This window comes from Ancylobacter sp. FA202 (assembly GCF_000380205.1).
Classification (GTDB): domain Bacteria; phylum Pseudomonadota; class Alphaproteobacteria; order Rhizobiales; family Xanthobacteraceae; genus Ancylobacter.
The window spans coordinates 567,410-791,833 of record NZ_KB904818.1 but is presented as its reverse complement, the minus strand read 5'-3'; the positions used below and the strand labels follow the sequence as shown (position 1 = coordinate 791,833).

General features: G+C 67.3%; 203 protein-coding genes, 3 pseudogenes and 1 other annotated feature (2 of these 207 only partly in view). Of the genes and pseudogenes, 106 read left to right on the top strand and 100 right to left on the bottom strand.

Annotation, left to right across the window (positions count from 1 at the left end; translation table 11 throughout):
• Nucleotides 1-6,861, bottom strand: part of the annotated coding region (locus A3M1_RS26360; protein ID WP_018387585.1) for an autotransporter-associated beta strand repeat-containing protein (this coding region is incomplete at its 3' end). 5,191 nt of the annotated region lie to the left of the window's left edge; 6,861 of its 12,052 annotated nt are in view.
• A gap of 1,062 nt (nt 6,862-7,923) precedes the next feature.
• Here A3M1_RS26360 and A3M1_RS0103565 point away from each other — a divergent pair.
• Nucleotides 7,924-9,309, top strand: coding sequence for an IS1182 family transposase (locus A3M1_RS0103565; RefSeq protein WP_026221117.1), 1,386 nt, complete (start codon nt 7,924-7,926; stop codon nt 9,307-9,309).
• A 520-nt stretch (nt 9,310-9,829) separates the two neighbouring features.
• Here A3M1_RS0103565 and A3M1_RS0103560 read toward each other — a convergent pair.
• Both A3M1_RS0103560 and A3M1_RS0103555 read right to left on the bottom strand, forming a co-directional pair.
• Nucleotides 9,830-10,963 carry an acyl-CoA dehydrogenase family protein gene (locus tag A3M1_RS0103560; protein WP_018387583.1) on the bottom strand — a complete coding sequence of 378 codons (1,134 nt, stop codon included), beginning with the start codon at nt 10,961-10,963 and terminating at the stop codon, nt 9,830-9,832.
• Between the two features lie 90 nt (nt 10,964-11,053).
• Nucleotides 11,054-11,746 (bottom strand): TetR family transcriptional regulator, encoded by a 693-nt coding sequence (locus A3M1_RS0103555; RefSeq protein WP_018963896.1) that lies wholly within the window; start codon nt 11,744-11,746, stop codon nt 11,054-11,056.
• Between the two features lie 167 nt (nt 11,747-11,913).
• On the opposite strand from A3M1_RS0103555, the gene A3M1_RS0103550 reads away from it, so the two are divergent.
• Entirely contained in the window at nt 11,914-12,660 is a 747-nt protein-coding gene (locus A3M1_RS0103550; protein WP_018387581.1) for an electron transfer flavoprotein subunit beta/FixA family protein, read from the top strand.
• Between the two features lie 3 nt (nt 12,661-12,663).
• On the top strand, nt 12,664-13,620 hold the full coding sequence (locus A3M1_RS0103545; RefSeq protein WP_018387580.1) for an electron transfer flavoprotein subunit alpha/FixB family protein: 957 nt from the start codon (nt 12,664-12,666) through the stop codon (nt 13,618-13,620).
• A gap of 52 nt (nt 13,621-13,672) precedes the next feature.
• Here the strand turns inward: A3M1_RS0103545 and A3M1_RS0103540 are convergent, their stop codons facing one another.
• Both A3M1_RS0103540 and A3M1_RS0103535 read right to left on the bottom strand, forming a co-directional pair.
• A complete protein-coding gene (locus A3M1_RS0103540; RefSeq protein WP_245261560.1) occupies nt 13,673-14,431 on the bottom strand; it encodes a shikimate dehydrogenase in 759 nt (252 codons plus the stop codon).
• A gap of 92 nt (nt 14,432-14,523) precedes the next feature.
• Nucleotides 14,524-15,312, bottom strand: coding sequence for a 3-ketoacyl-ACP reductase (locus A3M1_RS0103535; RefSeq protein WP_018387578.1), 789 nt, complete (start codon nt 15,310-15,312; stop codon nt 14,524-14,526).
• 630 nt (nt 15,313-15,942) lie between these two features.
• On the opposite strand from A3M1_RS0103535, the gene A3M1_RS0103530 reads away from it, so the two are divergent.
• Genes A3M1_RS0103530 through A3M1_RS0103520 form a run of 3 tightly spaced genes read left to right on the top strand, consistent with a single transcriptional unit; the run spans nt 15,943 to nt 18,801 of the window.
• Entirely contained in the window at nt 15,943-16,938 is a 996-nt protein-coding gene (locus tag A3M1_RS0103530; protein ID WP_018387577.1) for a TRAP transporter substrate-binding protein, read from the top strand.
• A 53-nt stretch (nt 16,939-16,991) separates the two neighbouring features.
• Nucleotides 16,992-17,510, top strand: a complete 519-nt coding sequence (locus A3M1_RS0103525) for a TRAP transporter small permease (RefSeq protein WP_018387576.1) — start codon at nt 16,992-16,994, stop codon at nt 17,508-17,510.
• Complete coding sequence (locus A3M1_RS0103520) at nt 17,497-18,801, top strand: TRAP transporter large permease (protein WP_018387575.1); 1,305 nt, start codon at nt 17,497-17,499, stop codon at nt 18,799-18,801. The genes A3M1_RS0103525 and A3M1_RS0103520 overlap by 14 nt, the downstream gene beginning before the upstream one ends.
• A gap of 126 nt (nt 18,802-18,927) precedes the next feature.
• On the opposite strand, the gene A3M1_RS25645 is transcribed toward A3M1_RS0103520, so the two are convergent.
• The 3 genes from A3M1_RS25645 to A3M1_RS0103500 form a co-directional block, all read right to left on the bottom strand.
• A protein-coding gene (locus A3M1_RS25645; RefSeq protein WP_085930261.1) for an IS630 family transposase occupies nt 18,928-19,874 on the bottom strand; the annotation gives its coding sequence in 2 pieces (ribosomal slippage) (nt 18,928-19,535 and nt 19,535-19,874; 948 coding nt in all).
• A 91-nt stretch (nt 19,875-19,965) separates the two neighbouring features.
• Nucleotides 19,966-20,991 carry a LacI family DNA-binding transcriptional regulator gene (locus A3M1_RS0103505; protein WP_018387572.1) on the bottom strand — a complete coding sequence of 342 codons (1,026 nt, stop codon included), beginning with the start codon at nt 20,989-20,991 and terminating at the stop codon, nt 19,966-19,968.
• 8 nt (nt 20,992-20,999) lie between these two features.
• Entirely contained in the window at nt 21,000-21,770 is a 771-nt protein-coding gene (locus A3M1_RS0103500) for an enoyl-CoA hydratase/isomerase family protein (protein WP_018387571.1), read from the bottom strand.
• Nucleotides 21,771-21,913: 143 nt separating this feature from the next.
• Here A3M1_RS0103500 and A3M1_RS0103495 point away from each other — a divergent pair, with 143 nt between their 5' ends.
• From A3M1_RS0103495 to A3M1_RS0103480, 4 genes are all read left to right on the top strand, one after another.
• Nucleotides 21,914-23,464 (top strand): acyl CoA:acetate/3-ketoacid CoA transferase, encoded by a 1,551-nt coding sequence (locus A3M1_RS0103495; RefSeq protein WP_018387570.1) that lies wholly within the window; start codon nt 21,914-21,916, stop codon nt 23,462-23,464.
• A gap of 16 nt (nt 23,465-23,480) precedes the next feature.
• A complete protein-coding gene (locus tag A3M1_RS0103490; protein ID WP_018387569.1) occupies nt 23,481-24,677 on the top strand; it encodes a dihydrodipicolinate synthase family protein in 1,197 nt (398 codons plus the stop codon).
• 13 nt (nt 24,678-24,690) lie between these two features.
• Complete coding sequence (locus A3M1_RS0103485; RefSeq protein WP_018387568.1) at nt 24,691-25,128, top strand: MaoC/PaaZ C-terminal domain-containing protein; 438 nt, start codon at nt 24,691-24,693, stop codon at nt 25,126-25,128.
• Between the two features lie 903 nt (nt 25,129-26,031).
• Nucleotides 26,032-27,048, top strand: coding sequence for a GlxA family transcriptional regulator (locus A3M1_RS0103480; RefSeq protein ID WP_245261559.1), 1,017 nt, complete (start codon nt 26,032-26,034; stop codon nt 27,046-27,048).
• Nucleotides 27,049-27,066: 18 nt separating this feature from the next.
• Here A3M1_RS0103480 and A3M1_RS0103475 read toward each other — a convergent pair whose 3' ends face one another.
• Both A3M1_RS0103475 and A3M1_RS0103470 read right to left on the bottom strand, forming a co-directional pair.
• Nucleotides 27,067-28,422 (bottom strand): MmgE/PrpD family protein, encoded by a 1,356-nt coding sequence (locus A3M1_RS0103475; RefSeq protein WP_245261558.1) that lies wholly within the window; start codon nt 28,420-28,422, stop codon nt 27,067-27,069.
• A 13-nt stretch (nt 28,423-28,435) separates the two neighbouring features.
• On the bottom strand, nt 28,436-29,317 hold the full coding sequence (locus A3M1_RS0103470; RefSeq protein WP_245261557.1) for a glycine betaine ABC transporter substrate-binding protein: 882 nt from the start codon (nt 29,315-29,317) through the stop codon (nt 28,436-28,438).
• Between the two features lie 373 nt (nt 29,318-29,690).
• Here A3M1_RS0103470 and A3M1_RS0103460 point away from each other — a divergent pair.
• The 8 genes from A3M1_RS0103460 to A3M1_RS0103425 all read left to right on the top strand — a co-directional run bounded on the left by A3M1_RS0103460 (nt 29,691) and on the right by A3M1_RS0103425 (nt 37,758).
• Nucleotides 29,691-30,922, top strand: a protein-coding gene (locus A3M1_RS0103460) for an IS3 family transposase (protein ID WP_085930247.1) whose coding sequence is annotated in 2 segments (ribosomal slippage) — nt 29,691-29,988 and nt 29,988-30,922 — 1,233 coding nt in all. Because the reading frame shifts where the segments join, the coding sequence is not laid out codon by codon here.
• Nucleotides 29,975-30,091: a sequence feature (AL1L pseudoknot), on the top strand. Its footprint overlaps the gene before it by 117 nt.
• 273 nt (nt 30,923-31,195) lie before the next feature.
• A complete protein-coding gene (locus tag A3M1_RS0103455) occupies nt 31,196-31,879 on the top strand; it encodes a GntR family transcriptional regulator (protein WP_026221112.1) in 684 nt (227 codons plus the stop codon).
• An 8-nt stretch (nt 31,880-31,887) separates the two neighbouring features.
• The gene (locus A3M1_RS0103450; protein WP_018387561.1) at nt 31,888-33,009 is read left to right on the top strand and encodes an ATP-binding cassette domain-containing protein; all 1,122 of its coding nucleotides are present in this window, start codon (nt 31,888-31,890) and stop codon (nt 33,007-33,009) included.
• Between the two features lie 31 nt (nt 33,010-33,040).
• Entirely contained in the window at nt 33,041-34,114 is a 1,074-nt protein-coding gene (locus A3M1_RS0103445; protein WP_018387560.1) for an ABC transporter substrate-binding protein, read from the top strand.
• Nucleotides 34,111-35,283 carry an ABC transporter permease gene (locus tag A3M1_RS0103440; RefSeq protein ID WP_018387559.1) on the top strand — a complete coding sequence of 391 codons (1,173 nt, stop codon included), beginning with the start codon at nt 34,111-34,113 and terminating at the stop codon, nt 35,281-35,283. Before A3M1_RS0103445 ends, A3M1_RS0103440 begins: the two co-directional genes overlap by 4 nt.
• The gene (locus A3M1_RS0103435; RefSeq protein ID WP_018387558.1) at nt 35,280-36,098 is read left to right on the top strand and encodes an ABC transporter permease; all 819 of its coding nucleotides are present in this window, start codon (nt 35,280-35,282) and stop codon (nt 36,096-36,098) included. The genes A3M1_RS0103440 and A3M1_RS0103435 overlap by 4 nt, the downstream gene beginning before the upstream one ends.
• Nucleotides 36,095-36,319, top strand: a complete 225-nt coding sequence (locus tag A3M1_RS0103430; RefSeq protein ID WP_018387557.1) for a hypothetical protein — start codon at nt 36,095-36,097, stop codon at nt 36,317-36,319. The genes A3M1_RS0103435 and A3M1_RS0103430 overlap by 4 nt, the downstream gene beginning before the upstream one ends.
• Nucleotides 36,316-37,758 (top strand): amidase, encoded by a 1,443-nt coding sequence (locus A3M1_RS0103425; protein ID WP_018387556.1) that lies wholly within the window; start codon nt 36,316-36,318, stop codon nt 37,756-37,758. The genes A3M1_RS0103430 and A3M1_RS0103425 overlap by 4 nt, the downstream gene beginning before the upstream one ends.
• Before the next feature lie 209 nt (nt 37,759-37,967).
• Here A3M1_RS0103425 and A3M1_RS25640 read toward each other — a convergent pair whose 3' ends face one another.
• Together A3M1_RS25640 and A3M1_RS0103415 are read right to left on the bottom strand one after the other, a co-directional pair.
• Complete coding sequence (locus A3M1_RS25640) at nt 37,968-38,684, bottom strand: GntR family transcriptional regulator (protein ID WP_081620308.1); 717 nt, start codon at nt 38,682-38,684, stop codon at nt 37,968-37,970.
• 23 nt (nt 38,685-38,707) lie between these two features.
• A complete protein-coding gene (locus A3M1_RS0103415; protein ID WP_018387553.1) occupies nt 38,708-39,859 on the bottom strand; it encodes a Xaa-Pro peptidase family protein in 1,152 nt (383 codons plus the stop codon).
• 127 nt (nt 39,860-39,986) lie between these two features.
• Here A3M1_RS0103415 and A3M1_RS0103410 point away from each other — a divergent pair, with 127 nt between their 5' ends.
• The 3 genes from A3M1_RS0103410 to A3M1_RS0103400 all read left to right on the top strand — a co-directional run bounded on the left by A3M1_RS0103410 (nt 39,987) and on the right by A3M1_RS0103400 (nt 41,733).
• Nucleotides 39,987-40,724 (top strand): arylmalonate decarboxylase, encoded by a 738-nt coding sequence (locus tag A3M1_RS0103410; RefSeq protein WP_018387552.1) that lies wholly within the window; start codon nt 39,987-39,989, stop codon nt 40,722-40,724.
• Nucleotides 40,725-41,411: a GntR family transcriptional regulator gene (locus tag A3M1_RS0103405; protein WP_026221110.1), complete on the top strand. Its 687-nt coding sequence runs from the start codon at nt 40,725-40,727 to the stop codon at nt 41,409-41,411. It begins immediately after the preceding gene.
• Nucleotides 41,412-41,514: 103 nt separating this feature from the next.
• Nucleotides 41,515-41,733 (top strand): helix-turn-helix domain-containing protein, encoded by a 219-nt coding sequence (locus tag A3M1_RS0103400; RefSeq protein WP_013167646.1) that lies wholly within the window; start codon nt 41,515-41,517, stop codon nt 41,731-41,733.
• Between the two features lie 54 nt (nt 41,734-41,787).
• On the opposite strand, the gene A3M1_RS0103395 is transcribed toward A3M1_RS0103400, so the two are convergent.
• From A3M1_RS0103395 to A3M1_RS0103360, 9 genes and pseudogenes are all read right to left on the bottom strand, one after another.
• Nucleotides 41,788-42,114, bottom strand: a complete 327-nt coding sequence (locus A3M1_RS0103395) for a DUF736 domain-containing protein (RefSeq protein WP_018387550.1) — start codon at nt 42,112-42,114, stop codon at nt 41,788-41,790.
• A gap of 638 nt (nt 42,115-42,752) precedes the next feature.
• Nucleotides 42,753-43,187: pseudogene (locus A3M1_RS24880) on the bottom strand (hypothetical protein); the annotation flags it as partial.
• 123 nt (nt 43,188-43,310) lie between these two features.
• The gene (locus A3M1_RS26635) at nt 43,311-43,478 is read right to left on the bottom strand and encodes a hypothetical protein (RefSeq protein WP_018387548.1); all 168 of its coding nucleotides are present in this window, start codon (nt 43,476-43,478) and stop codon (nt 43,311-43,313) included.
• Nucleotides 43,479-43,760: 282 nt separating this feature from the next.
• On the bottom strand, nt 43,761-44,183 hold the full coding sequence (locus tag A3M1_RS0103385) for a type II toxin-antitoxin system VapC family toxin (RefSeq protein WP_018387547.1): 423 nt from the start codon (nt 44,181-44,183) through the stop codon (nt 43,761-43,763).
• Entirely contained in the window at nt 44,180-44,434 is a 255-nt protein-coding gene (locus A3M1_RS0103380; RefSeq protein WP_018387546.1) for a plasmid stabilization protein, read from the bottom strand. The genes A3M1_RS0103385 and A3M1_RS0103380 overlap by 4 nt, the downstream gene beginning before the upstream one ends.
• An 84-nt stretch (nt 44,435-44,518) precedes the next feature.
• Nucleotides 44,519-45,445 carry a DUF2493 domain-containing protein gene (locus A3M1_RS0103375; protein WP_018387545.1) on the bottom strand — a complete coding sequence of 309 codons (927 nt, stop codon included), beginning with the start codon at nt 45,443-45,445 and terminating at the stop codon, nt 44,519-44,521.
• A 369-nt stretch (nt 45,446-45,814) separates the two neighbouring features.
• Nucleotides 45,815-46,849 (bottom strand): toprim domain-containing protein, encoded by a 1,035-nt coding sequence (locus tag A3M1_RS0103370; protein WP_018387544.1) that lies wholly within the window; start codon nt 46,847-46,849, stop codon nt 45,815-45,817.
• Nucleotides 46,850-46,918: 69 nt separating this feature from the next.
• Complete coding sequence (locus tag A3M1_RS0103365) at nt 46,919-48,976, bottom strand: ParB/Srx family N-terminal domain-containing protein (protein WP_018387543.1); 2,058 nt, start codon at nt 48,974-48,976, stop codon at nt 46,919-46,921.
• A 158-nt stretch (nt 48,977-49,134) separates the two neighbouring features.
• Nucleotides 49,135-50,328, bottom strand: a complete 1,194-nt coding sequence (locus A3M1_RS0103360) for a hypothetical protein (RefSeq protein WP_018387542.1) — start codon at nt 50,326-50,328, stop codon at nt 49,135-49,137.
• Between the two features lie 204 nt (nt 50,329-50,532).
• Here A3M1_RS0103360 and A3M1_RS27155 point away from each other — a divergent pair.
• Nucleotides 50,533-50,683, top strand: a pseudogene (locus A3M1_RS27155) (IS21 family transposase); the annotation flags it as partial.
• A gap of 246 nt (nt 50,684-50,929) precedes the next feature.
• On the opposite strand, the gene A3M1_RS0103355 reads toward A3M1_RS27155, so the two are convergent.
• From A3M1_RS0103355 to A3M1_RS0103350, 3 genes are all read right to left on the bottom strand, one after another.
• Nucleotides 50,930-51,175 carry a cell division topological specificity factor MinE gene (locus tag A3M1_RS0103355; RefSeq protein ID WP_081620309.1) on the bottom strand — a complete coding sequence of 82 codons (246 nt, stop codon included), beginning with the start codon at nt 51,173-51,175 and terminating at the stop codon, nt 50,930-50,932.
• On the bottom strand, nt 51,123-51,383 hold the full coding sequence (locus A3M1_RS27150) for an acyltransferase family protein (RefSeq protein ID WP_371258775.1): 261 nt from the start codon (nt 51,381-51,383) through the stop codon (nt 51,123-51,125). Before A3M1_RS27150 ends, A3M1_RS0103355 begins: the two co-directional genes overlap by 53 nt.
• A 504-nt stretch (nt 51,384-51,887) precedes the next feature.
• On the bottom strand, nt 51,888-53,195 hold the full coding sequence (locus A3M1_RS0103350) for a hypothetical protein (protein ID WP_245261556.1): 1,308 nt from the start codon (nt 53,193-53,195) through the stop codon (nt 51,888-51,890).
• Between the two features lie 650 nt (nt 53,196-53,845).
• Here A3M1_RS0103350 and A3M1_RS0103345 point away from each other — a divergent pair.
• The 4 genes from A3M1_RS0103345 to A3M1_RS0103330 are packed head-to-tail and all read left to right on the top strand — an operon-like array spanning nt 53,846 to nt 60,088.
• Nucleotides 53,846-54,736 carry a glycosyltransferase gene (locus A3M1_RS0103345; RefSeq protein ID WP_245261555.1) on the top strand — a complete coding sequence of 297 codons (891 nt, stop codon included), beginning with the start codon at nt 53,846-53,848 and terminating at the stop codon, nt 54,734-54,736.
• A complete protein-coding gene (locus A3M1_RS0103340; RefSeq protein WP_018387538.1) occupies nt 54,733-55,914 on the top strand; it encodes a glycosyltransferase family 4 protein in 1,182 nt (393 codons plus the stop codon). Before A3M1_RS0103345 ends, A3M1_RS0103340 begins: the two co-directional genes overlap by 4 nt.
• Nucleotides 55,915-55,928: 14 nt before the next feature.
• A complete protein-coding gene (locus A3M1_RS0103335; protein ID WP_018387537.1) occupies nt 55,929-58,415 on the top strand; it encodes a glycosyltransferase in 2,487 nt (828 codons plus the stop codon).
• Nucleotides 58,416-58,471: 56 nt separating this feature from the next.
• Nucleotides 58,472-60,088, top strand: a complete 1,617-nt coding sequence (locus tag A3M1_RS0103330) for a hypothetical protein (protein ID WP_018387536.1) — start codon at nt 58,472-58,474, stop codon at nt 60,086-60,088.
• A 97-nt stretch (nt 60,089-60,185) separates the two neighbouring features.
• Here the strand turns inward: A3M1_RS0103330 and A3M1_RS0103325 are convergent, their stop codons facing one another.
• The 5 genes from A3M1_RS0103325 to A3M1_RS0103305 all read right to left on the bottom strand — a co-directional run bounded on the left by A3M1_RS0103325 (nt 60,186) and on the right by A3M1_RS0103305 (nt 64,664).
• Nucleotides 60,186-60,938 (bottom strand): SDR family NAD(P)-dependent oxidoreductase, encoded by a 753-nt coding sequence (locus A3M1_RS0103325; protein WP_018963897.1) that lies wholly within the window; start codon nt 60,936-60,938, stop codon nt 60,186-60,188.
• Between the two features lie 14 nt (nt 60,939-60,952).
• Nucleotides 60,953-61,798: a fumarylacetoacetate hydrolase family protein gene (locus A3M1_RS0103320; RefSeq protein WP_018387534.1), complete on the bottom strand. Its 846-nt coding sequence runs from the start codon at nt 61,796-61,798 to the stop codon at nt 60,953-60,955.
• Between the two features lie 67 nt (nt 61,799-61,865).
• The gene (locus A3M1_RS0103315) at nt 61,866-63,035 is read right to left on the bottom strand and encodes a mandelate racemase/muconate lactonizing enzyme family protein (protein WP_018387533.1); all 1,170 of its coding nucleotides are present in this window, start codon (nt 63,033-63,035) and stop codon (nt 61,866-61,868) included.
• Between the two features lie 9 nt (nt 63,036-63,044).
• Nucleotides 63,045-63,725 (bottom strand): amino acid ABC transporter permease, encoded by a 681-nt coding sequence (locus A3M1_RS0103310; RefSeq protein ID WP_018387532.1) that lies wholly within the window; start codon nt 63,723-63,725, stop codon nt 63,045-63,047.
• A 78-nt stretch (nt 63,726-63,803) separates the two neighbouring features.
• The gene (locus tag A3M1_RS0103305) at nt 63,804-64,664 is read right to left on the bottom strand and encodes an ABC transporter substrate-binding protein (RefSeq protein WP_018387531.1); all 861 of its coding nucleotides are present in this window, start codon (nt 64,662-64,664) and stop codon (nt 63,804-63,806) included.
• A gap of 268 nt (nt 64,665-64,932) precedes the next feature.
• Here A3M1_RS0103305 and A3M1_RS0103300 point away from each other — a divergent pair, with 268 nt between their 5' ends.
• Nucleotides 64,933-65,748, top strand: a complete 816-nt coding sequence (locus tag A3M1_RS0103300; RefSeq protein ID WP_018387530.1) for a FadR/GntR family transcriptional regulator — start codon at nt 64,933-64,935, stop codon at nt 65,746-65,748.
• Nucleotides 65,745-66,818 (top strand): hypothetical protein, encoded by a 1,074-nt coding sequence (locus tag A3M1_RS0103295; RefSeq protein WP_018387529.1) that lies wholly within the window; start codon nt 65,745-65,747, stop codon nt 66,816-66,818. Before A3M1_RS0103300 ends, A3M1_RS0103295 begins: the two co-directional genes overlap by 4 nt.
• Here A3M1_RS0103295 and A3M1_RS0103290 read toward each other — a convergent pair.
• Entirely contained in the window at nt 66,764-67,570 is an 807-nt protein-coding gene (locus tag A3M1_RS0103290; RefSeq protein ID WP_018387528.1) for an SDR family NAD(P)-dependent oxidoreductase, read from the bottom strand. The two genes, A3M1_RS0103295 and A3M1_RS0103290, sit on opposite strands and share 55 nt — an antisense overlap.
• Nucleotides 67,571-67,788: 218 nt before the next feature.
• Here A3M1_RS0103290 and A3M1_RS0103285 point away from each other — a divergent pair, with 218 nt between their 5' ends.
• The 6 genes from A3M1_RS0103285 to A3M1_RS0103260 all read left to right on the top strand — a co-directional run bounded on the left by A3M1_RS0103285 (nt 67,789) and on the right by A3M1_RS0103260 (nt 73,857).
• On the top strand, nt 67,789-68,796 hold the full coding sequence (locus A3M1_RS0103285; RefSeq protein ID WP_245261554.1) for a PotD/PotF family extracellular solute-binding protein: 1,008 nt from the start codon (nt 67,789-67,791) through the stop codon (nt 68,794-68,796).
• A 95-nt stretch (nt 68,797-68,891) separates the two neighbouring features.
• Nucleotides 68,892-69,992, top strand: a complete 1,101-nt coding sequence (locus tag A3M1_RS0103280) for an ABC transporter ATP-binding protein (protein WP_018387526.1) — start codon at nt 68,892-68,894, stop codon at nt 69,990-69,992.
• Between the two features lie 11 nt (nt 69,993-70,003).
• Nucleotides 70,004-70,873, top strand: a complete 870-nt coding sequence (locus A3M1_RS0103275) for an ABC transporter permease (protein WP_018387525.1) — start codon at nt 70,004-70,006, stop codon at nt 70,871-70,873.
• A complete protein-coding gene (locus tag A3M1_RS0103270) occupies nt 70,870-71,667 on the top strand; it encodes an ABC transporter permease (protein ID WP_018387524.1) in 798 nt (265 codons plus the stop codon). Before A3M1_RS0103275 ends, A3M1_RS0103270 begins: the two co-directional genes overlap by 4 nt.
• 44 nt (nt 71,668-71,711) lie before the next feature.
• Complete coding sequence (locus A3M1_RS0103265; protein WP_018387523.1) at nt 71,712-72,929, top strand: mandelate racemase/muconate lactonizing enzyme family protein; 1,218 nt, start codon at nt 71,712-71,714, stop codon at nt 72,927-72,929.
• Nucleotides 72,930-72,951: 22 nt separating this feature from the next.
• Nucleotides 72,952-73,857: an SMP-30/gluconolactonase/LRE family protein gene (locus A3M1_RS0103260; RefSeq protein ID WP_018387522.1), complete on the top strand. Its 906-nt coding sequence runs from the start codon at nt 72,952-72,954 to the stop codon at nt 73,855-73,857.
• Between the two features lie 97 nt (nt 73,858-73,954).
• Here the strand turns inward: A3M1_RS0103260 and A3M1_RS0103255 are convergent, their stop codons facing one another.
• The 9 genes from A3M1_RS0103255 to A3M1_RS0103215 all read right to left on the bottom strand — a co-directional run bounded on the left by A3M1_RS0103255 (nt 73,955) and on the right by A3M1_RS0103215 (nt 84,604).
• Nucleotides 73,955-74,722 (bottom strand): SDR family oxidoreductase, encoded by a 768-nt coding sequence (locus A3M1_RS0103255; protein ID WP_018387521.1) that lies wholly within the window; start codon nt 74,720-74,722, stop codon nt 73,955-73,957.
• Between the two features lie 38 nt (nt 74,723-74,760).
• Nucleotides 74,761-76,455, bottom strand: coding sequence for a dihydroxyacetone kinase family protein (locus A3M1_RS0103250; protein WP_018387520.1), 1,695 nt, complete (start codon nt 76,453-76,455; stop codon nt 74,761-74,763).
• A complete protein-coding gene (locus A3M1_RS0103245) occupies nt 76,452-77,804 on the bottom strand; it encodes an L-fuculokinase (protein ID WP_018387519.1) in 1,353 nt (450 codons plus the stop codon). The genes A3M1_RS0103250 and A3M1_RS0103245 overlap by 4 nt, the downstream gene beginning before the upstream one ends.
• Nucleotides 77,805-77,841: 37 nt before the next feature.
• Nucleotides 77,842-78,636: a class I fructose-bisphosphate aldolase gene (locus A3M1_RS0103240; protein ID WP_018963898.1), complete on the bottom strand. Its 795-nt coding sequence runs from the start codon at nt 78,634-78,636 to the stop codon at nt 77,842-77,844.
• Between the two features lie 20 nt (nt 78,637-78,656).
• Entirely contained in the window at nt 78,657-79,688 is a 1,032-nt protein-coding gene (locus A3M1_RS0103235) for an alcohol dehydrogenase catalytic domain-containing protein (RefSeq protein ID WP_018387517.1), read from the bottom strand.
• A 61-nt stretch (nt 79,689-79,749) separates the two neighbouring features.
• Nucleotides 79,750-80,709: an ABC transporter permease gene (locus tag A3M1_RS0103230; protein WP_018387516.1), complete on the bottom strand. Its 960-nt coding sequence runs from the start codon at nt 80,707-80,709 to the stop codon at nt 79,750-79,752.
• A 114-nt stretch (nt 80,710-80,823) separates the two neighbouring features.
• Nucleotides 80,824-82,311 carry a sugar ABC transporter ATP-binding protein gene (locus tag A3M1_RS0103225; protein WP_018387515.1) on the bottom strand — a complete coding sequence of 496 codons (1,488 nt, stop codon included), beginning with the start codon at nt 82,309-82,311 and terminating at the stop codon, nt 80,824-80,826.
• 128 nt (nt 82,312-82,439) lie between these two features.
• Nucleotides 82,440-83,438, bottom strand: a complete 999-nt coding sequence (locus A3M1_RS0103220; RefSeq protein WP_245261553.1) for a substrate-binding domain-containing protein — start codon at nt 83,436-83,438, stop codon at nt 82,440-82,442.
• Between the two features lie 416 nt (nt 83,439-83,854).
• Nucleotides 83,855-84,604: a GntR family transcriptional regulator gene (locus tag A3M1_RS0103215; protein ID WP_018387513.1), complete on the bottom strand. Its 750-nt coding sequence runs from the start codon at nt 84,602-84,604 to the stop codon at nt 83,855-83,857.
• Nucleotides 84,605-84,961: 357 nt separating this feature from the next.
• Here A3M1_RS0103215 and A3M1_RS25630 point away from each other — a divergent pair.
• Nucleotides 84,962-85,126 (top strand): annotated as a pseudogene (locus A3M1_RS25630) (JAB domain-containing protein); the annotation flags it as partial.
• 2 nt (nt 85,127-85,128) lie between these two features.
• Here the strand turns inward: A3M1_RS25630 and A3M1_RS0103205 are convergent.
• The 12 genes from A3M1_RS0103205 to A3M1_RS0103160 all read right to left on the bottom strand — a co-directional run bounded on the left by A3M1_RS0103205 (nt 85,129) and on the right by A3M1_RS0103160 (nt 97,369).
• Nucleotides 85,129-86,604, bottom strand: a complete 1,476-nt coding sequence (locus A3M1_RS0103205; protein ID WP_018387511.1) for an NAD(P)/FAD-dependent oxidoreductase — start codon at nt 86,602-86,604, stop codon at nt 85,129-85,131.
• A gap of 295 nt (nt 86,605-86,899) precedes the next feature.
• Nucleotides 86,900-87,922 (bottom strand): glycosyltransferase family 2 protein, encoded by a 1,023-nt coding sequence (locus tag A3M1_RS25625; protein ID WP_081620311.1) that lies wholly within the window; start codon nt 87,920-87,922, stop codon nt 86,900-86,902.
• Nucleotides 87,923-87,952: 30 nt separating this feature from the next.
• A complete protein-coding gene (locus tag A3M1_RS26355; protein WP_156029553.1) occupies nt 87,953-88,807 on the bottom strand; it encodes a hypothetical protein in 855 nt (284 codons plus the stop codon).
• 120 nt (nt 88,808-88,927) lie between these two features.
• On the bottom strand, nt 88,928-89,674 hold the full coding sequence (locus A3M1_RS0103200; RefSeq protein WP_018387510.1) for an AprI/Inh family metalloprotease inhibitor: 747 nt from the start codon (nt 89,672-89,674) through the stop codon (nt 88,928-88,930).
• 12 nt (nt 89,675-89,686) lie between these two features.
• Nucleotides 89,687-90,670, bottom strand: a complete 984-nt coding sequence (locus A3M1_RS0103195) for a 2-hydroxyacid dehydrogenase (protein WP_018387509.1) — start codon at nt 90,668-90,670, stop codon at nt 89,687-89,689.
• Nucleotides 90,671-90,758: 88 nt separating this feature from the next.
• Nucleotides 90,759-91,253, bottom strand: coding sequence for a MarR family winged helix-turn-helix transcriptional regulator (locus A3M1_RS0103190; protein ID WP_018387508.1), 495 nt, complete (start codon nt 91,251-91,253; stop codon nt 90,759-90,761).
• 125 nt (nt 91,254-91,378) lie between these two features.
• Nucleotides 91,379-91,966 carry an NAD(P)H-dependent oxidoreductase gene (locus A3M1_RS0103185; RefSeq protein WP_018387507.1) on the bottom strand — a complete coding sequence of 196 codons (588 nt, stop codon included), beginning with the start codon at nt 91,964-91,966 and terminating at the stop codon, nt 91,379-91,381.
• Complete coding sequence (locus A3M1_RS0103180; RefSeq protein WP_018387506.1) at nt 91,966-93,387, bottom strand: FAD-binding oxidoreductase; 1,422 nt, start codon at nt 93,385-93,387, stop codon at nt 91,966-91,968. Before A3M1_RS0103180 ends, A3M1_RS0103185 begins: the two co-directional genes overlap by 1 nt.
• A complete protein-coding gene (locus A3M1_RS0103175; RefSeq protein ID WP_018387505.1) occupies nt 93,384-94,691 on the bottom strand; it encodes a cytosine deaminase in 1,308 nt (435 codons plus the stop codon). The genes A3M1_RS0103180 and A3M1_RS0103175 overlap by 4 nt, the downstream gene beginning before the upstream one ends.
• Before the next feature lie 2 nt (nt 94,692-94,693).
• Complete coding sequence (locus A3M1_RS0103170; protein WP_018387504.1) at nt 94,694-95,476, bottom strand: ABC transporter permease; 783 nt, start codon at nt 95,474-95,476, stop codon at nt 94,694-94,696.
• An 11-nt stretch (nt 95,477-95,487) separates the two neighbouring features.
• On the bottom strand, nt 95,488-96,303 hold the full coding sequence (locus tag A3M1_RS0103165; RefSeq protein ID WP_018387503.1) for an ABC transporter ATP-binding protein: 816 nt from the start codon (nt 96,301-96,303) through the stop codon (nt 95,488-95,490).
• Between the two features lie 49 nt (nt 96,304-96,352).
• The gene (locus tag A3M1_RS0103160) at nt 96,353-97,369 is read right to left on the bottom strand and encodes an ABC transporter substrate-binding protein (protein ID WP_018387502.1); all 1,017 of its coding nucleotides are present in this window, start codon (nt 97,367-97,369) and stop codon (nt 96,353-96,355) included.
• 159 nt (nt 97,370-97,528) lie between these two features.
• Between A3M1_RS0103160 and A3M1_RS0103155 the strand changes: the two genes are divergently transcribed.
• Genes A3M1_RS0103155 through A3M1_RS0103145 form a run of 3 tightly spaced genes read left to right on the top strand, consistent with a single transcriptional unit; the run spans nt 97,529 to nt 99,840 of the window.
• Nucleotides 97,529-97,918, top strand: a complete 390-nt coding sequence (locus A3M1_RS0103155) for a RidA family protein (protein ID WP_018387501.1) — start codon at nt 97,529-97,531, stop codon at nt 97,916-97,918.
• A gap of 39 nt (nt 97,919-97,957) precedes the next feature.
• Nucleotides 97,958-98,776, top strand: a complete 819-nt coding sequence (locus A3M1_RS0103150; protein WP_018387500.1) for a creatininase family protein — start codon at nt 97,958-97,960, stop codon at nt 98,774-98,776.
• The gene (locus A3M1_RS0103145; RefSeq protein ID WP_018387499.1) at nt 98,776-99,840 is read left to right on the top strand and encodes an Ldh family oxidoreductase; all 1,065 of its coding nucleotides are present in this window, start codon (nt 98,776-98,778) and stop codon (nt 99,838-99,840) included. Before A3M1_RS0103150 ends, A3M1_RS0103145 begins: the two co-directional genes overlap by 1 nt.
• Nucleotides 99,841-99,903: 63 nt before the next feature.
• On the opposite strand, the gene ppa is transcribed toward A3M1_RS0103145, so the two are convergent.
• On the bottom strand, nt 99,904-100,428 hold the full coding sequence (gene ppa / locus A3M1_RS0103140; RefSeq protein ID WP_018387498.1) for an inorganic diphosphatase: 525 nt from the start codon (nt 100,426-100,428) through the stop codon (nt 99,904-99,906).
• A gap of 242 nt (nt 100,429-100,670) precedes the next feature.
• On the opposite strand from ppa, the gene A3M1_RS0103135 reads away from it, so the two are divergent.
• The 8 genes from A3M1_RS0103135 (at nt 100,671) to A3M1_RS0103100 (ending at nt 110,289) form a co-directional block, all read left to right on the top strand.
• Nucleotides 100,671-100,991, top strand: coding sequence for a hypothetical protein (locus A3M1_RS0103135; protein WP_018387497.1), 321 nt, complete (start codon nt 100,671-100,673; stop codon nt 100,989-100,991).
• Entirely contained in the window at nt 100,991-101,752 is a 762-nt protein-coding gene (gene aztA, locus A3M1_RS0103130) for a zinc ABC transporter ATP-binding protein AztA (RefSeq protein ID WP_018387496.1), read from the top strand. Before A3M1_RS0103135 ends, aztA begins: the two co-directional genes overlap by 1 nt.
• Nucleotides 101,749-102,618, top strand: a complete 870-nt coding sequence (locus A3M1_RS0103125) for a metal ABC transporter permease (protein WP_026221109.1) — start codon at nt 101,749-101,751, stop codon at nt 102,616-102,618. Before aztA ends, A3M1_RS0103125 begins: the two co-directional genes overlap by 4 nt.
• A 10-nt stretch (nt 102,619-102,628) precedes the next feature.
• Nucleotides 102,629-103,648: a metal ABC transporter substrate-binding protein gene (locus A3M1_RS0103120; RefSeq protein WP_018387494.1), complete on the top strand. Its 1,020-nt coding sequence runs from the start codon at nt 102,629-102,631 to the stop codon at nt 103,646-103,648.
• A 121-nt stretch (nt 103,649-103,769) separates the two neighbouring features.
• Nucleotides 103,770-104,744 (top strand): GTP-binding protein, encoded by a 975-nt coding sequence (locus A3M1_RS0103115; RefSeq protein ID WP_018387493.1) that lies wholly within the window; start codon nt 103,770-103,772, stop codon nt 104,742-104,744.
• Between the two features lie 108 nt (nt 104,745-104,852).
• Entirely contained in the window at nt 104,853-105,845 is a 993-nt protein-coding gene (locus A3M1_RS0103110; RefSeq protein ID WP_018387492.1) for a WD40 repeat domain-containing protein, read from the top strand.
• A gap of 180 nt (nt 105,846-106,025) precedes the next feature.
• Complete coding sequence (locus A3M1_RS0103105) at nt 106,026-109,451, top strand: autotransporter domain-containing protein (RefSeq protein ID WP_018387491.1); 3,426 nt, start codon at nt 106,026-106,028, stop codon at nt 109,449-109,451.
• A gap of 97 nt (nt 109,452-109,548) precedes the next feature.
• Nucleotides 109,549-110,289 (top strand): acetoacetate decarboxylase, encoded by a 741-nt coding sequence (locus A3M1_RS0103100; protein ID WP_018387490.1) that lies wholly within the window; start codon nt 109,549-109,551, stop codon nt 110,287-110,289.
• A gap of 15 nt (nt 110,290-110,304) precedes the next feature.
• Here A3M1_RS0103100 and A3M1_RS0103095 read toward each other — a convergent pair whose 3' ends face one another.
• The 7 genes from A3M1_RS0103095 to A3M1_RS0103065 form a co-directional block, all read right to left on the bottom strand.
• On the bottom strand, nt 110,305-111,264 hold the full coding sequence (locus tag A3M1_RS0103095; protein ID WP_039783383.1) for a nickel/cobalt transporter: 960 nt from the start codon (nt 111,262-111,264) through the stop codon (nt 110,305-110,307).
• Nucleotides 111,255-111,908 (bottom strand): DUF1007 family protein, encoded by a 654-nt coding sequence (locus A3M1_RS0103090; protein WP_018387488.1) that lies wholly within the window; start codon nt 111,906-111,908, stop codon nt 111,255-111,257. The genes A3M1_RS0103095 and A3M1_RS0103090 overlap by 10 nt, the downstream gene beginning before the upstream one ends.
• 165 nt (nt 111,909-112,073) lie before the next feature.
• The gene (locus A3M1_RS0103085) at nt 112,074-113,111 is read right to left on the bottom strand and encodes an aspartate-semialdehyde dehydrogenase (RefSeq protein ID WP_018387487.1); all 1,038 of its coding nucleotides are present in this window, start codon (nt 113,109-113,111) and stop codon (nt 112,074-112,076) included.
• A 333-nt stretch (nt 113,112-113,444) separates the two neighbouring features.
• Nucleotides 113,445-113,738 carry a GIY-YIG nuclease family protein gene (locus tag A3M1_RS0103080; protein ID WP_018387486.1) on the bottom strand — a complete coding sequence of 98 codons (294 nt, stop codon included), beginning with the start codon at nt 113,736-113,738 and terminating at the stop codon, nt 113,445-113,447.
• A gap of 243 nt (nt 113,739-113,981) precedes the next feature.
• Nucleotides 113,982-114,377 carry a rhodanese-like domain-containing protein gene (locus A3M1_RS0103075; protein ID WP_018387485.1) on the bottom strand — a complete coding sequence of 132 codons (396 nt, stop codon included), beginning with the start codon at nt 114,375-114,377 and terminating at the stop codon, nt 113,982-113,984.
• A 22-nt stretch (nt 114,378-114,399) separates the two neighbouring features.
• Nucleotides 114,400-115,704: a flavodoxin-dependent (E)-4-hydroxy-3-methylbut-2-enyl-diphosphate synthase gene (ispG, locus tag A3M1_RS0103070; RefSeq protein WP_018387484.1), complete on the bottom strand. Its 1,305-nt coding sequence runs from the start codon at nt 115,702-115,704 to the stop codon at nt 114,400-114,402.
• A gap of 94 nt (nt 115,705-115,798) precedes the next feature.
• Complete coding sequence (locus A3M1_RS0103065; RefSeq protein WP_018387483.1) at nt 115,799-116,395, bottom strand: Fur family transcriptional regulator; 597 nt, start codon at nt 116,393-116,395, stop codon at nt 115,799-115,801.
• 217 nt (nt 116,396-116,612) lie between these two features.
• Here A3M1_RS0103065 and A3M1_RS24875 point away from each other — a divergent pair, with 217 nt between their 5' ends.
• The 4 genes from A3M1_RS24875 to A3M1_RS0103040 all read left to right on the top strand — a co-directional run bounded on the left by A3M1_RS24875 (nt 116,613) and on the right by A3M1_RS0103040 (nt 119,320).
• A complete protein-coding gene (locus tag A3M1_RS24875; protein WP_018387482.1) occupies nt 116,613-117,071 on the top strand; it encodes a hypothetical protein in 459 nt (152 codons plus the stop codon).
• Nucleotides 117,072-117,192: 121 nt separating this feature from the next.
• Nucleotides 117,193-117,975, top strand: coding sequence for a 3-hydroxybutyrate dehydrogenase (locus tag A3M1_RS0103050; RefSeq protein ID WP_018387481.1), 783 nt, complete (start codon nt 117,193-117,195; stop codon nt 117,973-117,975).
• Between the two features lie 42 nt (nt 117,976-118,017).
• Complete coding sequence (locus A3M1_RS0103045) at nt 118,018-118,797, top strand: RluA family pseudouridine synthase (RefSeq protein ID WP_018387480.1); 780 nt, start codon at nt 118,018-118,020, stop codon at nt 118,795-118,797.
• A gap of 106 nt (nt 118,798-118,903) precedes the next feature.
• A complete protein-coding gene (locus A3M1_RS0103040; protein ID WP_018387479.1) occupies nt 118,904-119,320 on the top strand; it encodes a hypothetical protein in 417 nt (138 codons plus the stop codon).
• A 76-nt stretch (nt 119,321-119,396) separates the two neighbouring features.
• On the opposite strand, the gene A3M1_RS0103035 is transcribed toward A3M1_RS0103040, so the two are convergent.
• Nucleotides 119,397-120,368, bottom strand: coding sequence for a glucokinase (locus A3M1_RS0103035; RefSeq protein WP_018387478.1), 972 nt, complete (start codon nt 120,366-120,368; stop codon nt 119,397-119,399).
• A 183-nt stretch (nt 120,369-120,551) separates the two neighbouring features.
• Between A3M1_RS0103035 and rsmB the strand changes: the two genes are divergently transcribed.
• From rsmB to purH, 3 genes are all read left to right on the top strand, one after another.
• Complete coding sequence (rsmB, locus tag A3M1_RS0103030) at nt 120,552-121,874, top strand: 16S rRNA (cytosine(967)-C(5))-methyltransferase RsmB (protein ID WP_018387477.1); 1,323 nt, start codon at nt 120,552-120,554, stop codon at nt 121,872-121,874.
• A gap of 122 nt (nt 121,875-121,996) precedes the next feature.
• On the top strand, nt 121,997-123,715 hold the full coding sequence (locus A3M1_RS0103025) for a heparinase II/III family protein (protein ID WP_018387476.1): 1,719 nt from the start codon (nt 121,997-121,999) through the stop codon (nt 123,713-123,715).
• Nucleotides 123,716-123,910: 195 nt separating this feature from the next.
• Nucleotides 123,911-125,512, top strand: coding sequence for a bifunctional phosphoribosylaminoimidazolecarboxamide formyltransferase/IMP cyclohydrolase (gene purH / locus A3M1_RS0103020; RefSeq protein WP_018387475.1), 1,602 nt, complete (start codon nt 123,911-123,913; stop codon nt 125,510-125,512).
• A 66-nt stretch (nt 125,513-125,578) separates the two neighbouring features.
• Here purH and A3M1_RS0103015 read toward each other — a convergent pair whose 3' ends face one another.
• Nucleotides 125,579-126,289, bottom strand: coding sequence for an OmpW family protein (locus A3M1_RS0103015; protein ID WP_305803837.1), 711 nt, complete (start codon nt 126,287-126,289; stop codon nt 125,579-125,581).
• Nucleotides 126,290-126,540: 251 nt separating this feature from the next.
• Between A3M1_RS0103015 and A3M1_RS0103010 the strand changes: the two genes are divergently transcribed.
• From A3M1_RS0103010 to A3M1_RS0102990, 5 genes are read left to right on the top strand one after another with little or no spacing between them, the layout of a single operon-like run.
• Nucleotides 126,541-131,394 (top strand): NAD-glutamate dehydrogenase, encoded by a 4,854-nt coding sequence (locus A3M1_RS0103010; RefSeq protein ID WP_018387473.1) that lies wholly within the window; start codon nt 126,541-126,543, stop codon nt 131,392-131,394.
• Nucleotides 131,395-131,422: 28 nt separating this feature from the next.
• Complete coding sequence (locus A3M1_RS0103005; RefSeq protein WP_018387472.1) at nt 131,423-132,142, top strand: NTP transferase domain-containing protein; 720 nt, start codon at nt 131,423-131,425, stop codon at nt 132,140-132,142.
• A 30-nt stretch (nt 132,143-132,172) separates the two neighbouring features.
• Nucleotides 132,173-133,372 carry a phosphotransferase gene (locus A3M1_RS0103000; protein ID WP_018387471.1) on the top strand — a complete coding sequence of 400 codons (1,200 nt, stop codon included), beginning with the start codon at nt 132,173-132,175 and terminating at the stop codon, nt 133,370-133,372.
• Nucleotides 133,369-134,367, top strand: a complete 999-nt coding sequence (locus tag A3M1_RS0102995) for a hypothetical protein (protein WP_018387470.1) — start codon at nt 133,369-133,371, stop codon at nt 134,365-134,367. Before A3M1_RS0103000 ends, A3M1_RS0102995 begins: the two co-directional genes overlap by 4 nt.
• Nucleotides 134,360-135,151: a phosphorylcholine transferase LicD gene (locus A3M1_RS0102990; protein ID WP_018387469.1), complete on the top strand. Its 792-nt coding sequence runs from the start codon at nt 134,360-134,362 to the stop codon at nt 135,149-135,151. Before A3M1_RS0102995 ends, A3M1_RS0102990 begins: the two co-directional genes overlap by 8 nt.
• Before the next feature lie 40 nt (nt 135,152-135,191).
• Here the strand turns inward: A3M1_RS0102990 and acs are convergent, their stop codons facing one another.
• From acs to tsaD, 5 genes are all read right to left on the bottom strand, one after another.
• Nucleotides 135,192-137,150 (bottom strand): acetate--CoA ligase, encoded by a 1,959-nt coding sequence (gene acs / locus A3M1_RS0102985; protein WP_018387468.1) that lies wholly within the window; start codon nt 137,148-137,150, stop codon nt 135,192-135,194.
• Between the two features lie 176 nt (nt 137,151-137,326).
• Nucleotides 137,327-137,989, bottom strand: coding sequence for a methyltransferase (locus tag A3M1_RS0102980; RefSeq protein ID WP_018387467.1), 663 nt, complete (start codon nt 137,987-137,989; stop codon nt 137,327-137,329).
• Nucleotides 137,986-138,405 (bottom strand): EVE domain-containing protein, encoded by a 420-nt coding sequence (locus A3M1_RS0102975; protein WP_018387466.1) that lies wholly within the window; start codon nt 138,403-138,405, stop codon nt 137,986-137,988. Before A3M1_RS0102975 ends, A3M1_RS0102980 begins: the two co-directional genes overlap by 4 nt.
• 179 nt (nt 138,406-138,584) lie before the next feature.
• The gene (locus A3M1_RS0102970; protein ID WP_018387465.1) at nt 138,585-139,574 is read right to left on the bottom strand and encodes an NAD(P)H-dependent glycerol-3-phosphate dehydrogenase; all 990 of its coding nucleotides are present in this window, start codon (nt 139,572-139,574) and stop codon (nt 138,585-138,587) included.
• Nucleotides 139,574-140,743, bottom strand: a complete 1,170-nt coding sequence (gene tsaD, locus A3M1_RS0102965; RefSeq protein ID WP_018387464.1) for a tRNA (adenosine(37)-N6)-threonylcarbamoyltransferase complex transferase subunit TsaD — start codon at nt 140,741-140,743, stop codon at nt 139,574-139,576. The genes A3M1_RS0102970 and tsaD overlap by 1 nt, the downstream gene beginning before the upstream one ends.
• A gap of 178 nt (nt 140,744-140,921) precedes the next feature.
• Here tsaD and hemC point away from each other — a divergent pair, with 178 nt between their 5' ends.
• The 4 genes from hemC (at nt 140,922) to A3M1_RS0102945 (ending at nt 145,711) form a co-directional block, all read left to right on the top strand.
• The gene (gene hemC, locus A3M1_RS0102960; protein WP_018387463.1) at nt 140,922-141,851 is read left to right on the top strand and encodes a hydroxymethylbilane synthase; all 930 of its coding nucleotides are present in this window, start codon (nt 140,922-140,924) and stop codon (nt 141,849-141,851) included.
• An 11-nt stretch (nt 141,852-141,862) separates the two neighbouring features.
• Entirely contained in the window at nt 141,863-142,564 is a 702-nt protein-coding gene (locus A3M1_RS0102955; RefSeq protein ID WP_018387462.1) for a uroporphyrinogen-III synthase, read from the top strand.
• A gap of 94 nt (nt 142,565-142,658) precedes the next feature.
• Nucleotides 142,659-144,122, top strand: a complete 1,464-nt coding sequence (locus tag A3M1_RS0102950; RefSeq protein WP_018387461.1) for a COG4223 family protein — start codon at nt 142,659-142,661, stop codon at nt 144,120-144,122.
• Entirely contained in the window at nt 144,119-145,711 is a 1,593-nt protein-coding gene (locus tag A3M1_RS0102945; RefSeq protein WP_018387460.1) for a heme biosynthesis protein HemY, read from the top strand. Before A3M1_RS0102950 ends, A3M1_RS0102945 begins: the two co-directional genes overlap by 4 nt.
• A 582-nt stretch (nt 145,712-146,293) precedes the next feature.
• On the opposite strand, the gene cobT is transcribed toward A3M1_RS0102945, so the two are convergent.
• From cobT to A3M1_RS0102930, 3 genes are all read right to left on the bottom strand, one after another.
• Nucleotides 146,294-148,282 carry a cobaltochelatase subunit CobT gene (gene cobT, locus A3M1_RS0102940; protein ID WP_018387459.1) on the bottom strand — a complete coding sequence of 663 codons (1,989 nt, stop codon included), beginning with the start codon at nt 148,280-148,282 and terminating at the stop codon, nt 146,294-146,296.
• 77 nt (nt 148,283-148,359) lie between these two features.
• Nucleotides 148,360-149,346, bottom strand: coding sequence for a cobaltochelatase subunit CobS (cobS, locus tag A3M1_RS0102935; RefSeq protein ID WP_018387458.1), 987 nt, complete (start codon nt 149,344-149,346; stop codon nt 148,360-148,362).
• Nucleotides 149,347-149,399: 53 nt separating this feature from the next.
• Entirely contained in the window at nt 149,400-150,020 is a 621-nt protein-coding gene (locus A3M1_RS0102930; protein ID WP_018387457.1) for a J domain-containing protein, read from the bottom strand.
• 264 nt (nt 150,021-150,284) lie between these two features.
• On the opposite strand from A3M1_RS0102930, the gene A3M1_RS0102925 reads away from it, so the two are divergent.
• Both A3M1_RS0102925 and A3M1_RS0102920 read left to right on the top strand, forming a co-directional pair.
• Nucleotides 150,285-150,569 carry a BolA family transcriptional regulator gene (locus tag A3M1_RS0102925; protein ID WP_018387456.1) on the top strand — a complete coding sequence of 95 codons (285 nt, stop codon included), beginning with the start codon at nt 150,285-150,287 and terminating at the stop codon, nt 150,567-150,569.
• Between the two features lie 291 nt (nt 150,570-150,860).
• The gene (locus A3M1_RS0102920) at nt 150,861-151,382 is read left to right on the top strand and encodes a hypothetical protein (RefSeq protein WP_018387455.1); all 522 of its coding nucleotides are present in this window, start codon (nt 150,861-150,863) and stop codon (nt 151,380-151,382) included.
• A gap of 182 nt (nt 151,383-151,564) precedes the next feature.
• Here the strand turns inward: A3M1_RS0102920 and A3M1_RS0102915 are convergent, their stop codons facing one another.
• From A3M1_RS0102915 to A3M1_RS0102905, 3 genes are read right to left on the bottom strand one after another with little or no spacing between them, the layout of a single operon-like run.
• Nucleotides 151,565-152,875: an HlyC/CorC family transporter gene (locus tag A3M1_RS0102915; protein WP_018387454.1), complete on the bottom strand. Its 1,311-nt coding sequence runs from the start codon at nt 152,873-152,875 to the stop codon at nt 151,565-151,567.
• A 9-nt stretch (nt 152,876-152,884) separates the two neighbouring features.
• Nucleotides 152,885-154,036 (bottom strand): 3-dehydroquinate synthase, encoded by a 1,152-nt coding sequence (gene aroB, locus A3M1_RS0102910; protein WP_018387453.1) that lies wholly within the window; start codon nt 154,034-154,036, stop codon nt 152,885-152,887.
• Complete coding sequence (locus A3M1_RS0102905; RefSeq protein WP_018387452.1) at nt 154,033-154,623, bottom strand: shikimate kinase; 591 nt, start codon at nt 154,621-154,623, stop codon at nt 154,033-154,035. The genes aroB and A3M1_RS0102905 overlap by 4 nt, the downstream gene beginning before the upstream one ends.
• A 232-nt stretch (nt 154,624-154,855) precedes the next feature.
• Here A3M1_RS0102905 and A3M1_RS26630 point away from each other — a divergent pair, with 232 nt between their 5' ends.
• The 4 genes from A3M1_RS26630 to A3M1_RS0102885 all read left to right on the top strand — a co-directional run bounded on the left by A3M1_RS26630 (nt 154,856) and on the right by A3M1_RS0102885 (nt 158,951).
• Nucleotides 154,856-154,999 carry a hypothetical protein gene (locus tag A3M1_RS26630; protein WP_018387451.1) on the top strand — a complete coding sequence of 48 codons (144 nt, stop codon included), beginning with the start codon at nt 154,856-154,858 and terminating at the stop codon, nt 154,997-154,999.
• Complete coding sequence (locus A3M1_RS0102895; protein WP_018387450.1) at nt 154,996-155,976, top strand: site-specific tyrosine recombinase XerD; 981 nt, start codon at nt 154,996-154,998, stop codon at nt 155,974-155,976. Before A3M1_RS26630 ends, A3M1_RS0102895 begins: the two co-directional genes overlap by 4 nt.
• Nucleotides 155,977-156,093: 117 nt before the next feature.
• Entirely contained in the window at nt 156,094-157,047 is a 954-nt protein-coding gene (locus tag A3M1_RS0102890; RefSeq protein WP_018387449.1) for an acetyl-CoA carboxylase carboxyltransferase subunit alpha, read from the top strand.
• Nucleotides 157,048-157,322: 275 nt separating this feature from the next.
• Entirely contained in the window at nt 157,323-158,951 is a 1,629-nt protein-coding gene (locus tag A3M1_RS0102885; RefSeq protein WP_245261552.1) for a murein L,D-transpeptidase family protein, read from the top strand.
• A gap of 17 nt (nt 158,952-158,968) precedes the next feature.
• Here A3M1_RS0102885 and A3M1_RS0102880 read toward each other — a convergent pair whose 3' ends face one another.
• Together A3M1_RS0102880 and secA are read right to left on the bottom strand one after the other, a co-directional pair.
• Nucleotides 158,969-159,373 (bottom strand): nuclear transport factor 2 family protein, encoded by a 405-nt coding sequence (locus A3M1_RS0102880; RefSeq protein WP_018387447.1) that lies wholly within the window; start codon nt 159,371-159,373, stop codon nt 158,969-158,971.
• 9 nt (nt 159,374-159,382) lie between these two features.
• Entirely contained in the window at nt 159,383-162,178 is a 2,796-nt protein-coding gene (gene secA / locus A3M1_RS0102875; protein WP_018387446.1) for a preprotein translocase subunit SecA, read from the bottom strand.
• Nucleotides 162,179-162,603: 425 nt separating this feature from the next.
• Between secA and A3M1_RS0102870 the strand changes: the two genes are divergently transcribed.
• Nucleotides 162,604-163,632, top strand: a complete 1,029-nt coding sequence (locus A3M1_RS0102870) for a peptidylprolyl isomerase (protein WP_018387445.1) — start codon at nt 162,604-162,606, stop codon at nt 163,630-163,632.
• 1,311 nt (nt 163,633-164,943) lie between these two features.
• On the opposite strand, the gene A3M1_RS0102865 is transcribed toward A3M1_RS0102870, so the two are convergent.
• Nucleotides 164,944-165,573, bottom strand: coding sequence for a TetR/AcrR family transcriptional regulator (locus A3M1_RS0102865; protein WP_256379648.1), 630 nt, complete (start codon nt 165,571-165,573; stop codon nt 164,944-164,946).
• A gap of 2,012 nt (nt 165,574-167,585) precedes the next feature.
• Here A3M1_RS0102865 and argJ point away from each other — a divergent pair.
• Both argJ and mutT read left to right on the top strand, forming a co-directional pair.
• Complete coding sequence (argJ, locus tag A3M1_RS0102860) at nt 167,586-168,824, top strand: bifunctional glutamate N-acetyltransferase/amino-acid acetyltransferase ArgJ (protein ID WP_018387443.1); 1,239 nt, start codon at nt 167,586-167,588, stop codon at nt 168,822-168,824.
• 19 nt (nt 168,825-168,843) lie between these two features.
• Nucleotides 168,844-169,254, top strand: a complete 411-nt coding sequence (gene mutT / locus A3M1_RS0102855) for an 8-oxo-dGTP diphosphatase MutT (protein WP_018387442.1) — start codon at nt 168,844-168,846, stop codon at nt 169,252-169,254.
• Between the two features lie 14 nt (nt 169,255-169,268).
• Here the strand turns inward: mutT and A3M1_RS0102850 are convergent, their stop codons facing one another.
• The gene (locus tag A3M1_RS0102850) at nt 169,269-170,177 is read right to left on the bottom strand and encodes a methyltransferase domain-containing protein (RefSeq protein WP_018387441.1); all 909 of its coding nucleotides are present in this window, start codon (nt 170,175-170,177) and stop codon (nt 169,269-169,271) included.
• A gap of 133 nt (nt 170,178-170,310) precedes the next feature.
• On the opposite strand from A3M1_RS0102850, the gene A3M1_RS0102845 reads away from it, so the two are divergent.
• Genes A3M1_RS0102845 through A3M1_RS0102830 form a run of 4 tightly spaced genes read left to right on the top strand, consistent with a single transcriptional unit; the run spans nt 170,311 to nt 172,846 of the window.
• A complete protein-coding gene (locus tag A3M1_RS0102845) occupies nt 170,311-171,123 on the top strand; it encodes a ComF family protein (RefSeq protein WP_018387440.1) in 813 nt (270 codons plus the stop codon).
• Between the two features lie 48 nt (nt 171,124-171,171).
• On the top strand, nt 171,172-171,429 hold the full coding sequence (grxC, locus tag A3M1_RS0102840) for a glutaredoxin 3 (RefSeq protein ID WP_018387439.1): 258 nt from the start codon (nt 171,172-171,174) through the stop codon (nt 171,427-171,429).
• Nucleotides 171,430-171,443: 14 nt separating this feature from the next.
• A complete protein-coding gene (locus tag A3M1_RS0102835; protein WP_018387438.1) occupies nt 171,444-172,358 on the top strand; it encodes a carbon-nitrogen hydrolase family protein in 915 nt (304 codons plus the stop codon).
• A complete protein-coding gene (locus tag A3M1_RS0102830; RefSeq protein WP_018387437.1) occupies nt 172,355-172,846 on the top strand; it encodes a DUF1178 family protein in 492 nt (163 codons plus the stop codon). The genes A3M1_RS0102835 and A3M1_RS0102830 overlap by 4 nt, the downstream gene beginning before the upstream one ends.
• Nucleotides 172,847-173,035: 189 nt before the next feature.
• On the opposite strand, the gene A3M1_RS0102825 is transcribed toward A3M1_RS0102830, so the two are convergent.
• The 3 genes from A3M1_RS0102825 to A3M1_RS0102815 are packed head-to-tail and all read right to left on the bottom strand — an operon-like array spanning nt 173,036 to nt 174,565.
• Nucleotides 173,036-173,653: a DsbE family thiol:disulfide interchange protein gene (locus tag A3M1_RS0102825; RefSeq protein WP_018387436.1), complete on the bottom strand. Its 618-nt coding sequence runs from the start codon at nt 173,651-173,653 to the stop codon at nt 173,036-173,038.
• Entirely contained in the window at nt 173,650-173,820 is a 171-nt protein-coding gene (ccmD, locus tag A3M1_RS0102820; RefSeq protein WP_018387435.1) for a heme exporter protein CcmD, read from the bottom strand. Before ccmD ends, A3M1_RS0102825 begins: the two co-directional genes overlap by 4 nt.
• 10 nt (nt 173,821-173,830) lie before the next feature.
• Nucleotides 173,831-174,565: a heme ABC transporter permease gene (locus A3M1_RS0102815; protein WP_018387434.1), complete on the bottom strand. Its 735-nt coding sequence runs from the start codon at nt 174,563-174,565 to the stop codon at nt 173,831-173,833.
• Nucleotides 174,566-174,700: 135 nt separating this feature from the next.
• On the opposite strand from A3M1_RS0102815, the gene A3M1_RS0102810 reads away from it, so the two are divergent.
• A complete protein-coding gene (locus A3M1_RS0102810) occupies nt 174,701-175,108 on the top strand; it encodes a DUF930 domain-containing protein (protein WP_018387433.1) in 408 nt (135 codons plus the stop codon).
• 135 nt (nt 175,109-175,243) lie between these two features.
• On the opposite strand, the gene A3M1_RS0102805 is transcribed toward A3M1_RS0102810, so the two are convergent.
• Entirely contained in the window at nt 175,244-176,761 is a 1,518-nt protein-coding gene (locus tag A3M1_RS0102805) for a pyruvate kinase (protein WP_018387432.1), read from the bottom strand.
• Between the two features lie 259 nt (nt 176,762-177,020).
• Between A3M1_RS0102805 and ffh the strand changes: the two genes are divergently transcribed.
• The 4 genes from ffh to trmD all read left to right on the top strand — a co-directional run bounded on the left by ffh (nt 177,021) and on the right by trmD (nt 180,721).
• Entirely contained in the window at nt 177,021-178,553 is a 1,533-nt protein-coding gene (gene ffh, locus A3M1_RS0102800; protein ID WP_018387431.1) for a signal recognition particle protein, read from the top strand.
• A gap of 176 nt (nt 178,554-178,729) precedes the next feature.
• Nucleotides 178,730-179,104 carry a 30S ribosomal protein S16 gene (gene rpsP / locus A3M1_RS0102795; RefSeq protein ID WP_018387430.1) on the top strand — a complete coding sequence of 125 codons (375 nt, stop codon included), beginning with the start codon at nt 178,730-178,732 and terminating at the stop codon, nt 179,102-179,104.
• Between the two features lie 212 nt (nt 179,105-179,316).
• Entirely contained in the window at nt 179,317-179,859 is a 543-nt protein-coding gene (gene rimM, locus A3M1_RS0102790; protein WP_018387429.1) for a ribosome maturation factor RimM, read from the top strand.
• 160 nt (nt 179,860-180,019) lie between these two features.
• Complete coding sequence (gene trmD / locus A3M1_RS0102785; RefSeq protein WP_018387428.1) at nt 180,020-180,721, top strand: tRNA (guanosine(37)-N1)-methyltransferase TrmD; 702 nt, start codon at nt 180,020-180,022, stop codon at nt 180,719-180,721.
• 19 nt (nt 180,722-180,740) lie between these two features.
• On the opposite strand, the gene A3M1_RS0102780 is transcribed toward trmD, so the two are convergent.
• Nucleotides 180,741-181,184 carry a DUF1036 domain-containing protein gene (locus A3M1_RS0102780; RefSeq protein WP_018387427.1) on the bottom strand — a complete coding sequence of 148 codons (444 nt, stop codon included), beginning with the start codon at nt 181,182-181,184 and terminating at the stop codon, nt 180,741-180,743.
• A 180-nt stretch (nt 181,185-181,364) separates the two neighbouring features.
• Here A3M1_RS0102780 and rplS point away from each other — a divergent pair, with 180 nt between their 5' ends.
• On the top strand, nt 181,365-181,784 hold the full coding sequence (gene rplS / locus A3M1_RS0102775; protein ID WP_018387426.1) for a 50S ribosomal protein L19: 420 nt from the start codon (nt 181,365-181,367) through the stop codon (nt 181,782-181,784).
• Nucleotides 181,785-181,863: 79 nt separating this feature from the next.
• Here rplS and A3M1_RS0102770 read toward each other — a convergent pair whose 3' ends face one another.
• Together A3M1_RS0102770 and A3M1_RS0102765 are read right to left on the bottom strand one after the other, a co-directional pair.
• Nucleotides 181,864-182,619 carry a M15 family metallopeptidase gene (locus tag A3M1_RS0102770; RefSeq protein ID WP_018387425.1) on the bottom strand — a complete coding sequence of 252 codons (756 nt, stop codon included), beginning with the start codon at nt 182,617-182,619 and terminating at the stop codon, nt 181,864-181,866.
• 133 nt (nt 182,620-182,752) lie between these two features.
• Nucleotides 182,753-182,995, bottom strand: a complete 243-nt coding sequence (locus A3M1_RS0102765) for a hypothetical protein (RefSeq protein WP_018387424.1) — start codon at nt 182,993-182,995, stop codon at nt 182,753-182,755.
• A gap of 246 nt (nt 182,996-183,241) precedes the next feature.
• Between A3M1_RS0102765 and A3M1_RS0102760 the strand changes: the two genes are divergently transcribed.
• The 12 genes from A3M1_RS0102760 to leuB all read left to right on the top strand — a co-directional run bounded on the left by A3M1_RS0102760 (nt 183,242) and on the right by leuB (nt 191,903).
• Nucleotides 183,242-183,433 (top strand): hypothetical protein, encoded by a 192-nt coding sequence (locus A3M1_RS0102760; protein WP_018387423.1) that lies wholly within the window; start codon nt 183,242-183,244, stop codon nt 183,431-183,433.
• 89 nt (nt 183,434-183,522) lie between these two features.
• Complete coding sequence (gene leuC, locus A3M1_RS0102755) at nt 183,523-184,944, top strand: 3-isopropylmalate dehydratase large subunit (RefSeq protein ID WP_018387422.1); 1,422 nt, start codon at nt 183,523-183,525, stop codon at nt 184,942-184,944.
• A gap of 22 nt (nt 184,945-184,966) precedes the next feature.
• Nucleotides 184,967-185,101, top strand: coding sequence for a hypothetical protein (locus tag A3M1_RS27060; RefSeq protein ID WP_018387421.1), 135 nt, complete (start codon nt 184,967-184,969; stop codon nt 185,099-185,101).
• A 4-nt stretch (nt 185,102-185,105) separates the two neighbouring features.
• The gene (locus A3M1_RS0102745; RefSeq protein WP_018387420.1) at nt 185,106-185,519 is read left to right on the top strand and encodes a metallopeptidase family protein; all 414 of its coding nucleotides are present in this window, start codon (nt 185,106-185,108) and stop codon (nt 185,517-185,519) included.
• Nucleotides 185,520-185,584: 65 nt separating this feature from the next.
• Complete coding sequence (locus A3M1_RS0102740; RefSeq protein ID WP_018963903.1) at nt 185,585-186,145, top strand: cytochrome b; 561 nt, start codon at nt 185,585-185,587, stop codon at nt 186,143-186,145.
• A 117-nt stretch (nt 186,146-186,262) separates the two neighbouring features.
• Nucleotides 186,263-186,868 carry a 3-isopropylmalate dehydratase small subunit gene (gene leuD, locus A3M1_RS0102735; RefSeq protein WP_018387418.1) on the top strand — a complete coding sequence of 202 codons (606 nt, stop codon included), beginning with the start codon at nt 186,263-186,265 and terminating at the stop codon, nt 186,866-186,868.
• A gap of 46 nt (nt 186,869-186,914) precedes the next feature.
• A complete protein-coding gene (locus tag A3M1_RS0102730; RefSeq protein ID WP_018387417.1) occupies nt 186,915-187,316 on the top strand; it encodes a RidA family protein in 402 nt (133 codons plus the stop codon).
• Nucleotides 187,317-187,401: 85 nt separating this feature from the next.
• Nucleotides 187,402-187,743: a ribbon-helix-helix domain-containing protein gene (locus A3M1_RS0102725; protein ID WP_018387416.1), complete on the top strand. Its 342-nt coding sequence runs from the start codon at nt 187,402-187,404 to the stop codon at nt 187,741-187,743.
• A gap of 136 nt (nt 187,744-187,879) precedes the next feature.
• A complete protein-coding gene (locus A3M1_RS0102720) occupies nt 187,880-188,275 on the top strand; it encodes a VOC family protein (RefSeq protein ID WP_018387415.1) in 396 nt (131 codons plus the stop codon).
• A 68-nt stretch (nt 188,276-188,343) separates the two neighbouring features.
• Nucleotides 188,344-188,880: a hypothetical protein gene (locus tag A3M1_RS0102715; RefSeq protein ID WP_018387414.1), complete on the top strand. Its 537-nt coding sequence runs from the start codon at nt 188,344-188,346 to the stop codon at nt 188,878-188,880.
• A 15-nt stretch (nt 188,881-188,895) separates the two neighbouring features.
• Nucleotides 188,896-190,467: a GMC family oxidoreductase gene (locus A3M1_RS0102710; protein WP_018387413.1), complete on the top strand. Its 1,572-nt coding sequence runs from the start codon at nt 188,896-188,898 to the stop codon at nt 190,465-190,467.
• A gap of 326 nt (nt 190,468-190,793) precedes the next feature.
• Nucleotides 190,794-191,903: a 3-isopropylmalate dehydrogenase gene (leuB, locus tag A3M1_RS0102705; RefSeq protein ID WP_018387412.1), complete on the top strand. Its 1,110-nt coding sequence runs from the start codon at nt 190,794-190,796 to the stop codon at nt 191,901-191,903.
• Between the two features lie 137 nt (nt 191,904-192,040).
• Here leuB and A3M1_RS0102700 read toward each other — a convergent pair whose 3' ends face one another.
• On the bottom strand, nt 192,041-192,316 hold the full coding sequence (locus A3M1_RS0102700) for a hypothetical protein (RefSeq protein WP_018387411.1): 276 nt from the start codon (nt 192,314-192,316) through the stop codon (nt 192,041-192,043).
• A 97-nt stretch (nt 192,317-192,413) separates the two neighbouring features.
• Complete coding sequence (locus A3M1_RS0102695) at nt 192,414-193,352, bottom strand: polyprenyl synthetase family protein (RefSeq protein ID WP_018387410.1); 939 nt, start codon at nt 193,350-193,352, stop codon at nt 192,414-192,416.
• Nucleotides 193,353-193,497: 145 nt separating this feature from the next.
• Here A3M1_RS0102695 and A3M1_RS0102685 point away from each other — a divergent pair, with 145 nt between their 5' ends.
• The 3 genes from A3M1_RS0102685 (at nt 193,498) to A3M1_RS0102675 (ending at nt 195,963) form a co-directional block, all read left to right on the top strand.
• A complete protein-coding gene (locus A3M1_RS0102685; protein WP_018387409.1) occupies nt 193,498-194,166 on the top strand; it encodes a transglycosylase domain-containing protein in 669 nt (222 codons plus the stop codon).
• 155 nt (nt 194,167-194,321) lie between these two features.
• Nucleotides 194,322-194,507, top strand: a complete 186-nt coding sequence (gene rpmF, locus A3M1_RS0102680; protein WP_018387408.1) for a 50S ribosomal protein L32 — start codon at nt 194,322-194,324, stop codon at nt 194,505-194,507.
• A 238-nt stretch (nt 194,508-194,745) separates the two neighbouring features.
• Entirely contained in the window at nt 194,746-195,963 is a 1,218-nt protein-coding gene (locus A3M1_RS0102675; RefSeq protein WP_018387407.1) for an alpha/beta hydrolase, read from the top strand.
• A gap of 248 nt (nt 195,964-196,211) precedes the next feature.
• Here the strand turns inward: A3M1_RS0102675 and phaR are convergent, their stop codons facing one another.
• A complete protein-coding gene (gene phaR, locus A3M1_RS0102670) occupies nt 196,212-196,796 on the bottom strand; it encodes a polyhydroxyalkanoate synthesis repressor PhaR (protein ID WP_018387406.1) in 585 nt (194 codons plus the stop codon).
• 267 nt (nt 196,797-197,063) lie between these two features.
• Between phaR and A3M1_RS0102665 the strand changes: the two genes are divergently transcribed.
• Nucleotides 197,064-198,242, top strand: coding sequence for an acetyl-CoA C-acetyltransferase (locus A3M1_RS0102665; RefSeq protein WP_018387405.1), 1,179 nt, complete (start codon nt 197,064-197,066; stop codon nt 198,240-198,242).
• 134 nt (nt 198,243-198,376) lie between these two features.
• The gene (gene phbB, locus A3M1_RS0102660; RefSeq protein ID WP_026221105.1) at nt 198,377-199,102 is read left to right on the top strand and encodes an acetoacetyl-CoA reductase; all 726 of its coding nucleotides are present in this window, start codon (nt 198,377-198,379) and stop codon (nt 199,100-199,102) included.
• Between the two features lie 46 nt (nt 199,103-199,148).
• Here the strand turns inward: phbB and A3M1_RS0102655 are convergent, their stop codons facing one another.
• Nucleotides 199,149-199,406, bottom strand: a complete 258-nt coding sequence (locus A3M1_RS0102655; RefSeq protein WP_018387403.1) for a PepSY domain-containing protein — start codon at nt 199,404-199,406, stop codon at nt 199,149-199,151.
• Between the two features lie 157 nt (nt 199,407-199,563).
• On the opposite strand from A3M1_RS0102655, the gene A3M1_RS0102650 reads away from it, so the two are divergent.
• Nucleotides 199,564-200,454 (top strand): DMT family transporter, encoded by an 891-nt coding sequence (locus A3M1_RS0102650; protein WP_018387402.1) that lies wholly within the window; start codon nt 199,564-199,566, stop codon nt 200,452-200,454.
• Between the two features lie 13 nt (nt 200,455-200,467).
• Here A3M1_RS0102650 and A3M1_RS0102645 read toward each other — a convergent pair whose 3' ends face one another.
• From A3M1_RS0102645 to thpR, 5 genes are all read right to left on the bottom strand, one after another.
• Nucleotides 200,468-200,902: a cupin domain-containing protein gene (locus tag A3M1_RS0102645; RefSeq protein WP_018387401.1), complete on the bottom strand. Its 435-nt coding sequence runs from the start codon at nt 200,900-200,902 to the stop codon at nt 200,468-200,470.
• Between the two features lie 3 nt (nt 200,903-200,905).
• Nucleotides 200,906-201,679 carry a hydroxyacylglutathione hydrolase gene (gene gloB, locus A3M1_RS0102640; protein ID WP_018387400.1) on the bottom strand — a complete coding sequence of 258 codons (774 nt, stop codon included), beginning with the start codon at nt 201,677-201,679 and terminating at the stop codon, nt 200,906-200,908.
• 116 nt (nt 201,680-201,795) lie between these two features.
• A complete protein-coding gene (locus A3M1_RS0102635; protein WP_245261551.1) occupies nt 201,796-202,314 on the bottom strand; it encodes an invasion associated locus B family protein in 519 nt (172 codons plus the stop codon).
• 217 nt (nt 202,315-202,531) lie between these two features.
• Nucleotides 202,532-202,945, bottom strand: a complete 414-nt coding sequence (locus tag A3M1_RS0102630; protein ID WP_018387398.1) for a YkvA family protein — start codon at nt 202,943-202,945, stop codon at nt 202,532-202,534.
• 79 nt (nt 202,946-203,024) lie between these two features.
• Entirely contained in the window at nt 203,025-203,558 is a 534-nt protein-coding gene (gene thpR / locus A3M1_RS0102625; RefSeq protein ID WP_018387397.1) for an RNA 2',3'-cyclic phosphodiesterase, read from the bottom strand.
• A 169-nt stretch (nt 203,559-203,727) separates the two neighbouring features.
• On the opposite strand from thpR, the gene A3M1_RS0102620 reads away from it, so the two are divergent.
• Complete coding sequence (locus A3M1_RS0102620; protein WP_018387396.1) at nt 203,728-204,561, top strand: MOSC domain-containing protein; 834 nt, start codon at nt 203,728-203,730, stop codon at nt 204,559-204,561.
• Nucleotides 204,562-204,658: 97 nt separating this feature from the next.
• On the opposite strand, the gene A3M1_RS0102615 is transcribed toward A3M1_RS0102620, so the two are convergent.
• From A3M1_RS0102615 to A3M1_RS0102595, 5 genes are all read right to left on the bottom strand, one after another.
• The gene (locus A3M1_RS0102615) at nt 204,659-205,888 is read right to left on the bottom strand and encodes a DUF4167 domain-containing protein (protein ID WP_018387395.1); all 1,230 of its coding nucleotides are present in this window, start codon (nt 205,886-205,888) and stop codon (nt 204,659-204,661) included.
• A 588-nt stretch (nt 205,889-206,476) separates the two neighbouring features.
• A complete protein-coding gene (prmC, locus tag A3M1_RS0102610) occupies nt 206,477-207,328 on the bottom strand; it encodes a peptide chain release factor N(5)-glutamine methyltransferase (RefSeq protein WP_018387394.1) in 852 nt (283 codons plus the stop codon).
• On the bottom strand, nt 207,325-208,422 hold the full coding sequence (gene prfA / locus A3M1_RS0102605) for a peptide chain release factor 1 (RefSeq protein WP_018387393.1): 1,098 nt from the start codon (nt 208,420-208,422) through the stop codon (nt 207,325-207,327). Before prfA ends, prmC begins: the two co-directional genes overlap by 4 nt.
• A gap of 10 nt (nt 208,423-208,432) precedes the next feature.
• The gene (gene ptsP / locus A3M1_RS0102600; RefSeq protein WP_018387392.1) at nt 208,433-210,700 is read right to left on the bottom strand and encodes a phosphoenolpyruvate--protein phosphotransferase; all 2,268 of its coding nucleotides are present in this window, start codon (nt 210,698-210,700) and stop codon (nt 208,433-208,435) included.
• A gap of 79 nt (nt 210,701-210,779) precedes the next feature.
• A complete protein-coding gene (locus A3M1_RS0102595; RefSeq protein ID WP_018387391.1) occupies nt 210,780-212,030 on the bottom strand; it encodes an aspartate kinase in 1,251 nt (416 codons plus the stop codon).
• A gap of 159 nt (nt 212,031-212,189) precedes the next feature.
• Here A3M1_RS0102595 and ubiG point away from each other — a divergent pair, with 159 nt between their 5' ends.
• The 4 genes from ubiG to A3M1_RS0102575 all read left to right on the top strand — a co-directional run bounded on the left by ubiG (nt 212,190) and on the right by A3M1_RS0102575 (nt 217,595).
• Entirely contained in the window at nt 212,190-212,939 is a 750-nt protein-coding gene (gene ubiG, locus A3M1_RS0102590) for a bifunctional 2-polyprenyl-6-hydroxyphenol methylase/3-demethylubiquinol 3-O-methyltransferase UbiG (RefSeq protein ID WP_018387390.1), read from the top strand.
• A gap of 89 nt (nt 212,940-213,028) precedes the next feature.
• Nucleotides 213,029-214,300: an MFS transporter gene (locus A3M1_RS0102585; RefSeq protein WP_018387389.1), complete on the top strand. Its 1,272-nt coding sequence runs from the start codon at nt 213,029-213,031 to the stop codon at nt 214,298-214,300.
• Nucleotides 214,301-214,474: 174 nt separating this feature from the next.
• Nucleotides 214,475-217,093 (top strand): ATP-dependent chaperone ClpB, encoded by a 2,619-nt coding sequence (gene clpB / locus A3M1_RS0102580; RefSeq protein ID WP_018387388.1) that lies wholly within the window; start codon nt 214,475-214,477, stop codon nt 217,091-217,093.
• Nucleotides 217,094-217,175: 82 nt separating this feature from the next.
• Nucleotides 217,176-217,595, top strand: a complete 420-nt coding sequence (locus A3M1_RS0102575) for a DUF2267 domain-containing protein (protein WP_018387387.1) — start codon at nt 217,176-217,178, stop codon at nt 217,593-217,595.
• Nucleotides 217,596-217,657: 62 nt separating this feature from the next.
• On the opposite strand, the gene A3M1_RS0102570 is transcribed toward A3M1_RS0102575, so the two are convergent.
• Nucleotides 217,658-218,548, bottom strand: coding sequence for a UTP--glucose-1-phosphate uridylyltransferase (locus tag A3M1_RS0102570; protein ID WP_018387386.1), 891 nt, complete (start codon nt 218,546-218,548; stop codon nt 217,658-217,660).
• 247 nt (nt 218,549-218,795) lie between these two features.
• On the opposite strand from A3M1_RS0102570, the gene A3M1_RS0102565 reads away from it, so the two are divergent.
• A complete protein-coding gene (locus A3M1_RS0102565) occupies nt 218,796-220,178 on the top strand; it encodes a lytic murein transglycosylase (RefSeq protein ID WP_018387385.1) in 1,383 nt (460 codons plus the stop codon).
• A gap of 103 nt (nt 220,179-220,281) precedes the next feature.
• Nucleotides 220,282-221,652: a DUF459 domain-containing protein gene (locus tag A3M1_RS0102560; RefSeq protein ID WP_018387384.1), complete on the top strand. Its 1,371-nt coding sequence runs from the start codon at nt 220,282-220,284 to the stop codon at nt 221,650-221,652.
• Nucleotides 221,653-221,731: 79 nt separating this feature from the next.
• Here A3M1_RS0102560 and A3M1_RS0102555 read toward each other — a convergent pair whose 3' ends face one another.
• Nucleotides 221,732-223,156: a glutamate synthase subunit beta gene (locus tag A3M1_RS0102555; RefSeq protein WP_018387383.1), complete on the bottom strand. Its 1,425-nt coding sequence runs from the start codon at nt 223,154-223,156 to the stop codon at nt 221,732-221,734.
• 249 nt (nt 223,157-223,405) lie between these two features.
• Nucleotides 223,406-224,424, bottom strand: the 3' end of a protein-coding gene (gene gltB, locus A3M1_RS0102550) for a glutamate synthase large subunit (protein WP_371258731.1). It continues 3,718 nt past the right edge of the window; the window shows 1,019 of its 4,737 coding nt (coding positions 3,719-4,737); the start codon falls outside the window, past its right edge; its stop codon occupies nt 223,406-223,408.

Here is a 224,424-nt window from a genome sequence, read left to right as displayed (position 1 = left end):
CGTGACCGTGACCATCCCGCCCACGCTTATGTCGCCCACAAGCGTCAGTGTACCGGTACCGCGCTTTTCCACCGAACCGATGCCGGAAATATCCCCGCTCTGCGTCGTGCTCCCGACGAGATTGAACACCAGCGCCGCATTGTTCAAGACGTCCCCGGCAATGCCGGCATTGGTGGACACGCCGTCACCAATCTGCAGCGTACCGCCGGACACTTTGGTGCCACCCGTATAGGTGCTGGCATTGGTCAGAGTTAGAGTGCCCGCGCCGGTCTTGGTCAGGCTTCCCCCACCGCTGACGATTCCGGTCAGGGTGAAAGCGTCGGGTTGATTGAAGATCAGCGCACCGTCATTCGTGACGTTGCCCATCACACCCGCCGTGTCGACAACACCGTTAAGGATGCCGTCGCCGACCTGAAGGATCGAATACTGGTCGATGATGGTGCTGCCCGACCATGTATTGGCGCCGGTGAGGGTCACCTTCACTTCCGCACCCGAAGCTCCACCCATCTGATGCAGGAAACCGGTGCCCGAAACGACGTTCGCGAAGACTTCGTTTGCATTGTGATTAATGGCGAGGCGGCCAGCCATGCCGAGATAGCTGGTGCTCACATTGCCGACGATGCGTCCTGCCATCGAGGTGCCGTCACCCAGTTGCAGCGTCGCGTTGGATATATATGAGCCAAGGCCGGGGTCGATCGTGCCGAGCACGGTCGTCACGCTAGCCGCGATGGATGCGCCGCCGACGCCGAACTGGCCGCCCGCGCCGTTATGCGTAACGTTTCCAGAGTAGGTGTAGGCGTTCAAGCGGTTGAACGCGAAGTCACCGCCGTTGATAAGGACGTCTCCGGTCAGCGAGGCGGTAGTATTGAAGCCGACGATGAGGAGGCCGGCATTGATCTCGATGCCGCCGGACTGGTCGATGGCGCCGTACAGCGCGACATAGCGCCCGGTGCCGTTCTTGACGATCTTTCCGTTGCCCGAGACGTCGCTAGAGAGTTCGTAGGCGATCCCCGGCTCGGCACCGATATCGAACTCAAGTGTCCCGGAATTCACGATGTTGACCCCGGCAACGCCGGAGGCGTGAAGCGAACCGCCGGTGACTTCCAGCGTGCTGCCCGCCGCGATCGAGATGGCCGCCGCGTTGGCCGACAGCGTGGAGTTGCCGCTCAAAGACAGCGTGCCCCCACCCTCCACGGTAAGCCGCCCGCCGGAAATAGCGCCGCCATAGGCGAGTGTTCCGGTCCGGTTGAAGGCGAGCACGCCACCAGTGTTTGCGACGTCTCCCGTGCCGAAGGCGCCAGTGCTTCCACCGCTGCCGACCTGGAGAACGCCGTTCGTGTTGGTCGTTCCGCCGGAATATGTGTTGTCCGCGGTCAGAACCAGCGTCCCCGTTCCGGCGTGCCTCACGGCCCCGTCGCCGGAGATCAGACCCGTGAAGGTGTAGCTTCCCGGCAGGTTGAAGGTGAGGACGGTGTTCAGCCCGGTCGTGACGGTCGAGGCGGAGAGGGATCCGGTGGTGCCGTTGCCGATCTGGAGGCTGGCGCCATCCAGCACCACTTGGCCGACAGCTATGGCGCCAGTGAGAGTCGTGGTGACGGCGGAGGCGGTGGTCTTGGTGAGGCTGAGGGTTCCGGCACCGGAGATGGCGTTCGAGAAGGTGGTTGAGGCGTTCGCCGAAAGGTCGAGCGTCCCGCTCGAATAGACGGTGACCGCGCCGGTATAGCTGGCATTGGAGATCGACAGCGTTCCGGCGAACACAGAGGTGGCGCCGCCATAGGTGTTGGCGCCGGTGAGGCTCAAGGTGCCGGCGCCGTACTTGGCCAAGGTGCCGGTACCCGAGATCACGTCGCCGAAGGTGATCTGAGTCGCGTCCACGATGTTGAACGCCACGGCCGCATTGTTGACGATGCCGCCGCCGCCGGGCGCTCCGTTGCTGATTCCGTTGCCGAACTGCAGTATGCCGGCCGAGATCGTGGTTCCGCCGGCATAGCCGTTCTGACCGCTGAGAATGAGCGTTCCGTCACCGGTTTTCTGGAGTCCGGTCGCGCCGATCAGCGCAGCGCCGATGGTGGCGGTCATGCCGGCGTTGACGCCGATGCGGGTCTGGCCGCTGAGCGCTGCGAGGGTGATGGCGTCGCCCGAGACCATATAGCCGGTGGAGCGGAACAGCATTCCCTGGGTGGCGATCGCGCCGGCCGTGCCGTCGACCACCACTTCGTCATTGCCGGTGCCCCCGGCGAAAATGGCCAGGCCGCCTTTCCACGGGTCGGCGGACGTGCCGCTGCTTTCGGTCCAGTTGGTGGCGGTCGGGCGCGCGGTCCACACGCCGGTCCCCCCGATGATCCCGCCGCCCGCCGAAGTCCCATTCCAGAACTGTCCGGCGACTACCAAGAGGTTCACCTGACCGGCGGTCGAGGTGTCGATGGTGAAGAGGGAATCCTCCGGCGCGGTTCCGATCGTCATGCCCGGCGTGCCGGAAAGCACCGCATACTCGATGAGCAGATAGGTGCCGGACGTGAAGCCCGCCGCCGTGGTGATGTCGAGTGTCCCGTTGAGGGTCAGCGTTCCGGCGGTTATCGCCGCTGTCAGCGTCGGGGCGCCCAAGGTCATGTCGAGCGTCGCGCCCGCCTGGAAATCCAGGCTCCCGGATGCGGTCAGCAGGCTGACGCCTGACAGCGCCTGGACCGTACCGCCGGCCTCAACCGTTACCGCGCCGGAGACCGTCGAGGTGCTGGCGCCGGTCATGTCCACGGCGAAGGTGCCGCCGGAAGCAACCGAGAGGTCGCCTGCCAGGCTGCCGTTCACGCCGGCATCGCCAAGACGCAGCGTGCCCGACGACACTGTTGTCGTCCCCGTATAGGCTTGGGCGCCGGTGAGGATGAGGATGCCGCTGCCGGCCTGTTCCACGGTGCCTGAGCCGGAAATCGCGCCGTCATAGGAAATGGTGTTCGAGCGGTTGAATATGAGCGCCGCATTGTTCTGGATCGCAGCGCTGTCAACCGAGCCTGTATTCCCGCCCGCGCCTATGCGCAGCGTTCCAGCGGCGATGATCGTGTCGCCGGTATAGCTGTTACCGGCGGAGAGAATCCAGGTGCCGGCACCCTGCTTCGTCACCGTTCCGGTGCCCGTCGCGATGTCGGCGGAAATGGTACCGGTGCCGGAGCCGAGCAGGGTGAGGTTCTTACCCGAGCCGGTAATGCCGCCGGAAAGCGTCAGAGCAGCGGTGGCCGACACGGGGCCGACACCGATCGTGGCGTTTTCCGTCAGCGTGATCGCACCCGCATAGCTCGTGTTCGCGCCGTCGGCGCGCAACGCGCCTGCGTCGCCGATCCCCGCTAGCGACAGAGCCTCGGCGCCGACAGCGACGTTCGGGCCGAGGATCAGCGCGCCGCCCGAATTGACGATCGTCCCGCTGGACGTCGACCCGAGAGCGCCGGAATGGGCGACGTAGAGCATTCCGGAATTGATCGTCGTCAGTCCCGAATAGTCGTTCGCCGCGTCAAACTCCCATTGCAGCCCGCTCACCGTCACCGATCCGGTGCCAAGAGACAGCGATCGCGTGAAGATGCCGGCCCCGCCCCCGCTGCCCCCGAGCGAGAGATCGACGTTCGTCCCGCTGACCGCTCCGGTGAGGACAAGGCTTGTGCCGGCCTGGATGCTGATCAGGGTATTCCCGGCGAGTGTGATCGCCCCGCCGAAGCGGCTGACGCCCGTTCCGCTGGTGGTCAGGGCCCCACTATTGCCCATGCCTGTCCCCGCCAACGTCAGCGCTTCCGCGCCGATGGTCACGCCACCGGCCACCGCCAAGGTCGCGCCGCTCTCGACCACCGTTCCCGCCGCTGTGCTGCCAAGCGCGGAATTGTGGGAGGCGGTCAGTGTGCCGGCCGAGACGCGCGTCTCACCGGCATAGGTGTTCGCGCCCGAGAACGCCGCTGTTCCCGTTCCGATCTTGGTGATCGAAAGGCTTCCGCCCTCGGAATTCTGCAGCACGCCGGAGAAGCTGCTGTTGCGATCATCGGTTCCCAGCGTCAGGGTCGCGGTGTCGGCGGAGACGGTGCCGCCCCCCGACAGCGCGCCGATCGTCTGCGAGTTGGAGCCGAGGAAAAACTCACCCGCGCTTATGAACACAATGACGGAATCCGCCAGATCCGCGCTCGCTCCGAGCGTCAGCTTTCCGGCGCTGAGGCTGATCTGGCCCGTGAACGTATTGACGCCCTCGAGGATTTGCTCGCCCGTCCCGAGTTTCCCGAAGCCGCCCGTGCCCGATATCGTGCCCGAAAAGGTGCTGACGCGGCCGCTCGCCACGGTCACCGTCAAGGCGTTGGCGCCACTCTCGACAGTGCCGCTGCCCGAAAGCCCGCCGATCACCTCGGTACTGTTGAGCTGTAGGCTAGCGCCTGAGGCGACAGTGACATTACTGGAATTACCGATCGCACTCCCCCCGGCCACGATCAGCCTGCCGGTCTCGATCTCGGTTGCGCCGGAATAGTTGCTGCCGGCATTGCTCAGGGTAAGCGTGCCCGTGCCGATCTTCTTCAGTCCACCAACCCCGGAAATGGCGCCGGAATAGCTTGTATTCGCGTTATTAGCGCCAATGGAGAGCGCCCCGGTGGTCTGATTCAGCATCACCGCCCCGGCGCCCGCCAGCCCGCCGATCGTTTCCGCCGCCGCGATCTGCAGCGTCGCGCCCGGGACGCCCGTGATGGTGTTGGAATCCTCGATCGCCGCGCCGCCGTCGAGGATCAGCCGACCCGCGGTGAGAGTGAGGCCGCCAGTGAAGGTGTTGATACCCGAGAGCGTGAGCGTGCCGGCGCCGATCTTTTCCATGGCTCCGCCAGCGAGCGGAGCGGAAACGGTCGCCGAGACCGAGGCGCCGACAGCGTCGAGCTTGGCAGCGCCCAGGGTGGACGTCAGGGTCAGCGTATCGCCCGTGACGGTGTAGCCGGTGGTGAGGAACTGGAGACCCTTTGCCCCCACCGCGCCGTCCGTTGCATCGACCGTGACGGTGCCGGCGGTGCCGGAGAAGATTGCGGTATTGGCCGCAGTAGTCCAAGCTTCGCGGGCGGTGCCGGCGGCGTTGGTCCAGTTGAGATGCGTAACATCGGCATCCCAGACGCCGTTTCCGCCTGCGACAGGCCCGGTGGAACCAGTCTCGCGCGCGCCGTTCCAGTACAGTTCCGGCGATACGATCAGAAGGCGGACGACGCCTGCGGTGGAGGTGTCGAGCGTGTAGCTGTAGTCGAAGCCGGTTGGCGTCGTGCCGATGGAGAGGCCGGCGCCCGACAGAGTGCCGGAATAGGTAATGAGATTATAGGTGCCGGCAACCATGCCGCCGCCATTGGTTATGTTCAGTGTACCGTCGAGCGATACATCTGAGGCGATGCGGATGATGCCACCCGCTCGCGGTGCGCGCAGGGAGAGATCGACCACCGCACCGGCACTGATGACCAGACCACCCGTCGTGGTGGCCAGGGCCGCATTGTTGTTGTTAAGCGCATATACGGCCAGCGTTGCGCCGCTCGCGATGGTCAGCGTCTGCGTCACCGTCGCCGTGCCGGACCCATCGGTGGGATTGGTAAATGTGGTACCTGCGCCGACCGAAACCGTGCCGGCAATGGCTCCACTCACCATCAGGACGCCTGAGGATAGGGTCCAGGGAATATTCGGCGTGGTTTGGGAGCGGGTGCCGTTCAGCGCCCAGGTGCCTGTAGAGTTCACCTCCACGGCCTTGAAACCGTTATAGGTGCCGCCGATCTGCGTATTGTCGAAGACGCCGCCGGCGCCCGTTAACTTCAAGGTCGAGGACACCACGTCGGGTAATGAACCGACATACGCGATGTCTGCATGGGTGACGCCGGAAGTGCCGCCGTTTCCGACCAGTTCCAGGCTGTTCGTGCCGCCGATGAAATAGATGCCGGGCTGCACTCCGCCCAGATTGTTGGGACCGCCCCGCGCGACTGCCCCCGGCATCGCGACGATATTCAGGTTGCTTCCACTGATGCCGTAGGAGGGGCCGGTGCCGCCGATGACCTGCGCCGTGCTGGCAAGCGTCAGAAGGGTTGTCGAACCGTTGCTGTTATCAACGAAAATTCCTACGCCGCCCCGATTGCTACTTGATCCGCCGCGGACGGTGCTTGCAATAGTGAGGGTGCGATCGGTCGAGGGCGTCAAATACAGCCCCGCGCCGCCTTGCCCGGCAAAGCCACCGCCATAAGACCCCGTCGAGGACCCTCCGCTTCCGCCCTGGCCGCCGGAGACATTGAATGACAACGTTCCAAGATTGCCGCCGCCGGTGATGATGGCGCCATAGCCACCACCTCCGCCGCCGCCGGTTCCATATCCGAGACCGCCATTGCCGCCGCGCCCGCCCGTGACCGCGGTCGTGGGCAGCGCCGCGCCGACATAGCCGTGCTGCCCGCCGCCGCCGCCACCGCCGCCATAGCCGGCGGATGTGTTCGAACCGCCATTCGCGCCCGCCGCGCCCGGAGTCGCGCCGCCGGCGCCGCCGCCAATGCCGGCCGAGGCGGACCCGCCCGCGCCACCGGCGCCGCTTGTGCCGCCGCCAGTGCCGCCATTGCCGCCGCCATTCGCACCGCCGGCTGAGCCCGGCCGCGAGGTTCCATTATAACCGGCCGCACCGCCGGACCCGGCTGGCCGCGGGCTCTGGGGGCCCGCATTCGCCCCACCGCCGCCGCCGCCGCCGCCCGCGCCGCCACCGCCACCGCCACCCGGCGCGCCCTGGCCGCCCTGGCCGCCGGCATATTCGTAGAGGAGCGTCGGGGCCTGGGCGAAGGCGGGAAGCATCTGCCCGACAGCAAAGACCGGGACCAGCGCCGTCGAAAGGAGCAGGCCGCGCGTCATGGCCGGGCGCGCGCCACGGGCAGGCGGGAGACCCCGCGTATTGCGGTCCGTAACATTGCAGATGACCTTGGAGGCTTTGACGGCTTCTACGACGGGGCCTGAAACGCGATCACCAGTCATGCCTGATCCCACAATTTACTCGGCGGCTCGACAAAGCTGATCCGCGTGCCGTGAAACGAAATAAATCCGCGCGGGAAACCCGGCCGGGCAGCCCCAACGTCACTCAATTGCGAAGCTCAAGAAGGCGTAGAAAATTCCGGCGACGGAGTTCGATCACCAGTGGCAGCTCCCGTTGAAACAGGAGGGTGGTTAGACGATCGCTTCGCACTTTGCCGAGTAACACACGGCAAACGCCGGCTATTACATAACCTTACGCAGTAAACTCTTGACCTGATGCCGGTTCTATGGAGGGGCAGTTGTCCGCCTCATCTCCCGCCGAGGAACCTCTGGACTAGCGCCAGCCAGCAGCCTGTCCTTACCGAGGAGACCGGCATCGCCGATGCGCTTCCATTTCCGGCAGGTCGCACAGGGTGTCAACGCCGACGTGACTGACGAAGCTCCATGCGCGAGCGTGTCAGCCGTGTCCCTCGCTCCACACGGCAGGGATGTCGCACCACCTTTTGTGCGGATGTTGAGCGCGCTGTCGCTGCGAGAGGCTCCGCGCCTCGGCGCGCCGCTGATCGCGGCGCGCGCTTGCGCGAGATGTCGATGATGGGCGCGCTGATGGGAATGCTGACCCTCAAGGGGAGGGTAGGGCCGTGGCGGCTGGTGGGATGCGGCGTGCTTATCCCAAGCGTCATTGTGCTTGCGGCAGCATGAATTCGGGCGCGAGCCAAGGCAGGCGGCACGAGAAGGCGAACCGCTAGCATCCAAGCTTGCGGGCAGCGGGATGTGCGCGGCCGAAGAGGGAGCTGGGCGCGCCAAAGTCTGAAGATGTTGACCCGTTGCTGCCCTCTCAGCGTGCCCCTACTAACGTCCGCTTTGCGCCGATGTCGTTGAAAAAGTCGGCATTGCTGGGGGTATGAAGTCCTGATTCAGTCTCCTCAGATGGAGGACGGCGCGATGATGGGCGAGCGGCTGGCAGTGCAGGAGGTGCTGTTCTACGAGTTCAGCCTGGAGCGCCACGTCCCGGCCGATCATTGGGTGCGCGGCATCGATCGGTTCGTTGATCTTTCCGAGATTCGCACACATCTGCGGCCGTTCTACAGCGAGATGGGACGGCCCTCCATCGATCCGGAGTTGATGATCCGGATGCTCCTCATTGGCTACTGCTTCGGGATCCGCTCCGAGCGCCGCCTATGCGAGGAGGTCCATCTGAACCTCGCCTATCGCTGGTTCTGCCGGCTCGGGTTGGAGGGCAGCGTGCCCGACCATTCCACCTTTTCGAAGAACCGCCATGGCCGTTTCCGCGAGAGCGATCTCCTGCGCGAGCTGTTCGAGGCGACCGTCCGGCGTTGCATAGCGGAGGAGCTGGTCGGCGGCGAAGGCTTCGCGGTCGATGCCAGCCTGATCAAGGCCGATGCCAACAAGCAGCGCTCGGCTGATGGCTCCGAGCCGGTCGATTGGGACGATCTCGCCCGGACGCATCGACCGGTGCGCGAGTATCTCGACACGCTGGATGAAGCCGCCTGGGGCGCGGCCAGCGAAACGAAGCCGAAGTTCGTCTCGCGCTCCGATCCGGCGGCGCAATGGCCCGGCGCTTTGAAGGGCCATGCCTTCTTCGCCTACGCCACCAACTATCTCATCGACCTCGACCACGCCGTCATCGTCGATGTCGAGGCCAGCCGCGCGATCCGGCAGGCCGAGCTCGGCTCGGCCCGCACCATGCTCGACCGAACGCGGGAGCGCTTTGGCCTCTGGCCGGCGAAGCTCGCCGCCGACAGCGCCTATGGCTCGGCCGAGAACCTCGCCTGGCTGGTGCATGAGCGCGGGATCGAGCCGCACATCCCGGTCTTCGACAAATCCCAGCGCAGCGACGGCACCTACAGCCGTTCCGACTTCGCCTACGACCACGACCGCGACCTATATATCTGCCCGGCCGGGAAGGAGTTGAGGCAGCGCCAGAAGGTCTATCGAACCGAGCGCCCGTTCGTCGATGAGAACGGCATGATGCGCTACCACGCCAGCAAACTTGCCTGTGACGCCTGCTCGCTGAAGCCGCAGTGCTGCCCCAACACCCCGGCCCGCAAGATCTTGCGCTCGATCCACGAAGGTGCCCGCGACATGGCCAGGGACATCGCTCAGACCGACGCCTATGCCGTCTCACGGCGCGAGCGGAAGAAGGTCGAGATGCTCTTCGCCCACCTCAAGCGCATCCTGAAGCTCGACCGGCTGCGCCTGCGGGGACCAAACGGCGCAAGAGACGAGTTCCACCTCGCCGCGGCAGCCCAGAACCTCAGGAAACTCGCCAAGCTCCTGCCGAACGGACCGCAGATCAGACCAGCATGAGACGCCGAGGCCCAATTGGCCAAATCCGACACCGGCCAGCGGCGCTCTCCAAGGCGACTTTTTCAACGACATCCGCCAGAAGCGGAAGGTCGCTGCTATGATGACGAATCGCCGGTTTGAGGCCGACTTCAGACCGTCTGCTAATAGGCGCGTACCGCGACTGGCGGACGTTTGTCTGCCGACCCAAATGTCGACACACGGCAACTTAGCGATCGGCAAGGCCGCCCCCCCCAATGCGGGCGTCCGATCGATGTCGGATTTAAGTTCGCTCGGCGAAGGGCAAAGCACTACAAATCGCCTTTTGGATACTGCACTGGGTTCGCGATCTTGGAGCGAACAGCTTCCTGCACTGAGCAGCCAGCCGGCTAGTCTCACGATTAGACGGCGCGCACACGGTAGTGCGGCACGTTGCGCGCCGTCCGCTGCAACTTTCAGATAGCGTGATACTTAAGAGAGGAGTTGAGTTCTCTGCGGACAACCGGTAGACGACGCGGCTCATTTTCACTCTCAGACTGCGTCATCAAGATTTAAGTATCTCTCGCGCGATGATGGTCCGCTGGATCTGGTTCGTGCCCTCGTAGATCTGCGTGATCTTCGCGTCGCGATAGAGCCGCTCGACTTCGAAGCCCCGAATGTAACCGCTGCCGCCAAAGATCTGCACCGCGTTGGCGGTCTGTGCGACGGCGATGTCGGAGGCGAAGCACTTCGCCATCGAGCAGGCCATGGTGGCGGGCTCGCCGGCATCGAATTTCTGCGCGGCGTCGTGGATCAGGAGGCGCGCGGCGGCGATGTCCTTGGCCATGTCGGCCAGCATCCACTGGATGCCCTGGAACTCGGCGATGGTCTGGCCGAACTGTTTGCGGGTCTTGGCGTAATCGACCGCCGCCTCAAGGCCGGCCTGCGCGATGCCGAGCGCGAGCGCCGCGATGCCGATGCGGCCCTTGTCGAGCACGCTCATCATGATGTGGAAGCCGCGACCCTCGACTCCGAGCACAGAATCGCCGGGCAGAACGACATTGTCGAAGGTGAGCCCGCCGACCTGCGAGGCGCGCTGGCCCATCTTGTGTTCCTTTGGCCCGCGGGTCACGCCCGGCAAATTGAGGTCCACGACGAAGATGCTCATGCCGCGCTTGCCGGCCGCCTTGTCGGTGCGCGCCAGCACGAAGCCGACATCGGCGAGCGGCGCGTTCTGGATCCACAGCTTGCCGCCGTTCAGCACCCAGCCATCCGCCGTGCGCTCGGCGACGGTGCGGATGCCGGATACGTCGGTGCCGGCTTCGGCTTCCGTGATACAGTAGGCGACGCGCTTGCGACCGGCCATGACCTCACTGAGCCATGTCTCGCGCTGCGCCGGCGTGCCGTGGGCGGAGAGCAGCGTGCAGCCGAGTTCGACGAGGCCGCACTGATCGGCCACCGACGAATAGCCCTTGGAGAGTTCCTCCATTACCAGTGCATAGCCGAGTGCGTCGAAGCCGGCACCATCATGCTCGGGCGGCACGGTGATGCCGAACAGGCCGAGGCGGCCCATTTCCTTGTAGATCTCGGCGGGGAAGCGCTCGTCGCGGTCGAGTTCCTCGGCGAGCGGGCGGACGACCTCCTGCGCGAAGCGGCGGGCCATGTCGCGGATCTGCACATGGGTTTCGGACAAGGACATGAGGCGCTCCCGGAGACGGTCTATATAACTATCTAGTTACTTACTTCTGTCGACGCGCCGACGCAAGTGGCGAGGGCGGCGTGGCCCGCGTCAGTCGCGGCAGATCAGCCGCAGGATCGTCTCGATGTTGAAGGCGAGGCGCTCGTCCAGGGCCTCGCGCGCATTGAGGTCGCGGTCATAGATGATCGAGCCGGTGAAGCGGTTGTTGAGGTAGTGGTAGCCCACCGCCGCGATGGTGAGGTTGACCTGCACCGGATCGAGACCAGGGCGGAACGTGCCCGCCGCAACGCCGCGCTCGAGGATGGATCGGACCATCTCGATCAGCGGGGTGTGAAGCTCGCGGATCACGGTGGATTTCTTCAGGTAGCGTGCGCGGTAGAGGTTCTCGGTGTTCACCAGCGTCAGGAATTCCGGGTTCCGGATGAAGTAGTTCCAGGTGAAGGTGACGAGCTTCCGAATGGCATCCTCCGGGGCGAGGTCGTCGAGCTTGAGCTGCTGTTCGGCGGCGCGGATCGCGCCATAGGCATCGTCGAGAATGGCGACGTAGAGGCCCTCCTTGCTGCCGAAATAGTGGTAGATCATGCGTTTATTGGCCTTGGCCCGCAGCGCGATGGCGTCGACACGCGCGCCGGCGAGACCGAGGCGAGCGAACTCCGCCTTGGCGGCGTCGAGGATCCGGCGGCGGGTGGCATCCGCCTCGCGCGGACGGGGCGCCGGGGCGGCGCTCTTGGCGGGCACGGCCTTGCCCGAAGTCTTGACGCCCGCGTCGTCCGTCACCCGCATGTTCCCCGCAGTTGCGACGGCGAAAGCACCGCTCCGCCGTGTTCTAGACCAATGCCTCGCCGCGCGCGACTACGTCGCGCGATCGCGGGCGGTTGCCAAACGCATACTAAGTAACTAACTAGTTATTTATTGGAAGATCAAATCCCACCCCCGAGTAGGAGAGCCGCGTGAAGGCGCTGGTTGCGGTGAAGCGGGTCGTCGACCCCAATGTGAAGATTCGGCTGAAGGCCGACGGTTCGGGCGTCGAGCTCGCCGGCACCAGGATGGCAATGAACCCGTTCGACGAGATCGCGCTGGAAGAGGCGATCCGGCAGCGGGAAGCGGGGAAGGTCAGTGAGATCGTCGCGGTTTCCATCGGCAACTCCTTTGCCAGCGAAACGCTGCGCCATGCGCTCGCCATGGGCGCGGACCGCGCGATCCACCTGACCACCGAAGCCGCGCCCGAGTCGCTCGGCGTGGCGCGGCTGCTGGCAGAGATCGTGCGCCGCGAGGAGGCGCGCCTCGTGCTGCTCGGCAAGCAGGCGATCGACGACGACACCAACGCCACCGGCCAGATGCTGGCGGGGCTGCTCGGCTGGCCGCAGGCGACCTTCGCCTCCTCGCTGAATATCGAGGCCGATACCGCCCGCGTGATGCGCGAGATCGATGGCGGGCTGGAGACGTGGGAACTGCCGCTGCCACTGGTCGTTACGGCGGATCTGCGCCTCAACGAGCCGCGCTACGCCTCGCTGCCCAGCATCATGAAGGCGAAGAAGAAGCTGATCGAGGCCATCGACGCGGGAAGCCTCGGCATCGACCTGTCGCCACGTCTGGAGCGGCTGTCGCTCACTGAACCGGCGGGCCGCACGGCCGGTGTCCGCGTGGGTTCGGTGACCGAACTCGCCGCCCATATCCGCACTCTCGCCAAGGGCTGAACGATGACCACTTTGCTTATTGCCGATCACGACGGAGCGGCGCTTTCACCCGCCACGCTGCGTGCCGTCTCCGCCGCGCGCGCTCTCGGTACGCCGATCGACCTCGTGGTGCTTGGCGGCGCGCCTGAACTGGCCGCCAAGGGGGCAGAGTTCGCTGGCATTGACCGCGTGCTGCGCGTGGATGCGCCGGCAGACCTGTCCACCGAGGCGGTTGCGGCACTGCTGAAGTCGCTGGTAGCCGCGCGCGGAGCGGGCGCGGTCGTCGCCGCGGCGACCAGCACCGGCAAGGATGTGTTGCCGCGCCTCGCCAGCCTGCTGGATGTGATGATCGTCGCTGATGTCGTCGCCATCGAGGGGCCGAACGTGTTCACGCGGCCGATCTATGCCGGCAACGCGCTGGAACGCCTGCGTTCCCTCGATGGCGTGAAGGTGGTGACGGTGCGGGCCTCCGCCTTCCAGCCGGCGGCGCAGGGCGGGGCTGCCGCTCCGGTCGAGGAGATGTCGCGCGCGGAATGCGAGGCGATCATCGGCTCGGCGGTCCCGGCCAGGCTGGTGTCGCGCGAGGTCAGCGAGACTGAGCGGCCCGATCTCGGCTCGGCGCGGATCGTCGTGTCGGGCGGTCGCGCGCTGGGTTCGGCGGAGCGCTTCGACGAGGTGATCGCCCCGCTCGCGGACGTACTCGGCGCGGCCATCGGGGCGACGCGCGCGGCGGTGGATGCGGGCTATGCGCCGAACGACCTACAGGTCGGCCAGACCGGCAAGATCGTCGCGCCCGATCTCTACATCGCTGCGGGCGTGTCGGGCGCGATCCAGCATCTCGCCGGCATGAAGGATTCGCGCGTGATCGTCGCGATCAACACCGATCCGGAAGCGCCGATCTTCGCGGTGGCGGATTATGTGCTGGTCGGCGACGTGTTCAGCGTCGTGCCGGAGCTGACCAAGGCGCTGTCGGCATCTTGATGCAAAAAGGCCGCCCGGACGAAGATCCGGGCGGCCATTTTATCGCAGCGGATCAGACGAGGCCGAAGAAGGCCAAGTTTGCCTCGGCCTGGCCGACGAGGGCCTGATAGCCGACCTGAATAGGGCAACCCTTCTTCTCGGCGGCCTGAAGCAGCGGGGTGACTGGCGGTTTCATGATCATGTCGGTTACCAACTGGCCGGGGACGAGCGTCTCGGGATCAATCGGGTATGGGTCGTTCGAGGACATGCCGAGCGGCGTGGCGTTGGCGACGATGTCGAACTCGGCCGGGACCGGCGCGCCGGTGTCCACGGCGAGGCCGGGATAGGCGCCCCTCACGGCGGCGACGACACGCTCGGCCTTGGCGGTGTCGACATCGACGACGCGCAGGCGCGACACGCCCGCATCCGCCAGCGCGACGGCAATCGCCGCACCCGCGCCACCCGCGCCGATCAGCAGTACCGAGCGGCCCTTGGGATCGCGATTGTTCGAAACGAGGCCGTTGACGTAGCCGACGCCATCAAAGGTGTCGCCGACCCAAGTGCCGTCCGCCTCGACGCGGATCGAGTTGACCGCGCCGACCAGCTTGGCGCGCGGCTCGACGCGGTCCACCACTTTCATCATGCGTGGCTTGTGCGGGATGGTCGGGATGATGCCCGCCAGATTCTTGAAGCTGCGCAGTCCGGCGACCGCGGCGTCGAAATCGGCGGCGGCGAATTGCAGCGGCGCGAACACGACGTCGATGCCCTTTTCGGCGGTGATCTTGTTGTAGAGCTGGGTCGAGCGGACCTGCCGGATCGGGTCGCCGATCACGAAATAGAGGCGGGTCTCTCCAGTGACGCTGAGGAGCGCGGGGCCGGCATCGGACATGGTGACCTCCTGTTGTTATGGATCGTCGGCGCGCGTCAGAGGCGCGGCAGCAGCATCGCGCCGTCGACGCGGATGACCTGACCGGAGACATAGGGCAGGCCGCCGGCGGCGATGGACGCGGCGACCGTGCCGACATCCTGCGGCTGGCCGAGGCGCGGGATGAGGGTCAGGCCTTCCTCGTCGATCCGGCGCTGGTAGTCGGCGAGCGCGGGACGCGACATGTCGGTCTCGATGACGCCGGGCTGGATGTCGAAGACATAGACCCCTTCGCGCGCGAGGCGGGCGGCGAAGACCTGGGCGATCATCGCGGTCGCCGCCTTCGACACGCAATACTCGCCGCGATTGATGGAGGCGGCGGTCGCGCTCACCGAGGAGACGAGCAGGATCGAGTAGTAGCCGGCGGGATCGCGCGGGCGCGTGACCATGCGGCGGGCGACCGCTTGGGTGAGGAAGAAGGCGGCCTTCGCGTTGTATAGCATGCAGTGGTCGTAGCTTTCGACCGAGGCCTCCAGCACGTCACCGCGCTTGAGCGCGCCAACGCCCGCATTGTTCACGAAAGTGGTGAGCGGGCCTAGCGCGGCCTCGGCCTCCTCGATCATCGCCTCATGGCGCGCCAGATCGCCGATTTCTCCGAGGACGACGGTGGCGCGGCGCCCGAGGGCGACGATCTCGTCGGCGGTGCGCTGCGCCTCAACCGCGTTCGAGCGGCCATGCACCGCCACGTCGAAGCCCTTGGCTGCAAGAGCGAGGGCGATGCCACGGCCGATGCCGCGGCTGGAGCCGGTGACGAAAGCAACGGGCCAGAAGGGGAAGGATTCGCTCATGAAGGCACCTGCCGAGGGAAAGAGGGTCGTTTCGTTGGTGTATCGTTTGACCACACCAATCGGTTGCGTCAAGGCGAAAATGGCTGTGCGACGTGGCGGTAAGGGCGTCCAGAGCAGGCGCGAGGAAGGCCGGAGTCTACGTTAAAATCTTCTAAGTTACGCACATACATCATGAAAATCACATTGTTCCGTGATCCGTCTCGTCGGGTGCAGCCGATTATAGTGCATGCGGGGACACCAGATACCGGCGAAAAGCCGGCCATCCAGCGAGATCGTTGAAAATGAATTTAAGTTCAGAAACTTAGCCGTTACGGCAATCATATTTGTGTGCCTCTAGCACGCCGGAACGCTTGATAAATCGTTGTACTAACGTTCGGTCTGCGCTAATACCGCCTCAAGAAGGCGAAAAGCCTATGGGAGGATGCCATGCCGCAGGCGCAGTTGCTGCCAAAGGCCGAGCCGGATCTCGGGTCGTCACCACGACCCTCCACGCGCATCGCGGCTGTCTTTCCCCATCGCTGAGACTTTCGTCGCTCTCGCCGTCATGGCGCGGGTTGCTCAACGTCTGCCCGCTTGCCTCGCCCGTCGCCGGGTGCGGCTCTGCACCGAGAAAAGCCAGGAGGAACCTCAATGAAGCCAATCAAGCTCGCCGCCGCCGCCTTTTCCGCCTGTCTCCTGCTCGCCGGTACGATGAGCGTGCAGGCGCAGGAGAAAATCGTTCTGCACGGCGCCAGCGCCTACAACAAGGACCACATCTTCAACCGCTCGATGACGAAATTCACCGATCTCGTGGCCAAGTACTACGGCAAGCCAGTCGAATTCGTGATGCACGAGAATGGCGAGCTCGGTAACGAGGCTGGCTATTTCGGCCTGATGACGCGTGGCACCTCGGTCGACTTCGCTGTCGTTGCCCCCGCCCACATGACGCCGATCGCGCGCGGCGCCGGCATCCTCGACACGCCGTTCCTGTTCAAGGACGTCGACCAGTGGAAGAAGGCGACGGCGGGCGATGCCTTCAAGCCGATCGTCGACGACATCGAGAAGCGAGGCAACGTCAAGATCCTCGGCCTCGGCGGCGGGGCGGAGCGCAACATCCTCTCCAAGAAGCCGGCCAGCGACCTCGCCGGCCTGCACGGCCTGAAGATGCGCGTGCAGGGCACGCCTATCCACGCCCGCGCCTTCCAGGCGGTGGGTATCGTGCCGAGCACTGTCGCCTATAACGAGATCTACAACGCCATCCAGAGTGGCGTGATCGAGGCGCTCGAGAACGAGGCGTCCACCAACGCGCAGATGCGCTTCTACGAGGTCGCGCCGGAAGTCATCCGCACGCGCCACATCATCACCGTCCGCCCGCTGGTGTTCAGTGGCGCGACTTTCGAGCGCCTTCCCCCGGACCTGCAGGCCGCCGTGCTGAAGGCGGGCGAGGAAGCCGCGGCCTGGTGGCGCGAGACCGAGGCGGCCGAGGACGCGGCTATGCTCGAGAAGATGGCGGCTGAGGGCAAGGTGAAGCTCATTGAGTTTAAGGACGTCGAGGCGATGCACAAGAAGGTGCAGCCGGTGATCGACACCTATGCCAAGGAGCTCGGCGCCGAAGACGTTCTCAAGAACGTTCGCGCCATCAACTGATCCCATCGCACAAGGGCCGCGGTTCCGCCGCGGCCCCATCTGAGGGCATCTCCATGCGACGCCTGTTGCGGCTCTATCATCTGTTCCTTGTCGGAGTGCTCGGCCTGCTGACCGTGTTTCTGGTCATCCCCGTCGGGATGCAGGTTCTGGCCCGCTATGGCGAGATCGTCCCTAACTATCTCTGGACCGAGGAGCTTTCGCGCTTCGCTCTGATCTGGCTGGTCATGATCGGATCGGCGGTCGCCGTGCGCGAGAATACCAATTTCGACATCGACCTGCTGCCGACGCCCGCAACGCCGCTCGGCACGCTGATCGCACGCATGATCGTGCGGATCTGCGTGCTGGTGTTCGGCCTCGTCTTCCTATGGGGCAGCCTCGAATATACGCAGTTCGGGCTGCGCATGACGTCGGACATGTCGGACATCAATATGGGTTACGTCTACGGCGCCTTCCCGTTCGCCGCGATCGGCTGGATCGTCTTCACCCTTGAGGGGATCTACGACGCCATCGCCGTCTACGGCCGCTCCGAGACCGCGCTCTCCCTGACGGAGGTCGAAAATGGGACCCGGTGAGGTTGCCGTCATCCTGCTCGGGACCTTCATGGTCCTGCTGATCTTGCGCGTGCCGGTGGCGTTCGCGCTCGGCATCGCCTGCCTGCCGCCGCTGCTGTTCGACCCGCGCGTGTCGCTCTACGTGCTGATCGACCAGATGTACACGTCGTACAATTCGTTCCTGCTGCTCGCTGTGCCGTTCTTCCTGCTCGCGGCGAACGTGATGAACGCGGGTGGCATCACCGACCGCATGCTGAACCTGTCGCGCACTATGGTGGGCCATTTCCCCGGTGCGCTGGCTCAGATGAACGTGGTGCTCTCCGTGCTGTTCGCCGGCGTCTCCGGATCGGCCACGGCCGATGCGGCGAGCCAGAGCAAGATCTTCATCCCCGCCATGGTGAAGGAGGGCTACGACCGCAGCTTCTCCGTCGCCAATACGGCGGTGTCCTCGGTGCTTTCGGTGGTCATTCCGCCGAGCATCCTGATGGTGATCTGGGCGGGCACGCTTTCCATCTCGGTCGGCTCGCTCTACATCGGCGGTATCCTGCCTGGCCTGATGCTGTGTCTCGCCATGATGGTGACGGTCCACGTCTATGCGAAGGTGCGCCACTATCCGCGCTTCGCCCGGTCGAGCTTCGTCGACTTCCTCAAGGCCACTGTGATCGCGGTGCCGGCGCTGTTCCTGCCGTTCATCATCGCGGGCGGAAAGATCTTCGGCTGGTTCACCGCGACCGAGTCGGCCGCTATCGCGGGCGTCTACGCGATCTTCCTCGCGGTGTTCGTGTTCCGCGAGATGGACCTGAAGCAACTGTTCGCGACCTTCATCGATACCGGGCGGTTCTCGGCGGTGTCACTGTTCTGCCTCGGCACCGCGTCGGTGTTCGGCTGGCTGCTCGCCTATTACAAGGTTCCAAACGCCCTGCTCGCCAGTGCGGTCGAATGGGACATGGGCATCACCGCGACGGGCTTCTTCATTGCGGCGGTGTTCCTGGTCGTCGGCTGCTTCCTCGATGCGATCCCCGCCATCGTCATCGTCGGTGCGATCCTGCAGCCGCTCACGGCCCATGCCGGCATGGATCCGCTGCACTACGCGCTGATCGGCATTGTCTCGCTCGCCTTCGGCCTCGTGACGCCGCCCTATGGACTGTGCCTGCTGATCGCGGCGGCGTCAGCCGCAGCGCCGCTCAGATCGGTCATCAAGGATACGCTGATCCAGATCCTGCCGCTACTGCTGGTGCTGGTGACGGTGATCATGCTGCCGCAGCTCTATCTCTACCTTCCGCACCTTGTCGGGCCCGATCTCGGTCCCTGATACGGCGCAGCCCACGAAAAGAAAGGGCGGCCCGCAGATGCGAGGCCGCCCTTTCTTTTCGCGGCTGGCTGGAGGACCGTAGATGTTGCGATCGACGACAGGACGCCGCGCTAGAGCAGATTCGACTTAATCCGGGTCATATCCGGCAGCGTCGAAATAGTGCCGACATTCCTCTGGCGTGAAAGCGGAGAGGCAATCGGCGACGACGGACCATAGTTCGTCGATGGTTCGGGCTGCGGCCTTTCTGAGCAGGGCCTTGAGCTTCGAGAAGGCCATCTCGATGGGGTTGAAGTCTGGCGAGTAGGGCGGCAGGAACAGGAGCCGCGCGCCGACCTTCTCGATGGCCTCGCGCACGCCGCTGATCCTGTGAGCGGGCAGATTGTCCATGACCACGATGTCGCCGGGGCGAAGCTCGGGCGCGAGCACTTGCTCTGCATAGGCCAGGAAGGCCGGACCGTTCATCGGTCCGTCGAGCAGCATCGGCGCCGTCATGCCGTCCAGTCGCAGGCCGGCGGTAAAGGTGGTCGTCTTCCAATGGCCGTGTGGAACGGCCGCCCGGCATCGCTCGCCGCATGGCGCCCTGCCGCGCAAGCGGGCCATCTTCGTGGATGCCGCGGTCTCATCGATGAAGATCAGCCTCGCGGGGTCGAGGTCAAGTTGGCCGTCAAACCAGGCTATGCGGCGGCGCAGGACATCGGGGCGCTGCTGCTCGGCGGCGTGCGCCGTCTTTTTTTGAACGTGATGTCGCGCCGGTCGAGGAACAGCCACACCGTCGAGGGGGCGGCCCGCACGCCGCGCTCGGCTGCAAGGCGCTCCCCGATCTCGGCCAGCGTGATGTCCGGCACCTCCTCGATGAGGCCGAGAATGAAGGCCTCATGTGCATCGAGCTTCGAGCGCGACGGCTGGCCCTGCTTGCGCGCTTCCATCTCGCCGGTCTCGCGATAGCGGCGATACCAAGCCCCGGCCGTCGAGATCCCGATCGAGAAGCGACGCGCTGCCTCCCGCGTTGAAGCCCCGTCTTCGATCGCCGCAATCAACCGACCGCGAAGGTCGCCACTCAGGCTCCTCGTCATCATCACCTCCTGGCAAATCACCAGCAGCAATGAATCAGACAGCGAACGACCCGGGAATCCTCAAACCGACTCTGCGTTCATCGAAGATGCTCTAGCGTGTGCCGCAGGAGGCGCGCACGATCAGGTTCGGGCGCAGGATAACGTTCTCATGCGTCTTGCCTGGCGCCTTGATTCGCTCCAACACCAGTTCGGCGGCGCGGCGACCCGTCTCATGGGCGTGCAGCGCCACCGTCGTCAGGGCCGGATAGGCGAGTTCCGCCTCCGAGGTTCCGTCGATGCCGACGATGGCGAACTGCCTGCCGGGCTCCAGACCACGCCGGCGCAAGCCGTGCATGAGCGCGATGGCGACATTGTCGTTGTAGCCGATCGCGGCGGTCGGCGGCTCGGGTAGGTCGAGCACCTTGTTGAGGTCGGAGATGGCGTTGGCGCGCGTCGGCCGGCTTTCGACGCATAGGGCGGGATCGAAAGCGTTGCCGGCGCGCTGCAGCGCTTCCTGATAACCGGCGACGCGATCGATCCGGGAGGGGCTTTTCGCCTCGCCGCCGAGAAAGGCGATCCGACGATGGCCGAGTTCGATGAGATGGCGCGTCGCGATGCGTCCGGCGAGGCGGTTGTCGGGGCCGACATAATCGACATCGGCATCCGGAGGCCGGCGAATGGCGACGCAGATCGGGGTGCCGCCCGCTGCGATGCGCTCAAGGAATTCCGGCTTCGTCTGCGAGGCCGGGAAGATGATAAGCCCGCCGATGCCGTGCTCTTCCAGCGACTGGTAAACGCGTGACTGGCGCTCGATCTCGTCACCGGTCTCGACGAGGAAGACGAGAAATTCCGTGCCTTCCAGCCCCTTCTGCACGCCCGCCGTCATTTCCGCGAAGAACGGGTTGCAGATGTCGTTGATGATGAGGCCGATGGCCTGCGAAGTCTGGCGGCGAAGGTTTGCGGCGCTACGATTGTACTTGTAGCCGAGCTTCCTTATTGCCTCTTCGACGCGGTTTCGCGTCTCGGCGGAGATGCGCTCGTTTTTCTGCAGGACGAGCGACACCGTCGAGGGCGACACGCCGGCCGCCTTCGCGATGTCAATGATGGTGACCCGCCGCAGCGGCGCGATCTCATTCATTGCCGGTGTCAGCGCCCATTGAACTGCGGTGCCCGCTTCTCCTTGAGGGCGCGGATGCCCTCGCGGCCGTCCTCGGTGCCAGCCGCGGCCATGCCCGCCAGGAGTTCGAACGTTGCATCGCTGCCAATGCCGACACCTCCGTTGAGAATCGATTTAGCGATCTGCGTCGACACGGGTGCCATGCTGGCGATCTCGCGGGCAACGTCCTTTGCCTTGGCGAGCGCCTGTCCGGGCTTGGCGATATCGGTCGCCAAGCCCCACGACGTAGCGGTTGCAGCATCGATCCGCCGCCCCGTCAAGGCCATGAGTTTGGCGCGGGGCAGGCCTATGAGCCGGCTAAGTCTCTGTGTTCCGCCCCAGCCGGGAACGGTGCCGATGGAGGTTTCCGGCAGCGCGACCAGCGCCTCGGCATCGATGACGCGAATGTCGGCGGACAAAGCTAGCTCCAGCCCGCCACCGAACGCCATGCCGTGAATGGCTGCGACCACCGGCAGGCGGCAGGTCTCGATGCGGTCGAAGACGCGGTGTCCATGGAGAATCCAGCTGCGGCGGACGTCTTCCGGGCTCAGGCTTCCCCAGATGTTCACGTCGGCGCCGACGCAAAAGGCGCGCCCCTCGCCGGAGAGGACGATCACACGGATGTCCGGAATGTCCTCGATTCGGCTAATGGCCGCGCCGATTTCGGCGATCATCTGCGGCGTTAGTGCGTTCAATTTGGCGCTGCGGGTTAGGAGGAGGGTGGCGACGGTGCCATCCACGTCGATCTTCACGAATTCCATTTCCATCCCCTCGATGTGTGGCCCAGCTGCGGACTCAGATTGATTTCACGCGTGCGCCTTGACGACAAACCAACCAGATGAGTAGAACGTTCTACTAATGATGCCAAGGGCGGCGTTCAACCCCGCACAGGCGAGGAAGCAAAATGAAAATCGTCACCAAGGAGGAGCTTCAGTCCATCCTGGCTGGGCTGAAGGAGGGTGCGACCGTCGCTACCAGCGGTGCGGGCGGTGGCCTGATGGAGCCGGACGAGGCGCTGAGCTGCTTCGAGGCGGCGTATCTGGAGCAGGGCGCACCGCGCAACATCACGCTCGTCCATGCGCTCGGCCTTGGTGATCGCCGCCGTCGCGGCATCAACCGTTTCGCCCATGAGGGTATGGTAAAGCGCGTCATCGGCGGCCACTGGGTCTGGTCGCCCACCATGCTGCGCATGGCGCAGGAGAACAAGATCGAGGCCTACTGCCTGCCGGGCGGCGCGATCATGCACCTGTTCCGCGAAATCGGGGCGGGCCGTCCGGGCCTGTTCACCCATGTCGGCCTCGGCACTTTTGTGGATCCGCGTCAGCAGGGCGGGCGCTGCAATTCGATCTCGACCGAGGACATCGTCGAGCTGATGCAAATCGATGGCAAAGACGTGCTGCGCTACAAGCCGTTCCCGGTCGATGTCGGCGTCATTCGCGGCACCTACGTCGACGATGTCGGCAATATCAGCGCCAGCGAGGAGCCTGCCGACCTCGACGCCTATTCGCTCGCCCTCGCGGCGCGCAATTCCGGTGGCGTCGTCATCGCGCAGGTGCGCGAGAAGGTCGCGCGCGGCACGTTTCGTCCGCGCGAGGTGACCGTTCCCGGCAATCTCGTCGATTACGTCGTTGTCTGCCCCGAGCAGCAGCAGACCTATCAGGGCGGCTACCACCTCTCGCTTGCCGGTCTCGAGCACGGCGATGTCGTGCGCAATTCCGGCAAGGACGACGTCGCGCGCCATATCGTTGCCGCCCGCGCGGCCGAAGAGCTGATCACCGGCTCGACGCTGAATTTCGGCTTTGGCATGTCCGCCGATGTCGCGGAGATCATCTTCAAGACCGGGCGTCAGGACGAGTTCTGGTTCACCATTGAACAGGGCATCCATGGCGGCGACCTGCTGACCGGCGACATGTTCGGCATCGCGGCGAACCCGATGGGCATCCTGTCCTCGCCCGAGCAGTTCGACCTCTATAGTGGCGGCGGCCTCGACATGACCTTCCTCGGTCTCGCCGAGATGGACGGGTTCGGCAACGTGAACGTGTCGCATTTCGCAGGCCAGATCAGCGGGCCCGGCGGCTTCATCGATATCACCCAAAAGGCGAAGGCGGTCGTGTTCTGCGGCAGCTTCGACACCAAGGGCGCGCGCTCGCGCGTCGTCGACGGCAAGCTTGTGATTGAGCGTCAGGGCGATGTGCGCAAGCTCGTGGACCGCGTCGCGGGCATCACATTCAGCGGCGAGCAGGCTATCGCGGAAGGCAAGAAGGTCGTCTACGTGACCGAGCGCGCCGTGTTCCAGTTGACCCCGGAAGGCGTCGAACTGATCGAGGTGGCTCCGGGCATCGACATCCAGACCGACATTCTCGACCGCATCGGCTTCACCCCGATAACCCGCGAGCCGAAGATCATGTCCGCCCGCTTCTTCGAGGGCGCCGCGCCCGTCGACAGCGCCGCCTGAGAGAAGGACACTTTCCATGGATATCATTCTTCCCGTCTCGAGCGGTGCTCTCGAGCGCTACACGCTGAAGGCCGGCGAGCCGCTTCCCCGTCGCGCCGCCGGGCCGTTCAACCGCATCGCCTATTCGGCTGCCCATGTGACGGTGAACCCGTTTGCGGACATCGATCCGTGGCTGAAGACGGCGGTCGACTGGGACGCGACGCTCTCCTATCGCCGCTATCTGTGGGATCTCGGCCTCGGCGTCGCCGAAGCCATGGACACTGCGCAGCGCGGCATGGGCGTCGACTGGCCGACCTCGCTCGAACTCATCACCCGCACCGCTGCGGAAGCCCGTGCCTATGGCGCGAACGCGCTGCTCGCGAGCGGCGTGGGCACCGACCAACTCGCCAATGGCCGTGACTACACGATCGACGAGATCATCAAAGCGTACGAGGAGCAGTGCACAGCGATCCACAAGGCCGGCAGCCGCTTTATCCTGATGGCGAGCCGTGCGCTAGCGCGCGCTGCGGCGCGTCCGGAAGACTACGCCCGCGTCTACGACCGGATCCTCTCGCAGAGCCCGGAGCCCGTGATCCTGCACTGGCTGGGCGAGATGTTCGATCCCGCGCTCGCCGGCTATTGGGGCCATGACGACCACTGGAAGGCGATGGACGTCTGCCTTGAGATCATCAAGGCCAACGCCTCGAAGGTCGCCGGCATCAAGGTGTCGCTGCTCTCCGAAGAGAAGGAAGTATCGATGCGCGCCCGGCTGCCAGCGGGCGTCGAGATGTATACCGGCGACGACTTCAACTACCCGACCCTGATCGCAGGTGACGGCACGCACCATTCGCAGGCGCTGCTGGGCATTTTCGACGCCATCGCGCCGGCCGCCAGCGCCGCGCTCACCGCGCTCGCGAAGGGCGACCGTGCCGCCTATGACCGGCTGATGGATCCTACCGTGCCGCTGTCGCGCCACATCTTCAAAGCGCCGACGCAGTTCTACAAGACCGGCGTCGTGTTCCTCGCGTGGCTGAACGGCTTTCAGAGCCATTTCACCCTCGCGAACGGGCAGGAGAGTGCGCGCGCGACGGTGCATCTCGCCGAACTGTTCCGCCTAGCCGATCAGGCCGGGGTCCTTTTGGAGTCGGAACTCGCCTGCACGCGGATGTGCAATCTGATGGCGGTGCGCGGCGTCGAGCCGGGCGTTGCCAGTGCCCGCGCGGCAGCTGAGTGACGGGAGCTACCTGATGAGCGTGTTCCACGTTGAGGTCGATCAGAGCTGGCGCTTCCGCAAGACGGTGTCGGAAGCCGATGTCTACGGCTTCGCCGGTATCACCGGCGACCTGTCGCCCAACCATGTCGACGAGGCCGCGATGCGCGAGACGCCCTATGGCGGGCGCATTGCCCATGGCGCGCTGCTCGTCGGCTACATGTCGGCCTGCTCGACCATGGCCTGCGCGGACGCTCGCGACGGCGGCGAGACGCCGGTGTCGCTCGGCTATGACCGCGTGCGCTTTCTCGAAGGCGTGCGCATCGGCGAGACGATCGCGGTGACCTACAAGATCGCCCGCGTCGATACCGAGGCGCGCCGATCCTATGCCGAGGTTGAAGTCCATGTCGTCGACAGCGGCAAGCTCGCGGCCGTGGCGACCCACATCCTAAAATGGGTGCCGAACGCGGCCTGAGTACAACGGCTTCAGCGACGAACCACCTAAATCGTCTTCCAAGATATTAGCGAGAACTTACTCATGTTTTAAGCGTTTGAGTGTATGCGAGCAGGTTGCTAGCGCGATGGCCGCTTGTTGCCAGCCGTGGACATTCCAGGCGCTCTTTTAACGTCTGTTTTGGGGTCGGTGGCAGACTGTCCGCTATTGGGACTTTAAACGAGAAGTTAACATATCGCCGTTGAATGACTGAGGCTGACACTGGCCCATCTACAAGCTTCAGAAGGTCCGCTTTCGGCAGCCCCTCCGAGACTTGGGCTCTTGGCCGCGCGTGGGCCGAGGATTACGACGAAGACCGCGACAAAGACGATCGTGGCGACGCCGAAGCGGAACCTTCGCTGGAGACGGACTAGTTATCTGATTGAATTAACAAATATCGGCGATCACTGAGTCTCTACTGGCGCAGATCGCAACTCCAGTCGAAATGAACTCCTGAAGCCATTCCAATGCGTTGAAGCCATCTGTGGCGGGGCTCGTGTTGGCGCTTATTCACCGCGGAACACCAGCGGTAGCACGAAGAACGGCAATACTCGTGCCATCTGGCTCTTGCTAAGCACAAACAATTCACCCGTCCCGGCATTCTCCCGGATACGGTGAATCACATCTGGATCGAAATTAATAGGCCCTGAGCCTTGGCGTGCCACACGGTCTGTGCCGCGCCAAAGCAACTCAAGGCGCCTCGCCTCAGCCCCTCAGTCGAGTCGCTCAATCACATCGACGCCCAAGGTGGAACTGTTGCGTCCTCGCTCTCCGTACCCTCGGAGGCCGCTCATCAAAGCATGATTTGGTATGGTCTCCCTAATCGTAGCATTTGTTTTGGTGCGCCGCTAACGTTGCCGCTGGACTGGCCGGTATCGGCTGTGCGTGACCGCGCCGATCGGCCTTGTCGCGCTGCGGGAGAGTGCTTTGCTGCTTGACAAGGATCACGAACCCTTGCGCTTCGGCTTCCTCCTGGCGCCGCGCTTCTCGATGATGAGCCTGAGCTCCGCAATCGAACCGATCCGCGTTGCCAACCGGCTTCTTGGCCGCAAAGCCTTTGATTGGTACACATGCAGCACGGACGGCCAGCCCGTGATGGCGTCGAATGATCTGGTTCTTGAGGCCGGGGCGGTTGATGCGGCGACTGACCGGATAGATGCACTTGTCCTGTGCGGCGGCACGCGCCTTACCGCAGCGCAGGAGCGGCCGATCATTCGCGCCCTGCGCAATGCGAACCGGCGCAAGCGCGCCATCGGCGCACTGTCGACGGCCACACATCTGGTTGCGCGGGCGGGCCTTCTCGAAGGATACCGCTGCACAATCCACTGGGAAAATCTCCCGGCGCTGCGCGAGGAATTTCCAGGCCTGATTGTGACCGAGGCGGTCTACGAGATCGACCGCGATCGGCTGACATCTTCGGGTGGCACCACCGCGATGGACATGATGCTGCACATCATCCTGCTGCGGTATGGCCCGGACATCGCCAACGAGGTTGCCGCGCAGTTCCAGCATGCGAAGATCAGGGCGCACAACGAGCCGCAATCAGGTTGGCGGCAGCGCAATCTGACCTACCAGCCTCCGGTGATCCGGCGGGCCACCACCATCATGCGGGAACACATCGAAGATCCCCTGGCCATCCGCGAGATCGCCGATCAGGCGGGCATCAGTGAACGACAAATGGAACGGCTTTTCACGACCCATCTCTCGTTGCGGCCGATGCACTACTACCTGATGCTGCGCACCGAGCGCGCCCGCGAATTGCTCAGCTATACCGAGAAGCCGTTGCTCGAGATCGCTATCGCCACCGGATTCGGATCGGTCGCGCATTTCTCCAGATGGTTCCTGCACTTCCACGACCAGATGCCGTCTCAGTACCGCAAGATCAGCAGCACAGGTGCGTGAGAGGCGGTGCGATCGCTATCAATTGCGGATCGCATGCAAAAGGTCGCGCACCGTGGTTCCCGGCCGGCCGAACTGGCTGAGGTAACACAGGCAGTTGCGGCTCTGCTCTTCGCCCCATGCCGGTGTCGTATAGAGCAGGAACTTGCGCTCCAGTTCAGCGACGGACAGCGGAGCATCCGGATCACCACGCGGCTCGCGCGGCGCTGACGAATGGATTGAGCCGTCCTTCAGCCGGATCTCGACGCGAGCGAAGCGCCGAGCGGGAAACAACCGCGAATATTCGCCATCCTCGACATAACGGATCCGCTCCGTGAGCCTGCACACTTGCGGATCGCCGAGCGCGTCATCCACGACATGCTGGGGCAGCACGTTGCCATGGATGAGCGCAACAGCCGTCGGGAACGACGTGCCGTACTGCGCCTGGTCAGTCGTCTGGGGTATGCCTTGAAATAGACGTGTGGCCTCATGGAAGGTGTGAACGATCACCTCGTCGACATCGTCAGGTTTAATCGCATGAGCGGCCTTGAGCTCACGAACACCGTCAATGCCGGCATGCGCCCAGCGGCAGACGGGATAGAGCTTAGTGTATTGCTCCTGGATACGCCAGCGCTCGCCCAGATCATTCCAAACCTCATCTAGATCCTCGTCGACGACAGACACGGCCGGCGCGCCGGTGAAACCTCCCGAGGCGAGATAGGCGGCCGATACGCCAGCCATCGCTCCCCAGCCCGAACCGTCCTTGACCATCGTCGGATAGTCGACGTCGCGCATCAGCTGGCTGCGCGGACCGTGATACTCCGCAATGCCGAGGGCGTGCTGGAAGCGCGTTTCGTCCAGTTCCAGCAGATGCCCCGCGAGAGCGGCACAGCAGACGGCATTCCAGGCCCCTGACGAGTGATACTCCGGGACGCTGTTATGCAGGGCGATGCCCGCCCGCGTACCGATTTCGTAGCCCGCGATCAGCAGGCGCAGGAAAGTGCCCCCTTCGAGATCAGGTCTGGCGGCTTCGGCGACTGCCAGCAGCGACGGCAGTGCCGCGCAGCCGACATGTCCCTTGGTGAGCGAGTGTCCGTCATGCGCGTCCATGGAGTCGATCACCATTCCGCCCAGCAGCGCAGCGCCCACCGGGTTGGTAAGCGGGCCACCGATCATCGGCCGGCAGCTTGGCCCGCCATTGAGGCCGACGCCGTGAAAATCACCGACATAGCGGACGAGTATGCCTGCCAGCGGCGTGGCGGAACCGGCGACGGCGGTGGCGATCAGATCGACAAGGCACCAGCGCGCCTTGTCGACGATCTCCTCGGACAGATCCGTCGTCTCGATCGTCGAAAGGAACGAGCGAAGGTCGCCGTCCCGAAGCGAAAGCTTGCGCATGATGGCCACGTGCTCAGTTGACAAGGCCGGAGGACTTCAGGAACCCGTTCGCAACCTCGGAAATTGTCTTCTTTTCAACATCGACCTGAGCGTTGAGCCTGGCCATAACCTCTTCGTTGAGTCGGCTGGAAATGTCCTTCAGCAGCGGCTTGAGCTGGGGGTGGGCTTCCAGCGCCGCTTTGGTGGCTACCGGGGTCATCACCTGCGCAATGTGGTACTGCCGGTCGTCTTCCAGAAGGACGAAGTCGAAGGCTGGGATGCGGCCGTCGGTCGAGAACACGAGACCGACATCGACCTGGCCGTCGCGCAGCGCCTGATAGACGAGGCCGGAATCCATGCGAACGATGTCCGCGCGCGGGAAGGAGAAGCCATAGGCTTCTTGCATAGGCATGAGCCCGTCCTTGCGGCCGTAGAATTCTGCGTTGCAGCCGAACGTGATCTTCTCTCCGCGGTTGACCGCCGCAGCCAGATCGCTGGTCGTGCGCAACCCCCTTGCCTTGGCGGTTTCACGGCGTACCGCGAGGGCATAGGTGTCATTCACGTCCGAGCTGTCGAGCCATTCGAGCCCGTTGGTCGCGTCCAGCTCGTTCAATTTGGCAAGCATCTGTGCTCGCGGGATTCCGGGCATCTTGTGGTAGTTCACAAGTGCAGGACCAGTATACTCCCAATAGAGGTCGATCTGACCCGAAACGAGACCTTGGCGGACGACGTTGCTCCCGAGCCCTGACGTCAACGTTGCGCCGATACCCTTAGAGGCGAGATACTGCTGAGTAATCTCGCCGGCCAATATATTCTCCGTAAATCCCTTGGCACCAAGCTTGACATCCGCGGCGCTCGCGAAAAGCGGCATAGCCGCTACGCACAGTCCAACGAAACAGGCAATCATCTTATCCATGGGACCCCCGATTGGAATGGCTTGAGTTTACTTCTTTTTGTCAATGGCTTGGCCATTTGCGTCTAGGAAAGCCGGACGAATTCAATTGTGCACGTATCGTAGATCGAGCCGCACACTGGCGAGCATCAGTTATCGACACCAATTTTGCAGAAATCGACATTGCCGCGTCAGCCCGCCGCGACAGCTCCACAGTTGGCCGCGAGACTACCGGCGAACCGCGCCGGCGCGCGCTTAAGCAGCCGCCGCGTTCGTCGCACCTGACTGTCCCAATGCGGCGCTGCCCATCGGCGCCCTTACATTGGGCGCCGGAAAATTCCGCATATTGAACCGCCCCGGCTTTGCCGGAGACCCCAACTCCTGAGAGGATGGGGCTATGACGAGCAAGACGACGAACAAGTTCTCGCCTGAGGTGCGCGCTCGCGCGGTGCGGATGGTGCTGGATCATGAGGCTGAGCATCCGTCGCGCTGGCAGGCGATTGTGTCGATAGCGGCGAAGATTGGCTGCTCGGCACACTCACTGAACGAGTGGCTGAAGAAGGCTGAGGTCGACGCCGGTAAGCGGGCCGGGGTGACGACGGATATGTCTGCGAAGCTGAAGGCCCTTGAGCGCGAGAACCGCGAGCTGCGGCAGGCGAACGAGATCCTGCGCAAGGCATCTGCATATTTCGCCATGGCGGAGCTCGACCGCCGGTCGAAGACATGATCGCGTTCATCGATGATCATCGCGGTGCGTATGGGGTCGAGCCGATCTGCAAGGTCCTGCCGATCGCCCCATCGACCTATCATGCGCATGTCGCCCGGCGGCTTGATCCGTCGAAGTGCTCGGCACGGGCGCTACGGGACGCGGCCTTGCGGCCCGAGATCGAGCGCGTGTTCGCCGAGAACTTCGAGGTCTATGGAGCGCGCAAGGTCTGGCGACAGATGATGCGCGAAGGGTTTGACGTTGCCCGTTGCACCGTCGAACGGCTGATGCAGGGCATGGGCCTCGCTGGTGTGATCCGCGGCAAGCCGGTCCGCACGACCATCTCGGACAAGTCGGCACCGTGCCCGCTCGACCGTGTGAACCGGGTGTTCCATGCGCCGGCGCCTAACCGGCTCTGGCTCTCGGACTTCACCTATGTCAGCACCTGGGCGGGCTTCGTCTACGTCGCCTTTGTGATCGACGCCTATGCTCGCCGCATCGTCGGCTGGAGGGTGAGCCGGACCGCGCATGCCAGCTTCGTGCTTGATGCCCTGGAGCAGGCCCTTCACGAGCGACGGCCCGCCCATCGCGGCGGCCTGGTGCACCATAGCGACCGCGGTTCGCAATATGTGAGCATTCGCTACACCGAACGGCTGGCTGAGGCCGGCATCGAGCCCTCCGTCGGCAGCGTCGGTGACAGCTATGACAACGCACTCGCCGAGACGATCAACGGCCTCTACAAGGCCGATGTCATCCATCGTCGGGGGCCTTGGCGATCCTTCGAGGCCGTCGAGTTCGCCACGCTGACCTGGGTCGACTGGTTCAACCATCGCCGGCTCCTGGAGCCTATCGGCAACATCCCGCCGGCCGAAGCCGAGGAGCGCTACTACGTCATGCTCGGTGAGCAGCAAATGGCGGCGTGACTTAAACCAAATGGCCTCCGGTGAAACCGGGGCGGTTCAGCATCCCCGATTCAGATCCGCTCATCGACATCATCCGCCTTCGCATTTTCTCGCGTGATAGCGAGGAATTTTCGCGGCGGGAGCTGCCGATAGCAAACTACTTTCAGGAATGTACTAGACATTTCATAAACTTACTCCTCACGGCGCAAGCCGGTATACCGGTTATCGAATCCGGGACTCTGCCGTTGACGATACATATTTTAAGATGTACCACTTGAACAACAGGAGGCCGCCATGACCGTGACTGTTGAGAGCCGACCCACGCCGAGGGAGCGGTTTTCCGCTATCCACCGCGCTTTGCGCGACCGCATCTGTCTTCTGATTTACCCGCCTGGGACGGCACTCAGCGAAGCCGAGCTCGCGCGCGAATTCGGTGTCAGCCGCACCCCCATGCGGCGGGTAATGCAGGCGCTGGAGAATGAAGGGCTGATCGAGACCACACCCAATGTCGGCTCGATGGTAACGTCGGTGGAACTCAAATCCCTGCGCGACGCCTATGCGCTGCGCATGAAGCTTGCTGAATTGCTCGGCGACCTCAACCCGGCGTCCATGCTCGACGCCATTACCGCGACGCTCCGCGAGCTTCTGGCCGAATGCCAGCCGCTGAGCGGTCAGGTCGATGTGCGCGCTCTGGCCCAGATCAGCCACCGGCTTCAGGACGAAATCCTGCACCTTTCCGGCAATGCCGAATACCGGCAGGTTTCCGAGGTTCTTTACTACAAGACGATCCGCGCCTATCTCGAGATCCTGCCCGAACTCAACTGGGCGGCTGAGGTCGCGGCACAAGCCGACGAAATCACCGAAATCCTGGCTTCGCTCGCCGCTGGCGATATCCGCGCGGTGGGCTTCATCCGGCGCAACCACATTGCCCGCACTCTCAACCGCATCACCAGCTTCATGCTGGGTGATCACGATTGAGGGTGCTCATGCTGATGAAGGTGACGAGCGCGCTGGCGCCATCAGGCAACGGGACCCAGGCGGAAGCTCTGGTGCTGCGCCGCGTAGACAAGACTTATGACGGTATCGCCAAGGTGGTGGACGCGCTTGATCTCGACGTTCACCCGGGCGAGTTTCTGACTATTCTCGGTCCCTCGGGTTCCGGCAAGACCAGCCTACTGATGATGCTCGCTGGCTTTGAGCCGCCGAGCGCCGGGACAATCGAGATCGGCGGGCGCGACGTGTCCAGGCTGCCGCCCTATAAGCGTAATATCGGCATGGTGTTCCAGCATTATGCGCTGTTCCCGCACCTGACCGTCGGCGAGAACCTGGCCTATCCACTCCAGGCGCGCGGCTGGCGCAAATCCGAGATCACCGAGCGTGTCGCCTGGGCGCTGCAGCTCATCCGCCTGGATGGCATGCGGGATCGGCGCCCGGCGCAGCTGTCCGGCGGGCAGCAGCAGCGCATCGCCGTGGCTCGGGCGCTGATCTACAAGCCGCAGCTCGTGCTGATGGACGAGCCGCTAGGCGCGCTCGACAAGCAGCTGCGCGAACAGATGCAGGATGAGATCCTTCGACTACATCGCGAGCTGCGGCCGACCATCGTCTATGTCACCCACGACCAGAGCGAAGCTCTGTCGCTCTCGGACCGCGTCGCGGTGTTCGAAGCGGGGCGGATTGCCCAGATCGGCACGCCCTCTGAGCTCTATGAGGCACCGCGCACCGCCTTCGTGGCCGGCTTCATCGGCGAGAACAACCGCATCACCGGCATGGTGATCGCCGCCAATACCGAGTTCTGCCATGTCCGCTGCGCCGATGGCGCCGTCCTTGAAGCGCGAAACATCGCCGACGCGCGCATCGGCGACCGCGTGAACCTTGCGGTCCGGCCCGAGCGTCTTCGACCGGCTCAGGCTGGGGAGGGATCATCGGTCGAGGTGGAGGTCGCCGACATCACCTATCTCGGGGAGGTTTCCCGCGTGCGCGGCCGGATGCGCGACGGCACCGAGATCATCTGGAAACTGCCCAATTGCGGCCAGAGCGCGCGCCCTGAGCGCGGCGCGACCATCGCTCTCGGCTTCTGCCGAGAGGACGCCCGGGCCTTCGCCGCCTGAGCGCACCCTTCCCATCTCAAGGAGGTTCACCATGGTTATCGCGTGCCCGAAAGTGTCGTCCGCAGCCGTTCTCTGCCTTCTGATTGCTTCTGGCCCCGCGAGCGCGGCGGACGCTCTGACCATCGCTTCCTTCGGCGGCCAATACACGGCAAGCCAGAGCAAGTCGCAGTACGATCCGTTCACCGCCAGAACCGGCGTGACGATCAAGTCGGTCGATTACAACGGGGGACTTGCCGAGCTCACCGCCCAGGTCCGTTCGGGCACGGTGAACTGGGACATCGTTGATGTCGAGTTGCAGGATCTTGATCGTGGCTGCGCCGACGGACTGTTCGAGAAGGTCGATCCGGCGCAACTGCCGGCAGGCTCCGATGGGGTTCCGGCCATCAAGGACTTCGTTGCTGGGTCCCTGCATGAGTGCGGTGTCGGTACGGTCATCTGGTCCAATGTGCTGGCCTTCAGCGATCCGGCCTTTCCCGACGCCAAGCCGAGTCGGATTGAGGACTTCTTCGATCTGGAGAGGTTTCCAGGCCGGCGCGGGCTGCCCAAGCGTCCTCACGCCATACTGGAATGGGCGTTGATGGCCGATGGCGTCGCCCCCTCTGAGGTCTACGGGGTGCTGGCAACGCCCGAAGGTCTCGACCGTGCCTTCGCCCAGCTGGACACGATCAAGGATCAATCCGTCTTCTGGGAGACCGGGGCGCAGATGATCCAGCTTCTCGCCGATGGCGAGGTCGCGCTGTCCGCCGCCTATAATGGCCGGGTGCAATCGGCGATTTCGGACGACGCCAAGCCGCTGAAGATCATCTGGGATCGGCAGATCTGGAACGCGGATTACTATGCCGTTGTCGCCGGCACCCACGCCAAGAACACCGCATTTGATTTCGTGCGCTTTGCCACTGGAACCGTTCCGCTGGCCGAGCAGACCAAATACATCGCCTATGGTCCTGTGCGTCGATCCTCCCAGCCGCTGATAGCGCCGGCGATCGCCGCCACGCTTCCAACGGCACCGGGCAATTTCAACAACGCCCTAGCCTTCGACGCCGCCTGGTGGACCGCTCATGGCGACGCGATCAATGAACGCTATGCGGCGTGGCTGGTCCAATGAACGCAGCCTCGCCCTCCCGCGCCGGCTGGGCGCTCGTGCTTCCCCTGGTCGCCTTCATCGTGATCGCCTTCCTGGCGCCCATCGCGACCATGTTCCTGCGCAGCGTCCATGACCCGGAAATCGCCGATCTCATGCCGCGTACGCGACAGGCCCTCGCTCAATGGGACGGAGCCGGTGTTCGGCAGGTGGCCTTTGACGCGGTCTCGGCGGATTTGCAGGAGGCGAACGCGACCAACCAGATCGGCCGGCTCGCCCAACGCCTCAACCGCGAACAGAACGGACTTCGCAGGCTGATCGACGTCACCGCGCGACAGCTGCAACAGAATCCAGACACACAGCTTGCGCGGATCGATCCAGGCTGGAGCGATCCCGACCTCTGGCGGATTCTGGCGCGCGTAACCTCGCCCTGGACGGGGCGGCATCTGCTCAACGCGCTTGATGTGACCGTGACGGCCGATGGTGCGCTGGTTCGGCAGGAGGAGGCGCGGCGGCTTTATGTCGATCTCTTCCTACGGACCGCCTGGGTCGCCGCCTTGGTGACCCTCATCTGTGCGCTGCTCGGCTATCCCTATGCCTATGCCATGGCAGCGTCCGGCCCCTCCTTACGTACGCTGCTGCTGTTCCTGGTGCTGCTGCCGTTCTGGACCTCATTGCTGGTGCGCGCCACGGCCTGGATCGTGCTGCTGCAGCGGCGCGGTGTCATTAATGAAGGGCTCCTCGCGATGGGCCTCATTAGCGAGACCGGTCGTCTCGACCTGATCTACAACATGACGGGGACAATCATCGTCATGGTTCACGTGCTGCTGCCCTTCTTCGTACTTCCGCTCTATTCGGTGATGGCGGGACTGCCGACGTCCTACGTGCGCGCCTCTGCAAGCCTGGGAGCGCATCCACTGCGGACCTTCGCCCGCGTCTATCTTCCGCTGACCTATCCCGGCGTCGCTGCGGGTGGCCTGCTCGTCTTCATCCTATCGCTTGGCTATTACGTCACCCCGGCCCTGGTGGGAGGACGAACCGGCCAGCTCATCAGCAATCAGATCGCTTTCCACATGCAGAGGAGCCTGAACTGGGGCTTGGCGGCCGCTCTTGGGACGTTGCTCCTGCTTGCGGTTCTGCTCCTCGCTTTGACGCTGCCGCGCCTCGCCGAACGCGGAGGGCTGCGCGCATGAACCGGCTCGCCCGTTTCGGGTTCTATCTTCTCTGCGGCCTGATCGCGGCCTTCCTTGTCCTGCCACTCCTCGTGATCGTGCCGCTGTCCTTCAATCCGGAGCCGTATTTCTCCTTCACGCCGGCCATGCTCCAGCTTGATCCTGCTGGATGGTCGCTGCGCTGGTACCGGGAAATCACGGAAAGCGCGCAGTGGCGGCTGGCGCTGCGCAACAGCCTGAGCATCGCGGCTGTCGTCACCCCGCTGGCAACCCTTCTTGGCACGATGGCGGCGCTTGGATTGCGGCGGCTACCGACACGAGCGCGCAAGATGTCGGCTGTCATCATCGCGTCGCCGCTGGTTGTGCCGGTCATCCTGTTCGCCACGGGGATCTATTTCTTCCTGGCGCCGCTGGGGCTCACTCAGTCCTTCACCGGTATCATCCTGGCCCATACCGCGTTGGTGGCGCCCTATGTGGTGGTGACGGTCGGCAGCACGCTCACCACCTTTGACGAGCGCCTGCTGCGCGCGGCGTCCATTCTGGGCTCGCCGCCTTTATCCGCCTTCTTCAAGGTGACCTTGCCGCTGATCGCGCCCGGCATCGCCTCAGGTGCTCTGTTCGCCTTTGTCACGTCCTTCGATGAAGCGGTCATCGCCCTGTTCCTGGCTGGCTATGACCAGCGCACCATTCCCTTGCAGATGTGGTCGGGTGTGCGGGATCAGTTGAGTCCCGCCGTACTCGCCGCAGCGACGCTCATGGTGCTTCTCGTCACCATCATCATGCTCGCAGCGATGCTGATCGCTCGCTCGGCGCGATCGGCAGGGGCACGCAGATGAGCCGTCAGGACTGGCTCGACGCCGACTTCCTGGCCAACGTCGCTGCGCGGCTTGCCGGGCGTGACTGGCCCTCAGCGACGTTGGCGCCGCTGGTACATGGGGCGGGGCATGGCCTCGTCAGTAGCCTGGGCGATCTGCTGGCAGGCCTGCAGAGGCTCGCCGATGAGGATCTTGCCGACATCGGACCGGCAATCCCCCCTTTCCAGGAAACAGGCCAATGAGCGACCTCACGCGTCTGTCCTTGCGCAAGCTCCGGCGGCTGATGGTCTCCGGGGAGGTCCGGCCGGAAGAGGTGACCGCGGCGTTTCTGGCGCGAGCCGAAGCCCGCAATAGTCGCGATCTCAGCTATGTCTCGATCGGAGCGGAAGAGGCTCTGGCGTGCGCTAGCCGGGTGGAACGGGCTGGCGCATCGGGGCGCCTCGCCGGCATACCCTTCTCCTGCAAGGATGTGTTCGACACAGTGACGTTGCCGACCACGGCCGGCTCGCGCGCCCTGCATGATTACCGGCCGATCAGAGACGCGCAGGCGCTCGAACGCCTCAAGGCGTCTGGTGCCATCCTTTTGGGAAAGAACAATCTGCACGAGTTCTGCTACGGCATCACCGGCGCCAACCCTATCTTCGGCACGCCGGCCAACCCGCATGATCGAGGCCGCCTGGCGGGCGGATCTTCCAGCGGCTCCGCCGTTGCCGTCACCAACCGGACAGCAATGTTTGCCCTCGGCACCGATACGGGCGGCTCGGTGCGCGTTCCCGCTAGCCTGTGTGGCCTTGTCGGCTTCAAGCCGACCTACGGACAGATCAGCCTGAAGGGTGTGGTGCCATTCTGCTGGTCGCTGGATCATGCCGGGATTCTTGCCCGAAGCTGTGTGGACGCGGCCGAAGTGTTCCTCGCCATTCGCGAGGCGGGTGAGGCCGTCTCGGCAGCGAACGCCGATCATTCCGAGCGTAGCAACTCGCTGCATGGCCTGCGCATCGGAGTACCCAGGGGAGCCTATCTTGAGGATGTGACGTCCGACATTGCCCTGCGCGCGCATCAGCTGATCACGGAATGCCGCCGGCTCGGGGCCCACATCATCGACGTGGTAATGCCGGACGCCACCCATGTGCGCACGGCCTCGCTGGCCGTCCAGCTCGTCGAGGCTTTTGCCTGGCACCGGACAAACCTCCAGCGCCGGTTCGATCTGTATGGCGAGGATGTGCGTGAGGGGCTACTTCAGGGGCAGTTCATCCTGGCCGAGCATTATGTGCAGGCGCTCCGGCTGTTCGCCGCGAAGAAGGCCGAGATAAGTGAGCGGCTCAAGGATATCGATGTGCTGATGACGCCGACGACGCCGATCGTCGCGCCGGCTCTGGATCAGAAGCAGGTGACGCTAGCGGGCGTTGCGGAGCCTGTCGGCAATGCACTGTCTCACTTCACCTGTCTTTTCAACCTGACCGGTCACCCCGCGCTATCCGTTCCCATCGGTCGGGACGGTGATGGCCTGCCGATCGGGGTGCAACTGATCGGTGCGCATCATCGGGACATGAAGCTCCTGGCGATCGGCGCCGCACTGGAACGGGTCGGTCTGGCCGGCTGGATCGAGCCGAATGACGAGATGGATGATGGCACCGCCATGCCGTCTCCGCTGGCGGAGCGGCGAGAGCTCTATGCGCATTAGGGATACGGGCGCTACGGATACCATCCAACTCCGAGTGGCGCCGCCTGTGGAGATGGCGTTCCCAGACATCACCAAGTAAGATTTACTGCGGGGGATGGTGCGGGTACCATCAAGTTCATTTCTGAAGGCGGACCGATGGGTGGTGACAATTGAGATCCACAGTGTCCGCCTCTCCGGACATTACGCGAGCGAGGTGATTTTTCTCTCGATCACACGTGTTGTTCCTGCATCAAGGATGTCGCGAGTGCGCGCATGACCAGATCCGGCAGCGCCACCTCAAGAACCCGGAAATGATCATTCAGAGCGCCCTGGGCCGCCTCCATTCTTCCGTCGGCCAGCGCGGAGGCGAGGGCGGTGAGTGAGGCATGCAGAGGCCGCGGCAGATCGGATGATCGATAGGCGCAGCGGCGAACATGATGGGTCCGCTCGCACAGATCGATCACGTTGCGCTCGATCACATCGCTGCCCGTACATCGGCTCATGGCGATGAACAAGGCTTCGGTTCGGCGTGCCAGCGCAACGGCCGTCCTTGGATCGCACGGCGTCAAGGGGGGAGGGCCCAGGTCGGGCAAAGGGCGAAATGATGCCTTAGATGCTCCCACTTCAAGGCTGTGTCGGAGGAGAAGCTGCAGGAGGTCATGGATTTCCTGCATCTCGCGTAGGCGCAGTTCGCGAGCGAAGAAACCTCGCGCTGGAACGGCAGCAATATGACCTTCGGCATGTAGGCGGATGAGCGCTTCGCGAACGGGCGTGTTACTGACCTTCAGCTGGTCCGACAATTCGACGACGGCCAGATGCTGGCCAGGACGGAACCCGTAGAGGAGCGCCCGTGTCTTCAAGGCACGGTAGACCTGATGGCGCCTATCCCCGCCGAGACATCCTGATGGCCGCAATCCCGGGTGAAAGCGGTCCCCGTCACGTTTCATCCTCGCGTCTACGGCTCCCTGCCTCAAAGAACTTTCAGGTCGCGAGGATAAGGCGTGAGATAGTCAAAACCGTCCTCGGTCACGACGATGGAGTCGCCGATGCGTCCGCCGCCCTTGCCGGGCACGGTAATGCCGCCATCAACAGCAAAGGTCATGCCGGCTCGTAGCTCGCGTATCTCGCCGCGCTTGAGTTCCGGCGCCTCCAGCAGCGACATGCCGACCGAGCGGCCGGTACGATAGCCGGGGGAGAAGCCGGCCGCCGCATAGGCCTCTTCCGCAGCGGCGTTGACCGCCTCGCAGCGTATACCGGGACGGATCGCGGCCAGCGCGGCGCGCTGGGCAGCCACGGAGGCCTCCTGGATGCGCGCCTGTTCGTCAGTCACAGTCCCCACAAAGAACTGGCGGTCAAAGCCGAGCTTGTAGTTGCGGAAGTTGACCATGCCGCAGAAGCACAGATAGACCGGATCGCCCGGCTCCAGCGGGCGGACGGCGGCGCGGCGATGGACCATGCATGTGTCTGTGCCTGACTGCAGGATCTGCAGATTGTGGATCAGCGGCGAGACATAGCGGTCCTGCGGATCGCGCAGCAGTGAGGCGGCCCGGCGCGTGCCGGCCTGCATGGCGGCAAGCGCGATCTCAAATTCGGGCACACCGGGACCGATCGCGTCCGCAGCGGCATCCATCATGGAAACGGCAACTTCGCCGGCCTGGCGCAAGATAGCAATCTCGTCTGGCGACTTGATCATGCGCTGCTCTGCGATCAGCGGAACAATATCCGTCAGGATGCGAGCGGGAAGTTGGTCCCTGATCTCGGCGGCGATCACATTCGGCATTCTGGCCGCTTCGATCCCGATCGGCGTGGTCGTTGCGGGGCTGCCCAACAGGCCAATCAGCAGGTCCCGCCATTCCCGACCGCCGTCGGTCCAGGGTCGGATGTCCCCGACCCAGCTCATGGCGGCGCACATGTCCGATTCCATCAGCGGAGTGAGGATCACCGGAGCCTGACCGGGGCGCACGATCATCAGTGTCGGCCGCCCGAATTCCATGCCGAGATAATTCCAGTAGCCGCCGTAATAGGCGATCGAGTCCGGATCGCTGAGCAGGGCCAGTCCGAGGCCGGCGCTCTCGAGAGACCGGGCGAGAAGATGCGTGCGCATCTCAAAGGGGCTTGTCATCTGCCAACCTGTATGCAGCTATAGTGTGCCTCACGATAGAGAGGCGTGAATAGCGTTGTCAATACAGGAATTACGGCAGTGTTGGCGGGGGGTTTTTCCCATGCTGCATACACCAAGGGGGCAGGGCATGCGTGAGATCAAGAGCGATGCGGGTCGCCATCACCGGGCAAAGATCGGATTTGTGCTGTTGGCGATGGAACAGACCATCGAGGACGACATGTTCACGCTCCGCCCAGGGGGCGTGGGCATTCACTTTACGCGCGCACCCATGGCGAACCGGGTCAGCGTCGATACACTGGCGGCCATGGCCTCAGGCATTGGCGATGCCGCCAGTCTGCTCCTGCCGGAGGAGCCGCTCGATGTCGTCTGTTATGCCTGCACCTCGGGCAGCGTCGTCATCGGAGAGGATCGGGTGTTTGCTGAACTGAACCGGGGCAAGCCCAAAGCCCGGGCCACTTCGTTGATCACCTCGGTCATGCGCGCATTGCACGCACTAAAGGCGAGCCGCATTGCCATTGCCACGCCCTATCTTGCCGAGGTTGATGCCATCGAGCGGAGCTATATGGCGGCGCGCGGCTTCGAGATCGTTCACATGCAGGGATTGGGCATCGAGAAGGATGCCGATATGGTGAGGGTGGCCCCGGAAGCCATTCTGGATTTTGCGCTCAGCGTCGATCGCACCGACGCCGAGGCGCTGTTCATCAGCTGTGGCGCTCTACGCTCTCTCGATATCATCGAGGAACTCGAGCGCCGGCTCGGCAAGCCGGTTGTGACCAGTAATCAGGCGATGATGTGGGACTGCTTGCGTCTTGCCGGGATCGCCGACCAGCGGGATGATTATGGCATTCTGCTTCGGGAGCATTAAGTGAGCGAAAGCGCGACGAGCGAGACGTCAAGGACACGAGCCCCGCGGGGCCAGGTCACGGACATCTACCGGGCCTTGCGCGACCGTATCTGTCTCCTGCGTTATCCTCCGGGCATGCTGCTCGGCGAGCACGAGCTTGCCGAGGAGTTCACGGTCAGTCGCACGCCGGTGCGCCAGGCGCTGCAGCGGCTGGAATATGATGGTCTCACCGAGACCCGCAACGGCGTAGGAACCATGGTGACGGGCGTCGACCCGAACGCCTTCCGCGATATTTATGCGTTTCGGCTGCGCCTGAGCGAAATGATGGGCGAGTTCCCCGCGGAAGAAGAGGTGCCTCACGCCCTCTCCACGATCCTGGCGCTTCAGGTTCGACTGGAGGCCCTGAAAGGCCAACGGGACATGGAGGCGTTCTGGCAGCTCAATCACGAGCTCCATCACGCCACCAACCGCCTGATCGCCAATCTCGCTTTGCGTGAGACTCATGAGCGCTATTACTTCCAAGCCTCACGCATCTGGTACAGCGTGATCGAAGCCTTCTTCGAAGAACAACTCGCCGATCTCGCCGGCGAACTCAACGAGATCGCGGGCGCGCTGCGGGCCGGCGACATCAGGGCTGTCGGCTATATCCAGCGCAACCACATCGCCTTTGGCCTCCATCGTGTCGCGAGCGCTCACACCGCCGTCTGACGCTGCCACGTCTGGCCGAACGCGGGCCACGTCCCATGCGGCTAGAGCGTTTACATATTATAGTTGATAAACTTGGTGCGACGGAATTGCGATCGGTCTGCGCATGGATATGCGCAAGCTGGTCGGACGAAATTTCGCCCGCCTGCGTCAGGCCAAGGACCTGACGCAGGAACAGGTTGCCGAGCGCTCGGGGCTGAGCCAGCAGTATCTCAGTGGTCTCGAACGCGGCCGACGCAATCCGACGATCATCACGCTCTATGAGCTGGCACGTGCTCTCGATGTCAGCCATGTCGAGCTGGTTCTTCCGCCGGATGAGAAGTGAGGGGTGCCGGTGTGACCCCGACCGTGAGGCCGGGGCCCTGATCCAGGCGACGTCTTAGTCGCTGCGGCGCCCGTTGGGGCGAGACCAGATGAGGGAGAAGGTCTCTCCGTCCTCGTCATCGAAGAGGTTGGCGTAGATGGGGGCGTTGAAACTCGGATCGTCGAGCTTGAGGCCCAGATAGTCGCGCCCCTCGGTAGAGCGCTTGGACCAGGCGGCGCCGATCTCGGCGCGGCCGACCAGGACCCGATGGCTGGGGGCGTTATCGCCGGTGGCGCGGGTGTCGGGGACGATGCGCACGCCCCGGGCCTGCACGCCGAGGGTCACGATGTCGCCGGTGAACTCGTTGGTGCCGGTATTCTTGAAGGTGCCGATGGTGGCCATGTTCCGTCTCCGTCCTGTCTTCTGAGCCCGCACCATTGCGGCCTCGATGGCGATCGGGAGGCCGAAGGCGATCGACGCCACATCGCCTCGGGGTCCCCGTCGCGCTCGCGCGATGGGGTGAGGATTGCGACCGCAGCGCAGCGGAGGACGGCGCAGGCGCGACTTTGTTGCTTCGCGAGGAATGACGGCGATCCGGGGTCCCCGCGCAGCGCGCGGGGTGGGCGCCGGCAGGGGAAGAAAGTCGTGACCAGCCGTTGTGGCATAGGCGCTCGAGGCGCAGCCGTCCTTCGGCCAGATCAGGCCATTGAAGAGGCCGTATGGAGCGGGCACCGGCGGATGGATGAGGGAGATGGTTTGGCCTCGCGCCGGATACATAGAACCGACCGACCCACACCGCCAGACGATGCCGTGAGCCGGGCCAACCTGCGCATTCCCCCGTCCCTCCAACGTCGCGAATGCTCTGCCCCAAGAGGTCTTTCGGCTGCGACGCGGCCGCCGTCCTCCACGCGCACCAATCTTGCCGCATCAGAGGGCGAAGCCGGCGCGCCCGATCTCCGCTCCCTCCCGGCCCAGCCAGGTGACGCGGACGATATGCCGTTCGCTGTCTGGTGCGCCGAGCGGATATCGCGGTGTCGGGGACGGGAGCTGTGCCCGTCAGAAGGGCCGAACGCTTTCGTCTCGGTGATGCGCACGAAGGCTACAATGCCGACCACGCCTGCTCCGATGATCGAAAACACCATCTGCCACGGCTGGGAGGGTACGGTGTGATTCAGGATGCCATGGGTGGCGTGGAAGCCTGCCGCCACGGCCGGGATGACGAACACGGCAGCGATGAGCAGACGCGCCCAGATCGGGCGGACGGTGGCGAGCAGGAACCGGCCCAGACCGAAGGTTAGGGCTGCGGCAGCAAAGCCGACAAGGATAGCGCCGGGCCATCCGACGCCGGTACCATAGGCCCATGTGCCAGCCGTGATGCCCGCAAACAGCGGCAACGCGAATACAGCCAGCGTGAAGAGCAGCCAGCAGAGGAATGCGATCGTCGCCATGCTGAGAAGAATGCCGATGAAGATTATGGGGGCGGCTCCATTAAATCAGACCGATGCGCCTCCGCCACCACGATGCACCGGCGGGATTGGCGGTGGCGGCAGAGCACGAGCGCACGCCGGCTCCGCCGATCATGGCCGCCTGTTCGCCTCTCAAGAGGCGAAGGGGTCGATTTCGCGGACGATCGCGGCTTCGTCGCCGTCATATTCGGCAGCCGGGGTGACGGAGAGCGTGCCGTCGCCGGCGCGGAAGATGACGACGGTGGCCATCAGGGTGGTGGCGAGGCTGAAGGCGAAGGCGTGAGCGATCTGGGCGGACATCGACCTGGCTCCTGCTCGAGCGGAGGTCCATCCCCCGCTGACAGGCGCCCGAAAGGGCCGGCCGTTGGCCGCATTCACCGCGTGAGGCGCAGCCGGAGCGGCGGCACGCGTAGCGTAGTCCGACCCTTCATGGGTTGATGGCGTCAGGCCATCGGCTGGACCCAAGGATCAGCGTCGTGAAGCGGAGATGGTCCTCCAGTCAGGAGACCTGGATGTCAGGTGTTCGCGAATGCCAATCCCAGCGGGTTGCCCAGTCCTACACCTGCTGTCCGTGGCAGGTCGTCAGCGGTCCACGTTCCACGGATTGATGACCGCCACACCGGCGGCATGGAAGGCGCTGGTATCGCGCGTGGCCACAGTGAAGCCTCGAGAGGCTGCGATTGCGGCGATGTAGCCGTCGGGCGTCGGAAAGCCCTTCCCGGCCGTGCGTGCTTTCACGGCGAGGTCGGCATAGTGTCGTGCAGCAGTGACATCGAACGGCAGAACGCGGTCGGCGAACATCTCCATCACCCCGTCCAGGGCCTCTGTGAGCCGGTCTTTGCGCTTGCCGGCGGACAGCGCACCGATGCCGTACAACAGTTCGGCGATGGTGACGCTGGAGAGATAGAGCGTCTCGGCCGCCTGCTCGTCGAGCCACGCCCGGACGGTGTCATCGGGCGCGGGCTTCATCGCCTCCGAGATGACATTGGTGTCGAGAAGGATCATTCGAAGCTCAAGGGCTCGGCAGGGGTCCTGTCGCGTGCCGGGCTGAGGGCGTCAACGTCTTCATTGGTCAGGCCGAGCCGGCGGCTGCGCTCCGCGAGCGCCGCTCCGAGCCTAAGACGCGTGTCAGGGCGGACGGCGCTTTCAAGGATGTCGCGCATCTCCGCTTCGGTGCTGCGGCCGTGCTGTGCCGCGCGCACCTTGAGGGCACGATGCGTCGCCTCGGAGAGATTCCGGATTGTCACTGCGGGCATGATGGCGCCTCCAGTAAGGCTGATAGCGTTGATAGCAAAATAGAGGAATTGCCATCACATTCAAGATGACGCGTGTGGCGGCGCCTATGCGCCGCCGGAGCCGAACCGATAGACCGGGATGCCCATCTTGCGGGCCTTGTCGGCGAGATTGTCCTGAATGCCGGTACCGGGAAAAATCACGACCCCGATCGGCACCACGTTCAGCATCTGGTCGTTGCGCTTGAAGGGCGCGGCCTTGGCGTGCTTCGTCCAGTCGGGTTTGAAGGCCACCTGCGGCACCTTGCGGCTGTCGGCCCAGAGGGACGCGATCTTTTCGGCGCCTTTGGGCGAGCCACCATGCAGCAGCACCATGTCCGGGTGCTTGGCGTGGATCTGATCGAGCTTGGCCCAGATTTGCCGGTGATCAGCGGTGTCTCCGCCCGAGAAGGCGATCTTCGGGCCCGCGGGCACGAGCACCTCGTTATCCGCGCGCCTCCTGGCGGCGAGGAAATCCCGGCTGTCGATCAGTGACGCGGTGAGGTGGCGATGGTTGGTCCGTGATCCAGCGCGTGGCGTCCAGGGCGAGCCTATGGCGATGAGGTAGCGGTCGGCGGCGGCCTCGCGGAAGGTTTCCATTCCGTCGCGGCGGCCGATCAGGTTCATGCCGATGTCGATCAGGCGCTCGAGCTCGAGGGACTTCACCTCGGACCCATCCTGCTCGCGCTGAAGCTGCTTCTGGGCCTGCTCATTATCGTCAAGCTTCTGCTCGATCCGGTCCACGGCGCGGTGGAACATGTTGACGGTCGACCAGAGGAGATCAGGGAGGTCGGTATCGAGGCTGGTGTCGGTGATCGTGGCGACCAGGGCATCGAAGATGTCGGCAATGGCGCCTTCGATGAGGCGGTCCTGAGGTGGCGGGCGCTGGTCGCGTTCGTCCTCGGAAGGACGGTAACCGTGGAGCTGCAATTCCTGGATCAGATGGTCGGTCGGGGATGAGACGTGGTGCGGCTCGTGGTCGTCATGCGCGCTCATGGGATGCTCCGTCGGCTTGGACCGCCTGCCGTGGCGGCCTTCATGGCGACGAAGCCGTCGGGCGGGACGGACCTGCACCCGGAGCGCGGGCATGGTCCCCGAAAGTGGGAACCGGTTTCGGGACAAGACCATGCCGGAAAAGCGCACAGGGCCGCAGCGCCAGCGGAGGATGGCGACAAGCCGGCGATTTTGCTTCGCGATGGAAAGCGGCCTGAAGGCCGCGCCGGAAAATCGTCGGCGGCAGCCATTGCCGATCCGGCCCGGCTGATGGCCGATCGCCCTCTCGAAGGCGTAAGGCGCGGTCGTTTCCGTGGGCTGACGCATTCTTGCGGGTATGGCAGCCACGTCTCGTGGTTCAGACCGTTCCGGCTATGAGGCCAGGCTCATGAAGCGCAAGACGTCTTCCGGGGCGAGTTGCAACCGAACGCACGCCCGGAGCGCATCCATACCCAGCCGCTGGAGATCCTCGTTGAAGTCCCCGAGGGCGGGCGATAGGCAAATAGCCTCGATCCCCTCGGCGTTCGCCCGTTTGATCAGCGTGTCCCGCGCGGCGTCACCGGCCGGATCCCTATCGCGGACGATGTAGAGCCGCCTCAAGGAAGGCCGGAATAGGATGGCGGCCAGATGTGCTGCCGAGAGCGCCGGTGCCATCGCCATGTTGGGCAGGACCTGCCGGAGAGAAAGCACTGTCTCGATGCCTTCGCCCGCCGCCATCACGGTGTCGGGCACACCGATGCGGACGGTGCACCCGAGGAGGTCCCCCATCGCCTTACGGGGCGTGTCGACCGGAGCCATGTCCGAGCCGTCGGGCGCGAGCCAGGTTCGGTGCACGCCGGTGATCCTGCCGGTGAGATCGGTGACGGCGGCGATCATGGCGGGCCAGGTCTCGGTCGGGCCGTCGTCAGGCTTGTAGTAGCAGCGCGGATGGAAACGCAGGTTTCCGGTTTCGTGCAAAAGCGTAATGCCGCGTTGGCGCAAATACGTCTCTGCGATGGTCCCGGCGATGGGCCGCGACATGGCGAACAGACGCCGTGCCGCTTCGACGGATCCTGACGGGGCCGACGCGATACCGCGACAAGGTGATGCCGGCTTCGGTTCGGGAGGCGGCAGGTTGAGAAAGGCGCGCGCCTCGTCGGCAACTTCAGCAAAGTCGAGGAGTCCCAGCGATCCGCGGATGACGTCGAGGAGATCGCCGTGCTCGCCGGTGGCGGCATCGGTCCATTTGCCCGCCGGCCCCTTCGCGGATGCCTGGAGCCGCACAAAGAGCGAGCGGCCGGGCGTGTTTCTGATATCGCCGACCAGCCAGTAACGGCCCTCCCGGCGCCCATTGGAGAGATAGTGACGGCACACGGCTTCGGCCCGATCGGCGAGCCGGCGCGACAGATCGTGAGCAATCCCGGACATGGCGAGCTTTTCAAAAGCAAAGGCCCGCCGACAGAGCCGGCGGGCCGAGGTTCAGGATCGTGTTGAGGGTTACTCCGCCGCCACGGCAGGGGGGATGTCCGTGGTGTCTCCAGTATCCCCAAGGCTTTCGTCTTCGCCCATGGCCGTTGTGCCGTCCTGCGCCGCCGTTTCTTCGCCTGCCGCCGGTTCGGCTGCGCGCAGCGGTTCCGGCAGCCAGCCGGTATCAGCCAGCAGCGCTTCGGCCTCGTGGGCCATGTCGCCCTTCTTCAAGTGCGCGATACGCTCCGCAGCACGCGGCCCCTTTGCCTCGCCCACCGCCTGCAGAATGCGGGCCTTGGTCACCCGGCCGAGGAAATTGTCCACGGTGGGCTTCCACCCGGCTGCCGCCATATCGAGGTCAACGGCACATGCGAGCTGATCGGCATGGTTGAGCGCGCGCGGGCGTCGGTTCCAGGCCTCGTGAACGGCGTTCACCGACAGGCTCACCACATGGGCGAACAGGCCGGAGCGGCTATCGCTGCCCCATTCCCGCAGAGCCTCCCAGAGATCGGCCGAGTCCTTCGGCAGGACCTTGGCCCAGCCCTCATGCCGGGCATGGATCGCCGCGGCCGAGGCGCTGTCGTTCAGGCCCGGCGCCTGCGCGCTGAACGCCACGCTCTTCAGGTCGAGTTCGAGGCAGCTATCCGAGCCGTAGCGATAGAAGCTCTTCAGCGTCAGGGCATGCAGGGCGGCGAGGAAGGCGACGTCCGGCCGTTCGCCCAACGCCTGGCGCAGCCCGAGCGTGCGATGCGAGGTCAGCTCGGTCATCAGCCGGTCCGAGAGTGCAGACAGCCCTTCGTCCTCTTCGGGCTCGGGCGCGTCTGCCGCGACGGCCTCGCCGGTACGCATAACCGCCGCAGCGATGTGGTGCGGGCCGGAGTCTTCTACAGCGACTTTGGACTCCACCGGCAGTTCGTCCTCCGGGCGCACATAGCCGCGCTCAATGCGCAATGCGCCATCATGGCCAATGCTGACGAAGGCGCCGGCGCGCGCCACCTCCTGCGCATCGAAGGTGATCGGACGCCCCTCGAAGACTTCGATCGCCGTCTCAATCTCGCCGAGCCGCGTGTCGACCTCGTCCGGCAACTCGTCCGCCTCGGCGTGTTCCGCAGACAGGCGATCATATTCCGCCTGCAGGGCGTCGCGGCTTGCTTCTTCCTCCGTGGTGAGCGGGACCGTCTCACCACGCAGCTGCCGTAGGCCGTAGGTGTGGCCATAGGCGAAGTCAGGGGCCATCTCGACCCACTTCCAGCCTTCGCCGGCGACAGCGTCTGCCTCGGCCTTGAGCTTGTCAGCAACCAGTCGGTCGACGAGCGCGACATCCTGCAGCCAGCCGCCATCATCACCCTGGAACAGGTCGCGCAGGATGATGCCGCCGGCCTCGACATAGGCCTCGAGGCCGATGAACTGGGCGCGCTTGTCGCACGCGCGGACCGCGCCTTCGGTCAGCATGCGGCGGATGGCATAGGGCTGCTTGTCATAGGAGGTCTTCAGCCGGTCAAAGACCTGCTCCTGGCGCACATGGTCGCCGGAGACGGTGAAGGCCATGAGCTGGTCGAGCGTCATGCCGTCCTCGGCATAGACCTCCAGCAGCGCCGGCGACACCGAGGCGAGCTTGAGGCGCTGCTTGACCACGCCGACGGAGACGAAGAAGGCGGCGGCAATCTCCTCCTCGGACTGGCCCTTCTCGCGCAGAGCCAGAAAGGCGCGGAACTGGTCGAGCGGGTGCAGCGGCGCCCGCTGGACGTTCTCGGCGAGCGAATCCTCCTCGGCGATACCGCCCTCCCGGATGACACAGGGCACCGGCGCGGTCCTGGCGAGGCGCTTCTGCTTCACCAGCAGCTCCAGCGCCCGATAGCGCCGCCCGCCGGCCGGGATCTCGAACATGCCGGTCTCGACGCCGGTGTCGTCAACCACAGGCCGGACACTGAGGCCCTGCAGCAGGCCACGGCGGGCGATGTCCTCGGCCAGTTCCTCGATCGAGACCCCGGCCTTGATGCGCCGGACGTTCGATTGGCTGAGCAGGAGCTTGTTGAAGGGGATGTCACGCGAGGGCGAGAGCGTGATCTTCTGAACATTGGTCGCCATGGAGGGCACCTCCGCGACGGGCGACCAAGAGCCTCTCTCTCGGCCTCCAACCCGTCACGAAGCGCAGCGCCGCCCTCTCACTCTGGAGGGCGACGCCGCAGAACCGCAGATCTGCAAAAGCGTAAAGCAGGAGACACGGATCTCCGGCTTTGGGGAAATCAGGCGGCCCGATCGAGCAGCTTCTTGGCTCGGCCCTCAAGGTCGAGCCGGGCATCCTGGTGGGGCTTGTCGCGCGCGAGCGCGGTGATGCCCTGCACGAAATCAAAAATGCTCTCGGGCTTGCGCCCTTCCTCGGCCAGCACCGTGTCGATGATCCTGGCGGTCTCGGCCTTGGAGAAGCCCCGGTTGCGCAGGAAGTCGCTGCGGTCCTCGTCGGTGCGCGCCACGATCTTCGCCCGCGCCGCCTTGATGCCGTTGATGAAGGGCATGGGCGAGGAATTGGCGAAGCGGGTCAGGGCCGAGGCCGCCTCGTGCGCGAAGCGGGAGGCAGCGTATTTGGAATGACGGATGGTGATCTCCTGGAAATCCTCGACGCCCCAGAGATTGCGGTTCTGGCACACGGCACGCAGATAGAAACTCGCGATGCCGAGCGTCTTGGCCCCCACCTCCGAGTTCCAGCAATAGAAGCCTCGGAAATAGAGGTCCGGCGTGCCATCCGGCAGCCGCCCGACCTCGATCGGGTTCAGGTCATCGACGAGGAAGAGGAACACGTCACGGTCGGAGGCGTAGAGCGTCGTCGTATCCTTGGTGATGTCGACACGCGGATTGTAGACGCCCCTCGACCAGTCGAGCACGCCCGGCACCTTCCAGCGCGTATCGCCGGTGCCGTTGCCGGCAATGCGCTGCACCGCCTCGACCAGCTCGTGATCATAGATCCGGCCATAGTCCGGCCCGGTCACGGCGCGCAGCTCGACGCGGCCATCGTCGGTCTCAAACGTCTTGATCTGCTCGGCGCGGTGGGAGGTCAGGCCATATTGCAGATTGATGCCGGCAAGTGCCGCAGGCAACTGACGCAGATACGCGGCCGGCGCCCCGATCTGGGCCGCCAGCTGGCCGAAGGACCAATGGTTGGGCTCGACGGGTGCATCCGCCCCGGGCAGCACCAGTGCCAGCCGCTCGGCATTGGAACGGCTTGCCTCCACATGGATGCGGGACGTCTCCACCAGGCGCGACCGGCTGTGATCGGCCCGGCCCCGCACCATCGCGGCCAGTTCGCCGAGCGACAGGAAGCGCTCGTCATCCGGCCGGGAGAACCACTCCGACGACACGCGGCCGACCCGCTCGCCGCGCGTGACATCCACCTTGTAGCCGCCGCTGGCATCACGACGGGCATCGAGAACCTGCATGTTCATGGGGATCAACCTCCATGACGGGCGCCGGAAGACCCTCTCCCGACCTTCAACCCGTCACGGAAATCTGATCTGGCCTCTCACTCGTGAACTCGACGGTCATCGCTTCCCGCTGAGCGCCCAGCGAGTTCACGACGGCACCAGCCCTCGCCGAGCAGCGCTGACATTGATGCAATTGAGAACTATGTCTTCGCTGGGGCTCTGCAGGGTGTGCTTGCCATGCGTCGCTACGCCAAGAGGTGGCAACGGGAGCAGTCCGCCATCACCGCCGATGCTTTCGTTCCGCTGAGCTGCCCGTTCGACTGGAGCCACGCGATCGTGCTGATCAAACCGCATGACGGTGACGGTGAAGGTCGCCCAGGGCACCTGCGATCGGCAGGGGCTCTATTGACGCGGCGCTGGTCAAGATCCGGCAGCTCCGCTCCAAAATGGACGCGGTCAATTTCACCACCGTCGCGCTGCGAGTGGAACGCGGTGGTTGAGCGGCTCGACGGGCAGGAATGACAATTTCAGCAGCTCGCAAACGCAAAGCCCGGAACCGTCGCCGGTCCCGGACCCGCTTTCATTTCATTGTTGCGGCTCCGTCCCAACGGCCGGGGCGGCGTCAGGCTGCGCGGCCGAGCGCCAGATCGAGATCGCCGCGCACTTCCACCTCAATCTCAAGGATCGACATCGGCGTCCCCCGCTCCAGACGCGCCTTCACATTGTCGTGTTCGCAAGGAACATGCTTGGCGACAACTACCAGAATGTCCTCGCGCACACGTGAGAGAAGGTCGTCGCCGCCCAGCACCTGGCGCTCATGCGAGAGTAGAAAAGGACATCTCGAAATAAAGAGTCCAATACGGAACATTAGCCCATGGGGGCATTCCGAAAGGGATGATAAGCGCCAGTTGCCACGTCGTACCGTGCACCCCTATCAGATAGAGCGAGACGAGGGACGACACGGCGAGGGCGATCCAGAAGCATGGATAGACGCGGCGCACGCGATCCAAGGCGAATTTCAGCGGCGGATCACTCGCTTTGTTTGTCATCAGATAAGCGGATAGGGCGAAGAAAATATAGACGCCGAGCGCGCCGAAATGAAATCTGTAGAGAAGCTCTGCGAGGAATATTGGGCCGGTAGATCGATGTTCCGTGACGTACTCGCCCTTTTCCTGTCGGTCGATGATTAGGCTTGGTCGGGTTTAGAGTGCTCTCCGAATTTGGGGCAGCGGGAGCTGAAAATTCGAACTGCGATGCCATTGCCGTGGCGGCACATCCCCCTAACGTTCCGGTTGTCCGACCGCAGCACTAGCTTGGCGTTCGGAAGCCGCCGAGGTGACAGGTAATATCCGAAAAACTGACCAATCGACGTGCACGGGTGACGAGCCGGAAGCCGACGACATCGACGATATGTCCGCTTTTCGTTCGAAGTCCCCACAGCGGACAGTCCGCTCTCGGCCCCCGACCGGCCATTGTCGTAGCCTTGATGAAACCTCGGGCCTGCCCCTAGCGGCGGCGTTCGATAGCCGCGCCGAGAGGCTCTTGCCTGCGGCGCCTCATGCGGCCGGCGTCCCGCGCCTTCACCTGGCGGCGAATACGCCCCTTAGCGCGGCACGGGCGCGGCGCAGCGCCCGGCCTAGCAGGCTGGCACGAGGTTTCGCAGGCGGCAGACCCGATACCAGGGTGGCGAGGCGCTCCAGCACATCATCGGCCACCGCCGCCGGAACGATGGAGTGCCGGATGTGCCGCGCGGCCAGCGCACCGCGCCGCGCCGCCTCGACAGGATCGGCCGCGACAGCGCGCAGCGCCGCCACGGCCGAGCTCATGTCAGGCTCGGCCCAGTGCTGGTCCGGCGTGTAGCTGCCATTGGCCTCGCCGGGGCGCACCGGCGCCATGGACCAGTCCACGAAATAAGCCGCATCGGACCGTAGGAAAGCCGTGGGCCCGCCCCAGCCCGTGATCACGACCGGGCGAGCGACACAAGCGGCCTCGAAGGCGCCGAGACCCCAGCCTTCGGCACGGCACAGCGACACGAAGCAGTCACCCAGCGCATGCAGGGCGTGCAACTCGCAATCCGGCAGATCGTCGGTGAGCAAGCAGATGGGGGGCGGCAGGCGGCCATGGCGCAGCACGGCGCGGCCGATCATTGTCTCGAACTGCGGCAGCACCGGTACGCTTTCGCCCTCATGCCCGGGATCGCGTCGCACGCGCTCAAGATCGTGAGCACTGGTCTTGATCACAAGCGCCACGGGATCGTCGTGGCTGAAGGCCTCGGTGAAGGCCGCCACCAGCGGGCCGATGGACTTGCGCTCCAGCCATGTCGAGACGGTGTAGAAAATGCGTCGGCCCTGCAGCGGCGGCAGGCGTCGCAGCAGCCGCTCCCGATCCTCGACAGTGGCGGCACGCTCGGGCCGGGGCAAATGCGGCACGACCCAGATCGGGATCACCACGCCACTGTCGCGCAAGACCTGCCCGTTCCATTCGCTAGGCACGATCACGGCATCGAGCCGATTAATCAGCGCCGGCCAGTGGCCCGGCAACCGGTCGGTCTCCCACACGGTATGGCCGACCACGCAGCGTGTGCCCCGGCGGCGCTCGCGCCCGATGAAGTGAGGGTAATATTCGGGCACGAAGTGGATGATGGCCACGTCGCACTTCCGCGCATCGTCACGCAAGGACCGGAGATCTTCTGGGCCGGCCTCGGGCGATACGGCAGGCGCATATCCCAAGCCCAGATCCCCGCCGGGAAGCAGGGGCTCCCAGGCCAGCTGGACGCCTGCATCCCGCAAGGCACGTACCAATGCAGCCGCCGCCACCGCATAGCCGCTCCTGTCGCCCAAACCGATATAGCGCAGCACCGGACGGGCGGCGGACAAACGGGCACTCATGCCAAACAACCGTCCTGGCGAAGTGGTGAACCATAACACATCGTTCAGCGGCTCCTCGAAGGGCGGAGGTGGCGGCAACCGAGCGCACAGCGCTTGGCAGGCGGCCGGCGTTGGTTACACCCCACGAGCCGGAGGGCTTCAAGAGCAAAGAGGGGGTGCCGCTTTCATTCCCCCTCTTTGTCAGCAAGACGAAGCTCAGGCGGGTGCAATCATGAATGGTGAAAATTAATGCGATGAACTTAAAGAACTTCGATTTTAAGTTTCATTTTCGATGCATATCGATCGTCACCCGGCGGGCTGGATCAAGGCATATGCCAGTAAGAATGTGAAATGTTTCAAGAGAGAACCTTGGAGAGAAGCCGTGAACGGCACTTTTTCCGGTGAGAAGGGGGTTAAACGTCTGTCTTCAGCACGCGCGATCTTGACGGACGGAGGGGGTCCCACCTAGGACGGGGCCAGAACCTGGGACGCTTCAGGTGACGTCTGGGAAACGCCAAGGGGCCGACAAGAGCGCCCAGGCAGACCGAAATCAGCGGCACATCATTGATGTTTTCAAACGCCGAACATCGACTCATCGCCTTACGCCATGCGGGGGGCTCTGCAGAGCTTTTCCGATCAACGTGACAGCCAGCTCCTCGCTTTCCGGGGCCGTGCAGGGCTCGCAGCGCATCCCCAACATCTACCACTTCGTGTTTGGTCTGCGGCCGCAGACGGAGCCCTTTCACCTGATGCATTACCTCTGCCTGGCCTCCTGCCTCGAGGTCAATCGGCCCGATCGCGTGGTCGTGCATCTGCACAACCAGCCCTATGGACCGCTATGGGACCGGATCTATCCGCGCATCGAGGTGCAAACGATCCCCGCGGATGAACGGCGTGTCGAGCTGAACTACCAGGACGATTCCATCAGGCGTTTCGCCTACGCCCATCTGTCCGACTTCATCCGCCTGCGCGTTCTGCATGAGCAGGGCGGCGTCTATGCGGATATGGACACGCTGTTCGTGGCGCCGCCGCCCGCTGCCCTGTTCGGCGAATCCTGCGTCATGGGCCATGAGCGTGTAGACGTCGGGGCTACCTCCTCACCCCAGGGCTCGCTTTGCAATGCGCTGATCATGGCCGAGCCCGGCGCGCCCTTTATCCGAACCTGGATCGAGCGCATGCCCGGCGCCTTCGATGGCAGCTGGAGCAACCATTCCACCTTCCTGCCCTATCGGCTCAGCCGCGAATTTCCGCACTGGATCCGCGTGGAGCCCGAGAATCGCTTCTTCGCGCTCGACTGGACGCGGGAGGGCATTGCCGGCCTTTTCGAGCAGGACCGCGTGCTGCCACAGGAGGCCACGAGCCTGCACCTCTGGGCCCATCTCTGGTGGGACGTGGAGCGGCGCGACCTGTCCGATTTCAACCATCGCCGTCTGACACCCGCCTATGTGGCGCATGCGCGTACCACCTATGCCCGCCAGGCACGCCCGCACCTGCCGGCCGGGCTGGCCCCTTCAGCCCTGGCCCACTGGCTGCGCAGGCCATTCCGGCGGAGGGCCTCGTGAGTGGGACGCACAAATCGCGCAGCCGGGCTGTCCTGCTGACCCATGTGCTGCCCTCCCCCGATGGCGTGGGTCTGATGCGGCGGGGCTGGCGCTGGGCTTGCGAACTGGCGGCGACGCATGACCTCGACATCGTGCTGGTGACGCGCGGCGCCGAAGCGCCTGTCGCTCGGACCCCGCTGCCGGGCGCGCTGCATGTGGTGCACAGCACCGGCCCCGCCCTGAAGCGCCGTCGCCTGGCGGACTGGTTCGAGCCGGATGCGGCGGCGGCCGCGGCGCTGGGCGCCTTGTCCGGTTCGGTGCCGGCGCGCGTCCTCGTGTTTCGCTTCTATCTGCACGACTTTGCTTCGCATCTGCCGCCCGCATGGCGAGCTGTGGCCGAGATGGACTGCGATGACTGGGAATCGGCCACGCGGCGCAGTCTGGCCGGCCTGGCGCTGCGTCGCGGGCGCTGGCGCACGGCGGCGGCGCGCCTCGTGCAATCGCGGCGCTACGCCCGGCTCGAGCGGCTGTTACTGCCAAGCTACCGCACCATTCACCTCTCCGCCGCGCAGGATGCCACCCGTCTCGCCCGCCTCCCGGGCATGGGCGAGGTGCGCACCAGCCCCAACCTTGTCGTTGCCGACGCGATGCCCGCCCTGCCACCGCCCCCGGCAGGCGGGCGCACCCTGCTCTTCGTGGGCGCGCTGTTCTATCCGCCCAATGAGGATGCCGTGCTCTGGTTCACCCGTTCCGTGCTGCCGCTCCTTCGCCGGCTGGTGCCGGACGTGCAGGTCATCGTCGCAGGCCGGGCGGATGCCTCGCTAAGGCGGCGCTTGGCCGCCCATGGCATCACCTATGCGCACGAGCCCGCCGACCTGCGTCCCCTTTACGCCCAGGCCACGGCGGTCATTGCGCCGGTGCGCGGCGGCGGTGGCACCAAGCTGAAGGTGCTAGAAGCCTGGCACTATGCACGCCCATTGGTGGGCACCTCGCATGCTGTCCGAGGGCTGCAGGTCGAGCCCGGGCGGCATGTGCTCGTGGCCGATCGCGCCGGGCTCTTCGCGCTCCATTGCGCGGCGCTGCTGACGGATGCGGCGCTGGCCGCCCGCATCGCCGATGAGGGTGAACGCCTGCTGCGGGCGCAATACTGCCTCGCCCCGGCTGACGACACGCCCTCACCCAACCTCGCTCCTGGATGAAGCAGGAAAACCCCTTGCACGATTCCGCCACCCCTGCGGCCCGCCCGCCGCTGCTGATCCTCTCAGTCGCCACCGGCTATGGCGGCGCCGAGCGCAATGTCGAAATCCTGCTGCCCCTGCTGCTCGCCGAACGGCGGGTCACGGTCTTCGCCTGCAACGCGCTGCACCTGGAGCGGCTTCGGCAGATGGCGCACCCCCGGCTGGACATCCAGACGGTGGATGCCACACGCGCGAACTTCGTCGCGCGCGCGGCGCGGCTGCTTGTACGGCGCGTCCTGGCGCTTCGGCCTTCGTCCATCCTGACCAATACGCAGGATTCCCTGCGCATCCTGGCGCGGGCGGCGGGCTGGCTGCCGGGGCTGGACGCGATCGCCTGCGTGGCCGCGCACGACTTCCAGTGGTTCGACCACAAGCAGTTGCTGCCGCAGGTGCCCCGGGCCATGCTACTGGTGCCCGACCGGTCGGTGCTGGAGAAGCCGGACTACCTCGCCGAGCACGTCTGGCCGCACGGCCCGATGCGGGCACTGGTGATCCCCAACCCGGTCGACGTTCCGGCGGCGCCCTCCCGGGACCTGGCCGACGAGGCGCCCTTCCTGCACCTCGCCACGGTGAACCGATTCAAGGGCCATGCGTCGCTGGTGCAGGCCGCAGCCCTGCTGAGGGCGCGCTGCGCTGGCCTGCGCATCGCGTCCGTGGGCCATCGGCCCATCCCCGAATTACATGCCGAGCTGCAGGCCCAGATGGCGGCGGCAGGCACCGGGGGCACGCTGAGCCTGCACCACCACGTGCCCGACCCCTCGGCGCTGCTGCGACAGGCGCGGGCCGTGCTCGTTACCTCCATCTCCGCTGAAGGGGGGCCGGAGACCTTCGGCCGCACGATCATCGAGGCCTGGGCTCATCAGCGGCCGGTCATCGCCTTTGCCTGCGGAGCGCCGGCGCAATTGATCCGGCACGAGGTCGACGGCCTGCTGGTCGACGAGGGCGACGTGCAGGGACTGGCCGATGCCATTGAGCGGCTGCACCGCGATCCCGCCCTGGCCGACCGGCTCGGGCGCAGCGGCCGCGAACGGGCCGAGCGCGAATTCGCCGCGCCTCGCATAGTGGCCCAGTTGGCGGCCGTGCTGGACGGCCGCTGGTGCCCGCGCCTCCTTGCCCCGCCAGCCGGTGCGGGCCAGCCCGGTCCGGCCGTCCTGTTCGACGTGTCGCTTGCGCTGGAAAAGGGATGGCATTCGCCGGTGGGCATGTCGCGGGTGGAACAGCAGACCGCCGAACGGCTCGCGGCGCAGCCCACACCTTTTCAGCTGGTTCGGCGCAGTCCGGAAGAGGGGGGCTATCGCCGCCTCACCGGGCAGGAGCTGGAATTCCTGGCCAACGCGCCTGACGGCATGGGCAGGATGGCCGATGCCGAACTGGCGAACAGCCCGCGGCCGCCGCCGCGCCTGCCGCAGCCTATAGGGAACACGGCGCGCGCGCTCGGCGCCCTGCAATGTGTTGGCTCCAGTCTGCGCCGTCTGGTTCCGCGCGGCGTGGTCCGTCGGGTGCAGCGCCGTGCGAAGGCCCGCATGCAGGTGCTGTCGATGGAAGCCCCGCCGTTGGCGCCAAATCCGGGCGACGTTCTGCTGAGCGTCTCCAACCCGTGGGACTATCTGAAGCCGCCTGTCTTCAAGGCACTTCGCGCCCAAGGGGTGCGCGTGGTTTTGGCTGTGCACGACCTGATGGTCTGGGAGAGCCCCCAGTGGACCGCTGGCCGCGATCCGCGCAGCTATACGGCCGACATGCGCGGCGTCATCGCCGAGGCGGACCAACTGGTGGCTGTCTCGCGGCACACGGCGCGGCAGGTGCAGCGGGCGCTGGCCGAAGAGGGCCACGCCGTGCCACCCCTGCGCGTGGCGTCGCCGGCGGGCCTCGACACGGCGCGCGCACTGCCGGGCAGTCCACCCACGGGCTTGCCGCCGGACCGGCCCTTTGTCGTCTATTGCTCGACGATCGAAATCCGCAAGAACCACATCCTTCTGCTGAACCTGTGGGAGCAGTTGCGGCAGCAGCTTCCGGCGGAACGCCTGCCGGTGCTGGTGCTGGCCGGCCGCTGGGGCTGGGGCGTCGACGCCGTGCGGCTGGCGGTGGAGAGAAACTGGCGGCTGGCGCCGCACGTGCAGGTGGCCGCCGCCCTGCGCGACGAGCAGCTCCACTGGCTGTACCGCCATGCGCGCTTCTCGGTCTTCCCCTCGTTCAACGAGGGCTTCGGACTGCCAGTGGCGGAGAGCCTGGCCGCCGGCACACCCGTGGTTGTCTCGGACCACCCGGCCCTTGTCGAAGCCTCGGCCGGGCTGATGCCCGCGCTCGATCCGGGCGATCTGCCCGCCTGGCGCAACGAGATCAGCCGTCTGTGCCTGGACGACACCTATCTCGTGCAGCTGCGCGCCAAAGCCCGGACATACCGGCCGGTCCCGTCCGACGGTCTGCCGCAGGCGCTGCTGGAAGCCGCCAGCGTGGCGCCATGAAAGGTACATCGCCGCCCTCCGCCCCCCCAACAGACACCTTCGATCGTGGGAACGTGATGGCGACCCATGCGCTGCGGGCCGCCCTGCGCCACTTCCAGGAGCGCCTTCAGTCCCAGGAGGCGCAGCTCGGCCGGCTGCGGAACGACATCGACAGGCAGGCCGCCGAACTAGCCCGGTGCCGCACGGCACTGCAGCAGCGGATGGAGGTATCCCGTCTTCAGGACGAGCCGGCACGGCGCGATGCGGAACGCACTGGTCTGGCAGGCAATGGCCTCTGGGCTAGCCGGCTCGGGGGTGGCGGGCTCGGGGGTAGCGGCCTGGGAAGTGCCGCTAAAGTGGGGGCCGCGCCGGAGAAGCAAAGCCGGCGGATGCTGCGCCGGCTGGCACGCGACCTCCGCCGCCTGTTGCCGCACGCCTGGGGTGGGTCACCGTCCGTCGCGCCACAGACAACCGAACCGTTCGATGCGCAGGATTATCGCGTGCGCATGCGGGCGCTGCGCGCATCCGGCCAGCTGGCGCGCGTGCGGACGGTGGCGCTGATTGCCCCGGACCGCCTCCGCCACGCGGCACACGCGGTGGCGCACCTCATCGACGGTATGTCCTTGCGATGCACAGTGCTCACGGCCATACCCACGGCGTTCACCGAGGACCTCTATGTGGTCCTCAGCCCGTGCGCCTTCGAGGTGCTGCCGCCACCCGAACGGCGCATTCTCTGGCTGGTCGAGCCCGGCGAACTTGCCGATGGCGGGACAACCGCGCTGCATACGCACCTGGATGACTCGCTGGCCGTTTTCGAGGCGATGCTGCCGCGCATAGCCGAGCTTCAGGTGAGAAGGCTCGCGCAGGACCAGATCTTCCATGTGCCATTGACGCCGCGAACCGCCACTAAGCCAACCCTGGCCGACCGCTCGCCGCTGGGCCTGCCGCACATGTTGGCCCGCGCGCTTCATGGCGTCGGCGTGCTGGATGACGCGGCCTTCGAGGCCGCCACGGCCCAGACCCGCCTCGATGCGCCAGCCACCGTGCTGTGCCTGCCCGAAGCCCCGGAACGATTCGCTCATGCACGCGAGAGCCAGCGCCATGGCGCGATCCTCTTCCCTGGCCTGCGCCATTTGGATGGCTGGAAGGGCACGGCCCTCAGCTACCGCTATTTGGCTCGCCGCGCCCTGCAGGCCCAACGCAAGCGGCTGATCGTGTGGGAAGACGACGCACGGCTGCCCACTGATTTCGACGTCCGGCTCTCGGCTCTTCTGGCGCTCCTGGATACCAACGCCCGCCAGTGGGACCTGTTTTCGGGCCTGATAACCGACCTCTCCCCGCATGGACGGATAAAGGCTGTGCAGACTCACGGCGATGGCCTGCTCATCGAGATCGACACGGTCATTGGCATGGTGTTCGGCATCTACGGCCCAAAGGCACTGCAGGCTCTGGCCGACTATCAGCTTGCGGGAGAGGACGTGGGGAGGAACACCATCGACCGCTACCTTGAAACGCTGGGCCTGCACTGCTGCACTGTGTTTCCGCCGCTGGTTGGCCACTCCGAGCACCTGTCCTCCACGCTCTGGTCATGGACGGGGCGTCGCTTCCTAAGCAACGACCTGTTGAATCCCATGATTGATCTTAGCCAGCTGCGGCTGCTGTCAAAGGTCGCAGACACCTTGGACTGCACATAGAGCACGCCCAGTCAAAGCCTGTTCACCCAACGTGCTCCCGTTTTGCCTTTGCGCATTTTCTTCACGCGAACCGGAATCCACTTCGCTCTGTCCGTCGTCAGTAGACGGCGCGGCCGCCGGAAATGTCGAACACGGCGCCGGTGGTGAAGGCGCAATCCTCCGAGCTGAGCCAGCCGATCAGCGCCGCCACCTCCTCGACCTGAAGAAACCGGTTCATCGGGATCTTCGACAGCATGAAGTCGATATGTTCCTGCTTCATCTGGCTGAAGATCTCGGTCTTCGCCGCCGCGGGGGTAATGGCGTTGACGAGGATATTGCTCGTCGCCAGCTCCTTGCCGAGCGACTTGGTCAGCCCGATCAGCCCCGCCTTGGACGCGGAATAGTGCGAGGCGTTGGCGTTGCCCTCCTTGCCGGCGATGGAGGCGACATTGACGATCCGCCCCCAGCCATTCCTCAACAGATGCGGCACCACCGCCTTGCAGGCGAGAAACGGCCCGACAAGATTGACGTCGACGACGCGCCGCCAGGTCGCGGTGTCGAGTTCCCACAGTCTGCCATTGCCGCCGGTAATGCCGGCATTGTTGACGAGAATGTCGATCTTGCCATGCGCCTGCGCGGTGGCCTGGGTGGTGGCGGTGACGCAGGCCTCGTCGGTGAGTTCCACCACATGGGTGGAGACGGTGCCGGAGGCCGCCAGCGCGCCGGCGGCCTCGTCCAGACGCGCCGCGTCGATGTCCCACAGCGCGACGGTGGCGCCGGAGGCCAGCATGCGCGCGGCGGTGGCATAGCCGATACCGCGCGCGCCCCCGGTGACGATGGCGACGCGGCCGTTGAGATCGAGCTTGTTCATGATGGCGTCTCCCTTCATTGCGCCGCGACTGTGGTCTGCTGCTGCTCGCCGAGGCCGGAAATGGCGAGGCGCATCGTCTGGCCGGCCTTGAGATAGACTGGCGGCTTCTGGCCAAGGCCCACGCCCGGCGGCGTGCCGGTGGAGATGAGGTCGCCCGGCTGCAGGCTCATGAAATGGCTGACATAGGAAACGAGGGTCGGCACGTTGAAGATCATCGTGCGCGTCGAGCCGTTCTGGTAGCGCGTGCCATCGACCTCCAGCCACATGTCCAGCGCATGCGGGTCGGGGATCTCGTCGGCGGTCACCAGCCACGGGCCGATGGGCCCGAAGGTGTCGCACCCCTTGCCCTTGTCCCACTGGCCGCCACGCTCAAGCTGGAAATGGCGCTCGGAGACGTCGTTGATGATGCAATAGCCCGCGACATGCTCCAGCGCCTGCTCGACCGAGACGTATTTCGCCGTCCGGCCAATGACGATGCCAAGTTCCACCTCCCAGTCGGTCTTCTGCGCGCCGCGGGGGATCTCGACCGGGTCATAGGCACCGACAATGCAGCTTGTCGGCTTCATGAACAGCACCGGCTCCTCGGGAATCGGCATCCCGGCTTCGGCGGCGTGGTCGCTGTAGTTCAGGCCGACGCAGATGAACTTGCCAACGCCACCCACGCAGGCGCCAAGGCGCGGGGCGCCTTCCACGGCGGGAAGTGTCGCTGGGTCCAGCGCGCGAAGGCGCGCGAGACCTTCCGGGGTCAACGTCTCGCCGGCGATGTCGGAGGCGAACGCGGACAGGTCGCGCAGCGCGCCCGACGCGTCCACCAGGCCGGGCTTCTCCCGGCCGCATTCTCCATAGCGAACGAGCTTCATTGGCGTTTTCTCCTGATTTCTTTCGCGGGTCGCGGCGCGGCCGGCCCGTGGGTTTTCGCGGCGCCTCTCACGCGGGCGCAAATAGGGACTGCGGCGCGTGGGTGACGCGCGCCAGCGGCTCGGGATCGAGGCGGATGCCGAGCCCCGGACGATCGGGGATGCGCAACTGGCCCTCGGCGTCCAGCCGGAAGGGCTCGGCGACGATGCCGTCGACATAGGCGCTGCCGCCGATGAACTCGACCAGGTCGCACTGCGGCAGCGCGGCGGCGAGCTGGAGGTCGGCGGCAAGGCCCAGCGCGGTATTCCAGCCATGGCCGACATAACGCACGCCGAACTCGTCGGCGAGCCAGGCGATGCGCCGTTGCTCGCTGATGCCGCCGACCTTGGTGACGTCAGGCTGCACGATGTCGAGCGCGCCGCCGGCGAGCCAGGGCAGGAAGCTCTGCCGGCGCGTGAGCACCTCGCCACCGGCGATCGGCACCGGGCTCGCCCGGCGCAGCGTGCGGAAATCCTCCAGCGCGTCGGGGCGCAGCGCTTCCTCGAACCAGCCGACGTCGTAATCCTTCAGCATCTGTGCGGTGGTGAGCGCCCATTTCAGCCCCTGCGGCCAATGGGCGTCGCTCGCACCGGCATCGACGAAGAGCTGGGCGTCGGGCCCCGCCGCCTCCCGCGCCGCCCGTATGATCGCCTCGTCGAGCCGGGCACTGCCGCGCCGGCCGAAGGGCCCCCAGCCGATCTTGAAAGCCTTGAAGCCGCGCGCGCGGTGCGGGCCGATGACGTCCGCCATGCGCTCGGGCTCTTCCATCAGCAGCGAGCAGTAGGGCGTGACCCGGTCGCGATAGATGCCGCCGAGCAGACGCCCGACCGGCTGGCCGAGTGCCTTGCCCAGAAGATCCCACAGCGCGATGTCGATGCCGCTGATCGCGTGGGTGAGGCTGCCGCCGCGTCCCATCCAGAAGGTGTTCTGATGGAGCTTCTCGGTAACACGCTCGGGCTCCAGCGCGTTCTCGCCGCGCCAGAGTGGTTCAAGCACGTCGACGGCGGCCTGCACCAGCCGCCCGTCGGCGAACACGCTGCCATGGCCGGTCAGCCCCTCTTCGGTGTGCACGGCGATCAGTGCGTGCACCGAATCCTCCGGCTTGATTTCGGCGGACCAGCCGCCCTTCGGGCTTTCGCCAAACAGCGGCGCGACGGCGATGGAGCGGATGGTGAGCCGGGGTAGTGCGATGTCGGTCATGTCAGCAACTCAGTTCCTGCGCCCGTGCGCCGCCCAGCCCCGCTGCGACCAGCGCTCCAGCCGCCGGACCAGAAGGGCGGCGGGAAAGCCGACGGAGAAGTAAAGGATGGCGGTAACGGTGTAGACGGTGAAATACTGGTAGTTACGCGCCGCGATGATCTGGCCGGAGAACATCAGCTCCTGCACGGTCACCACGGAGGCGAGGGCGGTATCCTTGAACAGCGCGATGAGATAGTTGCCGAGCGCCGGCAGCACCACGCGGAACGCCTGCGGGAAGACGATCTTCACAAACACGACGACCGGCTTCAGCCCCAGGCTCTGCGCCGCCTCATACTGGCTCCTCGGCACCGCCTGGATGCCCGAGCGATAGACCTCGCTCATGAAGGCGGAGTAGTTGACCGTGAGGCCGATAATCGCCGCCGTCATCGGCTCCAGCCGGATTCCCGCGCTGGGCAGCACGTAATAGATGTAGATCAGCTGCAGGATCAGCGGCGTCGCGCGGATGAACTCGACATAGAAATCCGCCGGCCAGCGGATCCAGCGCGTGGTCGACAGCCGGGCCAGCGCCAGCGGTATGGCGAGCACGCCCGCCAGCAGGATGACGACGACGGTCAGGAACGTCGTCATGGCGAGGCCCTGCAGGAACACAGAGCCGTACTCGGTGACGACCGAGACATCGAAGAGATTCATGGCGCACTCCGCCGCTGAAGCCGGAGGGGGCGTGCGGGGGCCGGCCCCGCGCGCCTGAAGCTCCGTGCGTCGCGGCCGTCAGAGCGGGAAGAAGAACAGGTTGCGGTTCGTCAGCCCATATGTCTTCAGAATGGCGGTGGCCTGTCCGTTGCCGCGCACCTCGGCGAGGCCCTGGGTGAAGGCGGCGCGCAGCGAGCAATCGTCCTTTCGCAGCGCGTAGCGTGCATAGCCATAGCCATATTTGAAGATCAGCTCATCCGGGATCGCGACATTGGCGACGATCTCGATCGGCGCGGCGCCGTTGGCCTTCATGAACTCGATGATCTTCACGTCGTCGTCGAGAATGGCGTCGACGCGGCCGGTGGAGATCGCCGCGAACTCTTCGGCGTCGGTCTGGAACGCGGTGATGGCGACGCCGATCTTGCGCAGATATTCATCCGCCGCGGATCCGGCGATGGCGCCCACCTTCTTGCCCTTCAGCCCGTCGAACGCGGTGATGCCGGCCGGGTTGCCCTTGGCGACGACGATCGCCGGGCCGTACCACCAGGCCGGGCCGGAGAAGGACACCGCCTTCAGCCGGTCGGGGGTGACGTGGATGTTGGCGGCGACGATGTCGATGCGCTTGGCGAGCAGCGCCGGGATGAGCTGGCCGAACGGCATCACCTCATATTTGAACGTGGTGACGCCGGCCCATTTCAGCGCCGCTTCAACCAGTTCGATATCGAGCCCGCCCGCCTTCTTCGTCGCCGGATCGAGCGAGGAATAGGGCGGCGAGGGCGAGAAGCCCAGGGTGACGCCGTCCTTCTTCGCCAGCGCAAGCGAAGGATCGCCGCAATTGTCGAAAAGCGGCGGCGCTTCGAACTGGAATCCCTGCGCGCTTGCGCTCGCGCTGATGCTGACGACGGCCGCGAACAGGGCCGCCACGATTGTCTTGAGCATGCCATTCTCCTGTCTGGAAGGGCCGGTCTGCGCCGACGTGACCGAAAAATATTACTTCTTCGCTGCCTGATGTCCAGATTGATTCGCTGGAGGTGCGGTTGTTCGGCTTAAAAATATGATTTAATTGGTTCGCTGTGGTTGTCGCGGCCGCTGCTGCAACGCGCTTGCCCCGCACGGTGCGGCTGTCGCGGCGCGCAAAGGGTGCGATGATGAGGCAAGGCCGATGCGCGCCGCCATCGGCCGGCACGAGAGAACACGGAGAGCGCCAGTGACGGAACGCCCATCGACGCCTCGCCCGCGCGCCGAGGCTGCGGAAGCCAGCGGCGGGACAGAGGAGCGCGCGCGTCGTCCCGCGCGGCCGTCGGGCTACCGCATCAGCGGCGTGCAGGGGCATGTCATCACCGAGCTTGGCCGCGCCATCGTCTCCGGCCGCTTCGCGCCGGGCGAATTGCTGCCGCGCGAACCGGACCTGATGGCCGAATTCGCGGCGAGCCGCCCCTCGCTGCGCGAGGCGCTGAAGGTGCTGGCGGCCAAGGGGTTGATCGAGATGCGCCAGAAGGTCGGCACGCGGGTGCGCCCGCGCGATCTCTGGAATACGTTCGACAGCGATGTGCTGGCCTGGCATTTCGGCGAGGGCGACGGCACCGCTGCGCTGCGCGACACCATGATGCGCGACCTGATCGAACTACGGTTGATGATCGAACCGGCGGCGGCGCAGCTGGCCACCGGCCGGGCGACGATCGAGGATTTGCGCCGCATCCGCGCCGCTCTCCACGCCATGGAGGCGGCCAGCGGCGACCTCACCGTCTATGCCCATGCCGACGTCGCCTTCCACATGGCGGTGTTCGCCGCGAGCCACAACGTACTGCTCGGCAGCTTCGCCCATCTGGTCGCTGACTTCCTGCATCTGAGCTTTTCCATCCAGCAGCAGGCGCTGAAGGCGGATAAGAGCATCGAGGACGATATCGGCCAGCACCGGACGGTGTTCGAGGCGATCACCGGCGGCGAGGGGGAAGCGGCGGCGCGGGCGATGCGCGACGTGATCCTCGACGGCAAGGATTCGCTGCTCGCGGCGTTGAAGTGAGGGGCAATGTCGGCGAACCGCTCGCGCTCGACTGGGCGCGGGGCGCCCTGCGCGTGCTGCCGGTGGGCGCGATGCTCGCCGAGCTTGTCTTCGACCTACCGGACGGGCCGTTCGCGCCGTTCGCCCGGCCGCACTGGTCGCCCGACGCCCCTTCGCTGAGCGCGCTGCCGGCGCATCTGCGCCATCTCGGCGCGGAGTTCGTGTGCCTGCCCTTTGGTGTCGGCGGGCCGCTCGACGCCATCGCCCCGGCATGGCGTCCTCTCGCTCTCGAACGTCGGAACGACCCCGCGCACGGCCTCGCCGCCAATGCCGTCTGGACGGTAGAGGAGCATCGCGCCGATCGGCTCCGCCTGACCCTGGACTACCCGGCGGCCCACGCCGTGCGGCGGCTTACCCGTGTGCTGACGGTGTCGCCGGAGGCGCCCGCGCTCGACCTTGAGCTGATCGTCGACGTGCGCCGCCCGACCCGCCTGCCGCTTGGCCTGCACCCCATCCTGTCGCTGGATGTGCCGGAGGCGAGCCTGCACCTCAAGGCGCGGTTCCGCCGGGGCTTCACCTATCCCGCAGCGGTGCCGGGCGGGGCGATGCGCGCCGCCATCGGCCGCGATTTCTCCTGCCTTTCCGCGGTGCCGGCAGGCGCGGGCGGGATCATCGATCTTTCCTGCCTGCCCAAGGCGGCGCCGATGGAGGATGTCGTGCAGCTCTGCGGGGTGGAGGGACCGGTGGAGGCGGTCTTCGCGGCCCGCGGCGCCGTGCTGAGCCTCGACTGGGACCGCGCGCTTCTGCCCTCGTGCCAGCTGTGGATCAGCGATCGGGCCCTCACGGATGCCCCCTGGAGCGGGCGCTATCGCGGGCTCGGCATTGAGCCGATCGCCGCCTGCTTCGATTTCGCCGAGCCGGTGTCGCTGGCGGACAACCCGATCGCCGCCGCCGGCACGATGACCAGTCTCGCCGTCACGCCGGAGCAGCCGGTCGTGATCCGCTACCGTCTCGCGGCGCGGTCGCTGCAAGGCGTTCAGAACGTCGCGGAGACGCCGCCGTCGACAAGCAGGACCTGCCCGGTCACATAGCGCGCATCATCCGAGCACAGGAAGAAGGCCGGCCCGGCAATGTCATCCGGCGCGCCGGGACGCCGCAGCGGGATGCGGCCGTGGCGGATATAGATGTCGCGGAACCACTCGGTCTCGTGCTCATGGCCGCCGCCATCGGGCAATTGCGCCATCTGCGTGTCGATGAAGCCGGGGGCGAGGGCGTTGACGGCAATGGCTTCCGCACCGAGATCGCAGGCGAGGGCGCGGGTGAAATTGACCAACGCGCCCTTCGCGGTGGCATAGGCCAGCGAATCGCGGGTGCCGCGCACGCCCTGGATCGAGACGATGTTGAGGATGCGCCGGCTTTCCCGCGCCCGGCGGATCAGGGGAAGCATGGCCAGCGTCACCCGGACGGCACCGTCCTGGTTGATGTCGAGCACCGAGCGGTAATGCGCGAAGCTCATCGCGTCGATGCCGGCGGAATCGAGGATCGCGGCATTGTTGACCAGGATCTCGCAGCGACCAAAGCGCGCGTCGACAGCCTCGGCCAGCGCCGCCACCGAGCTGGGATCGGCGATGTCGACCCGCACGGCCAGCGCCGGCTCGCCCAGTCCGGCCGCGACGCGTCGGGCGCCGGCTTCATCAATGTCGGCCACCACCACCTGCGCGCCCTCGACGGCGAAGCGCTCGGCAATACCACGACCGATGCCGTTCGCCGCGCCGGTAATGACGGCGACGCGGCCTTCCAGGCGGCGGGCGGCGGAAGGGGCGGCCGCTGTCTCGTTGGGCATGTGGGTTTCCTGAGCATCGGTGCGAGGCGGAGGCGCAATATAAAATATGACGTTTGGCAGCGTCAAATGCGACCCACCCACCTCATGACGGCCCCCGCTTCGGCGCGAACCGCAGAGTCCGGCCATTTCCGCCGCCGGGATAATTGACCCTGTAAATAAAATATGATTTTTTATCTCAAGCCCGAAAGGCGCCAGATGGAGAATGGACGATGGATTTGATGTCGAGGGCCTTGGTCGCGTCGCTCACGGCGCTCACTCTTCTCAGTCCGGCGGCCATCGCCGGCCCGAAGGGCGAGGTGCGCCTGCTCGCCTATGAGGGCTATGCCGACCCGTCCTGGGTGGAGGAGTTCGAGAAGCAGACCGGCATCACCGTGAAGGTGACCTATGTCGGCGGCGTCGACGAGCAGATCGCCAAGATGAAGGCGTCGAACGGCAAGGATTACGACGTCGTCACCATCGATACGGCCAGCCTGAAGGCCTATGCCGACCAGAAGCTCATCGCCCCGATCGATACCGCCAAGCTCACCAGCGCCGGCAATCTCCTTCCCGAATTCAAGGACATGTCGAATGCCACTCTCGACGGCGCCATCTATGGGGTGCCGTGGGCGTGGGGATCGCTCGGCATGGTCTATGACAAGAAGACCTTCCCCACCACGCCCGAGAGCTGGGAGGTGCTGTGGGATCCCACCTATAAGGGCAAGGTCATCTCGCTCGACGACGCCAACAACGCCATCAATTTCGGCGCCATCGTGCTGGGCATAAAGGACCCTTTCCATCTCACCGACGCGCAGTTCGCCCAGGTGAAGGACAAGCTGATCGCCCTGAAGCGCAACCTGCTCACCTATTTCGCCGGCTTCGACGAGGGCACCACCATCTGGTCCGAGAACGACGTGGTGCTGATGTTCTCCATGGGCGAACTCGCCGCCGTCAACCTGCAGAAGAAGGGCTTCGATGTCGGCTACACCATCCCGAAGGAGGGCGCGGTCGGCTGGCTCGACAACCTGTCCGTCAGCGCCGGCACGCCCAACCCCGATGCCGCCTATGCCTGGATGAACTTCGTGCTGCAGAAGAAGATCGGCGCCGACATGGCCAAGAAGTTCGGCTACGGCTCCACCACCGATGTGGCCCAGGGCATGGACTATGCCGGCCGGCTGATCTGGGCGCAGAACCCGGAGGACTACACCCGTCGCCAGGCGATCTGGAACGAGGTCAAGGCGGCGGAGTAGCCGCATCTTCGCTACGCCGGCCCCGCGTGGGCCGGCGGCTACCCCGGGCGGCGGCCTCGCGCCGCTTCCCCCGGCCGGATTGCGGGACCACGCGCGTGCAGCCTCTCCTCCATCTCGAAAACATCTCGAAGCGCTACGGTGCGGTGCGGGTGCTCGAAGGCATCGACATCACCGTCGCCGGCAATGAGTTCCTCACCATTCTCGGCCCTTCCGGCTCGGGCAAGACCACGATCCTGCGCATCATCGGTGGTTTTGAGAGCATTGACGGCGGACGGCTGATGTTCGAGGGGCGCGACCTCGCCGCCGTGCCGATCAACCGCCGCCCCTTCAACACCGTCTTCCAGGACTACGCGCTGTTCCATCACATGACGGTGGCGGAGAATGTCGGCTACGGGCTGAAAGTGCGCGGCCGCCCCCGGGCGGAGATCGCGACCCGCGTCGCCGAGGTGATGGAGACGGTGGGGCTCGCCGCCTTTGGCGGGCGCTACCCCGCCCAGCTCTCCGGCGGCCAGCGCCAGCGCGTGGCGCTCGCCCGCGCCATCATCTGCGAGCCGCGCCTCATCCTGCTCGACGAACCGCTGTCGGCGCTCGATGTCGAGCTGCGCGCGCAGATGCAGCGCTTTCTCAAATCGCTGCAGCGCCGGCTCGGCATCGCCTTCGTCTTCATTACCCACGACCAGGAGGAGGCGATCGCGCTGTCCGACCGCATCATCGTGGTCAATGGCGGCCGTATCGAGCAGGAAGGCGCGCCCGAGCAGCTCTATCGCCGGCCGCACACACCTTTCACCGCGGCCTTCCTCGGCGAGAACAACCTGATCGCCGGCACGCTCGCCGCCGTCGACGGCCCGCTCTGCGCCGTCGACACCCCGGCCGGACGCCTCGCCGCGACGGTGGACGGGCCGGCGCCGCCCACCGGCAGCGCCGTGCTGGTGGCGGTGCGGCCCGAGCATGTCCGGCTCGACGCCGCGCCCATGCCCGGTGAGGGCCTGACGGCGGACGTGGCGGATGTGCGCTTCCTCGGCGCCAATGTGATGATCGAGCTGCGGCATGCCGCGCTGCCGGGAGCCCTGCTCAAGGTGCGCCGCCTCGCGGACGGCTCGGCAGCTGGCCTCGTTGCGGGCCAGCGCGTGGGGCTCAGCTGGTCGGCCGGTGATGCCGCGCTGCTGCGGGCCGGTCCCGCACCGGCCGCATTGTGAGGGAGGGCGCGATGGAAACCGCCACTGCCCGCCCGTGGCCGGACCTGCTGCGGGCCGGCCTCGTTCATGCGCTCAATCTGGGCCTGCCGCTGCTCTTCGTGGTGGTGCCGATCCTGTCCTTCGTGGCGGTCAGCTTCTGGACGCTGGAGGAGGGGCAGATCCTGCTCATTCCGACGCTGGCGAACTACCGCGCCTTCTTCACCGAAGGTAGCTACCTCGCGGTCTATCTCCAGACCATCGCCCTCTCCTTGCAGGTGACGGCGGTCAATCTGGCGCTCGCCACCGCGATCGCCCTGTTCATCTTCCGCCGCACCCCGCGCGTGCGGTTCCTGATCCTGATGAGCTTCATGCTGCCGCTGTTCATGAGCTACATCATCAAGATCTATTCGATCCGCTCCATCCTCGGCCAGCGCGGGCTGCTGAACGAGGCGATGATGGCGCTCGGGCTGATCGACCAGCCGATCGAGGCGCTGCTGTTTTCCCGCACCGCCATCTTCATCGCGCTGGCGGTGCTGTACCTGCCCTATGCGATCCTGCCGATCTATCTGGCGCTGGACCGCATCCCGGCGAATTATCTGGCGGCTGCCGCCGATCTCGGCGCCACGCCGGGGCAGATGTTGCGCGACGTGGTGCTGCCGCTCGGCCGGCCGGGCATGGCGGCGGGAGCGGTGTTCACCTTCATCCTCACCTTCGGCGATTTCGTGACGCCGCAAATGGTGGGCGGCATCCAGGGCTTCACCTTCGGGCGCATCGTGTTCAGCCAGTTCGGCCTCGCGCTCAACTGGCCGCTCGGCTCGGCGCTGGCCGTCATCCTGCTGGCGACGACCCTGCTGGCGGTGGCGCTGGCCGGCCTCCTTCTCCGGCGGGAGCATGTGCGATGAGGCACAAGGCACCGCTGATCGACGCGCTTCTCGGCCTCATTGCCGGGGTCGGCCTCGTCGCGCTCTATGCGCCGCTGCTGGCGACCGCGGCGATCTCCTTCTTCCAGGTCGTGCGGGTGCGCGGCGCGCTGGGCTTCGCGCCGTTCTCGCTCGATCCCTATGCCGCGCTGCTCGCCAATGGCGAGATTCTCGCCGCGCTCGCCACCTCGCTAGTCGTGGCGGCGGTGGCAAGCATCGCCGCGCTGGGTTTGGCGCTGATGTTCGCCTTCTACTTCGTCTCGGCGCGGCGCGGCCTCGGGCTCGCCATGCAGACCATGGTGTTCCTGCCCTTCCTGCTGCCGCCGATCATCACCGGCCTGTCGCTGCTGATCGCCTTTCGCGAGATCGATCTCGGCCGGGGGCTGGTCACCATCATCATCGCCCACATCGTCTTCATCGTGCCGGTGGTGTACCGCACGGTGTTGGTGCGCCTGCAATTGCTGGGGAGCAGCCTGACCGAGGCCTCGCTCGATCTCGGCGCCTCGCGGGTGCAGACGCTGCGCTACGTGATCCTGCCGCAGATGCGCCCGGCGCTGATTTCCGGTGTGCTTCTGGCCTTTGCCATCTCCTTCGACGAGACGCTGATCACTCTCTTCGTCGCGGGCTCGCAGACCACGCTGCCCATCCGCCTGTGGGCGATGATGCGCGTCGGCTTCGTGCCCGAGATCAACGCCCTGGCGACGCTGATCCTCCTGTTCACCGCCGTCATCACCTTCGCCATCGGCATGCTGCAACGCGCCGGCGAGCGCGCCTGACGCGCCCGCCGGACCCTCCCGCTTTCAAGAGAAGACGCTTCCCCATGAAGATCGAGACGGTCGATTTCTTCTATCTGGCGATGCCCGAGATCACCACGGCGGCCGATGGCAGCCAGGATGCGCTTGTCGTGCGCGTCACCGCCGGCGGTCATGTCGGCTGGGGCGAGTGCGAGGCGGCGCCGCTGCCGTCCATCGCCGCCTTCGTCTGCCCGATGTCGCACGGCGCCTGCCAGCCGGTAGGGAGCGCGGTGCTCGGCCAGCGGCTCGACGGGCCGCAGGACATCGCGCGCATCGCCGCGCAGGTCGACTATGACAGCATGGACCTGCTGCAGGCCGCCCATACCTGGTCCGGCATCGAAATGGCGCTGTGGGACCTGCTCGGCAAGGTGTGGGGCGAGCCGGTGTGGAAGCTGCTCGGCTATGAGCGCTCATATTCCAAGACGCCCTATGCCTCCCAACTGTTCGGCGACACGCCGCAGGAGACGCTGGAGCGCGGCCGGCGGTCCCGCACTGAGGGCTTCCGCGCGGTGAAATTCGGCTGGGGGCCGATCGGGCGCGGCGCGCTCGGCGTGGATGTGGATCATTTCGTCGCCGCCCGCGAGGGGCTCGGCCCGGACGGCCTTCTCCTCGTCGATGTCGGCCAGGTTTTTGGCGAGGATGTCGAACGGGCGGCGGCACGGATTCCGGCACTGGAAGCCGCCCGCGCCACCTGGCTGGAGGAGCCCTTCGCCGCCAGCGCCTATGCCGAATACGCCGCGCTGGCCGCGCGCAGCACGGTGAAGATGGCGGGCGGGGAGGGGGCCCACAATTTCCACATGGCCCGCAACCTCATCGATTACGGCAATGTCGGCTTCGTGCAGATCGATTGCGGGCGCATCGGCGGCATCGGCCCGGCCAAGCGCGTGGCCGACCATGCGCGCGCCCGGGGCGTCACCTATGTCAACCACACCTTCACCTCCAACCTCGCGCTGAGCGCCTCGCTGCAGCCCTTCGCCGGCGTGGAGGAGGCCACCATCTGCGAGTTTCCGGTTGCGCTGCAGCCGCTCGCGGTGGAGTTGACCGCCAACCACATCAAGCGCGACGGCAATGGCGAGATCGCGGCGCCCGAGGCGCCGGGTCTGGGGATCGAGATCGCCCCCGCTGCCCTGGATCGCTACCGGGTCGACGTGGAAATTTCTGTCCGCGGCCGGACGCTGTTTCGCTCACGCGCGGGACATAATCCCGGCCCTGACGGTGTGCCGGCGATGGATGCGGCATGCTGAGGCAAAAGGGGAGGGGCGGGCGATGACCAGCGGATCGATCTCATCGCGCCCGACCTTTCGCGTCGCCGCTCAAACCGGGGACATGCTGGGCGAATCTCCGCTCTGGCATCCCGTGGATGGCCACCTCTACTGGCTCGACCTGGCCGCCGCCGGCCTGCACCGCATGGACGGCGAGGGCAGGGTCGACACCCGTCGGCTCGATCGTCCGCCGCCGCTGGGCGCCATCATTGCCGGGCAAGGTTCCGGCCGCCTCGTCCTCAGCGCGTCGGACGGCCTGTGGCTGTACGACTGGGAGGGCGACAGGATGGAACCGCTCTGCCATCCCGAAGCGCGTCGCGGCGGCATCGGCTACAACGATGCCAAGGTCGACCGGTGGGGACGCCTGTGGATCGGCACGAGCGATCTCGCCGAGCGCGATCCGAGAGGGGCGCTGTGGTGTTGGGCGCCGGGATCGCCTCCCGTGCTGGCGGATACCGGCTTCACGGTGGTGAATGGACCGGCCTTCTCGCCGGACGGAAAGGTGCTCTATCTCAGCGACAGTCTTGGACGGCGGATCCTCGCCTATGACCTGGCTCCCGATGTCATGGCTGTCTGCAACCGTCGCGTTTTCGCGGAGATGGCGATCGACGAGGGATATCCCGACGGCCTGACTGTCGACGCCGACGGAGGAGTCTGGGTCGCGCACTGGGATGGTTGGCGAGTGACCCGCTTTTCGTCGGAGGGTGAACGGGTGCTCGTGATGCCGTTGCCGGTGCCGCGTGTCACCAGCGTGGCCTTTGGCGGGCAAGATCTGGCCGTTCTCTTCGCGACCAGCGCGCGGCTGGATCTTACAGGCCCCCAATTGGACGCAGCATCGCTTTCCGGCTCGCTCTTCGCCGTGCAAACGGGTTTCGTAGGGATCGCCGAGAGCACATTCAGGGTCAGCTGAAAGTCCAGCCTTGCTGCCGGTGATCCTCACCGACGACAAAAACAGCCCCGGGATGTCGCACGGGGTCGGGTGACCAACCGGTGCCACTGGCCAGACACTACCAGCAGACGAAGCCGCCATCGACGATGAGATCAATCCCGGTGACGAAGGACGACGCCTTCGACGCGAGGAACACGGCCGGCCCGATCATCTCGTCCGAACTGGCGATGCGCTGCATCGGCGTGTCGCGGCGGAAGACTTCCAGATGGTCGGCAACCTCGCTGCGGTCGTTCATGGGTGTGAAGGTGTAGCCAGGACTGATGACGTTGACCCGGATCCCCCTGTCCGACCACTCCATGGCGAGGCTCTTGGACAGCTGGATCACCGCGGCTTTTGACGAATTATAGTGCACCTGGGTGATGCCGCGATTGACGATGGTGCCGGAAATCGACGCGATGTTGATGATCGTGCCGCGCCGCCGTGGCAGCATCACCGCCCCCTCCGCCTGGCAGGACAGGAAGACGCCTGTGGCGTTGACCGCGTAAAGCGCATTCCATTGGTCCAGCGACAGCGTCTCGGCCGGTTCGGCATTGGCGACGCCGGCATTGTTGACGGCAATGTCGAGCGGGCCGAGCTCGCGCTCCACCCGGGCGATGGCGGCGTCCAGCTCGGCCTTGCCGGTCACGTCGCCTTCCGTCACCAGGGCCCGCCGCCCCTTCGCCACGATGGCATGGGCCGTCTCCTCCAGGGCCGCCCGCTTGTGCCGGCGGCCAAAGCAGGCGACATCCGCCCCCGCCTCGGCAAGGCCAATGGCAATCGAGCGGCCAATGCCGCTGCCCGCGCCGGTGACAAAGGCAATCTGCCCGGTAAGGTCGAAAAGGGTCATGAGATTTCTCCTGTCGATGCTCTGCCGCGCGAGCGGTCCTATTCAGCGGTGACGTCTGCCAGGGCGCGCAGCCAGAGCGCGACCGCGACCGCGCCGCCATCCTCAATGCCGAGGGCCCGCTGTCCGAGATAGCTGGCCCGTCCGAGCTTCGGCGTCATCTGCGCTGTGGCGGCGGCTCCCTGCTCGGCGGCACGGGCGGCGGCGGCGAGAGCCTCGGCGAAGGAGCCCCCCGCCGCAGCGCCATCCGTGAGAGCACGGGCGGCGGGAAACAACGCGTCGAGCATGGTGCGGTCGCCTTCGCTGCCGCCACCAAGCTCGGCGACCGCCGCCACGCCGGCGGCAAAGGCTTCCGCCGCGTCGATCGGGCCGGCCGTGCCGGCGCCCAGCCGACGGGCGGCACGCAGCAGCCCGGTTGCGTAGAATGGGCCGGAACTGCCCCCGATCGCCTTGCGGAAGGCATTGCCGATGGCGGCGAGTGCCTCCGCCGGGCCATGCCAGGCGGCATCGGGCAATGCACGAACGGCGGCGGCACCACGGGCAAGGCTGGCACCGAGATCGCCATCACCCGCGCGGGCGTCGAGCTCGGTCAACTGTTGTTCGGCCGCCTCCAGCGCGGCAGCCGCAGCGAGCACCGCCGAGCGGAATGCGCGCATTTGCCCCGTCAACGGCCCGCCGGGCATTTCCATCCGGGGCGCCGGGGCGGCCGGCACCGCCGGGAGAGAGTTGAGCAGGCCGCAGCCCGGCCAGGCGGGAGCGGCGGTCGGGGCGTCGAGCAGGGCCAGCCGCGCATCGTCCACCTTCATCAGCGAGAGCGAGCAGCCGCGCATGTCGAGCGCGGAGAGGAGCGTGCCCCGCCAGGCTCGCTCGACCTCCAGCCCGCGCGCGCGAAGCTGTGCCAGCGCGGCGCCGGCCACGATGTCCAGCTCCATCGGTGGGGTCCCGCCGAGGCCATTGACCAGCAGCACGCAGCGCTCCCCGCCGGCAAGGCCGAGATCGTCGATAATGGCGGAGAGCATGGTGCTCACCAAAGCGTCCACCGGCTGCATCGGGCCGCGACGCACCCCGGCCTCCCCATGAATGCCGAGCCCCAGCTCGATCTCGTCGGCGCCCAGCGCGAAGCCCGCCTTGCCGGCTGCCGGCACGATGCAGGGTTCGAGGGCAATGCCCATGGAGCCGAGTTCATCCGACGCGGCGCGGGCAAGGCTGGCGACGGCCGCCAGCGGCAGTCCGCGCTGCGCGGCCGCGCCGGCAATCTTGTGAACCAGCACGGTGCCGGCAATGCCACGCCGGCGGGCCTTGGCAACGGTGTCGCGCAGCGCGACGTCGTCCGCCACCACCACGACCTCCATAGGCGTGCCCGCGCTACGCGCCATCTCGGCCGCGAGGCCGAAATTCAGCCGATCGCCCGTATAGTTCTTTACGATGAGCAGGGCGCCGGCGGGGCCGACGACCGCCTCGATCGCGGCCAGCACGGCGTCCGTGCTGGGGGACGTGAAGACATCCCCGGCCACGGCGGCGGTGAGCATGCCATCACCGACATAGCCGGCATGGGCGGGCTCGTGTCCACTGCCGCCTCCCGACAGCACGGCCACTGGGCGGGCGGGCGGCGCCGGCAGCGGATGGCGAACCACCACGTTCTCCGTGGCGAGCAGCGCCTGGTTGGGGGACAGGGCAACCGCGCCCCTCAGCATTTCGGGAACGACGGTGCGGGAATCGTTGATCAGCTTTTTCATGAAGGTATCGTCACTTGGCGTGAAAAGGCGGGGGCACGGGTCGGCATGGCCTGCGACCAGGCCTCATAGGCATCGGCCCAATCGGGAAGCGGATCGACGGTGGTGAGGCGGGTGCGCGCGTCGAAATCGACCGGCAGCCCGGCGCCGTCGGCGGCCAGCAGCGCGGCACCGATGGCGGTCAGTTCAGGCTCATCGACCACGTGAAGACGGCAGCCGAGCACGCTGGCCCGCAGTTCCATGAACGCCCGGGAGCGCGACCAGCCGCCCGTGGCGTAGATCGGCCCAGCCGGGACGCCGAGTGCCTCCATCGCACGGAACATCTGCCGCGCGGCAAGGCTCGCCTCCTCCAGCCGGTGGCGCACCCGGTCGCCGGTCCGTGGCGGCCCCGGCAGGCGGGCCGCCGCGAGGGCGGATGTCAGCGCGGCACGCGAAAGCGCGTCTGGCGCCAGATGGGCGGCCAGCTCGAACACGCCCAGGCAGGCGAGGCCGGCCCCCGCCGCCACGGGTACGGAGAGGGCGAGAGGCGGATGCAGCCCCGGTGCCGGCATCCGTTCCGTCTCGCCATAGACCACATTGGCCGTGCCCAGTGAGTCGATCCGGGCGCTGGGAACACCGCGCCGAATGGCAGCGGCGGCCACCGGGTGATCGTGGCCGCCCGCCACGACCAGCGTTTGTGCATTGGCCGCGCCACTGCTGCGCAGAGCGCCGCCCGTCACGGTGCCGATGACGGTGCCAGCGTCGCGCAGCGGCGGCAGCGGCGGGGCGCCGGCTGCCGCCAGCAACTCCTCGATCCATGCGCGGGCAAACACGTCATAGGCGGCAGTGCGCGCCGCCAGCGTGCTGCTCATGAACGGCACCCCGCACCAGCTTATGGCGGGATAGTCGGTCAGGGCCGCCCAGCTTGTGGCCCGGCTCAGCATTTCCGGTGCGTTCCGGCGCAGCCAGAGCCATTTCGCCAGTGTCCGGTCCGGGCCGATGGCAAGACCGATCCGGCCATCGGCGGCGGGATGGCGCGCCAGTTCCGCAGCCTCCCGGCTGGCCCGGGCGTCGAACCAGGGCAGCGCCGGGCCGGTGGGGCGCAGATGCGCGTCCAGCCCGATGCCGTCCTCGCCAATGCCGGTGGCGGCGAGGGCGCGCAGCGCCTGCCCGCCGCCCGCGGCCCGCCAGCCCTCGATAACCAGCGCCTCCACCGCGTCGAGCAGAAGCTCGGCATCGGTGGCGGGCCCGCCGCGAAAATCGAGGCGCGGCGTCGGGATCGCACGGCTCCACAGGCAGGCGCCGTTCTGGTCCATCAGCACCACCTTGAGATTGGTGGTGCCGATATCGATGCCGCACACATGTCCCGTCATGGCGGGTCTCCTCGACCGGCGGCCGGCATCGCCTGGTTCACCAGCGCCGGGAGAAGCTGGTGCGGGTGATGCGCGCCATCTCGGCGATCACCTGCGCGGCCTCTTCGGGGGGACGCTGCCACACCTTGCGGCCGACCACCACGCCCTGCGCGCCGGCCTCGATGGCGTCCTTCACGTCGCGCAGCGTCGAGGCACTGTCGCCGGAAAGCGGGCCACCGGCCACAACCACGGGAATGTCCAGCTCGGCGCACAGCTTCGCGGTGGCGTCCGGGCCGGGGAAGGTGATCTTGATGATGTCGGCGCCCAGATCATAGCCGACGCGCGCCACTTCCAGCTCCTTCTCGATGATTTCGGGCGAGCGCGGCGTGTTGAGGAACACCGGTTCCACCATGACCGGCATGTGCCATTTGGCGGCCTCGGAGACCACGGTACCAATGCGCTGGCAGTAGCGGACCTTCTCCTCGTCGACGACATTCCACGGCAGAAGTAGCTTCACGCAGTCGACGCCCATACGCACCGCGTCCTCGACGCTGGCGACGAGGCAGCCCGTGCCGGTTTCCGGCGCCGAGGTCGGCCAGAAGGCGTCGATGGCAAGGATCCGCGACAGGGCGGGCGCGCGGGCGAGATCGACCTCGCTGGCCTTGACGATGCCGGTGCTGACCATGAAGCCGGTGATGTCCTCCGGGAGGAAGCGACGCATCACCTCCACCGGCGCTTCCAGTGCCGGCACCCGGCCCCAGACCAGGCCATGGTCGATCGGCACCACCAAAGCGGCGCGGTCCTCGCGGAAGATGCGGTTCATCCGGTAGCTGGTTGAATAGCGGTTAGCCACGGTCGTCTCCTGTTTAAAGATCAGAGGAAATTGAGCTGAGTCTTGATGCCGCGCCCGGCGGCCATCGCCTCGGCGGCTTGCGCGAACTGCCAGACGGGGAAGGTCTCGCCGATCATCACGGCGGCGCGGGCGCTGATGTCGCTCATCACGTCCACGGCAGCAGGGAACTTGTCGGCGAGCGAGTTGGAGCCAATGAGGCGGATCTCGCGCTCATAGACCTGGAAGGGGTTGATGCCGACCACCGCCTCGGCATCGTGGACGCCGACCTGCACCAGCACGCCGGTCTTCTCCACCCGCTTCAGGGCGTGTTCGAGCGCGCGGCGCACGCCGGCCGCCTCGAACACCACGTCGAAATACGCCTCGCCGAGATCGGCGGGATCGACCGCGCGGGCGATGCCGGCGCGCCCGGCAATCTCCCGCTTGATCGGGGAAGGGTCGGCAATGGTGACGCGCGCGGCGCCGAAACTCTCGCAGACAATGCCGATCAGCAGGCCCATCGTGCCGCCGCCGATCACCAGCACGTCGCGGTCCTTGACACCCTGCGAGGATTCGACCGCGTGCAGCACGCAGGCCAGCGGCTCGATCATCGCCGCAAGATCAGCGCCGAGGCTCTCGCGCACCTTGAACGTGTTGCGCGCCGGGGCGGTGACGAATTCCGCCGCCGCGCCCGGCCGGGCGACGCCGATCGGCGCGAGATGCGGGCACAGATTGGGGCGGCCGGCCCGGCACCAGCGGCAGGTGCCGCAGGTGACATTGGGATCGACGGCGACGAAATCGCCTTCGCGTAAACCGCGCACCGCGCCGCCGACAGCGACGACATGGCCGGAAAACTCGTGGCAGGGCGTCACCGGGTAGACCGAGCCGGGAAAGCCGTGGTGGAGAATGTGCAGATCGGTGCCGCACAGGCCGCAGATGGCGGGGCGTATCAGCACCTCGTCCTCCACCGGCACCGGCACCGGCACCTCGGCGACGAAGACGCGGTGGTCCTGTGTGATGCACACCGCGTTCATGTGCCCCTTGGCGGCACCATCGAATAGCGCATTGAGACTCATGACTCTCTCATGGGTTGTAGGGCGGGGGTGTGCGGGACAGCCGCAGGGGCGGAAGCCTGTGTCAGCGGCGGCGGCGGATGAGATCGATGAGAATGGCCAGCAGCACCACGGCGCCGACAATGACGCGCTGCCAGTAGCTGGAGATGTCGAGCAGCACGATGCCGTTGGCGAGCACCGCCATCAGCAGCGCCCCGGTAACGGTGCCGGTGACCGTGCCCTGTCCGCCGCGCAGCGAGACGCCGCCAATGATCGCGGCCGTGATCGATGGCATCAGCCAGCCTTCGCCCACAGAGGGCTGTGCCGAGTCCATCCGGCTCGCATAGAGGATGCCGGCCAGCGCCGCGAGGCTGCCCGACAGGCCGAAGACCAGCATTTCCACCCGCTTGACCGGAATGCCCACCAGCACCGCCGCCTGCCGGTTGCCGCCGATGGCGTAGATGTTGCGCCCGAAGGTGGTGCGGTTCAGCACGAAGGCGAGGACGAGGGCGATGACCGCGAAAACGAGCACCGGCACCGGAATGCCGAAGGGCGTGCCGAGGCCGAACTGCTGGAATTCCGTCCCCAGCGGGCGGATCGGCGAACCGCCTGTTATGACCAGCGTGGTGCCGGCGAACATCTCCCATGCCGCTAGCGTCACGATGAACGGGTTCAGCCGCGCATAGGCCACCAGTACCCCGTTAATGGTGCCGAGAGCGAAGCCGAACAGGCAGGTGAGCGGGATCACCAGCCAGGGATCGACGCCCAGATGCACCAGCAGCATGCCGCCAATAATTGCCGACAGGCCCGCCGCCGCCCCAACCGAGAGGTCGATGCCCCCGATCAGCAGCACCAGGGTCTGGCCGAGCGCGATGATGCCCACGAAGGAAGCCTGCCGCAGCACCACCGCCAGATTGTAACTGGAGGCGAAGTTCTCGCTGGCCAGCGCCAGCACCGTGCACATGACGGCCAGGGCGGCGATGATGCCGATGGCTTCGAAGCGGCCGATGCGGCTTCTGAATTTCTGAACCTTGGTTTCGGACATGGCGGCAAGGAATCCTTGTCGGGAGGTCAGAGCGATGGCGGGGGAGAGGGCGGCCGGGGCGCGAGGCCGGGCAAGGATCCGGAGCGACTGCCGGCGATGCCGGGTCGGTGCGCTCTAGTTCATGGCAAGACCCAGCAGGCTTTCCTGAGTGGCCCCTTCGGTGGGAACGATGGCGCGCACGCGCCCCTCATGCATGAGCATCACCCGGTCGCAGACATCGATGATCTCATGCAGTTCCGAGGAGATGTAGATGACCGAAATGCCGTCGCGGGCGAGCTGGCGCAGCAGCTTCTGGATTTCCCACTTCGCGTTGACGTCGATGCCGCGTGTCGGCTCGTCCAGCATCAGGATGCGGCATTTGCTCATCATCCAGCGGGCGAGAATGCACTTCTGCTGGTTGCCACCGCTCAGCTCGGAAATGAGCTGGTGGCTGGAATGCACCTTCACCGGGATCGAGTTCACATAGCGCTCGGCGGCGCCGAAGGCGTCGAGCCAGCGAATGCCGAACCGGCTCGTGAATTTGGCGAGGCTGGGCAGCACGATGTTCTCGGCCACCGACAGATCGGGGAAAAGCCCGTCGCGCCGGCGCTCCTCCGGCAGGTAGACCAAGCCGGCGGCGATGGCGTCGGCCGGGCCGGCAAAGGCAACCTCGCGGCCGAACAGCTTCACCGTGCCGGCCTGGCGCGAGGTATCGCCGAACAGGCAGCGCACCGTCTCGGTCCGCCCGGCGCCGATCAACCCGCCAATGCCGAGGATTTCTCCCCGGTGGAGGTCGAAGCTCACATCAGCGAATTCGGCGGAACGGGAGAGGCCGCGCACTTCCAGCACCACCTCGTCGGTGGCGGCGGAAGGAATGACGGCACGCAGGTTCAGCTCTTCCACATCGCGGCCCGCCATGGCGCGGATCATCGCGTCCTTGTTCGTGGTGCGCGGGTCGAGATCGCCGACATGGCGGCCGTCGCGCAGCACCGTGATGCGGTCCGCCAGCGCGAGGATCTCGTCGAGCCGGTGCGAGATATAGAGCACCAGCCCGCCCTCCTGGCGGAAGCGGCGGATGAAGGCGAACAGCCGCTCGGTCTCGCGCTCGGTCAGCGCGGCGGTGGGTTCGTCGAAGATCAGCAGCCGGGCGCCGGTGGCGGTGGCGCGGGCGATCTGCACCAGCTGCTGCTGGGCGACGGTGATGGCGCCGGCACGCGCCTTCGGGTCGATCGTCGGGTCGAGCGCCGCGATATGGCGACGAGCCTCCGCCTCGGTGGCGCGCCAGTCGATGACGCCGCGCCGGGCCACCTGCCGGCCGAGCATGACATTCTCCAGCACGGTGAGCTCGGCGGCGAGGTTGATTTCCTGCGGCGCGATGGCGATGCCGGCGCACTGGGCGTCGCTGGGCGAGGCGAAGTGCACGGGAGCGCCGTCGATGCGGATCTCGCCCGATGTGGGCGTCAGCCGGCCGCAGATCACCGACATCAACGACGACTTGCCGGCGCCGTTCTCGCCGATCACCGCGACCACTTCGCCGGCCTCGACGCGCAGCGACACGCCACGCACGGCATGGACATGGCCGAAGCTCTTCGACAGGTCGCGGACTTCAAAAGCGCTGCGCATGGGAGGGTCTCGCAGGTCGAGCGGGATGAGGCGTCGCGGCGCACCCGTGCACGCATCCGCGGAAGGAGAGGCGCCAGGAAGTCCCGGCAGGACCCGCCCGCCGGGAAAGGTGCCTCGGGGAGAAAGGCCTACTTGGCGAGCGTTTCCTTGGTCATCAGGAAGCCGCCAGTGGCGTGATCCATCGGGATGGTGTGGTTCTGCTTGGCGGAGACAAGATAGCGCACGGCCCAGTAGCCGATTTCCCACTGGCGCTGCGCGGTGATGGCCGAGATCACGCCATCCTCGATCAGCTGATAGGTTTCCGGAATGTCGCCGGCGCCCACCACCAGCGTCTTGCCGACGCGCTTGGCGGCGATCACCGCCCGGGCGGCGCCGATCGGCGCTGAGGCATTGGCGCCGTAGATGCCGCCGAGGTCCGGCGTCGCCTGCAGGCCGCTCTCGGCCATCGACACCGCCTGTTCCAGATTGTCATTGTCGGGCTGCTCGAAGGCGATCTTGATGCCGGGGTACTTCTTGGCCAGCTCGTCCTTGAAGCCCTTCACGCGGGCGACGTGGTTCGGCGCGGTGAGGCTGCCGACCAGAAGGCCGACGCTGCCCTTGCCGCCAAGCTTCGCGCCGAGATAGTTCGCGGCGGTGCGACCGTCTTCCTCGTCCTTGCGGTGGCCGACGAAGGGAAAGGCCGCGTCGCAGAAGGTGTCGAAGGTGATGAGGTTCACCTTGTTCTTCAGCGCTTCCTTGAGAAGCTGGGTGTTGGTCGCCGGATCGAGGCAGGAAACGGCGAGTCCGTCGGGATTACGGCCGATATCGGTCTCGATGCGGCGGTTCTGCTGGTCGATGTCGGCGGTGGGCGGGGCATCCCAGGTGTAGGTGACCTCGATGCCTTCCTTCTTGTACTCGGCGATGGCGAACTTCACGCCCTGCTCGACGACGTCGTACCAGGGATGCACCACCTTCGGGATGAAGATGAGATTGGCCTTGGTCACGGGCTTGATCAGAGCAGCCTGGTCGAAGCCGGCCGCCGCTGCGGGTGCCGGCATCAGCGCGGGGGTGAGTGCCGCGGCCAGCGCGGCGACGGCCAGCGCCTTGCGGATCATAGGGTTACGGGGCTTCATAAACGGCTCCTTCATGGCGTCCTCCTTTGACGGCGCGGGCTTCTGTGGCCCCCGCTCGGTTCCAACATCTTGGCTTGAAACGTCTTTGGGCGATTCCGGTGCTGTCGACCGGCTCTGCGCCGGGCGCACGCTTTCCTTCGCCGCGCACGGGCGCGGCGGTCATGTCGGTGACAGGCCGGGCGGCCGGGGGCAGCGGCGCGAGACGCGCCGTGGTCGGCCTTTGCGGGCTTGCGGGGCGTGGGCTGGCCGACTCGCAGACATGGGCACGCCGGTCCGCACCCGGGTGCGCAACGGTTAAGGGCTCAGGCCGGCATGTCGGGAGCGGGGCGGGCCGTCAGGCGGCTCGGATCGTCGTCATCTTGGCGTTTCTCCCATTTGTTGCTGACGTGCCGCGGGTATTCCCGTCGGCGGTTCTGGCGCGCGCTCGCGCGTCACTCGCTGGCGGCGCGCGCCTCGATCGTTACCTTGACGACGTCGCTGCGCACCCAGGATGTGTAGTAGTCGAAAGGCTTCTCATCGCGCCCCCACGACACCGAGGTCACGAGAAGCAGCGGGGCACCAATCGGGACCTGAAGATAACCGGCTAACTCGGACGTGGCGACCTGAGCCTCCACACTGCGGCGGGCGCCGAACACGCTGAAGCCACCCTCACGAAGGGTGCGGTTGAGCGAGGCCTTGCCGGTCAGCACGTCGCTGCCGTCCAGGATCGGCCCGACCTCAGGCACCAGATAATTGATCGAGAGCAGGGCGATCTGCCCGTCGAGATAGCGCAGGCGCTGCAGCCGGTAGCCCAGATCGCCGGCATGAAGATCGAGTGCATCGGCCGCAGCCGCCGGTAGTGGCGACAGGCCGGCCTTGACCACTTGCGTTTCGACATTGCGGCGATGGTGGTCGACCTCAGCTTCAAAGAAGCCGTCGGCAACCTGCAATGACCAGCCAGTCTGCAGCGGATCAACGACGAAGGCACCGCGGCGCGGCACCATTTTGATACGCCCCTTTTCCTGCAGGCTTCGCAGCGTCTCACGCACCGTCGAACGGGCGAGATCGAAGTTTCGGCACAGTTCCGTTTCGGCCGGGAGACGGTCCCCCACGGCGTATTTGCCCGCGTCGATGTCCGCCTCAACCAGCCGTACAAGCTGGAGATAGTAGGGCTCCGGTGACTGGCGGTCGATGCTGCGCATAACGCCCACGCGATTTGTTGTCCATCTTGTACGTACAATAGGGTATTTGCCGACATTGGCAAGACGAATTTTGCGTCGACTCTTTTCGTTTTGGAACCCTCAAGCGGATCGCCGCCGGCGAGTGAGCGGCCCGGCGATCGTGCCGGACTTTGGCCCACCTGGTTCGAGCGTGGGGGCAATCCTGCGTCGGCTCGCGAGTGGTTAAACCGAGCCGGGTGGCGAAGGAGGGGAGACGCCTTGTCCCCGGCCACGTCCTCGAATTGCGATTCCGAAGATGCAGATCCCCAACCCCAGCCCCATCTTTGAAAATCTATCGATAAATCTGATAAATATCAATATGATACAGGTATCAGTAAGATGATGCACAACCACCCGAGCGGCGACCCGACCCCCTCGAATGCCGATATCCAGATGACCAAGACCATCATCGATGTGGCCAAGCCGCTCGGCATCGAGGTGCATGACCACATCATCGTCGGCAAGGACGGCCACGCGAGCCTGCGCGGCCTGCGCCTGATCTGATTTCAGCGCGGGCCGGACAGCGGCTTCGCTTCCGGGTCGATCTGCCGGGCGGCGCGCAGGCCGGATTCGATCGCGCCCTCGACCCAGCCGGTCTTCAGCGTGGTGAAATCGCCGGCGAAATGGATGCGCCCTTCCGGTGCGGTCCATTCCTTCACCATCCAGCCACCGCCGATCGGGGTGGAGCCGAAGGAGCCCCGAATCCAGGGCTGTTCGTTCCAGGCGAAATCGCTGACGCTGAGCACGTCGCCGAGCAGCCCCGGCAGGTCCTGCTGGAAGGCGTCGACCACGCGCTGGGCCCGCCCGTCGCGTGGGGCGTTAAGCACCAAATCGGCGTTCGTCCCGTTGAGATAGAAGAACCCATTGCCATGGCCGCCCGGCTCGTTGCCGGTGATGTCGATGAAGCGCTCCCATGTGCGGTCGCCGCCCGCCATCGGCCAGCCGCGCACATTCTGGGCGAGCCAGGTCGGCTCCCGGGTCTTGACGATCACCTTGACCGTCTTGTCCCACTCCATCTCGGCGAACATGCGCGCCTTGCCGGCCGACCAGGCGGGCGTGACCTCGATCTCGTCGATCACGCTGAAGGGAATGGTCGAGACGATGGCATCGCCGGTGAATTCCTTGCCGTCCTTCGTGCCGACGCGAACGCGCCCGCCGCTCTGGTCGATGGTCGTCACCTCAGCGTCGAGCACGATGTTGCCGCGGCCGAGCGCGTTCGCCATCGCCATGGGCAGGCGCTGGTTGCCGCCCAGGATACGGAAGACGTTCTGGTCGCCGAAATGGTAGGCGAGGTCGGGGATGATGCTCAGTGTCTGCGCGAAGGGGGTGAAGGTGCCGCCATGCGCCGCGAGCAGTTTCAGGAAATCCGGGGAGGCGCCGACGGGGCGCAGCAGGTCTTCCAGCGTGATGTCGTCGAGCCGGTCGAGCAGGTCCGTATTGGGCCAGTCCGGCTGCAGCACCGTCTCGGTGTCGAGGCCGGCGCGGAACAGATAGCGGTTGAGGTTCGCCGCTACCGTGACGTTGCGCTCCTCGGCCGAGAGCGCCCACGGCCAATCCGACACATTGGCCGACTTCACCGTCTTGCCGTCGACCATATAGACCGGCAGCCCGTCATTCAGGCTGAGCAAGGGCAGGTTGAAATGGCGGATATAGTCCAGCACCAGAGGCATGTTGGAGCGGAAATGGCCGCCGCCGGCCTCGGTGAACATGCCATCGCCCAGCGGCAGGGAAAGCAGCCGGCCGCCGATGCGCCCCTGCCGCTCGATCACCGTCACCTTGTGTCCACGGCGCTGCAGCGCGACAGCGGCGGTGAGGCCGGACATGCCGGCGCCGAGGACCAGGACCTCGATGCTGCGCGCCGCCGGGCTCTGCGCCAGGGCCGGGGCGCCCAGCCGCGAGGCTGCCAGGGCTCCGAAGCTGGCCGCCGTGCCAGCGAGCAGGGTGCGTCGGGAAAATCTGCGGGAGGTAGTATCGGTCGACATCAGCCTGCATGCTCCGCCTTGCGTTGCGGTCTCCTAGCAGGAGTGCGCGGAAAAATCTCTGGTAGTTGGAGCGAGGCGAAACGCGGGACCGCGCCACGGGCGGTGAGCCGGGCCAGGCTGCCGCTATCGAGCCATCAGCGTTCGGGTGCCTCCCCGGCCTGGAGCACGTTGAGTGAAAGCCGGTTCACCGGCGTGCTCTAGGTTCTTGCTCTTACGCATTTTCTTCATGCGAACCGGAACCCACTTCGCTCGAAAATGCTCTGAGATCGATCACGCGGGACGCGGCCAGAGAATTCTAACGACTGCGGGCTCCCAAATTCAGCGAAGCACGATTTCTACCGGATGATTTGAAGTAAGTCCTATAGAATCCGCGGAAAAATCGAACCAGAAAATTGGGAGTTAAAAGAAGTGGAAGAGCAATAGTCCAGTAGGCAGGAATTTTCCCGTATGTCCGGGCGAGGAATAGAGCGGCCGGCATAATTCCGACGGTCGGTTCGGCGGTGGTCTTGGCGTTCATAATGCGCGCCATTATGTGCGTATCGAAAATACGTCGGCGCATGATGTTTCGGGTCTGGGGCGAATCTGCGAATAGAATTTGCGCTATTTGATCATAGGCTTTCGCATCGATCTTGAGTCGCTCCAGCCAGCCATAGCGGGCCTGCAGCTGATCATTTCCTGCTCGGAAGCCAACGCAGGGGGGCTGAATAACGCCCCACTGACCATTTTCTCCGATGATACGACCGAGTATGATGACTTGAATATAGTAATTATTGATAGAGGATATCTTTGGATCGTTCAATTCACGGATCCAAAGATCCCTCTTTACAACAAGTGCGGACATGAAACCCAACAAGTCAGCTATCGATGAAAATACAGCTCGCGAACCCGTCATCAATTGGGTGGTCGGAGTTGCGCGAAGGCCGATAGCGGTGCTCATGGTGACATCATAGTCGATCACGCCGAGCGTGAACCCCACGGCGTCAGGCCATAGCTCGATCGCATCCAGTAGACGACGAATGCTCCCGGGCTCCAGGCGATCGTCGTCACCCATTAGCCAAATATAAGGAGATGTGGCCGCCGCGACGACAGCAAGAAAATTTCCATCCATTCCCAAATTTATAGGCTGGGCAATGAATTTATAGTGCTTGAATCGAAAAAGGTAAGAATCTGCAATAGACATCGTGTCATCTGTTGATGCGTCGTCGCTTATTACAATTTCAACGTCATCGACATTTTCTTGATCGAGTATGCTGTCCAGCAATTCAGAAAGGAGTTTCGCACGATTGTACGTGGGTACACATATTGAAATGATCGGCATAATGAATATAGCCTCGTTTCAAATCTGAATTTATGATTTTATCAGTGGCGCCCTCAGCCAATCATAGGCCTTCTTGATATGATAGCGAGCGGCCGCCCGGACGTTCTGTGCCGAAGAGATCAGGCGCTCATAAGGCGCGTTCCTCTTTCTCTCTATGCGGGCGCGCAACCCCCAGTCAATTCCCTGAAGTTCCCACCAGGGATAAGATGACGTAAATGTCTTGGGAAGCACAATGGATCGGAATTTCATCAGGCCAACAGGCTTGAAGTCCTCACCGGAGCCGATCCAGAATTCAGCCGAGTGCCGACGCTTATGCGCGGATTCTTTCCAGTTCGGACCGAACGTATCGAGGTTTGATTTTTCAACGCGGTCCGCAAAGGCGGCGGGATCTATCAGAGATGCGATATAGCTGGCATTGGCCCACCAGTTATTACTGGCAAAATGTGGCAACGGCTTCTCATGCCAGAGTACGCCGCAGGCGTCGTGGCGTGTGAGGAGCGCAAGACATCTTGGCATGTCCTCGATGTAATACTGATACAGCATCTGTCGCCATGTGCGCCTGGTCTCATATCCAGCGCCGACATATCGTCCGCCTAGGCAGTTTAGATAGAGTATTTTTGCATCACTGTTATTTATGCTATATTTCCATATCGAATTCACCGTAGGAATTTCAAAATCTCTTATGTTGTCGCTACGTCTATAAACAGTAATTCTATTGTCAATGTAATCAAGATTTATGGGTCCGCTCCCAACGACATTAATTTCGATGAGATTAATATAATTATCAAATTTTGAACTAAAAAGCGATTTCAATGACTCGTTCATAACCTCATTGTATCGGCCAATCGTCGCAACATGCAAAAATACAGCGACATGTATGTTCATAGATAGGCATCTTTCGCGCCAGCAATGGGGTTTTCATAACATTCGAGGTTGTCGTTATCATGATTTAAGCGGCCGGCACATAATATTGCGGTGTCCCCGCCGCCGAGACGAGGAGGCCCGCTAGGGCCGGCTGAGCAGAAGCGGCGTTCCCTCTTCCGGCGGTACCTTCTCCCAGCCCCCATCCTCCTGCGCGGCGAAGCGCACGCCCTCGCCACGGGCGGTGAGCAGCACCAGGCTGCCGCTATCGAGGCGCCAGCGATCGGGGGCCAGCGCGACAAGGCGGGCGGGGCAGCCGGCCTTGAGCCGGGCGCGGAAGGTGCCGCCGCCGCCGTCGATATCGGTGAGTTCAAGCCGGCACAGCGGCGTGCCCGCCACCTCGGCGATTTCCCAGGCGCCGACGAGATCGCCGGCGTGCAGGCCGGGATCGGCGAGGCGGGGATTGACCAGGAAATAGACGCCATCGCCCTCGCGCAGCGCCTCCCAGGTGCCACCGACCCCCTCGGTGAACTCGGCCACCAGCGCTCCGTCCGGTCCAAAGAGGCGGATGGAGTGGCCGGGGCCGGGGGCCCAGGAGGCGATGTCGACGCTGAACAGGATCGCGCTGGCGCAGGCGGCGCGGTCAAGGCCGAGCGAGAAGCGCTCCGGCGCGGCGCGGCCGCGGGTGAGCGGCGTGTCGGACAGCGCGATCAGGCACACGCGGTCGCCATCGGCATTGGTCAGCCGGTAATCGGCCGCCAGCACTCCGGCCGAGGGCGCCGTGTCCTCCTGCGCCGACGCCCGGTCCGTAAGCACCACGCCGAGGGCGCTCATGGCGAGCGCAAAGCCGAGCCGCCACGCGCCACGATCAAGCCTCCGGCTCGCGCGCATCGGCGACTTCCCTCAACCTGCCCGGTTTACGGGCGTTTCCGGCACCGGCGTCAGCACCGGCCGGCCTGCGGCCCAGGCGCGGAGATTGTCGACTACCAGCTGGCCCATGGCATCGCGGGTGACATGGGTGGCGGAGGCGACATGCGGCAGCAACACCACGTTGCTCATGCCGATCAGCGCCTCCGGCACCTGCGGTTCATTGGCGAACACATCGAGCCCGGCGGCGGCGATGGTGCCGTCCTCCAGCGCCTTGATCAGCGCCGGCTCGTCCACCACCGAGCCGCGCGCGACATTGATCAGCACGCCCTTCGGCCCGAGCGCGGCCAGCACCTGCGCATTGATCATGCGCTCGGTCTCGGCCCCGCCGGGCACTATGACGATGAGCGCGTCGACATCCTTCGCCAGCGCGATCAGGTCGGGATAATGGGTGTAGGGCACATCCGCCACCGGGCGGCGGCTGTGATAGGCGATGGGCCGGCCGAAGCCTTCCAGCCGGCGGGCGATGGCGCGCCCGATGCGCCCCATGCCGACAATGCCGAGCGTGCGGTCGCGCAGGGTGGCGGTCAGCGGGAAGCCGCCGGCGGGCCATTTCCCCTCGCGCAGATGCCGCTCGGCCTGGGGAATCTGGCGGATGGTGGCCAGCAGCAGGCCGAGGGTGAGGTCGGCCACCTCATCGTCGAGCACGCCGGGCGTGTTGGTGACGACGACGCCGCGCCGGCCGGCCGCCTCGGCATCCACCGAATCATAGCCGACGCCGAAATTGGCGACGATTTCGAGAGTCGGCAGGCGAGCCATCAGCGCGTCCGTAACCCGGCGGGCACCGCCGCCGGTGGAGCCGACGCCCGTGGCGACGGCGCGGATGCGCGGCCCGATCTCGGCCAGCATGGCCTCGGCGTCCGGCGCGTCGAGCCGGTGAACGGTGAAGTGCTCGTTCAGCTGCGCCTCGATCATGCCCATCATCGGGCCGGTTTGGAGAAGGTCGGGGCGGCCGGACATGAGGCACTCCTGCGGACGAAGGGGCCGACATTCCTCACCAAAGCCAGGCAGGTTTCAAGCCCGATTCGGCCGAAGGGCCCTTCCGTTTTCAGGCCGGCTCTTCCTCCAGCCCGTCCTCGGCGTCCTCGTCGGCGTCGTGAGAGGCGGCGCCGAGCTGGGTCGAGAGGTTGCGGTCGATCTTGCGCAGCATCTTGCGAAACCGCTTGCGGTCCTTGCCGTCGAGGCCGGCGGTCATCGTGTCCTCGATCGAATCCGAGATCGCGTCGATCGCCTGGGCCCGGTGACGGCCTTCATCGGTGAGGTGGACCCGCACCAGCCTTGCATCGCCCTCCGAGGCGCGGCGGACCAGCAACCCCTGGGCGGAGAGCCGGCCCACCGTCTTGGAAGCGGTGGGCGGGCGAACCTTCAGCGCGGCGGCGAGCTCGGTCATGGTGCGTCCGTCGGTCTCGCACAGCAGCTTGAGCACCGTTTCCTGGCCGGGAAACAGGCCGATGTCCTGCAGACGACGCGCCGCCAGGGCGCGCTGGAGCCGCGCTACATGATGTAGCCTCTGGCCAATCTTCTTGTCGAAGCCGTCCTTCATGGGCGCTCCTGCGATCCAAAACACGCCACGGTACCATTATCTAATGCGAAAATAACGCATTGCCGTGACACAAAACCGGATCCAACCCACGGTCAGGTCAAAGGACCCCTGTCGCGCCCCGCCGGTCACAGTCGCGCGAAGCGGGCTTCTACCTTGGCGAGGAAGGCGGCGCGGCGCTCGGCGCTGACGGAATCCATGCTGTGCAAGGCAAGCCACAGCTTTTTCGCCCGCGGATGCACGATCCCGCCGACGCCATCGAGCAGGATCCGCCGGCCCGGCTGGCCGATCCACAGCCACCAGTACCAGGGCGAGCCGAGCGAGGTGACGGTGGCGAGGAGGCGAATATTGGTGAGCCGGCGTTCAAGCGGGCGATAGGGCTGGGGCATGCCGAAGGTCTCGTGCGGCACCAGCACGCGGTCGAGCCAGCCCTTGAGCATGGCGGGCGGGCCGTACCACCAGGTGGGCGCGACGAAGACGAGCGCCTCGGCCTGGTTCACCCGTTCGAGATAGCCGGCAACGGGCAGCACATTCGCTCCCGGCTCGTGATAGGCGAGCCGCTCGTCGCGCCCCATCACCGGGGCGAAGCCCTCGGCGTAGAGGTCGAGGAGGTCCACCTCGTGCCCGGCGGCCGTCAAACCGCGGATCACGGCGTCGCGCACGCCGGCGGTGAAGCTCTCGGCCACCGGATGGCAATAAACCACAAGCGCGCGCATCAGCTGGCCTCTCCCGTGTTTCGGCTTTCCAGCCCAGGGAAGAGATAGGTACGGCCGGCGGCGAAGTCGAAGGCGGGGTTCTCCCAGGCGATCATCTTGCCGGGGTTGAGCAGGCCTTTCGGGTCAGCCTCGCGCTTGAAGGCAAGCTGCGCCGGGTCGGTCTGTTTCATGCCGCCTTCCTCCAGCGTGTAGCGGTGCGGGTTGAACACCGGGATGCCCATTTCCTCGTGCAGGGCAATGATGGCATCCAGCCGCTCCTCGCCGGTGTAGCGCACCAGCGGCAGGCCGAAACAGGTGATCCGCCCGTCGAAGCGGACGAACTCCAGATGCGCCGGCAGTTCCTCGCCGAGACGGGAATGGATGCGCGCCACCCGCGCCAGCGGGTCGGGATGGGGGTAGAGCGTCTGCAGATAGGTGATGGCGGGATCGACCCGCAGCGCCCGGAGCGTGGTGTGGTTCCAGGCAAGCTCATAGAGCAAGGGCAGGCCTTTCCTGTCGGCTTCGGCGAGCAGGTCGGAGCGGAACAGCATCGCTCCGCCCCGGCGGGCGGTGAAGCTCTCGAACGCTGCGCGGCCCATCGGCGCCAGCATCACCAGCACGACGTGCATCCCATCCGGCAGAAAGGGGCGGTGGCGCAGGAAGCTGGTTTGAGGGATGGGCGCGGCGATGACCGAGACCAGCTTCTTGAGGAGGGCGTCCTGCTCGCCCAGCGCCTGGGCATAAGCGGCGGCCTCGGCGAAATCGGTGAAGCCGATAATCGCCTCGATCCAGTCATAGGCGGGGGCGAGCGGCATTTCGACGTCGAGAATGATGCCGTTGGTGCCATAGGCGTGGGCGACCCTCTGCACCTCCTCGCCTGAGAGGACGAGGATACGCGGCGTCGCCTCCATCGTGGCGATGCGCAGCGAGAGGATGTTGCCGAGGTCGCGCAGCCCGCCCCAGCTGATCGAGCCGACCCCGCCGGAGCCGCCGGCGATGAAGCCGCCGATCGAGGCGGTGCGGTAGGTGGAGGGGTGAAGCCGCAGTTCCTGGCCGCTGGGGGCACAGGCGGCGTCGATGTCGGCGAGGAGGGCACCCGCCTGCGCCCGCACCCGGCCGGTGGAGATATCGAGCACCTTGTCGAGGCGGGAGAGGTCGAGCACCAGCCCGCCGGCCAAGGGCATCGCCTGGCCATAATTGCCGGTGCCCGTTCCGCGCGGGGTGACGGGAATGCCGAGCTCGAAGCAGGCAGCGAGGATGCGCAGCACCTCCTCCTCGCTGGCGGGCGCGGCCAGGATGTCGCCGATCACCGCGTCGAGCTGGCGCTTCAGCGTCGGCGAGTACCAGTAGAAGTCGCGGCTCTTCTGGCGGAGCACGGCCGGGTTTTCTTCAAGACGGATGCCCTCCAGCCGGGCCTTGAGGGCGGCGAGGTCATATCTCACGCGGGGCGCTCCATCAGATCGTCCAGCTCGGCATAGTCGGGCGGCGTGGTGTCGATGGCGCGCCCGCCGCGCAGCACGATGCGGTCCATTGCCGGGCGGGACAGCCATTCATTGAGGCCGCGCGCCGGGAATAGCGACACGTCGGCGCGTGCGCCCTCGGCCAGCGTGCCGGCCGCCACGCCCATATGGGTGGCCGGCGTGTGGGCGATGCTGGCCGGCCAGTCGCCATGGGGATGGTCGAGATGGGCGATGCGGGTGGCCTCGCGGTAGACTTCCACCAGGTCGAGATCGCCATAGGCAAAGAACGGGTCGCGCGCATTGTCGCTGGCGACCATGACGGGAATGCCGCGCGCCTTCATCTCGGTGAGCAGGGTGACGCCGCGCCAGCGCGGGGTGCGCCCCGCCTGCCGGTCCTGAAGATAGTGGTTGCACATGGGCAGCGAGACGACGCTGATGCCGGCCTGCGCCACTCGGTCGAGCGTGCGGTCGATCTCGTCAGTGTCCTTCACCGCCAGCGCGCAGCAATGGCCGGCGAGGATAGGCCCCTCGAAGCGGCGCTCCAGCGCCATGCGGGCCAGAAGGTCGAGCCCGCGCCCCTCGCGATCGCGCTCGTCGACATGCAAATCGAGCCCGAGGCCGAAGCGCTCGGTGGCGTCGAACAGCCGGGCGAGCCCGGCTTCGAGGTTGGGGGTGACATAGGTGTAGCTGCCGAGCAGGCCGCCATGCGCGCGCAGGAGATCGATCAGGCCGGCGAAAGCGGCGGGATCGAGCACGCTGTCGATCGCGGTCAGGCCCACGCCCTGCAGCTCGATGCGCCCGCGCCAGGCCTCGCGCATCTGGGCAAAGACCTTCCATGCGGTGGCGGCGCGCGGGCCATCGGAATCGAGATGGGTGCGGATCGCCACCGTGCCGTGGGCATAGGCGCAGCGCAGCGCGAAATCGAAGCGCCGGCTTATGTCCTCTTCGCTCCAGTTCGCCGTGCGGTCGGCGTTCACCGCCCGCAGCGCGCCCTCGAAGCTGCCGTCCGGGTTCGGCGCCCGCTTCCAGATGAAGCCCTTGTCGAGATGGGTGTGGATGTCGACCAGGCCGGGCAGCACCAAACCGCCTTGACGGTCGAGCCGGGGTCCGGCGTCCATCAGCGTGCCGGCGGGCGCGATCCGGGCGATGCGCGTGCCCTCCAGCGCGATGTCGAGCGCCGCCAGCCCCTCCGCATCCGCCTGCACGGCAAGGGCGGGGACGAGGCAGGCGGGCACCCGGGCATTGCCGAGCACGAAGGCGGCGGGGGGAGCCTTGAGATCGAGCATCGTCACGTCCGGCTGCCGAGTTCGCTCTCGTGCCAGCGCCGCAGCACCAGCCAGGAGAGCAGGCTCAGCGCGGCATAGATGAGGATGCCGGTGAGCGAAATGAGGAGAAGCGCCGCGAACAGGCGCGGAATGTTGAGCCGGTAGGCGGATTCGACGATGCGGAAGGCGAGGCCCGAGCCCTGGCCCGCCGAGCCGGCGGCGATTTCGCCGACCACCGCGCCGATCAGCGCCAGCCCGCCGGCAATGCGCAGCCCGCCGAGGAAATAGGGCAGGGCGGTGGGCAGCTTGAGCTGGGCCAGCGTCTGCCAGCGCGTGGCGCCGGAGAGGCGGAACAGGTCGCGCAGATTGGGGTCGACCGAGTTCAGCCCCAGCGTGGTGTTGGACAGCACCGGGAAGAAGGCGACGATCCAGGCGCAGAGCAGCACGGCGGCATCGGTGGAGAGATAGATCAGCATCAGCGGCGCCACCGCGATGACGGGTGTCACCTGCAGGATGACGGCGATCGGGAACAGCGAGAATTCGACGATGCGGGCGCTGGCGAACAGCAAGGCCAGCGCCACCCCGCCGGCCACCGCCAGCGCGAGCGCGATCAAGGTGGTCCGCAGCGTCACCAGCATCGAGGCGAACAGAACGGCGCGGTCTTCGATCAAGGTTTCCAGCACCGCGCCTGGGGCCGGCAGCACATAAGGCGGCAGATTGTTGAGCTTCACCACCGCTTCCCAGCCAAGCACAAGCGCCGCCAGCACGCCGAGGGGGAGTAGCCAGCGCAGCGGCGAGGTGGACATGGCGGCCTCCGCTACGGCGCGTCCATCGCCCGGGCGAGGGCGAGGGAGGTTTCGCGGCACAGGCCCGCATATTCCGGCGAGGTGCGGAAGCTCTCGTCGCGCGGCTGGTCCGGGTCGATGACGAGTTCCGCCGACACCCGCCCCGGCCGGGCACGGAAGACCAGGATGCGCGAGGACAGGTAGACCGATTCGAACACCGAATGGGTGACGAAGACGATGGTGCAGCGCAGGCGCCGCCACACCTCCAGCAGGTCGTTGTTGAGCTTGAAGCGGGTGATCTCGTCCAGCGCGGCGAAGGGCTCATCCATCAAGAGCAGGCGCGGCTTGGTGACGAGCGCGCGGGCGATCGAAACGCGCATCTTCATGCCGCCGGACAGTTCGCGCGGATAGGCGTCGCGAAAGGCGGACAGGCCGACCAGCTCCAGCGCCTCCAGTATGGCGGGCTCGGCCTCGCGTCGGCCGACGCCGTCGAGCTTGAGCGGCAGGTGCACATTGCCGAACACGCTGGCCCACGGCATCAGCGTCGGTTCCTGGAAGACGAAGCCGATGGCGTGGCGCTCCCTCGCGCGGCGGGCCGTTTCGTCCGCGCCCCAGTCAAGCCGCCCCTCGCTCGGTTCGGTGAGCCCGGCGATGAGACGCAGCGCGGTCGACTTGCCGCAGCCGGACGGGCCGAGCAGCGAGACGAATTCGCCCTGTCGCACCTCCATGTCGAGCCCTTCCAGCGCGGTGACGGCATTGGCGAAGCGCTTGCCGACGCCGGAAAGGCGCAGCAGCGGCGCCCCGTCCGCCGCCGGGCGGGTCGCGATATCAGGCGCCGCCGCGCTCATATCAGCCACGCGGGCGGCCCCAATGGCGAGCGCTCGTATCGGGGAGGCCTCATTTCGGCGCCAGCTCCTTGCCGACGCTCTTGTTGACGAATTGCAGCGTGTAGGACTTGGCGTAATCGATGCCGGGCTCCAGCACCTTGGCCTTCACCATCGTGTCGTAAAACCCCTTCATCCGCGCATCGGTCATGGCGCCGATGCCAAGCGTGGCGGTGTCGCCGGAATCGACGATGCCATACTCCTTCATCTTGGCGATGGAGAAGGCGATCATGGCATCGGTGATCTCGGGATTGTCCTGCTTGATCAGGGCATTGGCCTTGGCGTTGTCGCCGTAGAGGTAATTGTACCAGCCGATGATCGAGGCATCGACGAAGCGCTGCACCAGATCGGGGTTCTGCTTCACCAGTTCGTTGCGCGTCTCGATCGTGGTGGCGTAGGTCTGGAAGCCGTAATCGGCAAGCAGGAACAGCGTCGGCTTGAACCCGCCCTGCTGCTCGATCGCATAGGGCTCGGACGTGATGTAGCCCTGCATGGCGCTGTTCTTGTCGACGAGGAACGGCGCGGCGTTGAAGGTGTAGGGCTTCACCTGATTTTCGCTGAAGCCGTAGGCGTCGACCAGCCATTGATAGTAGCTCGCCAGCCCCTCCTTGGAGATGAACAGGGTCCGCGTCTTCAGCTGCTCGAAGGCGGTGACGTCGGGATGGGCGATCAGGACCTGCGGGTCCTTCTGGAACAGGGCGGCGACCACCTGGGTGGGGATGTCCTCGACCACCGAGGAAATCGCCTGCAGCATGTTGGCGCCCATGTAGAAGTCGATCTTTCCGACCGGCAGCAGCAGCCGGTTATTGGCCTGCGGTCCGCCCGGCAGGATGGTCACGTTCAGCCCATATTTCGCATAAGTGCCGTCGGCGAGCGCCTGGTAGAAGCCGCCATGCTCGGCCTGGGCCACCCAATTGGTGCCGAAGGTCACCTTGTCCGCCGCGCGTGCCGGAGCGGTGCTCAGCAGGGCGGCGGCCGCCAGTGCGACGAGAGCGAAGAGGGAACGCAAGCGCGACAGACGCGGGCGCATCGAAATCTCCATCCGGCTAAGAAGGGCAGTGCGTGACGGGACCCATGCCCTCATGATAGGCGAGCTTAATCGTCATGCACATATGCTGCGGCGATTAGACTGTGCATGCACAGCATCGGCCGGCAACAGCCTTGCCAGCCCAACCCGGGAAGCCCGTTCATGCTCCGTCACCTCGTGCCCCCCGCCATCCGTCCGCCCTTCGCCCGCTACAGCCACGCCGTCGAGATCGCCGCCGGCGCGCGGCTGCTGCTGGTCTCCGGCCAGCTCGGCATTTCGCCCGACGAGGTGATTCCCGAGGGCGTGGAGGAACAGGCCGACTTGTGCCTCGCCGCCATCGACGCCTGCCTCATCGAGGCGGGAATGGCGCGCGCGGATATCGTGCGGCTGAACGCCTATGTCACCGACCGCGCCCATCTGCCCGGCTACATGGCGGCCCGCGACCGCTTCATCGCCGATCCGCCGCCGGCCTCGACGCTGATGATCGTCTCCGGCTTCGCCCGGCCGGAATTCAAGGTGGAGATCGAGGCGCTGGCCGCGCGGGCGGATTGAGCCTAGAACCCGCCCATTCCAACGACCGGACCTGCCGCCATGCCCCCCAAACGCTTCTGGACCGAACTCAGCTGGACCGACTTCGCGCAAGGCGACACCGAGAACTGGATTGCCGTGCTGCCGGTGGCGGCGGTGGAGCAGCACGGGCCGCATCTGCCGGTGGGCGTCGATGCCTTCATCGGTGAGGGCTATCTCAAGGAAGTGGCGCGGCTGCTGCCGGATGATGTTCCCGCCGTGTTCCTGCCGCTGCAGGCCATCGGCAAGTCGAACGAGCATCTCGACTTTCCCGGCACGCTGACACTTTCCGCCGAAACCGTGATCCGCGCCTGGACCGAGATCGGCGAGAGCGTTCACCGCGCCGGAGTGCGCAAGCTGGTGCTGGTCAATTCCCATGGCGGCAATGTACCTATTCTCGACATCGTGGCGCGCGAATTGCGAGCGCGGCTCGGCATGCTGGCGGTGATGGTGTCCTGGCATCGCTTCGGCTACCCCGAGGGCCTGTTCACCGCGCAGGAGCGCCAGCACGGCATCCATGCCGGCGGGGTGGAGACCTCGCTGATGCTGGCCTTCCGGCCCGACACGGTGCGGATGGACGAGGTGCGCGACTTTCCCCCGGTGACGCTTGCCATGGAACAGGAATTCGCCTTCCTGCGCGCCGGCTCGCCGGCCGGCTTCGGCTGGATGGCGCAGGATATCCAGCCTTCGGGCGCGATGGGCGATGCCACCGAGGCGAGCCTGGAGAAGGGCGAGGTCTGCGCCCTCTATGGCGCCCGGGCTTTTGTCGAACTGCTCGGCGATGTCCATCGCTTCGACCTGTCGCGGCTGCCGGCGGGACCGCGCGGCGGGGCGGCGTGCTGATGGAAGGCTCGGTCGCGCGCACCGGCTTTCACAGCCGGAAACTGAACCTCGATGCGGCCCACGCCTATGCGGCGCGGGTGCTGGAGCGCTTTGGCGCGTCTGCCGGCAATGCCGCCTTTACCGCCGACGCACTGGTGCGCGCCGAGGCGGATGGGCTCGGCACGCATGGCCTCACCCGCCTGCCCAGCTACAGCGCCATGGCGGCGGCCGGCAAGATCGACGGTCATGCGGTGCCGAAGATGCGCCGGGTGGCGCCGGCGGTGCTGGCCGTGGATGCCGGCAATGGCTTCGCCTATCCCGCCCTCGCGCTCGGCCTGCCGGCGCTCGCCGCGCTGGCGCGCGAGAGCGGCGTGGCGCTGATGGCGGTGCGGCGCTCCAGCCATTTCGGCGTCGCCGGCCAGCCGGTGGAGGCGCTCGCCAATGAGGGGCTGGTCGGCCTCGCCTTTTCCAATGCCTCGGCCTCCATTGCGCCCTGGGGCGGCAAGCGGGCGGTGTTCGGCACCAACCCGATCGCCTTCGCCACGCCGCTCAAAGGCCGGGCGCCGGCGGTGGTGGACCTCTCCGTCGCCAAGGTGGCGCGCGGGAATATTCTCGCCGCCGTGCAGCGGGGGGAAACCGCCATTCCCGAGGGCTGGGCCTATGACCAGGAGGGCAACCCGACCACCAATGCCAAGGCTGGGCTTGCCGGCACCATGGTGCCGATGGGCGAAGCGAAGGGCACGGCGCTCGCCTTCGTCATCGAGGTGATGGCGGCGGCGCTGACCGCCTCGACCTTCTCCTTCGACGCACCCAGCTTCTTTGATGGCGCAGGCCCGCCGGCGGCGGTCGGGCATGTGGTCATCGCCATAAACCCCGGCGCGGTGGCGGGGGATGCCTATCTCGACCATCTGGAGCGCCTTGCGCTGACGATCGAGAGTGAAGCCGGGGCACGGCTGCCGGGGACCAGGCGGCTGTTCAACCGCGAACGCGCCGCGCGCGAGGGTGTCACGCTCACGGCCGGGGTGCAGCGGGCGCTGGCGCAGATGGGGTTCGTGGAGGCGGCGTCGGCGGGCGGCGCGGCCTGACAGCAAAAAGGCCCGGACATGCCGGGCCTTCCGCCTTTTCCAGCGCCACGACGGCGCTCTTGCTCACTTATAGGCGGCGATCGCCTTGAGGATCAGCTCGCGGGCGCGCTCGGGGCCTTCCCAGCCGGAGACCGTGACCGTCTTGCCCTTCTCCAGATCCTTGTAATGGGTGAAGAAGTGGCCGATCTGCTCGATGATCAGCGGCGGCAGATCCGCATAGCTCTTCACCTTGGAATGGTAGGGGTAGACCGAGTCCGCCGGCACGGCGAGGATCTTCTCGTCGCCGCCCTTCTCGTCGGTCATCATCAGCACGCCGATCGGCCGGCAGGCGATGACGCAGCCCGCGAGCAGCGGGATCGGCGAGATGACGATCACGTCGATCGGGTCGCCGTCATCGCCGAGCGTGTTCGGGACGAAGCCGTAATTGCCCGGGTAGAACATCGGCGTGTGCAGGAAGCGGTCGACGAACAGCGCGCCCGATTCCTTGTCGATCTCGTACTTCACCGGCGCGCCGCCGGCCGGGATTTCGATGATGGCGTGAACTTCGTCAGGCGGATTGGGCCCGACCGAAATGCGCGAAATATCCATGAATGGGCTCCAACGGCTCCAGGTCGACGGGCCGGCAAGGCCGGCGGGCACAAAGGCGCCCTCTCATAGGTCGATGCGGGCGCGCCGTCGAGACGTGTCGCCCCATCATTTCGACCAGCAGGCCCTGCCGGGGGGCACGGCGCGGCACCGATGACGCTTCGTCAGCTGTTTGATACAGTGTATCTTTCGTCTGGACGAGTGGCGCCGATATACAGTATCACTTCCGTCTCTGGAGTTTGAGCATGTCTGTCGCCCCCGTCCGCCTGCACGACCACCCCCACATTTCCGCCCCTCCGGAGGGGCGTGGAAAGGCGGGCGCCGGCGGGCACGGGCATGCTCATTCTCCGGGCCATGGGCATGATGACGGGCATCCTCCTCACGGCACCGCGCTTGCCCATCCCGGTTCCCGCCACCCTTCATACAAGGCGGGCGAGCGGCATCCTTCGGCCCGCCCGGCTTTCTCGCTGCTGCGGCTTTCCGCCCTGCAGCGCCTCGCCATCGCCCTGCCGCTGGCGGCGGTGCTCTGGGCGATGGCGCTGGCGGTGATCGGGGCGGGCGCGTGATGGGAAACGTCACGAAAAGCGTCCTTGCCTTCCGCAATCTAACCCTCGGCTATGACCGCCACCCGGCTGTGCACCATCTCGACGGCGATGTGGCGGAGGGCGACCTGCTCGCCATTTGCGGGCCGAACGGGGCGGGCAAGTCGACGCTGCTCAAGGGCATTGCCGGCGTGCTGACGCCGCTCACCGGCCGCATTGAGGGCCATGTGCCGGCGCGGGAGATCGCCTATCTGCCGCAGGCGGCGGAGGTCGACCGTTCCTTCCCGATCGACGTCTATGACCTCGTTTCCATGGGCCTGTGGCGCCGCGCCGGGCTGTTCGGCGGCATCAACCGCGCGGATCGCACCCGCATCGAGCACGCGCTGGCCGCCGTTGGGCTGGAAGGCTTCGAGGCGCGCCCCATCGGCACCCTGTCGGGCGGCCAGATGCAGCGCGCTTTGTTCGCCCGCCTGCTGCTGCAGGATGCGCGGCTGCTGCTGCTCGACGAGCCTTTTACCGCGCTCGACGCCGGCACGATCACAGACCTGACCGCGCTGGTGAAGCGCTGGAATGGCGAGGGTCGCACGGTCATCGCCGTGCTGCACGATTTCGAACTGGTGCGCGGGCTTTTTCCCCGCACCCTGCTCCTCGCCCGCGAGGCGGTCGCCTGGGGCACCACCGGCGAGGTGCTGACATCGCATAATCTCGCCGAGGCGCGGCGCATGTGCGAGGCGTGGGACGAGGATGCCCCTGCCTGTGGCCCGGTCTCGGGGAGGGCGGCATGATGTATGATCTGCTCATTGCCCCCTTCGCCGAGTTCGATTTTATGCGCCGCGCGCTGGTCGGCGTGCTGGCGCTGGGCGTCGGGGCCGGCCCCATCGGCGTGCTGATGATGCTGCGCCGGATGAGCCTTGCCGGCGACGCCATGGCCCACGCGATCCTGCCCGGCGCGGCGGTCGGCTTCCTCGCCGCCGGGCTGAACCTGTTCGCCATGACGGTGGGCGGGCTGGTGGCGGGCTTCGCCGTGGCGCTCGGCGCCGGCGCGGTGGCGCGGGCGACGCAGATGAAGGAGGACGCGGCGCTGGCGGCCTTCTACCTCGTCTCCCTCGCGCTCGGTGTGCTGCTGGTGTCGCTGCGCGGCTCCAATGTCGACCTTCTGCATGTGCTGTTCGGCACCGTGCTGGCGCTCGACGACGCGACGCTGCTGCTCATCGTCTCGATCTCCAGCCTGACGCTGGTGGCGCTGGCGCTGGCCTGGCGGCCTCTGGTGCTGGAGAGCGTCGATCCCGGCTTCCTGCGCTCGGTCAGCCGGGCGGGAGCGCCCACCCATCTCATTTTCCTGGCGCTGGTGGTGATGAACCTTGTCGGCGGCTTCCATGCGCTCGGCACGCTGCTGGCGGTCGGGCTGATGATGCTGCCGGCCGCCGCCGGACGGTTCTGGACCCGCGAGCTGACGACGCTGGTCGGCGTCTCGGTGCTGATCGCCTGTGGCTCCGGTGTGCTGGGGCTGCTGGTTTCCTATCATTCCGGCGTGCCCTCCGGGCCCGCCATCATCCTCGTCGCCGGCGGTGCCTATGCGCTGTCCGTGCTTTTCGGGCCAGTCGGCGGGCTTCTGCCCCGCTTCCTGCCGCAACGCCATCTCGAAGCCTGAGGAGCCCCCTATGCTCACCCGTCGCCTCACTCTCGCCGGCGCGCTCGCGCTCGGCCTCGCTCTCCCGCTCGCGCTTCCTGCCGCCGCGCAGGAAGCCGCGACCAAGATCCCTGTCGTCGCCTCCTTCTCGATCCTCGGTGATTTCGTGAAAGAGGTCGGTGGTGATCGCGTCGACGTCACCACCCTCGTCGGTCCCAATGGCGACGCCCATGTGTTCCAGCCGGCCCCCGGCGACGCCAAGAAGGTGGCGAGCGCCCAGATCGTGTTCGTCAACGGCCTCGGTTTCGAGGGCTGGATCGACCGGCTGGTGAAGGCCTCCGGCACCAAGGCCGAGATCGTCGTCGCCACCAAGGGCATCACGCCGCGCGAAATGGCCGATGAGGATGAGGACGACCACGCCGCGCACGACCACGGCAAGGACCACAAGGATCATGACCATGACGACCATGCCAAGAAGGACGGGCATGACCATGACCATGATCACGCCGGCCACGACCATGGCGGCGTCGATCCGCACGCCTGGCAGTCGGTTGCCAATGCGCAGATCTATGTCGCCAACATCCGCGACGCGCTGATCGCGGCCGATCCCGCCGGAAAGGCGGCCTATGAGGCCAACGCGGCCGCCTACACCGCCAAGCTGCAGGCGCTCGACGCCGAAGTGAAGGCGGCGGTGGCGCGCATTCCAGAGAAGAACCGCCGCATCATCACCTCGCATGATGCCTTCGGCTATTTCGGTGCCGCCTATGGCGTCGAATTCATCGCCCCGCAGGGCGTTTCCACCGATTCCGAAGCCTCGGCCAAGGACGTCGCCCGCATCATCCGTCAGATCAAGGCCGACAAGATCCCGGCCGTGTTCATGGAGAACATCTCCGATCCGCGCCTCGTCAAGCGCATCGCCAAGGAGACCAAGGCCAAGGTCGGCGGCGAGCTGTTTTCCGACGCGCTCTCCGATGACAAAGGCCCGGCGAGCACCTACATCGACATGATGAAGAACAACGTCGCCCAGCTCTCCTCGGCCCTGTCGAGCTGAGTGTACGTTTCACCACACCGTCATGGCCGGGCTTGTCCCGGCCATCCACGTTTTTCCTGAGGGAAGACATGGATGCCTGGGCCAGGCCCGGGCATGTCGTCATGAAGAAAACGAGGATCCCATGCCCGACGTGGCTTCGCCCAAGATTCCCGTCACCGTGCTCACCGGCTATCTCGGCGCCGGCAAGACGACGCTGCTCAACCGCATCCTTTCCGAGCCGCACGGCAAGAAATACGCTGTCGTCGTCAACGAATTCGGCGAGATCGGCATCGACAACGACCTCGTGGTGGGCGCGGACGAGGAAGTGTTCGAGATGAACAATGGGTGCATCTGCTGCACCGTGCGCGGCGACCTCATCCGCATCATCGACGGCCTGCTCCGCCGCAAGAACGACTTTGACGGCATCATCATCGAGACCACGGGCCTTGCCGACCCGGCGCCGGTGGCCCAGACCTTCTTCGTCGACGAGACGGTGGGCGCCAAGACCTCGCTCGACGCGGTGGTGACGGTGGCCGACGCCAAATGGCTGAAGGACCGGCTGAAGGACGCGCCCGAGGCCAAGAGCCAGATCGCCTTCGCCGACGTGATCCTGCTCAACAAGACCGACCTGGTGACGGAGACCGAGCTGAAGGACGTGGAGATGCGCATTCGCGCCATCAACCCCTTCGCCCGCATCCACCGCACCCAGCGTTCCGAGATCGCCATCGACAAGGTGCTGGGGCAGGGGGCCTTCGACCTCGACCGCATCCAGGCGATCGACCCCGACTTTCTGGAAGGCGGCCACCGGCATTTTCATGACGAGGACATGCGCTCCTATTCCTTCTCCACCGACAAGCCGCTGGACCCCGACACGTTCTTCCCGTGGATCCAGGACCTCACCCAGCGCGAGGGGGTGAACATTCTGCGTTCCAAGGGCATTCTCGCCTTCAAGGACGACCCGGACCGCTTCGTGTTCCAGGGCGTTCACATGATCCTCGACGGCGACCACCAGCGCCCCTGGCGGGCGGACGAGCCCAAGCTGAGCCGCATCGTCTTCATCGGCCGGCAGCTCGACGCGGCGGCGCTGGAGAAGGGTTTCCTGAGCTGCGTGGCGTGAACGCAGTGGAAGGCCGGGCCGGCGAATCGACTGTCGCCGGCCGGTGGGGCGTGACGCGGTCGCCGGCATCGGCTAAGCCTGCGGTCCTTTCCAAGCACCGATAGCGTCATGGCCGATACCTCCTCTCCTTCCTCCCTCACCTCGAAGCTGCGCCCGCTTGACCTCGGCGGGGCCGTGGTCGGCCTGCGTTTTCTCGGCCCAATCGCCGCCTTCGTGCTGGGCGAGGGCGAGATCGTGCTGGTGGACGAGGCCGAGACCCGGGTGCGGGCGCATCACGGCGCGGTTCTCTCGGTTTCCGGCGATGACAAGCGGCTCCTCACCGGCGGCGATGACGGCCGCGTGGTGGCGACAGCCGCCGACGGCACGACGCAGGCGCTGTTCGAGCAGAAGGGCCGCTGGATCGACCAGGTCGCGGCCGGGCCCGACGGGGCGAGCGCCTTCTCCGCCGGCAAGACCGCGCATTTCCTCCCCGTCAAGGGCGAGCGCAAGTCGCATGACTTTCCCTCCACGGTCGGTGGCCTCGCCTTCGCGCCGAAGGGCACGCGCCTTGCCGTCGCCCATTATGGCGGCGTTTCGCTGTGGTTTCCGAACGCGCAGGCCAAGCCTGAATTCCTGGAATGGAAGGGTTCGCACCGCGGCGTGATGTGGAGCCCGGACATGCGCTTCGTGGTGACGACCATGCAGGAGGCCGCGCTGCATGGCTGGCGCCTCAGCGATGGCGGCCATATGCGGATGACGGGATATCCTTCGCGGGTGACGTCGATGGCCTTCACGACGGGCGGCAAATTCCTCGCCACGTCAGGCTCCAGCGAGGCGATCCTCTGGCCCTTCGCCAGCAAGGAAGGGCCGATGGGCAAGCAACCTTCCATGTTGGCGCCGCGCGATGTGCGGGTCTCGGCGGTGGCCGCCCATCCGCGCGACGAGGTGATCGCCTGCGGCTATGAGGACGGGCTGGTGCTGATGGTGCGGATTTCCGACGGCGCGGAAATCCTGCTGCGCGCGCCCGATGGCGGCGCCGTCAGTGCCCTGGCCTGGCGCGGCGATGGCGGCGCGCTCGCGATCGGCACCGAGAGCGGCGCGGCGGGCCTCACCGTCTTCTGAGGTTATTTAATACCGTAGAGCCGGAGCTTTAGTCGACGCCCCTGTGGCGTTCGCACCACGCTTGCCCGGGGATTTCGCCCGTGTGCGAACAAGCCTGCGCATGTCGTCGAACAGTCACCCCCCTGTCATCCCCGCTCGCTAGCGCGGACATCACAATTTGATGCCGGGGAACTGACCGCCATGAACCGCCTGTTTTCATCCGCCAGCCACGCGGCCCTTTTTGCCGCTGGCGCTCTGCTCGTGGCCCCGCTGTCCGGCGCCCGCGCCGACTCGTTCGCGGTTCCCGCCGGCGCGACCGTGACCACGGGGCAGATCGTGTCCGGCACGGACACCGGCGTCATCGCGGCAGGCGGTGCGCTTGACGTGACCGGCACGGCGATCACCTGGAGCGGGGCGGCCACCGGCACGGGCGTCGATCTGCGCAATGACGGCACGATCACCAGCACCGGCCGCGCGCTCGACGCTGCTTCCAAGGTCAGCGGCACGCTGACGCTGACCAATAGTGGCGACATTACCTCGGGTGACGACACGGTGCGGCTCAGCGGCTCCTTCGCCGATGGCACGCTCCATGTGGTCAATACGGGCTCCATGACCGCCACCAGTGGCCAAGTGTTCGATCTCAACAAGGCGACGGCGGAGAGCGCCAGTGTCGAGATCGACAATAGCGGCATTCTCACCGCCGAGGACAGCGACGCCATCCGCTTCGGCGGCGGCACTATCCTCCTCACCAATTCAGGGACCATCCAGACGCTGGAGGCCGAAAGCCGCGCCCTGAAATTCGACAATGACGAGAACATCGACACTCTGGTGTCGTTCACCCTCGTCAACGAGGAGGGGGGGCGGATTCTCGGCCTCGACGACGGCTTCAAATTTTCCGCCGACTCGAAGACCTCGGATGCGCAGATCATCATCGAGAACCGCGGTTTGATCGATGGCGGCGCCGGCCAGGCACTCGACTTCGCCGACCTGACTTCGCCCGACAACGTGATCCTCATCACTAATTACGGCACGCTGCAGTCGGCCACCGCCGACGGCATCCGCCCCGGCTCCGGGGCCATTGTGACCAATTACGGCCTCATCCAGTCGACCGACCTGACCAGCGACGGCGACGGTATCGATTTCCAGGAGGCCGGCGGCACGGTCATCAACAAGGCGACCGGCCAGATCCTCGGCGCCAAGCACGGCGTGACCGGCGACGGCGAGGTGTCGGTACAGAACGACGCGGGTGGGCTGATCGTCGGCCGTAACGGGTCGGGTATCAACATCGACAGCACCGGCGACACGGTGGTCACGGTCGTCAATTACGGCACCATCCGCGGCGAAGTGACGGGTCTCATCGACGATGACGGCGAGGCCGATGGCGTGCCGGACGGCGATGGCGACGGCGTTGATGTCGATGGCCAGCTGGTGCTGGACAATTGCGGCCTGATCCAGGGCACCGGCGCCACCGGCACCAATGATGACGCACCGAACACGGCCGACGGCATCGCCGCCGGCGGCGGCACGATCATCAACCATGCGGGCGCCGTCATCGAGGCGTTCGACAACTACCCGAACGACGGTTCGGACGATGTCGGCCGCGCCATCCTGATCGACGACAGCGCGCAGGGGCCGGCGCCCTTCGCGACGGTGATCGTCAATATGGGCACCATCCGCTCGGACGGCACGGCGATCACCCTCATCGGCACGCAGGACGACACCATCGTCAATAGCGGCCTTATCAGCAGCGCCAGCGAGGTCGCGGTCGATATGGGCGGCGGCGACGACGTGTTCGTCTATGTCGCGGGCAGCGAGGTCGTCGGCCTCGTCATCGGCAATGATGGCAACAACACCCTCGAACTCGGCGGCACCGGCACGTTCGACCTCTCTTTGCTGGGCGACGACGCACAGTATCGCGACTTCAACACGCTTTTCGTGGATGAGGGCTCCAGCTTCACCGCCACCGGCACCTCCACCTTCGATGGCGAGATCGGGATCGATGGCACTTTGGTGCTGAACGGTTCGCTGGCCTCGGCCTCGGTCGAGATGGGCGACGGGGCCTTCCTCGGCGGCAACGCGACCGTGGGCGCTCTCACCGTCGGCACTGGCGCCACGGTGTCGCCGGGCAATTCCATCGGCACCGTCACCGTGCTGGGTACCACGACCTTCGCGGCCGGCTCGTTCTTTGATGTCGAGCTGAGCGGGCTCACCTCGGACCAGATCATCACCGACACGCTGACGATCAATGGCGGCACGGTGGTGCTCTCGGCGATCGGCCCGGTTTATGCCGGCACGGTCTATGAGATCATCTCCGCCACGGCGACGACCACGCCGGTGGCGCAGTTCGCGCTTGAGCAACCCAGTTTCCTCTTCATCGATGCCGAACTCGGTCGCGACGACGCCTCGGTGACGCTTACCCTCACCCGCAACGACGTGTCCCTCGCCAGCCTCGCGCGCACCGCCAACCAGGCGAGCGTCGCCGGCGCCCTCGACCGTGCCGATGGCAGTCTGCTGCAGGCCACCGTGCTCGCCGGCAGCGCCGGCCAGGAACAGGCGATCCGCGCCGGCTATGACCTGCTTTCCGGCGAGGTGCATGCCTCGGTCGGCACGACGCTGTACTTCCAGTCGACGCTGGTGGCCGATACGCTGAACGCCCGCCTGCGCCAGACCTCCGTGGGTGGGGCCTCGCCGGCACTGGCTGCGCTCGCCGCCGGCGGGCCCGTGAGCGCCTATGCGGCGAAGGCGCCGCAGGCGGCGAGCCCGTTCCCGGTCAAGGCCGTGCCCGCCGAGCCGGCGGGTCCGGTCTATGCCGCCTGGGCGCAGGGCTTCGGTCAGTGGAATTCGGCGAACGGCACCGGCAATTCCGCCGATGTCGATTCCTCGCTCGGCGGCTTCCTCGCCGGCGGCGACGTGACCTCGGGCAACTACACCTTCGGCCTCGCCGCTGGCTATGCCTCGGCGAGCCTCGATGTCGACGACCGGCAGAGCAGCGCCGATGCCGACACCGTGCTCCTCGCCGCCTATGCCGGCGCGAGCTTCGATGCCTTCCGCCTGCGCGGCGGCGCCAGCTATGGCTGGAGCGACATCGACACCACCCGCAGCGTCGCCATGCTCAGCCTGTTCGAGAATCCGCTCGGCTCCTATGACGGTTCGACGGCCAACATCTTCGTTGAGGCGGCCTATGCGATGGAGGCCGGGGGGATCGCCTTCGAGCCCTTCGCGCAGATGGCCTGGAGCTGGATTGACACGGACAGCTTCACCGAGACCGGCGCCTTCACCAGCGGGCTCGCCTCTTCCGGCCTGTCCTATGACGTGCCCTATTCGACGCTCGGTCTGCGGCTCGCCACCACGCTCGCCATGGGCGAGGGCACAGTGACGCCGCATGCCAGCTTCGCCTGGCGCCATGCCTATGGCGACATCACCCCGGAGCTCGGCATGACCTTCGCCTCCACCGGCACCGCCTTCACCGTGGCCGGCGCGCCGATCGCCGAGGACAGCTTCCTGTTCGGCGCCGGCATCGACTTTGCGGTGGGAGCCAACGTGCTTCTCAATGTCGGCTATGAGGGGCAGTTCGCCAGCGACGTGAACAGCAACGCGATCAAGGGCGGCTTCACCTACCGCTTCTGAGTTCCGCGCGGCCGGACCTGCCTATGTGGGTCCGGCCGTCGCATGTCTCTTTGCGGCCGATGCTCTAAGCTGCGACGTCCCAGGAGATTGCCCCGCCATGAAGATCGCCGACGTCCGCCGCACTGCCTATTCCATGCCGCTCACCAGCCCCTCCTATCCCAAGGGGCCGTACCGGTTCTTCAACCGCGAGTTCTTCGTCATCACCTACCGCACCGATCCGGCGGCGCTGGCGAAGGTGGTGCCCGAGCCGCTCAAAGTGCTTGAGCCGATCGTCAAATATGAATTCATCCGCATGCCGGATTCCACCGGCTTCGGCGACTACACCGAGACCGGGCAGGTCATTCCCGTCGAACTCAACGGCGTGAGGGGCGGCTATGTCCATTCCATGTATCTCGACGACGAGGCGCCGATCGCCGGCGGGCGCGAGCTATGGGGCTTTCCCAAGAAGCTCGCCCGGCCGAGCCTGAAGGTGGAGAGCGATACGCTGGTCGGAACGCTGCACTATGGCAGCGTGCTCGTCGCTTCCGCGACCATGGGCTACAAATTCGAGGCGCTCGACAAGGCGGCCCTGCACACATCGCTGCTGGCGCCGAACTGGGTGATCAAGATCATTCCCCATGTCGACGGCACGACGCGGGTGTGCGAGCTGGTCGAGTATTATCTGGAAGACATCACAGTCTATGAGGCGTGGACCGGGCCGGGAGCGCTGGGCCTTTTCCCGCATGCGCTGGCCGACGTCGCCAAGCTGCCCGTGCTGGAAGTAATCTCCGCCGCGCATTTCCGCACCGACCTGACGCTCGGCCTCGGCAAGGTGGCGTATGATTATCTGAAGGAGTGAGGGGCGTCGGGGGCCTTACCCCAGGGTCAGCCGCTCGGTCGCCATGAAGCCGAAGAACAGGGCCAGCCCGAAGGCGACCAGCATCAGCGCGGCGAGAAGTTCCACGCCGCGCAAGGCCATCGCTGCCGCCGGGCCGGAGCGGCTGGCGGNGAGCCGCACCGCCGCGTGCTTGGCGAACACCGCCAGCGCCGCGATGGCGCTCACCGTTAGCGCCGTGCCGACGCCCATCAGCAGCGCCGAGGCGGCGCCGACCCAGAAGATGCCCTGCGCCAGCGCGAAGACCAGCACGAGAATGGCGCCCGAGCAGGGCCGCAGCCCCACCGACATCACCGCTCCCCACCAGTCGCGCCAGCCATTGCTGCGGGGCAGGTCATCGGGCACCGGCATATGGGCGTGGTCGTCGCCGCAGCCGCAGTCCGGGCCGTGGCTGTGGGCTCCGCGCCAGGCGGCGAGGAGCGCGCGACCTTTGATCCAGGCGAGGCGCAGGCCGATGAGGACGATGAGGCCATAGGCGGCGAGTTCGATCAGGCTGACCGTCCGGCTCATCGTGGCGGCGGTGGTGCCGATGACGGCGGCAAGGAGGCCGGCGACCAGAATGGCGGTCAGTGCCTGCGCCAAAGCGCTGGCGAAGGCGAGGCCGACGCCGCGCTTCAGGGTCGCCTCATTGGCGAGCAGATAGGAGGAGATCACTGCCTTGCCATGGCCGGGGCCGGCGGCGTGGAACACGCCATAGGCGAAGGAGATGCCGCCGAGCAGGAACACTGCGTGTCCGTCCTGCTTCGAGGCGCGCACGGCTGACGTGAGCAGGCGGTAGAACTCCGCCTGCTTGGCGAGGATGAAGCCGGCGATGCCGCTACTCTCGGCCGCGGCCGGGGCGCCGACGCCGAACGGGCTCTGCGCCAAGGCCGGGTGCAGCATCAGCGCGCCGGCGCCCAGAGCCAGAACGCAGAGGGCCAGCCGTCGGCTCACGAGCATTTCACCGTGACGCGGTTGGCGAATTGCGAGCCGAACTCGCTGGCTGAGGTGAGGGCGTTGAAGAAGCCTTCCGACAGCGTGGTCGAGTTGCCCGTCGCCGCCGGGTCGGGGCGATGCAGCGTCAGCGCGCAGTCGCCGGCATTGCCGGCCAGCTTTATGGGGTCGGCATCGGCGAGCTGGAAGGCGACGAAATAGGTGGGATCGTAGACGTCGAGCGCCAATTCGCCCTTCTTCGCCGGGGGCTCCGCGAGGGGCAGGGTGAAGTGCAGGGTGAGCGCCGTGCCGTCATAGGTCAGGGAATAATCCTTTGGCGGCAGGAACTTGACGTCCTGCTTACCGCGCTTGGCATAGGTGAAGAAGTCGAATTCGTGCAGGGATTCGATGTTTACCAGCGCCAGTTCCTTCAGCGTCTTCTCGCTCGGCTTGCCGTCGGGCGTGGTCTCCAGCCCCTGCAGCGCATAGGTCGAGAACGCCTCGTCGAACTTCCAGTGATGGCGCACCCCGGCGAGCGTGCCGGAGGGGGTGTAGTCGAGTTCGGACTGCACCTCGACCCACACATGCGGGTGTGCAGTGGCAGCGCCCGTCAGTGCAGTGAGAACGAAGAGGGTCGCCAGAAATCGCTGAATCACGAATCGCTGAATCACGTCGGGCCTCTCCGAAGCCGCCAAGGTGAGGCAGTGGTGGCGGTGCAGTTCGGCGGAATGGTGACGCATTGCAGCGCAAACGGCAACGGCCGCCCGGAGGCGGCCGTTCCATCGGTTCACAAGGTCGTGCGGGGGGTGTCAGGCCGCCCCTTGGCCAGGGCGGCTTCAGGCCGCCTTCTGCGCCTTCGGCTTGATCAGCTTGCGATTGATGAGCACTTCGGCGATCTGCACCGCGTTCAGCGCCGCGCCCTTGCGCAGATTGTCCGACACGCACCAAAAGGAGAGGCCGTTCTCCACCGTCGCGTCTTCGCGGATGCGCGAGACATAGGTGGCGTCCTCGCCGGCGGCCTCATAGGGGGTGATGTAGCCACCGGGCTCGCGCTTGTCGATGACCAGCACGCCCGGCGCGTTGCGCAGGGCCTGCGTCGCCTCCTCGGCCGAGATCGGCTTCTCGAACTCGACGTTCACGGCTTCCGAATGCGAGATGAACACCGGCACGCGCACGGCGGTGCAGGTGAGCTTGATCTTGGGGTCGAGGATCTTCTTGGTCTCGACCATCACCTTCCATTCCTCCTTCGTGTAGCCGTCTTCCATGAAGACGTCGATGTGAGGAATGACGTTGAAGGCGATGCGCTTGGGGAACTTCTTGGCTTCCACCGGGTCGGAGACGAACACCGCGCGGGTCTGCGCGAACAGCTCGTCCATGGCGTCCTTGCCGGCGCCGGAGACGGACTGATAGGTAGCCACGACGACGCGCTTGATCGTGGCCAGATCGTGCAGCGGCTTGAGGGCCACGACGAGCTGGGCGGTCGAACAGTTCGGGTTGGCGATGATGTTCTTCTTGGTGAAGCCGGTGATGGCGTCGGCGTTCACTTCCGGCACGATCAGCGGCACGTCGCTGTCGTAGCGGAAGGCGGAGGAATTATCGATCACGACGCAGCCCTGGCGGCCGATCTTCGGCGACCATTCCTTGGACACGTCGCCACCGGCCGACATCAGGCAGATGTCGGTGTCGGAAAAATCATAATTCTCCAGGGCTTTGCACTTGAGCGTCTTGTCGCCGAAAGAAACCTCGGTGCCCACCGAACGGCGGGAGGCGAGCGCGACCACCTCGTCGGCGGGAAACCCGCGCTCGGAGAGAATGTCGAGCATTTCGCGGCCCACATTACCCGTGGCACCGACGATGGCGACCTTGTAGCCCATGTGCTGATCTCCTGAAGGCCCTGCCATTCACAGGCTCGGGCGAGCGCGGGCTTTTACGCGATAAGGCGAAGCGAGGCAACGGGTGCAGAGGGAGCGGGGGTGATCGCAGATGACCATCCTTCGAGGCTCGCTGCGCTCGCACCTCAGGATGACGTGGTACTTGCTAGGAGCAATCGGATGTCGCCCGGGAGATCGCGAAGTCCAGCGAAGCCGGGCACCTCAGGATGACGACGCTCCGATGAGAGCCCTGACCCGTCGAGGCGTGTACTTAAAAAGCCACGTCATCCTGAGGTGCGAGCCAGCGAGCCTCGAAGGATGGTCGCACAAGCGGCACTATTTGCGCAGAGACGGCCGCCGCGCGGCCCCTCGCACCGTCTCCCAGTCGCCACGGATGAGGGCTTCTTTCTTGAGCCGGCTCCGCCCCTTGACCTGCCGTTCGGCGGCGATGGCATCGGTGATGCGCTCGAACGCTTCCGACCAGACCAGCGTTACCGGCCGGCGCCGAAACGTGTAGCCGGGATAGCTGCCGCTATGGTGCTCGGCGAGGCGCTTTTCCAATGCGCCGCTGGTTGAGCCGACATAGAGCGAACCGTCGGCGCAGCGAAGCATATAGACGAACGCACCCATCTTCTCTCCCGGATGACCATCCTTCGAGGCTCGCTGTGCTCGCACCTCAGGATGACGTTGTGCGGGGGGAAGGCAAGGGACGTGGAAGACCCTCCTTCGAGGCCCGGCGATGCCGGGCACCTCAGGATGATGGCGCGTTGGTGGATGACGACGTGATGAACTCCTTAAGGAGCCACGTCATCCTGAGGTGCGAGCGCAGCGAGCCTCGAAGGATGGTCGTCCGGGCACATGTCGCCCACCCGCTCAGCCCTTCGCCACCACCGTCTCAACCGGCTCGCCGGCCGCCTTCCATGCGGTGAAGCCGCCCTTGAGGTGGCAGAGCTTTTCGAGCCCCATTTCCTGCGCCGTCTTCGTCGCCAGCGCCGAACGCCAGCCGAGCGAGCAGAAGAAGACGAAGCGCTTGTCCTCGGCAAAAATCGGCTTGGCGTAGGGGCTTTCCGGGTCGATCCAGAATTCCAGCAGGCCGCGCGGGCAGGAGAAGGCGCCTGGTATGGTGCCTTCGCGCTCGCGCTCGCGCGGGTCGCGCAGATCGACGAAGACCACGTCGTCCGCGCCGTGCAGGCTCGCGGCTTCCGCCACGTCGATCGCCGGAACCACGGCCTCGGCCTCAGCGAGCAGCTGCTTGTAGCCCTTCTTCATCGCGCTTACTCCGCTATCGCGCTTACTCCGCCGCGTCGATGCCCTGCGCCGGGGCCTTGCCTGAGACGCCGAAGCGGCGCTCGACATAGTCCTCGACGATCTTCTTGAAATCTTCGCGCAGGCTCGGCCCGCGCAGCGTCATCGCCTTCTTGCCGTCGAGATAGACCGGGGCGGTGGGGAATTCGCCGGTGCCGGGCAGCGAGATGCCGATATCGGCGTGCTTGCTCTCACCCGGTCCGTTGACGATGCAGCCCATGACCGCGACGTTCAGCGTCTCGACGCCGGGATAGGTCTTCTTCCATTCCGGCATCGAGGTGCGGATGAAGTCCTGCACCTCAAAGGCCAGTTCCTGGAAGGTGGTGGAGGTGGTGCGCCCGCAGCCGGGGCAGGCGGCGACCAGCGGCACGAAGGTGCGCAGGCCCATGGTCTGCAGCATTTCCTGCGCCACCGTCACCTCGCGGGTGCGGTCGCCGCCGGGCTCGGGGGTGAGCGAGACGCGGATGGTGTCGCCAATGCCTTGCTGGAGTAGCACGCCCATCGCGGCGGTGGAGGCGACGATGCCCTTCGACCCCATGCCCGCCTCGGTGAGGCCGAGATGCAGCGCGTAATCGGCGCGCCGCGCCAGCTCGGCATAGACGGTGATGAGGTCCTGCACCGCCGAGACCTTGGCGGAAAGGATGATCTGGTCGCGCGGCAGCCCGATCTCCTCGGCCAGCGCGGCCGAGAGCAGGGCTGAGCGCACCAGCGCCTCGCGGGTGACGGCGCGCGCCTGCGCCGGGTTCGGCAGCTTCGCGTTCTCATCCATCAGCGCGGTGAGCAGATCGTCGTCGAGCGAGCCCCAATTGGCACCGATGCGCACCGGCTTGGCGTAGCGGATCGCCTGCTCGACGATGGTCGCGAAATGACGGTCGCGCTTCTGCCCGAAGCCGACATTGCCGGGATTGATCCGGTACTTGTCCAGCGCCTGCGCGCAGTCCGGGTACTTGGTCAGCAGCAGGTGGCCATTGTAGTGGAAGTCGCCGACGATCGGGGTGTCGAGCCCCATCTTCAGCAGGCGTTCCTTGATCGCGGGCACGGCGGCGGCGGCCTCGTCGCGGTCGACCGTGATGCGCACGATCTCCGAGCCGGCGCGGGCGAGCGCGGCGATCTGCCGGGCGGTGCCCTCGGCATCGGCGGTGTCGGTATTGGTCATCGACTGCACGACCACAGGCGCGCCGCCGCCCACCATGACGCTGCCGACCTTGACGGCGACCGTCGCGCGGCGCGGCGCAGGGCCGGCGGCCTCCAGATCCGGGGCGACGACGGGGGCAGGGGAAAGGGCGTCCATGGCGTTCATCGTCCGGGGACCAGGGTCGTGCTTTGGGAGCGCAGCGTGCGGCAGGGGGTAAGCCGGCGCGGGCGGGGCGTCAACGGGCCGGGGCTCAACGCACCGCCTCGGCATGGGTGTGGGGATGGGGGTGGTCGTGTCCCACTTCCCGCGCGTCGCTTGCGGCGGCTTCGGCCCCGGCGGCGGTGCGGCATTTGGCGCAGGTGCCGGCGATCTCGATGACAGGGGTGCGCGGGGTGAAGCCGGCCGCCCGCGTCGCCCAGGCGAGGTCGCGGCCGATGGCGTGCGAGGCGACTTCCGCCGTCACGCCGCAGCTCTCGCAGATGAGGAACACGATGACGTCGTCGGGGCCATGTTCGCGCCCACAGACGAGATAGGCGTTGCGGCTCTCGATGCGGTGGGCCAGCCCCTCGCTCACCAGGAAATCCAGCGCCCGATACACCGACATCGGCGCCGGCTTCTCGCCGGACGCGCCGAGGCGTTCCACCAGATCATAGGCGCCGAGCGGGGTGTGGCTGTCGGCCAGAACCTCCAGCACGCGCCGGCGCAGCGGGGTGAGCCGCGCGCCGCTGCGGGCGCAGCTTTCCTCGAAGCGGGCGATGGCGCCGGCGACGCAGGCGGCATGGTCGTGGTCGTGACCATGGTGGTCATGCCCGTGCGGGCCGGCGGGCGGGGGAGAAGAGGTCGACATGGGGGGAATATAGCGCTTGCCCGGTCACGGCGCCATGACGCGGCGCCAAGACGCTGAGTCATGACGCCATGACGCGGAAATGCGGCAGGTGCCGGTGGACAGCGGCCCCGGGTCATAAAAGTCTCGTCGCCATAAGCCACTTTCCGGCCGCCGCGCCCTTGTGACGCTCCGGGAGCCGGAGCAGGATAAGGTGGCTGGGTAGTTTAGTGGGGGTAACATGCAGGTTCTCAAATTCCTTTTCGTCGCCGCGCTCGCTCTGCCCTTGGCGGCGTGTTTTGAAGGCCCCGCCGGGCCGGCCGGCCCGGCGGGAGCCAAGGGCGAGGCTGGGGTGGCGGGAGTTGCCGGCGCTGCGGGTCCGGCCGGCGCCACCGGTCCCGCCGGGCCTGCGGGTCCTGCCGGCCCGGCCGGTCCCACCGGTCCGCAGGGGCCTGCCGGCACGGCCGGTGCGGCCGGTGCGCCGGGTGCCTCGTCCATCACCGTGCGCAGCGCGCCCTGCCCGTCGGCGGGCTGCACCAGCAGCTGCGAGAGCGGCGAGGTGATCGTCTCGGGCTATTGCGTCAACACCGAACGCGGCTTCCAGCACATCGCATCTTTCGCCGATGATGGCGGCAAGACCGTCGTCGCCTGCGAGCACCCGGTGAAGGAAGTCGTGGCGGTCTGCCTCAAGCAGCCGTGATCTGCGCGCCCGATCCTCGATGCGGGGTGGTGTGCGCGCGTCATCGCCCCGCCCTAAGTTCCGGCGGGCGGGCCCATGCGGCTCGTCCTGACCGCTCGTCCTGTCGAATGGGGTACCGTGCATGTCCTTGAAGGGTAAGAACGCCGTCATCACCGGCTCGACCAGCGGCATCGGCCTCGCCATCGCCCGCGCCTTCGCCGCCGAAGGCGTCAATGTCGTGCTCAACGGCTTCGGCAATGCCGCCGAGATCGAGGCGCTGCGCGCCGGCATCGCGGGCGAATTCGGCGTCACGGCGCTCTATTCCGACGCCGATCTCACCAAGGGTTCGGCCTGCGCCGGCCTGATCGCCTTCGCGGATGAGTCGCTCGGCTCGGTCGACATTCTGGTGAACAATGCCGGCGTGCAGCATGTCGCGCCGGTGGAGGAGTTCCCGGACGACAAATGGGACCTCGTTCTCGCGCTGAACCTCTCGGCCGCCTTCCACGCCATCAAGGCCGCCGTGCCGGGCATGAAGGCGCGCAAATGGGGGCGCATCATCAACACCGCTTCCGCCCATGCGCTGGTCGCCTCGCCGTTCAAGTCGGCCTATGTCGCGGCCAAGCACGGCATAGCCGGTCTGACCAAGACGGTGGCGCTGGAAACCGCGCCCTTCGGCATCACCGTGAATGCCATCTGCCCCGGCTATGTCTGGACGCCGCTGGTGGAAAAGCAGATTCCCGACACGATGAAGGCGCGCGGCATGACCGAGCAGCAGGTGAAGGACATGCTGCTGGCCGAGCAGCCGACCAAGCAGTTCGTCACCGTCGAGGAGGTGGCGGCGCTGGCGGTGTTCCTCGCCAGCGACAATGCGCGCTCGATCACCGGCGCGCTGCAGCAGATGGATGGTGGCTGGGTGGCGAAGTAGGCGCCTCTCGACGCGCGGCCGGCTTTGTGGTGTGACGGCGCGATGAGCCAGACCGTCACCCCCTCCGGCGACCTATCCGCCTCCGACGCCCCGTTCGACATCGCCGCCCGCGTGCTGCACCGCGACGGCATGATGCTGGTCATCGACAAGCCGCCGGGCCTTGCCGTGCACAAGGGGCCGAAGGGCGGCGAGACGCTGGCCGATCATCTCGACGCGCTGCGCTTCGGCCTGCCCAATGCGCCGGAACTCGCCCATCGGCTGGACAAGGACACCTCCGGCTGCCTCGTGCTCGGCCGCCACCGCAAGGCGCTGGCCGAGCTTGGCAAGGCCTTTGCCGATGGCACGGTGGGCAAGACCTACATGGCGGTCGTGCGCGGCGTGCCGGGCGAGCCGCGCGGGCGGATTGAATTGAAGCTCTCCAAGCGCTCGCCGACGCGCGGCTGGTGGATGGCGGTGGACCCGAAGGGGCAGCAAGCCATCACCGAGTGGCAGACCATTGCCGTGGGCGAGGGGCTGGCGATGCTGGCGCTTTCCCCGCTCACCGGGCGCACCCACCAGCTGCGGGTGCATCTCGACGCCATCGGCCATCCGATCCTGGGCGACAGCATCTATGGCGGCGCCTCGCGCCTGCCGGGCGGGCCGATCCTGCACCTGCATTCGCGCCGGGCGGTGATCCCGCAGAAGAAGGGGCGCGACCCGATCGATGTGCGCGCGCCGCTGCCCGCCCATATGCGGGCGACGCTGGAGCGGGCGGGCTTCGACCCCGCCGCGCTGGAGGCGCTGGCGGACGCCGCCGTCTTCACACCACGCGCGGCCCCGTAGACCAGAGCGCGTGACAATTGCGCACCCGGCAGCGGTGGGCCTTTGCCGATCCCATGACATATGGCAATATAATACCTTATATCGTCTACGGTAACAGGAGGTTCCCATGCGTGGGAGCGTGATTTTTCTGTTTGCTGCCATGTGTTTCGCGGGTCCGGCGGTTGCGCAGGAAGCGTGGCCGGATCTCCTCGGAAAGTGGGTCGGGAAGAGCCGAGCCGTCATTATGAGCCCAGCGGGTCACTATGGCAGCGCCGGCGGTGGCAGCGAGCCCCGGTTCGCCTCGTCCGATCTCGTTGTCGAGATTACGAAGCAGGATCAGGGCCGCTACATCGGTACGATCGTATCCGCGGGCCATAGGGAAGAAAAATTGATGGTGGTGTCCGAAGACCGAAAAACTCTCCGCTCGGCGGACAGTGACGGGAACTCCTTCGGCCACCTTATCGATTCGAACAGCTTTGAACTGTGCTATGCGCAGATAGCGCCGAGTGTTGCGTCCTGCACTCTATTCCGGCGCGAAAAATAACACGGCTGCTTGAGCTTCCACGCAAGCGCACGTTTCGCTCTGATGGCCTTGTCATCAGAGCGAAACGTGCTCCAGCCTAGACGACCCGCAAACCGGGCTTGAGCGTGCGGGCCAGCCGGCCGCCGTACTGGCCGCAGCCGATCAGCCCCGGCGTCGGGTGGGTGATGACCTGCACCGGAATCTCGGCCAGTCGCCCCTCGAAGGGCGGATGCTCCTCGAAGGCGGTGCGGAAGGCCGAGCCGGCAAACAGCGAGGCAAGGCCGACCGAGACGCCGCCGGCTAGAAAGACGCCGCCGCGCGCATTGGTGATCAGCGCGAGATCGCCGGCGATGCGGCCGAACAGCCGCAGGAACACATGGCAGCTGTGCTTTGCGGCGTCCTCGTCGCGCCTCGCCGCCGCGATCACCTCTTCCGGCGACAGGCTGACCCCGGACAGGATGCGGTGGATGCGGGCAAGGCCCGAGCCGGACAGAGCGTGCTCCACCACCACCGGCCCGAGCTCGCGCACCATGTGGCCGAGCAGCAGCGCCTCTTCCGAATCGGCGGCGCCGAGCCGCACCCGGCCGCCCTCGCCGGTGAGCACCATGCGGTTGCGGCCGGTCTTGACCAGCATGGCGGTGCCGAAGCCGGTGCCGGGGCCGCAGACCAGAATGGGGGCATCGCGCTCCGCATGGCCGCCGCCCACCGGGACCAGATCGTCCGGGGTAAGCGCGAGCACGCCCAGCGCCAGCGCCTCGAAATCATTCAGCGCGGCGAATTTCTGCCAGCCGAAATGCCGGCGCATGTCGCGCTTGGAAAACGACCAGTCGCGGTTGGTCAGCCGGATGACCTCTTCATCCGCCGGCCCGGCCACCGCCAGCACCGCCCCGCCGACGGTGGCAGGGGCGCCCTCGCCGCGCTGGGCGAGGTCGGCCTCGATCATCTGCTTGAAGCCGGCGAAGTCGTCGTTGCGGTGGATCTGGATGTCACGCGGCGCGCCGTCCGGGCCGACAAGGGCGAGACGGGAGGAGGTTCCGCCGATATCGGCGATGAGGATCTGGTGGGGCATGTTCCGTTCGCTGCAGGCGCAAGGCGGTGAGGCGGGCCGGTGAGGCGGGTGGGCGGGCCGATAGGGGATAGGACCCAATCTTGCCCGCTTCGACAACCCCCAAGCGGCCATTTGGATGCCTCGCCCCGCAGGATCGTCGGGATAAGGTTGCCTTCCCGCGTGGCTCGGCCTAGTCCCAACGCGATGAAAGAACCGCGCCCGCCTGCCCGCTCCCCCGCCGCCGATGCGCCCGGCCTCGCCGCCCGCCGGGCGGCCGCCGATGCCGTCCAGTCCGTCATGGAAACCGGGCATCCGCTCGAAGAGACGCTTGAGCGCCTGACCCGCGAGCTGGACGAGCGCGACCGCGCGCTGGCCCGGATGATCGCGGCGACGACGCTGCGCAAGCAGGGGAGCCTGCGGGCGCTGCTGCGCACGCTGATGGAACGCGGCATTCCGGAGAAGGCGCGCCGGGTCGAGATGCTGATGCTGGTGGGCGCGGCGCAGATCCTGTTCATGGATGTGCCCGACCATGCGGCGGTGGGCACCACGGTGACGCTGGTCGGCGAGCAGGCCAGCACCGCCGGCTTCAAGGGCCTCGCTAACGCCGTGCTGCGGCGGATCACGCGCGAGGGAAAAGCGATCCTGCCCGATGTCGCCGACCAGCCGGAATGGATGGTGGAGGGCTGGACCGCCGCCTATGGCCCGGCGGCCGGCGAGGCGATCTCGCGGGCGCTGGCGCATGAGGCTCCGCTGGACCTCACCGCCCGGGAAAACCCGGAAATCCTCGCGGAAAAGCTCGGCGGCAGGCTGCTGCCGACCGGCTCGATCCGGCTGGTCGAGGCCGGCAACGTCACCGCGCTGGCGGGCTTCGAGGCGGGCGAATGGTGGGTGCAGGACGCGGCGGCGGCGCTGCCGGCGCGGCTGCTTCACCCGGCGGCCGGCATGACCCTTGCCGACCTGTGCGCCGCGCCCGGCGGCAAGACGGCGCAACTGGCCGCCGCCGGGGCGCGGGTGGTGGCGGTGGACCGTTCCGCCCCACGCCTGCGCCGGCTGAAGGCCAATCTGGCGCGGCTCAACCTCACCGCCGAGGTGATCGAGGCCGATGCCACCCGCCTCAAGGCAGGCCCTTATGACGGGGTGCTGCTCGACGCGCCGTGCTCGGCCACCGGCACCATACGCCGCCACCCGGAAGTGGCGTGGACCAAGGCGCCAGCCGACATTGTCAGCCTCGCGGCGCTGCAGACGCGCCTGCTCGCCAACGCCGCCGAGCTGGTGAAGCCCGGCGGGGTTCTGGTCTATTCCACCTGCTCGCTGGAGCCGGAGGAGGGCGAGCGGCAGATCGCCGCCTTCCTCGCGCAACGCCCCGATTTTTCGCGTGATCCGGTAACGCCCGGCGAGTGCGGCATCCCGGCCGAATGGATCAATGAGGCGGGCGAGGTGCGCACCCTGCCGACGCATCTTCCGGACGAGGATCCCCGCTATGCCGGCCTCGACGGCTTCTTCGCCGCGCGGCTGCGCAAGGGGTGAGCGGGTTCCCGTGCACTGAGAGCGGTGTGTCGCCCCGGTTGGACGGCGTGTGCCGCTCCGCTAAGCTCGCGCCATGCATGTGCTGGTGATTCCCGGCGTCTTCGAGAGGGGCTGAGACGCTGATGGCCCGCGAGATTTATGCCGATCGCGCCCGCCTGGCGCTGTTCGCGGCCGAGACCGGCTGGAACAGCCTGGTAGCGCGCACCCTGGCGCATCCGTGGTTTCCGTGGCGCGCCACCGCCGTGCCGCTGCCATCGCGGCTGCTGTTCGCCCCGCATGAGCTGCGCACCGGCGACCCGGCGCGGGCCACCGAATTCTATGCCGGGCGCTACAGCTTCGCTGGCAAGCTGGTGCTGACCGATGGCGCTTCCCCTTTCGAGATGGTGCCGCCCTCGCCGGAATGGGCGCGCGAGCTCTATTCCTTCGGCTGGCTGCGGCATTTGCAGGCCGCCGCCTCGCCGATCGCCCGCGCCCATGCCCGCGCGCTGGTGGGCGACTGGATCGCCATGCGCGGCCACCGCCTGCCGCAGGCCTCGGCGCCGGAAATCGCGGCGCGGCGGGTGGCGAGCTGGCTCACCCAGGCGCCTTTGATCCTGCAGGATGCCGATCCCGGCTTTCACCGCCGCTTCATCCGCAGCCTCACCGCGCAGGTGCGCTACATCAAGAGCGTCGGGCCGAATGCGCCGGACGGGCGGGCGCGCCTTGCCTGCGCGCTCACTTTGTCGCTGGCCAGCCTGTGCATGGCCGACCAGACAAGGCTGATGCGCGCGGCGCAGAAGCGCCTGGTTGACGAGCTCAACCGGCAGGTGCTGGGCGATGGCGGCCATGTCAGTCGCAATCCCGGCATGCTGATCGAGGTTCTGCTCGACCTGCTGCCGCTGCGCCAGAGCTATGCCGCCCGCCATGTGGCGCCGCCGCCGGCGCTGTTGAACGCCATCGACCGGATGATGCCGATGCTGCGCTTCTTCCGGCATGTGGACGGCGCCTTCGCGCTGTTCAACGGCATGGGGCCGACGCCGGCGGATGTGCTCGCCACCGTGCTCGCCTATGACGATGCGCGTGGGCGCCCGGTGTCGAACGCGCCCTATTCCGGCTATCAGCGCATGGAGGCGGGCGGCACGGTGGTGATCGCCGATACCGGCGCCCCGCCGCCTTTGCCGCTGAGCCTTGAGGCGCATGCCGGGTGCCTGTCGTTCGAGCTTTCCGCCGGGCGGCACCGCATCGTGGTCAATTGCGGCCTGCCCGCCGCCGGGCGCGAGGAATGGCGCGCGGTGGCGCGGCAGACGGCGGCGCATTCGACCGTCGTGGTGGAGGACGCATCCTCCTGCCGCTTTCTCTCCGCCGGCCCGCTGACGCGCCTATGCGGGGCGCCTGTTCTGGGCGGGCCGACGGATCTGCATGTCGACCGGGGCGAGCGCGGCGGGTCGGATGTGCTGCGCGCCAGTCATGACGGCTATGCCCGGCGCTTCGGCGTGGTGCACCAGCGCTCCTGGCGGCTGTCGGCCGACGGCATGCGGCTCGACGGCGAGGATTTGTTCCGAGTGGCGCAGGGCGAGGAATTCTCCACCGACCAGCCGGGCCGCTACGCCGTGCGCTTCCACCTCCACCCCTCGGTCGAACCCTCGCGCGCCTCGGACGGGCAGACGGTGATCCTGCGGATGCCGGATGGCGATGACTGGGCGTTCACCGCCCCGGACAGTGCCGTCGTCATCGAGGAGAGCATCTTTCTCGGCAGCAATGCCGGCCCCCGCCGCACCGAGCAGCTGGTGATAACAGGCAATGCCCGGCAGACGCCGCGGGTGGAATGGACCTTCGTCCAGTTGCGGGCGCTGCGGGGGTAGTCGGCAGCGGGTGGGCCTGCATGCTTCGGGGCCGCCTCAGCATGACGAGGTTGCCTCTTGAAGCGTCGTCATCCTGAGGTGCGAGCGCAGCGAGCCTCGAAGGATGCATAGCTGTCCGGGGGGCTCGAAGGTTCACCCCGGGGGCCAGACGTGATAGGGCGGCGGCTTCCTGGTTCCAACGCACTGGCCGCTTCCATGTCCTCTGACATCCGCCCCATCGCCCGCGCCCTCCTTTCGGTGTCCGACAAGACCGGCCTTGTGCCCTTCGCGCAGGCGCTGGCCGCCCGGGGCATCGCGCTGGTGTCCACCGGCGGCACGCGCAAGGCGCTGGCCGAGGCGGGGCTGGAGGTGAGCGACGTGTCGGACCTCACCGGCTTCCCGGAAATGATGGACGGCCGGGTGAAGACGCTGCACCCCGGCGTGCATGGCGGCATTCTCGCCATTCGCGACGATGAAGGCCACCGCGCCTCCATGGACGCGCACGGCATCCTGCCGATCGACCTCGTGGTGGTGAATCTCTACCCGTTCGAGGCGACGGTGGCGCGCGGCGCCTCTTATGATGACTGTGTCGAGAACATCGACATTGGCGGCCCGGCGATGATCCGCGCCGCGGCCAAGAACCATGCCGATGTGGCCGTGGTGGTCGACCCCGCCAGCTACGCCACCGTGCTGGCTGATCTGGAGGCGAAGGGCGGCACCACGCTGGCCACCCGCCGCACGCTGGCGCAGCTCGCCTATGCCCGCACCGCCACCTATGACGGCGCCATCGCCTCCTGGTTCGCGGAGGTGGAGGCGAAGGAAAACGCGGAAGCGGCGGCGGAAAGCCGGGTGTTCGGCGGCCGTCTCGCCGAGGCGCTGCGCTATGGCGAGAACCCGCACCAGAGCGCGGCGTTCTATATTGGCGGCCCGGCCCGGCCCGGGGTGGCCACCGCCCGCCAGCTGCAGGGCAAGGCGCTGTCCTACAACAATCTGAACGACACCGACGCCGCCTTCGAGGCGGTGGCCGAGTTCGATCCCGCCCGCGCGCCGGCGGTGGTGATCGTCAAGCACGCCAATCCCTGCGGCGTGGCGGAAGGGGCGACGCTGGTCGAGGCCTATCGCAAGGCGCTGGCCTGCGACCCAACCTCGGCCTTTGGCGGCATCGTGGCACTTAACCGCACGCTGGACGCCGAGGCCGCCCGCGCCATTGTCGACATCTTCACTGAGGTGATCGTCGCCCCCGACGCCACTGAGGAAGCCGCCGCCATCATCGCCACCAAGAAGAATCTGCGCCTGCTCGTCACCGGCGCGCTGCCGGACCCGCGCGGCGGCGGCCGCCTGGTGAAGTCGCTGGCCGGCGGCTTTCTCGTGCAGTCGCGCGACAATGCGGTGGTGGACGACATGGCGCTGAAGGTGGTGACGCAGCGCGCGCCGACCGAGAAGGAGCTGGCCGACCTCGCCTTCGCCTTCCGGGTGGTGAAGCATGTAAAGTCGAACGCGATCGTCTATGCCAAGGACCTCGCCACGGTCGGCATCGGCGCCGGGCAGATGAGCCGGGTCGATTCGGCGCGGATCGCCGCGCACAAGGCGCGCGATGCGGCCGAAGCCGCCGGCGCTGCCGAACCGCTGACGCGCGGCAGCGTGGTGGCGTCCGACGCCTTCTTCCCCTTCGCCGACGGGCTGATCACCGCCATCGAGGCCGGCGCCACCGCCGTGATCCAGCCGGGCGGCTCGATCCGCGACGCGGATGTGATCGCGGCGGCGGATGCGGCCGGCATCGCCATGGTGTTCACCGGCGTGCGGCACTTCCGCCACTGAGCGGAGGCGCGCAAAACGAAAAAAGGGCCGGCGTGAGCCGGCCCTTTGCGTGTGAGGCCCGCCGCCTCAGAAGCGGTAGGTGACGCCGACGCCGACGATCCACGGGTCGAGATCGGCCTTGCCGGAGAGCGGCTGGCCGGCGACCACCACGTCGAAATCAGGCTTCAGGAACAGCTTCTTCACGTCGACGTTGATGCCCCAATGCGCGTCGAGCATGTAGTCGAAGCCGGCCTGCAGCGCCCAGCCGAACGTGTCCTTCACGTCGATCGAATCAGCCGAATAGGCCTTCTGGTCGAAGAAGAAGGTGTAGTTGATGCCCGCGCCGACATAGGGCTTGAAGGCGCCGAAATCGGTAAAGTGGTACTGCAGCGTCAGGGTCGGCGGCAGCAGCCACACTTCGCCGATCTTGTTGAGGCTGGTGATGGTGCCGGCGCCGTTGATGTCGTGCGGCGTGACGCCGAGGATCAGTTCGGCCGCCCAGTTTTTGGTGAAGTAGTAGGTGATGTCGAGTTCCGGCACGACCGAGTCGGACACGTCGAGATTCGAGCCGTTGACGCCGTGCACCGAGCCGCCATCCTCGGGGATGACGCCGAGCAGGCGCAGGCGAATCTGCCACGGGCTCTGCTCCACCACGGGAGCAGGGGCCTTGTAGGCGAGCGGGGGCGTGCTGGCGATGTCAGCGGCCAGCGCCGGGGCGCCGGCCAGCACAGTGCCGAGAAGAGCCAGACCCGCCGCCGGAGCGGAAAGACGATGTAGTGTTGATCCGATGGACGGCATGCCCCAAACCCCTTGTTTCCCTTGCCCCTGTGCGGAGCGCGGTCCCAGTGGTGAGCGGAGAGGGCGGGCCTTAGCTTGATCGAGATCAAACCGGCGATACTCTTGTCTTTCTGTGACCGGAGGGCAACAGGAGGGAGAGCGACGGCGGTTCCGGCATTTCAGCGGGAAGAATAGACGTATAATAGAACAATCGGCTACAGCCGGTGGGCGGGCGGCCAAGCGGGGCCCGCAGCATCCGGCGGGGGGAAATGATGGGTGTCGAAGGGTTCCTGGCCAGCGAGGACGAGCGCGTCGCGCGCCAGCTCGTCGAGCAGGCGGACCTTATCCTGCAGGCGACCGACGGCGATGTGCCGGCCCGGTTCGCCCATGGCTTGTTCGGTCGGGCGGTGGCGGAGGATGTACGTGTCTACACCCCGCACGAACTCGCCGGCCTGGCGCGCCTTGCCTATGGCCATCTGAAGGTCCGGCGGCGCGACAGCTCCGACATCCGCATCGAACAGCCCCAGCCCGCCGAGGGCGGCGACCGGCTCGCCCGGGTGTCGGTGATCGAGATCATCAATGACGACATGCCCTTCCTGCTCGATTCGGTCATGGGCGCGCTCAACGCCCAGGGCCTGACGGCAAGCTTCGTGGTGCACCCGATCATGGGCGTGGACCGCGACGCGGCCGGGCAGGTGACGAGCCTTGTTCCCGGCGAGACGCCGGCCGGCGCGCGCATGCGGCGCGAGAGCCTGATCCAGATCCACGTCCCGCGTCTCGAGGACGAAGGCCGGCGCGCCGCGCTGATCGAGGAACTCACCCTGGTGCTGAACCAGGTGCGCGTGGTGGTGGGCGCCTGGCAGCCGATGATGGCGCAGGTGCGGGCCGCCGTCACCAACCTCACCCTCGCCCCCGCCATGGTGCCGCGCGAGGACCGCGAGGAGGCGATCGCCTTCCTCGAATGGCTGCTGGCCGGCCGCTTCACCTTTCTCGGCTGCCGCCATTACCAGTCCACCGGCACGCCCGGCGGCGCGAAGACGACAGTGTTCGAGCGGCGGATGGAGGACGCGCTGGGGCTGATGGCGGATGAAGCCTTCCGCCTGTTCCGGCCAACGGGCGACCCGCGCACCGTCAGCACCGACCTCGCCGAAGCGCTGGCCGATCCCAGCCCGCTGATCGTCACCAAGTCGCGCGCCGTGTCCAATGTCCACCGGCGGGCCTGGATCGATGTGGTTCTGGTCAAGCGGTACGATGCGCAGGGGCGCGTGGTCGGCGGGCTGTGCATCGCCGGGCTGTTCACCGCCACCGCCTATACGAGTTCGGTTCGCACCATCCCGATGCTGCGGCGCAAGGCGGCAACCGTGCTGGCGCGGGCCGGCTTCGCCCCCGAGAGCCATTCCGGCCGGGCACTGGTGAAGGTGCTCGAAACCTATCCCCGCGACGACCTGTTCCAGATCGACACCACCGCGCTCTACCAGTTCTCGCTGGCCATTCTCCAGCTCGACGAGCACCCGCGCGTGCGGGTGCTGGCGCTTAATGAGCGGTTCGACCGTTTCGTCTCGATCCTCGTCTTCGTGCCGCGCGAGCGCTACGACAGCGACGTGCGCGAGAAGATCGGCCATCTGCTGGCGGGGAGCTTCGGCGGCCAGATCGTCGCCTTCCGGCCGATGTTCCTGGAAGGGCCGCTGATCCGCGTCCACTTCATCATTGAGCGCGGCCCCGGCGAGGTGCCGACCGTCAATCGCGCCACGCTGGAGGAGGCGATCGGCGCCATCATCCGCACCTGGGGCGACGGCTTTGCCGAGGCGCTGGCCGCCACGGTGCCCGCCAGCAAGGCGAGCGAGCTGATGGAGCGCTACGCCAAGGCGTTCCCGGCGGGCTATCAGGCGGCCTCACTGCCGGCCGAGGCGATCGACGATCTGCGGCTGATCGAGGATCTGAGCGATGCCAGCCCGGTGGCGGCGGATTTCCGGCCCTCGGCGCTGCGCGAGCGCGGCCGGGTCTCGCTCAAGGTGTTCAGCTACAAGGTGCCGCGCCTGCTCTCCGAGCGGGTGCCGCTGCTCGAATCGATGGGCTTCGTCGTCATCGACGAGCGCACCTTCACCATCAAGGCCGGCGGCGGCGCGCCGGTCTATCTGCACGACATGCTGCTGTCGCGGCGCGGCGGCGGCGATATCCCGCTCGACAAGCTGGGTCCACGGCTGCACGCGACGCTGATGGCGGTGCTGCGTGGCGGCGAGAGCGACGGCTTCAACGCGCTGGCGCTGAACGCCCTTCTCGGCTGGCGCGACATCGCGCTGCTGCGGGCGCTGGGGCGCTATCTCCGGCAGGTCGGCATTCCGTTCAGCCAGGACTATCTCTGGCAGACGCTGAACGCCCATCCCGCCCTCGCGCAGAAGCTGGTGGCGCTGTTCCATGCCCGCTTCGACCCCGACCATGGCGAGCGGCGGGCGGAGCGGCAGGAGGAACTGCGCGCCGCGATCGAGACCGCGCTGGCCGATGTGCCGAGCCTCGACGAGGACCGCATCCTGCGCCGCTTTGCCAACCTGGTGGGCGCGGCGGTGCGGACCAATTTCTTCCAGCGCGGGGCCCAGGGCGGCCACCGGCCGACCATCGCCATCAAGTTCCTGAGTGCCGAGGTCGAGGGGCTGCCGCAGCCGCGCCCGCTGTTCGAGATCTTCGTGCAGTCGCCGCGCGTCGAGGGCATTCATCTGCGCTTCGGCCGGGTGGCGCGCGGTGGCCTGCGCTGGTCTGACCGGCCGCAGGATTTCCGCACCGAGGTGCTGGGCCTCGTCAAGGCGCAGCAGGTGAAGAATGCGGTCATCGTGCCGGTGGGCGCCAAGGGCGGCTTCGTGCCCCAGCAGCTCCCCGCCGGCCCGCGCGAGGCCATTCAGGCCGAGGGTGTCGAGGCCTACAAGCTGTTCATTTCCAGCCTGCTCGACGTCAGCGACAATATCGAGGACGGCCGCACCGTCCATCCCGCGCACACGGTGCGGCACGACGAGGACGACCCCTATCTCGTGGTGGCCGCCGACAAGGGCACCGCGACCTTCTCCGACACCGCCAACGCGCTCTCGCTGCAGCGTGGCTTCTGGCTGGGCGACGCCTTCGCCTCCGGCGGCTCGGTCGGCTATGACCACAAGGCGATGGGCATCACCGCGCGCGGCGCCTGGGAGGCGGTGCGCCGGCATTTCCGCGAGATGGATGTCGATATCCGCCGCACGCCCTTCACCGTTGCCGGTGTCGGCGACATGTCGGGCGACGTGTTCGGCAATGGCATGATCCTGGAAAACACGATCCGCCTGGTCGCCGCCTTCGACCATCGCGACATCTTCCTCGATCCCAATCCGGACCCGGAAGCCTCGTTCCGCGAGCGCCAGCGGCTGTTCGCGCTGCCGCGTTCCAGCTGGCAGGACTATGACAAGTCGCTGATTTCGCCGGGCGGCGGCGTGTTCCCGCGCACCGCCAAGAGCATTCCGCTCACTTTGGCGATGCGCGAGGTGCTGGGCTTCGACAAGAGTTCGGCCTCTCCCTCCGAGGTGATCAGCGCGATTCTGCGGGCGCCGGTGGACCTGTTGTGGTTCGGCGGCATCGGCACTTATGTGCGCGCCGCCAGTGAGACCGACGCGCAGGCGGGCGACCGCGCCAATGACGGCGTGCGGATCGCCGGCAACCAGGTGCGGGCGCGGGTGATCGGCGAGGGCGCCAATCTCGGCGTCACCCAGCGCGGGCGCATCGAGGCGGCGCGCCGCGGCGTGCGGCTGAACACCGACGCCATCGACAATTCCGCCGGCGTCAACACCTCCGATATCGAGGTGAACATCAAGATCGCCATGGCTCCCGCCCTGCGCGAGGGGCGGCTCGACCCGCAGGCGCGGGCGCAGGTGCTCGCCGGCATGACCGGCGATGTCGCCGCGCTGGTGCTGGCCAATAATTATCTGCAGACGCTGGCGCTTTCGCTGGCCGAAATGCGCGGCCTCGACGATCTCGGCTTCCTGCAGCGGCTGATGCAGCGGCTGGAAGGGCGCGGGCTGCTCGACCGCGCGGTGGAATATCTGCCCTCCGACACCGAGCTGAACGAGCGGCGCGGCCGGGGCGAGAGCCTGACACGGCCGGAAATGGCGGTGCTGCTGGCCTATGCCAAGCTTTCCGCCCAGGCCGACCTGATCGATACCGACGTGCCGGATGATCCCTATCTCGCGCGCGAGCTGGCGGCCTATTTCCCTGCCGAACTGCGCGAGCATTTCCCCGAGGGGATCGAGCATCACCGGCTGCGGCGCGACATCATCGCCACCCGCCTGTCCAACGCCATGATCAACCATGGCGGCCCGGCCTTCGTCGCCCGGCTGACGGACGAGACCGGGGCGGGGATCGACAGCATCGCCAAGGCCTTCGCCGTGGTGCGCGACGGTTTCGGCCTCGCCGGTCTCAACCGCGAGATCGACGCGCTGGATGGTCTCGTGGCCGGCGCGGTGCAGCTGGACCTCTATGGCGTCGTGCAGGACATGCTGCTCGACCGCTCGATCTGGTTCCTGCGCAATGTCGACCTCCGGCGCAATCTCGACGAGCTGGTCGGCCACTACGCCGCCGGCATCGCTCCGGTGGAGAAGGTGCTCGCCGGCCCGGTGCGTGAGTTGCTGCCCGAGGAATCGCGGGTGCTGCACGATGCCCGCATCGACCAGTGGACGCAGGCCGGCGTGCCTGAGGTGCTGGCGCGGCGCATCGCCCGCCTGCCGGCGGTGGAGAGCGCCACCGACATCGTGCTGATCGCCGACCGCACGCGGGCGCCGCTGGCCGACGCGGCCGTGACCTTCTTCGCCGTCGCCCTGCTGTTCCGGCTCGACCGCATCCTCGGCCCGGCGCGGACCCTCTCGGTGAGCGACTATTACGACCGGCTGGCGCTGGAGCGGGCGCTGGCCGCCTTCGAGAGCGCGGTGCGCCGGCTCACCGCCGAGGTGATCGAGGAGCATGGCGCCGGCGTCGCCGGGGTGTCGAGCTGGGCGCGGGCGCGCGGCGAGGTGGTGGAGCGGGCGCGCAATGGCGTGCACGAGATCGCCGGCTCGGGGCTCAGCGTGTCGAAGCTCTCGGTGGCGGCCAGCCTGATCGGCGACCTGGTGCGGGGCTAGGCGCCCTCTGGCGCGCGGAGGGGGCACCGTGGACCGCTGCGCTGAGGTGGATGTCGTCATCCTCGCGGCCGGGCGGGGGCGCCGCATGGGCGTGGTGGAGCACAAGGCGCTGCTCCCGATCATCGACGGACAGGGAACGCTGGCGCGGCTGCTCGCCCAGTTGAGCACGGCCCCGGTGCGGCAGGTGACGGTGGTCACCGGTCATCGCCACGCGGCGGTCGAGGCCGTGGTGCGGGCGCGTCTTCCCCACGCGCGGTGCGTCTACAATCCACACTTTGCCGAAGGCGAGATGCTGCAAAGCCTCGCCTGCGCCTTCGCCGAAGAGGCGCAGGGGGCCGACTGCTGGGTGCTGCTGGCCGACACGGTCTACACCGATGCCACGCTCGACACCCTCTGGGCGTCGCCGGCGGGCGGGGTGGCGCTCGCGGTGGCGCCGCGCGATCCGGCCGCCGATCGCGAGATCGCGGTGGAACTGTGCGGCGGGACCGTCGTCGCCCTGGCCGGTGAGGCGCCGCATGCCGCCTGGCGGATGGCGCATGCGGTGCGCTGGCCGGCATCGCTGCGTCCCCGGCTGTGTGCGGCGGCGCAGGCGGGCCTGCGCTTCCAGTGGCAGCTTATCGCCGCGCTGCTGCGGGAGGGTTTACCGGAGCGGGCCACCGCGATTCATGCTATCCCGACACAGCCGGATGGGGCGTTCGACATTGATTCCGAGGCCGACCTCGCCCGTGTGCCGTCGATTCCGAGCTGACGCCGTCCCCTTGCTTTCCGACGAATGTGGATGAACCAGCAGCCTTATGACCTTGCCGGGCTTGTCGCCCGGTTCCGCGCCGACATCAGCAAGGACGAATTCCATCGCGGTCGGGATGGCCGGTCGGGCCACGTCTTCGTCAAACAGGCGCGGGACGGCGCGAGCGCCCGGCGCGAATTCGAGGCGCTGAACCTGCTCGCGCATGCCGGCGGCGAGGCGCTGGTGCCCCGCCCGCTGGCGCTTCGTGGCCGCGAGCTCCGCCTCGAACTCGTGGAAGGCATCCGGCTCTACGATCTGCTGCGCCTGTTCCGCCAGCTCGGCGACAGGGACGTGGCGCTGCGGGAGCGGGCCTCGCGCGCCTCGCTCGTGCTGCTGGGGCGCTGCCGCGCGCGGCTCGAACGGATGCAGGGGCTGCTGGCCGCTGCGGCCGGTGGGCTGAGCGTCGGGCCCTATCCCTGCGACGTCAAGGTGACGGGCATGTTCGCCATGCTGTCGCAACTGCTCGGCCTGCCCCCGCTGGACGCCGCCGAAACCGCCGAACTCGGCGCCTTCGAGGCGCGCTGGGCGCGGGAGGTGAGCGTGCCGTTTCGCGACGCCACGCCGAAGAACATCATCGTCGCGGTGGAGAGCCTCGCCATCGGCCGGCATCCGAGCGAAGCGGCGCGGCGCGCGGCGCTGGCGCGGCTGCTGGAGGAGGGCGGGGCGGAGTTTTGGCGCAGCGTGCCGCTGCTGGATATCGACTTCTCCTCGGTCGAGCACCTGACGACGCCGGAGGACGATCTGGTGAGCCTGCTGGCGCATGAATCGAGCTTTGCCGCCGGTTTCCCGGCGGGCGCGAAGGTGGAGGACGGGCCGATGGGCACGGCGTGGCCGGACCCGGCGCGGGCGGCCTCCAGCTTCTTCGTGCGCTATCTCCGCTTCGCCGGACGCAAGGTCGCCTACCGGCTCATCAACCCGCTGGGCGGGGCGACGCGCTTCCGCCATGACCGCTTCGGCTTCTATTTCGAGACTCTGCCGGGCCTCCTCGCCGCCCTCGACCCGGCGCTGGCCGGAGCGATGCCTGCCCTCCTGGCACGCTGGTCCGCCATCGGCACCGCCGCCGCCCCGTTCGATGTCGCCAACGGGAAGGGGCCGGACCTCTATCTCCAAGCCATCGGCCGGCCGGTGGATTACTGGCAGGAAAGCCCGCTGGAACTGCCGGCCCGGCCGGCGCTTGCCGCTGCGCCATGAACGAGGCCGGCATCCGTGCCGTTATTGCCCGGCTGACCCAGCGGCCCACGGGCGGGCTGCCGGTGGAGCCGGCCGCGCCCGAACGCCTCGCCGCCCTCATCTGCGCCAAGCCGTGGCGCCGCTCGCGCGTCGATGCTGCGACGGGCAGCGACATCCGCGCCAAGGTCACGGCGGCCCGTGCGGCCGGCGCCCCGATCGAGTTCGCCGTGCCGTTCGGGGGCTACAAGGGGGCTCTGCAGCCATCGGCGCCGCATCCTGACTGGGCCGAGCTGTTCTGGATCGGCTATCTGCGCCGCTACGCGGAGAGCTTCGCCGCTGCGCATCCCGCCGGGGTGCTGTTTTCCCTGTCCTATTTTCACGGCGTGCTGGGCGCCATCAACGGCCTGCCGTTGGGCGATCAGGATGCCTATATCGCCGGCCTGCGGCCGCTGCTGGCTTATTTCTCCGATGCCCGCATCGGCTTCCGCCTGGTCGACCTGTCCGAGCATTTCGGCGGTGCGGCGGAGGCGGCGGCGGCGATCGAGCGCCGCTTTCAGGACCGGCGCGCGGCCATCGAGGCCGGCGGCGTGCCGGCGCTGGCGCTGCAGAGCGCGGCCCGCAACCTCCTCCGCCGGCCTGGGGATCCTGCACCCGCGCAGCCGGAGATCGTGGCCTCCGCGCTGCGCTGCGTGGCGATGGAGAGCCTGGAGGAGCGACGCCGCTTCAACAAGTTCAGCACCCGCATCCAGATCACCCATATTCGCGGCGCCGCGCTCGCCCTGCACCTCGGCTCCTGTGCCACCTCGGTCATGCAGCCCTGGGTCGGGACCGGGGTGCTGGAGGGCGATGGCGCGGGCGGCTGGCGGCCGCGCATTCTGAACGGCGCTGGCGCCGGGATCGACGCCCGGCTCGACGTGCGCCACCCGCTGGAGAACATCGCCCCCGCGCTGCGCTCGATCGGCATCTGCCACCGGCCCGCGTGGGCCGGCGGGAAAGGCGGAGGTGGCGATGAGTGATCTCGCCGGCCTCCAGCGCGAGGCGCTCGCCATGCTCCTCGAATTCGACCGCATCTGCCGCCACCACGGCATCGCCTATCAGCTCGCAGCCGGCTCGCTGCTTGGCGCGGCCCGCCATGGCGGCTTTGTCCCGTGGGATGACGATATCGATGTCTGCCTGCGGCGCGCCGCCTATGAGCGCTTTCTCGCCGTGGCGCCGGCGGAGCTGTCGCCATCCTACCGGCTGCTCCACAACGGAACCGAGCCGGGCTGCGGCTTTCTGTACTGCAAGATCGTCAGCCGCGGGGAGGGGGAGGCGAACTCCCCCGCCTTCGTCGACGTGTTCCCCTTCGACGGCGTCGAATCCGGGCGGTTCCTTGCCGGGCTGCAGATGTGGACTGCGTTTATCCTGATGCAGATGCTGTTTCTTCGTCAAATCGTGCCTGCGCCGGCTTCCCCTGCACCCTGGAGGATGCGGCGCTTGGTGCGCCGCGCGCTCACCTGGATCGTTGCCCGGCAGGACCCGCATCGCCTTGCCCGATGGCTGGAAAGGGTCGCACGATGGCACGAGGGACGCCCGACCGGGCACATCGCCTGCCTTGTCTCCGGGCGGCTGCGCTACTGCCAGATACGGGCGGAGAGGGATTTCGACGACTGCATCGAGGCGGCCTTCGAGGGCCACGACTTCCCGGTGCCGCGCCGGTTCGACACGGTGCTGCGCCGGCTCTATGGCGACTGGCGCGTGCCGCTCCCGGTCGAGAAGCGTCAGCCGCACCACCAGATCGTAAAAAGCGATCCTCCCTGAGCGGCTGGCCGCGCGTGGCGGCCAGCGCTGGGGGGCCGCCTCAGACGGCGGCGTGCTTCTTGTTCTGGCGATGGGAGATCAGGTCGTCCACCACATGCGGGTCGGCCAGCGTCGAGGTGTCGCCGAGATTGCCGAACTCGTCTTCGGCGATCTTGCGCAGGATGCGGCGCATGATCTTGCCGGAGCGAGTCTTGGGCAGGCCGGGGGCGAACTGGATGAGGTCCGGCGAGGCGATCGGGCCAATCTCCTGCCGCACCCAGGACACCAGCTCCTTGCGCAGCTCCTCGGTCGGCTCGATGCCGGACATCAGCGTCACATAGGCATAGATGCCCTGGCCCTTGATATCGTGGGGATAGCCGACCACCGCCGCCTCCGACACCTTGGGATGGGCCACCAGAGCGCTTTCCACCTCGGCGGTGCCCATGCGGTGGCCGGAGACGTTGATGACGTCATCGACGCGGCCGGTGATCCAGTAATAGCCGTCGGCATCGCGCCGGCAGCCATCGCCGGTGAAATACTTGCCGGGATAGGTGGAGAAATAGGTCTGCATGAAGCGCTCATGGTCGCCATAGACCGTGCGCATCTGCCCCGGCCAGGAATCGGCGATCACCAGATTGCCCTCGCAGGCGCCGCTGAGCGGGTTGCCTTCCGCATCCACCACTTCCGGGATGATGCCGAAGAAGGGACGGGTGGCCGAGCCGGGCTTGAGCTTGGTGGCGCCGGGCAGCGGGGTGATGAGAATGCCGCCGGTCTCGGTCTGCCACCAGGTGTCGACGATGGGGCAGCGCTCCTCGCCGATCACCCGGTAATACCATTCCCAGGCTTCCGGGTTGATCGGCTCGCCCACCGAGCCGAGCAGGCGCAGCGAGGCGCGGCTGGTCGACTTAACAGGCGCGTCGCCGCCCTGCATCAGGGCGCGGATGGCGGTGGGGGCGGTGTAGAAGATGTTGACCTTGTGCTTGTCGATCACTTCCCAGAAGCGGGAATTGCTGGGGTAGTTCGGCACGCCCTCGAACATCAGCGTGGTGGCGCCGTTGGCGAGCGGGCCATAGACGATGTAGCTGTGGCCGGTGACCCAGCCGATATCGGCGGTGCACCAGTAGATGTCGCCCTCGTGGTAGTCGAACACATATTGGTGCGTCATCGCGGCATAGACGAGATAGCCGCCCGTGGTGTGCAGCACCCCCTTGGGCAGGCCGGTCGAGCCCGAAGTGTAGAGGATGAACAGCGGGTGCTCGGCGTTCACATGGGCGGCGGGGCAGTGGCTGGTCACCAGCTCGGCGGCTTCGTGGTACCAGACATCGCGGCCGGGCTTCATGTTGACCGTGCCACCGGTGCGGCGCACCACCACGACATGGTCGACCTCAAACTCAGTGACCTTGGCGATCGCGGCGTCGACATTGGCCTTCAGCGGCACCTTGCGGCCGCCGCGCAGCCCCTCATCGGCGGTGATGACGACGCGCGAATCACAGTCGCGAATGCGGCTGGCCAGGCTGTCCGGCGAGAAGCCACCGAACACCACGGAATGAATGGCGCCGAGCCGGGCGCAGGCGAGCATGGCATAGGCCGCCTCGGGGATCATCGGCATGTAGATGGTGACGCGGTCGCCCTTCTCCACATTGCGGTTGCGCAGCACATTGGCGAAGCGGCAGACCTCGTCATGCAGCTCCTGATAGGTGATGTGCCGGTGCTCGGACGGGTTGTCGCCTTCCCAGATGATGGCGACCTGATCGGCGCGGGTCGGCAGGTGCCGGTCGATGCAGTTCCAGGCGACATTGGTGACGCCGTCCTCGAACCATTTGATCGAGACATGGCCGGGATCGAACGAGGTGTTCTTCACCACGGTATAGGGCTCGAACCATTCGATCCGCTTGCCCTCATCTGCCCAGAAGGCCTCCGGGTCGCGCAGCGAGGCCTCGTACTTCGCCTGATAGGCGCGATCGTCGAGGAAGGCGCGCTCGGCCCAGTGCGCGGGCACGTCGTAAATCTTGTCGGACATGGCGTTTCTCCCCCTTAAGGCTGGCGCTGTGCGCCTCTTGCTTCGCCGGGATTATGGGGAGCCGGCCCCGGCTGGACAAGCCGACGCTGCGCGCGACTTTGGTCGGTAGGTAGTCAAGCGGAGGGCGCGGGCGTGCCTGCGGTCCCTCCGGACCCCGGGGATGCCGGGCGCGCGGCTTACCGGCGCGGGCGCCAGACGCTGGTGGCCTTGATCTCCGAATCCTCCAGCTCGCGCGACACCGGCACGGCATAGTCCGCCACCTTTTCCAGCCGGTCGCGCGGCAAATAGGAGCGGCCGGGATCGCCGATCCACACATCGGCGCCCTGCGCGGAAAGCGCTTCCAGCCAGGCGAACACCCTTGCCGCGAGGTCGCGCTCATAGGCGATGTCGCCGGCGAGCACCACGTCCCAGCCGCCCTGCGTGCCCACCACATCCGTGGTCAGCACCGTTACAGTAGCGGCCTCGTTCAGCGCGGCGTTCAGGGCGATGGCGGCATGGGCGAAGGGGTCGATGTCGGCGCAGGCGACGCGGGCTGCGCCCGCCTTCGCCGCCGCGATGCCGACCAGGCCCGAGCCGGAGGCGAAATCCAGCACGCGTTTGCCGCGCACCGTCTCCGGGTGGTCGAGAATATAGCGGGCCAGCGCCTGCCCGCCGGCCCAGGCGAAGGCCCAGAAGGGCGGCGGCAGGCCGATTTCGCCCAGCTCCTCCTCGGTGCGCTGCCAGATCGGCAGCGATTCGGTGGCGAGGTGGAGGGTGATCTCGGGCACCAGCGGCGGGGCGAGGCAGGCTGTCTCGGTGCGGATGAAGCTGTCGGGATCGGCGATGACGCGGGGCGTCACCGTGTGCCGTCCGCCATCTCCAGCACAATGTCCCATTCAGCATCGGTGACGGGCTGCACCGACAGGCGGGAGAATTTCATCAGTGCCATCTCGGCCAGGCGCGGCTCGGTCTTCACCGCGGCGAGCGAGACCGGATTCTTCAGCGCCTCGACCGCCTTCACATCGACCATGACGAACTTGCCCGAGGGGTCGGAGGGGTCGGGATAGGCCTCGCGGATCACCTCGACGATGCCGACGATCTCCTTGCCCTCGTTCGAGTGGTAGAAGAACCCCCGGTCGCCCAGCTTCATCGCCAGCAGCTGCTGCTTGGCGAGGTGGTTGCGCACCCCGTCCCAATGCGTGCCCCTCGCCCCGGCCGCGACCTGCTGGTCCCAGGACCATTTGAACGGTTCGGACTTGTAGAGCCAGTGCACCATTTCCACTCCCCGTGACCTCGCCGAGAGGTTCGTTCAACTATCAACCACACCCAGAATGCCGTCATCCCCGGGCTTGGCCCGGGGATCCACGACGTGCCGGGTACCACGCTTCATTGAAGGCGTGGTTGGCCGGGTCAAGCCCGGCCATGACGCGCCTCTAACCCCCGACACGACCCATCTCAGGCTTCCGCTTTCTGCGGGCGGGCCAGCAGCGAGCCGATCGCCTGTTCGATATCGCTGCGCCCGGCCAGCACCGCCTCGACCGCGCGGGCGATCGGCATGTCGACGCCGCGTGCCTGCGCCATCGCCACCAGCACGCTGGCGGTGAGCGCGCCTTCCGCCAGCTTGCCTGGCGGGTGCAGACCCTCGTCCTGGCCGAGGCTGAGGCCGAGCGCGAAATTGCGCGACTGCGCGGTGGAGCAGGTGAGGATGAGATCGCCGAGGCCCGACAGGCCGGTCAGCGTCTCGGCCCGCGCGCCATAGGCCTTGCCGAAGCGCATCAGCTCGGCGAAGCCGCGTGCGATCAGCGCCGCCCCGGCGCTGGCGCCGAGCTTGCGCCCGCCGACGATGCCGGCGGCGATGGCCAGCACGTTCTTGGCCGCGCCGCCGATCTCGACGCCGCGCACATCGGCGCTGTGGTAGAGGCGGAACGAGGACGAGCCGAGCGCGGTGGCCAGCGCCTCGGCCATGCCGGGATCGCGCGCTGCCAGGGTGACGGCGGTCGGCAGGCCGGCCGCGACATCGGCCGCGAAGCTGGGACCGGAGAGGATGGCGGGAACCGCCTGCGGGCAGGCCTCGCCCAGCACCTGCGTCATGAACAGCGAGGTGCCGCGCTCGATGCCCTTGGCGCAGGTGACAACAGGGGTTCCGGCGGCGAGATGCGGGGCGAGCTCGGCGGCGACGGTGCGGCTCGCCTGCGCCGGCACCACGAGCAGGATGGCGTCCATGCCCGCCAACGCCGCGAGATCGGCGGTCGGGCGGACATTGTCGGCGAGAACGACCCCCGGCAGATGCGCCGGGTTGGTGCGGGTGCGCGCCATCGCCGCGATGAGGTCGCGGTCGCGGCCCCAGAGCATCACCTCGCGCCCGGCGCGGGCGCTGGCATTGGCAAGCGCGGTGCCCCAGGCGCCGGCGCCCACCACCCCGATGGAGGCGTAGCGTGCGGACATCAGCCGCCGGTCCCGGCCGGACCAAAGGAGGGGGCGGGAAGAGCCGCCGCCGGGCTGACCGGTGCCGCCGGGTCGGTCGCTTCCGCCTCCGGGGCCGCGGCGCTGTCCGAGATCGCGAGCGCGGCCGCTTCCACCTCGGCCAGCGGCCAGCGGGCGCGGGGGGAGACGTCGAGCCCGTCATAAAGGCCGCGCGCCAGCCGTTCCGCCCCGGCCCAGGCGATCATCGCGCCATTGTCGGTGCACAGTTCCGGCGGCGGCACGGCGAGGCGGGTGCCGCCATCGGCCGCCACCTTGTGCAGCGCCCGGCGCACCGCCTGGTTGGCGCCGACGCCGCCGGCCAGCACCAGCGCGGAAGGCTTCAGCGCCTTTTGCCGCATCACCCGCAGGGCGCAGCGCACACGGTCGGACAGGATGTCGACAATGGCGGCCTGGAAAGAGGCGCACAGGTCGTTCACGTCCTGCTCGCTCAGCGGGGCGATCTTCAGCGCCTCGATCCGCACGGCGGTCTTGAGGCCGGAAAGCGAGAAATCGGGTACCGGCTTGCCGTGCAGCGGGCGGGGCAGGGCGAAGCGGCCGGGGTCGCCCTTCAGCGCCGCGCGCTCCACCGCCGGGCCGCCGGGATAGGGCAGGCCGAGCATTTTGGCGGTCTTGTCGAAGGCCTCGCCCACGGCATCGTCAATGGTGCCGCCGAGCTTGGTGTAGTCGCCAATGCCGGTGACGGCGACCAGCTGGGTGTGGCCGCCCGAGACCAGCAGCAGCAGGAAGGGGAAGGGCACCTTGTCGGTGAGGCGCGCGGTGAGCGCATGCGCTTCCAGATGATTGACCGCGATCAGCGGCTTCTTCGCCGCCAGCGCCAGCGCCTTCGCCGTGGTGAGGCCGACGATGACGCCGCCGATGAGGCCCGGGCCGGCGGCGGCGGCGATGCCGTCGACCTCGGCGAGGCTCAGCCCGGCGGCGCGCAGGGCGCGCGCGATCAGATGGTCGAGAACCTCGACATGGGCGCGAGCGGCGATCTCTGGCACCACGCCGCCATATTCGGCATGGTCCTCGGTCTGGGAATGGACGATGTTGGACAGGATCGTGCCGGTGCCATCGGCGCGCCGGCGCACCACCGCGGCGGCGGTTTCATCGCAGGTGGTCTCGATCCCGAGCAGGAGAAGATCGCGCATTGACTTTACGGGGTTGGACAGTGAATTGAGCCGGCACCGAACCGCTTGTGGCCCGACTGTATCATCCGGCTCCGCAATGATACGGCCATGTCGGCCCACAAAATATTGATATTGTGGCCAAAAACCCGACATCTGAAACTCAGCTGCCGGATTTTACCCACTAGCACCGCAGGACCGCATGACGCAATCGCTTCCCAGACTTCGGCTCGGCACGCGCGGCAGCCCGCTGGCGCTCTGGCAGGCGCATGCGGTGCGCGACGCGCTGCTCAAGGCCCATCGCTGGCCGGACGAGGCCGTCGAGGTGCAGGTGATCCGCACCACCGGCGACGCCATCACCGACCGGGCATTGTCGGAAGCCGGCGGCAAGGGGCTGTTCACCAAGGAACTTGAGGAGGCGCTGCTCGACCGGCGCATCGACCTCGCCGTGCATTCAGCCAAGGACATGCCCACCCGCCTGCCGGACGGGCTGCACCTCGTCGGCTATCTCCCGCGCGCGGATGTGCGCGACGCGCTGATCCTGCGCGAGGGCGTCGCGCTGCGCGACCTGAAGCCGGGGGCGAAGGTGGGCACCGCCTCGCTGCGGCGCGAGGCGCAGCTGCGCCGGCTGCGGCCGGACCTTCAAGTCTCGCTGCTCCGCGGCAATGTGCACACCCGCCTCGCCAAGGTGGAGAGCGGCGAGTTCGACGGCACGCTGCTCGCCTATGCCGGCCTCAGCCGCCTCGGCCTCGCCGACAAGGTCAGCTCGGTGCTGGAGACCGCCGATTTCCTGCCCGCCGTCGGGCAGGGGGCGGTGGCGATCGAGACCCGCTTCGGCGATATCGGCGTGGACGCGCTGGTGGTGCCGGTGGTGTGCCCGGCCACCGGGCTGGCGCTGCGGGTGGAGCGGGCCTATCTCGGCCAGCTCGACGGCTCCTGCCGCACGCCGATCGGCGGGCTGGCGCAGCTGGAGGGCGACGAGATCCGCTTTCGCGGCGCCGTGCTCTCGCCCGATGGCGCGCGCTATTACGAGATCGTGCGCTTTGGGCCGCGCAACCGCGCGCTGGAACTCGGCATCGCCGCCGGGCAGGAGATGCGCGCTCTGGTGCCGCCCGAACTGCTCCCGCACTGACGGGGCGCGACATGCGGGTGCTGGTGACACGGCCACAGCCGGACGCGCAGGCCACGGCCGCGCGGCTTGAGGCCGCCGGGCATGGCGCGCTGATCGATTCCATGCTCGCGGTGGAGGCGGTGGCGGCCGTCCTGCCGCCGGGGGCGTTCGACGCGGTGGCGCTGACCAGCGTCAATGGCGCCCGCCTGCTGGCGGCCCGCCCGGAACTGCCGGCGCTGGCGGGGCTGCCGCTTTATGCCGTCGGCCGGCGCACGGCGGCGGCGGCGCCGGCGGCGTTCGACACCGTTCATGTCGCGGGAGGCGATGGCGCCGCGCTGGCCGAACTGCTGCGCGCCAAGCTGCCCCCCGGCGCCCGGCTGCTTTACGTCGCCGGCGAGGAGCGGGCGGTCGATCTCGGCGCGGTGCTGGCGGGCGACGGCATTTCCACCGAACTTTTCGTGATCTACCGCACCGTCCCGGCGCAGGCGCTGGCGGCGACGACCGTGGCGGCGGTGCGGGAGGGACGGATCGACGCGGCCTTCCACTTTTCGCCGCGCACCGCCGCCACCCTTGCCGACCGGGCGGAGGCAGCCGGTGTGGCGACGTATTTCCGCCATGTCGTGCATCTGTGCTTCTCTGCCAATGTAGCGAAGCCGCTGGCGGCGGCCGGCTGGCCGAACCGGATCGCCGCCGCGCCGACGGAAGAGGGCCTGTTCGATCTCCTGAACGGGTAGGCCATCGCAGTCTCCCGAGGTTGCGGCGCAGGGACAGGCGGTCTATCCCGGAACAAGGGCCGGCCCGGCGCTTTATCAAGGTAGAGGTAAGGACGTGGCGACAGACGATCCCAAAAAAGGTGCTGAGGAGAAGGTCGAGGCCGGGGGCAAGCCCGCGCGCCGCAGGCCGCCGACGCTCGACCTTTCCGCTCGGGAAGTGACGCCCGTTTCCGACGAGGCGGCGACCGCCGAGCCAGTGGTGCCCGCGCCGGAGGACGCCAAACCCGACACCTCCAAAACAGCCAACTCAACGGCGGGCGCCGCCCTGCCGAACGCCTCCACGCCGAACGCCTCCAAGCCTGACGTCTCCAAGCCTGACGCCTCCAAGCCGGACACATCTCCCGACATGCCCCCTGAGACACTGAAGAGCGATGCCGCTGCCGCCACCGACGAGGTGCCGGTGCTCGACGCCGCCGACGAGAAGGGAAGCGCCAAGGGTGAGACGGCCGACGTGCCGCCGCCCGTTCATCCCGTGCCCCCGCCCGCCGAGCCTCGCCCGAAGCGTCAGCTTGGCCTTGTCGGCACCCTCTTCGTGGCGCTGCTCTCCGGTCTGATCGGCGGCGCGTTCGCGCTCGGCGTGGTGTCGACCTTCTATGGCGCCGAGGAGAATGTCGACGCCATCACCGAGCTTGAGGCGCGGGCGCTGGATCTGCGCCAGCGGGTGGAGCTGCTGGAGGCCCGGGCCGGCGAGGCGCCGGCTGCCGGCCTCAATGCTCCCGCCGAGCTGGCGACCCGGCTCGATGCGCTGGAGAGCGGACTGAACGCACTCGGCTCCAAGGTTGACGCCCTACCGGCGGCCCCTGCCACCGGGGCGGCCCCCGCCGCCTCGCCGGACGACGTCGCGGCGGTGAAGGGCCAGGTGGAGGCGCTGGAACAGAAGGTGAGCGCGCTTCCCGCGCCGGCCCCTGCGGCCTCGCCGGAAGCTCTCAATGCCGCCACCGCCCGCCTCGACGCGCTGGAAGGCAAGCTCGCGGCTGCCACCGCCGCGCAGCGCGCCAGCGGGCAGGGCACGGCGCAGCTCGTGGTGCTGGGCACGCTGCGCGAGGCGATCCTCGCCGGCCGTCCCTTCGCCACCGAACTGAAGGCGGCGCAGGCGCTGCTGGGCGAGGACGCGGCGCCGCTGGCGGCGCTGGAGGCTTCCGCCGCCACCGGCTTCGCCTCCGGCCCGGCGGTGGCCGCGCAGCTGCGCGCCGCCACCGCGCCCGCCCCGGCGGCGGATTCACCCGGCACGGCCGCGGATGAGGGCGTTGTCGCCACCCTGCTGAAGGGCGCGCAGAAGCTTGTCACCATCCGTCGTTCGGACGAAGCGGCGGCATCGCCCGACATCGCCCGGGCCGAGACGGCGTTGGCGCAGGGGGATTTCGAGGGCGCGCGGGCGATTCTCGCCGCGCTTCCCGAAGCCGAGCGTACCGCCGCGCAGCCCGTGCTCGCCGCGCTGGACGCCCGGCAGGCGGCGCTCGCCACCCTCGCCGAGCTGCATCGGCGCGTGCTCGCCACTCTCGCGGGAGGAAGCCAGTGATCCGGCTCGTCGTCTATCTTCTCGTTCTCGCCCTCTTGGCCTTCGGCATCGCCTGGCTGGCGGACCGGCCCGGCGCGGTGGTGATCGACTGGCAGGGCTGGCAGGTCGAGACCAGCATCCTGGTCGCGGCCAGTGCCCTGCTGGCGCTGCTGGCGGCGGCGATCCTGCTCTGGACGCTGCTGCGGCTGATCGTTCGTTCGCCCGACACCATCGCCCATTCCTGGCGCAACCGGCGCCGCACTCGCGGCTGGGCGGCGGTGACGCGCGGCCTTGTCGCGGTGGGCTCGGGCGACGCGGTGGGCGCCCGCCGGGCGGCCAATGACGCCCAGCGCCTGCTCGGCGAGGAGCCGCTCAGCAAGCTGCTGGCGGCGCAGGCGGCGCAGCTTTCCGGCGATGCCGCCGGCGCCGAGGCGGTGTTCCGCTCGATGACCGAGTCTTCCGGCACGCGCCTGCTCGGCCTGCGCGGCCTGCATGTGGAAGCGCGCCGGCGCGGCGACCAGAGCGCTGCCCTGCAGGCGGCGGAGGAAGCGGCCCGGCATGAGCCCGGCCTCGCCTGGGCGGCGGATGCGGTGATCGAGGCGCGCTGCCTCAATGGTGATTTCGCCGGGGCGCTTGCGATGCTGGAGCGCGAGGCGGCGCATGGGGCGCTCGACCGGGCGACCCATCGACGCCGGCGCGCCGTGCTGCTGGCGGCGCAGGCGCAGGCGATCGAACTCTCCGACCCCGCCAGCGCGCGGGAGAAGGCACAGGAAGCCGCGCGCCTCGCCCCCACGCTGGTGCCGGCGGCCGATATTGCCGGGCGCCTGCTCGGCGCGGCCGGCGATGTGCGCAAGGCGGCGAAGATCCTCGAGGCCGCCTATGCGGCGACCCCGCATCCCGACCTCGCCGACGCCTATCTGCACCTGAGGCCGGGCGATGCCTCGCGTGAGCGGCTGAAGCGGGTGCGCACCCTTACCGCGCATCAGCCGGCGCATCCGGAAAGCGCCATGGCGCTGGCCCGCGCCGCGCTCGACGCGCAGGATTTCGACGTGGCCCGCACGGCGCTGGCGCCGCTGCTGGTGGCGCCGACCCAGCGCGCCTGCCTGCTGATGGCGGAGCTGGAAGCGGGCGAGCATGGCGATGTCGGCAAGGCCCGCGAATGGACCGCCCGCGCCGTGCGCGCCCAGCGCGACCCCGCCTGGGTGGCCGATGGCGTGGTGGCCGAGGCTTGGGGCCCGATCTCCCCGGTCAGCGGGCGGCTCGATGCTTATGAATGGAAGCTGCCGCCCGGCCTCGCCACGACGCCGATGCTGGAAAACGAGGCGGAGCGGGTGAAGCTGGCGATCGCCGCCGCCATCGAGAGCCGCCCGCAAGTGGCGGAGGGGCCGGTGGTCGATCTCAGCCCTGCGGGCGCCTCGCCCACCTTGGCGCCGGCCGTTCCCGAGGCGGAGGGCAAGGCAGAGCCGGAGAAGGCGGGCGCGAAGCCTGCGCCGCAGCCGGCCGCGCTGGCGACGCCTGTGGTGGCGATGCCGCATCTGCCTGATGATCCCGGTCCCGGCGCGCCCTTCGCCGACGAGCCCGGCGCGGTGCCGCGCGGGCCCTATATGTGAGGCTTAGCCTCACGGGCGCCTGAGGCCAGGCGAGCCTGCTAGGCTCGCCTGTGTCGGCTGCCCCGCGTGAAAAGCGCAAAAAAAAGCGCGCCATGCGGCGCGCTGATTTCCCCGTAGAGGTGCCCTGTCAGAAACCGGCCGCTCGTCCAGCGGCCGGAGGGTACAGAAGCGGTCGGAGTACATCCGTCCTGACCGCCCCTCATCCGGCGAGGCACTGACGAGGTGCCAACGTGCCGGAAGCCCTGTTCTGACGGGGTTGATGCCTATATGGGGCAGGCTGCGGGGGATTCAAGGGGGGCGGAAGGATTTGGGGGGCGGAAGGATTTGCATCCTCGCGCCTTCGCATCTACCTGTTCGCGTCCACGTGTCCGGGCATCCGCCTGAAGCGCCGTCATGCCCGGCCCTGGGCCGGGCATCCACGACGTGGGTGTCGGCCGAAAGTCTGGGATGGCCGGGCCAAGCCCGGCCATGACGTTCATCCAGCTCTGACGTTCATCCAGCTCTGACGTTCATCCAGCTCTGACGTTCATCCCGCTCTGGCGTTCATCCAGCCATGACGAGCGGCGCCGGTGCCCGCGCCGCTCACTGCACCCGGCGGGTGGAGAGCGGGGCCGGGGAGGGGCGGCTGGCGGGTTTCACCGCCTTGGCCGCCTTGGCCGCCGGCGCGAAGGCCGCGGCGCTGCGGCCCTTCTGCTCCTTGGCGCTGGCGCGCGCGCCCTGCTCGCCAAACAGTTCCGCCAGCTTGTCGGTCATGGCGCCGCCCAGTTCCTCGGCGTCGACAATGGTGACGGCGCGCTTGTAATAGCGCGTCACGTCATGGCCGATGCCGATGGCGATGAGCTCGACCGGGGACTTGTCCTCGATCTGCTGGATCATCCAGCGCAGATGGCGCTCGAGATAATTGCCGGGATTCACCGAGAGGGTGGAATCGTCGACCGGCGCGCCATCGGAGATCATCATCAGGATCCGGCGCGATTCGGTGCGCGCCAGCAGGCGGTTATGCGCCCATTCCAGCGCCTCGCCGTCGATGTTCTCCTTCAGCAGCCCCTCGCGCATCATCAGGCCGAGATTGCGCCGGGCGCGGCGCCAGGGGGCGTCGGCGGATTTGTAGATGATGTGACGCAAATCGTTCAGCCGCCCGGGCGCGCCCGGCTTGCCGGCCGAGAGCCACGCCTCGCGTGCCTGCCCGCCCTTCCACGCCTTGGTGGTGAAGCCGAGAATCTCCACCTTCACGCCGCAGCGCTCCAGCGTGCGGGCCAGAATATCGGCGCAGGCGGCGGCCACCGTGATCGGGCGCCCGCGCATCGAGCCGGAATTGTCGAGCAGCAGGGTGACGACGGTGTCGCGGAAATCGGTGTCGCGCTCGCGCTTGAAGGAGAGCGGCTGCATCGGGTCGAGAATGATGCGGTGCAGGCGCGCCGGGTCGAGCATGCCCTCTTCGAGGTCGAACTCCCAGCCACGGTTCTGCTGCGCCATCAGCTTGCGCTGCAGCCGGTTGGCGAGGCGGGCGACGATGCCGGACAGATGCACCAGCTGCTTGTCGAGATGGGCCCGCAGCCGCGCCAGTTCGTCGGCGTCGCACAACTCGTCGGCGTTCACCGTCTCGTCGAAGCGCGGGGTGAAGGGGTGGTATTCCGGCGGGCGCGGCTCGGCCGGCACCGCGTTTTCCGGCTTCCACGGCTCGGAGGCATCGTCGGATTCGCCCAGCTCCGCATCGTCGGAGAGCTCGGAATTGGGCTGGTCCTGCTGCTCCTCCGATTCTTCCGGGTTCTGGTCGGAGGACAGGTCGGAATCGACCTCGGTCTGTCCTTCGGCGTTGTCCTCTTCCTCGGAATCGCTGCCCTTGCCGTTGTCGTCGTCGCGGCTGTCGTCGGCTTCGGTGGAGGGATCGTTGTTCTCGTCGAAGGGGGCGATGTCCTCGCCCATGCCGAGCGAGGACAGCAAATCACGCATCGCCTCGGCAAAGCGGAGCTGGTTGTCGGCGGCACCGGAAAGCTCGTCGAGCGCGCTGGCGCCGTGCTCCTCGATGAAGCCGCGCCACAGATTGACCATCTCGCGCGCGGCGGCGGGCGGGGCCATGCCGGTCATGCGTTCGCGCAGGATGAGCGAGAGCGCATGCTCCAGCGGCGCGTCGGAGCGGTCGGCCAGATTGGCGAAATTGGCCTTCTGGTAACGGTCTTCCAGCATGGCCGAGAGGTTCAGCGCCACCCCGTCCATCCGCAGGGCGCCGAGCGATTCGCAGCGCGTCTGCTCGGCGGCTTCAAAAGCGGCGCGGGCCTCCTGGCCCATCGGCACCAGCCGCTGATGCACCTTGGGGTCATGGCAAGCCATGCGCAGCGCCATCGAATCGGCATGGCCGCGCATGATGGCGGCGTCCTGCTTCGACATGCGTCGGGCGGGCTCGGGCAGGCGGGCGCGCCCGTCGGCAAAGCCGGGCTTTTCCGAGCCGAAGGTCACGTCGATCTCGCGATTGCCGGCAATGGCGCGCAGGCAGCCGGTGACGGCGCGCTTGAGCGGCTCGGTCGGGGCTTCCTTGGGCGGGGTGCGGCTGGTGCGGTTCGACGTGGACATGGCAAGCCTTGGATATGGGCAGCCCTCTCCCGATGGAGAGGGCGGGACCGGCGGCCGGCCGGTCCCGGGGATGGCCGTCAGGACATGACGACGTTGATGGCCGACTCGGTCAGTTCCTTGCCGAAGCAGCGCTGGTAGAACTCGGCCACCAGCGGGCGTTCCAGCTCGTCGCACTTGTTGAGGAAGGTGACGCGGAACGAGAAGGCCAGCTCCTGGAAGATCTCGGCGTTCTCGGCCCAGGTGATGACGGTGCGCGGGCTCATCACGGTCGACAGGTCGCCATTGATGAAGGCCTGCCGGGTGAGATCGGCAAGGCGCACCATGCGGGCGGCGGTGTCGCGGCCTTCCGGGGTCTGCAGGTTCTTGGCCTTGGAGACGACGATGTCGACCTCCTTGTCATGCGCCAGATAGTTCAGCGTGGTGACGATGGACCACCGGTCCATCTGCGCCTGGTTGATCTGCTGGGTGCCGTGATAGAGGCCGGTGGTGTCGCCAAGGCCAATGGTGTTGGCGGTCGAGAACAGGCGGAATGCGGGGTGCGGGCGGATGACCCGGTTCTGGTCCAGCAGGGTCAGGCGGCCGGCGGATTCGAGCACGCGCTGGATCACGAACATCACGTCCGGGCGGCCGGCGTCATATTCGTCGAACACCAGGGCAACGTTGTTCTGGTAGGCCCAGGGCAGGATGCCGTCGCGGAATTCGGTCACCTGAAGCCCGTCGCGCACCACGATGGCGTCCTTGCCGATCAGGTCGATGCGGCTGATGTGGCTGTCGAGGTTGATCCGCACGCAAGGCCAGTTGAGCCGGGCGGCGACCTGCTCAATATGGCTCGACTTGCCGGTGCCGTGATAGCCCGTGACCATCACCCGGCGGTTATGGGCGAAGCCGGCGAGGATGGCGAGGGTGGTCGGCCGGTCGAACAGGTAGTCGGGATCGATTTCCGGCACATGGGCGTCCGGTTCGGCATAGGCCGGCACATCCAGATCGACATCGATGCCGAACACCTGACGAACAGAGACCTTCATGTCCGGCAGCGCGGGCGCTTGCGTGAGCGGGGCGGTCATTCTTCCTCCGTTGCCGCGCGTGGGCGCGCGGGCTGGTCTGGCACACGTGCTTCCTAGCAGAAGCCCGCGTTCTTGAGATGATTATAGGACTGGATCACGTCGCGCAGACGGTCCTCGGTTGAAATGTCGCCGCCATTGGCGTCGGGGTGGTATTTTTTCACCAGAACCTTGAAGCGGGCCTTGATCTCCTCGGGCGTGGCGGAAATCTCCACGCCCAGGGATTCGAAGGCGCGGCGCTCGGCATTGCGGATCATCCGGCTTTCGCGCGGCGCTTCCGGCTCCGGGCGGGCGCGCCCGCCCACTTCGCCGAACATGCCGAAGGGGTCGGCGATGTTCTCCGTCGCGTGGCGCTTGGCGTGCTCGGCGGCGCGGGCGGCCCCGCCCTTCGAGCCCATCTTCCAGGTCGGGCGATGGCCGGTGGCCGCGTCCTTTTGGTAGGCGGCGACGGCGTCGTCGGCCATGCCGTTGAAATAATTATACGACTGGTTGTAGGCGCGGGCATGCTCGAAGCAGAAGCGCCAGAACTGCCCCTCCATCTGCCGGCCCTTCGGCGCGCGATGAGTCGCGGGGTTGCAGCAGCCCTCCCACTCGCAAGCGGGGCCTTCCGCCTTCAGGCGGCGATCGCGGTCGGGCTTCACGCGGATGCGATCGAAGAGGGGGGAGTCGAGCTTCATGGTCCGACGATTATGCTGTTGCTGGAGCAGGTATACAAGAAACCGATGGTTCGTCACCGCCCTGAAGAGACATACGGGGCGCTGGGCCGATCAGATCGCGGTGGGCGGAATCGACAATTCCCTCACCTGACCCGGTGAGGCTGAAGGATTGTCCCACCCGATTGCGGTTGCATCGGGTCGGTGGAAGGCGAGGGCGAAATGTTGACGCGGCTAGGGGGTGGGCGTACCGCATCGCTCATGAGCACGCAAATCCCCCACCCGCCGATGCCCCCCGAGGATGCCGTGGCGCAGGCGCTGGCCCGCGTCCGGGCAGCGCTGGCCGAATTGTCGCCCAGCGTCCTCGACCTTGAGGATGAAAGTCATCGGCATGAAGGCCATGGCGGGCATCGTCCTGGTCAGCTGACGCATCTTCGCGTGCGAATTGTCGCGCAGGCGTTCCTCGGCCAGAGCCGGCTGGCGCGCCATCGCCTGGTGAATGGCCTGCTGGCGGACGAGATGGCGCGCGGCCTGCACGCCCTCGCCATCGAGGCAAAGGCGCCCGGAGAGTAGCCCCGGCGCGCGTCCTCCCGTCAGCGGCCCGCGCGATATAGGAAGTGCCGGCGCTTTTATCCAGTAGCGCGAAGGCTGTGCCGCGACGGGCGCGGGCGTCGCAGGACGACCAGCGTTGGCGATCGCGTCTCCGCGCTGGGCGGGAGTGACGCAGAGGCAGGGCGTTGTTTTTTCGCTCCTCCCTTCCATGTTCAAGGTGTTCTGTCTCGTTGAAAGGCTCGCATTCTCTGCGCGTGCGATCCTTCTTCGCAAGGCAGCACAGCCTGATTATTTCAATAGGGGAGGTTGCTGATGTCGTTGACGAACAAGGCCGAACGAAGCCTGATCAGCCATGAGGAATACGAGATTGTCCGCCGGACGCATCATCCCGCTATCTATGATGTGGCCGGCGAGGATCTCCAGTCGACCCGCAAGCGCCTGCGCGACCTGCAGGAAAAGGAGCGTACCCTGGCGCGGGAGAAGCGGCGCATCTCGCGCGGCAAGGCCGAGCCTCGCGGCGGCAGCTTTCCCGGCACGCAAGAGCGCCCGAGCCAGCGCAAGCAGGTCTTCGCCGCTGCCGTCAAGCGGCTGAGCCGGGAGATCGACCGTCGGGCACGGATCGCGGCGCGGGCCCCGCAGGCCGAGATTGCCGAGAGGGCCCTGGCGATGCGGCGCGAGAACTTCAATGCCCCGCACGCTGCCGCCGATACCGCCAATGAGGGCATGCAGGCCATCGCCAGCCGGCGCCGGCGCACCTCGGTGCATCCCGGAAAGGTGGGCCGCGTCTCCCAGCGCACCAAGGCCGCCCAGGCCCGCCGCGATGCGAAAGGCTAGAGCATTTTCCGCGAAAGTTGAGAGACTTTCGCGACGAGAAAACGCTCCAGCTTGTTGAATGCAAAGTACTTTCTGATCGATCAGGTGATTCGACCCGTTCGGAAAGGGCTCTAGAGCATGGTCCGATCAGGTCGAATCAGTCTGATCGGTAAATCGCCCTCCAGCTCTAACAGGCGCGTGGTCTACGCCTTACGGCCGGCGACGCTTCCGGGCGCAGCCGGCCCAGCCCGCCGCAGCGGGGCGACGCGCAGCAGGGTGATGCGGTTGCGCTGCTTGCGCATCACCTGGAAGCGGAAGCCGTGGAACATGAAGGCCTGCCCCGGCTCCGGGATGATGCGGGCCTCATGGATGACGAGGCCGGCGATGGTGGTCGCCTCCTCGTCCGGCAGGTGCCAGCCCATCGCCCGGTTGAGGTCGCGGATCGCCACCGTGCCCTCGACGCTGACCGAGCCGTCCGGGTTGCGGCGGGCGCCGGTGAAGGCCTTGTCGTGCTCGTCGGAGATGTCGCCGACGATCTCCTCCAGAATGTCCTCCAGCGTCACCAGTCCCATCACCTCGCCATATTCGTCGACGACGAGGGCGAAGTGCTGCTTGCGGCGGCGAAAGGCCTTGAGCTGGTCGGGCAGGGAGGTGACGTCGGGCACGAACCACGGGGCGCGGGCGATCTTCTCGACGTCGAGCTTGGTGGTGTCGTTGCCGACCGCGATCAACTCGCGCAGCAGGTCCTTGGCGTGCAAAACGCCGATGATGTTGTCCGGCCGATCGCGCCACAGCGGCAGGCGGGTGTGCGGGGAGGCGAGCACCTCGTGGACGATGCGCTCGGGCGGCTCGTCGGCGTTCAGGCTCGCCATCTTGGTGCGGTGGACCATGATGTCGGAGACTTCCAGCTCGCCGAGATCCAGCAGGCCGCCGAGCATGTCGCGCTCGTCCTTCACCACGCTGCCCTCGCGGTGCAGCAGGTCGACCGTGCCGCGCAGTTCCTCCGAGGCGGAGAGCACGTTGGTGGTGGCGCCCAGTGGCACGCCCATGGCGCGGAGCAGGGCGCGCACCAGTGCCTCGATCGCCAGCGTCAGCGGGCCGAACAGGCCGACGATGAAGCGGATCGGCCCCGCCACCAGCAGCGAGACGCGGTCGGGGTGGTTGATGGCGATGGTCTTGGGCAGCACTTCGGAAAAGATGACGACGACGATCGTCATGCCCACCGTCGCATAAGCGATGCCGGCGGTGCCGAACCAGGCGAGCAGCAGTCCTGTCGTCAGCGACGATGCCGCGATGTTGACGAGATTGTTACCCAGCAGGATGCCGCCGATCAGGCGCTCGCGCTGCCCCATCATCCTGTTCACCAGCGCGGCGCGGGCATCGCCATTCTTTTCGAGCGTGTGCATCCGCGCCTTGGAGGAGGCGGTCAGTGCCGTTTCGCTTCCCGAGAAGAAAAAGGACAGCAGGAGGCAGATGATTACGGCGCTGAGGGCAATCCAGTCATATGCGGTCATGGCGCCTTCTTAGCTGGGCTGGCGTTCGACCTCAAGGAAGGCACGGATCTGTGACGGGTCGACATCCCTGGCGATGTAGCTCTGGCCGATGCCGCGGGCGAGGATGAAGGTCAGCGCGCCGCGCGACACCTTCTTGTCCTGGCCGATCAGGGCCATCAGCCCGTCCGTGTCCGGCAGCGCGCCGGGAATGTCGGCGATGCGCGTCGGCAGCCCGACACTGCGCAGATGCGCCTCCACCCGCGCGGCGTCTGCTTGCGCGCACAGGCCCTGTGCCGCCGAGAAGCGGAAGGCCTGCGCCATGCCGATGGCGACCGCCTCGCCATGCAGCAGGCGCTGCGAGAAGCCGGCGCCCGCCTCCAGCGCATGGCCGAAAGTGTGGCCGAGATTGAGCAAGGCGCGATCGCCCGTCTCCTTCTCGTCGCGGCTCACCACGGCGGCCTTGGAGGCGCAGCTGGTGGCGATGGCCTCGATGCGCTCGGGCCCGCCGCCGAACACGGCCTGCCATTTGCGCTCCAGCCAGGCGAAGAACGGGGCGTTGTCGATCAGCCCGTATTTGGCGACCTCGGCATAGCCGGAGCGGAACTCGCGCAGCGGCAGCGTGTCGAGCGCGCCGGTGTCGGCCAGCACCAGGATCGGCTGGTGGAAAGCGCCGACGAGGTTCTTGCCGTGGCGGGAATTGATGCCGGTCTTGCCACCGACCGAGGAATCGACCTGCGCCAGCAGGCTGGTCGGGGCCTGGACGAAATCGACGCCGCGCCGCAGCGCTGCCGCCGCGAAGCCCGCGAGATCGCCGACCACGCCGCCGCCCAGCGCCAGGACAAGGTCGCCGCGCTCGATCCGCGCGGCGAGCAGGGCGTCCACCACCTCCTCGAACACGGCGAAGCACTTGGACTTCTCGCCGGGCGCGACCAGCACCGGGGTTGGCGACAGGCCGGCCTCGCGCAGCGCTGTCTCCACCGTGCCGAGATGGCGGTCGGCGACATTGTGGTCGGTGACGATGCCGACGCGGGCGCCCGGCCGCAGGGCGGCGATGCGCGCCCCCGCCTCGGCGAGCAGACCCGGGCCGATGACGATGTCATAGGAACGCGCGCCAAGCCCGACGCGCAGCTGCGTGCGATTGGCGTCGGGGGCGACAGATGCAGAAGCGGCGGGCATGTTCATGTCTCGTCTCCCGAAGCCGGCGCGGCGAGATGGGCGATCAGCGCCTCGATCACCGTGTCGACCATCACGTCCTGCGGCACGTCATGCGACACCACGGTGACATCCGCCAGCGCATAGACCGGATAGCGCTGGTCGATCAGCCGCGCCAGCGTTCCCTCCGGATCATTCTTCAGCAGAGGCCGGTCGTCGCGCCGGCGCACGCGGCGCAGCAGCACGTCAAGCTCGGCCTTGAGCCAGACACAGATGCCGCGGGCGGCGATGGCGGCGCGCGTTTCTTCGCTCATATAGGCGCCGCCGCCGGTGGCGAGCACCATCGGCCCGGCCTCCAGCAGGCGGGCGATCACCTTTTTCTCGCCATCGCGGAAGGCGGGCTCGCCCCGCAGGGCGAAGATCTCGGGGATCGTCATGCCCGCCGCCGTCTCGATCTCGGTATCGGCATCGGCGAAGGGCAAAGCGAGGCGGCGGGCGAGGCGCTTGCCGACCGAGGATTTGCCGGCGCCCATCATACCGACAAGCACGATGGAGCGCGCGCCCTGAAGCTCGCGCAGGCGTGCCGCCGTCTCGTCCTGTTCGGGTTCCGCCGTCATCGTACCCTGCTCGCTCAAACAAAGCGCGGACTAGCATTGGCGCAAGGGTGACGCAATGCGAGGGACGCAATGGGAGGCCGCCGCGCGCGGCGGTGGCGGTGTAACGCTCCGTTCAGACAGAAATGGCAGGGTGAAACCGACATCGCCCGGGTCGGGCGCGTTTCCGCCGGCCTGCCAAAGGCCGTAGGATCGGCGCCACCCTTCATCGAATCGCGCAAGGCCCCGCTTCCCCATGCCGAGCCTCATCCGTCTTCTCGTCATTCTCGGCATTCTCGGCGGCATCGGCTATGGCACGCTGTGGGCGTTCGCCACGCTGGTGAAGCCGCAAATGCGCGAGATGAGCATCGTGGTGCCGCCGGATCGGTTCGCCAAATGAACGCGCCGGCGCCGGCGCCCGCACAGGCGCGGCTTTTTCTCGACATGATGGCGGCCGAGCGCGGGGCCGGGCCGAACACGCTAGGCGCCTATCAGCGCGACCTTGAGGATTATGAGGGGTTTCTGGCGGCGCAGGGCTCGCACGCGCTGGACGCCGGGACGGCGCAGCTGCGCGCCTGGCTCGCCGCACTCTCCGTGCGCGGCCTCGCCAGCGCCAGCGTGGCGCGAAAACTCTCGGCGGTGCGCCAGTTCCACCGCTTTCTCTATGCCGAAGGCCATCGCGGCGACGACCCCGCCGCCGTGCTGGAAGGCCCGCGCCGCAGCCGGCCCTTGCCGAAGGTGCTGACGCTGGACGAGGTGAGCGGGCTCATCGCCACCGCCCATGCGCGGGCCGGCGAGGCGGTGTCGAGTTTTGCGGAAGGCGCGCGGCGGGCCCGCACCGCCTGCTTCATCGAACTTCTCTACGCCACCGGCCTGCGCGTTTCCGAGCTGGCGGCGCTGCCGGCCTCGGCAGCGACCATGAAGGGCGACGCCCTCATCGTGCGCGGCAAGGGCAACAAGGAGCGCCTCGTGCCGCTGGGCGAGCCGGCCAAGGCGGCGATGAGGCTCTACCGCGCCGCGCTGGAGACCGCGAACGCCGGCAAGGCGGGGAAAGGGCCGGGCACGCCGCCGCCTCGCGCGCGCTGGCTGTTCCCCTCCGGCGCCGCCAGCGGCCACATCACCCGCCAGCAGGTGGCGCTCGACCTGAAGGACCTCGCTCTGGCGGCGGGGCTCGATCCGGCGCGGCTCTCGCCACATGTGCTGCGCCATGCCTTCGCCAGCCATCTTCTGGCGCATGGGGCGGAGCTGCGCATCGTGCAGACGCTGCTCGGCCATGCCGACATCTCGACCACGCAGATCTATACCCATGTGCTGGACGAGCGGCTGAAAAGCCTGGTGCGCGACCTGCATCCGCTCAGCGATAACAGCGGCGATTAAGCGCATTTGCGGCCTTGCCTTGACGTCGCCACCCTCTCGGGGCAGCTTCCGCGCAACTTCGCGGGTTTCCCCTCCGGGCGGCCCCCCTTACCTTGTCAGCCGGTTCAGTCATTTCCAATGCGCAGCTACCTCGATTTTGAGAAGCCCGTGGCCGAGCTTGAGGCCAAGCTGGAAGAATTGCGCGCTATGGCGGCGCAGGGCGACGCGGTCGCCATTGGCGACGACATCGCCCGGCTGGAGGGCAAGGCGCGCGACGCGCTGCTCCAGCTCTACGCGAATCTCTCCCCCTCGCAGAAGACGCAGGTGGCACGCCACCCGCTGCGCCCGCATTTCTCCGACTATGCCGCCAACCTGTTCGAGGAGTTCGACCCGCTGGCCGGCGACCGCAAATTCGGCGACGACTCCGCCATTCTCGGCGGCCTTGCCCGCTTTCGCGGCCGCGCCGTCTGCCTGATCGGGCAGGAAAAGGGCTCCACCACCGAAACCCGCATCAAGCATAATTTCGGCATGGCGCGGCCCGAAGGCTACCGCAAGGCGGTGCGCCTGATGGAACTGGCCGACCGTTTCTCGCTGCCTGTCATCTCGCTGGTCGACACCGCCGGCGCATTCCCCGGCCTCGACGCCGAGGAGCGCGGCCAGGCCGAGGCCATCGCCCGCTCCACCGATGCTTGCCTCTCGCTCGGCGTCCCCAATGTTGCCGTCATCATCGGCGAGGGTGGCTCGGGTGGCGCGATCGCCATCGCCACGGCCAACCGCGTGCTGATGCTCGAGCATTCCATCTACAGCGTCATCTCTCCGGAAGGGGCGGCCTCGATTCTCTGGCGCGATACCGCCAAGGCGCAGGAAGCCGCGATGAACATGAAGATCACGGCGCAGGACCTGCTCCGCTTCCATGTCATCGATTCGGTGATTGCCGAGCCGCCCGGCGGTGCCCACCGTGCCCCCGAGGCGGCGATGCAGGCGGCGGGCGACGCCATCGAGGCGGCGCTCGGCGAACTGGACGGGCTGGACCCGGCGGCGCTGCGCAAGGCGCGCCGCGAGAAGTTCCTCGCCATCGGCCGGAACCTCTGAGCCGGCCGGGCGAAGGCCACATGCCGTACTGACGTGCTGTGCGGACGTGCTGTGCGGACTTGCCGTGCCTACGAATTGCCGACGTGTTTTTCGGACGTGCCGGCCCCTCGCGAAGGGGTGATGCAGGGGGGCGCGGGGCGGGATTGCCGACGCCATCGCTGCGGTATAACGCTTTGGGCCGGTGCTTTGGGCGCCGGGCTTTCGGGGAGACACCTGGGTTGAGGTTTCACGGGTTTTCGAGCCTCTCGCGCCAGGCGCGTGACCGGGGGTTCGGCGTGCGCTGGCGCGCGGCCCTGCTTGCCGGCTGTGCGGCGCTGGTGCTTGCCGGCTGCAATGGCGGCGACAGCAACTCGCCGATGTCCAAGGCCAGCAAAACCCTGTCGCCGCAGACGCTGGCGCTGATCCAGCAAAAGGACATGACCAAGTCCAGCCCGATCGTGGTGCGGATCTTCAAGGAAGAATCCGAGCTGGAGGTCTGGAAGGAAACCAATAGCGGCGAGTACGAACTGCTGAAGACCTACCCGATCTGCCGCTGGTCCGGCGAATTGGGGCCGAAGGTGCGGGAAGGCGACCGGCAGGCGCCGGAGGGCTTCTACACCATCACCCCCGGCCAGATGAACGCCAATTCCAGCTATTACCTCGCCTTCGACCTCGGCTTTCCCAATGCCTATGACCGCGCCTGGGGCCGCTCGGGCAGCAATCTGATGGTGCATGGCGACTGCTCCTCGCGCGGCTGCTATGCCATGACCGATGAGCAGGTGCAGGAAATCTTCGCGCTCGGCCGCGAGAGCTTTTATGGCGGCCAGCGCTCGTTCCAGGTGCAGGCCTACCCGTTCCGGATGACCGCCGACAATCTGGTGCGCCACCGCAACAACCCGAACCTCGCCTTCTGGAAGATGCTGAAGGAAGGCAGCGACGTGTTCGAGCTGACCAAGGCGCCGCCCAAGGTGGATTATTGCGGCAAGCGCTACGTGTTCAACGCGACGCCGGTGGACCCGAGCCAGAAGCTGCAGGCCTCCGCTCCCTGCCCGGACTACACGATGCCGGAAGGTCTGCAGGAGGCGGTGGCCGCCCGCCAGAAGGAAGCCAATGCCAAGATCGCCAGCGCTGGCGTGCTGCAGCCGGCCGCCCCGGTCAAGACCGGCAAGGATGGCGGCATGCACAAGGTGTTCCTCGCCAAGCTGGAAAATCCCGAGCTTTCCGCCCCGGGCTCACTGCCGCCGGTCGTGAAGCCGCCGGGCAGCGACTATGGCGTCTCGACCACCGAACCCGCGCCGGCCGAGAGCATCGCCCTCGCCACTGCCGACACGGTGAGCGAGACCGCCGCCGTGCCGCTGCCGGCACCGCGTCCCGATGACGCGCCGGGCGGCCCGCGCACCGCTATCGCCGCCGCGCCGGCCTCCGCAGGCGGGCTGTTTAGCCTGTTCGGCGCTCTCGCACCCACTGAGACCAAGCCGGTCGACGCTGCGGCCGTGCCGGCGGCTCCCGCGCCGCCGCAGGCCGCCAGCACTCTGGCCGCTGCCGCGCCGGCCGACGCCCAGCCCCGGCCGCCGGAGCGCGCGGCGCTGCCTCAGGTCGCGGCGCTCGACGCCGGCAGCAATGGCGGATTTCTCGACAGCCTGAAGAACTGGTTCGGCGGCAGCACGCCGCCGGCGGCCGCACCGGCCGAGCCGATCGCTGATGTGCCGGTGCCGCCCGTCCGTCCGCCGGTGCCGCGCCAGGCGACGACGGCGCCCGCGGCCCAGCCCGCCCGCGCGAACCCGCCGGCTGCCGCCACGCCCACCGCCGCCACGGCGCCGCCTTCGGTGGCGTCGTCCAGCGGCGAGGCGGTGTCCGGCACCGTGCCGACCCTGCCGGGCGCCGCCGGAATCTTGGCGCCGGGCAGCTTCTCTACGGTTCAGTAAGAGCGCAGGGCGCCGTTTCAGGCGATCGGGGAACTGTGGATGCTGGCGACCCGCCAGCCATCCGGCTCGCGACGCCACACGCGGGTAAAGCGCAGCGTCGCCTCGAAGGGCGCACCGCCCGCCGTGCCGGCGGCGTCGGCCCGCAAGACCGCCAGCACAAGTCCGGGGGCGAGGCGGCTCAGCCGGTAGTCCGAAAAAGCCAGCCGCTCCAGCCGAAAGGCGCCGATGCGGTGCAGGTCGAGGTCGTCCTCTTTGCTCAGCACATGGCCGAACTGGTTGACGAAGACCAGATCGTCGGCCAGCAGCGCGTCGAGCGCCGCGACGTCCCCCGCGAGGGCGGCGTCGCACAGGCGTTGTTCGGCGGCCGCGACGCCGTGCAGGTCCGCCTCAGTCGGATCGTCCTGCACCGCGCCGCCGCTCATGGCCCTGCCTCAGACGAACTTGCCGTGGCAGTGCTTGTACTTGAGGCCCGAGCCGCAGGGGCAGGCCTCGTTGCGCCCAACCCGGCCCCAGGTGGAGGGATCGTCGGGGTTGCGCGGCGGAGCGGCGGGGTCGTCGGCCGGCGCCAGCGTGGCTTCGGCGGCGAGCTCGGCATCGGCGAGCGCGAACTCGTCCTCGCCGGTGGCGGGGTCGATATGGTGCGGCGCCATCGGCGGCATGTCGTCGGTCTGCGGCGCGGCCATCACCTCGACCCGCATCAACTGGGCGGTCACGGCCTCGCGCAGATTGGCGAGCATGGCCTCGAACAGCTGGAAGGCTTCCGACTTGTACTCGTTCAGCGGGTCGCGCTGGGCATAGCCGCGCAGGCCGATGACCTGGCGCAGATGATCGAGCGTTACCAGATGCTCGCGCCAGAGATGGTCGAGCGTCTGCAGCAGGATCGACTTCTCGACATAGCGCATGATGTCGGGGCCGTATTTGGCCGCCTTCAGCGCCATCGCCTCGTCGGCCCGGCGCTGCACGCGCTCGCGCATCTCCTCGTCGGCGATGCCTTCCTCGGCCGCCCATTCCTTGACCGGCAGGTCGAGCCCCAGCACGCGCTGGAGCTGCTCGGCGAGGCCGTCCGTGTCCCATTGCTCGGGATAGGCGCTGGGCGGGACATGCTTGACGACGATGTCCTCGATGATGCCATGGCGCATCTCGGCCACGGTCTCGGCGACGTCCTCGTCCTGCATCAGCTCGACGCGCTGCTCGAACACCACCTTGCGCTGGTCGTTCATCACGTCGTCGTACTTCAGCAGGTTCTTGCGGATGTCGTAATTGCGCGCCTCGACCTTCTGCTGCGCCTTTTCCAGTGCCCGGTTGATCCAGGGATGGACGATGGCCTCGCCCTCCTTGAGGCCGAGCTTCTGCAGCATGCCGTCGAGCCGGTCCGACCCGAAGATGCGCATCAGGTCGTCTTCCAGCGACAGGAAGAAGTGCGAATGGCCGGGGTCGCCCTGGCGGCCGGAGCGGCCGCGCAACTGGTTGTCGATGCGCCGGCTCTCGTGGCGCTCGGTGCCGATGACATAGAGCCCGCCGGCTTCCAGCGCCTTCGCCTTCAGCTTCGCGACTTCCGCACGGATCTGGGCCTCGGCGGCGGCGCGCTGTTCGCCTTCCGGCATGTCGCCGAGCTCGTGGGAGATCCGCATGTCGGCATTGCCGCCGAGCTGGATGTCGGTGCCGCGGCCGGCCATGTTGGTGGCGATGGTGACGGCGCCGGGCACGCCGGCCTGGCTGACGATGTAGGATTCCTGCTCGTGATGGCGGGCATTGAGCACCGCGAACACCTGGTCGTCCGCCGTGCCCTGGTCGCCGTCATAGAGCGGGCGGAAGGCGTCGGGGTCGGAAAAGTCCTTCTGCTTGAAGCCGCGCTTCTTCAGCAGTTCGGCCAGCAATTCGGACTTTTCGATCGAGGTGGTGCCGACCAGCACCGGCTGGCCACGGCTCTTGCAGTCGGTGATGAGGTCGATGATGGCGTTGTATTTCTCGGTCGCCGTCCGGTAGACCTCGTCATCGTCGTCGACGCGCTGCACCGGCAGGTTGGTCGGAATCTCGATCACTTCGAGATTGTAGATGTCCTGGAACTCCGCCGCCTCGGTATTGGCCGTGCCGGTCATGCCGGCCAGCTTCTCATACATGCGGAAATAGTTCTGGAAGGTGATGGAGGCCAGCGTCTGGTTCTCGGGCTGGACCTGCACCCGCTCCTTGGCTTCCAGCGCCTGGTGCAGCCCTTCCGAATAGCGCCGGCCCGGCATCATGCGGCCGGTGAACTCGTCGATGATGACGACTTCATTGTTGCGGACGATATAGTCCTTGTCGCGCTGGAACAGCGTGTGGGCGCGCAGCGCCTGATTGACGTGGTGGACGACCGAGACATTCTCGATGTCGTAGAGGCTCTCGCCCTTGAGGATGCCGGCATCGCGCAGCAGGTTCTCGGCCTTTTCCATGCCGGCTTCGGTCAGGGCGACCGAGCGCTGCTTCTCGTCGACGTCGTAATCCTCCTTCGACAGCTTGGGGATATAGGCGTCGATGGTGGTGTAGAAATCCGAGCGGTCGTCGAGCGGGCCGGAAATGATCAGCGGCGTGCGGGCTTCGTCGACCAGGATGGAGTCCACCTCGTCGACCACGGCGTAGAAGTGCGGGCGCTGCACCATCTGGTTCAGCTCGTACTTCATGTTGTCGCGCAGATAGTCGAAGCCGAGCTCGTTATTGGTGGCGTAGGTGACGTCGCAGGCATAGGCCGCGCGGCGCTCATTGTCGTCGAGGCCGTGATGGATGATGCCGGTGGTGAGGCCGAGGAAGCGGTAGACGCGCCCCATCCACTCGGCGTCGCGCTTGGCGAGGTAGTCGTTCACGGTGACGACGTGGACGCCCTTGCCGGTCAGCGCGTTGAGATAGACCGGCGCGGTGGCGACCAGGGTCTTGCCTTCGCCGGTGCGCATCTCGGCGATGCCGCGCTCATGCAGCACCATGCCGCCGATGAGCTGCACGTCGAAATGCCGCTGGCCCAGCGCCCGGCGGGATGCCTCGCGCACCGTGGCGAAGGCGGGGACCAGCAGGTCGTCCAGGCTGGCGCCCTTGGCCAGCTGCTCGCGGAAGGCGATGGTCCGGGCGCGCAGCGCCTCGTCGGAGAGCGCCTTCAGCTCCGGTTCGAGCGCGTTGATGGCCGCGACCTTGGGCTGATAGCCGCGCACGCGGCGGTCATTGGCCGATCCGAAGAGCTTTCGCGCGAGAGCGCCGAACATGAGACTTCCAATCCGAGTCCGCCAGGAGCAGGTGTCGGACGGGCGGTGACGGGCCGCCGCATCCTCTTGAGCAAGCTGCGGGCGCGAGCGCGCGGGCTGAAGCCTCATCGAGACGCCATTTGCGGCCGAAATGGGTCTTCAGGGCCGGGCCGCCGCGAACGGCTTGCGGGTTCTTGCGTCACATAAGCGCGAGTGCCGGCGAGAACCCGCACCGCGTGCCACACTTATGAACGGGTTTGGGGGTTGTCAATCGCAGGCCGGACGACAGTTTTGCTAACCCGCAAGCCATCGCCCCGGCGGTCCCGTCCCCGACGCTCCGGCGGCGAAAAATCTGGCGTCGGTGATCTTACACGCTTGCAACCTGAACCGGGCTGGGCCAGCTTTCGCGGCCCCGCAGCGGCCAACCGAAAATTGAGGAACGCTTCATGACCCGTCATAGCCCGCACACCGCGCCCAAGGCGGCCCATCGCCCCGCCGGCCGGGTCACCTCCAGCCCGCTGCGCGCTGGTCTTCTCGCCGCCCTGATCGGCACGGCCTTCCTTCCGGCGCTGCCCGCGCTCGCCCAGGACGCTGCGGCACCCGCTGCGGCACCCGCCGCCGCGCCGGCGACCGCCGCCGCCCAGAGCGATGACCCGGTGCTCGCCACCGTCAACGGCACGCCGATCCGCCGCAGCGACGTGACCGCCGCCGCCGCCGAGCTCGCCCCGAACCTGCCGCAGCAGATCCAGGGTCCGGCGCGCGACGAATATGTGCTCGGCTTCCTCATCGATCTCAACGCCATGGCGCAGGCCGCCGAGGCCGAGAAGCTCTATGAGACCGAGGCCTTCAAGCGCGAGATGGAATTCATCCGCAAGCGCGTGCTGATGCAGGCCATTCTCACCAAGGCCACCAAGGACGCCCTGACCGACGAGGCCATGCAGAAGACCTACCAGGAAGCGGTGGCGCAGCAGAAGCCGGAGAAGGAAGTGCGCGCCCGCCACATCCTGTTCCGCGCCGACCCGAACAACAAGGAAGCCCAGGCGGCCGCCGAGAAGAAGGCGCAGGATGTCGAGGCCCAGCTGAAGAAGGGCGCGGACTTCGCCAAGCTGGCGACCGAGCTGACCGAGGACCCCTCGGGCAAGGCTGATGGCGGCGATCTCGGCTTCTTCACCAAGGAGCAGATGGTGCCGGAATTCGCCGAAGTTGCCTTCGAGCTGAAGCCCGGCGAAGTCTCGAAGCCGGTGAAGACCCAGTTCGGCTGGCATGTCATCAAGCTTGAGGAAACGCGCGAGCGCCCGGTGCCGACCTTCGAGGAGGTGAAGCCGCAGATCGAGCAGTTCGTGGCGCAGAAGGCGCAGGCCGAGGTGGTGCAGAAGACCCGCGACGCCGCCAAGGTGGAGAAGACCGAGGCGGCGCCGAAGCCCGGCGACCTCCTCACCCCGCCCGCCGCGACCCCCGCCACGCCGACGCCGTGATCGGGAGCACGCGCCGATCAGCCGGCAACGCAGGCTGATCGGATGGCGCCCGACGCGCCGCTTCGCATGGCGCGGCCATGAGACAAAGCCCCGGGCCGGTGAGGTCCGGGGTTTTTCTTTGCCCTCGCGCGGGACCGGCCGCCGCCGATGCTGGCCAGGCGGCGAGACGCTGCCGCCGGCCTTGCCGGCGCGCCGCAGCCCCCGGCCGTCCCGAGGTGCGACCGGACCCAGATACTCAGGTGAGACGGCGCCGCTCGGGCTGGATCGCCCTCTGAAAACGCCTTTTGGCGGCGGCCCTAGGCGCGCCAGTCGTCATAATCCGATGTGGCCATCATTCTTGGCCATCATTTCCGCGAGCTCGCGGAAGTCACCTTGGGCGCCCAACTCAGGCTGGTGCGCGAAGCGGGCCAGCGGTTGCCGTCGCGGGTAGCCGATCGCCCATTGCGGTGAAGATGGCGGCGCAGGCCATGGGCGAGAGATGACCGAGCCCAGCCTGGTGCGCGACGACTGAGGGCAACTCGCGCCCCGGCGTCGTTCCGAGGCGGAGGTGTCCGGTGCCACCGCGCTGCACAGCCTGGTCACAACGTCGACGATATCAGCAGAAACGCCTCGCGCTTGCGGGGGGAGCGTGGTGCCGGCCGTTCGCGAACCGGTCGTGGACGAGACCGTGGACCGGCGCGTTCGCCTTCGCCGCGACCGGGTCGGCGCCCTGCACCTGTGCCGAGGCGTTGCCTTCTCGCCGATGAACAGGCGTCCGCAGCGCCGCCGCTTCTTGGCGAGGGCGCGCCGCCGGGCGCGAGGCGGCGTGTCCGGTGGCCGGCACGAGTGGTCGCGGATCATCGTTCGATCTGTGCTGACGATCTGGCCGTCGCGCCGCTCCGACAGGCCATGTTGGCCCCGCAGGGCGCGGCCCGCCCGCTTGGCGGCACGCATACCAATTTGCAAGGGTCTCGCGAAGCGTTGTCGCATCGAGCATTGGCTCGGCCAAGCGCTACTTCAGCCTTGCGTTCTCGTCGTCGAGCACCTTCAGGCGCCGGGCCTTGGAAACGTCCATGCCGCCGACCCGGCCTTCCAGTGTCGAGCGTCGCCTCCAAAATCCCGTGCCTGCCCGCCAGATCGGCGGTCTCCGCGCCGGCCTCGTGCTCCCTCAAGACCGACATGATCTGCTCGTCGGTCACCCTCGCTCGCTTCAACGGCGTGTCTTCGCCCGGGCCCGAGGCGGACGCTGCCCGAAGGAGAAACGCAGCGACAGGTCGGCAGGCCAAGACGTCGCCGGTGCTCCCGCCGAGATCGGCGAGCGGAAAGCCGCGCTCAGCGACGAAGGCAACCGCGCGCGATCAACCGGGCGGCGGATGCGAGGCTGTCGGCGTCGTCATCGAGCCGCCGGGTCAGCAGGCGCGCCCAGACATAGCCGCTGACCAGATCGAGGCCGGCGGCAAGAGCGAAATCCGCGGCCAGCTCGCCACGCCCGGCGGCGCGATTGAACATATCGGCGAGCGGAAAGCTGCGCTCAGCGACGAAGGCTCGGAGCATTTCCAGCGCCGCCGGGTCGTGCTGGGCTTCCACCAGCAGCGCGGTGAACGCTTCGCCGGCTGGCGTATCGCGCCAGAATGCGAGCAGGCGACCCAGAGCCGCGACGAGATCGCCTTCCAGTGAGCCGGTGTTGGTGCCGGAAAGGTCGAGCGGCTGCCGGGCATAAATCTCGATCAGCAGGGCCGGCTTGCCGTTCCACCAGCGGTAAATGGTCGGCTTGCCGGCGCCCGCGCGCCGCGCCACCTGCTCGATGGTGAAGCCGGCGTAACCCGCCTCGGCGAGCACCGCCTCGGCCGCCTCCAGAATGGCCTCGGCCGCCGCCTTGCTGCGGCGCGGGCCGGCCGAACTCCGGCGGCCTGCAGGCCCTCCATCCTGAAAAGACCTTTGCCGAAGGGGTCTGTTAACCATCTTCCTTAACCACGCCGGTGGATGTCGAGACGATCATGGCGTCGTGCCCGAGGCCCGCCGCGCTCCTCAGAAAAGAGGCCCGCTCACGTGCATAAAATGAAACGAAACGTTCTGAATTATGAAACGGTACGTTTCGTATCGAGTATAAAGCGCGGATATGTTTACTATTTTACGAGTTCGCCGGCTAACGTTCACCGGTGATCGTCAATCCACGTCATGACACCGTCAAGCCGTCGCGAGCGAACCGGTGCACGCCGGACCCGCGTGAAGACGAACGAATCAGGCACAGAAGCGATCTCCCCTTTTCGCCCGTTCCGCAGCAAAGGTAAAGGTTTTCGGCGGGCCATACGATGATGCCCGGGGCGGGGAGAGCCGGGCGGACCGGGGCGGGGCGGACCGGGCGGCGCCAAGCCGGGGTGGACATACCAGGGCCGTAGATGGCGCGATGTCCCCGTTCGCGTCCCGTCGGCCAAGCGCGCTCAGGCACATCCCTGCGGCTGAGCCGGTCGGGTGCCAAACCGCAGTCGCTTGAGGCGTCGACAGCCGGGCGAGGGGGCGGTCGTGCGGATGAAGCGCGACCGGCATCGTGGTCGCGGTGGGGCGGCCATACCGTCTTGGTCGCCGGAGCGCGGGCGTCTGCGACCTTGGTGGCAGCGGGTCGGGTGGCGGGTGCCAAACCGCAGTCGCTTGAGGCGTCGATAGCCGGGCGAGGGGGCGGTTGTGCGGATGAAGCGCGACCGGCAACGTGGTTGCGGTGGGCGGCCATACCGTCTTGATCGCCGGAGCGCGGGCGTCTGCGACCTTGGTGGCAGCGGGTCGGGTGGCGGGTGGCCAATCGCAGCCACTTGAGGCGTCTTTAGCCGGGCGAGGGGGCGGTCGTGCGGATGAAGCCGACCGGCAACGTGGTTGCGGTTGGGCGGCCCTACCGTCTTGATCGCCGGAGCGCGGGCGTCTGCGACCTTGGTGGCAGCGGGTCGGGTGGAAAACCGCAGCCCCCGAGGTTATCCGCAGCCGGGCGAGGGGCGGTCCTGCGGGCGAAGCGCTCGCTCATACGGAACTGGCAAGTCAGTGCCTGCCCCCTTTGGCCACATGTTCAGGCCCAAACAGGGCCGGTCATGCCGACCCGCACGGGTTAGGACGACCGCTCGCAACCGTCCGCCGGGCGAGGAGAAGCAGGCGGGCCTCCGGGCAGAATGGGTCGGCCGGGTCGCGTATGGCCGTTGGGTCACGCTTCCCAAGCGCGGCCCGGCGCGCTCCTACGTATCTGACGCGGCTGGGCAGGTTGCTCATGCCCTGTACTGCGAACCAGGCTTAGCCAGCAGATGTTCGCGGTTGGGCGGCCATCCCGATTTCGCTGCCGGGCGCGCTCAAGCCCGGTCCTGCGAGCCAAGTTTAGCCCGCCGGCCTTCGCGGCAGGACGCGGCGATCCCTTTTTTCGTTGCCGAGCGCTCAGGCCCATTGATGCGGCAAAGCGCAACCATCAGGGCGTTCGGGGCAGGGCGCGGCTCTACCGTTTTCGCGGCCTAGCCCATCCGGCCCGACCAGGCGGGCTGAGCGGGCCGGGGGCAAACCGCAGCCACTGAGCTTGTCCGCAGCCGGGCGAGAGGGGCTCGGCAATGCGGCCCGGGCGCGGGGGCAAGACCCCATTGCTCACATCTCCACGCCCGATCAGAGCTGGCCATGCGGACCAGCACGGGTCATGTGGTCCTTCCTCAAGCGCGCCGCGCGCCGCGCGCCGCGTGCTGGGCGAGGCGGGACGGGCGCCCCATGTCGCCGCGTACACGTCACGTTGGCGATATGAAGTAAGACGCGGCCGGCGCCGGCCGGTGCCGGCCGGGGGCGGCAGCCCGGCCGGGCCGGCAGAGCTTCGCCACGGCACCGCCGCGCCCGGCCTGGCGGCACGGCGCTGTGAAAGGGGGCCGCGCGCTGCCTTCGGCGCGCCATCGTCTTGCGGATGTTGCGCATCTCGGGCACATCGGTTCGGCCCTTTCCCGCGATCGAGTTCCCAGCCGATGGCCCACGATTCTCCCGTCTCTCCGCTCGCCCCCAAGACGACGCCCGATGTCGGCCCCGTGGCCGGGGTGCGCTTCGCCACCGCCGAGGCGGGCATCCGCTATAAGGGCCGCACCGATGTGCTGCTGCTGACGCTCGATGCCGGCAGCACGGTGGCCGGCGTGTTCACCCGCTCCAAATGCCCCTCCGCACCGGTCGAATGGTGCCGCGCCAATCTCGCTCACGGCACGGCGCGGGCGCTGGTGGTGAATTCCGGCAATGCCAACGCCTTCACCGGCGCCAAGGGGCGGGAATCGACCGCGCTCACCGCCAAGATCGCCGCCAAGGCGTTGGGCTGCCGCGAGGAGGAGATCTATCTCGCCTCGACCGGCGTCATCGGCGAGCCGCTCGACGCCACCAAGTTCGAGGGCGTGCTGGCGGAGACCGCCACACGGCTGGCGCCGCTGCCCTGGATCGAGCCGGCCCGGGCGATCATGACCACCGACACCTTCCCCAAGCTCGCCACCGCCAAGGTGAAGATCGACGGGGTGGAGGTGACGATCGCCGGCATCGCCAAGGGCGCCGGCATGATCGCGCCTGATATGGCGACCATGCTCTCCTTCGTCTTCACCGACGCCGCGATCGCCGCGCCGGCGCTGCAGGCCCTGCTCTCCAAGGGCGTGGTGGACAGCTTCAATGCCGTGACCATCGACGGCGATACCTCGACCTCCGACACGCTGATGCTGTTCGCCACCGGCGCCTCCGGCGCGCCGCGCATCGATGATGCCAAGGACCCGCGCCTCGCCCGCTTCCGCAAGGCGCTGACCGGCGTGCTGGCGGATCTCGCCGAGCAGGTGGCGCGCGATGGCGAAGGCGCCCGCAAGCTGGTGAAGATCCATGTCACCGGCGCGACCTCGAAGCGTTCGGCCCGGCGCATCGCCATGTCGATCGCCAATTCGCCGCTGGTGAAGACGGCGGTGGCGGGCGAGGACGCCAATTGGGGCCGCATCGTCATGGCGGTGGGCAAGGCGGGCGAGCCGGCCGAGCGCGACCGTCTCTCCATCTCGTTCGGCGCCATCCGCGTGGCGCATGAAGGGGCCCGCGACCCCGCCTATGACGAGGGCGAGGTTTCCGCCTACATGAAGAACGATGTTATCGACATCACCGTCGATCTCGGCCTCGGGCGCGGGGCAGACCGGGTGATGACCTGCGACCTCACCAAGGAATATGTCGCCATCAATGGCGATTACCGTTCCTGAGCGGCGAAGGGCGAACGCCATGAAACTCATCCTCGTCGCCGCCGCCGCCCTTGTCGATGCAGATGGCCGCGTGCTGCTGACCGAGCGGCCGGCGGGCAAGTCGCTGGCCGGGCTGTGGGAGTTTCCCGGCGGCAAGGTGGAGCCGGGCGAGCGGCCGGAGGAATGCCTCATCCGCGAGCTGGAGGAAGAACTGGGCATCACGGTCAAGGAGCCGTGCCTCGCGCCGCTCTCCTTCGCTTCGCACACCTATGAGACTTTCCAGCTGCTGATGCCGCTGTGGATCTGCCGGCGCTGGGAGGGGCAGGCGCAGGGCCGCGAGAGCCAGCGCCTCGCCTGGGTGAAGCCGGGCGCGCTGCGTGACTATCCCATGCCGCCGGCGGACGAACCGCTGATCCCGGTGCTGCTGGATCTGCTGGGGCCGGGGCGCTAGCCGGTAGGCGTTTTCTAACCCTCGCCAGGCAGCTTGCCCTCCCCCTTCAGCTTGCCCTCCGGCACGTTCAGCGCGTCGGCGAGGCGGGTCTTGGCGGAGCCGGGGCGCAGCGGCTTCTGCTGGCTTTCATGTGGTGCCCAGCCGGAGATCCAGACAATTTCGAAGGTGGCGCGCAGGCGCCCGTCCGGGTCGGCGAAGCGCTCGGCATAGACCTCGAACAGCCGAACCAGCGTCTTCTTCAGCAGCGGCGCCCGCCGCCGGTCGGTGAGCGGGTTGGCGGCGCCCATGCGGCGCAGATCATGCAGCAGCGCCAGCGGGTCGCCATAGCGCACCACCACGCGGTCGACATCGGTGACGGGGAGGGCGAGGCCCGCGCGCTGCAGCAGCCCGCCGAGGTCGCGCAGATCGACAAAGGGCGCCACGCGCGGCGAGATGCCGCCCAGCGTGTCGCTCTCGGCAATGGCGAAGACCTCGCGCAACTCGGCAAGCGTGCCGCCGCCGAGGAAGCCGGCGAGCAGCAGCCCGTCCGGCTTCAGCGCACGGCGGATCTGCGCCAGCACGCCGGGCAGGTCGTTGACGCTCTGCAGCGCCAGCGCCGAGACGACGAGATCGAGCGAGGCCGGCGCGAAGGGCAGGATTTCCGGGTCGGTGACGACATCGACATCCCCCCGCTCGGCCGGGCCGAAGGCGACATAGCGCTCCACCATACCGGTGCCGGACAGCGCCTCGCGCAGCACCGGCGTCGGCGTGCCGAGGTCGGCCGCGGTGCCGAAAACCCGCTTCACCGCGCTGAGGCGGTCGACCAGGTCTTCCGCCACGCGGTCGAGCAGGAAGGTTTCCGGGCCGAGCGCGCGCGCCCGCTGGCGGCGCTGCGCCAGCGCCTGAGGATCGAACACGTTCATCGGCGAGGGGGAGGTGGACATCGGGGGCTCCTCGGCGAGAGGCATAGAGCCGGGGCGGCGACAGGTCAAAGCCGACCACGCCAAAGGCGGCCGGGCGACAGCGGGCCGACGCGGCCTGTGCTAGTATCCGGGTATGAACCCGTCCCCGGAGCCGATGCGCGAAAATGCCCGCGAGGCGCAGGCGTCGCCCGCCCGGGCCGCGCCATGGCGCGGCTTGGGCTTGGGGCGCCGGCTGTGGCGCGGGCTGGTGGATGTCGCGCTGCCGCCGTCCTGCATGGCCTGCCGGGCGGCGGTGGACGAGCCGGGCTGCCTGTGCGGCAGCTGCTGGAGCCGCCTCTCCTTCATCGCGGCGCCGTTCTGCGACCGGCTCGGCACGCCGCTGCCCTATGGGTTCGGCGAAGGGCGGCTGCTCTCGCCCGCCGCGCGGGAGGCGCCGCCGGCCTATGGAAGGGCGCGGGCGGTGGCGGCATTCGGCGAGGTCGCGCGCGACCTGATCCACGCGCTCAAATATGCCGATCGGCTCGACATCGCCCCGCCGATGGGGCGGATGATGGCGCGCGCGGGGGCGGACATCCTTTCCGATGCGCAGGCGCTGGTACCTGTGCCGCTGCATCGGCTGCGGCTGTGGCGGCGGCGGTTCAACCAGTCGGCGGCGCTGGCCGGGGTCATTGGCGGCGAGGCCGGCCTGCCGGTGCGGGCCGGCTGGCTGGAGCGTCAGCGCGCGACCGTGCCGCAGGTGGGGCTCGACCGGGCAGCGCGGGCGCGCAATGTGCAGGGCGCCTTCGCGGTGCCTGAAATCGCGAAAGGGGAACTGCGCGGCCGGCGCCTTGTTCTGGTTGATGACGTGCTCACGACAGGGGCGACGATCGATGCCTGCGTCAAGGCGCTGCTGCGCGCGGGGGCGGGACGGGTGGACGTTCTGGTGTTCGCCCGGGTTGCTGATGCGGTGGACGCGCCCCTATCATAAGGCACCAGGATGCCGGCCGCAGCGGCGGCCGATGGTTAGGACGATTCGATGGCGAAGATCGAGATTTACACCACGTCGAGCTGCCCCTATTGCCATGCAGCCAAGTCGCTGCTTGGGCGCAAGGGCGCAGATTTCTCAGAGGTCAACGTGACCGGCGATCCGGTGGCGCGCTCCTCGATGTCGAGCCGGGCCAATGGGCGCACCAGCGTACCGCAGATCTTCATCGACGGGCGCCATGTCGGCGGCTGCGACGACCTCTACGCGCTTGAGGAAGCCGGCGAGCTGGACGCGCTTCTCGCCAGCTGAACGAGAGTGACACCATGACCGGCTCTTCCGATACGCTCACGCCCGGCACCCCGCCGCTTGGCGCTCCCTTCCGCGCCGCGCTCATCCAGATGTGCACCGCCAAGAACGTCGCCGCCAATGTCGCGGCGGCCTCCGCGATGATCCGCGAGGCGGCGGCGGCCGGGGCGAGCTATATCCAGACGCCTGAAATGACCGGCACGATGGAGGAGAACCGCGAGGCGCTGTTCAAGGTGCTGCATGCGGAGGAGGACGACCCGGCGCTGGCCGCCTTCCGCGCGCTCGCGGCCGAATTGAAGGTGCATCTGCATATCGGCTCGCTGGCGGTGCGGGCGAGCGAGCACCGCGCCGCCAACCGCTCCTACCTGCTCGCCCCGGACGGGACGATCGCCGCCTGCTACGACAAGATCCACATGTTCGACGTCGACCTGCCCAATGGCGACGTCTACCGCGAATCCGCCGCCTACCGGCCGGGCGAGCTCGCCATCGTGGCTGAGCTGCCGCAGATCCGGCTCGGCTTCACCATCTGCTACGATCTGCGCTTTCCCGCGCTGTTCCGGGCGCTGGCCGAGGCGGGGGCGGGGATGATCGCGGCGCCGGCCGCCTTCACCCAGTCGACCGGCGAGGCGCACTGGCACATTCTGCTGCGCGCCCGGGCGATCGAGACCGGGTGCTATGTGCTGGCGGCGGCCCAGGGTGGCACGCATGAGAACGGCCGCCAGACCTTCGGCCACAGCCTCATCATCGACCCCTGGGGCACCATCCTCGCCGAGGGCGGCACCGAGCCGGGCATCATCGCCGCCGAGATCGACCCGGCCAGGGTCGCGGGCGTGCGCGGGCGGATTCCCTCGCTCTCGAACGGGCGGCGCTTCGAGCTGGTGATGCCGGCCGATCAGGACCGGCTGCATGTGGTTCCCGGTGGCGTGGCATGATTCTCTATCGCCTGTGCTGCGCGAAGGAGCACGAGTTCGAGAGCTGGTTCCGCGATTCCGCCGCCTATGACGACCAGCGCGCGCGCGGCCTCGTCACCTGTCCGGTCTGCGGTTCGCCTGAGGTGGAGAAGGCGCTGATGGCCCCGGCGCTGGGCCGCGCGGCGCGCAAATTCGCCGCTGAGGCGGCGGCCGAAACGGCGCCGATGGAGGCCCCAGAGGCCACGCCGCCGGCCCCCACCCAGCCGGTCGCGCTGGTGTCGGAAAAGGAGCAGCAGCTGCGCGCCATGCTGCGGGCGGTGCGGGCCCATGTGGTCGCCAATTCGGTCGATGTCGGCGACGAGTTCGCCACGCGTGCCCGCCGCATGCATGAGGGCGAGGAGGAAAAGCGCGCCATTCGCGGCGAGGCCACCCCGGACGAGGTGCGGGCGCTGATCGAGGACGAGATCGAGGTGCTGCCGCTGCCGGTGCTGCCGGACGATCGGAACTGAGGGAAGGGCCTCGGTTTTCCGGCCCAGCGGAGCCGACGGCGAAGCGCAGAGCCGGGATCCGGCGCAAAGGTCCGCTGTTGGACGCCTCTCAATCCAGTGAAGCACGCCGAGTCTTCGCTGGATCCCGGATCTGCGCCGCACTGCGTGCAGCTTGTCCGGGACACGGGCCTGCCATGATGCCGCGCCGCTCTAAGGCCCCGCCGTCCGCGCGCTCTCGATCTGCGGCAGCAGGCGTTCCTTCAGCCCCTGGGCGTCGATGGGACCGATATATTTGTAGGCGATGCGGCCATCCTTGCCGATGACGAAGGTCTCCGGCACGCCATAGACGCCCCAGTCGATGGCGGTGCGCCCATTGGCGTCGACGCCCACCGCCGCATAGGGATTGCCGAAGCGGCCGAGAAAGCGGCGGGCATTGGCGGCGTCGTCCTTGTAGTTCAAGCCGACGAGACGGAAGCCCGGCATCTTCGACAGCTCGACCAGAAAAGGGTGCTCGTCGCGGCAGGGCACGCACCAGGAGGCGAAGACGTTGAGCACCGTCACCTCGCCCTTGAGCGCGGCGGAGGTGAGGCCCGGCACCGGCTGGCCCTCGCGCGTCAGCCCCTCCAGCGCCGGCAGGTCGATCGCCGGCGCCTGCCGGCCGATCAGCGCCGAGGGCACGCGCGAGGGATCGCCGGAGAATAGCCGGCCATAGAACAGCGCCGCCAGTGCCAGAAACGCGACGAGCGGCAGCAGCACCAGCAGCCGCGAACGGCGCGGCCGGGCGGCCGGGGCTTCCTCGGGAGGCGGGGTGTCGGAGGGAAGGCTCATGCGTCGGCCCGCCCGGCTGAGCGGCGGCGCACGCCGCGCGCCTCCAGTTCCGTGAGCCGGCGGCGCACCAGCCGCCCATCGGCGAAGATCCACAGCGCCAGCGCCCCGAGCGCCAGGGCGCTCACGCCGTAGCAGGCGATAATGAAGAAGCCGTGCTCGCCGAACATTCAGAAGGCCTCACGCATAGGCGGCCTCGGCGGCAGCGCGCGCTTCCAGCACGCGCAGGCGGCGGCGGTAGATTTCATTGCGCATCGCCGCCATGTGCAGCGCCAGCATCAGCAAGGTGAAGCCGAGGGCGCAGATCATCAGCGGCCAGAGCAGGCTGGGATGAATGGTCGGCCCGTCCATGCGAAACACCGAGGCCGGCTGGTGCAGCGTGTTCCACCAGTCGACCGAGAACTTGACGATCGGCACATTGACGAAGCCGACCAGCGAGAGCACCGCCGCCGCCCGCCCGGCCTGGTTCGGGTCCTCGATCGCCGAGCGCAGCGCCAGCAGGCCGAGATAGAGCAGCAGCAGCACCAGCATCGAGGTGAGACGCGCATCCCAGACCCAATAGGTGCCCCACATCGGCCGGCCCCAGAGCGAGCCGGTGAACAGGCAGAGGAAGGCGAACACCGCGCCGATCGGCGCCATCGCCTTGTGCGCCACATCCGCCAGCGGGTGGCGCCAGACCAGGATGCCGAGGGCGGACGCGGCCAGCATCGAATAGCCGAACATCGCCAGCCACGCGAAGGGCACGTGGATATACATGATCCGCACCGTCTCGCCCTGCTGGTAGTCTTGCGGGGCGCGGAAGGCGAGGAAGAAGCCGAGCGCCAGCGTTGCCAGCGCAAGGCCGGTCAGCCATGGCAGGACGCGCCCGGAAAGGGCGAGGAAGCGGGTGGGGTTGGCAAAATCCATCAGCGCCATGGGGCGGTTCTAATCCGGCGCGCGAGGGCCGGCAACCGGCGCGGTAGGCGTCAGGCATGGATCGATCGCCACAGGATGGACAAAACTGCGCTATTGAACTGTGGCCCGATTCGATCGAGAGGAAATCGAGCGCTTATGCCGCACATCTCCGCTGCCCCCTTTGGCGTCCTGCTCCTGACCCTTGTGACCATGCCCCTGTTGCCGCCGGCGCTGGCGCGTTCCACCGATGACCAGATGATGCAGTTGGAGCCCTCGGAGCGGATCGAGCAGGTGTGCAACACGCGGGCGATGGGCGAGCTTCAGCGCGGGCAGAAGGGCATGCGCCCCGATGAGCTGGTCGCCTATGCCTATCGCGACCCGGTGGTGAAGGGCGCGAAGATCAACGCGCCGGGCGCGGCGGTGCGCTCGGGCGGCACCTGGTACCACATCGCTTATGAGTGCGAGACGGCGCATGAAGGGCTTGATGTGACGCGCTTCCACTACACGCTCGGCGCGGCGATCCCGACCTCGGAATGGGCCGGGCATTATCTCGTCGCGCCGTAGGCTCGCCGGAACCCATTTCAGGCGTCATCCCGGACGGCCGCAGGCCGCGCCGGGATCGTGTACCGATATCGGATGACGAGCCCGGCTCTCCGCTGCGCTTTGGCCGGGATGAGGGTTCACCCGGCCTTCACGCCGCTACCACGAATGCAGCGCCCGCAGGGTCGCGGTCTTCTTGTCGAGATGGTCAGCCATGCGGCCGAGCAGGCGGTCGAGCAGTTCCACCGCCTCGACCACTGCCGGGCCCTTGTTCAGCATGACGCATTCGGCGCGGGCGGCCATGGCGGCGTCGGTCATCTCGCCGCGCGAGGGAATGCCGTCGCGCACCAGGTCCTCCAGCACCTGCGTCGCCCAGATCGCCGGCACGGAGGCGGCCTCGCAGATCCACAGCAGTTCCTCCTGCATTTCGGCGAGGCGGGTGAAGCCGATTTCGGCGGCGAGGTCGCCACGGGCGATCATCACGCTGAAATCGCCGGTGCGGGCGGCGCGGGCGATCAGGTCCGGCAGGTTCCGCACCGCCTCGGGGCGCTCGATCTTGGCCATCAGGCCGAGCGGTCGCGCCCGCCCGGCCCCATGGCGGGCGATGGCGGCGTCGAGCAGATCGAGGTCTTCCGGCCGGCTGACGAAGGAATAGCCGAGGAGGTCGGCGCATTCGATGACGGTGGCGAGGTCGGCATCGTCCTTGGCGGTGAGCGGGGAGAGGCCGAGCGCGGTATCGGGCAGGTTGATGCCCTTTTCCGGCTTCAGCTTGGTGCCGCCGGGGCGGGTGTGGAGAATGCGCAGGATCGCCTCGCCCGGGCCCACGCTCTCCACCACCGCCTCGACCTTGCCGTCGTCATAGCGCACGCGGTGGCCGAGCCCGAGGCGGGTGACGATCTCCGGCAGCGAGACGGCGGCACTGAACAGGGCAGCGTCGTCGACGCGGGGTTCGCCCTCGGCGACGAGGCGCAGCGTGTCGCCGGGCAGCAGGCGGCCGGTCGGCTTGTCCTTGCGCATCGGCAGCACGGCGCCGGTGCGGATCTTCGGGCCGGCAATGTCCATCAGCACCGCGATCGGGCGGCCGACCGCCTCGGCGGCGGTGCGCACATGGCCCGCCATCGCCCGCCAGGTTTGGGCGTCGTCATGGGCGCAGTTGATGCGGGCGACATCCATGCCGGCCTTCGCCAGCGCCAGGATAAAGGCCGGGTCGCTCCCCGCCTCGCCGGGCAGCGTGACCATGATGCGGGTGTAGCGCCCCTCCGGCTCCGGGCCGAGGCTCGCCTCGCTGGCCTTTTCCAGCCGGGCCTCGCCGGCGAAGAAGGTGGCGGGCTCCGGCGCCGGAAGGGCCGGGGTGCGGCCGGCGAGGGCGGCGAGCGCCGCCAGCACCGCGTCGAGCGTCGGCAGCACCCGGCTCTCCAGCCGCCCGAGCGAGGACAGCCCGCGCCACATCAGCTGGCGCTGCAGCGGGCGCAGCTCGTGCCGGCGCAAGGCGAGGTAATGCGCGAGATTTTCGAGCGCGGGGTCTTCGCGGCCGGCCTCGCGGTGGAAGCGCTCGATGAGCGGGGCGGCCTCCTCGACCACCGCCGCCCGCAGGGACAGCAGCGTCTCGAAAAGCGCGTTGTCATCGCTGACGACGTCATCGCTGGCGGCGGAGAGGGGCGCAAAGTCGCTGTTCATGACCGGGTTCCTCGCATGGATGCGGCACGCTAGGATGGCGCTGTTACGCGGCTGTGACCTCCGTAGTCTCCCGCAAAAGCGCGTCAAAACTTGACTCTCTGGCGCGCGGCGGCTACGAGCCCCACATCCTCGCAGACCCCGCGAGCCGATCCGCCGCCCGGCCCCTGAGGCCGGAGGTCAACGCCCGACAGCGCTTTGCGCCCTCGGGCGCCGTTCGGCATTGCGCTGTGAGCTGTGGGAAAAGGACCGGAGCGAACGCATGTTCGATTCATTGACCGACCGCCTTGGCGGCATACTCGACCGGCTGAAACGACGCGGCGCCCTCACCGAGGCCGACGTGAACGAGGCCATGCGCGAGGTGCGCCGGGCGCTGATCGAGGCCGATGTCGCGCTCGACGTGGTGCGCTCCTTCACCGACAAGGTGCGCACCCGCGCCGTCGGCGCCGAGGTCATCAAGTCGGTCACGCCCGGCCAGATGGTGGTGAAGATCGTCAATGACGAACTCGTCGCCATGCTCGGCTCCGACGCCAAGCCGATCGACCTCGACGCCGCCCCGCCGGTGCCGGTGCTGATGGTCGGCCTGCAGGGCTCGGGCAAGACCACCTCCACCGCCAAGATCGCCAAGCGCCTGACCGAGCGCGGCAACCGCAAGGTGCTGATGGCCTCGCTCGATACCCGCCGCCCGGCGGCGATGGAGCAGCTGGCCATGCTGGGCACGCAGGTCGGCGTCGCCACCCTGCCGATCGTCGCTGGCCAGTCCGCCGTGCAGATCGCCCGCCGCGCCATGGAAGCCGCCCGCCTCGGCGGCTATGACGTGGTGATGCTCGACACCGCCGGCCGCGTCACGCTCGACGAGGCGCTGATGGCCGAAGTGGCCGAGGTGAAGGCCGCGACCAAGCCGCATGAAGTGCTGCTCGTCGCCGACAGCCTCACCGGCCAGGACGCGGTGAACACCGCCAAGGCGTTCGACGAGCGTGTCGGCCTTACCGGCATCGTGCTGACCCGCGCCGATGGTGACGGGCGTGGCGGTGCCGCCCTGTCCATGCGCGCCGTCACCGGCAAGCCGATCAAGCTGCTCGGCACCGGCGAAAAGATGGACGCGCTGGAGGATTTCGATCCCCGCCGCGTCGCCGGCCGCATCCTCGGCATGGGCGATGTCGTCTCCCTGGTCGAGAAGGCGGTCGAGAACATCGACGCCGAAAAGGCGATGGCTGCGGCCGATCGCATGCGCAAGGGCCAGTTCGATCTCGACGATCTGCGCATGCAGCTCGACCAGATGGAGAAGCTCGGCGGCCTTGGCGGGCTGATGGGCATGCTGCCCGGCGTCGGCAAGATGAAGAACCAGCTCGCCGCCTCCGGCATGAATGACGGGGTGCTGAAGCGCCAGAAGGCCATCATCGATTCGATGACCAAGAAGGAGCGGCGCAACCCGAAGCTGCTCGACGGCTCCCGCCGCAAGCGCATCGCCAGCGGCTCCGGCACCAAGGTCGAGGACGTCAACCGGCTGATGAAGATGCACCGCCAGATGGCGGACATGATGAAGGCGATGGGCGCTCCGGGTGCCAAGCGCGGCCCGATGGCCGGCCTCGCCAACATGTTCGGCCTCGGTGGCGGCGGCATGGGCGGCATGCCGAGCCCCGACCAACTGAAGCAGATGGCCGAGAAAATGCCCGGCGGGCTCGGTGGCGGCCTGCCCCCGAATTTCCCCGGCAACATGCCCGGGCTTCCGGGGCTGGGCACCAAGCCGGGCGGGCTTCCCGGCCTACCGGGCTTTCCGGGGAAGAAGAAGTGACGGCCCGATGATCTGACCCCCTTGCCGTCATCCCGGACGGCGCCTCAAGCGCCGATCCGGGATCGTTCTCCGCGCCTCAGGCGTCAAACGATCCCGGATCGGCGTTCGCTGCGCTCTCTTCGTCCGGGATGACGACAGACACCAACCGACGAAACTGACACCAAAGGAAGAAAGACATGTCCCTCAAGATCCGTCTCGCCCGTGGCGGCGCCAAGAAGCGTCCCTATTACCGCATCGTCGTCGCCGATTCGCGCTCGCCGCGTGATGGCCGCTTCATCGAAAAGATCGGCACCTTCGATCCGCTGAAGCCCAAGGACGCCACCGACCGCTTCACCCTCGACGTCGAGAAGGCCAAGGCCTGGCTCGCCAAGGGCGCCCAGCCGACCGACCGCGTCGCCCGCTTCCTCGACAGCCTCGAGCTGGTGAAGCGCGCCGCCCGCAACAACCCTGAGAAGGCCGTTCCCGGCAAGAAGGCGCAGGAGCGCGCCGCCGAAGCCGCCAAGGCCGCCGAAGCCGCTGCCGCCGCTGCTGCGGCTCCCTCGGCCGAGTGAGGCCGAGCCCCGATGGGTGTCGGCCCATGAGGGTCGACGCCTTCGGTGGCCTTTAGGCTGGGTCCCGGATCGGCGCCGCGCTGCGCGCGTCTTGTCCGGGAAACGGCATATGAGACTGTGTCCCGGACCAGCGACGCCGCAGGCGGAGCGCCGAACCGGGACCCAGGAAAGGCTGCGCCGCAGGCGCTTTAACGATCTGCCGCGAGACCGCTATGCCCCAAGACCGTGTTCTCCTCGCCCGCATCGGCGCCCCGCATGGGGTGCGCGGCGAGGTGCGGCTGTTCATCTTCGCCGCCGATCCGGCTGCGCTGCAGGACTACGCGCCGCTGACCGACGAGGCGGGCACACGCACCTTCCGCATCAAGACGCTGCGCCCGGCGAAGGAGCATTTCGTCGCCCGGCTGGAAGGCGTCGACACGCGCGAGGCGGCCGAGGCGCTGACCAATCAGGGCGTCTATGTCACCCGCGACCTGCTGCCCGAGCCGGACGAGGAAGACGATTTCTACCATGCCGACCTGATCGCGTTGGTCGCCTTCACCAGCGAGGGCGCGCCCTTCGGCAAGGTGGTGGCGGTGCATGATTTCGGCGCCGGCGACATTCTCGAAATCGCGCCGGAAGCCGGCGGCAAAACGCTCATGCTGCCCTTCACCAAGGCGGTGGTGCCGCGGGTCGACCTCAAGGCCGGCCGCCTCACCGTCGAGCCCGGCGAATGGGTGCGCGAGGAAGCCCCGCCGCCGGAAGCGGACCAGGGCTGACGGGCGACCGGGACGGATCGGGGAGAGTACCCCCGTTCCGGATATGGAATTAGTCGTCATCCCGGCCGAGCTTAGCGAGAGCCGGGATCGCTCTCCAACGGCTCGCGATCCCGGATCGGCCTGACGGCCGTCCGGGATGACGATGAACGGAACCCCTGCCATGTGGCGCGCCTCCCTCATCACCATTTTTCCCGACATGTTTCCGGGCCCGCTCGGTCTTTCTCTGGCCGGCCGGGCGCTGGCGCAGGGCGCCTGGGGCATCGAGACGGTGGACCCGCGCGAGCAGGCCACCGATCGCCACCGCTCGGTCGACGACACGCCGGCCGGCGGCGGGCCCGGCATGGTGATGCGGGTGGATGTGCTGGCCCGCGCGGTGGACGCCGCCGCCCCGGAAGGGGACACCCGCCCGCGCCTGCTGATGACCCCGCGCGGCGCGCCGCTGACCCAGAAGCGCGTGCGCGAGCTCAGCGCGGGCGAGGGCGTGGTCATCGTCTGCGGGCGCTTCGAGGGGGTGGACGACCGGCTCATCGCCGCGCGCGGGCTGGAGGAGGTTTGCGTCGGCGATGTGGTGCTGTCGGGCGGGGAGATTGGCGCGCTGGTGCTGCTCGATGCCTGCGTCCGGCTGCTGCCGGGAGTGATGGGGCACCCGGAATCCGGCACCGAGGAGAGCTTTTCCGCCGGCCTGCTGGAGTATCCCCAGTACACCCGCCCGCAGAGCTTCGAGGGGCTGGAGATCCCCGCCATCCTCACCGGCGGCGACCATGCCAAGGTCGCCCGCTGGCGGCGCGAGCAGGCGGAGGCCGCCACACGAGAGCGGCGGCCGGACCTGTGGGCGCGCTATCGCGAAACGGGCGGGCGTTGAGCCCGCTGTTTGCGCGCGCTTACTCGGTCAGCTCATAGGTGAAGTTCTGATTGCTCTTGGTGTCGACCTCGTCGAACTTCACGCCGGTGAAGCCGGCTTCTTCGCAATCGAGCGTGTCGCCGGTCTGATGGTCGCGATTGTGCAGCGTGTATTTCTCAGCCGCGATGCAGAAATGACCGCCTTGCTGTTTGCTGGAGCCTGACCAGGTGCCGCCCTCTTCGCCGGCCGCGTAGATGTAATAGTAGCGGTTGGCCAGTCGGCCGCGGATCATCACCGTGCAGTCGTCCGGCGCCAGCTTCCACCACCCTTCCGAGGTCCAGCCATAATCGGTGCTGTCATAGCCGATCGACAGGTTCACGGTTTCTTCCGCCCTGTTGCAGATCTTGAAATCGGCTTTGCCCTCGGACACAAGGCACAACAATCCCGCGACGCTCAGGGCCGACAGGATGTGAAAACGACGCATTTGATGCTCCCGCTCGAAGAGGGGCGCAGTGCACCCTACCCAAGTACGGAATGCAACGAAAATTGCATGACAAACCGTCTGAGGTCGCGTATAGGCGCCCCGTCACTACCAACTGACAACAGCAAGATGCGGGCGGCCGGGTTCTGACATGCCCTGACCGATCCTGCCTGAGGTGATAACATGGTCGATATTATTCGCGAGCTCGACATCGAGCAGGCCGCCAAGCTCGCCGAGCTGCGCGCCATCCCCGACTTCCAGCCGGGCGATACCGTCATCGTCAATGTGAAGGTGAAGGAAGGCGAGCGCACCCGCGTGCAGGCCTATGAGGGCGTCGTGATCGCCCGCAATGGCGGCGGCATCAATGAGAGCTTCACCGTTCGCAAGATCTCCTATGGCGAAGGCGTCGAGCGCGTGTTCCCGCTCTATTCGCCGAACATTGACAGCCTGAAGGTTGTCCGTCGCGGCAAGGTGCGCCGCGCCAAGCTCTATTACCTGCGCGATCGTCGCGGCAAGTCGGCCCGTATCGCCGAGCGCCAGGACAAGAACGCCGGCAGCCGCAAGAAGGGCCCGGCTACGACCCCGGTCGCCGCTGCCGAGTGATTCCAGCTCCGGCTCCGGCCGGGACTGTCAGACGATGTTCAGGGCGGCTTCGGCCGCCCTTTTCTTTTGCCCGCGGGGCTCAGGGGCCGGCCGTCACCGGGAAGTCGAAATACGTGTCGGGAAACGGCTCGTCCGCCAGCGTGTAGTGCCACCATTCCTCGGCATAGGGTTTGAATCCGTGGCGCTGCATCAGCGTCTTCAGCGTCTCCCGGTTCGCGGTGGCCTGCGCCGGAATGCCGGCGGCGCCGTGATGGGCCCGCTCGTCGAAACAATCATATCCGGTGCCGAAATCGAGCGTGGCGTCGTCGAAGCGCGCGCCCACGGGCAGGGCGCAGTCGGCGAGCGGCTCACCGGGCGCCAAGGGTATCGCCGGCTTCTGGCCGAGCCGAATAATAGCGAGATCGACCGTGCTGCCCCGGCTGTGGCCGGACTTCTCGGCAATGTAGCCGCGCGTGAACAACTCACTCTTGGGCACGCGGGGATAGAATTCTGGCTTCATCGCCGCGTCGCCGAGGTCCCTAGCCCAGGCGACGAAATCGGCGACCGCCCGCGCCGGGCGGTAGCAGTCATACACCTTCAAGCCGAGACCCTGCGCGGCGAGTTCCCGCGCCGCCGCCGCCAGCGCCTCGGCGGCGGGACGGGTCAGGATGCACTCGGGCGCGGCATAGGCGGCGATGGGGCGGCCGACGAAATTGTGCGGGCCGGCATAGCGCATATCGTGCTGGATGGCGGGAGCGACATCGCGCAGCCGGACGAAGCCGTCGGGGAGATCGGCGCTGCGGGCGGCGACCGGCGCCGCCGCGAGGGCAAGCGTCAGCAGGACAGTCCTGAGCATTGCGTGAACCTTGATCGGGACAATGCGCGGCGATGTGCCATGCGGCCCGCCGGCCTGTCCAGAGCGGCGGCCCTTGCCCCGGGCCGCGCCGGCGTTGGAGGTCCAGACTTGGGGCGCTTCGATCGGGAGCGCGTCAGCAGTCCTTGATGTGCAGCACGCGGGTATTGGTCTGCTGCTCGACGAGGATGGTGCCGTCGCCCAGCATGGCGGCCTGCATCACGGTGGCGAAGTCCGGCTTGCGCAGGGGGCAGGTGATGAGCTGCCGGCGCTCCGCCTTCGCGACCTCCTGCGGCTTCACATCCGTGCGATTTCCCGCCTCGACAGCGGCGAAGGTGACAAAGGTTGCGGCGATCAAGGCGATGTCGGACAGGCGCATCGTAGACTCCCTTCGCCGCAAGAGCTTAGCCCGGCGGATGAAGCCGCGCCATATCAAAGGTAAAAAAGCGTAGAGAGGCACATATGTTTCGATTTATCGGTCGGTTTCAGGCTGATTTTACTATGTAATACATTATTCCACGTGTGTGTTCCGCTGTTTGCCCGTCACGCAGTCGTGCGGCGGCACGGGGCGGGCCGGGGGATGGCGGCGATTGTTTGCCGCGCCCAGACTTGCTAGAAGGGTTCCATGATGGCGCTTGGCACCCCGATGACGGTTTCCTGCGGCGCGGCGGTTTCGCCGGCGCCCGGTGCCGCGCGGCCGGAGGCCCGCCGCCGCCTGCCGACCACCATCGGCTTCGCCGCCGTGCCGGATCATGTCCGCCTGCCGGCGCGCTTTTTCGGACGCTTCACCGCCTGCGCGGTCGCCGGGCTTAGCTGAGCGCTTCCCGGAGCCGAAGCCCTCGGGCTCGACGCTCCCGGCCGCGCTGCTGCCCCGCCCTTGTTTTCCTCTTCCCAAGAGACGCCAAGATGAGCACGCCCGCTCCCCGTACCCTGTACGACAAGATTTTCGACGACCACATCATCGACCGCCAGGAGGATGGCACCTGCCTCCTCTATATCGACCGGCATCTGGTGCATGAAGTGACCAGCCCGCAGGCCTTCGAGGGCCTGCGCGTGGCCGGGCGCCGGGTGCATGCGCCGTCGAAGACGCTCGCCGTGGTCGACCACAACGTGCCGACCACCGACCGCCGCTTTGGCATTGACGATCCCGAGAGCCGCATCCAGGTGGAGACGCTGGCCGAGAACGCCCGCGAGTTCGGCGTCGAATATTTCAACGAGCTCGACAAGCGTCAGGGCATCGTCCACGTCATCGGCCCGGAGCAGGGCTTCACCCTGCCGGGCACCACCATCGTCTGCGGCGACAGCCACACCTCGACCCACGGCGCCTTCGGCGCGCTCGCCCATGGCATCGGCACCTCGGAGGTGGAGCATGTGCTCGCCACCCAGACGCTGATCCAGAAGAAGAGCAAGAACATGCGGGTCAGCGTCGATGGCAAGCTGCCCGACGGCGTGACCGCCAAGGATGTGACGCTCGCCATCATCGGCGCCACCGGCACCGCCGGCGGCACCGGCTATGTCATCGAATATGCCGGCGAGGTGTTTCGCGCCCTGTCGATGGAAGGCCGCATGACGGTCTGCAACATGTCGATCGAGGGCGGGGCGCGCGCCGGCATGGTCGCCCCCGACGAAACCACCTATGCCTATGTGAAGGACCGCCCGCGCGCGCCCAAGGGCGCCGCCTGGGACGCGGCGCTGCGCTATTGGGACACGCTGCGCACCGATGAAGGCGCGTTCTTCGACAAGGAACTCCGGCTCGACGGCGCCTCGCTGCCGCCCATCGTCTCCTGGGGTACCAGCCCGGAGGACGTGATCTCGGTCGAGGGGCTGGTGCCCGATCCTGATCTGATCGACGACCCGGACAAGCGCGACGCGAAGAAGCGGGCGCTGGCCTATATGGGCCTCGTCGCCGGCACCAAGATCATCGATATCCCGGTCGACAAGGTGTTCATCGGTTCCTGCACCAATGCCCGCATCGAGGACCTGCGCGCCGCCGCTTCCATCGTGCGTGGCCACAAGGTGCGGGAGGGCGTCTCCGGCATGATCGTTCCGGGCTCGGGGCTGGTGAAGCTGCAGGCCGAGGCCGAGGGGCTGGACGCCATCTTCAAGGCGGCGGGCTTCGACTGGCGCGAGCCGGGCTGCTCCATGTGCCTGGCGATGAACGCCGACAAGCTCGGCCCGGAGGAGCGCTGCGCCTCCACCTCGAACCGCAATTTCGAGGGCCGGCAGGGCTTCAAGGGCCGCACCCATCTCGTCTCCCCCGCCATGGCGGCGGCGGCGGCGATCGCCGGCCATTTCGTCGACGTCCGCACCTGGCCGCGGGCGGGTTGAGCCTCGGCCCGGGGGCAGCGCGATGAGGGGCGATCCGTTCTGGGAACCGCCGCCCGACGACCCCATGGAAGTGTGGGGCCGTCGCCTCGGGCGCGGGCTCGCCGTCGTGGTGGCGCTCGGCCTCGTCGTCTATCTGTTCGCGACCTATCTGAGGTGAGCCGATGAGCGAGAGCGGCGACTGGCTGAAGCGCGGCGCGCCCAGCCTCAGCGAAATGGAGGCGATGGCCGAGGAGGCCTATGCCCGCCTGCCGGACGAATTCCGCGCTTTGTGTGGCAATCTCGTCATAAGGGTCGAGGATTTCCCGACCGACGAGGTGCTGAAGGAGATGGAGGCGGAAAGCCCGTTCGACCTGCTCGGCCTGTTCCAGGGCATCGGCCTGGCGCAGGGCTACGAGCTGGCGACCGGCGTGCTGCCCAACATGATCTTCCTCTACCGCCGCCCGATCCTCGACTATTGGGCAGAGAATGAGGAAACGCTGGGCGACATCGTCACCCATGTGCTCGTGCACGAGATCGGCCACCATTTCGGCCTCTCGGATGAGGACATGGAGCGGATCGAGGAGGAGGCGGGGTAGGTAGCTAACCGCATGGCTCGTGGCGCAGCTTCGGCTAGAATAATTCTAGAAAAGAGGTGGTGGTCATGACGCAGGTTTCGCCGGAAATGGCCCCGATCCACCGTTACAGCCCGCCTCTTCGCGCGCTCCACTGGCTGACTGTGGTCGCCATCATCCTGGTTTACGGGGTGACGTATCTCGAAGACCTGTTCGCGAGGGACACTCCCGAGCGGGCGCTGGTCTGGTGGTTCCACATCTCGGTGGGGCTCACGGTTCTCGGCTTCGTGGCAGTGCGGCTATTGTTTCGTCTCGCCGGGCCGTTGCCGCCCCCGTCGGTGGCGCTTTCCCGCCCGATGCATCTGGCTTCTGTGGCGGTTCATGTGCTGCTTTATGTGTTGCTGGTGGCGACGCCTCTGGTCGGCATCTATCTCGCCTTCCTGCGCGGCAATGAGGTGACGTTCTTCAGCCTGTTCACGCTGCCATCGCCGGTCGCTGTGGACCGGACGGCCGCCCGTGATGTGGTGGAGGTGCACGAATTGCTCGCCAACGCGCTGGTCATTCTTGCCCTGCTGCATGCTGCCGCCGCTTTAGTGCATCATTTCGTCTTCAAGGACGATGTGCTGCGCCGGATGTTGCCGCACCGCTGAGGCGTTGCGGTTTTTGAACCCGCCATCAATCTGGGTCGTGGGCGGGCGCTAGGTTCTGCCGCCGTAATTTGCTAAGGAGCCGTCACCGCTTTGGCGGTACGGCTCGGGAGTATCGGAATGGACAAGTTCAACACCCTGACCGGCGTCGCGGCGCCGCTGCATCTGGTCAATGTCGACACCGACATGATCATCCCGAAGCAGTATCTGAAGACGATCAAGCGCACCGGGCTCGGCACCGGGCTGTTCTCGGAGCTGCGGTATAAGGAGGACGGGTCGGACAATCCCGATTTCGTGCTCAACAAGCCGGCCTATAAGGGCGCGCAGATCCTGATCGCCGGCGACAATTTCGGCTGCGGCTCCTCGCGCGAGCACGCGCCCTGGGCGCTGCTCGATTTCGGCATTCGCTGCGTGATCTCCACCTCGTTCGCCGACATCTTCTATAATAACTGCTTCAAGAACGGCATCCTGCCGATCCGGGTGACGCCGGAACAGCTGGCGGCGCTGTTCGACGACGCGGCGCGCGGCGCCAATGCCAAGATCACCGTCGATCTCGAAAGCCAGACCATCACCGGGCCGGATGGCGGCTCGATCTCCTTCGAGGTCGATGCGTTCCGCAAGCACTGCCTGCTGAACGGGCTCGACGATATCGGCCTCACCCAGGTGAAGGCCGACAAGATCGCCAGCTTCGAGACCATGCTCGCCGAGGAACGCCCCTGGGCGTGAGCGTGCCGGCGCCGCCACGCGCGGCGCCGCTCGAGCGGAGGTTTCCATGACCGAGCGTTGCACGACCGAGCGCCGTCGCATCTCGTCCGGCTCCGCCTTCGAGGCGGTGGCCGGCTATTCCCGTGCCGTGATCGATGGCCCCGATATCTTCGTCTCGGGCACGACCGGCTATGACTACGCCGCCATGGTGTTGCCCGAGGACCTGGTGGCGCAGACCCATGGCTGCTTCGCCAACATCGCGGCGGCGCTGGCGCAGGCGGGCGCCAGCCTCGATGACGTGGTGCGCGTGCGCTACATCGTGACCCAGGCCGACTATGCCGACATCGTCTTCCCGATCTTCGGCCAGTACTTCGCCAAGGCGCGGCCCGCCGCCACGCTCATCGTCGCCGGCCTTTTGCAACCGCAGATGAAGATCGAGATCGAAGTGACCGCGCGTCGGCAGGGCTGAGCACCGGGGCCGGAGCGTTTTCGCTTTACAGCGCCGCCGTCTCGGGATGGAATCGTTCAAAACGAGAACATCCGGGAGACGCCCCATGTGCCACATCTTCGCGGGCCAAGCGCCCGAGACCTATGAGAGCCAGACGCGCTCGGTGCGGATCGGTGGCCATTCCACCTCGATCCGGCTGGAGGCCGCCTTCTGGACCGTGCTGGAAGAGGTCGCCGCCCATCAGGGCATGAGCGTCGGCAAGTTCGTCACCAAGCTGCATGACGAGGTGCTGGAGCTGCATGGCGAGGTGCGCAATTTCGCCTCGCTGCTGCGCTGCTCCTGCCTGATCTTCCTCGCCGAGCTGCGCCCCGCCGGCGTCGCCCCGGTGGCGGCGCGCGGGCGCTATCTGTGCGAGAGCACGCGCATTCACCTCGAAGCGGCGGAGTGAGAGCGGCTCCGCCGTCGCCCGCGCAATGCACATCGTGGTGATGTGCTAGCGGTCTACCACCTGCCGCCCCGGCGCAGGCCTAGCATCCCCTTCAGGCGACACATGCGCCGTGGTGAGTTCAAGGCCGGAGGGACAGGTGGCGAAGGCCATTCATTCGATGATCCGCGTGCTCGACGAGGCGCGCTCGGTTGATTTCTACGCGCGCGCCTTCGGGCTGGAGGTGGCGCAGCGGCTGCCGTTTGACGGCTTCACGCTGGTCTATCTGCGCAACGCGGAAGCCGATTTCGAGGTCGAGCTGACCATCAACCACGACCGCGCCGAGCCCTATGCGCTGGGCGACGGCTATGGCCACATCGCCTTCGTGGTGGATGATCTGGCCGCAGAACATGCGCGTTTCACGCAGGAAGGCCTCAATCCCAACCCGATCAAGGAGTTCTTCCACGAGGGCGCGCTGCTGGCCAAGTTCTTCTTCGTCACCGACCCCGACGGTTACAAGATCGAGGTGCTGCAGAAGCACGGACGCTACCGCTGAACGACCGCGTCGACACGCCAAGCGGCGCGGAAGAATCAATAATACATAAAAATACCTGGGAGGTAACAATGGCTACACTGATCGACAGGCGCGGTCCGTCACGCCGCGCCGTGCTTGCCGGCATCGGCGCGGCCGGTGCGCTGATGGTGAGCGGCGCGGCGGTACTCAACCCGCGCGAGGCCTGGGGCCTGGAAGTCACCGCGCTCAAGCCGGAGACCATGCGCACGCTCATCGTCATGGCGCGCGACGTCTACCCGCATGACCGCATTCCCGACCGCTACTACGCCATCGCGATGAAGCCCTATGAGGCGGATGCCGCCAAGGACCCGGCGGTGAAGGCGCTTGTCGAGGACGGCGTCATCACCCTCGACACGCTGTCCAAGGCCAAATACGGCGTCGCCTATGCCGATGTCGGCTGGGAGGACCAGCGCGTGGCGGTGCTGCGCGAGATCGAGGACAGCGCGTTCTTCCAGAAGGTGCGGGGCGGCCTGGTGGTCGGCCTCTACAACCAGGAGGAGGTGTGGCCGATCTTCGGCTATGAGGGCGCCTCGGCCGACAAGGGCGGTTACATCGACCGCGGCTTCAACGATATCGCCTGGCTGTGAGGGGAGGCTCGCATCATGTCCGCACCCTTCGATCTGAATGATGATTCCGTTGTCGTTGTCGTCGGCTCCGGCGCCGGCGGCGGCACGCTCGGCACCGAGCTGGCGCTCAAGGGCATCAAGGTGGTGATCCTTGAGGCCGGCCAGCGCCACAACATGGAAGACTTCGTCAATAATGAGTGGGAGAGCTTCTCCCAGCTCGCCTGGACCGACATGCGCACCACTTCCGGCTCGTGGCGGGTGCACAAGAACTTCCCCAATCTCCCGGCCTGGATCGTCAAGGCGGTGGGTGGTTCTTCCGTGCATTGGGCCGGCGCCTCGCTGCGCTTGCAGGAGCACGAATTCAAGACCCGCACCACCTATGGCGACCTCGACGGCGCCAATCTGCTCGACTGGCCGATCACCCTTGCCGAGCTGGAGCCCTGGTACGCCAAGGCGGAGGATCGCATGGGCGTGACCCGCACCAATGGGATTCCCGGCCTGCCCGGCAACAACAACTTCAAGGTGTTCGAGGCCGGCGCGAAGAAGGTCGGCTACAAGGAGGTCTCCACCGGGCGGATGGCGATCAACAGCGAGCCGCGCGCCGACCGCGGTTCCTGCCAGCAGATCGGCTTCTGCTTCCAGGGCTGCAAGTCGGGCGCGAAATGGTCGACGCTGATCGCCGAGATCCCGCGCGGCGAGGCCACCGGCAATCTGGAGGTGCGCCCGCAGAGCATGGTGCAGAAGATCGAGCACGATGCCTCCGGCAAGGTGACGGCCGTCGTCTATGTCGACAAGGACGGCAAGACCCAGCGCCAGAAGGCGCGCATCGTCGCGGTGGCCGGCAATTCCATCGAGAGCCCGCGCCTCTTGCTCAACTCCGCCAGCAACATGTTCCCGGACGGGCTTGCCAATTCCTCGGGGCAGGTGGGGCGCAACTACATGCGCCACATGACCGGCTCGGTCTACGCCATCTTCGAGAAGCCGGTGCACATGTATCGCGGCACCACCATGGCCGGCATCGTCCGCGACGAGGCGGTGAACGACACCAAGCGCGGCTTTGCCGGCGGCTACGAGATGGAGACGCTCTCCATCGGCGTGCCGTTCATGGCCGCCTTCCTCGATCCCGGCGGGTGGGGCCGCTCCTTCGCCTCCGCCATGGATGGCTATGTCAACATGGCCGGGCTGTGGATCGTCGGCGAGGACATGCCGCAGGAGACCAACCGCGTCACGCTCAACACCGACGTGAAGGACCAGTACGGGCTGCCGGTGGCCAATGTGCATTTCGACGATCACCCGAACGACGTCGCCATGCGCAACCATGCCTATGCCCAGGGCGCGGCGATCTATGATTCGGTCGGCGCCACCCGCACCCTGCCGACGCCGCCTTACCCTTCCACGCATAATCTCGGCACCAACCGGATGAGCGCCAAGGCGCGCGACGGCGTGGTGAACAAGCACGGGCAGAGCCACGACATCCCGAACCTGTTCATCGCCGATGGCAGCCAGTTCACCACCGGCGGCGCCGAAAATCCGACGCTGACCATCGTGGCGCTGGCGCTGCGGCAGGCCGACTTCATCGCCGGGGAGATGACGCGCAAGACGATCTGACCGGCCGCGCGGCTTTTCCCTCGTCCCCGGGCGTGTCCCGGGGACCTCGTTGGCTTCGGGCGACAAGCGAGGGCCTCGTGGCCGGGGCAGGCCCGGCCATGACAGCCTTTCGTCGGCGGCGACGACGAAGCGCGGCCGGCTGCGCCATGCGTCAGGTCGGGGTTGCGCCTCCGATCCTCCCCGCCTTCCCCCGCCGGTCCGCGCCGGCGGTTTTCTTTTGCGGCGCCCCGCACGTCTTGCCACCGCAATCATCTGGCTTTAGCACTCGCTCGCCGGGCAGTTCGCCCGGTTTTGACGCTTCCTCAACGGCGCAAGCGAGGGACCTGATGGCGACCCACAAGCTTCTCCTTCTCCCCGGCGACGGCATCGGCATCGAGGTGATGGCCGAGGTGAAACGGGTCATCGACTGGCTCGACCGGCGCGGCCTTGCCTCCTTCGCCATCGAGGAAGACCTTGTCGGCGGCGCGGCCTATGATTCCTGCGGCCAGCCGATCTCCGAGGAAGCGATGGCCAAGGCGTTCGCCGCCGATGCCATCCTGCTCGGCGCCGTGGGCGGCACGAAATGGACGCATGTGCCTTATGAGGCGCGCCCGGAAGCCGGCCTGCTGCGCCTGCGCAAGGACCTGCAGCTCTTCGCCAATCTGCGCCCGGCCGTGTGCTACCCCGCGCTCGCCGATGCTTCCAGCCTCAAGCGCGAGCTGGTCGAGGGCCTCGACGTGCTGATCGTGCGCGAGCTGACCGGCGGCGTCTATTTCGGCGAGCCTAAGACCATCACCGATCTCAGCGACGGCCAGAAGCGGGCGGTCGACACACAGGTCTATGAATCCTACGAGATCGAGCGCATCGCCCGCGTCGCCTTCGAACTCGCCCGCACCCGTCGCAACAAGGTGGTCTCCACCGAGAAGCACAATGTGATGAAGACCGGCCTGCTGTGGAAGCAGGTGGTGAGCGAGGTGCATGGCGCCAATTACGAGGATGTCGAGCTGGAGCACCAGCTGGCCGATTCGTGCGGCATGCAGCTGGTGCGCGCGCCCAAGCAGTTCGACGTCATCGTCACCGACAATCTGTTCGGCGACATCCTCTCCGATGTGGCGGCGATGCTCACCGGCTCGCTCGGCATGCTGCCCTCCGCCTCGCTGGGCGGCACCGAAGAAGTCTCCGGCCGCCGCCGCGCGCTCTATGAGCCCGTGCATGGCGCCGCGCCTGACATCGCCGGCAAGGGCGTGGCCAACCCGATCGCGATGATCGGCTCGCTGGCCATGGCGCTGCGCTATTCCTTCGGCGAGCTGGACGCGGCCGATCGCATCGAGGCGGCGATCGCCGGAGTGCTGGCCGGTGGCTTCCGCACCGCTGACATCTATTCCGAGGGCAATACCCGCGTCGGCACGTCAGGCATGGGCGACGCCATCCTCGCCGAGCTGGACAAGGCGGCCTGAGCCGTCCTTTTGGCCTTCAGAACACGAAAAGCCCGGCTTCGGCCGGGCTTTTTGCTGTCGCGAGGCTGAACGCATGAACTGAAAAGCCCGGCACGGGCCGGGCTTTGCGTCGTCAGGCAGAGGCCGCAGGCGGCGAATCAGTAGCCCGGCAGGTCGAAACGGCTCGGCAGCGGCCAGCGAATACCTGTGATGCCGCTGTCATCGCCATATTGCGGGTAGAGCGGCTGGGCGACATAGACATAGTTGAGGTCGCGCGAGGTGCCGGGCTTCACCACCGGGCCGGGATCGAGATAGGAGCGGGGCGGCAGCTTGCGGATGATGATGCGGTTGGATTCCTGCGCGTCGGCAGGCGCCGTGGCGATGACGGCGGTGCCGGCGACCAGGGCGGCAAGGGCGAACAGGGCGACACGCATCTCAACCTCCAGGAAACGGTCACGTCGCGCGGCGCGGACATTCCCGTCACAAACAACATTGCCCGGAACTTATCGTTCCGTCGAGATGATGAAAGTCCTAATTGCGCCGATCGGCGACGAAATATGCCGCTTCTACGAGAAGTGTGGCCGCGCTGCCGAAGCCGGCCAGCGCCGCTTCGGCCTCGCCGGTCAGCCGGGCGAGCTCGGCGCGGGCGCCCTCAATGCCGAGCGTGCCGACCAGCGTCGCCTTGCCGGCGGCGGCATCCTTGCCCACCGCCTTGCCGACCAGGCTCGCCTCGCCCTCGACATCGAGCAGGTCGTCGGCGATCTGGAAGGCGCGGCCGACGGCGCGGGCATAGCGGTCGAGGCTCGCCCGTTCCGCCGGGCCGGCCCGCCCCAGCAGGGCGCCAGCCTCGCAGGCCTGGCGCAGCAGGGCGCCGGTCTTCATCGCCTGAAGCTCGATGATCGCCGGCGCCGGCAGGTCGAGCGGCACCCGGTGCAGCGGCCCTTGCGCGAATCGGCCCTCGGCGGCGAGGTCCAGCATCTGCCCGCCGATCATGCCCGCCACCCCGGCCGCCCGCGCCAGGCTGGCGACCAGGGCAAGGCGCGCCGCCGGGTCCTCATCGGCTTCCTCGCCGGCGAGGATCTCGAAGGCGAGGGTCAGCAGGGCGTCCCCGGCGAGAATCGCGGTGGCCTCGTCATAGGCGCGGTGCACGGTCGGCCGGCCGCGCCGCAGGTCGTCATTGTCCATGGCCGGCAGGTCGTCATGCACCAGCGAGTAGCAGTGAATGCACTCCAGCGCCGCCGCGGCCGGCATCGCTCGGGCGGCGGAGATGCCGAACAGCGCCGCCGATTCGACCACCAGGAACGGCCGCAGCCTTTTGCCCCCGGCCAGCGTGGCATGACGCATCGCGCTTGCCAGCCGCTCCCCCGGCGCGCCGCTTCGGGTGATCGCGTCGTCGATATAGGTCGCGACGGCATCGGCCGTGCGGGAGAGCGCGAGCGCGAGGGGCGGGCGGCTGTCGGTGGCGGTCATCGGGTCCGAGGGATCGCTCAACAAGGGTAGTGCGTTGCGTGCCCGAGGCGGGCGGCGCGGTCAAGCGCGGCGCGGACCCGCATCCGCAGCCCTTGGTCGACCGGCGCGAGCGGGACGGCTAGAGTGATCGCGCCGGGGAGTGAGCATGGGTGTTCTGTGGAGTTGGGCCTGGAAGATCGCGCTCGTGGTCGTCGCGACCCCGCTCGTGCTCGGCCTTCTATATAATGTGGTGCCGGCGCCCTCGACGCTGATGCTGGGCCGCTGGGTCACAGGCCAGCCGGTGACGCGCGTCTGGCTGCCCTTCGACGACATATCGCCCGCTCTCGTCCGCTCCGTGCTGGCCTCGGAGGATGCGCGCTTCTGCAGCCATTCGGGCGTCGACATGGTGGAGCTGCAGGGGGTGATCGACGAATCGGACGGGCTCAACGCGCCGCGCGGGGCGTCCACCATCACCATGCAGCTGGCCAAGAACCTGTTCCTGTGGAACGGCCGCAGCGTCATCCGCAAGGGGCTGGAACTGCCGCTGGCGCTCTATCTCAACCTGGTGATGTCGAAGCAGCGGCAGCTGGAGATCTATCTCAACATCGCCGAATGGGGGCCGGACGGGCAGTTCGGCGTCGAGGCGGGGGCGCAGCGGGCCTTCGGCCGCTCGGCCGGCGACCTCACGGCGCGGCAGGCGGCGCTGCTCGCGGTCATGCTGCCAAACCCGCACCGGCGCGATGCCGGCAAGCCCGGACGCGGGCTGGTCCGCCTCGCCGGCAATCTGCAGGCGCGAATTCCGCGCGAGGGGGCCGAGCTGACCTCCTGCCTCTGAGGGGCGAGGGGAGGGCACGGGAAGTCTGCGACAGATTTGCGTCTGCCTCTTTCGCTCGCGCGCATGAGTCTGTATAAGCCGCCACTCGAATTACGCACCATCCGGCGCCGGCCCTTCCGACTGGGCGTGAGCCAGGCCGGGACCAGGAGAAGACGATGGCAGTTCCGAAGAAGAAAACCAGCCCGTCGCGTCGCGGCATGCGCCGTTCCGCCGACGCCCTCGCCAAGCCGACCTATATCGAGGACAAGGATTCGGGCGAGCTGCGCCGTCCGCACCACCTCGACCTGAAGACCGGCATGTACAAGGGCCGTCAGGTGCTGAAGGTCAAGGCCGAGGCCTGATCGCCTCAGCCGGGCCGTCTTCCCGCGTTGCTGAAGCCGGCCCTTGGGGCCGGCTTTTCTGCGTTGGGCAGCGTGGCGCATGGCTGAAGTGTTAATGCCTGGCTGCTAACGATCCAGAAGCCATGGCGAGCGAGGCCGGCGCCGTGCCTTTCCGGCGCATTTACCGCTCCGCCGGAACGATGATACCGTCCGCCCGTGAACCTGGGAGCCTGCCGTGTTGCGTGATGCGAGCCGTGGAATGCGCCGGCGCTTTGCCTGGCTGTTCGTGGCGGCCCTGGCGGCTCCTGTGCTGGCCGGCTGCGCGTCCCGGCCGGGCGACGACGCTCTCTCGGTCATCGATGTCGATACGGTCAGCGTGAGCACGCACACGATCCTGGTCGCCTCGTCGCGCGCCCGCGACCCGCGCCCCGGCGTGTTCTACAGCGGCGAGCGGACGCCGGAACTGAGCTTCGCCAAGGTCGAGATCAGCGTCCCCCCGACCCACAAGCCGGGCATGGTGGAGGCGCCGACGAAATCGCCGCCCAATCCCGCCACCGACATGGTGGTGCGCGAGGCGGTGTATCGCGAGACGCCGAAGGAATTCTCCGCCGACCTTAAGAGCGAGCTGGCCAAGTATCCCGCCGGCAAGCGGCAGGCGGTGATCTTCGTCCATGGCTACAACACGCTGTTCTCGGAAGCGCTCTACCGCCTCACCCAGATGGCGGAAGATTCCAAGGCGCCCGGCGTGCCTGTTCTCTTCACCTGGGCCTCGCGCGGCGGCATCGCCGATTATGTCTATGACAATAACAGCGCCACCGCCGCCCGCGACCGGCTGGAGGAGACCATCCGCCTCGTCTTCGCCAGCGGTGCCGACCAGGTCAGCATCGTCGCGCATTCGATGGGCAATTGGGTGACGGTGGAGGCGCTGCGGCAGATCAAGATTTCCGGCAACGCGCTGCCATTGACCAAGCTCGGCAATATCGTGCTCGCCGCGCCCGATATCGATGTCGACGTGTTCAAGAGCCAGCTGAAGCGTTTCGGCAAGCTGCCGAAGCCGTTCATCGTCATCGTCTCGCGCGACGACAAGGCGCTGGCCTTTTCCGATTTCATCGCCGGCGACAAGCCGCGCCTCGGCGCCTACACCCACGACACGGAACTCGTCGAGCTGGGCGCCGTCGTTATCGACATGTCCAATGTGAAGTCGACCGACGGCTTCAACCACGCCAAATTCGCCCAGCTGGCGGAAATGGCCCCGCAGCTGCGGGGCATGCTGGCGCGCGCCGCGAAGGCAAGTGGCGCCTCTTCGGTCGAGGTCGCGGGCATCCAGTTCTCGGGCATCGACAAAATGCGGGCCGCGCAGCTGGCGGTAGGGCTTCCCGGCGCCACGCAGTCGAGCGCCGGCGAGCCGGACGAGAGCGATCCCGTGGTCGATACCTCCGCCGCCATTGTCGCCGCGGGGGCGGTGTCGCGGCGCTGACGCTCGCGCCTACAGCGTGAGGGCGGCGGGGCAGGCACGGCGCCGAAGCTCCCGCCCGCGCCGAGGGCGTGCCCGGACTTCCACGTCGCGCGCGGCGGGGAGGCGAGGCAATAGCGTCCTGAGGCCGGTCAGGCCGCGCGGCGGCGCCCTGCCGGGGTTACGCTCACACGACCTCGGCGCTCACCCGTTCTTGGCGCTCACCCGTTCTTGGCGCTCACCCGTTCTTGGCGCTCAGCCGTTCTCAGCGCTCACTCTTTCGTGCCGCCATCGCCCAGCTTGTCGAGCCGCTTCTGCATGTCGGCGACCTGCCGGCGCAGCTCGTCGAAATCGTCCGGCTGCGGGCTGGCGGCCGGCGCGGGGGCGGCGTCCTCGGCGCGGGCGCCGGGAAGGAACATCTTGAAGGTGCGGTCGAACATTTCCATGTTCCGGCGCACATGTTCGTCCAATATGCCGAAGCCACCAATGCCGCCAATGCCCAGCGTCTTGGTGAAGTTCTCGCGCAGGCTGTTCTGTTCCTTGCTGAAATTCTCGATCGTCATGTCGAGATAGCGCGGAACCAGCATCTGCATGCTGTCGCCGTAGAAACGGATGATCTGGCGAAGGAAGTTGATCGGCAGGAGATTCTGGCCCTTGCCTTCCTGCTCGAAGATGATCTGGGTCAGCACGGAGTGGGTAATGTCGTCGGATGACTTCGCATCGTAGACGACGAAGTCTTCGCCGTTCTTGACCATCTGCGCGAGGTCTTCGAGCGTCACATAGGTGCTCGTGCCGGTATTGTAGAGGCGGCGGTTCGCGTATTTCTTGATGGTGACGGGTTCGTTGGATTTTGCCATTGTGATCCAGTCGCCTTGATCGTTTCCCATTGAAAACTCTAGGACGTTTCCCAGCGCCCGGCTACAGGAATTGTGGCGGCTTACGGCCGCCCGCGGGGCGTGATGCGGGGCTGGGTGCGTCCCGCGCTGACGTGACGTCAAGAAAATCCGCGTGCCATTGACATGGATCACAGGTGGCTACCACGATGCTGTCACACCTGTTCAAGAAGGTGAGGCGCTGGCCATAGGCCGCGCTGCAAAACGGGATCGTACCGGAGGACGTCATTCATGAAAGACGGCATCGTCATCGTCGGCGCCGCACGCACGGCTGTCGGCGCGTTCAACGGCGCGCTTTCCTCGCTCCCGGCCCATGAGCTGGGCAAGATCGCGATCGCGGCCGCGCTGGAGCGTGCCGGCGTCGCGCCGGGCGAGGTGAGCGAGACCATCATGGGGCAGATCCTCACCGCCGGTGCCGGCCAGAACCCGGCGCGCCAGGCCTCGGTGGCGGCCGGCATCCCGGTGGAAAGCCCGGCCTGGGGCGTGAACCAGCTCTGCGGTTCCGGCCTGCGCGCCGTCGCGCTCGGCTTTCAGGCGATTCTCAACGGCGACAGCGACGTCGTGGTGGCCGGCGGCCAGGAATCGATGAGCCAGGCGCCGCATGTGGCGCATCTGCGCAACGGCACCAAGATGGGCAATCTCGAACTCGTCGATACGATGATCAAGGACGGGCTGTGGGACGCCTTCAACGGCTACCACATGGGCACGACAGCCGAGAACGTCGCCCGCCAGTGGCAGATCACCCGCGACCAGCAGGACGAATTCGCCGTCGCCTCGCAGAACAAGGCGGAAGCGGCGCAGAAGGCCGGGCGCTTCAAGGACGAGATCGTCCCGGTGACCATTTCCTCGCGCAAGGGCGATGTCATCGTCAGCGACGACGAGTATCCCCGCCACGGCGCCACCCTCGAATCCATGACCCGTCTGCGCCCGGCCTTTTCCAAGGACGGCACGGTGACGGCGGGCAACGCCTCCGGCATCAATGACGGCGCCGCCGCCCTGGTGCTGATGTCCGCCTCCCGGGCCGCGAGCACCGGCAAGAAGCAGCTGGCGCGCATCGTCTCCTGGGCGCAGGCGGGCGTCGATCCGGCGATCATGGGCTCCGGCCCCATCCCCGCCTCGCGCCGCGCGCTGGAAAAGGCCGGCTGGACGGCGGCCGATCTCGACCTGATCGAAGCCAACGAGGCCTTCGCGGCGCAGGCCTGCGCGGTGAACAAGGATCTCGGCTGGGACACGAGCAAGGTGAATGTGAACGGCGGCGCCATCGCCATCGGCCACCCGATTGGCGCCTCGGGCGCCCGCATCCTCACCACGCTGCTCTACGAGATGGAGAAGCGCGACGCCAAGAAGGCGCTGGCCACGCTGTGCATCGGCGGCGGCATGGGCATCGCCATGTGCCTGGAGCGCGACTGACGCGCTTCCGGCACAGCCGGCAGGAACTGTGACCCATCGCGGCGGCAAGGCGGGCTGACGACCTTGCCGTCATCAAGAATCGACGTACAAACCGTCGAGAGTTCCCTGGGGAAGGGACGCCAGAGGGGGGATACATGGCGCGTGTTGCATTGGTCACCGGGGGTACGCGCGGCATCGGCGCGGCCATCTGCAAAGCCTTGAAGGCGGCCGGCTATTCCGTCGCCGCCAATTATGCCGGCAATGACGCGGCGGCCGCCAAATTCACCGAGGAAACCGGCATCCCCACCTTCAAATGGGACGTGTCCGACTTCGCGGCGTGCCAGGCGGGCATCGCCGACGTGACGGCGAAACTCGGTCCGGTCGATGTGCTTGTTAACAATGCCGGCATCACCCGCGACGGCATGCTGCACAAGATGACGCCTGAGAACTGGCACGCGGTGATCAACACCAACCTGACCTCGGTGTTCAACATGTGCCGCAACGTGATCGAGGGTATGCGCGAGCGCAATTACGGCCGCATCGTCAACATCTCGTCGATCAATGGCCAGAAGGGCCAGATGGGCCAGACCAATTATTCCGCCGCCAAGGCCGGCGAGATCGGCTTCACCAAGGCGCTGGCGCAGGAAGTCGCCAAGAAGAATGTCACCGTCAACGCCATCTGCCCGGGCTACATCGCCACCGAAATGGTGCTGGCGGTGCCGAAGGAGGTGCTGGAGAAGAGCATCATTCCGCAGATTCCGGTCGGCCGGCTGGGCGAGGCCGAGGAAATCGCGCGCTGCGTGGTGTTCCTCGCCGATGACGCCGCCGGCTTCATCACCGGCTCGACACTCGCTGCCAATGGCGGCCAGTACCTCACCTGAGGCCATCGCCGCCGCCGTTAGGGCGGCGGCGCTTTCCCGGAAAAGATCAGTCGGTTTCGGTCTTGAGGATTTTTCCGCTCGCCGGATCGATGTCGATCTCGATCCGCTGCTGAGCGGCATTGCGGCCCTCGACCTCCCATTTGCCGTCGTCCATCTCGATCTTGGTGATGGTGGCCATGCCATTGTCGCGGGCGATGCGCAGCGCGTCGTCGATGCCGGTGGCCGGGGTCTGGGCCAGAACAGGCGCGGCGAACAGCGTGGCAAGAGCGAGGGCAGGCAGAAGGGAACGACAAGGCGTCTTCATGCGGAACTCCTGAGGTGTTGAAGCTGACCCTAGGGTAATCGGCTCTCGCCGCACGGGTTCCATCCTGCGGCGCGATTGTCGTCCCAACCGCTCTTGGCTTGCGCCGTCCGGCCGGCGATAAGGGGCGCCCATCCAGGTGTCCCACCCCGTGTCCCCCATGCCTCTCCAAGCGACTGCCCCCCTCTCGCGCCGCACGGCCACGCTGATCGGCTTTACCGCCATCCTGCTGTGGTCGACGCTGGCGCTCGCGACCTCGTCCACCGGCGCGGTGCCGCCCTTCCTGCTGACGGCGCTGACCTTCGCTATTGGCGGGGCGGTGGGGCTGGCGACCGCTGTGGCGCGGGGTGTGAGCCTCTCCGTGCTGCGCCAGCCCTGGCCGGTGTGGCTGCACGGGGTGGGCGGGCTGTTCGGCTATCACTTCTTCTATTTCTCGGCGCTGAAGCTGGCGCCGCCGGCAGAGGCGGGCCTCATCGCCTATCTCTGGCCGCTGCTGATCGTGCTGATGTCGGCCTTCCTGCCGGGGGAAAAGCTGCGCCCGGCCCATATTGCCGGCGCGGTGATGGGCCTTGCCGGCACGGTGGTGCTGCTGGGCGGGCGGGCCGGCAGCCTCGGCTTCGCGCCGGAATTCGTGCCCGGCTATCTCGCCGCCGCGCTCTGCGCGGTGATCTGGTCGGTCTATTCGGTCGCCTCGCGGCATTTCGCCAAGGTGCCGACCGAAGTTGTCGCTGGCTTCTGCCTCGCCACCGCCGTGCTGTCGGCGCTCTGCCATGTCGCGTTCGAGCCGTCGATCTGGCCGGCCGGGGCGGGGGAGTGGCTGGCCGTGGTGGCGCTCGGCATCGGGCCGGTCGGCATCGCCTTCTACACCTGGGACATCGGCATGAAGCGCGGCGACATCCGCCTGCTCGGCGTCCTATCCTATGCCGCGCCTGTACTCTCGACCCTCTTGCTGGTGGCGGCGGGCTTCGCCGCGCTCAGCTGGTCGCTTGGGCTCGCCTGCGCGCTCATCGTCGGCGGTGCCGCCGTGGCGACGCTGCTGGCGCGGCGGTAAGAGCGGGAACGGGTCAGCCCGGCGACCAGCCGGGCGCGGCCAGCTCGAAGCCGGCGAAGTCGAAGCCGGGCGCCACCGTGCAGCCCACCAGCGTCCAGTCGCCGAGGCTGCGGGCCGACTGCCAGCCGGCGCGCGGGACGATAAGCTGCGGTTCCTCGCCGGCACCCGTGCCGAGAATATGCGCCGTCACCGGACCGGAATCGTCCAGCGCCATCCGCAGTTCCAGCGCCGCGCCGGCATACCAGTGCCAGGCCTCGACGGCGTTCACCCGGTGCCAGTGCGACACCTCGCCGGCGGTCAGCAGGAAATAGATCGCGGTGGAGGCGGCGCGCCCGTCCGGCGTCGGGTGCGGATCGCGGAACGTCTCGCGGTAATGCCCGCCCTCCGGATGCGGCGCGAGCGCCAGATGCGCGATCACCTCCGGGGCGGAAAGTCCGTCGAGCCGCATGAATCAGCCCCGAAAACTGTTCTTGAGGCTGCGCAGCTCGGTGAAGACGGCGCCCGGCTCGGCACCGGCCAGGCCGATGCGGGCGGCGAGTTCGGGGTCGTCGGCGCGCATGAACGGGTTGGTCGCCTTCTCCGCGCCGATTGTGGTCGGCAGGGTCGGCTTGCCGGCGGCCCGCAGCGCCTCGATCTCCTTCAGCCGGGCGGCGACCGCTTCATTGTCGGGCTCCAGGCTGAGGGCGAAGCGCGCATTGGAAAGGGTGTATTCGTGCCCACAATAGACCGAAATGTCGTCGGGCAGGGTGCGCAGGCGGGCGAGCGATTCCCACAGCACCGGCGGGTCGCACTCGAAGGGCCGGCCGCAGCCCATGACGAACAGCGTGTCGCCGGAAAACAGCAGCCGCTCTTCCTCGAACAGGAAGACGATGTGCCCCTTGGTGTGGCCGGGCGTCTCCATCACCCGCCCCACCAGCCCGCCGACGGCGACGGGATCGCCATCCACCACCGCGAAGTCGAGCCCGGGAATGGTCTCGCGCTCCGCCTTCGGGCCGATGACGGTGGCGCCGAAGCGCTCCTTCAGCGTCTCGACGCCGGCGATATGGTCGGTGTGGTGGTGGGTGACGAGGATATGGGTGAGCGTCCAGTCCTCGCGCGCCAGCGCGGCCAGCACGGGCGCCACTTCCGGCACGTCGATGACGGCGGTCGCTTCCGTGACGGGATCGCGCAGCAGCACCGCGTAATTGTCGGCGAGGCAGGGAATGAGCCGCAGTTCGGCGGGCATGATGACCTCGAAGATTGGCGCTCGGGGGAACGGCGCGGCGCAAGGCCGTCGCCATCAGTCTAGAGGCCTTTTCGATCAGATGGATACCGCCGGATCGAAAAGGCGCACGCGATGCGTCAGCGGCATTCCTGGGCGGCGCGGTCGATCGCCGCCGAGATGCCGCTCAGGGAATAGGTGTCGGTGGTGACATTGCCGCGCAGGGAGGTGCTTTTCACCACCACGTCCTTGCCCTTGCGCAGGGCGTCGACCAGGCGCGCCTCCTCGGCGACATTGCGCACCCAGGCGCCGGTGCCGCGGGTGTAGAGGTCGAAATTGGCCGGCCCGATGGTCAGGGTGGCGTCGGTGCCTTCCTTCAGCGCGAAGCCCATGACGACACTGACCTCGCCCTTCACATTCTCGGCGGTGCGGGTCGAGATGAAGAAATAGGCGGGGTCGCGCTTGAGGCCGGCCGGCATGCGGGTCTTGGGCTGCGACAGCGCGTAGCAGATCTTTCCGCTGCCGCTGGTGTCGAGATAAACTCCCCAGTCGCCCGACTGGGTGACGAGCTTGGGCGCACCCTGGGCACTGGCGCCGCCGATCCCGATCATTGCCATTGCCAGGCCGGCGAGGGCGGCGCGCACGGTGCGTCGTGCCATGGTCTGCATCCTCCGTATCCTCGGGCCGCCGGGGCGGCTCCGCGTGATTCTCCGTATCGGCGGCATCAGGGATATCCGCGCTGTCCGCGGCTGTGAACCCTTGGTGCTCCGATAGGAAGCGTTTGAAGCTCAATTGGCGGAAGGGGGGCGGCGAATTGATGGCATGGCAGGACCGTGCGGCCGATTATCCCCGCAAGGCCGCGATTCCCGCCCATGCTCAGGACGCGCGCAGCCGCTCAAGCGCGGCGCGGGCCGCCGCCCGGTGGTCGGCGCCGATATGGCTGGCCAGCAGGTTCAGCGCCGTCGCCAGCACCGCCGCATCGTCGGTAAAGCCGAGGCCGACAATGATGTCCGGCACCGCATCGGTGGGCAGCAGGAAATAGGCGAGGGCGCCAAACAGCAGGCCGCGCACCCGGGTCGGCGTCTGGCTGTCCAGCGCGCAGTAATAGGCGGCCGCCGCGTCCTCGGCGAAGGGAATGCGCGACAGGGCGCCGGCCAGCTTCGGCCAGAAGCGGGCGCGCACCCGGGCCTCCTCCTCGGCGCCGGCGCCGGGGATGGCGTGGGCTTCCGCCTCGATTCCCTCCCTATCGGGGGCGTCGGCGTCGAAAGCACGGTCGGATCGGTGGATCATCTCGCTCTCCCGACGGGTCCAGAAAAGGCCCGTCCCGCCAGACATGGTTGCCATTGCGCGCTTTCGCAACATCGCGCCGTCACATCAGCGGGTAGGCGGCCTCCACCCTGTAGGGTCCGCCGCCGACGGAATCGCGCGAGGAGAAGAGGACGAAGCGCGAGACCTGGAAGGTGGCGCTGCGGAAATAGCCGCGCAAGGCGAGATAATCCGCCACCTGCCGGGGGGCGGCGTCGCGCAGCCGGGCCAGCGTGACATGCGGGCGGAAATTGCGCCCTTCCGGCGGCAGGCCGATGCGCTTCATCGCCCGCTCATGCTCGGCCTGAAGCTCGTTCAGCGCCTGGTTGGCCTGCACCCCGGCGAAGATCGAATGCGGCTTGTGGTTGCCGAACTGGTCGACGCCTGAAAGGGTGAGGTCGAAGCCGAAGCGCTCGATCTCGTCGAGCGCGGCGGCGGCGTCGCGGGCGACCGCATGGTCGACATCGCCGATGAAACGCAGGGTGACGTGATAGAAATCCGGGCTGATCCAGCGAGCGCCGGGAAGGCCGCCGCGCAGCATCGACAGATGCTCGGCGACTTCGCTCGGGATTTCGAGGGCGGTGAAAAGCCGCGGCATGACCCCCTCCTATGGTGTCGGCAAGGGAACCCGTCACCATTGAGACGGATTCGTAGGCCGAGGAAAAGCCAAAAATACGACAGGCAAAACACGGGCCGTCCGCAGTGCCGCCACGGGCGCGGATTATCGCTGCGGCTGACGGGAACACTGGGAGCCGATATGGTGAGGCATGATGAGCGAATCGACCGACGACGCTGAACTTTTCACCACGGCCGAGGATGCGGCGAAGTCACTCGCCTTTGCCAGCATCCAGTCGATCTATCGTTACCCCGTGAAGGGGCTGACGCCGGAGCGGCTTGAGCTGGTGGAGCTGATGGCGGGGAAGTATTTCCCCGGCGACCGGCTCTTCGCCATCGAGAACGGGCCCTCCGGCTTCATCGCCGAAGCCCCGGCCTTCCAGCCGAAGATCAAGTTCCTGATGCTCATGCGCAATGAGCGGCTGGCCGCGCTCGAAGCCCGGTTCGACGACGCGACGGCGGAGCTGGTGATCCGGCTCGACGGCGCCGAGGTGGCGCGCGGCACGCTCGACACGGCGGAAGGGCGGGAGGTGATCGAGGCGTTCTTCCAGCGCTATTCCCGCTATGAGCTGCGCGGCGCGCCGCGCGTGCTGGCGGCTCCGCCGGAATTCCGCTTCGTCGACACCACCGAGGGCTATGTCTCGCTGATCAATCTGGCGAGCTGCCGAGCGCTCGGCGACATCATCGGCCAGCCGGTGGACCCGCTGCGCTTTCGCGGCAATCTCTATCTCGACGGCATGGAGCCGTGGGAGGAGTTCGACCTCGTCGGCCACACGATCGAGGTGGGCAGCCATGTCCGGCTCAAGATCACCCAGCGCATTTTCCGCTGCGCCGCCACCAATGTCGACCCGGTGACGGCCAAGCGCGACATGGACGTGCCGGGGACGCTGATGCGGACCTTCGGCCATACCGATTGCGGCATCTTCGCCGAGATCGAGCAGGGCGGGCTTATCGCCGACGGCGATTCGGTGCGGATCACGCTCTGAGGCCCGCTTCAGACGCCTTCGGCCTTCCCTCTCCACCCCCTAACAAAAAAAGGCCCGGCTGAGCCGGGCCTTTTTCATGTGCGGGCGGGGAAGCCGATCACTCCGCGACTTCCGCCGGGGCGGGCTCGGAGCCTTCGCCCTCGCCTTCGGTATCGCTGCGGCGGTAGCGGCGCCGGCGGGTGCGCGGGGCGCGGCCTTCCGTGTCGTCGGCCGGGGCCTCCTCAGGCGCCACGGCCACCGCCGCCGCCGGCTTGGCGGCGCGGCTGCGGGTCTTCGGGGCGGGGGCCTCAGCGACGGGCGTCGCTTCCGCCGGGGCGGCGGGAGCCGGCGCGGCGGGCGCCGCTGCGGGAGCGGGCTCAGCGGTCACGGGTGCAACGGCCGGAGCAACCTTGGCCTCCGGCGCGTCGGCCGGCGCATCGGTCTTGCGCGCGGTGGCGCTTGCCGGGGCGGTGCCGCCGCTCTGGGTGATGAAGGCGGGCAGGCCGATCTCGGCCTCAACTTCCGGCCCGAGGCGCGGCTGCGGCTGTTGGGCGGGATCGCGGTAGTTGGCATCGCCGCCCTCGCGGGGGGCGCGATTGTCGCGATAGGGGCGGCTCTCGCGCGACCAGCGGCCTTCGCGCGGCTCGCGCTCCGGACGGTCGGGCCGTTCGCTGCGGTCGCGCTCCGGTCCACGGTCCTGTCCGCGCTGGTCCTGGTTGCGCGGCTCCTGCGCGCGCTGGTCCTGATTGCGCTGGTCCTGGTTACGGTCCGGGCCGCGCTCCTGGTGGCGATCCTGCCCGCGTTCGCGATTGTCGCGGCGGTTGTCGCGGTCGCGGAAGAAGTCGCGCTGGCCTTCACGCGGGCCATTGTCGCGCTGGTTTCCGTCCCGCTGGCCGCCGTCGCGATGTCCATTCTCGCGCTGGCCGTTGTCACGGTTGCCATTGTCACGCGGGCCGTTGTCGCGGTGGCCATTGTCGCGCGGCGCCTGCGGCTCGCGGGTCTGGTAGACCGGCTGGTTGTCCGAGCCGCCCTCGTCCATCTCGTCGTCGAATTCGTCATCGTCGGAGCGCTGATAGGGCTGCCCCTGCACGCCGAACTGCGCCTGCGCGGCGGCGATGATGCGATAGTAATGCTCGGCGTGCTGGAGATAGTTTTCCGCCGCCACGTAATCGCCTGTGGCCTGCGCGTCGCGGGCCAGCTGCTGATACTTTTCCACGACGTGCTGCGCCGTGCCTCGCACCTTCACATCCGGGCCGTTGGACTCATAAACGCGCGTAAGCGGATTCTGGCTGCGCCGATTGCCGTTGTTGCGGCCGCGCGTACGCTTCTGCTGATTACTATTTCGCATCGAGCTGGTCTCTGGTGCCCCACAAAGCCGGACGGGGATGCCCCATTCGGTGCCATACAGGCGGGTCAATCACACGGTGTCCGCAGTCCCGCCCCTTCGGCCTAGGCCATCGGCAGCGGCACGGCGGGAAATCTCGCCGTAAGTCGGTGAAAAGCTGCCGCAGGCCGGAACCCGGAGGTTCCAGTCGCGCCGCAGGTCGCCCTCGACCATCGGGCTTCTTCCATGGGAGCGCATCTCGAAGATGCTTCGCCGCCGGCCATGCCGACACCGATCCGTCCTGACCGCATTTCTCCGGCCCGGACCCGGCGCGCGCACGAATGCGCTGCGGCCGACCCCATGTTTCATCGCGTAACCGAAGCCACGCCGATAAACTCTTGGAGCGTTCGCCCCTTATGAAACGGGTTGCATCTAGGCCTTTCGCAAGGGCCCGAATGCCACTGCCAGCGAGGAGAACGGCGACTCGGATCAATGAGCGACCGGCGTTCCAATCACCAAAAGGCAGATGATGTCTCAGGACGATTCCTGCAATTGACACTAATCGGTTCGGTATCGCCTTCCAAGCCCTTTTTTGAGGCGTTTCCCGCAATATCAAGGCTTGCGGGCGATGAGTGCGCGGGCGATCCCGGCGAGATCGCACCGCGCCGGACCCTCCACCCGCAGCCCCGCCGCGGCGAGCAGCGCGGCGACATCCGCCTCCTGCCCGATGCCCAGTTCCAGCACGGCATGGCCGCCGGTGACGAGCAGGCCGGGCAGGGCGCGGGCAAGCGCACGGTAGGCATCGAGCCCTTGCGGGCCACCATCGAGCGCCAGCAGCGGGTCGTGCTCGCGCACCTCCCGCTCCAGCGCCGCTATATCGGTGCTGGGAATATAAGGCGGATTGGAGACCACGAGATCGAAGCCGCCGGCAAGCGCCTGCGCCCAGTGCCCCACCATCACCGCCGAGCGGTGCGCCAATCCAAGCGCCGCAAGGTTTTCCCGCGCCTGCCGGGCGGCGCCCGGCGACAGGTCGACGCCGATGCCGAACGCGGCGGGAAACTCGCTCAGCAGCGCCGCCAGCAGGGCGCCGGAGCCCGTGCCGAGGTCGAGAAGGCGCAGCGGCGCGCGCCGGTCCGGGAACAGCGCCAGCGCCGCTTCCACCAGCGTTTCCGTCTCCGGGCGCGGCACCAGCGTCTCGGGGGCGAGGGTGAAATCGAGGCTCCAGAATTCGCGCCGCCCGGTCAGCCGGGCCAGCGGCTCGCCGGCGGCGCGGCGCTCGGCGAGGGCGCGAAGGCGCGCGGCGTCCACTGGCGCCACCTCCTGTTCTCCCCGCGCCACCAAGTCGAGATCGGAGAGGCCAAGCCCCACCCGCAGCAGCGCGCGGGCTTCGCGCTCGGGCGCCTCCAGGCCCTTTTCCGCAAAGGCTGCGGCAAAGGCGCGCAGCAGGGCGGTGCGGGTGGTCACCGCTCGCCCCAGCCGGCGCTCTCGGCCTCGGCGAGCAGCGTCGCCTGATATTCGGTGGTCAGCGCGTCGACCAGCTCGCCCAGCGCGTCGCCGGCGAGAATTTCCGGCAGCTTGTGCAAAGTGAGGCCGATACGGTGGTCGGTGACGCGCGCCTGCGGGAAATTATAGGTGCGGATGCGCTCGGAACGGTCGCCGGAGCCGACCTGCACCTTGCGCTCGCTGGCGCGGGCGCTGTCGCGTCGCTCGCGCTCGGCCTCGTAGATCTTGGCGCGCAGCATGCCCATGGCGCGGGCCTTGTTCTTGTGCTGCGAGCGCTCGTCCTGCACCGCCACGACCGTGCCGGTGGGGAGATGGGTGATGCGGACCGCGCTCTCGGTCTTGTTGACGTGCTGGCCGCCGGCGCCCGAGGCCCGGAACACGTCGATGCGTAAATCGGATTCGTTGATGTCGACGTCGACCTCCTCCACCTCAGGCAGCACCGCTACGGTGGCGGCGGAGGTGTGGATGCGGCCCGAGGCCTCGGTATCGGGCACGCGCTGCACGCGGTGGACGCCCGATTCGAACTTCAGCTTGGCATAGGCGCCCGAGCCATGCAGGCCGGCGACGATTTCTTTGAAGCCGCCGGCCGCGCCTTCGGTCATCGACAGCACCTCGACCGACCAGCCGTTCAGCCCGGCGAAGCGCTCATACATGCGGAACAGGTCGCCGGCGAACAGCGCCGCCTCGTCGCCGCCGGTGCCGGCGCGGACTTCGAGGATGACGCCGCGCTCATCCATCGCGTCCTTGGGCAGCAAGGCGAGCCGCACGGCGTGGGAGAGGGTTTCCACCTCCTCCTCCAGCGTGTCCGCCTCCTCCTGCGCCATCGCCGCCATCTCGCGGTCGCCGGAAGCCTCGGTGGCGAGGGTGCGGGCCTCTTTCAGCTGGCGCTCGGCGCGGCGCAGCGCCTTCACGCTCTCGACCAGTGGCGACAGGTCGGAAAACTCCCGCGACAGGCGGACATAGGTTTCCGCCTCCGGGCTGGCGGAGAGGGCGTGCTCGATCTCGGCATGGCGCGCGAGAAGCTGGTCGAGCCGGACATCGGGCAGGGCGGTCACGCGGCGGCACTCACAGCGGCAGGCCGGCTTTCGCGGCGAAGGCGGCGAGCTGCGGGCGCAGCGACGCCACCTCGCCGCGAATGCCGAGCAGCGGTTCGACAAAGGCGGAAGCGGCGGGCAAATCGAGTTCGAGCAGCATCGCCTTCACCGGGCCATAGGAGGCCGGGGAGACCGAGAGCCGGCGATAGCCGATCGCGGCCAGCGCCAGCGCCTCCAGCGGCCGCGAGGCGAGTTCGCCGCACAGCGTGACCGGCTTGCCGTATTCGGCCGCCTTGTCGATGATCATCTTCAGCGCCCGCAGCGCCGCCGGGGCCAGCGGGTCGAAGCGGTCGGCGACGCGCGAATTGCCGCGATCGGCGGCATAGAGGAACTGCACCAGATCGTTGGAGCCGACCGAGGCGAAATCCACCCGGCTGAACAGCAGGTCGAGCTGGAACAGCAGCGCCGGCACTTCCAGCATCACCCCCACCAGCACGCGCTCGGGCAGGCCGTGGCCGTGCCGGCGCAGATGGGTCAGCTCGCGCTCGACGATGTGGTGGGCGCGGTCATATTCCTCCACCGCCGACACCATCGGGAAGATGAGCCGCAATTCGCGCCCGGTGGCGGCGCGCAGCAAGGCGCGGATCTGGCTGCGCAGCAGGCCGGGCCGGTCGAGGCCAAGGCGGATGGCGCGCCAGCCCAGCGCCGGGTTCTCTTCCTCGATCGCCCGCATATAGGGCAGCACCTTGTCGCCGCCGATATCGAGGGTGCGGAACACCACCGGCCGGTCGCCCGCCGCGTCCAGCACCGAGCGATAGAGCTTCAGCTGCTCATTGGTGCGCGGGAAGGCGGAGGCGATCATGAACTGCAGTTCGGTGCGGAACAGGCCGATGCCGGTCGCGCCGGTCTCCTCGATATGCGGCAGGTCGACCAGCAGGCCGGCATTGAGATGCAGCTCGATCGGCGTGCCGTCCTTGGTGACGGTCGGCACGTCGCGCAGGGCGGCGTAGCGCTCCAGCCGCTTGGCGCGGAAGCGCACCTTCTCGGCATAGGCGCTTTCGACATCGGCCGGCGGGCGGATATGCACCTCGCCGCTGACGCCGTCGACAATCACCGCGTCGCCGGCATCGACCTGACCGACGACATTTTCCATGTGGCCGACGGCGGATATGCCGAGCGCGCGGGCGACGATGGTCAGATGGCTGGTCGCCGCGCCTTCTTCCAGCACGAGGCCGCGAATGCGGGTGCGGTCATAGTCCAGCAGCGCCGCCGGGCTCATATTGCGGGCGACGATGACGGCATTGTCCGGCAGCCGGTCATGGTCCGAGCCGGCGGTGCGGCCGGTGAGCTGGCGCAGCAGCCGGTTGGCCAGATCGTCCAGATCGTGCATACGCTCGCGCAAGTAAGGGTCGGTCATGCGCAGCATGCGGGCGCGGGTGTCGGACTGCACCCGCTCCACCGCGCCCTCGGCGGTGAGGCCGGTCATCACGGCCTCGCGCATGCGGCCGATCCAGCCGCGATCATGGGCGAACATGCGGTAGGCTTCGAGGATCTCGCGGTGCTCGCCGACGCGGGCGACGCCCTCATCCTCCAGCATGGTGTCGATCGAGGCGCGCAGCGTCTCCACCGCGCCGTCGAGCCGCTTCAGCTCCGCCGGCAGGTCGTCGGCGATGACCTTGGTGACTTCGATGCGCGGCTCGTGCAGCACCACATGGCCGAGGCCGATGCCTTCCGACAGCGCGAGGCCCTTGAGATGCAGCGGCCGGCGGGCGGCCGGCTCGGCGCCGGGCAGCGCCATGGCGGTGAGTTCGCCCGAGGCGATGATCTCGGCCAGCACCATGGCCGTGGTCTGCAGCGCCTCGATCTCCTCCTCGGTATAGGAGCGGTGGGCGCGGTTCTGCACGACAAGCACGCCGAGCGTGTTGCCGGCCCGCAGGATCGGCACGCCGAGGAAGGAGTGGTAGATCTCTTCGCCCGTTTCCGGCCGGTAGGAGAAGGCCGGGTGCGCCTGCGCATTGGACAGGCTGATCGGCTCGGCCTCGCGGGCCACGGTGCCAACGAGGCCCTCGTCGATCCGCATCACCGTGAGATGCACGGCGGTGCGGTTCAGGCCCTCGGTGGCATAGAGCTCAAGCGTGCCATCGACGCGCAGCACATAGACCGAGCACACCTCGGCCACCATGTTGGCCGCGATCAGCACCACGATCTTGTCGAGGCGGTCCTGCGCGCTCACCGGCTCCGCCATGACCTCGCGGAGACGCCTCAAAAGCACGCGCGGGCCGCCGAGCGCGCCACGCATTGGCCGTCCTCGGTTTCCGGGAGCCGCTATCCCGGAGCGTCTTAACGCGGCGCGACTCGCGCCGCGCCGTTGCCTGAACTCAGGCGTCCAGCCCGTATACCGAATGCAGCGTTCGCACGGCAAGCTCGGTATAGGCGGCGTCGATCAGCACCGAGATCTTGATCTCGGAGGTGGAGATGGCGCGGATGTTGATCCCGCGCTCGGAAAGCGACTTGAACGCACGCGCCGCGACGCCGGCATGGCTGCGCATGCCGATGCCGATGATCGAGACCTTCACCACATCCGTCGCGCCTTCGATGCTCTGGAAGCCGATCTGGTCGCGCACGCCGGCGAGCGTGGCCTTGGCGCGCTCGAAATCGGCGGTCGGCACGGTGAAGGTGATGTCGGTGAAGCCCTCGGCCGAAATGTTCTGGACGATCATGTCGACATTGATGTTCGCTTCCGCGAGCGGCACGAACACGTTCGCCGCGATGCCGGGCTGGTCCGGCACATGGCGGATGCTGACCTGGGCTTCGTCCCGGGCGAAGGCGATGCCGGTGACGACTTCACTCTCCACGATTTCCTCCTCGTCGCAAATCAGGGTGCCGGGCGGGTCGCCGGCGGTCTTGAGTTCCGGTGCGTCCGGATCGGTGAAGCTGGAGCGCACGAAGGTGCGGACCTTGTGTACCATGGCCAGTTCGACCGAGCGCACCTGCAGCACCTTGGCGCCGAGCGACGCCATTTCCAGCATTTCCTCGAAGGCGATCTTCTCCAGCCGGCGCGCCTTCGGCACGATGCGCGGGTCGGTGGTGTAGACGCCGTCGACATCGGTGTAGATGTCGCAGCGGTCGGCCTTGATGCCGGCGGCGATCGCCACCGCTGAGGTGTCCGAACCGCCGCGCCCGAGCGTGGTGAGGCGCCCGCTGGGCAGGTGAATGCCCTGGAAGCCGGCGATCACAGCCACCTCGCCCTGGGCGAAGCGGTTGATGATCTCCTCGCCATTCACGTCGAGAATGCGCGCCGCGCCATGGGCGTCGTCGGTCGAAATGGGCAGCTGCCAGCCGAGCCAGGAGCGGGCGGAAATGCCCATCTCCTGCAGCACGATGGCCAGCAGGCCTGAGGTCACCTGCTCGCCGGAGGCGACGATGGAATCATATTCGCGCGCATCGTGCAGCAGGGCGGCCTCGCGGCACCAGGCGACCAGCTCATTGGTCTTGCCGGACATGGCCGAGACGACGACCGCGACCTGGTGGCCGGCCTCCACTTCCCGTTTGACGTGCCGCGCAACAATGCGAATGCGCTCAATGTTGGCGACCGAGGTGCCGCCGAACTTCATCACCAGACGTGCCATTGCGGGAAACCGTACCGTGTTCTTCTGTGGGGCCGGGCGGGAGAATGTGAGCTCCCGGCCCAAAAGGCGCGTATACATATCCACCTCGCGCCGCGCCCGCAACGCCGTCGCGCGAGCTTGGAATCCCTCTCGGCACGGCCGGGCGAAGATGAGGCGTCGATGACCGCAACCGCCACCACCGTCGATCCCCGCGAAGTGGAACGCTTTGCCGCGCTCGCCGCCGAATGGTGGAATCCGCGCGGCAAGATGCGGGTTCTGCACAGGTTCAATCCGGTGCGGCTGGCCTATCTGCGCGAGAAGATCACCGCCCATTTCGGCCGCGACCCGCGTGCCATCCGCCCGCTGGAAGGGCTGCGCCTGCTCGATATTGGCTGCGGCGGCGGCCTGCTCAGCGAGCCGCTGGCCCGCATGGGCGCTAGCGTCACCGGCATCGATCCGGCCGAGCGCAATGTGCGGATCGCCGCGCTGCATGCGGAAGAAAGCGGCGTTGGCGTCGACTACCGCGCCACCACCGCCGAGGCGCTGGCCGATGCCGGCGAGCGATTCGACGTGGTGATGGCGATGGAGGTGGTGGAGCATGTCGCCGATGTCGACCTGTTCCTTGCCCGCGCGGCGGAGATGGTGAAGCCGGGCGGCCTGATGGTCGCGGCGACGCTGAACCGCACCAAGCGCTCCTTCGCCCTCGCCATTGTCGGCGCCGAATATGTGCTCGGCTGGCTGCCGCGCGGCACGCATGACTGGAAGCGCTTCGTCACCCCCGAGGAGCTGCAGGCGGCGCTGGAGACGGGCGGGCTCGACGTGGTCGCGCGCGAGGGCGTGGTGTTCAACCCGCTGGCGGATGAATGGCGGCGCTCAAGCGACCTCTCGGTCAACTACATGATGCTGGCGGAGCGCCGCGCGGCGGCCTAGGCTTAATTGCCGTCAGGCATCGTCCGGTACGCCGGAACCCTCCGGCGGCCGGCGGCTTATCGGTGCGATGCCACCGCCGGAATCCCATCATGCGCTCTTCGCCTTCCACAGCCGCGCTGCTCTCCCCACTGGCGGCGCTTGCCGCGCTGAACCTGTTCCTCGCCGATGTGCGTGACGGGCTCGGGCCGTTTCTCGGCGTGTTCCTGCAGGAAAAGAGCTGGAGCCCGGCCGAGATTGGCCTCGTGATGACGCTGGGCGGGCTGGTCGCCATGGTTGCGACCATGCCGATGGGGGCGCTGGTCGATGCCAGCCGGGCCAAGCGGGCGATCATCGTTTTCGGTTCGGTGGCGATCCTCGCGGCCTCGCTGACCATTCTCGCCGTACCCTATTTCGCCGCGGTGGCGGTGGCGCAGGCGGTGAACGGCATCGCCGCCGCCGCGCTGCTGCCGGCCATTGCCGGCCTGACCCTGGGCCTGGTCGGCCCGGCGGCCTTCGATCACCAGCTGGGGCGCAACGAGGCGTTCAACCACGCGGGCAACATCCTCGCCGCCGTGCTGGCGGGGGTGCTCGGCTGGTGGTTCGGCCTGCCGGCGGTGTTCGCGCTGCTCGGCGCCATGGCGGTTCTCGGCGCGCTGTCGGTGCTGGCGATCCCGGCGGACGCCATCGACCATGAGGCCGCGCGGGGCGGGGCTGCCTCCCCGGCCGGGGCGGGCAAGGCCCATGAGAGCATCGGCAAGCTCCTGCGCGAGCCGGCCCTCGTCACGGCGGCGGTCACGTTTGGCCTGTTCCATCTTGGCAATGCGGCGATGCTGCCGCTGTTCGGCCAGGCCATGGTGGCGACTGCTGGCGCAGACCCGAGCGCCCTGACCGCGACCACGGTCGTGGTGGCGCAGGGCACGATGATCCCGATGGCGCTGGTCGCCGCCTGGCTCGGCGCGCGTCGGGGCTATCGGCTCGTGCTGCTGCTCGCCCTCGCGGCGCTGCCGATTCGCGGGGTGATCGCGGCGGCGGCGGTGTATTATGGCGCCGCCTGGGCGCTCGTTCCGGTGCAGGTTCTCGACGGCGTCGGCGCCGGCCTGCTCGGGGTGGCGACGCCCGGCCTCGTCGCCCGCATCCTCGCCGGGTCGGGCCGGTTCAATCTCGGCCTCGGCTTCGCGATGACGGCGCAGGGCATAGGCGCCTCGCTCTCCACCCTGCTTGGCGGCGTTGTGGCGCAGCAGCTCGGCTATCCCTCCGCCTTCCTCGCTCTGGGCGCCGTGGCGCTGCTGGCGGGCGGCGCCTATGTGATCGGCGGCTGCCCGGGCGGCACCGCGCCCGGCAGGGCCGATGCCGCCCCGGATGTCGCACCGGCGGCGGCCTGACAAAATCCGCGCTTGATCCTGCGCAACGCCCTTCCGTTGCCGATCCGCCACACTACATGAGGACCGACGGATCGCCACAACGGGGTCCGTTGCGGCGGCCGGGATACGGGCGCCGTCGTCCCGAGTGACCGTTCGTGCCGTCAGGGCGGACGGGGGGCCAGGAGGCTTTGCGACATGAATTTTGAAATCTACACCGAACGCGCGCGCGGATTTGTCCAGTCCGCCCAGTCGCTTGCCCTGCGAGAGGGCAACCAGCAATTCACCCCCGAGCACCTGCTGAAGGTTCTGCTCGACGATCCGGAAGGCCTGTGCGCCGGGCTGATCACCAGCAGCGGCGGCGATCCCCGCATCGTGCTGGCCGATACCGAGGCGGCGCTGAAGAAGCTGCCCAAGGTGCAGGGTTCCGGCGCCGGCCAGGTCTACCTCGCCCCGGGCACCGCCCGCGTCTTCGAGGCGGCCGAGCAGGCGGCGAAGAAGGCCGGCGACGGCTATGTCACGGTCGAGCGGCTGCTGCTCGCTTTGGCGCTGGAGAAGGACAGCGAGGCGGGCAAGATCCTCCTCAAGGCCGGAGCGACGCCGCAGAAGATCAACACCGCCATCGAGGCGCTGCGCAAGGGCCGCACGGCCGACAGCGCCACGGCGGAGAACGCCTATGACGCGCTGAAGAAATATGCCCGCGACCTCACCGAGGCGGCGCGCGAGGGCAAACTCGACCCGGTGATCGGTCGCGACGAGGAAATCCGCCGCACCATCCAGGTCCTGTCCCGCCGCACCAAGAACAACCCGGTGCTGATCGGCGAGCCCGGCGTCGGCAAGACGGCGATCGTCGAAGGCCTCGCCTTGCGCATCGTCGATGGCGACGTGCCCGAGAGCCTGAAGGACAAGAGCCTGCTGGCGCTCGACATGGGCTCGCTGATCGCCGGCGCGAAATACCGCGGCGAGTTCGAGGAGCGGCTGAAGAGCGTGCTCTCCGAAGTCGAGACGGCCGAGGGCGGGATCATCCTGTTCATCGACGAGATGCACACGCTGGTCGGCGCCGGCAAGACCGACGGCGCCATGGATGCGTCGAACCTGCTCAAGCCGGCGCTGGCGCGCGGCGAGCTGCACTGCGTCGGCGCCACCACGCTCGACGAGTACCGCAAGCATGTGGAGAAGGACGCGGCGCTCGCCCGTCGCTTCCAGCCGGTCTTCGTCTCCGAGCCGACGGTGGAGGACACGGTGTCCATCCTGCGCGGCATCAAGGAGAAGTACGAGCTGCACCACGGCGTGCGGATCACCGATTCGGCGCTGGTGGCGGCGGCGACGCTGTCCAACCGCTACATCACCGACCGGTTCCTGCCCGACAAGGCGATCGACCTGGTCGACGAGGCGGCCTCGCGCCTGCGCATGCAGGTCGATTCCAAGCCCGAGGAACTGGACAATATCGACCGCGAGATCGTGCGCCTGCGCATCGAGCAGGAGGCGCTGAAAAAGGAGACCGACACCGGCTCCAAGGACCGGCTGAAGAAGCTGGAGAAGGAGCTCGCCAATCTGGAGGAGCAGTCCGCGTCCATCACCTCGCGCTGGAAGGCGGAGAAGGAGAAGCTCGGCGACGCCCAGAAGATCAAGAGCGATCTCGAAAAGGCGCGCGCCGACCTCGCCATAGCCCAGCGCTCGGGCGAGTACCAGAAGGCGGGCGAACTCGCCTATGGCACCATCCCCGCGCTGGAGAAGAAGCTCGCCACCATTGAGGCGAAGGACGCCGCTGGCGAGGTGAAGGCCGGCACGATGATGGAGGAGGCGGTGACGCCCGACCACATCGCCGGCGTCGTCTCGCGCTGGACCGGCGTTCCCGTCGACAAGATGCTGGAGGGCGAGAAGGACAAGCTGCTGCGCATGGAGGACATGCTCTCCAAGCGCGTGGTGGGCCAGAAGGAGGCCGTGGAGGCCGTCTCGACCGCGGTGCGCCGCGCCCGGGCCGGCCTGCAGGACCCGAACCGGCCGATCGGCTCGTTCATCTTCCTCGGCCCCACCGGCGTTGGCAAGACCGAGCTGACCAAGGCGCTGGCGTCGTTCCTGTTCGACGACGACACCGCGCTGGTGCGCCTCGACATGTCGGAATACATGGAGAAGCACTCGGTCTCCCGGCTGATCGGCGCCCCTCCCGGCTATGTCGGCTATGAGGAGGGCGGCGCGCTCACCGAGGCGGTGCGGCGCCGGCCCTATCAGGTCGTGCTGTTCGACGAGATCGAGAAGGCGCATCCGGACGTGTTCAACGTCCTCCTCCAGGTGCTCGATGACGGGCGCCTGACGGACGGGCAGGGCCGCACGGTCGACTTCCGCAACACGCTGATCATCATGACCTCGAATCTCGGGGCGGAATATCTGGTGAACCAGCCCGACGGGGAGGACAGCGAAGCGGTGCGGGACGAGGTGATGGGTGTGGTGCGTTCGCATTTCCGCCCGGAATTCCTCAACCGCGTCGACGAGATCGTGCTGTTCCACCGGCTGCGCCGCGACCAGATGGGCGCGATCGTCGATATCCAGGTCAAGCGGCTGGAGAAGCTGCTGGAAGAGCGCAAGATCGCGCTGGAGATCACCCCCGAGGCGCGGGACTTCCTCGCCGAGAAGGGCTACGACCCGGCCTATGGCGCGCGCCCGCTCAAGCGGGTGATCCAGAAGCTGCTGCAGGACCCGCTGGCCGGCCGCATCCTCGCCGGCACGGTGAAGGATGGCGACGCGGTGAAGGTCGAGCGCGGGGCGAACGAGCTGCTGTTCGACACCCGCGCCCGCACGGTGGATGAGGCGGCCTGACGGCCTCCACACGCCTCATCATCCTGTAAAAGACCGAAGGGCCCTCTCGCGGGGGCCCTTCTTGCAGGGGCGGAGGAATGCAATGCCGATACCGATGGAGCTGCAGCACGCATCCGACGATTTCGAGCGCTTCCTCGCCGATGCCCGCGACGGGTCGGGCCTTGCCACCCGCAACCAGACCTACACCATGGTCGAGGGCGTGCTGCGCACCTTCCGCCGCCGGCTGGCGGTGCAGCAGGCGCTCAACTTCGCCGATGCGCTGCCGCCGATCCTGCGCGCCATCTTCGTCTCGCGCTGGGATATTTCGGAGCCGGTGCTGCCCTTCGCCGATCGGGCGACGCTGACGCGGGAGGTGCAGGGCCTGCGCCAGCACCACAATTTCGCGCCCGACAATTGTCTGGTCGAGGTGGCGCGGGCGCTGCGCCGTCATGTCGACGCCGGGGCCTTTGACCGGGTGCTGGCGACGCTGCCGGACGGCGCGGCGGACTATTGGCGGGCCTGACCGCACGCCGATCAAGCAAAAGGGCGCCGTGCGGCGCCCTTTTTTTGGCGATCGCGTCCCGCTCAGCCCCTGGCCAGCAGCGCGTCGAGCTCGGGGCGGAAGGAGCCGGAGATTTCCGGATTGTCCAGCGCGTAGGCGACATTGGCCATCAGGAAGCCGAGCTTCGAGCCGCAATCATAGATCGCGCCGTCAAAGGTGACGCTGTAGAAATCCTGCGTCTGCGCCAGCTTGAGCATGGAATCGGTCAGCTGGATCTCGTTGCCGGCGCCGCGCTCCTGGGTGGCGAGCAGGTCGAAGATCTCCGGCTGGAGGATATAGCGGCCGGAAATGGCGAGGTTGGACGGGGCGTCGTGCTTCTTCGGCTTCTCGACCATGCGGGCGATCTTGTGCACGCCATCGGCCATTTCGTCGCCGAGGCCGACAATGCCGTATTGGTCGGTCTGCTCGGGCGGCACCTCATAGACCGCCAGATGGTTGCCGCCGCCGGTGCGCTTGTAGGCTTCGGCCATCTGGCCGAGGCAGCCCTTGCCGTTGGTCGGCTTGTGCAGCATGTCCGGCAGCAGCAGCGCGAAGGGCTCGTTGCCGATGATGTCGCGGGCGCACCACACCGCATGGCCGAGGCCGAGCGGAAGCTGCTGGCGGGTAAAGCTGGTGGCGCCGGGACCCATGGTCTCCTCGCGCAGCAGCTCCAGCATCTTCAGCTTGCCGCGCTCCGCCAGCGTGTCTTCCAGCTCGTACTGGCGGTCGAAATGGTCCTCGATCACGCCCTTGTTGCGGCCGGTGACGAAGACGATGTGCTCGATGCCGGCGGCGCGCGCCTCGTCCACCACATGCTGCACGACGGGACGATCCACCACGGTCAGCATTTCCTTCGGCACCGCCTTGGTGGCGGGCAGGAAGCGCGTGCCGAGGCCGGCGACGGGGAGGATCGCTTTGCGAATAGGTTTTACCATCGGGGAAATATGCCGCTTTTGATGACGCAGGTTCAGGCCGAAAGAGCGAAACTCGTAACCGAACGAGCTTAACGCTTCGCTTGTGTCAATAAACCGGCGGGTTAACGCGGAGGTGGCGGAATAGGTTCCCCCACGTTCACTTTCCGCGTGAGGCGGCGGTGCCGCTGAGGAAAGTGACGCGGCGTTAACACCCCCGCAACCATGAGGCTGGCCTAATCATCGCCGGTTTCTGCGTTAGGATTGCCTCATGGTTCACCGCACGGCCTCCGCCCGGGGGCATGCCGGCTTTGTTGCCGGCGTCGCCATCGTCTGCTTCGGCCTTTCCGGATGCGCAGGCTCCGACGACATCACAGGCGCGTTCTCCGCGCCGCCGGCGGCCCAGGCCACTGCGCCGCGCACGGTGGCGCAGGCGCGCCCGCAGGTCCGTCCGACGGCCGCTGCCACCGCTTCCACCGCCGCGCCGTCCACCCATCCCGACATGACCCCCGCCGCCTTGGCCCGCGACGAGGCGAATTTTAGCCGCTGCATCGCCGCGCTGGAGCCGAAGGCGCGGGCGGCGGGCGTCTCCGCCGCCGGCTTCCGCCGCTACACGGCGGGGCTGAAGCCCGATATGGGCATCATGGAGAAGCTGCAGACCCAGCCCGAATTCACCCGCACCGCCGGCGACTATGTCGAGATGCTGGTCTCCGAGACCCGCATCCGCAAGGGCCGCGAGGCGATGGCGCAAAACGCGGCCGTGTTCGCCGAGGTCGAGCGCCAATATGGCGTCGACCGCTATGTGGTGGCGGCGATCTGGGGCATCGAAACCAATTACGGCAGCGCGCGCGGCTCCTACCCGGTGATCGAGGCCACCGGCACGCTCGCCTGCGTCGGCCGCCGCAAGCCCTATTTCCGCGACGAGTTCGTCGCCGCCCTGCGCATCGTCGACCGGGGCGACATCCCCGAGAGCCATCTGCGCGGCTCCTGGGCCGGCGCCTTCGGCCTCACCCAGTTCATGCCCACCGCCTTCCAGCGCGACGCGGTGGATTTCGACGGCGACGGTCACCGCAATGTGGTGGATTCGGTGGCGGACGCCATGGGCTCCACCGCCAACAAGCTGAAGCGCGGCGGCTGGCAGCAGGGCCGTTCCTGGGGCTATGAGGTGGTGCTGCCGCGTCGCTTCGACTATCTGCTCGCCGACAAGAACATCCGCAAGCCGATGCGCGAATGGGCGGCGCTCGGCATCCATCGCCCCGATGGCCGGCCGATGCCGCCCGCCGGCGAGACCGCCTATCTGCTGCTGCCCGCCGGCGCCAAGGGCCCGGCCTTCCTGATGACCGACAATTTCAAGGCCATTCTCAGCTACAACCCGGCCGACGCCTATGCGCTCGCCATCGGCCATCTCGCCGATCGCCTGCGCGGTGGCGGACCCTTCGTCCAGCCCTGGCCGGACCAGCGCGCCCTTTCGCGCAATGAGCGGTCGGAACTGCAGAAGCGCCTCGCCTCGCGCGGCTATGAGGTTGGCCCGCATGATGGCGCGATCGGCGCGCAGACGCGGGCGGCGGTGCGCGACTATCAGGTCGCGGTGGGCCTGCCGCCCGATGGCATGGCCAGCGGCGAGGTGCTGGAGAGCCTGCGCGGCGGGTCCTGATACCGGCGCTTCGGTGCGGGGGTCTTGAAACAGCCGCGATAATGGTTCACCCGTGCGAGGGGTGCCGGTGTCGGCATCGCTACAGGCACGCGGGAGACGGCTCATGCGCGGGCGGCGCGGCAAATGGCTGGGACTGAAGGCGCTGGCGGTGGCCGGCGTGCTGGTCGCCGGCTGTTCGCTGGCGCAGGCGCAGAACGACTGGTTCCGCCCGCCGGCGGATGTCGGCCAGCCCTCGGCCCGCCCCTCCCAACAGCAGCGCCCCCAGCCACAGCAGCAGCGCCAGCAGGCGCGCCCGCAGCAACAGCAGCGGGCCGTCCCGCCGCAGGCCGCCGCGCCGAGCCGCTCCTGGTCGCCGTTCCAGCCCTTGATCGATCTGTTCGGCGGCCGCGACAACCGGCCCCGGCGCATGCGCCCGATGGAGCCGGAACTGGCGCCGCCGCCGCCCGTGGTGGCGCAGCCGCCGGCCGAGCCGCGCGGCAAGGTCTATGCCTCGTCCAGCGAGGCCCGCGCCGCCTCCGCCGAGGTGAAGGAAGTCGTACTGGTGTTCGGCGACGAGCAGGCGGGCACGCTGGCGCAGGGGCTGGCGGACGCCTTCGCCGCCGACCGCGAGACCGCCGCCGTCGTCGCCCGCGCCGAGGCCGATGCCGGCTTCGCCCCGGGCAGCGGCGTGGACCTCATCGCCGCCGCGCGGCAATTGCCGACCGGCAACGAGCAGGCCAATGTCATCGTGGTGCTGGCCGGCAGCCATGATCTGGAGCCGATCACCGACGCGGCCGGCGTCCGGGCCGAGCTGTTCGACGAGCGCTGGCGCGACCTCTATTCCCGCCGGGTCGAGGATTTCCTGCTGGCGCTGAAGCTGCAGCGCCGCAACGTGGTGGTGGTGGGCCTGCCGCCGGTGGAAGACGCGGTGCGCAACGAGCAGATCGCCCGCTACAACGCCCTTTTGAAGGAAATGGTGGAGCGCGCCGGCTTCCTCTTCGTCGATGTCACCGATGGCTTCGTCGACGAGAACGGCAAGTTCATGATGTCCGGCCCGGCGGTGGATGGCCAGCGCCGCCGCCTGCGCACCGCCGACGGGGTCGGCTTCACCCGCGCGGGGGCGCGCAAGCTGGCCTTCTTCGTCGACCAGAAACTCGACGATCTGCTCACCGGCAAGGACCTGCCTCCGACGGCGGCGGACCCGGCGGAGACGCGCCCGTCCATCATCATGCTGACCGGCGGCCCGCCGGCCGGCAACGCCCGCACCCTTGCCGGCGCGCCGGGCGCGCTGTCGGCCAACGAGACCCGCACCTCGCCCGTGGCGGAAGCGGACGCCACGCCCACGCCGGCCCGCATGCTGGTGGAGGGCACGGCCCCGCCTGTTGTGGCCGGGCGCACCGACGATTTCCGCTGGCCGCCGGGCCAGCCGGAGGAACCGCTGGTGCCCCCCATGCCGCAGGCCCCGCTCACCGCCACGCCGACGCCCGCGCCCTGAAGCTTGGCCCTGAGCCTTCGCCCGGCATGAAAAAGCCGGGCGCGAGGCCCGGCTTTTGCGACGTTCGTTTTGCGGATGCTCAGCGCGGCAGGACGGAGCTGCCCATCAGGAAGGTGTCGATCGACTGCGCCGCCTGGCGGCCCTCGCGGATCGCCCACACCACCAGCGACTGGCCGCGCCGCATGTCGCCGGCGGCGAACAGCTTCGGCACGCTGGTGGCGTAGTCGAGATCGGTCGCGCCGACATTGCCGCGCTTGTCGAGGGCGAGGCCCTCCTGCTCCAGCATCCCCTCGCGCAGCGGGTGGATGAAGCCGAGCGCGATGAAGACCAGATCGGCCTTGATGAGGAACTCGGTGCCGGGGATGGGCTGGCGCTTGGCGTCGACGCGGGCGCACTTCACCGAGGTGACGTGGCCCTTCTTGCCCTCGATGCCGAGCGTGGCGGCGGCGAATTCGCGCTCGGCGCCCTCGGCCTGCGAGGAGGAGGTGCGGAACTTGGTCGGCCAGTAGGGCCACACCGCCAGCTTGTCCTCCTTCAGCGGGGGAACCGGGCGGATGTCGAGCTGGTGCACCGACAGCGCCCCTTGGCGGAACGCCGTGCCGACGCAGTCGGAGGCGGTGTCGCCGCCGCCGATCACCACCACATGCTTGCCGGCGGCGAGAATGGGCTCGTCGCGCGACACGTCCTCATGGCCGACGCGGCGGTTCTGCTGCACCAGATAGGGCATGGCGTAGTGCACGCCGAGCAGCTCCTGGCCGGGCAAAGCGGGGTCGCGCGGGGCTTCCGAGCCGCCGCACATCAGCACCGCGTCATGGCCTTCCAGCAATTCGTCGAGCGGCGTGGTGACGCCGACATTGACGCCGTAATGGAAGGTGACGCCTTCGCCTTCCATCTGGGTGACGCGGCGGTCGATATAGTGCTTTTCCATCTTGAAGTCGGGAATGCCGTAGCGCAGCAGGCCGCCGGCCTTGGGCTCGCGCTCATAGACATGCACCTCGTGCCCGGCGCGGGCGAGCTGCTGCGCCGCCGCCATGCCGGCCGGGCCGGAGCCGACGACGGCGACCTTGCGGCCGGTCTTGTGCGCGGCGGGCTCGGGCTTGACCCAGCCGGCCTTCCACGCCCGGTCGGCAATGGCCTGCTCGACGGTCTTGATCGCGACCGGCACGTCTTCGAGGTTCAGCGTGCAGGCTTCCTCGCAGGGCGCGGGGCAGATGCGGCCGGTGAATTCGGGGAAGTTGTTGGTCGAGTGCAGGTTGCGCGCCGCCTCTTCCCAATTGCCGTTATAGACGAGGTCGTTCCAGTCCGGGATCTGGTTGTGCACCGGGCAGCCATTGGGCCCATGGCAGAACGGCACGCCGCAATCCATGCAGCGCGAGGCCTGGTTGGCCACCTCCGCGTCCGGCAGGGGCAGGGTGAATTCGCGGAAGTGACGAATGCGATCGGACGCCGGCTGATACTTCGCCTCGCGCCGATCGATTTCGAGAAAGCCCGTAACCTTGCCCATTGCGCCCTCTTTCGCGGAGCACCGCCACCTTGGAGGCATTCCACCTCCGGTGCCAGATACATCAAACATGCCAGTTGGAAAATGGCGGCGCGGCAGAGCGCCGCGCCAAGCTGCTGGTCTCTCCACCGTCCGCCGTCATCCCGGAACCGCCGCGAGGCGGTATCCGGGATCGTCCTCCTGCGGAGAGCGATCCCGGCTCGGCGCCCTTCGGGCTTGGCCGGGATGACGCGCGATCGGTGCAGCGGCGGCCTATTCGGCCGCCTGCAAGCCGCGCATTTTCTCCATTTCGCGCAGCGCCCGCTGGTACTCGACGGGCATCACCTTGACGAACTTGCCGCGATAGCTCGCCCAATTGTCGAGGATGGTCTGCGCCCGCTGCGAACCCGTGTAGTGCAGGTGCTTGGCGATCAGCTGGTGCAGACGCTCCTCGTCGTGGTGGCCCATATCCGCCATGATGTCGATGCGGCCCTTGAACTCCAGGTCGCCACCATGGTGGTGCAGCCGCTCCAGCAGGGCTTCTTCCTCTTCCACCGGCTCAAGATCGACCATGGAGAGGTTGCAGCGCTTCTTGAAGGTGCCGTCCTCGTCGAGCACATAGGCGACGCCGCCGGACATGCCGGCCGCGAAGTTGCGCCCAGTCTGGCCGATGACGACGACGATGCCGCCGGTCATGTACTCGCAGCCATGGTCGCCCGTGCCCTCGACCACCGCGATGGCGCCGGAATTGCGCACCGCGAAGCGCTCGCCGGCGACGCCGTGGAAGTAGCACTCGCCCGAGGTAGCGCCGTACATCACGGTGTTGCCGACGATGATCGAATCCTCAGGCACGATGGCGCTGTCCTTGGCCGGCTGCACCACGATGCGGCCGCCGGAAAGGCCCTTGCCGACATAGTCATTGGCCTCGCCGACCAGCGTCATCGAGACGCCGGTAGCCAGGAACGCGCCGAAGGCCTGCCCGGCGGTGCCGGTGAGGTGGATGTCGATCGTGTCCTCCGGCAGGCCGGTGTCGCCATAGCGCTTGGCCACCTCGCCCGAGAGCATGGCGCCGACGGAGCGGTTGATGCTCTTGATCGGGCTGTGGATCACCACCTTCTCGCCGCTCTCCAGCGCCGGCATCGCCTGCGCGATCAGGGTGCGGTCGAGCACGTTCTGGATCGGGTGGTTCTGCCGCTCGGTGTGGTAGATCGCGACCTCGGGGCCGACCTCCGGCTTGGCGAAGATGCGGCTGAAGTCGAGCCCCTTCGCCTTCCAGTGCTCGATCGCCTCGC

What these genes read in the sequence shown, in the direction of transcription:
- A3M1_RS0103565 (WP_026221117.1), top strand. Translation starts at nt 7,924, where the DNA reads ATGATGGGCGAGCGGCTGGCAGTGCAGGAGGTGCTGTTCTACGAGTTC.
- A3M1_RS0103560 (WP_018387583.1), bottom strand. Translation starts at nt 10,963, where the DNA reads ATGTCCTTGTCCGAAACCCATGTGCAGATCCGCGACATGGCCCGCCGC.
- A3M1_RS0103555 (WP_018963896.1), bottom strand. Translation starts at nt 11,746, where the DNA reads ATGCGGGTGACGGACGACGCGGGCGTCAAGACTTCGGGCAAGGCCGTG.
- A3M1_RS0103545 (WP_018387580.1), top strand. Translation starts at nt 12,664, where the DNA reads ATGACCACTTTGCTTATTGCCGATCACGACGGAGCGGCGCTTTCACCC.
- A3M1_RS0103535 (WP_018387578.1), bottom strand. Translation starts at nt 15,312, where the DNA reads ATGAGCGAATCCTTCCCCTTCTGGCCCGTTGCTTTCGTCACCGGCTCC.
- A3M1_RS0103530 (WP_018387577.1), top strand. Translation starts at nt 15,943, where the DNA reads ATGAAGCCAATCAAGCTCGCCGCCGCCGCCTTTTCCGCCTGTCTCCTG.
- A3M1_RS0103525 (WP_018387576.1), top strand. Translation starts at nt 16,992, where the DNA reads ATGCGACGCCTGTTGCGGCTCTATCATCTGTTCCTTGTCGGAGTGCTC.
- A3M1_RS0103520 (WP_018387575.1), top strand. Translation starts at nt 17,497, where the DNA reads ATGGGACCCGGTGAGGTTGCCGTCATCCTGCTCGGGACCTTCATGGTC.
- A3M1_RS0103505 (WP_018387572.1), bottom strand. Translation starts at nt 20,991, where the DNA reads ATGAATGAGATCGCGCCGCTGCGGCGGGTCACCATCATTGACATCGCG.
- A3M1_RS0103500 (WP_018387571.1), bottom strand. Translation starts at nt 21,770, where the DNA reads ATGGAATTCGTGAAGATCGACGTGGATGGCACCGTCGCCACCCTCCTC.
- A3M1_RS0103495 (WP_018387570.1), top strand. Translation starts at nt 21,914, where the DNA reads ATGAAAATCGTCACCAAGGAGGAGCTTCAGTCCATCCTGGCTGGGCTG.
- A3M1_RS0103490 (WP_018387569.1), top strand. Translation starts at nt 23,481, where the DNA reads ATGGATATCATTCTTCCCGTCTCGAGCGGTGCTCTCGAGCGCTACACG.
- A3M1_RS0103485 (WP_018387568.1), top strand. Translation starts at nt 24,691, where the DNA reads ATGAGCGTGTTCCACGTTGAGGTCGATCAGAGCTGGCGCTTCCGCAAG.
- A3M1_RS0103475 (WP_245261558.1), bottom strand. Translation starts at nt 28,422, where the DNA reads ATGCGCAAGCTTTCGCTTCGGGACGGCGACCTTCGCTCGTTCCTTTCG.
- A3M1_RS0103470 (WP_245261557.1), bottom strand. Translation starts at nt 29,317, where the DNA reads ATGGATAAGATGATTGCCTGTTTCGTTGGACTGTGCGTAGCGGCTATG.
- A3M1_RS0103455 (WP_026221112.1), top strand. Translation starts at nt 31,196, where the DNA reads ATGACCGTGACTGTTGAGAGCCGACCCACGCCGAGGGAGCGGTTTTCC.
- A3M1_RS0103450 (WP_018387561.1), top strand. Translation starts at nt 31,888, where the DNA reads ATGCTGATGAAGGTGACGAGCGCGCTGGCGCCATCAGGCAACGGGACC.
- A3M1_RS0103445 (WP_018387560.1), top strand. Translation starts at nt 33,041, where the DNA reads ATGGTTATCGCGTGCCCGAAAGTGTCGTCCGCAGCCGTTCTCTGCCTT.
- A3M1_RS0103440 (WP_018387559.1), top strand. Translation starts at nt 34,111, where the DNA reads ATGAACGCAGCCTCGCCCTCCCGCGCCGGCTGGGCGCTCGTGCTTCCC.
- A3M1_RS0103435 (WP_018387558.1), top strand. Translation starts at nt 35,280, where the DNA reads ATGAACCGGCTCGCCCGTTTCGGGTTCTATCTTCTCTGCGGCCTGATC.
- A3M1_RS0103430 (WP_018387557.1), top strand. Translation starts at nt 36,095, where the DNA reads ATGAGCCGTCAGGACTGGCTCGACGCCGACTTCCTGGCCAACGTCGCT.
- A3M1_RS0103425 (WP_018387556.1), top strand. Translation starts at nt 36,316, where the DNA reads ATGAGCGACCTCACGCGTCTGTCCTTGCGCAAGCTCCGGCGGCTGATG.
- A3M1_RS25640 (WP_081620308.1), bottom strand. Translation starts at nt 38,684, where the DNA reads ATGAAACGTGACGGGGACCGCTTTCACCCGGGATTGCGGCCATCAGGA.
- A3M1_RS0103415 (WP_018387553.1), bottom strand. Translation starts at nt 39,859, where the DNA reads ATGACAAGCCCCTTTGAGATGCGCACGCATCTTCTCGCCCGGTCTCTC.
- A3M1_RS0103410 (WP_018387552.1), top strand. Translation starts at nt 39,987, where the DNA reads ATGCGTGAGATCAAGAGCGATGCGGGTCGCCATCACCGGGCAAAGATC.
- A3M1_RS0103400 (WP_013167646.1), top strand. Translation starts at nt 41,515, where the DNA reads ATGGATATGCGCAAGCTGGTCGGACGAAATTTCGCCCGCCTGCGTCAG.
- A3M1_RS0103395 (WP_018387550.1), bottom strand. Translation starts at nt 42,114, where the DNA reads ATGGCCACCATCGGCACCTTCAAGAATACCGGCACCAACGAGTTCACC.
- A3M1_RS26635 (WP_018387548.1), bottom strand. Translation starts at nt 43,478, where the DNA reads ATGTCCGCCCAGATCGCTCACGCCTTCGCCTTCAGCCTCGCCACCACC.
- A3M1_RS0103385 (WP_018387547.1), bottom strand. Translation starts at nt 44,183, where the DNA reads ATGATCCTTCTCGACACCAATGTCATCTCGGAGGCGATGAAGCCCGCG.
- A3M1_RS0103380 (WP_018387546.1), bottom strand. Translation starts at nt 44,434, where the DNA reads ATGCCCGCAGTGACAATCCGGAATCTCTCCGAGGCGACGCATCGTGCC.
- A3M1_RS0103375 (WP_018387545.1), bottom strand. Translation starts at nt 45,445, where the DNA reads ATGAGCGCGCATGACGACCACGAGCCGCACCACGTCTCATCCCCGACC.
- A3M1_RS0103370 (WP_018387544.1), bottom strand. Translation starts at nt 46,849, where the DNA reads ATGTCCGGGATTGCTCACGATCTGTCGCGCCGGCTCGCCGATCGGGCC.
- A3M1_RS0103365 (WP_018387543.1), bottom strand. Translation starts at nt 48,976, where the DNA reads ATGGCGACCAATGTTCAGAAGATCACGCTCTCGCCCTCGCGTGACATC.
- A3M1_RS0103360 (WP_018387542.1), bottom strand. Translation starts at nt 50,328, where the DNA reads ATGAACATGCAGGTTCTCGATGCCCGTCGTGATGCCAGCGGCGGCTAC.
- A3M1_RS0103355 (WP_081620309.1), bottom strand. Translation starts at nt 51,175, where the DNA reads ATGTTCCGTATTGGACTCTTTATTTCGAGATGTCCTTTTCTACTCTCG.
- A3M1_RS0103350 (WP_245261556.1), bottom strand. Translation starts at nt 53,195, where the DNA reads ATGAGTGCCCGTTTGTCCGCCGCCCGTCCGGTGCTGCGCTATATCGGT.
- A3M1_RS0103330 (WP_018387536.1), top strand. Translation starts at nt 58,472, where the DNA reads ATGGCGACCCATGCGCTGCGGGCCGCCCTGCGCCACTTCCAGGAGCGC.
- A3M1_RS0103325 (WP_018963897.1), bottom strand. Translation starts at nt 60,938, where the DNA reads ATGAACAAGCTCGATCTCAACGGCCGCGTCGCCATCGTCACCGGGGGC.
- A3M1_RS0103320 (WP_018387534.1), bottom strand. Translation starts at nt 61,798, where the DNA reads ATGAAGCTCGTTCGCTATGGAGAATGCGGCCGGGAGAAGCCCGGCCTG.
- A3M1_RS0103315 (WP_018387533.1), bottom strand. Translation starts at nt 63,035, where the DNA reads ATGACCGACATCGCACTACCCCGGCTCACCATCCGCTCCATCGCCGTC.
- A3M1_RS0103310 (WP_018387532.1), bottom strand. Translation starts at nt 63,725, where the DNA reads ATGAATCTCTTCGATGTCTCGGTCGTCACCGAGTACGGCTCTGTGTTC.
- A3M1_RS0103305 (WP_018387531.1), bottom strand. Translation starts at nt 64,664, where the DNA reads ATGCTCAAGACAATCGTGGCGGCCCTGTTCGCGGCCGTCGTCAGCATC.
- A3M1_RS0103290 (WP_018387528.1), bottom strand. Translation starts at nt 67,570, where the DNA reads ATGCCCAACGAGACAGCGGCCGCCCCTTCCGCCGCCCGCCGCCTGGAA.
- A3M1_RS0103285 (WP_245261554.1), top strand. Translation starts at nt 67,789, where the DNA reads ATGTCGAGGGCCTTGGTCGCGTCGCTCACGGCGCTCACTCTTCTCAGT.
- A3M1_RS0103275 (WP_018387525.1), top strand. Translation starts at nt 70,004, where the DNA reads ATGGAAACCGCCACTGCCCGCCCGTGGCCGGACCTGCTGCGGGCCGGC.
- A3M1_RS0103270 (WP_018387524.1), top strand. Translation starts at nt 70,870, where the DNA reads ATGAGGCACAAGGCACCGCTGATCGACGCGCTTCTCGGCCTCATTGCC.
- A3M1_RS0103265 (WP_018387523.1), top strand. Translation starts at nt 71,712, where the DNA reads ATGAAGATCGAGACGGTCGATTTCTTCTATCTGGCGATGCCCGAGATC.
- A3M1_RS0103260 (WP_018387522.1), top strand. Translation starts at nt 72,952, where the DNA reads ATGACCAGCGGATCGATCTCATCGCGCCCGACCTTTCGCGTCGCCGCT.
- A3M1_RS0103255 (WP_018387521.1), bottom strand. Translation starts at nt 74,722, where the DNA reads ATGACCCTTTTCGACCTTACCGGGCAGATTGCCTTTGTCACCGGCGCG.
- A3M1_RS0103250 (WP_018387520.1), bottom strand. Translation starts at nt 76,455, where the DNA reads ATGAAAAAGCTGATCAACGATTCCCGCACCGTCGTTCCCGAAATGCTG.
- A3M1_RS0103245 (WP_018387519.1), bottom strand. Translation starts at nt 77,804, where the DNA reads ATGACGGGACATGTGTGCGGCATCGATATCGGCACCACCAATCTCAAG.
- A3M1_RS0103235 (WP_018387517.1), bottom strand. Translation starts at nt 79,688, where the DNA reads ATGAGTCTCAATGCGCTATTCGATGGTGCCGCCAAGGGGCACATGAAC.
- A3M1_RS0103230 (WP_018387516.1), bottom strand. Translation starts at nt 80,709, where the DNA reads ATGTCCGAAACCAAGGTTCAGAAATTCAGAAGCCGCATCGGCCGCTTC.
- A3M1_RS0103225 (WP_018387515.1), bottom strand. Translation starts at nt 82,311, where the DNA reads ATGCGCAGCGCTTTTGAAGTCCGCGACCTGTCGAAGAGCTTCGGCCAT.
- A3M1_RS0103220 (WP_245261553.1), bottom strand. Translation starts at nt 83,438, where the DNA reads ATGAAGGAGCCGTTTATGAAGCCCCGTAACCCTATGATCCGCAAGGCG.
- A3M1_RS0103215 (WP_018387513.1), bottom strand. Translation starts at nt 84,604, where the DNA reads ATGCGCAGCATCGACCGCCAGTCACCGGAGCCCTACTATCTCCAGCTT.
- A3M1_RS0103205 (WP_018387511.1), bottom strand. Translation starts at nt 86,604, where the DNA reads ATGTCGACCGATACTACCTCCCGCAGATTTTCCCGACGCACCCTGCTC.
- A3M1_RS25625 (WP_081620311.1), bottom strand. Translation starts at nt 87,922, where the DNA reads ATGCCGATCATTTCAATATGTGTACCCACGTACAATCGTGCGAAACTC.
- A3M1_RS26355 (WP_156029553.1), bottom strand. Translation starts at nt 88,807, where the DNA reads ATGAACATACATGTCGCTGTATTTTTGCATGTTGCGACGATTGGCCGA.
- A3M1_RS0103200 (WP_018387510.1), bottom strand. Translation starts at nt 89,674, where the DNA reads ATGCGCGCGAGCCGGAGGCTTGATCGTGGCGCGTGGCGGCTCGGCTTT.
- A3M1_RS0103195 (WP_018387509.1), bottom strand. Translation starts at nt 90,670, where the DNA reads ATGTCCGGCCGCCCCGACCTTCTCCAAACCGGCCCGATGATGGGCATG.
- A3M1_RS0103190 (WP_018387508.1), bottom strand. Translation starts at nt 91,253, where the DNA reads ATGAAGGACGGCTTCGACAAGAAGATTGGCCAGAGGCTACATCATGTA.
- A3M1_RS0103185 (WP_018387507.1), bottom strand. Translation starts at nt 91,966, where the DNA reads ATGCGCGCGCTTGTGGTTTATTGCCATCCGGTGGCCGAGAGCTTCACC.
- A3M1_RS0103175 (WP_018387505.1), bottom strand. Translation starts at nt 94,691, where the DNA reads ATGCTCGATCTCAAGGCTCCCCCCGCCGCCTTCGTGCTCGGCAATGCC.
- A3M1_RS0103170 (WP_018387504.1), bottom strand. Translation starts at nt 95,476, where the DNA reads ATGTCCACCTCGCCGCTGCGCTGGCTACTCCCCCTCGGCGTGCTGGCG.
- A3M1_RS0103165 (WP_018387503.1), bottom strand. Translation starts at nt 96,303, where the DNA reads ATGAGCGCGGCGGCGCCTGATATCGCGACCCGCCCGGCGGCGGACGGG.
- A3M1_RS0103160 (WP_018387502.1), bottom strand. Translation starts at nt 97,369, where the DNA reads ATGCGCCCGCGTCTGTCGCGCTTGCGTTCCCTCTTCGCTCTCGTCGCA.
- A3M1_RS0103155 (WP_018387501.1), top strand. Translation starts at nt 97,529, where the DNA reads ATGCTCCGTCACCTCGTGCCCCCCGCCATCCGTCCGCCCTTCGCCCGC.
- A3M1_RS0103150 (WP_018387500.1), top strand. Translation starts at nt 97,958, where the DNA reads ATGCCCCCCAAACGCTTCTGGACCGAACTCAGCTGGACCGACTTCGCG.
- A3M1_RS0103145 (WP_018387499.1), top strand. Translation starts at nt 98,776, where the DNA reads ATGGAAGGCTCGGTCGCGCGCACCGGCTTTCACAGCCGGAAACTGAAC.
- ppa (WP_018387498.1), bottom strand. Translation starts at nt 100,428, where the DNA reads ATGGATATTTCGCGCATTTCGGTCGGGCCCAATCCGCCTGACGAAGTT.
- A3M1_RS0103135 (WP_018387497.1), top strand. Translation starts at nt 100,671, where the DNA reads ATGTCTGTCGCCCCCGTCCGCCTGCACGACCACCCCCACATTTCCGCC.
- aztA (WP_018387496.1), top strand. Translation starts at nt 100,991, where the DNA reads ATGGGAAACGTCACGAAAAGCGTCCTTGCCTTCCGCAATCTAACCCTC.
- A3M1_RS0103125 (WP_026221109.1), top strand. Translation starts at nt 101,749, where the DNA reads ATGATGTATGATCTGCTCATTGCCCCCTTCGCCGAGTTCGATTTTATG.
- A3M1_RS0103120 (WP_018387494.1), top strand. Translation starts at nt 102,629, where the DNA reads ATGCTCACCCGTCGCCTCACTCTCGCCGGCGCGCTCGCGCTCGGCCTC.
- A3M1_RS0103115 (WP_018387493.1), top strand. Translation starts at nt 103,770, where the DNA reads ATGCCCGACGTGGCTTCGCCCAAGATTCCCGTCACCGTGCTCACCGGC.
- A3M1_RS0103110 (WP_018387492.1), top strand. Translation starts at nt 104,853, where the DNA reads ATGGCCGATACCTCCTCTCCTTCCTCCCTCACCTCGAAGCTGCGCCCG.
- A3M1_RS0103105 (WP_018387491.1), top strand. Translation starts at nt 106,026, where the DNA reads ATGAACCGCCTGTTTTCATCCGCCAGCCACGCGGCCCTTTTTGCCGCT.
- A3M1_RS0103100 (WP_018387490.1), top strand. Translation starts at nt 109,549, where the DNA reads ATGAAGATCGCCGACGTCCGCCGCACTGCCTATTCCATGCCGCTCACC.
- A3M1_RS0103085 (WP_018387487.1), bottom strand. Translation starts at nt 113,111, where the DNA reads ATGGGCTACAAGGTCGCCATCGTCGGTGCCACGGGTAATGTGGGCCGC.
- A3M1_RS0103080 (WP_018387486.1), bottom strand. Translation starts at nt 113,738, where the DNA reads ATGGGTGCGTTCGTCTATATGCTTCGCTGCGCCGACGGTTCGCTCTAT.
- A3M1_RS0103075 (WP_018387485.1), bottom strand. Translation starts at nt 114,377, where the DNA reads ATGAAGAAGGGCTACAAGCAGCTGCTCGCTGAGGCCGAGGCCGTGGTT.
- ispG (WP_018387484.1), bottom strand. Translation starts at nt 115,704, where the DNA reads ATGGACGCCCTTTCCCCTGCCCCCGTCGTCGCCCCGGATCTGGAGGCC.
- A3M1_RS0103065 (WP_018387483.1), bottom strand. Translation starts at nt 116,395, where the DNA reads ATGTCGACCTCTTCTCCCCCGCCCGCCGGCCCGCACGGGCATGACCAC.
- A3M1_RS24875 (WP_018387482.1), top strand. Translation starts at nt 116,613, where the DNA reads ATGCAGGTTCTCAAATTCCTTTTCGTCGCCGCGCTCGCTCTGCCCTTG.
- A3M1_RS0103050 (WP_018387481.1), top strand. Translation starts at nt 117,193, where the DNA reads ATGTCCTTGAAGGGTAAGAACGCCGTCATCACCGGCTCGACCAGCGGC.
- A3M1_RS0103045 (WP_018387480.1), top strand. Translation starts at nt 118,018, where the DNA reads ATGAGCCAGACCGTCACCCCCTCCGGCGACCTATCCGCCTCCGACGCC.
- A3M1_RS0103040 (WP_018387479.1), top strand. Translation starts at nt 118,904, where the DNA reads ATGCGTGGGAGCGTGATTTTTCTGTTTGCTGCCATGTGTTTCGCGGGT.
- A3M1_RS0103035 (WP_018387478.1), bottom strand. Translation starts at nt 120,368, where the DNA reads ATGCCCCACCAGATCCTCATCGCCGATATCGGCGGAACCTCCTCCCGT.
- rsmB (WP_018387477.1), top strand. Translation starts at nt 120,552, where the DNA reads ATGAAAGAACCGCGCCCGCCTGCCCGCTCCCCCGCCGCCGATGCGCCC.
- A3M1_RS0103025 (WP_018387476.1), top strand. Translation starts at nt 121,997, where the DNA reads ATGGCCCGCGAGATTTATGCCGATCGCGCCCGCCTGGCGCTGTTCGCG.
- purH (WP_018387475.1), top strand. Translation starts at nt 123,911, where the DNA reads ATGTCCTCTGACATCCGCCCCATCGCCCGCGCCCTCCTTTCGGTGTCC.
- A3M1_RS0103015 (WP_305803837.1), bottom strand. Translation starts at nt 126,289, where the DNA reads ATGCCGTCCATCGGATCAACACTACATCGTCTTTCCGCTCCGGCGGCG.
- A3M1_RS0103010 (WP_018387473.1), top strand. Translation starts at nt 126,541, where the DNA reads ATGGGTGTCGAAGGGTTCCTGGCCAGCGAGGACGAGCGCGTCGCGCGC.
- A3M1_RS0103000 (WP_018387471.1), top strand. Translation starts at nt 132,173, where the DNA reads ATGAACCAGCAGCCTTATGACCTTGCCGGGCTTGTCGCCCGGTTCCGC.
- A3M1_RS0102995 (WP_018387470.1), top strand. Translation starts at nt 133,369, where the DNA reads ATGAACGAGGCCGGCATCCGTGCCGTTATTGCCCGGCTGACCCAGCGG.
- A3M1_RS0102990 (WP_018387469.1), top strand. Translation starts at nt 134,360, where the DNA reads ATGAGTGATCTCGCCGGCCTCCAGCGCGAGGCGCTCGCCATGCTCCTC.
- acs (WP_018387468.1), bottom strand. Translation starts at nt 137,150, where the DNA reads ATGTCCGACAAGATTTACGACGTGCCCGCGCACTGGGCCGAGCGCGCC.
- A3M1_RS0102975 (WP_018387466.1), bottom strand. Translation starts at nt 138,405, where the DNA reads ATGGTGCACTGGCTCTACAAGTCCGAACCGTTCAAATGGTCCTGGGAC.
- A3M1_RS0102970 (WP_018387465.1), bottom strand. Translation starts at nt 139,574, where the DNA reads ATGTCCGCACGCTACGCCTCCATCGGGGTGGTGGGCGCCGGCGCCTGG.
- tsaD (WP_018387464.1), bottom strand. Translation starts at nt 140,743, where the DNA reads ATGCGCGATCTTCTCCTGCTCGGGATCGAGACCACCTGCGATGAAACC.
- hemC (WP_018387463.1), top strand. Translation starts at nt 140,922, where the DNA reads ATGACGCAATCGCTTCCCAGACTTCGGCTCGGCACGCGCGGCAGCCCG.
- A3M1_RS0102955 (WP_018387462.1), top strand. Translation starts at nt 141,863, where the DNA reads ATGCGGGTGCTGGTGACACGGCCACAGCCGGACGCGCAGGCCACGGCC.
- cobT (WP_018387459.1), bottom strand. Translation starts at nt 148,282, where the DNA reads ATGTCCACGTCGAACCGCACCAGCCGCACCCCGCCCAAGGAAGCCCCG.
- cobS (WP_018387458.1), bottom strand. Translation starts at nt 149,346, where the DNA reads ATGACCGCCCCGCTCACGCAAGCGCCCGCGCTGCCGGACATGAAGGTC.
- A3M1_RS0102930 (WP_018387457.1), bottom strand. Translation starts at nt 150,020, where the DNA reads ATGAAGCTCGACTCCCCCCTCTTCGATCGCATCCGCGTGAAGCCCGAC.
- A3M1_RS0102925 (WP_018387456.1), top strand. Translation starts at nt 150,285, where the DNA reads ATGCCCCCCGAGGATGCCGTGGCGCAGGCGCTGGCCCGCGTCCGGGCA.
- A3M1_RS0102920 (WP_018387455.1), top strand. Translation starts at nt 150,861, where the DNA reads ATGTCGTTGACGAACAAGGCCGAACGAAGCCTGATCAGCCATGAGGAA.
- A3M1_RS0102915 (WP_018387454.1), bottom strand. Translation starts at nt 152,875, where the DNA reads ATGACCGCATATGACTGGATTGCCCTCAGCGCCGTAATCATCTGCCTC.
- aroB (WP_018387453.1), bottom strand. Translation starts at nt 154,036, where the DNA reads ATGAACATGCCCGCCGCTTCTGCATCTGTCGCCCCCGACGCCAATCGC.
- A3M1_RS0102905 (WP_018387452.1), bottom strand. Translation starts at nt 154,623, where the DNA reads ATGACGGCGGAACCCGAACAGGACGAGACGGCGGCACGCCTGCGCGAG.
- A3M1_RS26630 (WP_018387451.1), top strand. Translation starts at nt 154,856, where the DNA reads ATGCCGAGCCTCATCCGTCTTCTCGTCATTCTCGGCATTCTCGGCGGC.
- A3M1_RS0102895 (WP_018387450.1), top strand. Translation starts at nt 154,996, where the DNA reads ATGAACGCGCCGGCGCCGGCGCCCGCACAGGCGCGGCTTTTTCTCGAC.
- A3M1_RS0102890 (WP_018387449.1), top strand. Translation starts at nt 156,094, where the DNA reads ATGCGCAGCTACCTCGATTTTGAGAAGCCCGTGGCCGAGCTTGAGGCC.
- A3M1_RS0102880 (WP_018387447.1), bottom strand. Translation starts at nt 159,373, where the DNA reads ATGAGCGGCGGCGCGGTGCAGGACGATCCGACTGAGGCGGACCTGCAC.
- secA (WP_018387446.1), bottom strand. Translation starts at nt 162,178, where the DNA reads ATGTTCGGCGCTCTCGCGCGAAAGCTCTTCGGATCGGCCAATGACCGC.
- A3M1_RS0102870 (WP_018387445.1), top strand. Translation starts at nt 162,604, where the DNA reads ATGACCCGTCATAGCCCGCACACCGCGCCCAAGGCGGCCCATCGCCCC.
- A3M1_RS0102865 (WP_256379648.1), bottom strand. Translation starts at nt 165,573, where the DNA reads ATGGTTAACAGACCCCTTCGGCAAAGGTCTTTTCAGGATGGAGGGCCT.
- argJ (WP_018387443.1), top strand. Translation starts at nt 167,586, where the DNA reads ATGGCCCACGATTCTCCCGTCTCTCCGCTCGCCCCCAAGACGACGCCC.
- mutT (WP_018387442.1), top strand. Translation starts at nt 168,844, where the DNA reads ATGAAACTCATCCTCGTCGCCGCCGCCGCCCTTGTCGATGCAGATGGC.
- A3M1_RS0102850 (WP_018387441.1), bottom strand. Translation starts at nt 170,177, where the DNA reads ATGTCCACCTCCCCCTCGCCGATGAACGTGTTCGATCCTCAGGCGCTG.
- A3M1_RS0102845 (WP_018387440.1), top strand. Translation starts at nt 170,311, where the DNA reads ATGCGCGAAAATGCCCGCGAGGCGCAGGCGTCGCCCGCCCGGGCCGCG.
- grxC (WP_018387439.1), top strand. Translation starts at nt 171,172, where the DNA reads ATGGCGAAGATCGAGATTTACACCACGTCGAGCTGCCCCTATTGCCAT.
- A3M1_RS0102835 (WP_018387438.1), top strand. Translation starts at nt 171,444, where the DNA reads ATGACCGGCTCTTCCGATACGCTCACGCCCGGCACCCCGCCGCTTGGC.
- A3M1_RS0102830 (WP_018387437.1), top strand. Translation starts at nt 172,355, where the DNA reads ATGATTCTCTATCGCCTGTGCTGCGCGAAGGAGCACGAGTTCGAGAGC.
- A3M1_RS0102825 (WP_018387436.1), bottom strand. Translation starts at nt 173,653, where the DNA reads ATGAGCCTTCCCTCCGACACCCCGCCTCCCGAGGAAGCCCCGGCCGCC.
- ccmD (WP_018387435.1), bottom strand. Translation starts at nt 173,820, where the DNA reads ATGTTCGGCGAGCACGGCTTCTTCATTATCGCCTGCTACGGCGTGAGC.
- A3M1_RS0102815 (WP_018387434.1), bottom strand. Translation starts at nt 174,565, where the DNA reads ATGGCGCTGATGGATTTTGCCAACCCCACCCGCTTCCTCGCCCTTTCC.
- A3M1_RS0102810 (WP_018387433.1), top strand. Translation starts at nt 174,701, where the DNA reads ATGCCGCACATCTCCGCTGCCCCCTTTGGCGTCCTGCTCCTGACCCTT.
- A3M1_RS0102805 (WP_018387432.1), bottom strand. Translation starts at nt 176,761, where the DNA reads ATGAACAGCGACTTTGCGCCCCTCTCCGCCGCCAGCGATGACGTCGTC.
- ffh (WP_018387431.1), top strand. Translation starts at nt 177,021, where the DNA reads ATGTTCGATTCATTGACCGACCGCCTTGGCGGCATACTCGACCGGCTG.
- rpsP (WP_018387430.1), top strand. Translation starts at nt 178,730, where the DNA reads ATGTCCCTCAAGATCCGTCTCGCCCGTGGCGGCGCCAAGAAGCGTCCC.
- rimM (WP_018387429.1), top strand. Translation starts at nt 179,317, where the DNA reads ATGCCCCAAGACCGTGTTCTCCTCGCCCGCATCGGCGCCCCGCATGGG.
- trmD (WP_018387428.1), top strand. Translation starts at nt 180,020, where the DNA reads ATGTGGCGCGCCTCCCTCATCACCATTTTTCCCGACATGTTTCCGGGC.
- A3M1_RS0102780 (WP_018387427.1), bottom strand. Translation starts at nt 181,184, where the DNA reads ATGCGTCGTTTTCACATCCTGTCGGCCCTGAGCGTCGCGGGATTGTTG.
- rplS (WP_018387426.1), top strand. Translation starts at nt 181,365, where the DNA reads ATGGTCGATATTATTCGCGAGCTCGACATCGAGCAGGCCGCCAAGCTC.
- A3M1_RS0102770 (WP_018387425.1), bottom strand. Translation starts at nt 182,619, where the DNA reads ATGCTCAGGACTGTCCTGCTGACGCTTGCCCTCGCGGCGGCGCCGGTC.
- A3M1_RS0102765 (WP_018387424.1), bottom strand. Translation starts at nt 182,995, where the DNA reads ATGCGCCTGTCCGACATCGCCTTGATCGCCGCAACCTTTGTCACCTTC.
- A3M1_RS0102760 (WP_018387423.1), top strand. Translation starts at nt 183,242, where the DNA reads ATGATGGCGCTTGGCACCCCGATGACGGTTTCCTGCGGCGCGGCGGTT.
- leuC (WP_018387422.1), top strand. Translation starts at nt 183,523, where the DNA reads ATGAGCACGCCCGCTCCCCGTACCCTGTACGACAAGATTTTCGACGAC.
- A3M1_RS27060 (WP_018387421.1), top strand. Translation starts at nt 184,967, where the DNA reads ATGAGGGGCGATCCGTTCTGGGAACCGCCGCCCGACGACCCCATGGAA.
- A3M1_RS0102745 (WP_018387420.1), top strand. Translation starts at nt 185,106, where the DNA reads ATGAGCGAGAGCGGCGACTGGCTGAAGCGCGGCGCGCCCAGCCTCAGC.
- A3M1_RS0102740 (WP_018963903.1), top strand. Translation starts at nt 185,585, where the DNA reads ATGACGCAGGTTTCGCCGGAAATGGCCCCGATCCACCGTTACAGCCCG.
- leuD (WP_018387418.1), top strand. Translation starts at nt 186,263, where the DNA reads ATGGACAAGTTCAACACCCTGACCGGCGTCGCGGCGCCGCTGCATCTG.
- A3M1_RS0102730 (WP_018387417.1), top strand. Translation starts at nt 186,915, where the DNA reads ATGACCGAGCGTTGCACGACCGAGCGCCGTCGCATCTCGTCCGGCTCC.
- A3M1_RS0102725 (WP_018387416.1), top strand. Translation starts at nt 187,402, where the DNA reads ATGTGCCACATCTTCGCGGGCCAAGCGCCCGAGACCTATGAGAGCCAG.
- A3M1_RS0102715 (WP_018387414.1), top strand. Translation starts at nt 188,344, where the DNA reads ATGGCTACACTGATCGACAGGCGCGGTCCGTCACGCCGCGCCGTGCTT.
- A3M1_RS0102710 (WP_018387413.1), top strand. Translation starts at nt 188,896, where the DNA reads ATGTCCGCACCCTTCGATCTGAATGATGATTCCGTTGTCGTTGTCGTC.
- leuB (WP_018387412.1), top strand. Translation starts at nt 190,794, where the DNA reads ATGGCGACCCACAAGCTTCTCCTTCTCCCCGGCGACGGCATCGGCATC.
- A3M1_RS0102700 (WP_018387411.1), bottom strand. Translation starts at nt 192,316, where the DNA reads ATGCGTGTCGCCCTGTTCGCCCTTGCCGCCCTGGTCGCCGGCACCGCC.
- A3M1_RS0102695 (WP_018387410.1), bottom strand. Translation starts at nt 193,352, where the DNA reads ATGACCGCCACCGACAGCCGCCCGCCCCTCGCGCTCGCGCTCTCCCGC.
- A3M1_RS0102685 (WP_018387409.1), top strand. Translation starts at nt 193,498, where the DNA reads ATGGGTGTTCTGTGGAGTTGGGCCTGGAAGATCGCGCTCGTGGTCGTC.
- rpmF (WP_018387408.1), top strand. Translation starts at nt 194,322, where the DNA reads ATGGCAGTTCCGAAGAAGAAAACCAGCCCGTCGCGTCGCGGCATGCGC.
- A3M1_RS0102675 (WP_018387407.1), top strand. Translation starts at nt 194,746, where the DNA reads ATGCGCCGGCGCTTTGCCTGGCTGTTCGTGGCGGCCCTGGCGGCTCCT.
- phaR (WP_018387406.1), bottom strand. Translation starts at nt 196,796, where the DNA reads ATGGCAAAATCCAACGAACCCGTCACCATCAAGAAATACGCGAACCGC.
- A3M1_RS0102665 (WP_018387405.1), top strand. Translation starts at nt 197,064, where the DNA reads ATGAAAGACGGCATCGTCATCGTCGGCGCCGCACGCACGGCTGTCGGC.
- phbB (WP_026221105.1), top strand. Translation starts at nt 198,377, where the DNA reads ATGGCGCGTGTTGCATTGGTCACCGGGGGTACGCGCGGCATCGGCGCG.
- A3M1_RS0102655 (WP_018387403.1), bottom strand. Translation starts at nt 199,406, where the DNA reads ATGAAGACGCCTTGTCGTTCCCTTCTGCCTGCCCTCGCTCTTGCCACG.
- A3M1_RS0102650 (WP_018387402.1), top strand. Translation starts at nt 199,564, where the DNA reads ATGCCTCTCCAAGCGACTGCCCCCCTCTCGCGCCGCACGGCCACGCTG.
- A3M1_RS0102645 (WP_018387401.1), bottom strand. Translation starts at nt 200,902, where the DNA reads ATGCGGCTCGACGGACTTTCCGCCCCGGAGGTGATCGCGCATCTGGCG.
- gloB (WP_018387400.1), bottom strand. Translation starts at nt 201,679, where the DNA reads ATGCCCGCCGAACTGCGGCTCATTCCCTGCCTCGCCGACAATTACGCG.
- A3M1_RS0102635 (WP_245261551.1), bottom strand. Translation starts at nt 202,314, where the DNA reads ATGGCACGACGCACCGTGCGCGCCGCCCTCGCCGGCCTGGCAATGGCA.
- A3M1_RS0102630 (WP_018387398.1), bottom strand. Translation starts at nt 202,945, where the DNA reads ATGATCCACCGATCCGACCGTGCTTTCGACGCCGACGCCCCCGATAGG.
- thpR (WP_018387397.1), bottom strand. Translation starts at nt 203,558, where the DNA reads ATGCCGCGGCTTTTCACCGCCCTCGAAATCCCGAGCGAAGTCGCCGAG.
- A3M1_RS0102620 (WP_018387396.1), top strand. Translation starts at nt 203,728, where the DNA reads ATGATGAGCGAATCGACCGACGACGCTGAACTTTTCACCACGGCCGAG.
- A3M1_RS0102615 (WP_018387395.1), bottom strand. Translation starts at nt 205,888, where the DNA reads ATGCGAAATAGTAATCAGCAGAAGCGTACGCGCGGCCGCAACAACGGC.
- ptsP (WP_018387392.1), bottom strand. Translation starts at nt 210,700, where the DNA reads ATGCGTGGCGCGCTCGGCGGCCCGCGCGTGCTTTTGAGGCGTCTCCGC.
- A3M1_RS0102595 (WP_018387391.1), bottom strand. Translation starts at nt 212,030, where the DNA reads ATGGCACGTCTGGTGATGAAGTTCGGCGGCACCTCGGTCGCCAACATT.
- ubiG (WP_018387390.1), top strand. Translation starts at nt 212,190, where the DNA reads ATGACCGCAACCGCCACCACCGTCGATCCCCGCGAAGTGGAACGCTTT.
- A3M1_RS0102585 (WP_018387389.1), top strand. Translation starts at nt 213,029, where the DNA reads ATGCGCTCTTCGCCTTCCACAGCCGCGCTGCTCTCCCCACTGGCGGCG.
- clpB (WP_018387388.1), top strand. Translation starts at nt 214,475, where the DNA reads ATGAATTTTGAAATCTACACCGAACGCGCGCGCGGATTTGTCCAGTCC.
- A3M1_RS0102575 (WP_018387387.1), top strand. Translation starts at nt 217,176, where the DNA reads ATGCCGATACCGATGGAGCTGCAGCACGCATCCGACGATTTCGAGCGC.
- A3M1_RS0102570 (WP_018387386.1), bottom strand. Translation starts at nt 218,548, where the DNA reads ATGGTAAAACCTATTCGCAAAGCGATCCTCCCCGTCGCCGGCCTCGGC.
- A3M1_RS0102565 (WP_018387385.1), top strand. Translation starts at nt 218,796, where the DNA reads ATGGTTCACCGCACGGCCTCCGCCCGGGGGCATGCCGGCTTTGTTGCC.
- A3M1_RS0102560 (WP_018387384.1), top strand. Translation starts at nt 220,282, where the DNA reads ATGCGCGGGCGGCGCGGCAAATGGCTGGGACTGAAGGCGCTGGCGGTG.
- A3M1_RS0102555 (WP_018387383.1), bottom strand. Translation starts at nt 223,156, where the DNA reads ATGGGCAAGGTTACGGGCTTTCTCGAAATCGATCGGCGCGAGGCGAAG.